Raw genomic sequence first — 229,454 nt, 5'->3', positions numbered from 1 at the left:
TTGTCTCTTGTGCCTTCCGTGGAGGAGCAGCATGCAGTTCTGCGACGGAGGCTGCGCTTTCTCGAGGAACCGGCCAGCTTCTTCTACGACGGGGACCGGGCCGTGAAAGCGGAAGAAATTTCCGACATCTACCGTCGGGGGTTATTACTTTTCGCGCGCAAGACGAGTCGCACAGAAAGAGTCTGGCTCAGGTCTCTACTCGACAGCCCGAACTGAAGAATTCGGACTTGCCCGTAGCCGACGGCGTTCCGCGCTCCCAGGACAACTGCTGGACACGAAAAGCGTTCTCCTACATGATCAGTGGTACACCTCGTCCTCCATCCCGAATTCGGCATAATTCGGCGTAACCCCATGATGACGACCACCCCCAGGCAGCGCTGGCCGTCGAGAACTCGCTGTATAGCAAGTCGACCGCAGCGCACCCGCCTTCGCCCCACACGAGAGCCGGTGTGTTCGCTCGATCTCCACCGGGCGGTACACGGCGTGCTCCGGCAGGCGTGCTTCCGCGGCGTGCGCCGGAACAGTTGCCCGCACCGGGGTGGCCGACGCCGTCGAACCAGAGCAGAACGCTGCGACGGTCACCAGGACCCAGGCCGGCGTAAGCAGATCGATCGCACAGCGAGAGCGCTTCCGCGACTGCCGGATACGTCTGTCGACATGGCTACAACGGCCCCGAATCTTTCTGACGAAACTGTGTTTCGCGTCGGATTTCATCGGACGCCTTCACTGTAGAGCCGCGCTTTCTTACAAGGAAGCTTCAGACCGAGTTGGGTCCTGTTCGACAACGACGTTCGGCGAAACACTAGAACTCAGGTTTGTCGTCGCACTCATGTCCGACCTGAACTACACGGTTGCCGCCCTGTCTTTTGGCGTCGTACATCGCTGCGTCCGCCCGGCCCGTCAGAGCAGTCATCGCACTTGCGACGTCTTCGGTGAGTCGAGGAACGGCCATGGTCGCCACGCCCAAAGATGCTGTTACCGGGGTGTCATCACTGTCGCGAAATATCGAGCGCAGGATGCGGTCGGCGCACTCGCGCGCATCGACCTCAGCCCCGCGCCCTACCACGGTGAACTCCTCACCGCCGATGCGCGCCGCGAATGCCGATCCCGGGCACGCCTGGTGGATTCTTGCAGCGGTACGCCGCAGAACGTCGTCTCCGTGGCCATGGCCGAAACGGTCGTTGATGGACTTGAACTCATCGAGATCGATCACCACACTCCACGCGACTGATCCAGCGGCAGGTCCGGTCCGGTACAGCTCGCTCACGGCCGAGCTGAGGCCTCGCCTGTTTCGCAGCCCGGTCAGTTGGTCGAAATACGCGCCGGAAGCGTCGTGCCTCAAATGCGACACGAGCGCCTGCATGATGACCGACGAGGTGAACAATCCGACGAACACACAACCTGTGACTGTGAGCACAGTTGCGACGGGCCAAGTTCCCTCGATCAACACATGCACCGCCACCGCACACAGCACGAGCAACGTGAATGCGTAATGCGCCAGGAAGACTCGTGGTCCGTGGAACGACGACACGTAGTTTCCGAGGCCCGTGAAGATAGTGGTTCCCACGATTGCGATGGGCGAAGGTGCCACGGACAGTAACACTGCCGCGATGCCGATATCGCTGGCAGCCGTAAACAGGAGAGACGCACCCCTGGTGTCGATCCTCCGCGCGACACCCAAAACGGAAAGGGCAACCGCGAGAACGCCGCTGGCGCACACGACGCCTCGTTGTGTAACTCCCACAACCACATCGGGGCTCACCAACAGGCCCAGGCACAACAGCGCACACAGGAAGCCGTACAGGGAAATCAGAGCCTCGGCGTACCTGAGGAATGGGCGTGCCCGGTGGTACCCCAGCAGCCAGTCGAAGTCGACGGAGCTGACCCACCACTGACGGAATCGATCCACGGTAGATCCAGCCTTCGGTTCTCGCAGTTTTTCACGCCCCGTCGCGGTTGGACTGCTTCGTCGCGCAGTCCAGGCACGAACTTGTGGCGAGTGAGCCGAACAGAAGCAGTCGTGTCATCCATGAAACCACTGCTCTCGCCGAGCCTACTGCTCCGAGCATGCTTTCAGTGGCGATCCAGTACATACATCCGGGCCATCAAGTTCTCCGTGCAGACCATACTTGTATGGAATCTTTATATTTTGCGTGACGGACAACAGGGGGCCGTTGGTTCGAGACGTTGAGGGCGCAAAGGCGAGTCCACTTGTTCTCTTGCATGGGGTGACGATGTCGTCTCGGATTTGGCACTCGACAGTTCCGTTCCTGGCGAAGTCCCACCGTGTCGTCGTTCCGACCGTCCTGGGTCTTAGGGGCGGACCTCGCCGGTAACTCTCTCGGCGGTCGGATGGCACTGGAACTGGCCCGTAGGGGTCGAGCGTATGCGCGCTACCCCTCGCAGGCTTCTGGGTACCCGGAACATCGAGCCAAACCACCGCCACGAACGGCATCCGCAAGTCCTGGAAGTTGGCCCGCGCAACCCAAAAACTGAACTCGGCTCTGAGATGGTCGGGGTGGTTGCGCGCACACTGGGTCACTGCCCGGACTCGCAAACCTAGGCGTACCGACCACGACCACGCGAGCGCGAGCGCAGCAGACGTGCCCCAGTGACGGCTCCTGCTCTTACCTCAACTGCCACCCTTCGAGGGTGCGAACTCAGGTGACCTCATTCGTCGTTGACGCCCTCGATAACTCTTTCGAGAAGGCGTCACCTCACCAGACCAAGCATGGCCTACGTCGACGACACCCGACGAGAGACTCGAGAGAACGTCGATTCTTATGGGTGATGCCGCGTCGTGCATGGCTCGCGTGAGTGCGCGGCGAGCGCAGGCAAATAGCCATGGCGTGGTGCCGCAATCGTTTTCGCTCATCGACACCCAGATCATGCTGATAGGACAAAGTTTTCGCTTCTATCGAGGATCTGTAGACACATCGGTGCCGCACGTAGCCGACCTGCGGGCGCCCGTCATCGCTGTATCCGGTGTGCCGGCTCGCAGTAGAAGCAGCGCGTCTACATGCGACTTCTCCGTGGTCACGCGAGCCGATTTTTCTCGTGGATGATCATGATTGCCGGCTGTCGAAGTCGTTCCTATGTTTTCGGATCTCGTCGGTATGGGCTGATGCCCACATCGCCAGACCCAAGACATGTTCGAGAAGCGAGACACCGAGGTGGGTCAGGGCATATTCGACTCGCAGCGGCACCTCCGGGTACACGGTACGTGTGAGCAGGCCGTCGCGCTCGAGGTGACGCAGCGTAAGGGTGAGCATCCGCTGAGATATGCCAGGGACCGCGCGCTGCAACTCCCTGTATCGCATCGGCGCATCACGAAGCACGGCGATCACGAGAATGCCCCACTTGTCTCCGACACGATCGAGAATTCCGCGGATCAATGCCGCATCCTCGCCCCACCCCTCGCACGGCCCGGGCATCGGAGTGCCGAGCTCGACGGTGCCGGTCTTCCTGGTCGCCATGGCGCTCCTCACGAACACGAATGTGCCCTCTTGTGCCGCGGATACGACACACAGAAGATGGGGTGACACACAAATAGTAACCGAGCAGGAGTGAACCCATGTCGTTGATTGTCATAGTCGGTGCCGGCCCCGGAATGGGGTTGGAAATCGCCCGCGTTTTCGGGCGCACAGGTTTCACCGTCGCCCTCGTCGCCCGAAACCAGGCGAAGTTGAGTTCGCTGACCGAACAGCTGAAAAGTGAGGGGATCGACGCGCACGGATTCACCGCAGACCTCCTCGACGAGGAATCGATTGCCACGGCCTTCACCCAGATCCGCGCCACACTCGGCACCGTGGACGTTCTCGAATTCTCGGCGGCCGACGCGACTCTGCCTGCTGCCGGCGTCCTCGACGTCACGCCCGCCAACCTTCAGCCGCAGCTCGACTTCTACTTCAGCGCAATACATGTCGTGAGACAGGTCGTCGACGACATGATCGCCGCGAAAGCCGGCACCATCATCGTCACCACCGGCGGCGGATCGATAAACCCGACACCGTCTTTCGCCAACATCAATATCGCGTCGGCCGGCCTGCGCAACTGGGTTCTCAACCTGCACAACGTACTCGCCGAACACGGCGTGTACGCGGCACATCTGGCCATCAACGCATGGATCGGATCCGGGCAACCCGGCACCTCTGCCGCCGAGATCGCTCCCACGTACCTCGAACTGCACGAAAAGCGGTCCGATGCCGACCCCCGCTACCCTGCCGCACCGATGTGACGCCACACCGTGTCGAGGTGAAGCACCACCACTGACCGCGGCCTCGCGCCGGGTTCCTGCGGCGCACTTCACCGAACACGAGCAGTCCAGGTTCAGTCGACTGCATCCCCGCACAGGATTTCGAGACTGTCCAACAGGACACGGATCCGGTCGGGGGGCAGGAGCTGGAGCCGCCGCGCCAGGCTGGGGCGCATCCGACCCCCGATGTCAGCGGTGGTTCGCACACCATCGTCGGTCAGTCTGATCCGTGATCGGCGCGAGTCCGCGGAATCGATCTCGCGAATCACCAGGCCCGCGTCGGCAAGCTTGGACAACGACCTGCTCAGCATCGACGGGTTCAGACCGAGATCTACGACGAGATCACCGGGAGTATCGATGCCCATCTTCACGGTGCGAAGCACCAGAAAGTCGACGAGATCCAAGTGCGCGACAGCGGAGACGTGCACGCGAGCGTCGGTCAAGACCAGCTTGTTGAGGCGATACAGCGCGTCGAGGAGCTGCAATTCGGGTGCGTCGGTGTCAACCATGTAAAGAACCTAACATCTGAATATTATTGACAACTAGCAACTATTGCGCGTTGAGTGTGAGTATGACCCACGACAACGCCACCACACCCGGCCGTATCGACTTCCATCACCACTTCATGCCGTCCAGCATGCTTACCTCTGGCTTGTTCGGCGACACATCCGGCTGGAAATTCAAGGAAGACGAGAGCGCCTGGTCACCGCAGGTCAGTGTCGACTTCATGGACCGACTGCAGATCGACACCGCGATCCTGTCCGTACCCAACGACATCGAATCCCGGCTCCCGGAGAACAAGCGCCATCACTTCGCCCGCGAGGTGAACACCCTGTCCCGTCAGGCCGCGGACGACCATCCAGGACGATTCGGACTGTTCGCTCATCTGCCGACCCCGACCGACACCGACGCCGCACTCGAAGAGTTGACCTACGCGTTCGACGTGTTGGGAGCCGACGGAATAACCCTGACCAACGTCTACGGCACCGGAGATCAGGCCCGATCGCTGGGCGACCCTATCTTCGAGCCACTGTGGGCCGAGCTCGACCGCCGCAACGCGCTCGTGTTCCTACACGGTGAGCAGACACCCGGTAGCAATCGGGCCCCGAGCAGATTCCTGCCCACCCCGATCAGCGAAACTCCGAACGAAACCTACAAAGGCGCAGCCGATTTGGTGACCAGCGGACGCAAACGCCAGTATCCGAACGTACGAATCGTCCTCGCCCACTCGGGCGGCAGCACCCCGTACCTCGCCGCACGCGTCGCCGCACTGTGCGCATTCCATCTCGACTGCGAACTGACAGCAGACGAGATCCTCGAGGACTTCCGAACGTTCTACTACGAGACCGCCCTATCCGGATTCGAAACCAACCTGGTGGCACTCGAGAACTTCGTTGCACCGGACCACATTCTCTTCGGTACAGACTTCCCCGCCGCGAACCCGCGCACCGCGACCTGGTTCACCGACAACGTCGACACCTACTTCGCCGACAGGCCGACAATGCTCGCGCAGGTCATGCACGACAACGCCTACAGCCTCCTACCTCGGCTGACAGCCGGAACCCCAACGCAACCATAGTCTTTCGGCATTCAGGATAGATCAGCTACTCCAACCGCTGATCGACCGGGCCACGGCCGCACGGACGCCGGCTCACGAATGTCGGAGTTGACCGGGAACGGGCAGGCCCCACCATGGTGTGGCCTGCCCGTTCCGCCGAACGGCCTCGTATCCGAGCCGATTCGAGGTGCCGGGCCGTAACCGAGCTCTACTCGAAGCACCCCTCGGTGCTCGGCGTCCATGCTCGACGTGGACCGTCGGGCGGACCGGGAAGGGCAGAGTCCGGCCGCGGACCCGTGGGCGACGCTCAGCTGGCCTTCTTCTGAAGACTCGACCTCCTGCCGCGCCTCTGGCCACCGAATCTTGGGGACGAAGCCGGGGACCGAGTAGGGGGCACCTGCAGGCCAGGCCATGGCTTGGCTCGTGCGTGTTCACGCCCATTCGGTGTACCCGGCCAGGGGTCGACGACCGCATGTACGGTAACGCCGTATGACGCGGGTAGGGCACCGGCGCAGAGTGTTCGAGCTTCGTCGGTCGAGATTCCCAGTGCGCGAAGCACTCGTTCGATGGTGCGGTCGACCGTTTCCGCCTCGTCGCGTTGGGGTTGCGAGAGCAGTAGACGCCCCCAGTGACAGCCAGGAACCGGAAACGATTGCGAGTGCGACATCGGCGTCGCCCACTTCGAATCGCCCTTCGGCAGCCACGAATTCGCTGACGCGGCGTGATCGCGGTGCCAGGCGCGCCACTACCCTCCGCGGCAGCCGAGACTGTCGCCTTCACGATCCTCGGTAAGTGAACCGCGTACGCGCCTACACGCGCTCCCCGGTAGTCGGAGTTCAATCTCCGAGTCCGCCGGGGAGTGGTGCAGATCAAGCGCAGATTTCAAACGCGCTCACTCAGCGAACCGGAATCGGTGACCTCTGCAGCTGCGACGGCCGGTTCGAGCGCCACGGCTTTCGCTCGGCGACGGTGGCCGATGACGACCCCCAAGCATCCGATCAGCGCCCACACCGACATGGTGAGCAGAACAGGACCCAGGCCCGAGCCATCGAAGTACGCAATACGTTTCAGTCCGTCCAGCGCCGTGGACGTCGGAAGCAGCGGATGCAGAAACTGGTAGAACGACGGTGCCAGATCGAGCCCGACCGCAACGCCCGATGCCGGAACCCCCAGCATGATGTACAGGCCGAGTGAGATGAGCATCATGACCGGTCCGAAGTTCACGAAACCTCCGAGTGTGACGATCCCGCAGGTGAATGCAAGAAGAAACACCATCCCTGCGACTCCGCCGATGTTGTCGTGCAAGGTCCCGGTAATTCCGTAGGAAATCAGTACTTGGATTCCCGCCGCGATGCTGCTCATCACGCCGAGCAACAACACTTTCCACCTGATGCGTACGCCGGGTGCAACCAGCGACGCCACTGCGGTCGTCAGAAAGCCTGCCAGGATGGCTCCGAGTCCGACATACATCACGCCGGCACCTACCGCGTCCGATTCCGGGAGTGGTACCAGATTCTCGACATTCACTGTTGCATTCGTCGATGCAGCGAGTGCGGTCACGAATCGCTGCGCAGCGATGGTCGATTGTGTATTGCCCGCCTGCGCTGTGTACAACGTCAAGGTCGTCGGATCGTATACGGCTCGGGTTTCCAGATCGAGAAGTCGCTCGGTACCCTCGTCCACCGTCGCAACACGGTCGACCACAAAATCGTCGTTGTTGAGGGCATCGCTGCTCTGGACGAATTTCATTGCGGCCGGACTGTTTCCGACAACGTCGATATGAACACCGTTCGGTCCGGGGCTGTGGAACAGTCCGATGTAGGTGAGAGGTAGGACGAACATCATGAACAGCGGGAGCAACAGTCCGCCCGTCAGCATGTGCCTCCGTTTCATCTGCTGCGGAGTCGCGGAATGCTCGTCGCCGAAGTAGAAGCGGAAATGGTTCGTTCCCTGCGTTGGAAAGTCTGCGTTCGATGCAGCCGGCGCAGTTACTGTTTCACTCATTTCGAGTCTCCGTTCTCGGGTGCGGGAATTGCGGCGAAGGAACTCAGGATCGGTTCGTCCGGATCCTTTTTGTGTCGAAGCACCGAGAGCCCGAGTAGTCCGGCGGCCAAGAATCCCCACATCGCCATCACGGCAACGGTGCCCCCGATACTTGCTGCCGGGAAGTACACGAGGCGCTTGAGGCCCTCCAGTAGCGCAGGCGTGGGAAGGAAGTTATTGAGTGTGGTGAAAAAGCCGGGCACCATCTCAGGCGCAATCGCCGCACCCGACGAGGGCACTCCGAGTAGCACCATGATCAGCAGCGTGGGGATCATCATCCCCGGTCCTATCAAACGCATCCCCCCTAGATGGAAGGATCCGACGACGAACGCCGACAGTGCAAGCAGTGCGAGCACCTCCAGGATGCTTCCGGACACCGCGCCGTACACCCCGTATGCAACGAAGGCCGGCACTACCGCGGACACCACGCTCATGACGGCAATGACGGTCAGCTCGACACGCAGCGAAAGGCCTGGCAGGAGCAGTTGGAGAACTGTCGCAGTCAAGAAGCCGCCGAGTATCGCCGCGAGGCCGACGAACATCAGCGATGCGCCCAACCTGTCGGTAGAACTCGTCGGTGCTACGTCGAAGACGGTAGGTGCAGTGCCGACTGTCTTGCCCGCAATGGAACCGAAGAGGCCCTCGACCGCCTGCGCAGCGGCCAGGTTTCCTTCGGACGCGACGTACACGATGTTCGTTGCCGGATCGTAGGCGCCACGCGTTTCCAAGCTGGACACAGCATCCTTTGCAGCGTCGACATCTGCTACGACCCCGACGTCGAATGACGACCCGACCTGCGCCTGAACCTGCTGCGCGAATTGCTCGACTTGCGTCGACGTTCCCACGATCCGCACGTCCATGTCGTGCGGCGTCGGCGAATGGAGGCCCCAGGTATAGAGCAGAGGAAGAACCGTCATCAGGAAGAGCGGTACCACCATTCCCCCGAGCATCATCACCGTCGGTGACGGTTTCTTGCGCGGACGTGCTTCCTGAGCACCCGCTGCCAGCTGGTCGGTCACAATCGAACTCCTCGTCGGTAGTTTACATCTGTTCATTACAATACATATGTAAGATAAGGTACGCGAGAGAGGCGCATCACCTATTAAGGTGGACCACGATGACCGCAAACATGGACCCTCGGGCAGTACGCAGTCGAGAACTGTTACTGGACGCTGCTGCCGAACTGGTGTCTCACCGTGATCCTGCGGAGGTGTCGATCACCGACATCGCCTCGGCTGCCGGCGTCAGCAGGCCGACCCTGTATCTGCACTTCCAGGACCGAGACACATTGTTCGCCGCCGTCGTTCGGAGGCGATTACAGTCGATCGCCGCGCTGGACGACGACGTGGCGGTGGACCGAGATCAGGCAGAACGCAGCATCGGGCTCGTTGTGGCCGAACTGGGTTCGAACCGTGAGTTCTACCGCAAACTGATCGGGGCTCAATCGAACTCGCGATCCCGCGAGCAGGTGATGACCGTTTTGCGTGAAGGATTGGGCCAGTACCTCCGACAACAAAGACTGGGCGACACCTCGCCGAACTCCCGTCAATCGAGGCGGCTCGACGAAGAAGCATGGTTCATCACGGGCGGAATGGTGACGGTGCTATCGAAGTGGCTCGATGGCGACCACGTCGACGAGCCCTCGGAGCAACGTTGGTTGGCCGAACGACTGTGGCATCTCTTATCGACCGTGGCGAGTGCCCCTGAACCGCAGGAGCTGCAGTAAAAAGTCCTCGACTTCCATCGTCGGATCCGTGACGGTGCGCTCGTCCGATGGTGTGATGCCGCGAGTCCGTCGGGATGCCGGTCATCTCGAGCGCATCCCGCAGCAATTACACCATGTCCAGTTGTGACAGCCTCGTGACAGCGAACCACCTGCGGACACGACCGTCGAACCCGAAGACCGACCCTGATCTGCACGAACTCGAAGAAACGGCGACGATGAAGGTAACTCCCGCGCGGATCTGAAATCCGCTGTGTCGGTTGTCCACTCGGATCCGTGGGAAGCCACCGGCATACACGCTACCAACCGAAAAGCACTTTCCTGGTCCAGAAATCTGGATCCATATGGACCCTGGTGCCCCCAGTCGGACTCGAACCGACACTTGACGGATTTTAAGTCCGCTGCCTCTGCCAATTGGGCTATAGGGGCCACCGCCGGAGACTGCCTCCAGCGGTGACGATCATATCGGGCTGCTACTGGGCCGGAATGACCGGCGGCACGAAGTCGAAGGTCATGCCGAGGAGCCACACGAGCAGCAGGACCACCGGGAAGTGAAAGATGAACTGCAGGAACGTGAATCCGATCAGATCGCGCGCCCGTAGACCCAGAACCGCCAGCAACGGGAGCATGAAGAACGGGTTGATCAGGTTCGGCAGCGCCTCGGCGACGTTGTAGATCTGGACGGTCCAGCCGAGGTTCATCTGCACGTCCGTCGCCGACTGCATCACGTACGGCGCTTCGACAAGCCACTTGCCGCCACCGGAGGGAACGAACAGTCCGAGCACGACGGTGTACACCGCGATGACCACGGCAAATCCGCCACCGCTGCCGATGTCGGTGAAAAAGTTCGCGAGGTGCTCGGAGATCGTGACGCCTCCCCTGCCCTCCGCCTTGGTCAGCATGGCCGCCATCGCGGCGTACAGCGGAAACTGCACCAGGATTCCTGCCGTCGCGGGAACCGCTTTGCTGACCGAATCGAGGAAGCGACGCGGGGTGCCGTGCAGCACCAACCCGAGCATGAGGAACACCAACAGGTACCCGTTCAGACTGCTGACCACCGACAGCACCGGCAGCGTCAACAGTTGGGAGACAAGCCATCCCAGCGTCATCGCGCCGGCAAATAGTGGCAGGATGCGGCTGTATTCGAGCCACTCCCCCGGCCTGGTTCGCGGTGCCGGCTCGGCGACGGTGTCGTCGAGATCGACTTCCATGTCGGCGGCAGTCTTGATGGCTGCACCCTTGGGCGCGGACACGTGTGCGATGACGACCGTCAACACGATGATGATCGCGCACATCAGCAGTGACTGCCACGTGAAGATGGTAGTTCCGAAGTCGAGTACTCCGGTGACCGAAAGCAGTGTCGCCGGAAGCGATTTCGCCGTCGCCTGCAACTGAGCAGCCGAGGACGACATTCCGAGTGCCCACACCGCTCCGAGTCCCATGAATGCCGCAGCCCCGAGTGCTCGATAGTCCGTCCGCAGATCGTCACGGCGCGCGATTGCGCGGGCAAGCAGACCGGCGAACACCAAGCTCAGCCCCCAATTGAGGAACGAGACCGAGCAGGACAGCAGTGCAACGAAACTGACTGCGCTACTGGAACTCTTGGGCACCTGCGCCAATCGCGTGATGAGCTTGGCGACAGGCGGTGAGGTGGCCACGACGTAGCCGGTGAGTACGACCATCGCCATCTGCAGAGTGAAGGCGGTCAGATCCCAGAAGCCGTTTCCGAACGCGTCGACCACATTCTGCGGAGACGACCCGTTGGCGAACGCAGCGACTGCCACGACCACCACGCCGACGAGGGCGAAGATGTACGCATCGGGAAACCACTTCTCGGTCCCCTTGGCGAGCGCTTGCGCTACGCGAGCCAGCCCTTTCTCGGCCGGCGCCTGGTTGGCCGGAGCCTGTTCGGCGGGTGACGTCATCGGTGGTCCTCACCTCGAAGGGAGCCGTGACGTGGGCCACAGCACCTGTAAGGCTTCACCGAACGACGCAGCGATGCAACCGACATCGCCGCAGACCGCCTCTGCAGAAATGCAGGTCAGATCTTGATCGACATCGCGATGCCGTCGAGGATGTCGTGCTCACTGACCGTCAACGAGCTCACGGCACCGCGTCGCTCGAACTCCTCGGCCAACACACTGCACACAATTGCACCGCCGCCGATCACATCGACCCGCCCTGGATGCATGGGGCCCAACGCACTTCGCTGCGTGTGCGTCATGCCGATCAGTCGCTCACAGACCTCGAAGAGCTGATCGAAGGGCACTCGCGAAAGATGCACCGCGTCGGCGTCGTACTCGGGCAGTTCCTTGGCGATGGCGGCGATGGTCGTCATCGTGCCGGCTACCCCGACCCAACTCGACGCGTCGCCGATCGGCACTTCCTCGAACGCCTCCGCCAACTTCTCGCGGGCGTACTCGCGCGCGCCGTTGATCTCGTCCGCGGTGGGAGGGTCCGAATGCAGGAATCGTTCGGTCAGACGGACGCAGCCGATGTTCGCCGAGAACGCCGCCTTGACGCCTTTGGCGTCGCCCAGTACGAGCTCGGTAGAACCGCCACCCAGATCGACGACCAGGAAAGGGCCTGCAGCAGCGTCGAGTTCACCGACTGCACCGGCGAAGGACAACCGAGCCTCTTCGTCTCCGGTGATCACTTCGGCCTCGGCACCAGGAATGACTTTGCCCAGTACGTCACGCACCATCGAGAAGAAGTCCTCTCGATTCGACGCATCCCGGGTGGCCGAGGTGGCGACCATGCGCACTGCGGTGACCCCGGTCTTACGAATGATCTCCGCGTACTCGACCAATGCCACGCGGGTGCGTTCGATGGCCTCGGGCACGAATGCTCCGGTGGCGTCGACGCCTTGACCGAGTCGCACGACGCGCATCTCGCGGGCGACGTCGGCAAGGGACTTACCGTTGTTGTCGGCGACGAGCAGGCGGATCGAGTTGGTGCCGCAATCGATTGCTGCAACCCTGGTCATTGTTTCTCCGCACGTAGTTCTTCGATTGTCGGCCAATCGGCCGGAATAGCTTTGCCGCGCAACGAGTTCTCGGCGGCAAGGGCCACCGACTCATCACCCAGCGGGTTGACGCCCGGGCCCTTGGCCAACGAATGGGCGATCAAGACGTGCAAGCATTTGACGCGATCGGGCATGCCGCCGCCGGTGAAATCCGTTCCGAGAGATTCGATCTCGTCACGCTCGGCCAGATAGGACCGATGGGCGCGCAGGTATGCCGCAGCCAGTTCGGGATCCGTACCGAGACGCTCGGTCATCTCCCGCATCACCCCGGCCGATTCCTGCCGACTCGCCTCGGCCGTCAGCCGCGGATCCGTGAGATAGAACAGAGTAGGGAACGGCGTACCGTCGGGCAGCTTGGGGGAGGTTTTCACCACGCCCGGCCTGCCGTCCGGAGATCGATATGCGATCTCGAGTACGCCACGCGGTTCACGTCCGAGCTGCGCTGCGACCGCATCGAGATCTTCCTGCGAGACTGCCGAGGAATTCACCCGACCGGTCCTCCTTCTGATTCTGGCACCGGCGGCACGGCCGGTGCGGGTTCTGGCTGTACGACGGGCATGGGCGCGGACGTCGGCTCCGCTGGCTCGTTCGACCCCTGCGGCTGCACCGCGGTGTTCCACAGGTCGGAGTACCAGGGCCCCGTCGGCGCGTTGTCTGCCGCGAGTTGCTCCGGAGTCTTTCCGTAGTCGCCGGGCAGCTGCACCTGATACGGCGTCTCCCCCGGCATCACGAAGCGCAGACGTTCACGGGCGCGGGCGGCGATGCGGGACGGCTCGTCGAGCTGAGATTTCTCCGTCTGGAGATCGCGCACGTCGTTCTCCAACGCCTGCCGCTCGGCCAACACGGACTCGAGTTCGCTGCGCTGCGAGAAGTAGGTGCGCAGCGGCATCGCCAGCGTCAACGCCAGCGCGCACACCACAACACCGAGAATGACGGCCCGCCCGGTGGACAGACCGAAGAACGTCCGCTCGGGCATCTTGGGCCTACGGGCCCCCACACGCCGCGGAGCCGCCTTGCCGCCGACCACCGCGTCGCGCATCTGCTCCGACGGTTCCGGCGGAGTGGCCTGCCGGCCGGAAGCGTTCTCGTCGCGAGAAGCGCCTCCGGCCTTGGACCTGCTCGAAGAAGAGGTGCGGCCGCGGGGTCGGGGATCACGTCCACCTGGACTGGTCCCGGACCTGCCGCGCCGTGCCATCATTCACTCTCCACTTCGTGCAATACGTACCTGTTTGCTATCCCTCGTAATTGAACCGGGGGAAAGACAACTCGCCGGCGTAACGCGCCGCGTCGCCCAGAGCTTCTTCGATACGAAGCAACTGGTTGTACTTGGCCACGCGCTCGCTTCGAGCCGGAGCACCGGTCTTGATCTGGCCGCTGCCGACGGCAACTGCCAGGTCAGCGATGGTGGTGTCCTCGGTCTCGCCGGACCGGTGGCTCATCATCGTCTTGTAGCCGTTGCGGTGGGCGAGATCGACGGCGTCGAGAGTCTCGGTGAGCGTGCCGATCTGGTTGACCTTGACCAGCAGCGCGTTGGCCGCACCCTTGACGATGCCGTCTTCGAGACGCTCGGGGTTGGTGACGAAGAGATCGTCGCCGACGAGCTGAACCTTGTCGCCGATCGACTCGGTGAGTGCAACCCAGCCGTCCCAGTCGTTCTCGTCGAGCGGATCCTCGATGGAAACCAGCGGGTAGGCGTCGACGAGTTCGCCGGCGAAGGCCGACATCTGCTCGGCGGACTTCGTCTCACGCTCGAAGGCGTAACCGGTGCCAGCGGTGTAGAACTCGGTGGCCGCCACGTCGAGCGCGAGAGCGACGTCCTGGCCGGGCTTGAGGCCGGTCTTGCCGATGGCCTCGAGGATCAGGTCGAGAGCAGCCTTGGTGCCGGCGAGGTCGGGAGCGAAGCCGCCCTCGTCGCCGAGCCCGGTGGACAGGCCCTTGGCCTTGAGCACGGACTTGAGTGCGTGGTAGACCTCGGCACCCCAGCGCAGCGACTCCTTGAACGTAGGCGCACCGATCGGCGCGATCATGAATTCCTGCACGTCGACGCCACTGTCTGCATGTGCGCCACCGTTGATGATGTTCATCATCGGGACCGGCAGGATGTGAGCGTTGGGGCCGCCGAGGTAGCGGAAGAGCTCCAGGCCAGTGGACTCGGCAGCGGCCTTGGCGACGGCGAGCGAGACACCCAGCAGGGAGTTCGCGCCGAGGCGAGACTTGTCGGGGGTGCCGTCCAGATCCAGCAGAGCCTGGTCGACCGTGCGCTGCTCGATGGCGTCGAGGCCGATGACCGCAGGCGCGATCTCGTCGAGCACCGCGTTGACGGCCTTCTCGACGCCCTTGCCGCCGTAGCGGTCTCCGCCGTCACGAAGCTCGACGGCCTCGTGCTCACCGGTGGATGCGCCGGAGGGGACGGCTGCGCGGGTCAACGTCCCGTCGTCCAATGCGACCTCGACCTCAACCGTGGGGTTGCCACGGGAATCGAGGATCTCGCGAGCTCCGACCTGCTCAATGATGGCCACGAATGCTTCTCCTAGTAACGGGGACCGGCGGACTGTGCCGGGTGCAAGACTAGCCGCTTCCCGGTACCTCCCGCGATGCACGGACTTCTACGGCCTGGTGCCCACGGAGTACGCGGCCGCCCGATCGCGCACGTCGCGGAGATACTGACCCGACAGGTTGTAGGCCATCAACGCCGTCTCCCAGCCCTGCGCGGTCCGCAGATCGCCGCCGCGGGCGCACAGATAGCGGGCCGCGGTCAACGCCGCATCGTCGATGTTGTCCGGATCTGCGATGCCGTCGCCGTTGGCGTCGACGCCCCATTTCTTCCACGTCTCCGGGATGAACTGCATGGGACCCATCGCGCGGTCGAACTGGGCATCACCGTCCATGACCCCGCCGTCGGTGTCCGGGATTTCGGCGACGCCCGGCCCGCCGTCGAGTGGGATTCCTCGAATCGGGGGTGCGACGAGACCGTCGGGCTGCACGGACGACCCCTGGTAGGTGCCGTGCCGACTCTCGATGTAGCCGATGCCCGCGAGCGTCGTCCACGCAATTCCGCAGTCTGCGTCGGTCTCGGTCATGATCGCGGCGGCGTGCCCGTACGACGCCAGCGCCGTCACCGAGATGCCCAGCGCCTCGGTCTGCGGTTCGGCCCAGGCGAGCAGAAGATCGGCCGTCCGCCCGGGCGCGTTGAAGTCGATGACCGGCACCTCTGTGCCCGGTCCGGGCGGGATGCCGTCCGGGATCTCACGCTTCGGCGCGCCACTGCCGCATGCCGTGAGCGCGAGGAGTGCCGACGCCGTGGCGAGCACGCAGATTCGAGAGATCACCTCTCCATCCTGCACACGCAAGGTAATAGAAAGCTAAAGACCCATAAAACCCCAGTTCAACGTGCATTCGGCCGGCATTGCAGGGTGTATGTTTCTGTCAACCTTCACGCATGAGGGTCGCCTACCCTTTGAGAGGGAAGGCGTACCAATGTTCGTTGCAAAACAGGAGAAGTGCCCGTGTCCGTTCTCGCCGCCGCAGGGTCAGCGCCGTCGATCGCCACCCAGATGTTCGGCAGCGGCTTGATCGGTCTGCGCGAGGGTCTCGAGACCGGCATCGTGGTGATGATTCTCGTCGCCTTCCTCGTCAAAGCAGAACGACGCGATGCTCTCAAATGGGTGTGGCTGGGCGTAGGTCTCGCCGTTGCGATGGTGGCCGCAATCTTCTTCGTCATCCACTACGGCACGTCCACCGTCACCGGATTGACCGCCGAAATCATCGCGGGCGCGGCATCGCTCGTGGCCGTGGTCATCGTGACGGCGATGGTCCTCTGGATGCGCACCGCCGCGAAGAACATCTCCGGCGAACTGCGGGCGAACATGGAGAAGGCGCTGACCGTCGGGCCCGCTGCAGTGCTGACGCTGTCGTTCTTCGCTGTCGGCCGCGAAGGCGTCGAAACTGCGCTACTCATGGTCGGTTACGCCGAGAACACCAACGGCAGCCTCTGGCCACTGCTCGGTCTGCTCCTCGGCATCGTCGTCGCTGCCGTGCTGACGGTGTTCTTGTACTTCGGCGCGGTGCGCATCAACTTTGCCGTGTTCTTCAAGTACACCGGCATCTTCCTCATCGTCGTCGCCGCCGGAATCCTCGCCTACGGCATCCGCGCGCTGCAGATCGGCGGAGTTCTGCCCGGTGGCAGCGCTGTCGCCTTCGACATCAGCGCTCACTTCGACGCTTCGAGCTGGTACGGCACCGTGCTCGGCGGCATCTTCAACTTCCGCCCCGAACCCACTGTCTTCCAAGCCGTCGCGTGGGTGCTCTACATCCTGATCGTGCTCTACCTCTTCCTCCGCCCGGCCCGCGTTCCCGCGACGCCCGAGCCTGCTCTGCAATCCTCCTGAAAGGCACCACCAACATGCGTCGTTCCACCTACGCCCTGGCCGCGGTCGCGGTTCTGCCGATGGCTCTGGCCGGATGTACGGAGAAGTCCTCTACCGAGGCCGCGTCGGGCGATATCGCCGTCACCGCAACCGACTCCTCCTGCGACGTCGGCGCATCCGAGGGCACCACCGGAAACTCGACGTTCCAGATCACCAACAACGGCAGCAAGGTCACCGAGTTCTACGTCTACGGCGAGGGTGACCGCGTCATGGGCGAGGTCGAGAACATCGGACCCGGGCTGACGCGTCAGCTCATCGTCGCCCTGCCCGACCCCGGCACATACCAAACCGCCTGCAAGGCAGGCATGGTGGGCGACGGCATCCGCGCCGATTACGTCGTCACCGGCGACTCCGTCCGCACCGCCGACGAGAACGGCCTCCTCACCGAGGCCGCCGCCGGCTACAAGCGCTACGTCGTCAGCCAGATCGATGCCCTTCAGGACACCACGGCTTCGTTCGTGACGGCCGTGAAGAGCGGAGACGTCAACGCCGCCAAGGCCCAGTTCCCCATTGCACGTAGCTATTACGAGCGCATCGAGCCCGTCGCCGAAAGCTTCCCCGACGATCTCGACCCTCGCATCGACCTCCGGGAGCCCGATGTCGAGCCCGGTGCGGAGTGGACCGGATTCCACCGCATCGAGAAGGACCTGTGGACGCAGGGACTTCAGCCCGATACGAACGCGATGGCCGATCAGCTGCAGGCCGACATCACCGAACTCGCCGACAAGATCAAGGCCGACGACTTCACCATCGACCCCATTCAGGTGGCCGGTGGCGCACAAGGATTGCTCGACGAGGTCGCCAAGACCAAGATCAGCGGTGAAGAGGACTTCTTCTCCCACACCGACCTGTGGGACTTCCAGGCCAACGTCGACGGCTCGCAGGCGGCCATTGCTGCCGTGCGCCCCATCCTCGACGAGCGCAATGCCGATCTCGGTACCGCCATCGACGCCCGTTACGCAGAACTCGACGCCGAATTGGCCAAGTACCGCAGCGGCGACGGCTTCGTCTTCTACGACACCGTGACCGAACCGCAGCGTCAGGAACTCTCGAACAAGATCGACGCATTGTCTGCCGAAGTGAGCCAGGTGCAGGGTGTCGTTGCCGGACAGTAATTCTGGACGCATCTCCCGGCGGCGCCTCTTCGGTGCCGTCGGGACCGGTGCTGCGCTCGTCGGAGTCGGAGCTATCGCAGGACATACGACGGCGTCGGGTGCCGAGGCACCCACATCGGACATCGTCGAGTTCCGTGGAGACCACCAGGCCGGAATCGTCACCCCCGCGCAGGATCGCATGCACTTCGTCGCCTTCGACATCACCACCGATTCTCGTGAGGATTTCGTTGCGCTGCTGAAGAAGTGGACCCTGATGGCCGAACGCCTCACCAAGGGTGAGGAGACGTTCGACGGTGGTGCCGTGGACGGTGGCCAGTACAACCCGCCCGCGGACACCGGCGAGGCTCTCGGCCTGAGCGCGTCGTCGCTGACGTTGACGATCGGTTTCGGTCCGAGTCTGTTCGATCGCTTCGATCTGGCCTCGAAACGACCTGCGTCACTTGCCGATCTGCAGCACTTCCCGGCCGACAACCTCGATCCACGACGCTCCGGCGGCGACCTCTGCATCCAGGCCTGCGCCGACGACCCGCAGGTTGCCGTGCACGCCATCCGCAACCTCGCACGCGTCGGTTTCGGCACGGTGTCGGTGAAGTGGTCGCAACTCGGATTCGGACGCACCTCGTCCACGTCCACCGCCCAGGCAACGCCGCGAAACCTGTTCGGCTTCAAGGACGGAACGGCGAACCTGAAGGCCGAGGATCCGTCGTTGCTGGACGAGAACGTGTGGGTTGCGTCCGAGGACGATCAAGAGTGGATGGCCGGTGGCTCCTACCTCGTGGCGCGTCGTATCCGCATGTTGATCGAATCCTGGGACCGCACCACGCTCAAGGAACAAGAGCGAGTGATCGGGCGCAGCAAGGGAACCGGAGCGCCACTCGGCCAGAAGGACGAATTCGACGCACTCGACTTCGAATCCCAAGGCCCCGAGGGCACCTTCATCGACAAGGCTGCTCATGTGCGTCTGGCGTCGAAAGAGGAACTCGGTGGAATCCAGATCCTGCGTCGGGGATACAACTTCACCGACGGCTCCGACGGCTTCGGCCACCTCGACGCCGGACTGTTCTTCATCGCCTACTGCCGCGACCCACTGACCCAGTTCGTCCCGATGCAACTGGCCCTCTCCCGCAAGGACGCACTGAACGAATACATCCAACACGTCGGATCGGCGGTATTCGCCTGCCCACCCGGCGTCGGAGAATCGAAATACTGGGGTTCGACGCTGTTCGAGTAGGCCTGTCCCCCGCCCGCGGCAATGGACCCTTGCATACGTCTGACCGCTGCAATGGTTCATTCACGCACGACCCCGGCCTGCGTCGATGGCGCACTGCATACGTCTGACCGCTGCAAGGGTCCATTGACACAGGCGGGCGGTGAGTTTGTACAGTCGGCTCGGTCCATACGTCGTACGTCATCGTCATCGACTCCGGGAGCACACATGGGACAGCTGGTTCGGGTACAGAACTTCACCATTTCGAGCGATGGGATTGCTGCTGGGGTCGACCAGAGCTTCGAGAGCCCGTTCGGACTGGACCACGCAAGCCTGATGGCGTGGTTCTTTGCCACCTCCAGCTTCCCGGGGAACGCCGATTCCGACGGTAGCCGCGGGCTCGACGACTACCTCGCCCGCGACTTCTCCAACAACATCGGTGCCGAGATCATGGGCCGGCACAAGTTCGGACCCCAGCGCGGACCGTGGACCGACCACGAATGGCAGGGCTGGTGGGGTGACGAGCCGCCGTTCCACACACCCGTCTTTGTCCTCACTCACCACGAGCGACCATCGATCATGCTCTCCGACACCACGTTTCACTTCGTCGACGGGGAGCCCGCCGAGGTGCTGAAGCAGGCAAAGGAGGCCGCGGACGGTAAGGACGTGCGACTCGGCGGTGGCGTCACCAGCATTCGAGAATTCCTCGACGCCGATCTCGTCGACACCTTGCACATCGCCGTCGCGCCCATCGAGTTCGGATCGGGCCTGAAGCTGTGGGACTCCCCCGACGAGTTGAACGACAGATTCGAGCACGACGTCGTCCCCAGCAGCAGCGGCGTCACGCATCACTTGTTCTGGCGCAGGTAGCCGGTCCGGATCAATGCGGCTTTGTTGCATTCTGAGCGACTGAAACTCACATTGATCCCGAAGGCAGCCGGACAGGTGTTCACGGGGTGAGAGCAAGCCCGGCACAGAACAACAGGATCGGACCGAGCAACACGAGCGCCAGAATCACCAACCAACCGAATACCGATCGGCCGATGCCGGCTCGCCGCATCCCGAGTACCGAGGTGATGAAGCTGGCGAACCACGTGAGCACCGCGAACCCCGTAACGAGACGGGCACTGATGTAGTCCGCCATTTCGTAGTCGTGCCCCATCAGTACCGCGGTCAGTACGGGGCTACTGATAGCCGAGTAGGTGGCGAAGCCCGCCACCAACATCAGCACGCCACCGAGTGCCGTCCAACCGCCGGTCCATGTCTTCTCGGCTTCGCGTTCAATTAGGTTCGTTGTCATGACCGATAGCCTGGCCGACCAGACGCCACGCGCACATGAGTAGCGCTACTCGAGAGATCTGAGCAATCCCCCGCCGCGTGGATGGCGCACTGCATACGTCTGAGCGGTGCAACGGTCCATTGACGCGTTCGGGTGGAGCCAGTTCAGCCCCGCAAACCCCAGTGCTCGATCCAGTCCAGCGCAGACATCTCTCCCGGCGCGATGCCTGCATTGCGAGCGGATGCCTCGGCGTTACGAATCAAGGCCGCGAAATCCAATACCCGACGCCGCAGCGCATCCTCGGCACTCTCCCCACCGTGCGAATGGTCGACCCCGATGTGTACGACGCGTAGGCCGTCGGGAACGAGTTCGTCGGGCAGCCCGGCCTTGGTGGCTCGTCCGATCACTTTCTGCGCCAAGGCGAGTGACGGCTGCGACAGCGCAACACCGTCGATGCAGGACCCCCGCGCCTTCTCCGAGGCCTTCTGCTCTTCCCAGGCTCGCTCCTGCTCGACGATGTCGATCGGTCCACCGTCCTGGCGACCGAGATGCGGGCTGCGGTGGGTCAGTTTGGCAACCAGTCCCGCGGCGACATCGTCGATATCGAACGCGTTCTCGGATGCATTCTGAGCGATTCTGGAGTGAAACAGCACCTGCAGCAACAGGTCTCCGAGTTCCTCGCGCAGATCGTTCAGGTTCCCTGCGGCGATCGCGTCGAGCAGTTCGTACGTTTCTTCCAGCAGGTAACCGCGCAGCGATTCGTGGGTCTGCTGCGCTTCCCAGCCACCGACGGTGTGCAACCGGTCCATCAAGTGCACCGCCGCGATCACGTCGTCACCGGGGAGCTTCTCGGCGGCGATGACACGGTCGCCGCGCGCGATCCGGTCCTGAACCTCGGGGTTGGCCGGGTCGGTGCTCACCAGAACGGGATCGACGGCATCGGACGCAGCGGTGCCCGAGAACAGCCAGCGCACTCGTACCGGCACTTCTTCGGTGAATTGCACAGGCTCGCCCAGGAATTCGACAGCGTCGACCGGAACCTGGGTGGGACGAACAGGGTCGAGCAGAACTACCGTCACCGCTACACCCCCACTGTTTGCTCCAACAAGACCGACCGAGATGGCTTCCCGTCCAAGGATAGGATGAGATCGGCGATGAACTGCACCAATTCGACGTCGCGTACGCGCGCCGCCCCCACGCCGCCACCCTCGACGCGCGGCAGTGGCAACTGCACCACTCCGGTCGTCGCCCGGTAGGTGGCGCTGGGATACAGCCGCTTGAGGCGGATCTGCTTGGAATCGGGCAGGTCCATCGGAGCCAATTTCACCTGCGTGCCGGCTACATTGACGTCGGTCAAGCCGTACTCCTTGGCGATCAGACGCAGCTTCGCGATGGAGACCAGCCGGCCCACCTCCTCCGGCAACGGGCCGTATCGATCGACGAGTTCGTCGATGACGGCATCGATGCCTGCGGAATCGGCTGCAGCAGCGAGCTTTCGGTAACCCTCGAGACGCAACCGATCGCTGGTGACGTAGTCGGGTGGAATATTGGCGTCGACGGGTAGGTCGATGCGCACTTCCTTGGGTGCCTCGTCTGTGGTGATGGGCTTGCCGTCGGCGGCCGCGCGGTACGCCTCGACCGCTTCGCCGACGAGCCGCACGTACAGGTCGAATCCGACGCCTGCGACGTGACCGGACTGCTCAGCGCCCAGAACATTTCCGGCACCACGGATTTCGAGGTCCTTCATCGCCACGGCCATGCCGGCACCGAGATCGGAGTTCTGCGAGATGGTCGCCAGCCGGTCGTAGGCGGTCTCGGTGAGCGGCTTCTCCGGCGGATACAGGAAGTACGCGTACCCACGCTCGCGGCTACGGCCCACTCGGCCTCGGAGCTGGTGCAACTGCGACAGGCCGAGCGAATCGGACCGCTCGACTATCAGCGTGTTGGCATTGGAGATGTCGAGGCCCGTCTCGATGATCGTGGTGCACACCAGCACGTCGGTCTCGCGCTGCCAGAACCCCTGCACGGTGCGCTCGAGTGTTTCCTCGTTCATCTGACCGTGCGCCGTCGCCACCCGCGCCTCGGGAACCAGATCGCGAATCTTTTTGGCGGCCTTGTCGATCGAGCTGACGCGGTTGTGCACGAAGAACACCTGGCCGTCGCGCAGCAGCTCACGCCTGATGGCCGCGGCGACCTGCTTGTCGTTGTATGCCCCGACGTACGTGAGTACCGGGTGACGCTCCTCGGGCGGGGTGAGGATGGTCGACATCTCACGGATTCCGGCGAGGCTCATCTCGAGGGTTCGCGGAATCGGCGTCGCCGACATCGTCAGCACGTCGACGTGGGTTCGGAGCGACTTGATGTGCTCCTTGTGCTCGACGCCGAAGCGCTGCTCCTCGTCGACGATGACCAGACCGAGGTCCTTCCAAGCGACGCCGGTCTGCAGCAACCGGTGCGTACCGACGACGATGTCGACCGTACCGTCGGCCAGCCCGGCCATGACCTCCTTGGATTCGGAGCCGTGGGTGAAGCGGGAGAGCCCCTTCACCGTCACCGGGAACGACGCCATCCGTGCGGTGAAGGTCTGCAGATGCTGTTGCGCCAGAAGCGTTGTCGGCACCAGCACGGCGACCTGCTTGCCGTCCTGTACCGCCTTGAACGCGGCGCGCACCGCGATCTCGGTCTTGCCGTAGCCGACGTCGCCGAGAATGACGCGGTCCATCGGAACAGCCTTCTCCATGTCGGCCTTGACGTCGGTGATGGCCGTCATCTGGTCGACCGTCTCGGTGAAGCCGAACGCATCTTCCATTTCGAGCTGCCACGGAGTGTCGGGTCCGAAAGCGTGCCCGGGCGCTGCCTGGCGAGCGGCGTACAGCTGCACGAGTTCGCCGGCGATCTCGCGAACTGCCTTGCGCGCCTTGCGTTTGGTATTGGCCCAGTCGGATCCGCCGAGCTTGCTCAGAGACGGCAGCTCGCCGCCGACGTAACGCGAGAGCTGATCGAGCGAGTCCATCGGGACGAAGAGTCGGTCGCCTGGATGGCCCCGCTTGCTGGGCGCGTACTCCACGACGAGGTATTCGCGCCGGGCACCGCCGATGGTGCGTTCGACCATCTCGACGAATCGACCGATTCCGTGCTGATCGTGCACGACGCTGTCGCCGGCGACGAGTGCGAGCGGATCGACCTGATTGCGACGCTTCGCCGGGAGCTTGCGGCCCTCACCTGCTGCGGCCACGCGGTTGCCGGTCAGATCGCTTTCGGTGACGACCACGAGTTTCGCGTCGGGAAACACCAGGCCGTCGTGCAGCGATCCGCACAGGACGTTGACGACGTCCGTGACCGGGACCGCACCGGAATCGAGATGTGCCGCAGGCACTTCGGCCTCGGCGAGGCGTTCGATGATGCGGGTGGCGGTGCCGGCACCGGCGACGGAGATGACTGCGCGACCACCGGTGGCGATGTGCGCCCGCAGCGTGGCGAACAGGGCCGTGAGAGCCTCTTCGGATCCCCGGACCTCCGGGACCGAGTCGACAGCGAGTTCGACTTCCTCGCCGTTACCGGAGGCGAGCGGGCTGATGGTCCACCACGGGCGGCCGTGCACCTGCGCGGATTCGCGAACCTGCCGCAGCGACCGATACGCCGAGGCCCCGAGATCGAGGGACGCGCCTTCGAGACTGGAGGTGTCGAGGGTGGACGTGTCCAGCGGCGCTGCTCCGCCGATCGAGGCAGCCGTCCAGGATGCTTCGAGGAATTCCTGGCCCGTGCGCACCAGATCGGTTGCGCGCGTGCGGATTCGCTCGGGGTCACACAGCAGTACGTGTGTTCCTGCGGGGAGGGTGTCGGCGAGCAACTGCAACTCGCCCGGCTGCAACAGCGGCAGCAATGCCTCCATACCCTCCACGGGGACTCCCGCGGAGATCTTGTCGAGCATCTCGACCAGTGCGGTGTCGCCCGCATTGTCGGCAGCGAGTATCGCGGCGCGGTCGCGGACTTCCTGGGTGAGGAGCAACTCGCGGCACGGCGGAGCGATGACGAGATCGACCTCGTGATCGGGCAGTGAACGCTGATCGGAGACCGCGAACGCGCGGAGCTCGGTGATCTCGTCGCCCCAGAATTCCACGCGCACCGGGTGATCTGACGTCGGCGAGAACAGGTCGAGGATTCCGCCGCGGACGGCGAACTCACCGCGCTTGCCGACCATGTCCACGCGTAGGTATCCGAACTCGACGAGTCGGTGGATCAAGCCGTCGAAGTCGATGTCGAGCCCGACCTTCAGGGTCACGGGTTCGATCTCGCCGAGACCGGGTGCCATCGGCTGCACCAGCGAGCGGACGGTGGTGACGATGACGCGCAGAGGATCGCCGTAATCGGTGTCGCCGGGACGAGCGAGCCGGCGGAGTACGTCCAGTCGCTTGCCGACGGTGTCGGCGCTCGGCGAGAGTCGCTCGTGCGGAAGCGTCTCCCACGACGGGAACATCACGACGCCACCGCCGAGGATCTGGCGGAGTTCGTCGGTGAGATCGTCCGCTTCACGCCCGGTAGCGGTGACGATCAACAGCTGAGTGTGCTGTGCGATGGCGGCTGCGACGAACGGGCGAACCGAGTGCGGTCCGATGAGCGTGTGCTCGGCGGTTCCGATCGCGTCGGCGACGGCCACCATCGACGAATCCGTCAGCGCAACGCTGGCCAGACCCGAGAGTTGGAGCGCTGCGTCGGGAACGATCGGGGCCGGCCCGGATGGAGAAATGGCTGGCAGAGAATCGGAAGACAACAGCAATGCTCCTACAAGCGATTCGAGGCGACGGCTGCACACGCACAGTCTCGGGCAAGTCTATGGGAGTACACCGGCAACCCGGCAAGCGGGCGAGCGCGGGGTCAGCTCAGAGCCGCGTCGAGCATCGCTGCGAGCGAGTCGGCGGCCGACGCCGAGTCGTACTGCGGGTCGTGCAGGCGTTCGATGACGATCGCATCTATCGCGCCGCCCGTGATGACCGCGAGCGTGCGTGCATCGACACCAGACGTCCCACGCGCACGGACGGCCGCGTCGATGAGGTCGGCCAACGGCCTCCACCGCTGCTCCGGGGTGTGCCCGAGCGCGGAGTTGCCCAGCGCCTCGATGAGCATTCGGGTACGCCCGGGATGGGAGTGGAGGTGGCCGACCATCGAGCGCACGTACGCCCGTGGCCCGTCCTGCGCCCGGACCGCCCCGACTGCAGCCGCGACATCCTCGACGAGCGCATCGAGAACGAATCGGTACGCCGCCTCGACCACCGCGTCCTTCGTTCGGAAGTGGTACAGCACAGCAGCTTTGGTGATTCCCGCACTGTCCGCGATACGAGCGAGGGAGACCTTCGCATACCCGTGCTCGGCGACCGCATCGATCGTCACATCGATCAACTGGGCGCGCCGGGTGCGCTCGATGAAGCTGGGTTCCTTCGTTGCCACGAACGCCAGCCTACCGTACGGTTGAATTACTTACCGATCGGTTAGGAGCCGTGACATGGAAGCTTCACCAACGAAAGTCCAGCGCCGATACCTACGCGTTGTCGGGGTCACGTTGACGATCGGCGTCGTTGCCGTCGCGTTCGCGCTCCGCTCACCGTCACCCGTCGGGCATTGGAACAGCGCGGCGAGCGAGGACCGCTTCCTCGCCGCATACGATCGCGCCTTCGAGGACCTACCCGACCCGGCGGAGACCCTCGACATCAGAACCGACTACGGCATCGTCCGCGTGTACCGGTTCGAGGGCACCGGAACGTCCACCCCACTGTTTCTGCTGCCGGGCCGGTCCTCTGCCACGCCGGTGTGGGCAGCCAACCTGCCCGGCCTGCTGACGATCGGTGACGTCTACACCGTCGACCTGCTCGGCGAACCCGGACGCAGCATCCAGGAACGCCCGATCTCCAGTGACGAGGACCAGGCCACCTGGCTCGATCAGACCCTCGATGCTCTACCCACCGGCCGGGTCCATCTCGTCGGCCTGTCGATCGGCGGGTGGACCGCGGCTAATCTGGCGCTGCACCAGAGCGCACACATCGCCACTCTCACGCTGATCGACCCGGCTCGGGTATTCGCCGACATTCCGTGGGGCACCGCGATCCGCGCCCTACCCGCCGCCGTGCCGTGGCTCCCGAAATCCTGGCGGGACGGCTTCAACTCCTACACAGCCGGCGGCGCAGAGGTGCAGGACGTTCCCATCGCAGACATGATCGAAGCCGGGATGCAGGGCTACTCACTGAAGCTGCCGCAACCGACACGCATCACCGAGGAACAACTCGGGACGCTCGGTATGCCGGTATTGGCCGTCATCGCAGGAAGGTCTGTGATGCACGACGCCACCGACGCCGTCGCCACGGCCGTGGAGGCGCTTCGGAACGGGACCGTGCGCCTCTATCCCGACGCCTCTCATGCGATCAACGGCGAATACCCGGATCGACTCCGAGACGACATCGCGGACTTCGTTGCCAGAAACTCGTGAGTTACGGACCGAAGCGAATGACGCGACGCGCTGCGAACTCGCGGAAGTAGTCCAGTTTGTTGGCGGGCACCAATGCGGGCAGCAGGTAGTACCAGAGCCGCTCCATCCGGGAGGGCAATTCCTCGGTGGTGGAGGTGGCGACCGCAACCATGTGTACGCCGGTGAGGATTTCGAGTACGAGCGAACCGATGGTGCGCGAGTCCGAATTGGGGTCGATGTCGCCCTGCGCGATGGCTTTCGCAGCGAGCCTGTCGAAGGACTCGCTCCACCCGGCCATGACATTGCCTTCGGTGCCCCGATAATCGCCGATCTGATGGCTCAGCCGGAGCATGGCCGAAACCATGGGGTCGCTGACAGAAAGGTCCACGACGATGTAGGAAATGCCGATCGCCGCTTCGAGTGCGGGAATGCGACCGTCGTTGAACTGCGAGCAGGCAGTGGTCAGACGAGTGTTGCCCTCGTCGATGACCGCGCGCGCCAGTTCTTCCTTGGAACCGAAATGGAAGTACAGAGCGCCTTTGGTGACCTGGGACTGAGAGATGATCTCGCTGAGACTCGCGTTCGCGTACCCGAGGCGCAGGAATACATTCGCTGCGCCCGCGAGCACGGTGTCGCGGGTTATCTCAGCGCGGGCCTGCCTGACCATAGGATCCGCCTTCGCGATTCTGTACTGACACTGCGCAAATTACGCCCGAACGGTACCACTGAGTGGCATTACGTCTCATGCCAACATGCATCGGTCCGATTGAGCACTGTGCCGTGAGTGACGCAGCTCTCATGGCCGACAAAGGGGACGATACCCCCTCTTTCACCGCGAAGAGACGAAACGGTGTGCTCATTCCTCGGTCAGTCGAGGGTCCGCCTCCAGATTCGTCAGCCCGTTCCAACACAGGTTGACCACGTGCGCCGCAACCACCTCTTTCGAAGGAGTGCGCACATCGAGCCACCACTGCGCCGTCATCGACACCATTCCGACCAAGGCCTGGGCGTACATCGGCGCGAACTCCGGGTCGAGGCCACGGCGAGAGAAGTCTCCGGCCAGCATGTGTCCGACGCGCCCGATGGCCTCGTTGAGCAGCGACGAGTACTTTCCGTCTTCGGCAGCCGCCGGGGAATCGCGAACGAGAATGCGGAAACCGTCGGTCCGGTCCTCGATGTAGGTCAGCAGTGCCAGAGCGACACGCTCGACGCGAATCCGCGAACGATTGAGGTCGAGCGATTTGGTGATCATGCCGAGCAGCGTCGACATCTCACGATCGACAATGACGGCATAGAGGCCTTCTTTACCGCCGAAATGTTCGTAGACGACCGGCTTGGACACATTGGCGCGTCCGGCGATCTCCTCGACCGACGCGGCCTCGTAGCCGCGTTCGGCGAACAGCGTCCGCCCCACCTCGATCAACTGCTCGCGCCGTTGGGTTCCGGTCATCCGAACCCGGGGTGAGCGTTCTTGCTCCGAGGCTGCGCCTGACATGAAAACCGCTTCCGTAGCCGACCGACTGCGTTCCGACGTCGGAATCGACGTCTCCTTCACCCTAGCGATGCCCGATCCATCCGGTTCGGGTAGCGGGAGTGGAGCCTGCAGGAACGACCAGGATGGACAGGAGCCGGAGCGCATTAAAACGACCCAGCCGGTCTGTTATATATCGCGGTTCGACTCACCACTACCTCTCATGCGAGGATCGTTGCGCTCGGTGGGAGTGCAGTGGCGTCACGAATGCGTCGTTCGGTTCGTAGGGCCACTGACGAAACCACTGGCCGATTATCCGCCGTGGTGTAATGGCAGCACCTCTGATTTTGGTTCAGATAGTTCAGGTTCGAGTCCTGGCGGCGGAGCGAGCAACATCATTCGTGCATACCGTCTTCGCGTTACCGCCTGAGGAGCTCAATGCCTGTGCAGACCGCCGTGGTCGTTCTCGCTGCGGGTGCAGGTACCCGAATGCGGTCGAAGACCCCGAAAGTTCTGCACCCCCTGGCCGGCCGCACGATGCTCGCGCACGCTCTCCACGCGGCCGGTGATCTCGGTCCCGACCACCTGGTGACCGTCGTCGGGCACGATCGCGCACGAGTGACCGACGCCGTCCAGGACCTCGCCGCCACCTTGGGTCGCACCATCCATACCGCCGTCCAGGACCAGCAATTGGGAACCGGGCATGCGGTGCAATGTGGCTTGGCGGCGTTGCCGGACGATTTCGAGGGCACCATCCTTGTCACCGCGGCAGATGTCCCACTGCTCGACGGCCACACTCTCAAAGCCTTGCTCGACGAGCATCTGAGCGCTCCCCGTCCTGCTGCCGCGACGGTTCTGACCTTTCTCCCGGACGACGCCAACGGCTACGGCCGCATCGTGCGCACCGACGACGGCGAAGTGGCCGAGATCGTCGAACACGCCGACGCCACTCCCGCTCAGGTGCTGATCGGTGAGGTCAACTCCGGCGTCTACGCGTTCGATGCTGTTGCCCTGCGCACCGCGCTCGGCAAACTCAGCACCGCGAACGCCCAGCACGAGCTGTACCTGACCGATGTCGTCAAGATCAGCAAGGCCGACGGCAAGGCCGTGTACGGCACCCAGCTGGCCGATCCCGACCTGGTGGTGGGCGTCAACGATCGCGTGCAGTTGGCGCACGTCACGTCGGTACTCAATCGGCACATCATCGAGCGGCACATGCGGGCCGGCGTCACCGTGGTGGACCCGTCGACCACCTGGATCGACATCGACGTCACGTTGGGTGCCGACGTCCGCCTCGAACCCGGTGTCCAGTTGCACGGCAAGACCCACATCGCCGACGACGCGATCGTCGGGCCGGATTCGACCCTGCGTGATGTCGAGATCGGGGAGCGCGCGTCGGTGGTCCGCACGCACGCCGAGCAGGCCGTGATCGGACCGGACGCCACGGTCGGGCCCTTCGCCTACCTTCGTCCGGGTTCCCGAATCGGTGTCGGCTCCAAAATCGGCACGTTCGTGGAGACGAAGAACTCGACCATCGGCGATCACTCCAAAGTCCCCCATCTGACCTACGTCGGTGACGCGACGATCGGTGATCACTCCAATATCGGTGCCTCGAGCGTCTTCGTGAACTACGACGGCGTGAACAAGAGTCGGACAGTCGTGGGTTCACACGTCAGGACGGGCTCGGACAACATGTTCGTGGCCCCCGTTCGAGTGGGCGACGGTGCCTACACCGGAGCCGGCACAGTGCTCCGCAACGATGTACCGCCGGGGGCGCTCGCCGTCTCCGCCGGTTCCCAGCGCAACATCGATGGCTGGGTCGAAGAAAAGCGTCCCGGCACGGCATCAGCAGACGCTGCGGCACGTGCTCGGGCAGCCGAGTCGGCACACGCGTACGAACAAAAGGACGGCGAAGAGCAGTGACCACCCCTAATTGGATCGACAACCAGAAGAACCTGATGTTGTTTTCTGGTCGAGCACATCCGGAGTTGGCCGAGCAGGTCGCCAAGGAACTCGGAATCGACGTCACCCCGCAGACGGCACGTGACTTCGCCAACGGCGAGATCTTCGTTCGCTTCGAGGAGTCGGTCCGCGGCTCGGACGCATTCGTGCTGCAGTCGCACCCGTTCCCGCTCAACACGTGGCTGATGGAACAGCTCATCATGATCGACGCTCTCAAGCGTGGATCGGCCAAGCGCATCACCGCGATCCTGCCGTTCTACCCGTACGCCCGCCAGGACAAGAAGCACCGCGGCCGCGAGCCCATCTCCGCCCGCCTCGTTGCAGATCTGCTCAAGACCGCAGGTGCCGACCGCATCATCACCGTCGACCTGCACACCGATCAGATCCAAGGCTTCTTCGACGGCCCCGTCGACCACATGCACGCGCACAGCCAGCTCGCCGATCACATTCGCGGCAAGTACAGCCTCGAACACATCACCGTCGTCTCCCCCGACTCGGGCCGTGTCCGCGTCGCCGAGAAGTGGGCGGACTCCTTCGGCGGCGCGCCGCTGGCCTTCATCCACAAGACGCGTGATCCGCTGGTGCCCAACCAGGTCAAGTCCAACCGCGTCGTCGGCGAGGTCGAGGGTCGCACCTGCATTCTCATCGACGACATGATCGACACCGGCGGGACCATCGCGGGGGCCGTGAAGGTTCTCAAGGAAGCAGGCGCGGGCGACGTCGTCATCGCCGCGACCCACGGTGTCCTGTCCAACCCGGCCGCCGAACGCCTCGCCAACTGCGGTGCCAAGGAAGTCGTCGTCACCAACACCCTGCCGATCAGCGACGACAAGCGCTTCGCAACCCTGACCGAGCTCTCGATCGCACCGCTGCTGGCCCGCACCATCCGCGAGGTCTTCGAAAACGGTTCGGTCACCAGCCTTTTCAACGGCAGCGCATAACAATAGGTCTGTTTCGCTCGACCGGAACCCGCCCCACCCACTCTCCGTCCGCACTGCATGAACTACGTCACGTCCGTGACCGGAATATGCAGCTCGCGAGACGGGGGTGTGTGGGGCGGGTTTCGTTGTCACCTAAGATGACTCGTCGTGATCGACGCGCACTCTCTCAACGGCCCGGCTGGAACTACTACCGTCAGAATTGCTCGGTGGACGCCGGGCGGGTGCGTCTGGTGCGGTAGCACCGACAGCGTCGAAACCTTCCGGAACGAGCCGCGCTGCGGACTGTGCCGCGAGAAGGAAGCCGTCATCGACGAGGCCAAGCACTTCATCGGAATGTACGGCCTGAGACCCCTGGGGGGAACGCTCGCGTCCGAGGACGACGAGGAGCGCGAGTTCCGCGTCAACGCTCGCGATGCGCGTGAGGTTCTCAACCGGATCCGCCTCGAGAAGCTTCCCGACCCCGCCGCCGTGCGCAAAGCGTTGCGTCCCAGGGCAGCTGCGGCTGTGAACGCGCCTGCGTCGCCGTCGTCGACTCCAGCCAAGGCACCGACCAAGAAGTCGCAGGCCGGTGTCACCGGAATCGACGCCATCGAACTGCAGTCCCGCGTGGAGAAGTTGCTGGGGCAGCTCACCGCAGTGGACGAACAGATCAGCGCGCTCGACGGCGTTCAGGGCCTCCCTGCGCGTGCCCGCATGAAGGACCTGGAGCGTCAGCGGACAACCGTGTTGACGACGCTGGCCGCACTCGAGAAGGCTCGTCGCCGCACCAATTGATCCACGTAGTCTGATCGAGTGCTGCGCAAGCGTTCGATCTCCCGGCAGGTGCTCGACATCGCCTATGCCGTCGTCTTCGTTCTACTGTTGCTGTCGTCCACTCTCAACGGAGTCTCCGGTACCGCAGGCGCGGGCATTCTGGTCGGTTTCGGCGTAGCCCTGGCCGTCCGTCGCCGCTCACCACGCTGGTCGTTGGCGCTCGCCTGGGTGCTTGCGATCGTGCAGATGGTCAGCGGAGTGCTCCCCCTCTCGGCGGACACCGCCATCTTCGCGATTCTGTACTGCTCGGCCGCCTACGGCGATAGCGTGCTTCGACGCGTCGGGCTCGCATCTGCCGTCGGCGGCGGAGTGATCGCGGCGCTGTACATGGCGTACGTGGACGGCAATCCGTTCGGTCCGCCCACGGAAGAGGGCTACCAGGAGCCGCGACTCGCGCAGTTCGCTCTGCTCCTCGCCGGTCTGTGGGCCATGCTGGGATTGTCCTGGGCTCTGGGCCGGCTCGCCTACGCCAGGCGCACCGCCATCGAATCCGCGCACGCGCGCGAGCTCGCCGAGGTGCATCAGGCACGGGCCGAACACGAAGTGGCAATCGAGCAGGAGCGCAACAGAATTGCCCGCGACATGCACGACATCGTGGCGCACTCGCTCGCGGTGGTGATCGCGCAGGCCGACGGGGCACGCTATGTGCGCACCGTGGACCCCGCAGCCGTCGACACCGCACTGACGACCATCTCCGACACCGCCCGCGAAGCTCTGTCCGACGTTCGGGTCCTGCTGGGTCAGCTTCGCCACAGCCAGGGTGATCTACCGACCCCGGGCCCAGGCGATCTGGAGCGTCTGTTCGATCAGATGCGTGCCACCGGATTGAACATCGACTCCTCGATCGACCCCACCGAGGTCTCGTTGGGTGCCGGAACGCACTTGGCGTTGTATCGCATCGCCCAAGAATCGCTGACCAACGCACTGCGGCACGGTGATCCGGACCGGCCGGTGACCGTGACCATCGAATCCGATTCTGCCGGCATCGAACTGACGGTGCGCAACAGCGTGCTCCCCGGGCGTTCGGCCCCCGAATCCTCCGGTCACGGAGTCGCAGGAATGAAGGAACGCGCCGGGCTCTCCGGTGGCACGTACTCCGCATCCGGCGACGACGCGTCATGGACGGTGACGGCATGGTTACCGGCCACCACCCCCTCGACGAAGGGCACCACGTGAATACCGATCGCATCAGAGTTGCGCTGGTCGACGACCAGCAACTGTTCCGGGCGGGCATTCGCATGCTCATCTCCTCGCAGGCCGATCTGGAGTTCGTCGGCGAGGCGGGCAACGGGCGAGAAGCCGTCGAACTCGCCGCGTCCGCAACTCCCGACGTGATGCTCATGGACGTCCGGATGCCGGTGCTCGACGGCATCGCCGCGACCGAGCAGATTCTGGCTGCCTCCGATACTCCTCCGCGCATCCTGGTTCTGACCACGTTCGACCTCGACGAGAGTGCTGCACGGGCAATTCGTTCGGGGGCAAGCGGATTCGTACTCAAGGATGCGGATCCGGAATTTCTGCTTGCCGCGATCCGTACGGTGCACGCGGGTAATTCGGTGATCGCTGCCTCCGCGACGACGGGTTTGCTGGCTCATTTCACGCCGACGCCGGCGGCACCGAAGGTTCCGGACGCCTTCGCCACTCTCACTGCGCGGGAGAAGGAGCTCTTCCGGCTCACTGCCCGCGGGTTGTCCAACTCGGAGATCGCCGAGCTGGAGTACCTGAGCGAGGCGACGGTGAAGACGCACATCAGCCGCATATTCGCCAAGCTGCACCTGCGTGATCGGGTGCAGTTGGTGGTCTATGCGTTCGAGCACGGACTCACCGGAGACTGACACCGAAGTCATCCTGCAGATGTACGACGCGAAGACTCGAGCCTGATTACTCGGGGCCGTTCGATTCATAGCGTTGTGGGCATGACAACAACGCTCCCCCCGGTCGCCCGGGCATTCCAGGTCAGTAAGTATTTCGGCGACTCGTCCAATCCGGTGAGCGCGCTCGACAACGTGTCCCTCGACATTCACGGCGGTCAGTTCACCGCCATCATGGGGCCGTCCGGCTCCGGCAAGTCGACGCTCATGCACGTCATGGCCGGGTTGGACAATGCCAGCGCAGGCCATCTGATGCTGGCCGGCGCAGACATCACCTCGGCGAACGACGACGCTCTGACGACGTTGCGACGCAAGCAGGTCGGCTTCATCTTTCAGTCCTTCAATCTTGTTCCCACTCTCGATGTTCGGGGCAATATCCTGTTGCCCTTCGAGCTCGACGGCCGCGCGCCCACAGCGCAGGAAACGGCCTGGATCGAGCAGCTCATCGACACACTGGGATTGCAGGAGCGGGTGAACCACCGCCCGCATCAGCTCTCGGGTGGGCAGCAGCAGCGCGTTGCCATCGCCCGCGCGCTGGGCACCCGGCCACATCTGATCTTCGCCGACGAGCCGACCGGCAACCTCGATTCCCGTACCGGCCGTGAGGTTCTCGGGCTCCTCGCCGCGGCGGTACGCGAGTACGGCCAGTCGATCGTCATGGTCACCCACGATCCCATCGCGGCCAGTTACGCCGATCGCATCGTATTCCTCGCCGACGGACGCATCGTCGACGAACTGGGCCGTTCGAGCGCGGAACAGATTTCGAGCTACATGCTGGGAATGGAGAGCGTCCGATGAGTGGGTTGACTTCAGCGAGGGCGTCGAAAGAGCACGGTGCCAGCATTCTGGTGACGTCGCTGGCATCGTTCTTCGGTGTAGTGCTGATTCAGGCGACCGCGTTTCTGGTCGATATCTTCGGGGACACCGACGGTGCTGCCGTCACCGCGCTGTACAGCGTGGCGTTGGTGTTCATCGGCTTGGCGTTGTACGTCGCGGCAGTGGTCACCTCGAACACGTTCGCGACGATCGTCGCGGGGCGCACCCGCACCATCGCACTACTTCGTCTGTTGGGAGCCCGCTCTCGTGACCTGCGCCGATCGGTAGCACGCGAGGGCCTTGTCGTCGGATTGTTCGGTGGCGCAGTCGGTATGGTCCTCGGCGTCGGCGCGAGTCACCTGGCGCGGGCCGTTGCGGTCTCGGCCGGTCAGTTGCCGGATGTGCAGTACACATCCGTTCAACCGCTGGTGATTCTTCCGGTCGTGATCGTGGTGCTGACGACGACTGTCGCGTCGTATGTGGGGTCTCGAAAGGTTCTGGACGTCACTCCCGTTCAGGCAACCGGAGGTGCCGTCGACACGGGCGTGGAGGCTCCGCGGTCGCGTCGGATCAGGACCGCGCTCTCGATCGTGCTCATCGCAGGCGGCGTGGCTCTGCTGGGGCTCGGAGTCCTGATCGGGATGGTCAACCCGGGCGGGGTTCTGGTGGCCTTCCTCGGTGGTGTCGCGTCGTTCACCGGAATCATGGTCGGGGCCTACCGCATCGTGCCCGCGACACTGAAACTGGTCGGCAGGCTGTCCGGCCGTGGACCCGCTGCCCGATTGGCGTCCGCCAACGCCATCCGCTATCCGGATCGCAGTACCCGTACCGCGGTGGGACTGTTGATCGGGGTGACGTTGGTGACGACGTTCGCGGTCGCGATGTACAGCTACCGGTCGATGCTCGTCGACGAATACGACGAGGCCACGGTCGGCCAAGTGCTCACTGTGACAGTAGGAATCATGACCGGACTCATCGGCTTCTCCGCGGTCATCGCGGCGGTCGGGATGGTGAACAACCTGCTGCTGAGCATCCTTCAGCGCACCCGCGAAATCGGATTGCTCCGCGCACTCGGATTCACCCGCAAGCAGATTCGAGCGATGATCGTCTCGGAAAGCACTCAGATGGTGGTCGCATCGATGGGCTTCGGGCTGATCCTCGGCATCGTCTACGGCTGGGCCGCAGCACAATCACTGCTGGGTTCCCTGGATTCTCGCGGGCTCACCGCGCCCACCCTGCCGTGGGCGGTCATCGCCGGAACGGTGCTGTGCGGTGGACTCCTCGCACTCGGGGCCTCGTTGACCCCGGCGCGACGTGCCAATCAGATCTCGCCGGTACTCGCCTTGGCGGACGTCTGATCTCGAGGTCCGTAGCGCTCGGCGATTGCCAGGGCCCGGCGGTACAGACCATCGCGCAACGACTGCGGCCCTATGACTTCCGCGTCGGTACCGAGTTGCCACAGAGCCCACTCTGCATGCCGCGCATCCTGGAAGGTCAGGTTCATCCGCAACCGACCGTCACCGTCGAGATCCTCGTCGGTGACGGTCAATGCGGTGTCTACCAGTTCTTTCCGGCGTCTCGTGTCGATGAGCGCCGACACCGTCAGAGGGTCGCCTCCGTTCCTGAATCGGGTACTGCGCTCGTGCCACATCCGGTCGAGATGCACGCTGTCCGGCCGCTGGGCCGGCTCGAGAAGCACCTCGGCGTCCTGCACCCGCGAGAGTCGGTAGGTGCGGTCTTCACCGTCTCGGGTCGCCAGCAGGTAGCTCCGGCTTCGCACTGCGACCAAGCCGACAGGATCCACCGTGCGCCACTGCGCCTCTCGATCCTTCGGCGCGTAGAGGATTCGAAGCCTCTTCCCGTCGAGCACAGCCCTGCGAACGGAAGCCATGACCGCGGCGGGGATCTTCTCGGTGACCGTGCGCCGAGACAGAAGGTCTGTCTCCGGCTCGATCAGTAGCCGGCGAGCGGCTGTACGCGCGGTGTCGTGATGGCCGTCGGGCAACGCGTCCATCACCTTTCGGAGTGCTGACACCACACCGGATCCGAGGCCGAGCGCGTGATCTCCGCCGTTCGATCCCACCGCGGCCAGTAGCGACAGGGTTTCATCGTGGTTGAGGCCCGGAAATTCGGTCTTGAAACCGGGCAGTAGCGCGAACCCTCCCAGCCTGCCGCGTTCGGCGTAGACAGGGACGCCTGCCGTCGACAGAGCATCGATGTCGCGGAGCACGGTACGAGTCGACACTTCCAGTTCGACGGCGAGAGTGTCGGCCGTCATTCGGCCGCGCTGGCGCAACAGAAGCACCAGCGAGACCAACCTGTCCGCACGCATGCGAGGACGGTACCGAAATACACGACAGAGGGTGTCGTGTATTGCTGTCAATCTTGCTTCGTACCGAACGGAAACGAGCGAGACGGAGACGAAAGATGGAAAGAAGTGCAGTCGACCCGGTGAACTGGTCGGTCGCTCTGGGCTTTCACCAGGGCGAACTGGTCACCGGACACACCAGGACTCTCTACTGCTCCGGGCAGACCGCGACGAACGGCGACGGCGCGCCCGTGCACGAGGGAGACATGGAAGCGCAGCTGACGCTGAGTCTCGACAATCTGGACGCAGTGCTGGCCGGGGCCGAGATGACGATTTCGAACGTGGTGAGGCTGGGTGTGTACACCACCGACGTCGAACTCTTGTTCCAGCACTACGGCGTACTCATGGCGAGACTGGGAGCAGCAGGAGTTGCGCCGACCATGACGATGCTGGGGGTGTCCAGGTTGGCAATCCCGGGTCAGATGATCGAGATCGACGCCATCGCCGTGGGCTGACGCCGCTGCTCAGGCTTCGCTGTCGAGTTGCGCCATCTGTGCCCCGGCGTAGCGCTCGCCCGCTACCGCATCTTTCGGCACGGCATTCTCGATCCGCGCCACCTCGTCGGGGGTCAACGAGATTTCCGATGCAGCAATGGTTTCCGTCAATCGCTCGACGGTTCGTGCGCCGACGACGGGCACGATGTCGTCACCACGAGAGAGTGCCCAGGCGATGGCCAGCTGCGCCACGCTGATTCCACGCTCCTCGGCAATGACCGCGAGCATCTCGACGAGTTCGACGTTGCGGGTGAGATTCTCCCCCTGAAATCGGGGACTGTGCGCCCGAAAGTCATTGGCGGCCAGCGCGGTGGGCGCGCGGAACGTGTCGCTCAGCAGCCCACGTGAGAGCACGCCGTACGCCGTGATTCCGACGCCGAGGTCTCGCACGGTATCGAGGATGTCTGCCTCGATGCCGCGCGAGACGATGGAGTATTCGATCTGCAGGTCGCTGATCGGGTGCACCGCCGCGGCACGACGCAGTGTCGCACTTCCGATCTCGGACAAGCCGATGTGCCGCACGTATCCCGCGTCCACCATCTCGGCTATGGCACCGACGGTGTCCTCGATCGGCACCTGTGGATCCAGTCGGGCGGGCCGGTAGATGTCGATGTGATCGACGCCGAGCCGTGCGAGTGTGTAGCCCAGTGAGCTCTTGACGGCGTTCGGCCTGCCGTCGAATCCGAGCCAGCTTCCGTCGGGTCCTCGGAGTGCGCCGAACTTCACCGACAGCACTACCTCGTCGCGGTTGCGCTCATTCAATGCCCGACCGATGAGCATTTCGTTGTGGCCGGCACCGTAGAAGTCCCCTGTATCGACCAGGTCGACGCCGCCGTCGATCGCGGCGTGGATGGTGCGGATCGATTCGTCGTCGCTGGATTTGCCGTATGCACCGGACATACCCATCGCGCCGAGGCCGATACGCGAGACGGTGGGTCCGGACTTTCCCAGTTGTGTTCTGTTCATGTAGTCCACTGTGTGCTCTCGACGAGAATTGCGGCAGAGAGCAGTTGTCGGAGGACTGCCGATCCCTGGTTCGAGTCGGCGATTCGGCGCACACTGACCGAGTGGAACGTGACGAACTGGCCGACTTCCTCCGACGACGTCGGGCGCTGCTGACGCCCGAGGACGTCGGTGTCTCACCGGGTCCGCGACGCCGCACACCCGGGCTCCGCCGCGACGAAGTGGCACTGCTGGCCGGGATGTCCACCGATTACTACACCCGCCTCGAGCAGCGGCGCGGACCGCATCCGTCCACGCAGATTCTCGGTTCGCTCGCCCGCGCGCTGAGATTGGACGACGACGAGCGCGACCATCTCTTCATCCTCGCCGGCCAGGCACCGCCCACTCGTGTCGGCGCGGACAAGCACGTCGGGCCCGGCCTGATGCATCTGCTGACCAAGCTCGACGACACGCCGGCCTGCGTCGTGACAGACCTCGGTGAGATCGTCGCGCACAACGCGATGTACCTCGCGCTGGCCGAGGACCCGCGCAGGTACACCGGGCTCGACAAGTACGTGGTGTGGCGATGGTTCACCGATCCCGGCACGCGCCGGAACTTCGTACCTGCGGACTGGGATCGGATGGGCCACAAACACGTAGCCGATCTCCGAGCAGTGTCGGCCAGGCGAGCAGGCGATCCTGAGGTCGCGGTACTGGTCGAGCGTCTACGCGCCGCCAGTACCGAGTTCGAGACGATTTGGAGCGAGCACCGAGTCGCATACAAGACGTCGGCGTCCAAGCGATTCGTGCACCCCGAACTCGGCGTGATCGCCGTCCACTGCGAGACCCTCGTGACCCAGAAGGAGGGGCAACATCTCCTGGTCTATTCGCCGCAGCCGGGAACCGATGCCCGCGAGAAATTGAATCTGCTGGGCGTCATCGGTACTCAGCACCTGGGCGTCACTGCCTCCGAGTAGTCGAGGGCTCGTTCACACTCGACCCGCCAGGATGAGCGCGAAGCGGGATTCCGCGTCGGACCACAGGTGCTCGACGTCGAATCCCGCTGCCGCCAGTTCGTCTTCAATGCCCTCCGGTCGGAATTTCGCCGAGATCTCGGTGCGCAGTTCTTCGCCTGCATCGAAGTGGACGTGCAGATCGAGGTCTGCGACATACACCTCCTGCGCCGACGTGGCCCGCAGCCGCATCTCGATCCACTCCTGCTCGGCATTCCACAGCGCAACGTGATCGAACGCATCTGGATCGAAGTTGCCACCCAGGCGAGAGTTGATCACCGACAGCACGTTTCGGTTGAACTGCGCCGTCACCCCTGCCGCGTCGTCGTATGCCGGGACCAACACGTCCGGGTCGATGACCAGTCCGACACCGAGGAGCAAGTGCTCGCCCGGATCGAGCGCGTCGGCGATCGCCTTCAGAAAGTCCTCGCGCTCCTCGGGGATGAGGTTGCCCAGGGTGCCACCGAGAAACGCGATGGTGCGCGCGCCCCCACCGGGCAGATTGTGCAGAGTATCGGTGAAGTCGCTGACGATGCCGTGGACCTCGAGGGCGGGGAACTCCTGCGCGATCTGCTCGATGGCCCCCTCGAGAGCGGTGACGGATACATCCTGCGGCACGTACGTTTTCAGCGATCCGTGCTTGATCCCGGCGGACAGCAGCAACTTCGTTTTTTCCGACGAACCCGAACCGAGTTCGATCAACATGGTGGATTCGGTGGACTCGGCGATGTCCAGAGCATGCTCTTCGAGAAGGGCACGTTCGGTGCGCGTCGGGTAGTACTCCGGCAGCTCGGTGATCCGCTCGAACAGCTCGCTGCCCACGGCGTCGTAGAAGTACTTGGGCGAGAGCCACTTCGGGGTGGATGTCAATCCGTCCCGAACGTCCTTGCGTAGCTCGTCCACCAGTGCCGTGTCTGCGAGGTGTACCTCGACAGTGCTCATGTGTGCTCCTCTTCGTCGAGACGGGAAACGGTGAACTCCGATGCCGTGGCGACGACGAGACTGCGGTCGTCGATGGGCGTCCAATCGGAACTGTCGTCCGTGGGTTCGGACGCAATGGTGACGGCGTCACCTGAACTGCGGACGGACAAAGCGTGATGCACTGCGGTGGCGTACAGGTTCTCCCCGTCGCCGAGCAGGAAATTGAGCCTGGATCCCGGTGCGCGCGCCTCGATACGCCGAACCAGCGTGGCCAGGGCCACCGCCGGCTCCAGCGTTACGAGCAACTGTCGCAACACCGTCCAGACCGCGGCCGCGTCGGTCGGAGCCGGCAACGTGAGCGCATCCACGGGCGGCACCTCGGACCACAAATCGGTCAGCGAATGGGGCCAGCCGCGGACCACACCGTTGTGACTGAACGCCCAGCGACCGTCGGTGAACGGCGCGCAGGCCGACCGTTCCACCGGCATCCCCACCGTGGCCGATCGCACCGCCGCGATCACCGACGTCGAGTCGAGCTGCGGCAGAACATCATCGACCGCCGCGTCGGTCCAGATGGGCATGGGATTGCGGTAGCTGCGCACCGAACCGTCCTGCCACCAGGCGACGCCGAAGCCGTCGGCATTGATGGTCCCCCCACCGCGCATGTCGTTGGGAGCATACGACTGCACACGCAGACTGTGATCGCCACCGGTCAGCACTCCCCCGACGGACGTGCGAGGACCGAGATAGCCGAGGTGTCGGCACATTCAGCTGGGCTCGACGCCACGGGCCAACCGGAACCCACTGAAGATCTGCCGGCGGATCGGGTGGTCCCAGTTGCGGAACGTGCCTCGGCACGCCACCTCGTCGGTGCCGAACGAGCCGCCGCGCAACACCTTGTAGTCGCCACGGAGAAACACCTCGGAGTACTCGGCATAGGGGAACGCCTCGAAGCCGGGATACGGCTCGAAATCCGAGGACGTCCATTCCCACACGTCACCGATGAGCTGGTGCACGCCGGCAGAGGAGGCACCGTCGGGATACGCGCCGACGTCTGCCGGTTCCAGATGTCGCTGATTCAGATTGGCGTGTGCCGCAGTGGGTTCGGCGTCACCCCACGGGTACGCGCGACTGGTGCTCGTCTCGACGTCGAAGCGCGCGGCCTTCTCCCACTCGGCCTCCGTCGGCAGACGCTTACCGGCCCAGCGGGCGTAGGCATCCGCCTCGAACCAGCTGACGTGCACCACGGGCTGATGCGGACGCACCGGCTTGCGCACACCGAAGCTCCGACGCCACCAGGTGCCGTCGGAATCGGACTCCCAGAACTGCGGAGAGGTCAGGTTCGCGTCGACGCGGTGCTGCCAGCCCTTCTCGGTCCACAGTTCACGACGGTCGTAGCCACCGGCGGCGATGAAATTCATGAACTGCGCGTTGGTGATCGGGGCTCGGTCGATGGCGAAGGCCGGTACGTGCACGGTATGAGCCGGGCGCTCGTTGTCGAGGGCCCACGGGTCGAGCGAGGTCCCCATCGAGAACGGCCCGCCGGCGATCACGACCTCACCCGACACCGGAATCGTGGAGTCAGGTGGAGCAGGAGCCGTCAAAACTGCAGGCCCCGAACGTAGTTGATGGGTCGCGAGCATGGTTTCGTCGTGCTGTTGTTCGTGCTGGGCAATCATTCCGAAAGCAAAACCGTGCTTCTCGACGGGCCTACCCTGAAATGTGCTGTGATCCAACACGTCCCAGGCCTTGTCGCGGACGGTCTGCACGTAGGCGCGCGCCTCCTCGGGAGTGAGCAGCGGAAGCGAGGTGCGCGAGGAACGGGAGTGCTTGAATGCGTCGTACAGCTCGTCGATATCGGGACGCACGGGATCACGACCACCGACGTCGCGGACGAGCCAGAGCTCTTCCTGGCTGCCGATGTGCGCGAGATCCCAGACCAGTGGACTCATGAGCGGCGGATGCTGCGCCATCAGTTCTGTCTCGTCCACACAATCGGTGAGTGCTGCACTACGGGCGCGGCTGCGAGTGAGGACCGTTTCGATCCTGCTCCTGAGTTGTTCGGCGCTCACACCGATTCCTTTCGAGTCTGAAATGCTCTTGTCGCCGTGTCGAACTCGCTGGGGGGCTCACCGGCACTGCACCGGCGAGATGCGGCCGACAGGTACTCGGAGAACTCGCCACCCACGTCCGCTGCAAGGTCGAGCAATTCGGTTGCAGCCGTGCGCAGACCGCGATCGGTCAGTCCGATGCGAGCAGCATCGAGCCACTGTTCGGCCGTTCCGGCACCGATCTCGGTGGCGCGGGCCACCAGCTCGGGGGTGGACAGCAGTGCCTCGAACGCAGCCGCAGGAACCACCCACTGGCCGTCCGGTTGAGCGTCGAGATAGCGAATCTCGAAGTACCCGGAGGCTCGCACCCGAGGGAACAACGTGGTCAGGTGATAGTCGAGATCGCCGTGAGTGGGTGCACGTCCGACGACGCCCGGATCGTCCAACCAGTGAGCGAACGTGGTGCCCGCAGGCGCTTCCCAGTTCTGGGTGACGCCTTGGATGCAGAGCAGCGGAACGTCGAGTGCCCAGCGTGCGTAGTCTGCAATCGGATCGCCGGTGTTCGGTACCACAGTTCTATTGGAATCGGTTCTGCTGGAGTCGAGTTCGAGCCAGGTTCGCATCCGCTGCGAGGCCCAGTCTCCCGCAGGTGCACCGGCGAGTTCGGGAGAGCGGGCGAACGCGGCCACGAATGCAGGACCGATGACGTGCAGCATGTGCCAGCGCGCAGCAACCTCGGCGCGGTCACGGCCGGCGTCGACGCTCACCTGAGCGGCGGCGGTGTTGCACATCATCAGCTTGCCGAAGGGGCCGATGGTGGTGAACCGATTCTCCATCGCGCAGTACCGCGGGAGGACGAGTAGGCGTTCGGGTGCCCGAGAAGTATCGGCCGGGACGGATGCGATCGCGATGCCGGCATTACCGAGAATGTGTCTGAGGTGCCGCGCATCGCCGTCGAGCATCGGCGCGAACTCCGAAACGGATCTATAAGGCGAACTGGACAATTCGACTTGGCCGCCGGGTTCGACGGTGACGATGCTTCCGCCCGGCAACGACAGGGCGGGTGACTCGGGATCGATACTGCGCGGGGAGTGGACACCGAGCGCAGCAGCCAGAGTCGAGAGGGCGGGACGCGTTCCGTCGTCGAGGGCGGTGAGCCATTCGAGTTCGGCACCGATCAACGCCGGTGGCCCCAGCTTGAAACACACCTTCGACACGTATGCCTCCGCTGCCGGGCGCGAGCTCAGCTCGAGAGACTTCTCGTTGGACGACACTCATTCCTTCTTTCCGCACTCAACACGTTCTTCGCTACCGAACGTACCCAGCTGCGGGGATCGAAAACGCCGCGATCCCGCGTCTTGTCGAGGCTACCGATTGTGGAACTCTGATGCCCGAGAGTTCGCAACCGAAAGGACGACCGATGCTCGATCAGGACCGTATCCGCCGCGATACCCCCGGTGCGTCGGGCCGGGTGTTTCTCGACAGCGCCGGATCCTCGTTACCGCCCACCGTCGTCCTCGATACCGCGATCGCGCACCTGCGCAGGGAGGCAGAGATCGGTGGCTACCGGGCCGCGAACGAACGACTGAGCGACCTTGCTGCGGTCAAGACATCGATCGGAAACCTGATCGGAGCGTCTGCCTCGAGCATTGCACTGAGCGATTCCGCGACGCGCGCGTGGAACGACTTCTTCTACTCGGTGCCGCTCTCCCCTGGTGATCGAATCCTGCTGTGCGAGGCCGAATACGCCAGCAACGCGATCTCCGCCCTCCACCGCGCCGAGGTCACCGGAGCGACCGTCGAGGTGGTTCCGAGCGACGAATCGGGCCGAATCGACGTCGACGCGCTGGCAACCATGCTCGACGATCGCGTGAAGCTGGTCTCGGTGGTGCACGCACCCACCAACGGCGGTCTGATCAATCCCGCCCGCGCCGTCGCAGATCTCGCCCACCGACACGGTGCCCTGGTACTGCTCGACGCCTGCCAGTCCATGGGGCAGATGCGCGTCGACGTCGCCGAGCTCGATGTCGACGCTCTGTCCGCCACCGGACGCAAATGGCTCCGCGGCCCGCGGGGAACCGGATTTCTCTACCTGCGTCCAGGATTGGCGTCGGCTCTGCATCCGCCGGCCTTGGACCTGCACAGCGCCCAATGGGTCGACCGACAGACGTACAGGATGGCCGACGATGCCACGCGATTCGAGTTCTGGGAATGCGACGTCGCGGCCAGGCTCGCCCTCGGTGCCGCCGTCGACTACCTGCTCGAGCTCGGCATCGATCATGTCGAAGAAGCCGTTGTCGAGCGCGCCGAATACCTGCGGGCCGGGCTCGGAAGAATTCCCGGGGTGAATGTGCGCGACCTCGGCGACAGCAAGAGCGGCATCGTCTCGTTCACGGTCGTCGGCGAGGATCCCGTGGCAGTACGTGACCGACTCGCCGACAATGGCGTCACGGTGACCGTCAGCCACCGCAGCTCGACGCGCCTGGACATGACGGGCCGGGGACTCGACGCCGTCGTTCGCGCATCTCCCCACTATTTCGTGACGTTCGCCGAACTGGACACGATGCTCGGCGCGCTCGCAGGTGGATGATCGGGTTTCCGGTCGTCTCGACCACCGCTCACATAGGCGGCCACCCCGATCGCCGAGACCAGCAGCCCGCCGACACCGAGCCAGGTGATCGCGTCGCCGAACATCGCGAATGCCCACACCATGGTCGTCGGCGGAGTCAGGTAGAGCAGCACGCTGGCGCGCGTCGGACCGTTGCGACGCACCACGAACAGGTACGCGCCGTATGCCCCGAAGGTGGAGAGCACCACCGTCCAGGCCACGGCGGCGAGAAAGCCGGTCGTCATCGGCGGCGCGACATCCCCGGCCAGAGCACTCCACGTCATGAATCCGACTGCGCTGATGGAACATTGAATCGCCATCGCCAGCGCGATCGGCTCCTTCGGTGCCAGCAGGCGTTGACCGATCGTCCCCATCGACAGCGCCAGCATCCCCGCGGCCGGTAGTAGGTAGACCGGCCAGCCGAGGTCGGCACCGGACAGGTCTCCGACCACCACCAGCGAGACACCCGCGATCCCGACGACGAGTCCCAGAATCTGCCGTCGTCCCACACGTTCGCCGAAGATCCTGCTCGACGCCATCGCGACCACCAGTGGCTGCAACGCGGCGATCAAGGCGGCGACGCCGGGTGGCACGCCCATCCCGATACCGGTGATGGTCTCACCGAGGTAGAGGAACTGGCAGAACAGGCCCAGGACGGCATGGATTCGGATGGCATGCCAGGTGGGGGTCAGTTTCCGGAACCGGCACCACGCGATCAGCAACGCCGCCGCGGCGAGATACCGCCAGGCCAACAGCGTGTGGGCCGGCGCTTCGGCGGTTCCGAGCTCCGCTCCGATGAAGCCCGAACTCCACAGCACCACCAGGGCCGTACCTGCGACGGCGTCGACATTTGCTTTCATGCAGCGATGTAAACATACAGGTCTGTATACTCGCAGTGCACCTGCTTCCCACCAGCGCTTTCGGAAGGCAACCATGCTCGACAAGCCACTCACACCCGCCGGAGAACGCATCCTCACCGTCGCCAGCGAGCTGTTCTACGCCCGCGGCATCCGCGCCGTCGGCGTCGATCTCATCGCCGAGGAAGCCGGCACCACCAAGAAGACCCTCTACGACCGCTTCGGCTCCAAGGACGGCCTGGTGCAGCACTACCTCACCCGCCGATACGGCCTGTGGTGCGATCACGTGAGCCGGTACGTCGAATCCCTCGAACCCGGCGACGCGCGAATCCTCGGGGTGTACGACGCCCTCGATCTGTGGATGCGCGACAACCATCGCGGCTGCGGATTCGTCAACGCATTCGCCGAGTTCGGCGGCACCGACAGCCCGGTACTCGAGATCATCAAGTCCGAAAAGGAATGGACCAGGACACTGTTCGCGCGACTGGCCGCCGACGCCGGGTACGCCGACGCCGAACAGCTGGGATCGCGTCTGTCGGTACTGCACGAGGGCGCGGTGGTGATGGGAACCGCGGGCGGCCGCGACGACGCGATATCGGTGGCGCGCGGTGTCGCCGCCGAGTTGCTCGCTGCGCTCGCAGGTGCGCGAAAGTTCGTAGCAGGGGTCGAACTTCCGCGCACATGACGTGGTCGTGTATTGTCTTCCAGGTTGTCTCGGCGAGGGTAGATCCACGATTTCCGGATCCACCGTTATCGACGCGGCTCGGCCCCGTTGGCCGCGCTCGTTCGTGTCCGCCCCGACGAGCTTGACCGCCCGACGAAGTACGCCGCACGAACCACATTCATCAGGAGCATGTAGCACCATGGCATCGAAGGTAAACAATCTCACCGCGCAGGTCCGCACCGAATTCGGCAAGGGCGCTGCTCGCCGCGCACGTCGCGACGGCCTCGTTCCCGCCGTTCTGTACGGACACGCCACCGATCCCCAGCACCTCGCGCTGGACGCTCGCGCGTTCGCAGCCGTGCTGCGTAACGACGGCACCAACGCCGTGCTGACCCTGGACATCGCAGGCAAGTCGCAGCTGGCGCTGACCAAGTCGATCGTCGTGCACCCGATCCGTCGCAGCATCGAGCACGCCGACCTCCTCGTCCTGAAGAAGGGCGAGCGCGTCACCGTCGAGGTCAACATCATCGTCGAGGGCGACGCCGCACCGGGCACCCTCGTCACCACCGACTCGACCGCGGTCGAGATCGAGGCCGACGCGCTGGAGATCCCCGAGAACTTCGTCGTCTCCGTCGAAGAGGCTCAGATCGGCACCCAGATCACCGCAGCCGACCTGGACCTTCCGTCCGGCGTCACGCTCGTGTCCGACGGCGAGACCCTGCTGGTCAACGTCGTCGAGGCTCCGTCCGAGGAAGACCTCGAGGCCGACGGCGAAGGCACCGAGCCCATCTCCGAAGAGGGCGAAGCCGAGACTCAGGAAGAAGCAGAGTCTTCGGACGAGGAAAGCTCCGACGAGAGCTGATTCTCCACCTGCACGCTCGACGGCGCGCTGCTTCCCTCGGGAGCAGCGCGTCGTTCGTTTCGAAGGCCTGATGAGACAATGGCGACCGTGAGTGTTGACCCCGCAGCGCCGGCCCTGATCGTCGGCCTCGGCAATCCCGGCCCGCAGTACGAGAAGACCCGCCACAACGTCGGATTCATGGTCGCCGACGCCCTGGCCGGACGCATCGGTTCCACGTTCTCCTCGCACAAGAAGTCCAATTCCGACATAGTGCAGGCCCGCCTCGGCAGTCGCTCGGTGGTCATCGCCAAGCCGCGCACGTTCATGAATCTCTCGGGCCAACCGGTGGCGGCGTTGGCACGTTTCTTCTCGATCGAGCCTGCGAACATCGTGGTGGTGCACGACGAGTTGGACATCGACTTCGGTGCTCTGCGACTCAAACTCGGCGGCGGCGAAGGCGGCCACAACGGTCTCCGCTCGATCTCCCAGCACCTGAGCACCAAGGACTACCTGCGGGTTCGCGTCGGCGTCGGGCGGCCACCGGGGCGAATGGATCCGGCGTCGTTCGTACTCAAGCCGTTCTCGGCAGCCGAACGCAAGGATCTCGGCGTCGTCGTCGAAGAAGCAGCGGATGCCGCGGAGCTCCTGCTCTCGGCCGGACTCGAAGCGGCCCAGAACAGGGTCCACCCGCGCTGAACCCCACACCCCTGTTGTGAGGTGCGCGCCCGCTCTCGCCTCCGAGCGCACGCGCGCACCCCGCAGAAAGGGTGTGAGGTCTGCAGGCGTTTCAGTTCAGCAGCGACGCCGAATTCGCCCGTCGCAGTTTGCCGCTGGATGTCTTGGGAATGCTGCCCGGCCCCAACACCGCGACGGTACGCGGTCGCACACCCACCTCCGAATGCACGGCGTGGACCACCTCGCGTTCGATGCGCTTGACCTCGTCTGCATTGTCGATGTCGTTGGTTTCCACTGCCACAGCGAAACTTTCACGCTTGTCGCCGGCATCGAGCCGGATCGCGACGGCATTGCCCGGTCGCACACCTGCGACGGTGCCTGCGGCCCGTTCGATGTCGGTGGGATAGATATTGCGGCCGCCCATGATGATGACGTCCTTGATCCGTCCGCAGACGACCACCAGTTCGTCCTCGGTGATGTAGCCGACGTCGCCGGTGTCGAGCCAGCCGTCCTCGTCGAGCGTCGAGACCGGACCATCGACGGTGATGTATCCGGGTGTGACGGCCTTTCCCCGAACCTCGATGATGCCGACGCCGCGAGCGGTGAGCACCTGTCCCTCCTTGTCGACGACGCGCCCCTCCAGCCCGGGAACGAATTTGCCGAGCGTCGCGAGCGAGCGGGTGTTGCCGCGGGTGGACGGGACTGCGCGGCCCAGGGTTTCGAGCAGATCCGCGTCGACCACGTCGATGACCTGTCCCTGATCCGGGTCCGGAATCGACACGGCCAGAGTCGTTTCCGCCATTCCGTACACCGGAGCCAACGCGAGCGGGTTCAGCCCGTACTGGGCTCCGGCCTCGGCGAGCGCGAGCATGGTGTCGGGATCGACCGGCTCGGCTCCGTTCCAGGCATAGCGCAGAGTCGACAGGTCGAGGTCCAGATCGTTCTCGGCTTGACGCAGCCGCCGCGCAAGGAGCGAGTACGCGAAATTCGGCGCAGCGGTGACGGTTCCGTTGTACTTGTGAATCAGCTTGGCCCACAACAGCGGAGAGCGCAGGAAGTCCAGCGGGGTGATACTGACGACCTCGGCACCGACCTGCATCGGCACCGACAGGAAGCCCACCATGCCCATGTCGTGGAAGAGAGGCAGCCAACTGACCATCACGTCGGATTCGACATCGAACTCGATGCGGTCGATCATCGCGTACGCATTGACGTAGAAGTTCTCGTGCGTGATCCGCACCGCCTTCGGCGAACCCGTCGAACCGGACGTGAGTTGCTGCAGCGCGATGTCGGACTCGGCCGTCGGCACCGGATCGATGTCGCGACCGGTCTTCATGTCCTCGATCTTCAACACGGTGATGCCGCGTTCCTCGAGCACGGGTGCGGCGATGTCGAACGGGGCACCCAGAATCACCGCCTTGGCCTCGATCATCCGCACGACGGTCTCGGTGTCCTCGCCCCACACGGCCAGGTCGGTTCGCGGAGTGGGCTGATGCAGCATCGTCACCGATCCCCCGCGCATCCACGTGGCCTGGCAGGCGGGTGCGATGTCCACCGGCTGACCGGCCAGAATGCCGATCGCGTCACCGTGCTCGACACCCGCGTCGGCCAGTGCACCTGCCATTCGCCGCGCCTGCTCGTGGATTTCACCCCAGGACTGGCGGAGCGCTTCGTCGGGCTCGCCGGTGACCAGACCCCGCTTGCTTGTACTCGCGGTCTCGAACATCTCTTCGGTGAACTTGCTCAACGCGCTTCTCCTCGTGAGGTGAGTCCCGCCCCACCGTTCACAGTAGGCAGTCCCGCCCCGCCAGCGGGCGACAACAGGCCGCGTATCCTGAGAATTCGACCTGCCCGGCAACCATGCTCGGTGCCCCTTGCCAGAAGAATGAGGTTTTCGTGAGTACCCCGTCCAGTACCCCCGACGTCGACGCAACGCTCGAAGGGTCAGGACCGGCGGCGATCGACGAGTCCGGACCCGCTCGAACCCCGGCCAAGGAGCTGGAGACCGAGGTCGCGAGGCGTCGAACATTCGCGGTGATCTCTCATCCCGACGCCGGTAAGTCGACACTCACCGAGGCCCTCGCTCTCCATGCACGCGTCATTTCCGAGGCCGGTGCCATCCACGGCAAAGCCGGACGCCGGTCCACTGTCTCGGACTGGATGGAGATGGAGAAGGCTCGCGGAATCTCGGTGAGTTCGACTGCACTGCAGTTCAACTACCAGACCTCCACGAACGCCGAGATCACCAACGTGATCAACCTCGTCGACACTCCCGGCCACGCCGACTTCTCCGAGGACACCTACCGCGTACTGACGGCCGTCGACGCGGCTGTGATGCTCATCGACGCCGCCAAGGGCCTCGAGCCACAGACCCTCAAGCTCTTCCAGGTGTGTCGACAGTTCGGCATCCCGGTGATCACCGTGATCAACAAGTGGGACCGCCCTGGCCAGTCGCCGCTCGAACTGCTCGACGAGATCGAATCGAGAATCGGCCTCACCCCGACGCCGCTGTACTGGCCTGTCGGCATCGCAGGCGATTTCCGCGGGCTCCTGGACGTGCAGGACGGTAGCTACATCCGGTTCACCCGCACCGCAGGTGGCGCGACCATCGCGCCCGAGGAGTTCATGAGCGCCGAAGCCGCCGCCGAACGCGAGGGCGTCGATTGGGAAACGGCCGTCGAGGAGAGCGATCTGCTGATCTCGAGCGGTCAGCAACACGATCAGGAGATGTTCCTGGCCGGCCAGACCTCGCCGGTGATCTTCGGGTCGGCGATGCTCAACTTCGGTGTGAGGCAGATTCTCGACACCCTGGTGTCCCTGGCCCCCGCTCCGGGACCGCGTGAGGACGCCTCCGGCGGCGTCCGCGCGGTGACCGACCCGTTCAGCGCCGTGGTGTTCAAGGTGCAGGCAGGCATGGACACCGCTCACCGCGATCGACTCGCATTCATGCGCGTGGTGTCGGGAGTCTTCGAGCGCGGCATGGTCGTCACCCACGCCCAGACCAAGAAGCCGTTCACCACCAAGTACGCGTTGACGGTGTTCGGCCGCGATCGCACGACGGTCGAGAACGCATACCCCGGAGATATCGTCGGCCTCGTCAACGCCACCGCGCTCGCCCCCGGCCACACCCTGTACTCCGACAAGAAGGTCGAATTCCCGCCGATCCCGTCGTTCGCCCCCGAGCACTTCTCGGCTCTGCGCGTCGACAGTGCCGACAAGTACAAGAAGTTCCGCCGCGCTGTCGAGCAGCTCGACTCCGAGGGTGTGGTGCAGGTGCTGCGCAACGACATCCGCGGCGACGCATCCCCGGTGCTCGCGGCCGTGGGCCCGATGCAGTTCGAGGTGGTCACCGCACGAATGAAGACCGAGTTCGGCGTCGACGCTCGCATGGAACCCCTCGGGTACTCGCTCGCACGACGTACGGATGCGGCATCGGCCGTCGAATTGGGTCGCCAGCGCGGGGTCGAGATCTTCACCCGTACCGACGGAGCCCTGTTGGCACTGGTCAGCGACAAGTGGCGCTTGCAGTACCTCCAGAAGGAAATGCCCGAGTTGACCCTCGAGCCGCTCGTCGCCGCGGGCGATCAGTAGCACCTTGTGCTGATCGATCTGCTCGACGCGGAATTCAGTGTTCTCGGGCACCCGGTGCTGTGGCGCGAGGTGGTGGGCAACGGGTTCGGTTTGCTCTCGGCAATCGGAGGGATGCGGCGCGTCGTCTGGGCATGGCCGGTGGGGATCATCGGAAATGCGTTGCTGTTCACCGTGTTTCTCGGCGGCGTCTTCCACACTCCGCAAGCGCTCGATCTCTACGGCCAGGCCGGACGGCAACTGATGTTCATCGCCGTCGGCGTCTACGGCCTGGTGCGCTGGATGCGGGATTCCAAGCGATCCGGGGCCGCAGTGCTCCCGCGCTGGGGCACGACCCGAGAGCGAGCGGCGATGCTCGTGGTCGCGATCGTCGGCACGGTGGTGTTCGCGCAACTGTTCGGCTATCTCGGTTCGTTCGGCAAGTGGGCAGACGCGTGGATCTTCACCGGATCGATGCTGGCGACGTTCGGAATGGCGCGCGGTCTCACCGAGTTCTGGCTGATCTGGATCGCAGTGGACATCGTCGGCGTTCCGCTGCTGATAGTCGCCGGCTTCTATCCCTCCGCAGCGCTCTATCTGGTGTACGCCGCATTCGTGGCCTGGGGATTCGCTGTATGGCTCGGGATCCAGAACAAATACATCGGTCAAAAAATGGCATCTTAAACAATCGTGATGATACTCTCAGCGTGTCCGAACAAACTTCGAGTACGTTTTCCGTGCTCGACGCCGAGTCTTCGGTCGCGATCGATATCCGATCATGACTTCTCGGCACGGAACCACCTGGGAATCACGATGAAGTGGAAGACGACATGACAAAGGGATCGAACTACCCTCTGGCCGGAATCAAGGTCGGTGGCGCTCCCGCGCATCGTTTGGCGACGCCGCCGCGGTCCGTCTCCACGTCTCCCACCGGTGCAAGCACCGATTCTTCGGCGGCAGCGCCCGCCGAGAAGGCGGTCGAAACCCTTACCACCGAGAAGCCGGCGGTAGAGGCCACGTCCACCGAAAAGGCGTCCGCCACAACGCCTGCACCAGCAACGTCGTCCGCCACTGATTCAGCGCCCGCCCGCGCGGATCGACGTCGTCCAGAGAAGCCCGCCATGGAATCGAACGAGGTTGAAGTGACTACAAGCGATCAGATCTCAGAACACGGCCTGCCCACCAACGGCCGCTCCACGTCTCACGGATCCAGCGTCGGCTCCGCGCCCTCGCTCGGCCGCGGTCAGGCACCCGACCGTCGTACCGCCATGGGCGTCGCCTCGGTGCGCATCGCTGGTCGGTTGACCCAGAACGAGCTCGGCAGCCGAACCGGCGACATCCGCACCCCCGACACCTCCGTCGGCCCCGACGAGCTGTTGCAGCTGCTCGGCGAATACCTGGTCTCGGGTGGCCTGCAGAATCCCGAGATCCACGTGCGTTCCAACGGCCAGACCATCGTGCTGGACCTGCAGAACCCGGCCAAGGGCTACCGCTGATCCACTGACGGTCACAGCAGCTGCTGGAATGCCTCTGGTCGCACCATCTCGAGTACCAGAGGCTTCCATTGCGGCGCTCGGTCCTTGTCGACCAGCACCGCGCGAACACCCTCGGCGAAGTCCGGCTCGGCGATGATCCATGTCGCCACCCGCAACTCCCGGTCCAGGCATTCACGCAACGTGCTGCCTGCCCCGCGCGCGATCAGCGCGTCGGTGGCCATCAACGACGTCGGCGACAGCGTCGCCAGCTGAGTCTTGGTGGTTCGCGACCACGGTGTATCGCACTGCAGCGCATCGATGATGTCGACCAGAGACTCCTTCTCGAATACCTGTGCCACTGCCTCTGCGTCGAACGACAGCTCCGTCGACGGCACCGTGGTGTATCGCGTCAACACCTCGTGAATATCGGTCCCTGCGAGGATGTCGGCCTTGAGCTCGTCCACCGACTCACTCGGGCAGAAGTGCGTGGCCAATCCCAAGGCCACTGCATCCGATCCGGTGATGCGCGTACCCGTCAACGCCAGATACCGCCCGATATGGCCGGGAAGCCGTGACAGGAAGTAGCTCGACCCCACGTCCGGAACGAAACCGATCGCCGTCTCCGGCATGGCCAACACCGCGTTCTCGGTGACGATGCGGATGCTGCCGTGAATCGATACGCCAAGGCCTCCGCCGAAAGCCGCAGCCTCGATGACGGCGATGTACGGCTTGGGGTAGTTCGCGATCAGTTCGTCGAGGTCGTACTCGTCTGCGAAATATCGCGGACCGGCATCGTGATCACCGTCGACGACGGCCTGCCGAATCGCCTTGATGTCTCCGCCCGCGCAGAACGCGCGGGGTGAGCTGCTCGTCACCAGAACCGAATCGACCGCGTCGTCGTCTCTCCACGCATCGAGCGCGGCTCGAATACCGTCGATCATTGCCCCGTTCAACGAGTTCAGAGCCTCCGGCCGATTCAGGACGACATGCCCGACCCCGCCGACAACCTCTGCTTCGACAACGGCCACTGTTGACTCCTTCACGCGCGGATCGTTCGACGCGTAACAGTAGCGCTATTCGCGAGACTCGACCGACCGCGGACGTGCGTCGCCGGGTATGTCGGCAGGCCGACATGGGCGCTCTTCCGCAGTGAACCAGCCTCGATACAGAAACAGCTGCCCGAGCACCGGACTCTGCACCTTGATTTCGATGCGATGCCGTTCCTCGGCAGCGTCCCACCACTCTCGACCGATCGTCACCGCCGACGCCACCTTCGGCAACTTCGGCGCAACAGGACCCAGCAGAAATCGCGGCACTTCGCTCTCGAGAACCAGCCCACCATCAGCATCGACTTCACACCTGGTGTGCACCACCATGTCCGAGGAGAATCCGAGATAGTCCAGGGCATACGCGTCGGACTCGGCGGAGGAGACCATCACCGAGTTCATCCCCTGAGGACGACCGACGAACGCAAAGCGGCGAACGAAAGACAGTGTCTCGCGGCCTAATTCATCGACATACGCATAGTTCGCGATGGTGAACGGCACGTCCTTCCCCACGCCTGCGGGAAAGAGACCACGCGTGCGCCCGGCCCACAGCAGCGGCGGCGGGACGAGCCGAGAATGCGTCATCTCCTCCATCACACCCACCCCGAACTGAGCGAGATGATCCGAGGATTGCAATCCGAAGCGCCACTGGACCTTGGGATGCAGGCGGGAGAAATCCGAACCGAGTACTTCCGCGACCACCGATGCCATGGCTTCAGTATGCGCTGCGCGCAGGTGAACGAAACTTCGTAGCAGGCTACGAAGTTCTGTTCACATGCCGCAGGCTCTACTCCAGCTCGGCGGCGAGCTCCATCCAGCGTTCCTCGGCAACATCCTTGTCGGCGAGGACCTGCTTGAGTTCGGTGTCGAGGGCGACGAGCTTGCCCTGCTCGGTGGAGGCCTCGGCAAGTTCGGCGTGCAGTTCGGTCTCCCGCTTGGACAGCCGGATGACGAGCTTCTCGAGCTTGCTGAGTTCCTTGCGAGCCGCGCGCTCCGAGGCCGCATCACGGGTCGCCTTACGCGGCGCCCCGCCGGTGGTCAACGAGTCCGGCGTCGCGTCGGCGGCGAGGATGGCCCGCCGACGCAGGTACTCCTCGATGCCGCCGGGCAGGTTGGTGAGCTTGCCGTCGCCGAACAGTGCCCACGTCGAGTCACAGATGCGCTCGATCAGGTACCTGTCGTGACTGATGACGACGAGCGTGCCCGCCCAGCCGTCGAGGATGTCCTCGAGCTGCTGCAGGGTGTCGATGTCCAGATCGTTGGTGGGCTCGTCGAGCAGCAGCACGTTCGGCTCGGCCATCAACACGCGAGTCAGCTGTAGCCGACGACGCTCACCACCGGAGAGATCGCCGACCGGGGTGCGCTGGCGGGCGGGGGTGAAGCCGAGCCGCTCCGCGAGCTGCCCGGCAGAAATCTCCTTGTCGCCCAGGGTGATCCGCTCGGCCACTTCCTTGACCGCGTCGAGCACACGCAGTTTCTTGGGTAGGTCGTCCAATTCCTGCTTCAGCCAACCGATCTTGACGGTCTGGCCCTGGATGCGCTTGCCCGCAGCGGGCTGCAGTTCACCGGCGAGCGTGCGGAGCATCGTCGTCTTGCCCGAACCGTTGACGCCGACGAGACCGACGCGCTCGCCGGGGGCCAGACGCCAGGTGAAGTCCTTGACCAATTCGCGGCCGTCGGGAGTCTCCAGGCGCGCGTCCTCGAGTTCGATGACGACTTTGCCGAGACGACGCTGTGCGAAGGAGGACAACGCGACGGAGTCACGCGGAGCGGGAACGTCGGCGATCAGTGCCTCGGCCGCCTCGATGCGGTACTTGGGCTTGGAGGTACGGGCGGGGGCACCGCGACGCAGCCAGGCCAGTTCCTTGCGGGCGAGGTTACGTCGCCGTTCTTCGGACGCGTCCGCCTGACGCGATCGCTCGGCGCGAGCGAAGACCCAGTCGTTGTAGCCACCCTCGTAGGCCTCGACGCCTCCGCCGACCACTTCCCACGTGCGATTGGCGACGGTGTCGAGGAACCAGCGATCGTGAGTGACGACCACCAGCGCGCTGCGACGGCTGACCAGGTGGGCTGCCAACCACTGCACACCTTCGACGTCGAGGTGGTTGGTCGGCTCGTCGAGCACCAGCAGGTCGAGATCCTGAACCAGGGCCGCTGCCAACGCAACTCGTCGACGTTCGCCGCCGGAGAGGTTGTCGATCGGTGCGTCGAGGCCCGAGCTGCCCGCGGGTCCGAGATCGGCGATGCCGATGCCCGTCAGGATGTTTCGCACCCGAGAGTCGCCGGCCCATTCGTGCTCGGCCATTCCGAGCGGGTCGAGCACCACCTGACCGACCGTCGAGCCGGGCGGCAACACGCCGCGCTGGGTGACGACGGCCATTCGCAGGCCGTTCACGCGGCTGACGCGCCCCGAGTCGGGCGGTTCGATGCCGGCGAGAACTTCGAGGGTGGTGGTCTTGCCGCCGCCGTTGAGGCCGACCATGCCGATGCGTTCGCCCTCCTGCACACCGAGGGAGACGCCGTCGAGCAAGGGTTTGACGCCGAAGGACTTGCTGACGTTTTCGAGATTGACGAGATTGACCATCAGGAAAAACCAATCGATTCACTAGTGACAACACGAGCGCCGGGAACCGGGCCACTCGCAACACGGACGGTGCGGCACACGCCTGCACCGGACAATTCAGCACTCACCGACACCGCTGCGTCGGCGTCGGCGCAGAGAAACGCACACGTGGGACCCGAGCCCGACACGATGCCGGCCAGCGCCCCAGCAGTGACACCCGCGCGCAGGGTGCGACGCAGTTGCGGCATCAGCGACACCGCAGCGGCCTGCAGGTCGTTGCCGAGCAGCGGTGCGAGTGCACGCGCATCTCCTGAGGTGAGCGCATGCATCAGATCCTCGGTACCGCCCAGACGCGGCGGATCACCCTTGGCCCGCAACTCGTCGAGTTCGTTGTACACCGCCGGTGTCTGCAGACCACCCTTCGCCAACGCCAGAACCCAATGGAAACTGTTGCGCGAGAGCACCGGGAGCAACTTCTCTCCGCGACCGGTTCCGACCGCAGTGCCGCCGTGCAGCGAGAACGGAACGTCGCTGCCGAGTTCGGCCGCCACTTCGTCGAGCTCGTCACGCGAGAGATCCAGATGCCACATTGCATTGAGTGCCACCAGGGTCGCGGCGGCATCGGCACTACCGCCCGCCATCCCACCGGCCACCGGAATGCCCTTCTCGATGGTGATCTCCACCGATGGCTCACGTCCGACCCGACGCCCCAGCAGCTCCGCAGCTTTCCACACCAGATTCCGCGAATCCGTGGGAACGACCTTCGCGTCGTCGCCCCGCACGCGAACCGAGAGCGCCTTGGCCGGAATCACCGACAGCTCGTCCGAGAGCGAGAGCGCCTGGAACACCGTCGTCAACTCGTGAAAGCCATCGGGACGCAGGTCACCGACCGCGAGATGCAAATTCACCTTCGACGGGGCCCGAACGACAACGGGTGTGGGAACGACAGACAGCACGAGTAACCACAGTAGTGGAGAAACGAACGTCGAGTTCACCGCCAGGGTTTTGCATGCGGACCGAATGTGTCCGCATTGCGTGGCACTGTGTGAACATGAAAGAAACCTCGGCTCGGTTGCTTCGGCTGTTGTCTCTGCTGCAGACCCGTCGCGATTGGGCGGGTTCGGAGTTGGCCGAGCGGCTCGACGTCACGCCGCGGACGTTGCGTCGCGATGTGGACAAGCTGCGCGACATCGGGTACCCGGTCAATGCGACACCGGGTGTCGGTGGCGGCTATCAGCTGGGCCCGGGTGCCGAGATGCCTCCCCTGCTGCTCGACGACGACGAGGCATTGGCGGTGGCGTTCGGGCTGCAGTCGGCGGCCGGTGGGTCGGTGGCAGGCATCGGCGAGGCGTCGCTGCGGGCGTTGACGAAGCTGCGGCAGGTGATGCCGTCGCGCATCCGCCATCGGCTCGATGCGCTGCGGATCGATGTCGTGGAGCGAACGCCGCGCTCGGCCGTGGACGCATCGGTGCTGTCGACGGTGGCGGCGGTGTGCCATGGGCACGAGCGGCTGCGATTCGATTACCGCAAGCACGACGGTTCCGAGTCCAGACGTGAGGTGGAGCCGTACAGCCTGGTGCGAGCGGGGGCGCGCTGGTATCTGCTGGGATGGGATGTGCTGCGGGAGGATTGGCGATCGTATCGGGTGGATCGCCTGATACCGAAGATCCCGACGGGTCCCAGGTTCACGCCCCGAGAGCTACCGGCGGGCGGGGCGGCCGCGTTCGTCTCGAAGGGAATCGACCGCGCATTCACTCAGGTGCAGGCGAGGATCGCGTTGCATGCCCCGATCGAGACGATCGCACCCATGGTCGACGAGCAGTGGGGCACACTCGAATCCATCGACGAGAGCACGTGCGCCGTGGTGCTGTCCGGAGATTCGCTGCCCTCGATCGCACGGTGGCTGGCGGCGTTCGACACCGATTTCACCGTGCTCGATCCACCGGAACTGCGTGAGGAATGCCGCGTCGTGGCCGCAAGGCATGCACGACTCAACGAGCGCTACCTGGCGGCGGTTCACTCTCCGGTAACCGGTACGTGAGTCAATGGGCAGATGACGTCACCACTCGGTTTCGACCCGAAGTTTTTGTCCGACATCGACGTTCCGTTGCCCGATCGCGCAGGCCTGGCGGTACTCCCCTACACGCACTTCTCGGTGTCCATGGATCCAGACCGACGCCTCGCCGCGGTCACCGGTGTCAACATCGACGGTGCGAGCCTGAAGGATGTCGAGCGGGGCGACGACTGGCGACTCGACGATCGCCTGCCGGCATCGCAGCAGGCAGGCAACGAGTTGTACTCGAACAACGACCTCGATCGCGGGCATCTGGTTCGCAGGCGAGATCCCGTGTGGGGTGAGCTCGCGGTGGCCAGGCGCGCCAACGAGGACACGTTCCACTACACGGTGTGCGCCCCTCAGACGGCCACGCTGAACCAGTCGAAGACGCTGTGGCTCGGGCTCGAAGATTACGTGCTCGGCCACGCCGAGCAGTACGATCAGCGCCTTTCTGTGTTCAGCGGCTGCATCTTCGCCGGCGACGATCCGATCTATCGCGGTGTCGCCCTTCCACGGCAGTTCTTCAAGATTGCGGCGTGGTCCCAGGGCTCGGCTCCCGCATGCACCGGGTACGTACTCGACCAATCGCCGTCACTCGACCCGATTCTCGACAAGCCTCTACGAGTCGAGACCGATCCCCCGCCCCTCGGCCCATACCGGACGTACCAGGTTCCCGTGGCCGACATCGCGTCGGCGACCGGTCTCGAGCTGGGCGTGCTGATCGAAGCGGATCGCTATGCACCGGTGGCCGCGGCTCGTGCGGAGGCGTCGAAGTGGACAGAGCTGACGCAACTGTCGGACATCCACCTCTGAAACCAACCACATGGTTCTATTCGATACGGAATCGTGACGCGCATCGAGGCCGCGAACCAATAGCATTGCGCAGCATCCGAGAAAGCGTCTACGAACAGGGGCTCGACATGCGAAGACGATGGACGACGGCACTGGCGGCGCTTGCGATGACGGTGGCAGCACTGTTCGTCTCGAGTGGCACGGCGGCGGCTGCACCGCACTCACATCTCGCGACCGTGTCCATCCCGAGCGCATATCCGTGGGAAGCGCCGTACTCGCTCGACGTCAACGGCTACAGCGGCCTTCGGTCCGACTTCGGGGGGCCGTACCACGCATTCCTGGCGATCACCGCGCAGCCGCCTACCACCGACCCGATCTACAGCCAGAACTGGCGATTCCTGTCGTTCGCTACGCACACCGAGGTGCAGTGGCGCAACACGACAACCGGCGCATCGGGCGTGGCACACGAGGACAGGAACGCTCGGTATCCATGGGGTGAGGCGTACATCGACACTGGTCTCGGATGGGTCGAATACACGATCACACTCACCTCGGGCGCGTTGATTCAGCAGCTCAATCCGCAACGCGTCACGTCGTCCGGTGCACTCGAAGTGACCCTGAATCCGTTCTGACGGTCAGGCTTCGGTAGCGGCCAAGCGGACGAAGGCTGAGGCGTCGATGGTCTCGCCGCGAGCGGTCGGGTCGATCCCGGCCTCGCGCAATCGCCGCTCGGCGGCCACCGGGGAGCCGGCCCACCCGGCCAGGGCCGCCCGTAAGGTCTTGCGCCGCTGCGCGAATGCCGCGTCGATCACTGCGAAGACGGCTTTGCGATGCACGGTGTCGGTCGGCCACGGCGGCTCGGCGTACCGATCGATGCGCACCAGTCCCGATTCGACTTTGGGTACCGGCCAGAACACCGAACGGCCCACTGCACCCGCCCTTTTCACGTCTCCGAAGAACCTGGCCTTGACGCTGGGGATGCCGTAGATCTTGCTTCCAGGCACCGCGGCAAGTCGATCGGCCACCTCGGCTTGAACCATGACCACGGCGACGCGAAGACTCGGAAGTTCCGAGAACAGATGAATGAGTACCGGAACCGCGACGTTGTAGGGAAGATTGGCCACCAAGGCGGTCGGCTCCCCGGCAATATCCGCGGCACGGATACGAAGGGCGTCGGCCTCGATGACCGTCAGGCGGTCGGCCAGAGTCGGGGCGCGGTCGGCCACCGTCGTCGGCAGACGGGTCGCGAGCTTCGGGTCGATCTCGACCGCGATGACGGAATCGGCCACATCGAGCAGCGCGAGAGTCAGCGATCCGAGGCCGGGGCCGACTTCGAGGACCGTGTCCTGGGGGCCGACGCCGGCGGAGGCGACGATGCGTCGAACGGTGTTGGCGTCGTGTACGAAGTTCTGCCCGAGCTGCTTGGTGGGCCGCACGTCGAGCTCGGCGGCCAACGAGCGGACCTCGGCGGGACCCAGCAGGGCCGCGGATCCCCTCACATGTTCGGACACGGCGGAAACTCTACGTGGGCAGGAGTGGAGCCTGCGGAACGACCCAGAAATGCAGGAGTGGAGCCTGCGGAACGACCCAGAAATGCAGGAGTGGAGCCTGCGGAACGACCCAGAAATGCAGGAGTGAAGCCTGCGGAACGACCCAGGAGAGTCAGCGGTAACCCAAGCGCGAGGTGCAGGCGGGCCATGCGCCCCAGCCCTGTGACTTCTGTGTCACCGACGCGATCGCGATCTGCTCCTCGCGGGTGGCGAGATCGGCGCGCGGTGCGTATTTGAGGCCGCCCTGGCGTTCCCAGGTGTTCTGGTCGAACTGCACGCCGCCGTAGAAACCGTTGCCGGTGTTGATGGCCCAGTTGCCGGTCGCCTCGCACTGCGCGAGAGCGTCCCAGATCGCACCGTTCTCCACCGGCGGCACCTCGGTGCCGGGCTTCGCGCCGACGCGAACGGTCTTCGGCTGCGCGGGCACCTGAACGTTCTCGTCGACCTTCTCGCGCCCGACCTCGACGCCGTTGACCATGTTGATCTTCCAGGTGATGTCGGAGACTCCCGGAGCGCCGGGGTTCTCGACGACGGTCTTGCTCATGTTCATCGTCGGATCTTCGATGCGCTGCTCGGGCGCGTCCACATCGGTGGTCTCGGTCTTGGTGACGGTGCGGTCACGCGTGACGACGATCTCGGCTCCGTCGGTAACGGTGGCGTCGGGATCGGGGCTGACGGTGTCCGCCTCTTCCAGTGGCTTACCCGCGGCTTCGAGGAATTCACGAATTGTGGGTGCGGCCAGAGTGACCGGAGTTGCGGGGGCTCCGCCGTCGACCAGCGAGACCTGCTTGGGCAGAGCCACGTCCAGTTCGGTGCCGTCGAGAGGCAACCGCTCCGAGCGTGAGGCGGAGACGTGCACGTCCTCGGCCAGACCGGTCTGCTGCAGTGCTTCGTCGACGGTCAGGGCGGTGGTCCAGATGTTCTCGGGCTGCCCGTCGACGTTCAGCGTGATCTCGCGGGCGCGGCGCAGGACCACGGTGTCGCCGTCGCTCAATCCGGTATCAGGAGCGGGAACGACCAAGTCCTTGTCCGACGGGGCATAGCCGGCATCGACGAGCGCGCTGTTGACGTCGGTTTTCATCGTGCTCAGCGAGATCATGTCGCCGTCGACGTCGATGGTCACGGTCTTGTGACGGCTCACCGCCATCACGCCACCGGCGACGAGCGTCATCAACAGGGCCGCGATGACCAGGTAGAGCGTGGTCGAACGGGCGGAGTTGAGACGTCTGATAGTCGACAAGTTTCGTATTCCTGGCGGTTGCGAGCGTGACTCGGTGCACGAAACGCCGAGTTCGGTCACGGTACGGTAACGAATTAGTACCCACGCCGCAACTTCACCGGCTACAGGCCGTACACCCTCACCGCGTTGGCGGTGGCGTGAGCAGCGAGCTCTGCCGGATCCTGACCGCGGATCTCGGCCAAGGCCCTGGCGGTGTACGGCAGGCAGTACGGCTCGTTCGGTGCACCGCGATATGGATGCGGGGTGAGGAACGGTGCGTCGGTCTCCACCAGTACCAGCTCGTTCGGCACCAGCACCGCCGCCTCACGCAGTGCATGCGCGTTCTTGAAGCTGACCGTCCCGGAGAAACTGAGCACGTAACCGGCGTCGACGCAGGCCTTGGCGGTGTCGGGACCACCGGAGAAGCAGTGGAAGATCACCGTCTCCGGAGCGCCCTCGGTCACCAGAACCTCGAGCAGATCCTCGTCTGCCTCACGGTTGTGGATCATCAGGGGCTTACCCAGGCGCTTCGCAAGGTCGATGTGCCAGCGAAATCCCTCGTGCTGCTCGGCTACCGTCGCGCAACCGTCGAGCTTGCCGGGCCAGTAGTAGTCCAGCCCTGTCTCACCGACGGCAACCACGCGCGGATCGGATGCCAGTCGCTCGATCTCGGCCTTGGCCACGTCGTCGAGCACGTTCGCGCGGGTGGGGTGAATGGCCACCGCAGCCCACACCCGCGGATCCCAGGACGCAGCGTCGACGGCGAAGCGGGCGGCATCGAGATCGTCGGCGATGGTGACCACGCGGGTGACGCCGACGGACTCGGCCTTGTCCACGATCGCGGCCACACTCGCCGCGTCGGTCGCGCCGCACGCATCGAGGTGGGTGTGCGCGTCGACGAGGGTGCCGACGGGCTCGGGCAACGGTGGTGCGGGACGGTCTCTACTCACGATCGTTAGAGTAGGCGCACCATGACTGCGCCAGCTGATGCCTCACGGCCACCCTTCTACGTCACCACGGCGATTGCGTACCCCAACGGCGCGCCGCACATCGGGCACGCCTACGAGTACATCGCCACCGACGCCATCGCGCGCTTCAAGCGCCTCGACGGCTACGACGTGCGATTCCTGACGGGAACCGACGAGCACGGGCTCAAGATGCAGCAGACCGCGCAGACCGAGGGCATCGATGTCCGCGAACTCGCCGCGCGCAATTCCGATGCTTTCCAGGCCGCGCAGGATCTGCTGAAGGTCTCGTACGAACGCTTCATCCGCACCACCGATGCCGACCACCTCGCCGCCAGCCAGGAACTGTGGAAGCGGATGGAGGCGAACGGAGACATCTATCTCGACGCGTTCTCCGGCTGGTACTCGGTGCGCGACGAGGCGTTCTACACCGAAGCCGAGACCACCCTGAACGAAGACGGCTCCCGCGTCGCGACGGAGACGAACACTCCCGTCGAGTGGACCGAGGAACCGTCGTACTTCTTCCGGCTCTCGCAGTACCAGGACAAGCTCCTCGAGCTGTACGACGCGGTGCCGGACTTCATTGCGCCGAACACGCGTCGCAACGAGATCGTGAATTTCGTCAAGGGCGGTCTCCGAGACCTGTCGATCTCGCGAACCACGTTCGACTGGGGTGTACCGGTCCCCGGCGACCCCGCACACGTGATGTACGTCTGGGTCGACGCATTGACCAACTACCTCACCGGTGCCGGGTTCCCCGAGACCGAATCCGAGGCGTACCGAAAGTTCTGGCCGGCCGATCTGCACATCATCGGCAAGGACATCACCCGCTTCCACACCGTCTACTGGCCGGCGTTCCTGATGTCTGCGGGTATCGAGCTACCCAAGCGGGTGTTCGTGCACGGGTTCCTGAACGTCAAGGGCGAGAAGATGTCCAAGTCTCTCGGCAACGTGCTGGATCCGCAGTCCTTGGTGGAGAACTACGGCCTCGATCCAGTGCGCTTCTTCTTCCTGCGCGAGGTCTCGTTCGGCCAGGACGGCAGCTACAGCCACGAGGCGATCGTCGCGCGCGTCAACGCCGACCTGTCCAACGAACTCGGTAACCTCGCACAGCGCTCGCTGACGATGGTGGCGAAGAACCTGGAGGGAACGCTCCCGACACCGGGAGACTTCACCGCCGAGGACGAGGCGATGCTGGCCCGCGCGGACGCGCTGCTGGAGATCTGCCGACGCGAATTCGACGTGCAGGCAATCCATTCCGCGCTCGAGGCGATCTGGTCGGTGCTCGGCGAGACCAACCGCTACTTCTCGCTGCAGCAGCCGTGGGTATTGCGCAAGACCGATCCCGATCGCATGGCCACCGTGCTGTACGTGACGATCGAGGTGCTGCGCATCGTCAGCATTCTGGCGCAGCCCGTCATGCCCGATTCCGCGTCGCGCATCCTCGACCTGCTCGGCGCACAGAACCGCGAATTCACCGACATCGCAACTCGTTCGGTTCCCGGCACCGCTCTCCCGGCCCCGACGCCGGTGTTCCCCAAGTACGAGTAGAGCGCTCCGCGCATGTGCACGAAACCTCGTAGCCCACTACGAAGTTTCGTGCACATGCGGCGAAGCCGCTCTCACAAGGTCTTCTCGAGCTCCTCCAGCGTGTTCTCCAGATGTGTCAGCATGCGCTGCAGGTGCGGCACACTGCGTCGGCATCCGATGAGTCCGAAGTTCAGCGAGTCGCCGTTGCTGGCGACGGTGATGTTGAGTGCCTGCCCGTCGGCCACGATCGACGCCGGGTAGATGCCGTCGAGTTTCGCGCCGTTCCAGTACAGATCTTCCTTGGATCCGGGCACGTTGGAGATGATGACGTTGAACGGCGGCGGGGTGTAGTCGACGAATCCCGGCACCGGCCCGAACAACAACGGAGCCATGGTGACTGCTCCTACGGCGAGCGCTTCGAGCGTGTTGAGTTCGCTCATCATCTGCTTGCCCTTGACGGTCGAATCCTTGATCCGCTCCAGCCTCACGATCGGATCGGATTCGTCGGTGGCCAGATTGCACAGGATGGTCGTCACCGAGTTGCCGGCGTCCTTGTCGTCGCCCTCCTTGCGCAGCGACACCGGGACCATCGCGATCAGTGGCTCCTCGGGCAACGCGCTCTGATCGATGAGGTACGCGCGCAGAGCTCCGGCGCACATCGCGAGCACCATGTCGTTGAGCGTGGCGTCGAGCGCTGTTCCGACCGTGCGGATGCGCTCGATCGACCAACTCTCGGCGGCGAAGCGTCGCGCACCACCGATGGGCACGTTGAACATCGTCCTCGGCGCTTGCAACGGGAGTTGCGCACCCTCTTTCTTCAACGCGCGCAATCCGATTCGTGCCGTCGCAGGCGCGAAGTCGACCAGGTCCCCGACGATCTTGCGCCCCATCGAGAGTCCGCTTCCCAACTGCGCCAACCGCCCGGGCTGCTCGACGGCATCCTGCTTCCTGCGCCTTCCGAACAGCGACGGGTCCCAGGTGGCGACCCCGCTTCGGTCGTCCGGGTCGGTACTGAGAGTTCGCTGCATCAACTTCAACGCGCTCACGCCGTCGACCAGCGAGTGATGCACCTTGGTGTACAACGCAATTCGGCCGTCGGCCAGTCCCTCGATGATGTGCAGCTCCCACATCGGACGGTAGCGATCGAGCGGTGCACTGTGATTGAGCGACAGAAATTGGAACAGCTCACGAATTCGACCGGGAGCAGGCAGCACCGTCCGCCGAACGTGGTACTCGAAGTCCACATCCGGGTCGAAGGCCCAGGCCAGATTGCCCATGATCTGAACCGGACGCGACGGCCGCTTCCGGAAGAGTTCGTGCACCTCGCCGGTGGTGAACTTGCGGTGCACTTCCTCCGCGAAGTCGTGTGGATCGCCTGGCGGGACGAACAACTCCAGACCGCCCACGTGCATCGGGTGCTCCCGTGACTCGGCGATCAGAAACATCGATTCCGTGATGGGCATGAGTGCCATGAGCTGTCCCTTTTCCATTTGTTTTCGGTCACGGTACGGCACCGAATGTGACTCAGAACACGACCTTACGTCGGGTCACGAAAAGCTACCCGCTATTGTCCGTTACCAGGGGTTCCAAATAGAGCGGGGTTCCAACGCACGGCGCATACGCGCCGCGCACCAACAACGGGGATGGAGGCGACGGCCATGAATCCGGCGCTCACCGTAGTCAAGTCGACCGATCCGGCAGCCACCGCACGCAGGCACGATGTTCGTGGCGCGAGCCTTCAGTCGCAGATCCTGTCCAAGTACCTGCAGTTCACGGTTCGGCCGTTCCTGACGATCTGGGCACAGGCGCCCTCTCTTCCGTGGCCGGTGGGCCTGGTCGATTACGCAGGACTGCTCGTCCCGCAGATCAGCGGCACCACGCGTAGTCGCGTCATGCTGGCCGAGTGCGAGGCCGAGTGGATCCGTGCCGAGGGCACCGGTACCGACCGAGTGGTGCTCTACCTGCACGGCGGCGCCTTCGTCTGCTGCGGCCTACGCACGCATCGCCGGATGACCTCGCGGGTCTCGAAGAACGTCGACGGCTCGGTTCTGTCGGTGAACTACCGCATGATGCCGCGCAACCCGATCAGCCACGCTGTCGAGGACGGCGTCGACGCGTACCGATTCCTTCTCGATTCCGGTTACCGCCCCGAACAGATCATCCTGGGCGGCGACTCGGCGGGCGGGTATCTCGCGTTCATGGTCACCCTGGCGCTGCGTACCGTCGGTCTGCCCGCCCCCGCAGGCATCTTCACCATGTCCCCGCTGACCGATATGGACCCCACACGCAAACTCGAGCACGAGAACGCATCGAAGTGTTCGGTCTTTCCGTCCAATGCAGTTCCCGCACTGACCGCACTGGCCGATCGTGTCGACGCACGTATCGTCGTCGACGGTGAAGTAGGCCCGCGGGTGTCACCGGTCGACGGAGATCTCACCGGTCTGCCGCCGGTGCTGATACAGGTCGGTTCGACCGAAATGGTCTATGCCGACGCCGAACTCATGGCTCAGCGCCTCGCCGTCGCCGGAGTCGATTGCGAGCTACAGGTCTACGAGGACCAGGTCCACGTGTTCCAGGCAGCCGATTTCGTCCCCGAGGCCCGCCGCGCACTCAGAGCCATCGGCGAGTTCGCGCGGAACGTCAGCCCCAGTAGAGAAAGCTGAGATACGTTCTCCCCATGGCAGTCACAGTGAACAAGTCCGTCGACATCGACGCGGATGCAGCGGCAGTACTCGAAGTTCTCGCCGACGTCGAGGGCATTCCCTCGTGGTCCCCGGTGCACAAGAAGTGCGAGGTCGTCGATCGGTTCGACGACGGTAAGCCGCACCACGTGAAGATGCAGGTCTCGATCATCGGAGTCAACGACGAACAGCTCGTCGAGTACACGTGGTCGGACAACGAGGTGTCGTGGACTCTCGTGGAGAGCACCCAGCAGAAGGCCCAGGACGGCCGGTACACCTTGACGCCGAAGGGCGAAGGCACCCACGTCGAATTCGAGCTGACCGTCGACCCGAAGGTCCCACTGCCCGGCTTCCTCGTGAAGAAGGGCACCAAAACCATTCTCGAAGCAGCGACCGAGGGGCTTCGCCAGCAAGTGGTGGGCTGACGAGCTACTCGGTCTTGCGGGCCGCCAGAACGGCCTCGTAGACCTCACGCTTGGAGACGCCGTCGACCGCCACTTGGGCGCAGGCGTCCTTCAACCGCATGCCCGACGCCACCAGCGTTTCCACCTCGGCAACGAGATCCTCGGGCTCCTCGGCGACGGCGACAGCTCCTTCGAGTACGACGGTGATCTCGCCGCGCACGCCGTCCCGCGCCCATTCGAGCAACTCACCCAGGCCGCCGCGTCGGACTTCTTCGTAGGTCTTGGTCAGCTCTCGGCACACCGCGGCGCGGCGGTCGGGACCGAGTACGTGCACAGCGTCCTCGAAGCACGCGACGAGACGGTGCGGTGCCTCGAAGAAGACGATGGCGCGCGGTTCGGCGAGCACCGATCGGAAATACGTGCGTCGCTGCCCCTGCTTGCGTGGTGCGAACCCGTCGAAGCAGAACCGTTCGACGGGCAGACCGGACAACGCGAGTGCGGTCGTCACGGCGGACGGACCGGGCAAACAGGTCACCGGCAGATTTGCATCGACGCACGCGGCCACGAGGCGGTAGCCGGGATCGCTCACCGACGGCATCCCGGCGTCGGTCACCAGCAGAACCGTCTTGCCCTCCGCCACGGCCTCGACCAGGGCCGGCAGGCGTGCGGTCTCGACCTGGTCGTAGAAACTGACGACCCTGCCTGCGATCACCACGCCGAGCGAGGACGCGAGTTGTTTGGTGCGCCGGGTGTCCTCGGCGGCGACGACATCGGCACTGCCGAGGGCATCGCGCAGGCGCTGCGAGGCGTCACCGACGTCGCCCATCGGGGTGGCGGCAAGGATGAGCATGCCTCCAGTCTCCCGCACGCGGTGCAGCGGTTTGTCGGGCACCGCCGATCAACGCCTACGATCGGTACGTGACCTTGCTGACCTCTGAGCGCTCCGGCGACCGGTCGATGGTCAGTCCCGGGCCGACCGTTGCCGCGCGCGACTGGTTCCACGACACCGATGCCCGACGCGGCTGGATCGTCACCGTTGTCATCACCGTCATCTGTGCGGTCACGCGATTCACGATGTTGCGCTACCCCACCGACGCGGGAACCCCGGTCTTCGACGAAAAGCACTACGCCCCTCAGGGGTATCAGGTTCTCACCGGCGGCGGGCTGGAGGACAACCCGGCCTACGGACTGGTGGTGCATCCTCCGGTCGGCAAGCAGCTGATCGCCGTCGGAGAGGCATTGTTCGGCTACAACGGGTGGGGTTGGCGATTCTCCTCGGCCGTGGCCGGAACGCTGTTGGTGCTGTTGGTTATTCGGATCGTGCGACGCCTCGCGCGATCGACGCTCGTCGGTGCCATCGCGGGCATTCTGCTGACCGTGGACGGGGTGACGTTCGTCAGCAGCCGGATCGGCATGCTGGACATCTTTCTCGCATTGTTCGTCACCGCGGCACTGGGCTGCCTGATCGTCGACCGCGACGACATGCGGCGACGTCTGTCGAGGGTGCGCGACGAGGGCCGAATGGACGTCAGCGTGCTCGGTCCGCGAATGGGTGTGCGGTGGTGGCGATTCGGAGCCGGTGTCATGCTGGGGCTCGCGTGCGGCACCAAGTGGTCGGGTCTGTATTTCATCGCGTTCTTCGGATTGCTCAGCGTGGCGTTCGATGTGGCGGCGCGTCGTTCGTACGGCGTCGGGCGCCCGTGGCGGGGAACGGCATTGCGCGACATCGGGCCTGCGCTCTACGCATTGGTCGTCGTTCCGATCGCGGTGTATCTGATGACGTGGTGGGCATGGCTGACCTCCGAGACGGGCGTCTACCGGCACGAGGTCGGCAGCGGCGTCGGAGTCGGCGGTCCGTTCTCGTTCGTTCCCGACGCGCTGCGGTCACTGTGGTTCTACAGCGGCAGTGTGCTGCAATTCCATGAGGGACTGACCAATTCGGCCGGCAACCGACACCCGTGGGAATCGAAGCCGTGGACGTGGCCGATGGGTCTGCGCCCGATGCTGTACTACTTCGCCGACGGGGAGAGCGTGTCCGGGTGCTCGGCATCCTCGTGCGTCAAGGCGATCATGCTCATCGGCACACCCGCGATGTGGTGGCTGGCGTTGCCGATGCTGGCCTGGGTCATCTGGTCGGTGTTCGTTCGACGTGACTGGCGCTATGCCGCTGTGCTGGTTGGCTATTCCGCCGCACTGCTGCCCTGGTTCACCACGCTCGATCGGCAGATGTACTACTTCTACGCGGTGGCGCTCGCCCCGTTCATGGTGATGGGCTTCGCGCTGGTGCTGGGCGACATCATCGGGAAGGCAACGGCGTCGGCGGAACGGCGAGGTACCGGGCTGTTGCTGGTCGCCCTGTACCTCGCCGTGGTGATCGCCAATTTCGTCTGGCTGTGGCCGATCCTGACTGCAATGCCGATCACGCCGCAGATGTGGCAGCAACAGCTGTGGTTGCCGAGCTGGCGATAGGCATCAGGCGAGGAGCCTGCGGATAGACCTATGCAAGCAGTGCTGTCTTGCCTTTGGTGAGTCCGTCGATGCTGATGCGGCCGGCTCCGAATGCGGCCAGTAGCAGCGCGCCGACTCCGAGAGCGACGACCAGCTCGTAGCCGTTGTCGGCGGCGAACACACCGTGCTCGAAGTGAACGAAGATCGCAGCACCGAGCATGTCGAGGAAGAGCAGCAGGCCGGCGATCGGGGTGAAGATTCCCAACACGAGTGCGCCGCCGCCGATCAGCTCGACGAATGTCGCGAAGTAGGCAGATGCAGTGGGCAGAGGGATGTTCATCATCTCGAAGCTGGCCGCGGCACCGTCGAGTCCGTAGGTGTTCAGTTTCTGCCAGCCGTGGGCGATGAAGACCACCCCCAGACCGATTCGGGCTACGAGAGCGACGGCGTCGCGGACGAGGGTGGAGTTCATCGATAACATCCTTCTGACACGGCTACATGGGCCGCATTACCTTGTCAGAAGTATGTTGAAGCGTCAACTTAGCGCCCGTCCGCTCCCTTGAGCGCAGATTCCAGAAACGATCGAGCCTGGTCGTCGTCCAAACCGATCGACCGCACCGTTCTGACGAACTCCGTTGCCGCCCGGGCTGCGATGTCACGCGACGGGTCGCCACCCGAAGCCACGAACGAGCCCGACCGCCCCCGCGTCTCGATGACCCCCTGCTGTTCGAGTTCTCGGTACGTCTTCGCCACCGTGTTCGGTGCGATCTTCAGCTCCTCGGCGAGACCGCGAACCGTCGGGATCTTGGTACCGGCGATGAGGTCTCCCGACCGCACCAGCCCGAGGATCTGCATCCTCAACTGCTCGAACACCGGTGTCGTGTTCGACGAATCGATATGAACGCGCACAGTCCGTGCCTCAACCGACCGCGTCGACTGCGTCGACGATGGACGTCGAACCGGACGTCAACATCAGAGTCTTGTGCACTGCTTTACCGGTGTCGAGCAGCTGTGCGATCACCGCTGCCACGTCGGCGCGCGTCACCTCACCCGAGTCGAGCGGCGGCTCGGTCAGAGTCACCGCGTGCGTCGGATCCTCGTCCGTCAACTTGCCCGGTCGCACGATCGTCCAGTCCAAACCGCTGCGGGCCGAGACATCTTCTTCCGCAGCAGTTTTGGCTGCGATATATGCCTTCCAGCCGTCGTCCAAGCTCTCGTCGACCGGCTCACCGGCACCGAACGAACTGATCAGCACGTACCGGCGGACGCCGGCTTTCTCCGCTGCGTCGGCCAGCAGCACAGCACCGGCACGGTCGACGGTGTCCTTACGCGCCGGACCGCTGTTGGGCCCTGCACCTGCCGCGAACACCACTCCGTCGGCACCCTCGAGCAGGGCCGCCAACTCGTCGACCGAGGCGGCTTCGAGGTCGATCACCTGCGGCAGCGCACCGAGCGCCGTGACGGCGTCGACGTGGTCGCTGTTGCGAATCAGCGAGACTGCGCGGTCTCCGTGCGCCGTCAGTACCTGCGTCAGATGTTGGGCGATCTGGCCGTGGCCACCTGCAATGACAATCCGCTTGTCGGTCATATCGACTACTCCCGTTCCTGGCGTGAATCTGTCGAGGTGGCTACCCGCGTGGCAGGATCGCAAACATGACCAGTTCTGCAACGATCTATCACAATCCGCGCTGCAATACCTCTCGCACCGTACTGAAATCGATCGAGGAAGCCGGTCTGGTCCCCCGTGTGATCAGGTACCTCGAGTCGCCGCCGACCCAGGACGAACTCCGTACGTTGTTGGCCGACGCCGGTCTCGAACCTCGGCAGGCCGTCCGCACCCGCGAGAGCATCTACAAGGAACTCGGCCTCGCCGGCGCGGACGACGACACTCTGATTGCCGCGATGGTCGAGCACCCGATTCTCATCGAACGCCCGATAGTGGTGACCGAAAAGGGAACCGTGCTGGCCCGACCCGCCGACAAGGTACACACCATCCTCTGACGGCTACACCTCTGGGATCAAGACCTGAAGTATTGTCGAGGTCGTGCCGATGCCCGAGTGGAACGTCCGAGAACTGACTCCTGGCCAGCTGTCCGAGCGCAGCGGGGTTGCGGTCTCGGCCTTGCACTTCTACGAGAAACAGGGGCTGATCAGCAGCCGCCGAACCTCGGGTAACCAGCGCAGATTCCACCGCGAGACTTTGCGCCGCGTGGCTTTCATCCGTATTTCACAGAAGGTCGGAATTCCGCTGGCCAGTATCCGCCAGGCATTGAGCGAGCTACCGGACGAGCGGACGCCGACGCGCGAGGACTGGGCCCGACTCTCCACGCGTTGGCACCGCGAGCTCGACTCCCGGATCGAGCAACTGACTCGGCTTCGAGACAATCTGACCGGATGCATCGGGTGCGGCTGTCTGTCGCTGGCCGGCTGCGCTCTGGCCAATCCACACGACGAGCTGTCTCACTCGGGTCCGGGTGCACGCACGCTGGACGTAGATTTCGACGACCCCTCCGCGCGACGCGGCTCCAGCAGCTTGGAGAACTGATCGTTGGCCCTCTGCAGCACGAATTCGTAAGGGGGAGCGAACTTTCGAGCTACCCAGTAGCCGAACCGAATGTCGTTGGAGGAATAGACCAGGTATTTACGCTTGGCAATTCCGGCAAGAATGGCATCGGCGACCACGGACGGTTCGACAGCGCGCTTCTCGAAGCGGTGCTGCAGTTTCTGTACACGCGGATCGTCACGATCGACGCCGGCGATCTGAAGTGTTTGTACCAGACCGGTTTTGACTCCGCCCGGCACTACGAGACTGACTCCGATTCCGTGGCGCTTGAGGTCGTACTTGAGCACTTCGGACACTCCGCGCAGGCCGTACTTGCTTGCACTGTACGCAGCGTGCCACGGCAAGGGCATCAAGCCGGCGGCCGAGGAGACATTGACGAGATGGCCGCCGCGGCCGGCCTCTATCATCGGCGGCAGAAATTTCTCGATGATGTGAATCGGGCCCATGAGATTGACGTCGACCATGGATTTCCAGTGCCGATGCTCGAGATTCTCGACGGTTCCCCACGCCGATATACCCGCAACGTTCATCACGACGTCGAGGCTGCCGAACTCGGCGTGAATGTCGTCCGCGAAAGCCGTGACCGCCTCGAAATCGGACACGTCGAACGGCAACGAGTGACTGACGGTGCCGCCGGCACTACCGACCATGTCGACAGTCTCGGCCAATCCCGCGCTGTTGATGTCGGTGAGGAAGAGCTCGGCTCCCACACCTGCGGCAGCGATGGCCGTTGCCCGACCGATTCCGCTCCCCGCACCCGTGATCAACGTCTTCTTACCGCGCAGATCGTATGTAGCCATCGAAGCCTGTATCCCCCACCGGTTGCCACGTATAAGTTCGATTTCGACCCTACGCGGTGACGACGGAGAGGGTTGTCACAACCTTTGCGACATCTCGTCTCGGTAGTCGTCGACAGTGCGCTCGATGCGCGCAGCGTCGTCATCGGCACCGCGTTTGCGTGCGTCGTCCGCACGCTGCTGCAAGGTGCCGATCGCCTTCCGGAGTTCGGTGTCCGACATTCTCGATCCCTGAGCTGTGTGTTCCATATCACACAGTTTGCCCCGGCACCGAGCAGCGCGGCAAGCGTTCCTGGATTACGAAACGGTCAGACCGTGACAGATCCGGATGCGATGCTCTCCCGTACGAAACTCGACAGACTTCGCGCTGCGAATTCACGGAAGTACGCGAGGTTGTCGGTAGTCACCAGCGACGGGAGCACGGTGTTCCACACCCTCTCCATCCGCAAGGGGGCGTCTTCGAGACGCGACTGAGCCTCGGAGACCATCAGGACTCCGGCAAGCATCTCGCACACCAGCAGTGATGCGTTGCCCGCATCCAGGTGGTCGGCCACGTCGCCGTGCTCGATCGCGCGCTCGAAAAGATGCTCGAAGATGGTTCCCCACGTTCCGAACACACTGCCGCGGGCGGTGTCGGATCCGTCGATCTCCATCTGCAGCCGATACATGACTCGAACCAATGGGTCCGAGGCCGCGAGCTCGAGCACCGAGTACGAAATCCCGATGACGGACTCCAGCGCCGGGTTGCGACTGTCGACCAAGCCGGCACACGCGGTGGACACCCGCTCGTGCCCCTCGTCGACGATGGCGCGGGCCAGTTCCTCCTTGGAGGCGAAGTGGAAGTACAGCGCCCCCTTGGTCACACCGGACTGCGCCGACACCTGACTGAGCGTGGCATTTGCGTGCCCCACCTCCAGAAAGAGATCTGCTGCAGCGCGCAATGCGGCCGCTCTGGTTGCTTCTGCCCTGAGTTGTCTGACCATGCTGTTGCACCCCTGCTCTGTCGATCTTGCGATGACATCGACGCCCTGTACGCGCTGCCTACCCGTCGACCGAACGATGCGAACTCCGCATTCGCGTCACCTGAGCGGGCTGCCAGCGCTCGACAATGGTAACCGGTTCGGAGGCGACTTTGTGATTCGAAAGTGACAATTGCATGAATAAGGTTCCGGTCACAAAACGATTGAAATGAAAAGTTCCACTTCTCCAGAATTTGTAACGACTTCTAGTTCTTCTTTGTACGCCCGAAATATAGTGCCGGACAAAGCACACTCGTCGACCTGAGCCCACACGTCCTCGATGGGATCTGCCAGTGAGCCACTGGGCGTGAACACTGCGTACACACCGGTCGGTATCGAAATGAACACGTCGCCCACGGCCACATCAGAGGGAGAATCCACCGGTACGGCGACCACAGCATTGACCGTGCCGTGTGGATCCGCCACATAGACGGTGACCACCTCTTGTGCACCGATATGCTTCTCGCGCACTCGATCTCGCAGAAATCGCATCCACTCGCTGCCACTCGATTCAGCACCGGGTTCCACCCGCGGCGCCACCAGTCCGCTGAACAGTTCCGCACCTCGCGCGGTGACACGGAAGCTCATCACGACCCCCCTGACACTGTGATCGCCAGATAGAGATCGATCTTGTACGCATGCGGATAGCATTCGTAGTCACCGGTGAACGAACGCACTATCTCACCCTGCTCCTCGGCATGGTCGATCTGAGTCCACAACCGAGTGAGAACCTCGGGAAAAGAGCCCACTGCAGAGAATCGAGCGTATTTCGCCGCAGGCACTTTTGCGACCAGATGTCCCCGTGCAACTTGACCGAGCGAAGAACACAGATAACCGACTATCTGCGTGTTGTACGAGCCGATACCGGGGGCGAAGTCGGTATAAATGGACGCCAGTGGACCCGAGGTCTCCTGATTCAACAACGCGGACCATGCCTGATCCAGGGCCGGATCGTTGAGGCGGCCGAGTGCCCGTTTCGGGCTGCGAACGGGAAGACCGGCAACCCACGTTTCAGCGAGGTCGACGATCTCGAACGACATTCACACTCCGTAGAGAAGTTGCAGGGGCAGATCCCGTACTCGGAACCGGTCCGCTCACGATATCGCCCGTCAATCTACCGGCGCGACGGGCACGTCGATCGTCAATTCCTCAACCACACTGTCCGCCCGTTTCGACCGCTGAGCAACTTCTGGACCGTTCACCCCTCGACTCGACGCTGGGTGGCCGTCCTCACGAGTGTCCGCACCGCGAACCCGCTCGCCGATGAACCTGCCGAATGTGCATCGGACAATTCGGACTTCACCGTCGGAAGCAACGAGCGAATTCAGCAGCGCGGCGAGATATTGTTTGCGACGAACGTCCAGTTCATACCGAACGGCCTGCAACTCGTCACATCATTGTCATTCGAGATCGAATTCGCCGAGAATTCACTTTCCGGATGCGGCCGCCGCGAACTCGACGTTATGAACGGATGGCAACCGCCGATCCGACTCAACGCTGGTATCGGAATGCGAGACCGGGAGAATTCGCGATTCACAAGTGGACAGCATGCGCGTGAGCGGCCAATGCAAAGTGTGCAGAACCATGTCCGCGATCAGCAGTCGACGCAGAGAGTTGCAGACCAGATCGTGATGCGCCCAGGTCCGGTAGGAACTCAGGACGTAGTGGCGGTACTCGAGTGGTGGTGTGAGTAGACGACGGCCCGACACCTCGACGCACATGGACTTGATGTGGGCGATGCGCAGCCCCACCCGATAGAGGCAGAGCGAAAGATCGATGTCCTCGTGCAGGTCGGTTCGCAGACTCACTCGGCCGCGGGCTGCCTGCCAAGCAGAGCGGCGAATAGCGAAGTTGTTGCCCGATGCGGCGGATACCTGCAGCTCATCGGCCTTACGCTTGGTGGTGTAGTTGACGAAAGCCCGGTACGGTGCGGCCCAGGGCGAGTCGTAGAGGTGTATCGGACCGGTCACCGCGGCGTAGTCGAGGCGTCGATCGAAGAAGTCCAGAATCGACTTCGCCCAGCCTGGCCCGACGTGGGTGTCGGCGTCGATGCGCCCGATGATCGACCCGTCGGCATGATCGAAACCCGTGTTTCGTGCGTGTACGACGCCACGCTCGGACTCTGCCACGAGGGTGACCATCGGAAATCGGCGTCGAACGTCGAGAACGACGGCTGCGGTGTCGTCGGTGGAATTGTTGTCCACGACGATGATCTCGTGAATGTATCGACGCTGCTCTAGCAGTGCATCCAAGCAGTCACCCAAGTGAGCGGACTCGTTGAATGCAGGCACTACTACCGAAAGAGTGTTCACCTGTGCCAACCCCTGACAAATTGTTTTCGGCAAACGTGTGGCTCGATTCGCTTATGTGAATTCATGCTTCCGATATTCGAGCCGCGGACGAAATCGATGCTACCTCATTAAACGAGGAAAATAGTTTGCCGATTTACTCGTCGTAAACAATACGGATTCCGAAGGGAGTCCACCGACCGGACTTCCATTCAACCGCCGGTCGACGAAACAGGCATCTCTCCCGCTTCGCCATCGTGAGCCGACCGGCTGTCGGATCGGTAGGGTTCCCCCAGTGGAGACCGTGCAGATCGACACCGCTCTGTACGACGATGTCGTCGTCGAACGCTCCGACCACGCCGTTTCGGCGTACTACGTCTCGAAGCCGGCCGTTCGGGCCACGTTCACCCGGATCGGGCCGAGAACACATGACAAGACCCCGTTGGGGACCAGATACGCGGCCCTCGTCGATGGCGAATTCGACGGCCGACCGATGTCGGTCCAGGTGGGTCGAGCGCGGGTGACCAAGGCCTCGTACCGCGTCCGAATGGCATTCCAACACACGACGCTGACCCTGGCCGCCAAAGACCTCGAATCCAGCGCACTGATTCGCGGCGACTCGGATGGTGGCGACAACTGTTACGGCGATCTGACGCGCGAATACGGCGGCGGCGTCAGCGTGTTCTGGGGACTGCCGTTCGGATTCGCAGGAAGGACGATAGAACCGCCGACCCCGTCCGAGAACGAGGTACTGGTCGGGGTCGCTGCTGCCGCCGCTTTCGGAACCGGCGGACTGTCGTTGACCACGATCGTCATGAGCCTGTTGAGCTCTGCGTTCCCTTGACCGACAACAAAAAACCGCCATTCGATCGAGTGGCGGTTTTCGTTCCGGGTGGAGCTGAGGGGAATCGAACCCCTGACCTTCTCGATGCGAACGAGACGCGCTACCAACTGCGCCACAGCCCCGATGCCGTCGTTCCGACCGGCTGCGTAACTCTAGCAAAGCCACTGCGGACGACTGTTACGCGCCCTGCGCCCGCCGGAAGTCTCCATCATCGTCACGGCGTGCCTGGAACGGCTCCTCGTAATGGTCGAGGTGCTCGAATTCGGGATCCTCGTCGTCGATCTCGAGCACCACTGCACCGGGTCGACGCAGCCGCTGCGGGACGAGTTCGAGCTCTTCGTCGGTTTCCGATTCCACTCCGAGTCGCGACCGGCCCATTCGGGTGAGCCGGCGCCTGCGCACCTCTTCTTCGATCTGCACCTGGCGTCGCAGGTAGTAGAGGTAGCCGACGAGGACGGCAACGGAAAGCCCGCACAGCCACCAGACCGTCGGGGAGATGATGAACGCCAATGCTGCGGTGGTGATCGCCGCGAAGACCAGTCCCAGAACTGCGCGCTGACGGAAGGCGTATCGCGCTGCTCGCGCGATCGCATCGGCTTCGGGGTCGAATCCGCCGCGGCCACGTCGGCGAGGAACGAAATCGTCGTCGACGACACCAGGTTCGTGCGCGGGTGCACTCCCGCGCGGTCGGTCCTGAACCGGAGCGTCACTGTCGAGGTCGTTCTCTGCTGCGTGAGTGTCCATCGGGTCCTCCGCGGTACCGGGTAGATCGGGTGAGTCTGGACGAACTGTCGCGATTGTCGGGCCGAAGATCTCACTGGCAGGTGCGGAGACCCGGAGGTCGTCCTCCGGTCGCCAGTGTGGATCGCTGCGATGCCCGGTTGCGGGCCCGCGCTGCTTTCGCTTGGTGCCACCTCGATGCAGCACACGCGTGGCGAGCGCTGCATCCGTCGTCTGCATGATCTGCGGACGCTTGGTCATCAGCATGGGAAGGAGTACGAAGAGCCAGACGGCCACGAGACCGATCCAGATGATCGAGTTCGGCATCGGCGATGTTCTCCTCCCTGGGCAACGGTGACACTGGTGACATCATCAGGCTATGGGGAGGACACTCGAGAACGACGCAGACGCGCCGATCCGAATTACACTCCTGTCACTTTGACAACATCAGTGCCATCGTCGCCCGGCAGATCACGCCCATGCCGCTCGACCCGAACGCACCAACCGATCGACGACGGTTCCCTGCACCTCTCCGGAGGTGATCGCGACGAGCTTGTGATCTCGCCATTCGCCGTCCACGTCCAGGTACTTGTAGAGCAGACCTTCCTCACGGAATCCGACGTTGCGCAGAACCGCCTGGCTGGCAAGGTTCTCCGGCCGCACGGTTGCTTCGACGCGGTGCAGTCCGACTGGGCCGAAGCAGTGGTCGAGGCCGAGTGCGAGTGCGGCGGTGGCGACGCCTTTACCGTTGACGTCCTTGGACACCCAGTAGCCGATCCAGGCCGAACGCAGAGCGCCGCGAACGATGTTCCCGGTGGTGATCTGACCGCAGAATTCGCCGTCGACCTCGATGACCATCGGCAACATGTGCCCCTTGCGTGCCTCGGACTTGAGACCGGAGCACAGGGTGGGCCAGGACGAAATGTGATGGCGGGAATTCCAGCTGCCCTCGCCGCTGGGCTCCCAGGGTTCGAGGTGGGCGCGATCCTCGGTACGAATCCGGCTCCACGCAGCCGCATCCCGCATCCGCACCGGCCGTACCGTCACGGTTCCGCCGGCCACTCTCACTGGACCCAATTTCGCCGGCCAACCTGGGTGGCTCGACCACGTTCGCGGCATCCGTCGATCGTATGCGCTACGCGCAGGTGAGCGGAAACTCGTAGCCCGCTACGAGCTACCGCTCACATGGCGTCAGCCTCTCTGAGCGAGGAACGAGACCTTCACTTCTTCGCCGGTACGGATCTCGGTGACCTCGGGGTCGATGACGACCAGGCAGTTCGCCTCGGCGAGTGTCGCGAGCAGATGCGAGGACGATCCGGGTGCACCGCCGAGTGCCTGGACCAGGTATTCACCGGTTCCCTCGTCGCGCATGAGCTGGCCGCGGAGAAATCCTTTGCGGTCTTCGATCGAGGTGATCGGCGCTACGGTCCGTGCCGTGACCGTCCGACGCAGCGGCTGGCGTCGACCGAGGGCGATGCGAATCAGCGGACGCACCATCACCTCGAACACCACCAGCGCGCTGACGGGATTGGCCGGCAACAGGAAGGTGGGTACCTCGTCGCGTCCGAGTTGCCCGAACCCCTGGACCGACCCGGGGTGCATGGCGACTCGCTCGACCTCCATGTCGCCGAGTTCACCGAGTGCCTCCCGCACACCGTCGGACGCACCGCCGCCCACTGCCCCGGCGATGACGACGATCTCGGATCGGATCAGTTGGCCCTCGACCACCTCGCGCAGACGCTTGGGATCGGTGCTGACGATCCCGACGCGGTTGACGTCGGCACCAGCGTCGCGTGCTGCGGCAGCGAGTGCGTAGGAGTTGACGTCGTAGACCTGTCCGGGCCCGGGGGTCCGATCGGTGTCGACGAGTTCGCCGCCCACGGAGATCACCGACAGCCGCGGACGCGGGTGCACCAGCACCTTGTCGCGACCGACTGCGGCGAGCAGACCCACCTGAGCAGCACCGATGATCGTGCCCGCACGTACTGCCACGTCTCCGGGCTGGACGTCGTCGCCGATCTTGCGGACGTAGTCACCCGAGCGCACGGGCCGGAACACCTTGACCCGGGCCCGGCCGCTGTCGGTGCGATCGAGCGGCAACACCGCGTCGGCCAGCGTGGGCAGTGGCGCACCGGTGTCGACGCGCACTGCCTGGCGCGGCTGCAACCGGATGGGTTGACGCGACCCCGCCGAGACCTCACCGACGACGGGCAGCGTCAGGTCGATGCGCTCGTCTTCCTCGTTGCGCAGATCCGTGCCGGCGGCTGCGACGTCCACGCTGCGCACTGCGTAACCGTCGATCGCCGCTTGATCGAACCCGGGAAGGGGGCGCTCGGTGACCACTTCTTCGGCACACAGCAGGCCCTGTGCTTCCGAGATGGCGACCCGAACAGGCCGTGGAGCCACCGCCGCGGCGGTCACTCTGGTCTGTTGATCTTCGACCGAGCGCATCTGGCCCTTCCTCTATTGCATCGACCCGCGATGCTATTCGTACGTTGTCAGTTCCGGTGCCCAGCTGTCGCTCAAGCGTTCGTTCAGCCATTCGCGCAGCGCCGGGCCGTAATCGTCACGCTGCAAGGCAAAGTCAACCGCAGCGCGCAGGTATCCCCCGGGATTTCCGAGGTCGTGTCTCGATCCGCGGTGCACCACGACGTGGACGGGATGGCCTTCTGCGATCAGCAACGCGATGGCGTCGGTGAGTTGCAGCTCGCCGCCGGTGCCGGGTTCGATGCGACGCAGAGCGTCGAAGATGGCTCGGTCGAGCAGGTATCGGCCCGCAGCAACCAGGTTGGACGGCGCGTCCTCCTGCTTGGGCTTCTCGACCATTCCGGTGACCTTGAGAACGTTCGGGTTCACCGCGTCGGGCACGATCTCGACCGAAAAGACGCCGTAGGAGGAAACCTTGTCCTCGGGAACCTCGATGGCGCACAGCACCGTGCCACCGCGCTTGGCCCGCACGCGAGCCATGACGTCGAGCACACCTCGCGGCATCACCAAATCGTCGGGAAGCAGCACTGCCACCGAGTCCTCGTCGTCGTCGAGGGCTTCCTCGGCGCAGGCGACGGCATGTCCGAGTCCGAGAGGTTCGTGCTGGATGACCGACTGCACGTCGAGGAGCTTGGGGGCTACGCGCACCTTCTCGAGCATGTCGAGCTTGCCGCTCGCTTCGAGCTTCTTCTCGAGAACGAGGTCCTCGACGAAGTGGGCGACGACGCCGTCCTTACCGGGGGACGTGACGATCACGAGGCGCTGCGCGCCGGAATCAGCGGCTTCACCGGCGACCAACTCGATGCCGGGTGTGTCGACCACTGGAAGTAGTTCTTTCGGAACGGTTTTCGTGGCCGGCAGGAACCGGGTGCCCATGCCCGCTGCGGGAACGATTGCTGTGCGGAAATGCGCAGGCGTGGCGGCGGTCGTCGCGGTAACGGCTTCTGTCATGGTGCTCACCCTATCCATGGTTTCTGGAGATCTGCTCGCCGTGTGCTGCGTTTTACCCTCGAGTGCATATCGTTGAACGACTGCACAGGAAGGGTGGGTGAACCGTTGTGAACGTTCCCGAATTCTCGGAGAAGACACCCAAGGATCGATGGCGGGCACATGTCCTCGCCGAACGCCGACTGCTCGACGATGCGCAGCGCGCGGTGGAGTCCCTCGCACTCTGCCACGTCGTGGCAGAGTTGGCGCTCGAACACCCTTCGATGGCCGCTTACGTGCCGGTAGGCCGGGAGCCGGGTTCGATCGAGATGCTCGACGCGATGGCCGCGGCCGGATCCACCGTCCTGCTTCCGAGTGCGCACGAGCCGGGACCGTTGCGGTGGGTGGCGTACTCCGGACGCGAGTCGTTGGTGGCTGCCCCCTTCGGCCTGAAGGAGCCGACCGGACCGACCCTCGATCCCGATGCCGTTGCGGCCTGCTCGTTGGTGCTGATACCCGCCCTTGCCGTCGATCGGCGCGGTGCCAGACTCGGGCGCGGTGCGGGCTACTACGACCGGACGCTCGACCTGTGCAGATCGGACGCGATGCTGGTTGCGGTGGTACGCGACAGTGAAGTGGTCGATCGACTCCCGGACGAGCCACACGACCGAAGGGTGACGCACGCGGTGACCCCAGGGGGCGGGCTCGTACGCTTGAGTACGGAATAACGTTCCGATTCGATTGGTTGGCACTCCTGACTGTAGAGTGCTAATGCTCTCCCCAGTTTCGACGAACAGATAAGACACCGGCGGTGTTCGGCCTCGGCTCGCAGAGCGGCCAACCTCCTCGGTGACCAGCGCGGAGGAAACACGATGCCCACTTACTCATACGCATGCACCGAGTGCGACAACCGCTTCGACATCGTTCAGTCCTTCACCGACGACACGTTGACGGTGTGCCCGGCATGCTCGGGCAAGCTTCGCAAGCTGTTCAATTCCGTCGGCATCGTCTTCAAGGGCAGCGGCTTCTACCGCACCGACAGTCGCGGTGGATCGAGTACCTCGAGCGAGGGTGCAGGCGAGAAGAAGTCCGATGCTGCCGCCGCGAAGTCGGACTCGAAGTCCGAGTCCAAGTCCGACTCCAAGCCTGCAGAGAAGAAATCTTCCGACTCGTCGTCGTCGAGCAAATCTTCGTCGTCGTCCACCACCAAAGCTGCTGCCAGCCAGTAGTTTTCCACTTCATCCACAGGCCGGGCTGTTATCCACAGCCCGGCCTTTTCGTCGTTCCCCAGGCCTTGGTCTGCAATAGCGTTTCCGGCATGGCTGCCCGCAAGAATCGACTCGACTCGACGCTGCTCGATCGCTTCACCGTGCGTCCGACATGGGTCGGATCCCCGAAATTCAGACGCATCGCGGCCGGCGTGTTGGTGGCAGTGGCCGCAGTGCTGTTCGTCGACGACGCCGCCGGTGACGACCGAGTGCGAGTGATCACTGCCGGACGTGATCTGACGCCAGGAACGGTCCTCACGTCGGCCGATGTGGTGGTGGCCGACTGGGACTCGGCGGGCGTTCCCGAGGGCGCTCTCGTGGACACGGGGGCCGTGGAGGGGCAGACGCTGACCGGGCCGGTCCGAGCGGGCGAATTGCTCACCGACGTTCGGCTGCTCGGATCCAGGACCGCCACGACGGCACTGGGGACCGAGGCACGCGTCGTACCGGTGCATCTCGCCGATGCCGGAGTGACCGACCTGTTGCGTGAAGGCGATCGGGTCGACGTGTTGACCGTCGAGGTGCAGGAAGACCCGAACGCCGTTCCCGCGGCCAGAGTGCTGGCCTCGGGAGCGGTGGTCGTACTCGTCTCCGCCGACACCGGGGGAAGCAGACAGCGAGATCGGGTGGTGCTCCTCGCGCTACCGACCGACGATGCAACGACGGTGGCCGCGGCATCGTTGGTCAGCGCGCTGACGGTCACGCTGCACTGAAGGCCCCGGTTGCTGGCGATTCACCACGTCCGAAGTGCGCCGATCTGAGTTAACGTCTCTCGAGACAGAACAAACCGAACGTTGGGAGAAGGGCTCATGCTCAAGGGCTTCAAGGACTTTCTACTGCGCGGCAATGTCGTGGATCTCGCAGTCGCGGTGGTCGTCGGCGCGGCATTCACCGCCATCGTCACCGCATTCACCACCAACATCATCAATCCGCTCGTCGCGGCCGTCGGCGGCAGCAACGAACTGGGATGGGGCATCAAAATCCTGTCGGACAACGATGCGACGTTCATCAACCTCGGGGCGGTCGTCACGGCGATCATCAACTTCATCATCATCGCGGCCGTGGTCTACTTCGTGCTGATTCTGCCGGTGAACACCGCAAAGAAGCGCTTCGTCAGCCAGCCGGAGAAGGAACTGAGCGACGTCGACGTGCTGGTGCAGATCCGCGACATTCTCGCCGGCGGAACGGCAGCGGGACAGAAACTGTCGACCGCGGCCGACACCACCGGTGGTAGCGGCGAGGCAATCGACTCCGCACCGGACCTGGGCAAGCACTCGAAGGACTGACATCTCTGTAGCCCGCGATCTGCGGGCCGCTCAATCGAATGAATGCGCCATTCACGTTGTCTGACAACGTGAATGGCGCATTCATTCGTTCAGGGGTGCGTCGAGACGCGGCCCGCGAAACTCAGTTGGTGAACGTCGACAGCGGAAGCGCGTCGAGGGTGATCGTCGTGCCGTCTGCCTCGCATGCAGACTTCACTGCTGCGCCGTTGTCGACGAACGCCTTACCGGACTCACTGTCGGTGGTCGAGAGTTCGAGGGTGTCCGCAGGCAATCCATCGCCGAAAGTTGTCAGCGAGCTGGCGACATCACCGGACGCGGTGCCAGGCAACGCCTTCAGCTTGTCCACTGCGGCCTGCTTGTCGGCGGTCCACTTGTCGATGTTCTCGGCTGATCCGGGTCCTGCTGCCGCCAGTCCTACGAATGCGTTGTGGTCGGCGGCGAAGGTGTTGCAGACGTCGGTGTTCTCGCCGGAGGCCGCGGACTCGTCGCTGCTACAACCGGCGGCGAGACCGAGAGCAAGGAGCGCTCCCGCGGCGACGACTGCGAAACGGGCTTTCGAGTGCATCTTTGGTTCAGTGCCTCTCTGTGTACGTCGAACTACTTCTGTGCAGAACATAGTTCAGGCCCGTACGGAGTTATCCGTACGGGCCTGAACGTGTCTCGAGTTTCAGTAGGTGACGTTACGTCACCGAGCTACAACCGATTCGGAAATCAGTTGAGGCGAACCGGGACGCCGTAGGTGACTGCGACATCGCCCGTTGCGCTGGCGAGCGAGACGTACGGACGGATCGACACGTTGCCCAAGACGCCGGTGGCGGTGCCGTGAACGTTGGCGACCTGGATGGATCCACTGGTGCCTGCTGCGTCGCCTTCGGATCCGGTGATCTCGGCGGACTCGTCGATGCGAGCGACTGCGCCTTCGGACTGGACAACACCCGGTCCGTTGCCGAGTGCGATCTCAGCCGTAGCCTGCGGGATCAGCTGAACGCCGAAGTCGAGGCCGCTGGTGGAGGTGCCCGTGCCGGTCAGAGGTCCGATGGAAGGCGCAGTGACGCCGTCCAGCGGGAACGTTCCGGTGACCTTCGACTCGTTGCCCGAGCCGAGGTTGAACTCAGCGGAGGGCGATGCCCACTCGATGGTGACCGTGCCGTTGAGCGACATCGGGTAACCGATCTGGTAGCCAACCTTGAGGGTGCCCTCGAAGTCGTCGGCCGTGGGGCCCTGGACGTCGTAGGAAGCCCGGCCGTTGGCGAACCACTCACGGGTGAGCGGGCTGCCGTCGAGCGGAGCAACACCGTTGATGAAGGTGTCGGACAGCGTCACCGTGATGGTGTTGCCGTCGGCATCGACAACCGAGTTGGAGCTGTCGACAGCGGCGGAAGCGGTTCCGGTACCGAGTACCAGGCCGACGACCGAAGCGCTGGCAGCAACTGCGACGCTCATGGACTTGAGTCCCCGGCTGCGCCGCGACTTCTGGATCTCCGTCATTTATTCCTCATCATGTTCAGTCCCAGCGCGGTGTCGCACGGGGAAGCTTGTGGCTTTCACCCTCGAACTAGATCGCACTCAACGATGTGTGCGAGCCCGAGCCGGATGGAGCCGTGAAGGCCACATCCTCGATCCTGCAGTTCCGAGATGAAGGGCGCGGCACCGGTTGGTCCCACGCCCTGATCCTTGGAAGCTGAGGGGAACATTAGAGGAGTTGCCCGATCGTGACAATCCCTACGATCGGGACCACATCGTTGCCTCGGCGTGATGTGTTTCAACGGCGTGAACAACTTTCACACCCCTTTAGGTGGTAACGCGCGTCACACTATCTACAGGTGTGACCCGACCGTTACACATTGCGCAAATTCGCAAAACCGCTCTGATGTGGGAAGACGCTCGGACCGACACGCCCGTTACGGGCGAATCGTCACCTCTTCGGTCACTCCCAACCAACGCAATGCGATCCCCCGATCACGCCGACCCCGGTCGCGTGGCGCTAACGACAGGTAAACGAGTAACTAACAGACCTGTCATTCCCGACAAATAAATGTGTCGTGGATCACATCAAAAGTAATGAGGTGGTCGCTGCTGCTTCAACCATTCGTCCGACTTCGAACCGCTCGAGTCCGCATCCGGGCCGTCTCCTCGCTCGTCCCCGGTCGTCTCCGGCAGCACCTCACCGAAGATGCGAGCGAGCCGGGCCCGTTCTGCTCGGGCCCGGCTCGCGTCGTCTTCGGCCGATCGATCGTCGTTCGGCTCGTTCATCGGTGTCGCTACGCGTCCAGCCCCGACAGCTCGGCGATGACCTGGCTCGCCAGTGGCGTCAGCGTGGCCATGCCGTCCCGGATCGCGGCGCGCGACGACGCCAGATTGACCACCAATGTGCTGCCGGAAACGCCGACCAGACCCCTGGACAGTCCCGCGTCCAGCGAGCCCGCAGCCAATCCCGACGAACGCAGCGCTTCACTGATGCCCGGAATCTCACGATCGAGTACTTCTGCCGTCACATCGGGAGTCACATCGCGCGGCGAGACGCCCGTGCCACCGATGGAGACCACCAGATCGACACCGCCGATCACCGCCGTATTGAGCGCGTTACGCACGTCCACTTCGTCGGCCGTCACTGCAACGACGCCGTCGACGAGGAAACCTGCCTCGGTCAGCAGTTCGGTGACGAGCGGACCCGTCGAATCCTTCTCTGTGCTGTGCGCGGTCCGGTCGTCCACGATGACGACCAACGCGCGACCTGCCAGTGGTGCGTCGAGTTCCATACCGCTCACCGTAGTAGTAAGGCCTCCACCCGGCTCACGCTGTGCGTAAATCGTTGCAACCGTCCCGTGCCTGCCTGCTTCCCGCAACATCAGCGACCGCCCGGGAACGACGGGATCTGGAAGGGCAACTGCTGCTGCTGTTGCTGCGTCTGAGGCTGCTGCTGAGCCGCGGCAGGCTCTGCGGTTCCGAGCGTCACCTTTGCCGTCTTCTCATTTCCACCGTCGGTGTAGGTGACGGTGACGGAGTCTCCGGGGGCGTGCGAGCGGACCGCCGCGATCAACGCGTCACCACTCGAGATGATGCGATCGTCGAGTTTCGTAATCACCGCACCCTTCGGAATTCCTGCTGACGCCGCGGGACCACCCTCGGTGGCCTCGACGACGGTCGCACCGTTGGCATCGTCCTTGGACGGCACCTGGACCCCGATCATGGCCTGGGTCGCCTTGCCGGTGGTGGTCAACTCGTCGGCGATGCGCTTGGCCTGATCCACGGGAATCGCGAAGCCCAGGCCGATGGAGCCGCTCTGCGCGCCGGATCCCTCGCTGCCGCCGAGCGTGGCGATTGCGGTGTTGATCCCGATCAGCTGACCGTCGGTGTTGACGAGCGCACCACCGGAGTTGCCCGGATTGATCGCAGCGTCGGTCTGGATGGCGTCGATCACCGAGTTCTGATTGCCGGATTCACCGGAGGTCGACACCGGCCGGTTGAGCGAGGACACGATGCCCGTGGTGACGGTGCCCGCCAAGCCGAGCGGCGAACCGATCGCCACAACTTGCTGTCCCACCTCGAGGTTCGAGGACGAACCGAGTTCGATAGGCGTCAGATTCGACTTGCCCTCTGCCTTGATGACGGCCATATCCGACACGGAGTCGGCACCGACGATGGTGGCATCGGCCACCGAGCCGTCCGAGAATGCAACGGTGAGTTTGCCGTTGGCACCTGCGCCCGTGGCCACGTGGTTGTTGGTGAGGATCAGGCCGTCACTGCTGAGAATGACGCCCGAGCCCTCACCCTCCTCCTGTGAGCCCTTCACCTGGATCTGCACCACGCTCGGCAGGACCTTGTTGGCCACGGCCTGAACGGAGCCGTCGGGAAAGTTCGCGGCCGGTTGCGCGGCCGTGACAGTCGAATTCAACGAATTGCTCACTGCGCCACCGTTGCCGTTGGCGTTGTTGGTCGCGATCGCACCGACCGCGCCGCCGATTCCGCCGCCGACGAGAACGAGTGCGATGGCTCCGGCCACCAGCGCAGACCGACCCGAGCGGGTCTTCACCGCACCCGGAGCCGAGTTCGATTGCGGTGCAACGTGTTGCGGCTGGGCATGGGCGTGTTGCGTCGCCCGGGGATCACTCTGTTGCCCGTACGGCCCGTAGCCGGGCTGATAAGCGCCCTGCCCGTAGCCGGCGTACTGCTGCGGGTAACCCTGCTGCGGCGGCTGAGATCCTGCGTTCTGGGGATGCGCCTGCTGAGGCGGGAACTGCTGCGTCGGATGCTGCTGAGTGTGATCCTGCTGAGCCGGATTCTGCTGGGCCGAGTAGTTCTGCTCGTCGCCGCCCGAAGCCCGGTTCGCCGGATGCTGCTCGGAGCCGGCACCCTGCCCCGGCTGTTCGGATTCGTTACGGTCGTCACTCATCGTTGCTGCTTCCTTCAGTAGGGACCCAGAGGTCCGCCCGCCTTCTTGCTACTCACTGTGCAGGGCGGTACTGAGAGAGCGCTGAGATGCGGCTATCAGTTTGCCGAGAGTGTGCCGGGATTCGGCGCACCTTCGCCGGGCAACACGATTCGAATCAGAGCACCGCCCCGTTCGGATACCTCGACCCCGATGGTGCCCCCGTGCTTGACGACGACCTGTCGCACGATGGCAAGCCCCAGGCCACTTCCCGGCATGGAACGTGACGCGGTGGAGCGGTAGAAGCGCTCGAACACCAACTCCCGATCTTCCTCGGGGATACCCGGGCCCGCGTCGTCCACCGTCAACTCGAGTAGACCATCACCGATCTGCCGCATGGCAATTCGTACTTCGCCGCCGCTCGGACTCCATTTCGCCGCGTTGTCGAGCACGTTCAGCACGGCCCGCGACAGTCCCGCCTGATCGCCGTAGACGAACCACGGCATCAGCGTTGCGTCGAAGTCGATTTCGTTGCGGCGTCGGCGTGCTCGTTCGAGGCTGCGTTCCACGGCATCGGCCAGGTCGACGCGCTCGAACACCGTCTCCGGCGCGTCCTCGCGCGCCAGATCGACCAGATCCCCTACCAGCGTGGACAGTTCTTGAATCTGCGCCACCACGTCGGTTCGCAGCTCGGCCATGTCCTCGTCCGGAATGGACGGCGCACCGGGGCGACCCGCGGCGATGAGCAACTCCATGTTGGTTCGCAACGATGTCAACGGTGTCCGGAGTTCGTGCCCGGCGTCGGCGACCAATCTGCTCTGCCTGCCCCGAGATTCGGCGAGCGCGCGGAGCATGGTGTTGAAACTCTCGGTCAGCCGCGCCAATTCGTCGTCACCGGTCACCGGAATCGGCGTCAGGTCATCGGTGCGCGCCACCCGTTCGGCCGCGGCTGTCAATCGAGCGATCGGTCGTAAACCGGTGCGGCCCACGGCCATGCCTGCGCCGGCAGCCAACACCACTCCACAGCCACCGACGATCAGCAGAACCCACGCCAGCCGATCGAGCACTTCTCCGGTGGGTAGCAGCCGCTGCGCGACGATGAGGGTGCTGCCGTCCTTGGTGCGTTGCGCCAGCACCCGCTGTTCGTCGAGTGTGCGCAGCGAAGATTCCTGATCTCCGCGCACCACAGCGAGTTCGGCGTCACCGATCGGCACCTTCGGCCCGGGTGGGTTGTAGCTGGACATGTCCGGATAGATCAATGCCACACTCACGTCGGTGCTGTACAGGGTGGCACCGGCGACGAAACGCGGATCGTAGGAGACCAAGCTGGACTCGGCCAACGCCGAAGCACGAGAACGCAATTGGGTGTCCACATCGCCGTACAGTGCCCGCGAGACAACCGTGTACGCGGCAATGGCCATGACCGCCACCGCAATTGCCACAACAGAGGCTGCCAGCAGCGTCACCCGCCAACGGAGCGACACCGACCGAGTCAGCGGCGTCGGTGGCCGCATCGGAGTCGGCGAGGAACCCACGATGTCGGCCGTCTTGCGCCCGAACGGAGCGACCATCACGGAGGCGTTTCCCGTAGGACGTACCCGACACCGCGAACGGTGTGGATCAGCCTCGACTCCCCCTCCGCCTCGGTCTTGCGCCGCAGGTAGCCGACATACACCTCGAGCGCATTGCCCGACGTCGGGAAGTCGTAGCCCCACACTTCCTCGAGTATCCGACTTCTGGTGAGGACTCGGCGCGGATTGGTCATCAGCATCTCGAGCAACGAGAATTCGGTTCGAGTGAGGCTGATGGAACGCTCGGCACGCGATACCTCCCGGGTGACCGGGTCGAGAGACAGGTCCGCGAACGTCATGGTCTCCGAGTCGATGCCCGCTTCCATCGCGGTGCGCCGAAGGAGCGCCCGCAACCGGGCGAGCAGTTCTTCGAGCGCGAAGGGCTTGGGCAGGTAGTCGTCGGCCCCCGCATCGAGGCCGGCGACACGCTCGGACACAGAATCTCGAGCCGTCAACACGAGAATCGGCAGGTCGTCGCCGACACTGCGCAATCGCCGACACACTTCGAGGCCGTCGAGCCGAGGCATCATGACGTCGAGCACCAATGCATCGGGTCGCGCCGCCGCAACCTGCTCGAGCGCGTCGAGCCCGTCGACCGCCAGGTCCACGGTGTACCCGTTGAACGTCAGCGACCTGCGCAGCGACTCGCGCACCGCTCGATCGTCGTCGACCACCAATATCCGCATCGGTACAGTTTGTCCTGGTCGACTGAGATATGTCTGAGAGGGGTACCTACTCCGCCTAGAGCACAGGAATGTTCCGTGCGAGCGGCAGGTTCCACTTCCGCCACAGCGCAAGCAGCCGCAAGCCCGTCGCGAGCACAGTTCCCGCGATCAGACCCACGTTTTCCGGCAGAGTCGCAGCGTCGGCCAACACGACCGTCGTCGCGCCGAGCAATGCCGGCAGGGCATACAGGTCTCGATGCAGCAGCAGGGGCACTTCGTTCACCAGGACGTCCCGAATCACGCCGCCTGCCACCGCCGTCGTGGTGCCGATGAGGGCTCCCGACAAGGCGCTCCCGCCGGCGGCCAACGCGATCGTCGCACCGGTCGACGCGAACAATCCCATCCCGAACGCGTCGAGCACGAGAACGCCGCGTCGCACCTTGCCCATCTGTCGATGTGCGACGAACACGACCAACGAGGCGAAGAAGCCGACGGTGATGTTCGGCCAGGTGTCCAACGACGTCGGCGGGTGGATGCCGAGCAGCAGATCACGGATGATGCCGCCACCGATACCCGTCGTGATTCCGACGACGCAGACCCCGAACAGATCCAACCGGCGGTGCACTCCGACCAAAGCCCCCGACGCCGCAAAGACAGCAATACCTATGTAGCCGAGAAGGTCGAGAAGCATCGGATCAGCATGTCACGGCACTGACAGCAGGTTCACAGCAACATCCGAGGCTCGACTCAGCATCGGCGAGCAGTGTCGTGTCGTCAGCGATTCCGCCTCACCGAGGAGAACATCATGCGTATCGGATTCAAGAAGACCATTGCCACGATCGCCGTAGCCGGTGCCCTCTCACTCGGTGGCGGCGCCATCGCCCAGGCCGCGCCGGATCGGGCCACGATCCCTGTTGTCGCGGGAAGCTCGGAATCGGATGCTCTGCAAGCACTCTCGGATGCCGGTTTCACCAACGTCACCGTCAACTACGACCGACCCGACGCCACCGTCATCGGAACCAATTTCCAAGCCGGAACCAAGGTCAGCGAACACGCGCCCATTCTGGTGATCGTCGGCAACGGCTAGCTCGACGCATGACTGTTGCGGATCAGCGGTAGACACGACTGTCGGATCGCCTAGAATTCGGTCAGGGGCCACCGCGCCCGGAGACAGGGACGCTCGAGCACCGCCTCGCCGCCCGACCTCTGTGCAAGGAGCACGCCCATGAGCGAGGCCATGAAGTTCGGACGCATTGCGGCCACGATCCCCGTCACCGACATCCAGCGATCGATCGGGTTCTACCGCGACATGCTCGGTATGGCGGTCATCTTCACCAACGGCACGCCAACCGGATTTGCCATTCTGCGACGGGATGACGCCGAGCTGCACCTCACCGCGGTGACCGGCCATCGGGCCGGTCACCACAATGCGGCGCACCTGATGGTCGCCGACGCCGCAGGCCTGTACACCCATCTGATCGACAGAGGCGTCCGCATCGTCAAACGCCTGCGCGACGCCGAGTACGGGCTCCGGGGCTTCGTACTCTGCGACCCCGACGGCAACAGGATCGATGTCGGGCAGCCGCTGCCCTAGGGCACATGCGCGAAATGCACTCGCTGCTGCATCGCCTCTCGGTTCAGGCGATAGTCTCGATCGGGTGCCGTCCGGCACACTTCTTTTCTCGAACCGAGGTGACCCGAAGTGCCGATCGTCGACAACGCCGTCTACGTGGAGGGGAAGCGAACCGCGAATCCCGAAAGCCTCGATATCACTTTCGAGTGCATGCGAGATCGCCACGGAATGGCATGGATTGGCCTCTACCGACCCGAGCTCAGCGAAATCAACGCTGTGGCCAACGAATTCGGGCTGCACCGACTGGCCGTCGAGGACGCCATTGCGGCACATCAACGGCCGAAGCTCGAACGGTATGCCGAGCAGCTCTTCGTCGTACTGCGCCCAGCCAGATATATCGACGAGACCGAAAAGGTCGAATTCGGCGAATTGCACATTTTTCTTGGACCCGATTTCGTCGTCACCATTCGCCACGCCGAATCACCCGAACTCGGGAAGGTGAGGCACCGGCTCGAGGAATCCCCCGAACTGCTAGGACTGGGGCCAGAAGCGATCCTGTACGGCATCCTCGACCAAGTCGTCGACGAATACGTTCCCGTCATGAAGGGCTTGCAAACCGACATCGACGAGATCGAGGATCAACTGTTCACCGGCGATCCGAGCGTGTCGCGCCGAATCTATTCACTGCTGCGTGAGGTATCCGAATTCGACCGTGCTGCCAAGCCTTTGGTCGACATGATCGAATCGCTCAAGCGCGGGTCTGACAAGTATCACGTCGATGTGGAACTACAACGCAACCTGCGCGACGTGCTGGACCACGCGATCCGCATCTCGGACCGCATCGAGGCGTTCCGCTCCAATCTGCATAACGCGATGACCGTGCACTCCACGATGGTGGCGCAGCAGCAGAACGAAGAAATGCGAAACATGACTCAGGTCAGCCTGGAACAGAACGAACAGGTCAAGCGCATTTCATCCTGGGGCGCAATCCTTTTCGCGCCCTCGCTCATCGCCGCCATCTACGGCATGAACTTCGACGACATGCCCGAATTGAAATGGCAGTTCGGCTACCCACTCGCACTGGTCGCCATGGTGATCTGTTCCAGCGCGCTGTACGTGGTGTTCAAGCGCCAGAAGTGGTTGTAGAGCGGCTTCGCCGCATGTGAGTGGAACTTCGTGGCAGGGGTCGAAGTTCCACTCACCTGGGCACTCAGGAGGAACCGAACCTCGGTCCGATCGGGATGTCTCGGGTGAACGTCAACCGATCGAATTCGTTGCCGTATTCGTCGATGGCGCCGATGATCATCTTGCTGGGTGTGATCCCCGGAATACCGGGCACCACATCGACTCTGACGAACGAGTAGTTGAGGAACCGCACCCGAGACCAGGTGATGGACTCGGCCGACTTGGTGCCGTCCGGCGCCCATACGTAGCTGTTCGGAACTGCCGTGTCGGGTAACTCGTGGCCTCGGTAGCTGACGCCTTCGCCGTCCTGGAACGTGTATCGGGGACGGCCGCCCCCGCCCACGGTGTAATACACGGTGCCGTCGATCTTTCCACAGACCGTCGCGTTGTCACCGGCGACCCGCGTCGCGCGATTGCCACGGATGGGATCGGTGCGCTCGAAGACATGATTGTGGGCCTGGAGCACCACATCCACCTCGTACTTGTCGAACAGTGACACCCACGCGTCGCGCACGCCTCCGTCGCTCGCGTGGGTGGACGTCGTCGAGTACGCGCAGTGATGGAAGAAGCAGACTATGAAGTCGATGTTCGGATCGGCACGGTATTTCGCGAGAGTCTGCTCCACCCAGGTGTTTTGGGCTCCCCCGCTGTACCCGGTATTGGCCTTGATCTCGTAGCTGACGTCGTTCGCGTCGAGCGAGAGAACGGCGGTGTTGCCGTAAACGAACGAGTACGCCGACGGGCAGCCCTTCGGCCCGGTGGTCGGCTGTTCCAGACGAGCCGCATGGCCGCCGTATCCGTTGGGGCTGTACAGCGCTTCCATATCGTGGTTGCCGGTGGCAAACAACCACGGCGCGGTCGATGCGCTGGCTTCGATCGCCTGAAAGTAGCCGTCCCAGACGAAGGGGTTGAACTTGTCGAATCCCTTCGGCGGGGTCTGCCCGTGCTTCGCGAACTGAGGAGGAAGACCGGCACCCGACGGGTCCGCGTACGCGATGTCGCCAGCGAGGATGTGGAAGTCCGGACGCGACGCCTCGATCTGCCGATTTATGTTGCGCGCGTGCTTGACCGACGGCTCGTTGTCCGCCTTGTAGTACTGGTCGTCGTAGTCGCCCGCCACCAGACCCGCCGGCTGCGAGGGTGTTTCGTCGACGCCCTGATCGCCCATCATCGTGAACCGGAACGGAGCGATACGACCGGTCGGCAGCGCCGGGGACGCGCTCCTGATGTCACTGACGAAGCCGTCTGCGGTTCGCCAGCGGTAGTAGTGCGGCAGCTTCGGCGTCAGATTGTCGACGGGTACGTGCACGTAGTACTGCTCGGCAGACAGAATGCCGCCGTCCGTCTGTGGCACTTGGCTGATCAGGTTGCGCACCTCGGCGGACGTCGTCGCGCCCAGTGCAGGCGTGGGGCCGTGGTCGAGGAAGACTCCGGTGATCCCGGGATTGCGCGAGAGTTGAGCCGAGAACCGCAGCTGCGTCGCCGGGTCGTTTCCGAATCCCATGTGCCGCCCGGCCACAGCAAGTGGGGCGTCCTGCGCGTAGGCAGTGCGAGCGAAGGCCGAGTTCCCGACGCCTACAGCGGCGGCCGTAGCCGCCGCTCCCACCAGGAAATTGCGTCGACTGACCGGGTGCCGCCGCAGGAACGACCGATGCCAATCGTGCTGCTCTGCCATGGTCATGTTCTCGGCGAGCGTGCCCGGGATTCCGGTCGCGACAGTCTCGCCTGCGGGATTGAGCGTCATGCATCGATCGTGACGGCAGAGCCCCCTCGAACGCTGAACAGAACGGAGCACTCGAGGTGAACAGCACACGAACACCGATGCACAACGGGACGAACGAGGACAATCCCGTCGCGAGCCCTTACCGACCACCACGTCCGAACGAGTTCCCATCGATCCGGGAAGGGAAGCGGGACTGAATGCACGGAAGTGTCATGCTCCGACGGGATCCCGTCGATGGGGCTCAACGGGGTGCAAGCCTGCCCAAGACGCCGGCCCCTACACTCCCCCGCCGAATGTCAAGCCCAACAGATAAGTCGCCCCAGCCGCGCCGTAGCCGATGGCCAGCTGTCGCAGAGCGCGTTTGACGGGCGGTCCACCGCTGAGGAGGCCCACCACCAGACCGGTGCAGATCAAGGCAATTCCGACGAGGACGGCGGCAACGGCAAGGGCCACATAGCCTTCGAGACCGAAGAGGTACGGCAACACCGGAATGACCGCCCCGGAGGCGAAGAAGCAGAAGCTGGCTCCGGCCGCACCGAGGCCTGTTCCGATGGACTCGTGCTCGTCGACGTCGGGAGCCATCTCGTCGTCGGTGGGCAACAGCCGCAACACTTCCGAGGCTTTGGCGTCGGCCTCCTCGTGGGTCATTCCCCTGGCTCGGTACACCAGCGCCAGTTCGTTGGCGTCGACGTCGAGGTGTTGGACGGCATCGCGCGCCGCACTGTCGGGGGACGACGCCTCGAGCAACTCGCGTTGCGAACGGACGGAGACGTATTCGCCCGCACCCATCGACAGCGCACCGGCGAGCAGGCCCGCGAGTCCGGTGACAAGAACGATGTGGTTGGACACCCCGGAGCCGCTGATGCCCAGAACGAGAGCCAGGTTGCTCACCAGCCCATCGTTGGCACCGAACACCGCGGCCCGAAAGGTTCCGGACAGTCGATTGCGACCGCGAGCTGCCAGCGCCCTGATGACCTCGGCGTGGATCTGCTCGTCGGCGGTCATCGCCTCCGTTGCATCGGCTTCGGTGGCGTACGGCGAGCGAGTCTCGGCTCGCTGCGCCAACGCGAGTACGAATACCGAACCGAAACGGCGCGCCAAGACACCGAGGATGCGAGTGCGGATGTCGCCCTTCAATGGCTTACCGACCCGTTCACCCAGCAGATTTCGCCAATGCTGCTCGTGGCGGCCTTCCGCATCGGCGAGGTCCAGGAGTATCTCGCGCTCCTCGCCGGTGCGTCGGCCTGCCAGATCGCGATAGACGGCAGCCTCGGCCCTCTCGTCGGCGAGGTACTGCCGCCAACGCTTGACGTCCTTCGCAGAGGGTTCCGTTCGACTCATCGAACAAACGTACCGGGCTCCGCCCTCGTGCGCGTTTTGCGTACCTGCAACTACGCAAAACGCGCACGACGGGGTCAACTCGGGTCGTACACCCCGGACTGCACTGCTTTGACCAGTCTGCGGGGCACTCGGAACTCCCGACCTTGAAAACGCACCGTCACCAGATCCGGCGCGACGGCTTTCCACTGGGCGCGACGACTCCGAGTGTTCGAGCGCGACATCTTTCTCTTCGGAACAGCCATGACTCAGGCGTCCTTTCGGCTTCGGCGGCCGTATCGCTTCTCGAACTTCTCGACGCGTCCCTGGGTATCCATCACGCGCGCGGCTCCGGTCCAGAAGGGGTGCGATTCGGACGAGACATCGACGACGACCAGCGGGTACGTGTTGCCGTCTTCCCACTCGGTCTCGCGCGCGGAGGTCACGGTGGATCTGGTGAGGAACTTGTTGCCGGTGCTCGAGTCCTGGAACACCACCGGGTGGTAGTCGGGATGGATGCCTGGTTTCATTCTGTTGCCTCTCGTGCTTGTTCTGCGTACGGGGATTCACTGCTCTCGCAGGGGTCTTCGTGCCATTGGCCGAACGGATCGGTCCAGCCGGACCATGCCGATGGGTCGGTCATTTCGTCGTCGGAGACCAACGCCCACTGGAGCGTTCGGTCGATCTCGGTGGGGTCGGCCTCGTGAACGAGGATCACCAGCGAGGTGTCTCGATCGCCGAACTCGTCGTCCCACCGCAGTGCCGCCATCGCCCGTCGAGTGGTGTCGACGCGGTCCTGTTGCTCCGGAGTCATTGCGACAAGCCACTTTCCGGCACTGGCCACCCGCAGCCCGCCGCCGGCCGATTCGATCCACAGCGCCTCGTCGGGCTGCGTGGCAACCCACGCCCGGCCCCGCGCGGTGACGACACCGTCGAGCAGCACGTCGATGGCCTCGTGCAAACGCTCGGGGTGGAACGGCCGCGTCGCAGTGAATTCCACGAGCGTGACTCCGCAGTCGACGGTCAACGGCGGCTCACCACGCAACAGCGGTGAGTGCGCATCGGTGATCGCACCGCGTCGCGCATCGGCAGGGACACACGCGAGAAGTGCTGGGGCGTCGACCATTACGTCCCGGTCGACCCAGACCACAGGTGCGTTCGGTGCCAACCGCGCGAGGACAGCAGAAAGCCGAGCACGTTCCCACGCATCGACCTCGGGACCGGCGGTGACGACAAGAGCGTCGGCATAATCGACCTGTCCCACCACCAATTGCGCGACGGTTCGATCGTCGTCTCCGCTGGCGACCACGCCGCGGTCGGCCAATGCGTCGTCGCCGGTGGCGTCGGCCAACCAGGTTGCGGCGTCGAGGCAGCCGATCACGGCCTCGATGCGCAAATCCCTCGAGGCCGGGCCGTCGATCTGCCCGACGACGCCCGCCACGACGACATTTTCGACGGCCCAGCACAGCGCCTCGGGTTCGAGAGCGGGGTCCATCGCGAGCACGATGCGATCGACATTGCTGCGCGTCGACAGTGCACGCAGCAGCGGCAACAGGTCCTCGCGGAGCGTGCAGGAGACACAGCCGTGCGCTAGTTCCAGGATGGTCTCGCGGGGATTCTCGCCCAGCACATAGAGCGTGCGCCGTACGACCCCTTCGGCGACTCGGCTCAGATCGTGGCGGACTGCGACGGTTCCCGGCGCGAGGAGCGAGGTCACCACTGCGTCCATGGCTCCGGTCCAGCCGGAGACGAGGACCATCGGGGTTCGATCGTCCGGTGAGTTGTTCACGAGCGCCCTTCTTTTCGACAACGATTGTCATTACCTGTGGATCCACGCTACATTCGTGAACACGCTTTGTCGAAAACGATTGTCATAACGGCAAGAAAGGAGTGCTCAATGTCAGCGCACTGCCAAGTCACCGGCCGCACCCCCGGCTTCGGAAAGTCCGTCTCGCACTCCCACGTGCGCGCCAGCCGCAGGTGGGACCCCAATATCCAGCGCAAGACGTACTACGCACCGAGCCTCGGCCGCCGCGTCACCCTCACGCTCTCGACCAAGGGCATCAAGACCATCGACCGCGACGGCATCGACGCCGTGGTCGCCAAAATCCGGGCACGTGGGGAGAAGATCTGATGGCCAAGAGCACGGACGTGCGTCCGATCGTCAAGCTGAAGTCGACCGCCGGCACTGGCTACACCTACGTCACCCGCAAGAACCGTCGCAACGACCCCGACCGACTGGTGATGAAGAAATACGACCCGGTGGTCCGCAAGCACGTCGATTTTCGGGAAGAGCGTTAGCCATGGCGAAGAAGTCCAAGATAGAGAAGAACGAGCAGCGCAAGGTCATCGTCGCCCGCTGGGCAACACGTCGCGCAGAGCTGAAAGAGATAATTCGCAAGCCCTCGAGCAGCGATTCCGAGCGCGCACAGGCCCAAGCAGCACTGCAGCGTCTGCCACGCGATTCGAGTCCGGTACGATTGCGCAATCGTGACGCTGCGGATGGACGTCCGCGCGGTTACCTACGGAAATTCGGGCTGTCCCGCGTGAAGATGCGCGAGATGGCACACCGTGGGGAGCTGCCAGGCGTCCACAAGTCGAGCTGGTAAGGGAAAAGGTAGAGATGGCAGTCAAGAGAGCACCGTCGAAGAAGGTCCGCGCAGAGGCGGGTCGTCGACCGAAGAAGAACCCGTTGAACGCCGCCAAGGTCACCACGGTGGACTACAAGGACATCAACCTTCTTCGTCAGTTCATTTCCGACCGCGGCAAGATCCGTAGCCGTCGGGTCACCGGGCTCACCCCGCAGCAGCAGCGCCAGGTCGCTGTCGCAGTGAAGAACGCTCGTGAAATGGCTTTGCTGCCGTTCACCAGCCGCTGAATCAGCTTTCGAGAAAGGCCACGTAGCCATCCGGCTACGTGGCCTTTCTGTCGTTCCCTAGCAAGAGATGAGCAGTTCGTAGATGTCCGGCGTTCTCGAAGGCTTCACCGTCATCTTCGTCGTCATCGCACTGGGTTACCTGCTCGCCCACCTGAAAGTGCTCGGCGAGCACGGCCAATTCGTCCTCAGTCGACTCGTGTTCTTCGTCGCGACACCGTCCCTGCTGTTCGTCACACTGGCGAACTCGGACCTGTCGGTCATACTCTCGCCCGTGTTGGCCGTCGCCGGCTCCACGGCACTGCTCGTCGGAGCAATCTATTTCGTCATAGCGAAGCTCGCGCTGAAGCGGGCCGTACCCGACGCGACCGTCGGTGCGTTGGCAAGTTCGTACGTCAACGCCGCCAACCTGGGCATCCCGATCGCCGTGTTCGTACTGGGCGACGCCAACTTCGTCGCTCCGCTGCTGCTGTTCCAGATCATGATCTACACGCCTATCGCGGTGACGATCCTCGACGTCTCCACCAAGATCGACGAGGTCTCCCTGTTCAAGACCGTCACGACGCCGTTCCGAAACCCGATCGTGCTGGCCGGAGCCGCTGGACTCGTTCTGTCGATCACGGGATTCAAGCTGCCCGATGCGTTGATGCAGCCGTTCCAACTGGTCGGAAATGCCGCTGTACCCGGCGCACTGCTCGCCTTCGGCCTGTCCCTCTACGGTGCCCGAGTACTGCAGAAGGGCGTCAGTCCGCGGCGGGACGTTGCCCTGGCAACGGTGTTCAAAATGGCGCTACAACCACTGCTCGGCTACCTCATGGCCCGGTTCGTGTTCGGTCTGGACGGTCACGATCTGTTCGCCATCGTCGTCATATCGGCACTGCCCACCGCGCAGAACGTGTTCGTCTTTGCCAGCCGCTACCAGCGTGGCGTGGTGCTCGCCCGAGACACCGCGTTCGTGACCACGCTCGTCTCGATCCCCGTCATAGCGCTCGTGACCGTCTTCCTCGCATGAGCCGAATGCAAAGGTTCTCCTCAGCTCCCAGCGCTAGTTTGGATGCATGAGGTTTCTCGCTGCAGGTGTCATGTTGTGCCTGCTGCTGGCGGGCTGCAGTACGGTCGCCGGTGGCGACGAGGACACAACGCCCACGGTCGGTTCCACCACACCCGTCGGCCACATCCAGCAGGCCAGCGCCCCTCCGGTTCCACACGAGGTTCCCGTCGGCGACGTCGGCACGATGTTCGAGTCGACTCCCGATCTGATCCGCGCCACCACCACTCCGTTCGAGTCGTGGAGCCAGGTCTCCCCCAACACCATTGCGGTGCACTTCGTGACAGGCACTCCCGAGTGCTACGGGGCCGATGCGACGGTGACCGAGACCGACACCACCGTCACCATCGAACTGCGCACCGGCACCAGGCCCGACGCCGCCGACAAGTCCTGCATCATGGTTGCCGTCTACGCCACCATGCAGATGACGTTGGCATCGCCTCTCGGTAGCCGCACCATCCTGAATGCGGCCTGACCTTCGAAAAGGTAGGGTCCGATCGGTGAGCGATCATCTCCCCGACCGAGATCGAAGCCAGGTACGCGCGGCCGATGCCGACAGGAACCTGGTCGCACAGCTGCTCAGCGACGCCTTCGCGAACGGTCAACTCACCGTGAGCGAATACGACGAACGCACTGCGGCGGTGTACCAGGCGAAGACCTACGGCGAACTCGACGTACTTACCGGAGACCTCGTTCTGTCTCCGCCGCCGTCTGCTGCACCGTCCGGTGGCTCCGCGAACGACCGCGTGATCGCGATCATGAGTGGCGCTGTACGCAAAGGAGAGTGGACCGCGGCGGCGCGTATCGATGCGTTCGCCTTCTGGGGAGGCATCGAACTCGACCTACGCCGGGCGTCGTTCTCCACCGAGGAAACGACCATCAACTGCGTCGCCATCATGGGCGGCATCGAGGTCACCGTGCCGCCCGGAGTGAGCGTCGAGGTCCGCGGCATGGGCATCATGGGCGGCTTCGAGCACGTCAGCGCGACGCACCCCGGCGCGCCGCGGGTGATCATCACCGGCTTCGCGTTCTGGGGCGGCGTTTCGGTGGACATCAAGGCAGCAGAGAAGTAACTACGATCGCCGACGCTTGAGGTAGTCACTCACCACCGCAGCACCCAGTCCGTCCAGATCCGGCGCGATGACGCGTCCACCCACTCGCTCTGCCATCTTGTCGACCACCCGCGCAAGGCCCGGATCGTCGCCCAGCCGGAAGATCGTCACCTGCGCACCGAGTTTCGCGACAGTATCGAGCTCCCGCACGGTCAGGCCCAGAGTCTTCGATGACGGCGGGTAGTCGAAGTACGCATGGCCGTCCGGCTCGAGATGCGCCGTCGGCTCACCGTCGGTCACGATCAACACCACCGGCTGCGCGTTGGGATGACGACGCAGATGACGCACCGCGAGCATCAGGGCATGGTGCAAGTTGGTGCCCTGATCGTAGGCACCATCCAGCCCGGCCAGCTCCGATGCCGTCAATGTCTGTGCGTGCCTGCCGAATCCGATCAGCTGCAGATCGTCCCCGCGGAAGCGAGTGCTGACCAGATGGTTGAGAGCCAGCGCGGTGCGTTTCATCGGCACCCAGCGGCCGTCCATCACCATCGAGAACGACGTGTCGACCAGCAGTGCCACGGCAGCCTGCGTTCTGGTCTCGGTCTCGCTGATTTCTACATCGGTCACCTGCAGCTGCACCGGGAAGCCCGATCCTGTTGCCGCCGAGCGCAGTACTGCGTTGTTGACCGTGCGTGTGACGTCCCACGGTTCGGTGTCGCCGAACTCCCACGCCCGCGACGCACCGGTCGGCTCCCCCATCGCGCCCGCCTTGCGGGTGTCTCGCTCGCCGCCGCGTCGAGACAGCTTTCCCGCGACATCCTTGAGCGCGGACTGCCCCAGTTGCCGCATCGCCTTGGGTGACAGCCGCCATTGGCCGTCGGCACCCTTGTCCATGAAACCTTGCTGCTGCAGCGCCTTTTCGAGCTCGGAGAGCATCCGCGCATCGGCCGCCGCCTCGGGCCCGAGTTGCTTCAGCAACGCGTCGGCGTCGATATCGTCCAGTGCGGCGCCGTTGTACTGCTGCGAGAGCTGATTTCCCAGGTTCTCGAGATCGGCGATGTCCTGAAGCGCACCGGTACCGTCGCCCAGCCCCATACCGTTCTCGCCGCGGAAGTTCTGCGAACCGTCCCAGTCCTCACCGGGCCTGGCCTGCTGGAGATTCTGATCGAGCTGATCGAGCTGATTCAGCAGGTTCGAATCGCCGAAGGCCTGCTGCGCCAACGCATCCAGCTCGGCCCGCTGCTCGGGGGTCAGAGAGTTACGCAGCCGTTGAGCCGCCGCAGCTCGCTGAGCGAGTGAGTCCAGCAGCTCGTCGACGTTCTTCGGGTTCTCCGGGAAGTGCTGACCGTGCTTGTTCATGAACTCGTCGAACTGCTCGTCGGTGTTCTCACCCTTGTTGTGGGCGTCGAGCAAGTCGTTGAGGTCCTTCAGCATCTCGCTGATGGCCTGGCGGTCCTCGTCGGTGGCACCTTCGAGGGCCTGCTTCATGCCGGCGAAACGCTGATCGAGCATTTCGCGTCCGAGCAGGTCCTTGATCTTCTCGTAGTTCTCGCGCGCTTCCGACGAACGCCAGTCGTAGTCCGAAAGCTCCTGCACCGCTTGGGCAGTGGACGGTGAGAGATCGCCGATCTGCATCTCCTGGAACCGAGCGTCGTCGTCGAGGGCGCGCGCCAACGCCTTGCGCTCCTCGAGCACCGCCTTGTCCAGCAGCTCACGCACTTCCTGCAACGTGCCATCGAGATTGTTCTTCTTCAACAGATCTCGACGACGCTTGGCGGCCTGCGCGGCCAGGTCGTCGAGCCCACGCATGTTCTTCGTCCCGCGGCGCAGCATCTCCTGCAATGCCCTACGCGGCGACGCACCCTCGAGGACGTCCTCGCCGATAGCGTCGAGCGCCTCGCGCAGATCCACCGGTGGCGCAAGGGGATCCGGCCCATCGTGATAGCGCCCGTATCTGGACCGACGCATCAGCTGTACACCGTCTGGCCGTCGTCGTCGGGGTCTTTGGAGATCCGGCGCGCCAGGTAGAGACCTTCGAGAGCGAGTTCGACCGCGGCTGCCTTCTCGCCGTCCGAGGTGGCGTTCAGACGCTCGTGGATGTCGCCGATCACCTCGACGTCGGGCAGCTCGTCGAGCAGAGCCTTGGCGGTGATCCGGTCGCCGGTGACGATCGGCTCGCCGGTCTCGACTGCCGTCACCAGCGCGGCCAGGTTGATGCCGCCGAGATGCGCCCGAACGGTATCGGCCGTCGCACGGCGCAGCATGTGTTCGAGCACCTCGATTTCGCGTCCCTCCTCACCCGACTCGAACTCGACCTTGCCGCGCAGTACCTCGATGATGGTGCCCAGATCGACCGGCCGGGCCACGGGCTCGGCCTCTCCGAGTATCGCGGCCCGGTGAACGGCTGCGGCCGCGATGGTTTCGGCAGCTGCAATCGCGAATCGAGCGGAGACGCCGGAGCGCTGATCCACCGACGGCGACTCCCGCAGCAGTCGAGTGAAGCGGGCGAGCACCTCGAGGAGGTAGGTCGGGACGGCGGCCTGAAGATCCGCTTCCTGATCGATGACGGCCACCTCGTCGTCCAGCTCGAGGGGGTAGTGCGTTCTGATCTCGGCACCGAAGCGGTCCTTGAGCGGGGTGATGATGCGTCCGCGATTGGTGTAGTCCTCCGGGTTCGCGCTCGCCACCAGCATGACGTCGAGTGGCAGACGCAGCGTGTAGCCGCGCACCTGGATGTCGCGCTCCTCCATCACGTTGAGCAACGAGACCTGGATGCGCTCGGCGAGGTCGGGGAGCTCATTGATCGCCACGATGCCGCGGTGGCTCCGCGGAACGAGTCCGAAGTGAATGGTCTCCGGATCGCCCAAGCTGCGCCCTTCGGCGACCTTGACGGGATCGACGTCACCGACGAGGTCGGCCACCGACGTATCCGGGGTGGCAAGTTTCTCGGCGTACCGCTCGCTGCGGTGCCGCCACTCGACGGGCAGGTCGTCGCCCATTTCGGCTGCTGTGCGAATGCTGGCCGGCGTGATCGGCTCGTACGGGTGCTCGCCGAGTTCGGCTCCGGCGATCACCGGCACCCACTCGTCGAGCAGCAGATTCAGAGTGCGCAGCAGACGCGTCTTGCCCTGCCCGCGCTCGCCGAGCAGAACCACGTCATGACCGGCCAGAATCGCGCGTTCGAACTGCGGCAACACCGTCGAGCCGAATCCCACGATTCCCGGCCACGGATCTACGCCGTCACGCAATGACTTCAGAAGATTTTCCCGCAACTCTTCCTTGATCGACCGCTGCCGATGTCCGGATGCCTTGAGTTCGCCGAGAGTGGAGATGCCAGGTTTGGTAGAGGTCACTTCTCCACGCTACGAGCGTTTGGCCGATGCTGCCATCGAGAGCGGAAGAGCGCTGCCGCCGAGTTCGCACCTATGCTCCTTGAACAAGACAAATCGCCCACATGAGTGCGATCTCGCTACACCGAGGCACCCGCGGCCCGGAGCGATGCCCTCACCCGGTGTCACTATCTCGTGGGGTCGCAGCCGCATCTGCTCGGAATTGATGCGGACGATACGCCACTCGGCTCGGTCGAGATCCTCGAACCGCTCGATGTCTCGGGTCCGCTGACGCTCTTCGAGCCAGTGGTGAACGCCTTCGTATTCCACCCCCACCTGCCAACGGCGCCACCCCAAGTCGATGCGTGCCACGAACCTGCCCGAACTGTCACGAATTTCGATTTGTGTCTCGGGCTTCGGCAACCCCGCCTCGACCAGCAAGAGCCGAGTGCGTGTCTTTTGTGGCGATTCCGCACCGCAATCGACGACATCGAGCGCATCGAACAAGCGGCGGATTCCTCGGGTGCCCGGCCGCTGCAACGCGTACTCACGCATGGCCTCCCCGTAGACCCCGGTTGCAGCCAACAGTGAGTCGAGGAAGATCACGGATAGCGGCGGCGGGATCCAGCGGCCGATATCGAATCCAGTGCGCACAGGAGTGGACACCGAGAACCCGTGGATGATCGTCACATCGCGGTATCGAACGCGTCGTGGTGGATTCGCAGCCCGGGCAACTGGTGTGATCTCCCCTTCGCCAGCACGCTCGGCGGAGTGCTCGAGTCGATCCACTTCGCGCCATGGACCGCCGCCGATCCGCGAAACGGCCCGCCGTGAGGCCCCATGGGTCAACCTTGGCAGGGCCGACACCTCCGAAAACGGCCCTCGATGCGATCTGTGGACAACTATTTTGCTCATCCACAGATCGCCGAGTTCGCAGTTATGCGGCCAAGAATGAGGTAAAGGCCTGCATAAGTGCGAGCTCGGGGGTCGATCAGTGAGCGAAGTGCCGCGAACCAGTCAGGTACAGCGTCACGCCCGCGTCCTGTGCCGCAGCGATCACTTCGTTGTCGCGAACCGAACCACCAGGCTGCACAACGGCTTTGACGCCAGCGCTCATCAGCACCTGCAGGCCGTCGGGGAACGGGAAGAAGGCATCGGAGGAAGCCACCGAACCGGCGACGCGGTCCCCGGCTCGCTGTACAGCGAGGTGGGCGGCGTCGACGCGGTTGACCTGGCCCATTCCGACGCCGACCGACGCACCGTCGTGGGCGAGCAGGATCGCGTTGGACTTGACGGCTCTGCCTGCACGCCAGGCGAATTCGAGATCCTTCAGGGTCTGCTCGTCGGCAGGCTCACCGGCGGCGAGAGTCCAGTTGGCTGGATTGTCGCCGTCTGCGTCGAGAACGTCGCGCTGCTGCAGCAGTGCGCCGCCGGAGATCGGCTTGAGTTCGACGCCGGATGTGGACGGTGCGTCCGCCAGCAGCACGCGAATGTTCTTCTTGCGCTGCAGCACTCCGAGTGCACCGTCGGCATAGGACGGAGCGATGATGACCTCGGTGAAGATCTCCGCCACCTGCTCGGCCATCTCGACGGTGACCTCGCGGTTGGCTGCGATGACGCCGCCGTAGGCACTCACCGGATCGCAGGCATGCGCCTTGCGGTGCGCCTCGGCGATGTCCTTGCCGACGGCGATGCCACACGGATTCGCGTGCTTGATGATCGCGACGGTGGGCTCGGCATGATCGAAGGCCGCCCGCCAGGCCGCGTCGGAATCGGTGAAGTTGTTGTACGACATCTCTTTACCGTGCAACTGCTCGGCCTGAGCGATGCCCGTACCCGCAGGATCGACATACAGCGCCGCAGCCTGGTGCGGGTTCTCGCCGTAGCGGAGCACGGCCGCGCGGTCCCAGGTTCCACCGATCCATTCGGGGAACGAGGACTCGGACTCGACCAGCACGCTGCTCATCCACGACGCCACCGCGACGTCGTAGGCGGCGGTGTGCTGAAATGCCTGCGCTGCAAGCGAAGTGCGCTCGGCGAGGGTGAACCCACCACCCGCGACGGCAGTCAGAACGTCCTCGTAACGGTTGGGGTCGACAACCACGGCAACCGACGGGTGGTTCTTGGCCGCGGCACGCACCATCGACGGTCCGCCGATGTCGATCTGCTCGACGCATTCGTCGGGCGTCGCACCACTGCGAACGGTCTCGGTGAACGGATACAGGTTCACCACGACGAGCTCGAATGCCTCGATGCCCAGCTCCTCCAGCTGCGAAAGGTGTTCGGGCTTACGGGTATCGGCGAGCACGCCGGCATGGACTCTGGGGTGCAGCGTCTTGACGCGTCCCTCGAGGGTCTCGGGAAATCCGGTGAGGTCCTCGACCTTGGTGACCGGGATTCCGGCGTCGGCGATCTTGCTCGCCGTCGATCCGGTGGACACGAGAGCGACGCCCGCACCGTGCAAGCCGGTCGCCAGTTCGATCAGTCCGGTCTTGTCGTAGACGCTGACCAGTGCGCGACGCACCGCTTTACGTTCACTCATCGGATTATCTGAGCCTTTCGTCCATCGGAGGTGACACCTGTGGTGGCCACGGCTGCGATCACGTCGACCAGCAACCGTCGCTCGACAGTCTTGATGCGTTCGTGCAACGCGGCCTCGTCGTCGCCGTCGAGAACCGGAACGGCTTCCTGCGCCAGGATCGGCCCGGTGTCGACGCCGGAATCGACCAGATGAACCGTCGAACCGGTCAGTTTGACGCCGTGATCGAGTGCATCCCGAACGGCATGCGCACCCGGAAACGACGGCAGGAGCGCGGGGTGAGTGTTGACGATGCGTCCGGCGAAAGCACCGAGAAACGCGGCACCGAGAATTTTCATGAAACCGGCGGTGACGATCAGATCGGGCTCGTGACCCAGGACGGCCTCGGTGAGCGCGATGTCCCACTGGGCCCGATCGGCACAGTCCTTCAGCCCGATTCGGAAGTTCGGGATGCCGGCCTCGTCCGCACGGCGGGCAGCGTCGCAATCGCGGTCGACTCCGACGGCGACGATGCACGCGGGATAGCTCTCGGACGATGTCGCCGCGATGATCGACTGCAGGAGCGAGCCGGTCCCCGATGCGAGGACGACGACCCGCGCGGGTGTCTCACGCAAGGCAGTCAGCGCACTACTCCTGAGGTGTCGAGGGGGAACGTTCGAGCCAGCAGAAAGCCTAGTCGCTGCGCCCCACACACTGCCTACCGGGCAGGTCCGTCCTCGGCGCTGCTCGACGCTTCGTCCTGCTCCCCGGGCGGCGCGACGATTTCGGCATCCAAAGGTTCGTCGCTATCTGCATCGACGGCCGTCTCGGCGGCCGGCTTCTCGACCGGCTCGGCCGTGGGTTCGTCCACGACCTCCGCCTCGACTACGTCCTCGACGTCCGGATCGTCTGTCGACTCGGCGGCGGGGGTTGCTTCGATCGCCACGTCAGCGGCGGGGACCACTGCCGGAGCATGCTCGTCGTGTTCCGGCTCGGGTTCTGCTCGACGCCACACGACGATGGCGGCGGACACAGAACCGACGACGGCCAGCCACGCGAACGTCAGCAGTCCGAAGCTCCACACGGTCACCTCGACGGTGCCGAAGGTGCCGAGGTTGCCGCCCGCGGCGTAGCCGAACAGTGCTGCGAGCACGCCGGTGGCAGCTGCCACCACCCACACCGAGGACACCGCGACCTGGATGTCGGCGCTGCGGATGGCGCAGTCGCGCCCGAGCAGCAGCCCCGCACCGATCGGTACGACGAGCATGACGACCCAGATCGTCTGCGCAGGCCCTTCGGGGAGGACGGCCAGGATCGGCAACGGCGGGAGTGGTCCGCCCGTCGTCGAGAAGAGGCTCACCGACGCGTCGCCGAAACCAGCCGTGCAACCGGTCGCCACGGCGAGCGCGCCGATCAGGACGTTGGGGAGGTACAGCACCGAGAGAGCGGTCAGACCGAGCATGCCGACGACATCACGTCCGCTCTCGACCAATGACCCTGCCGTCGCCCAGGAGGCGAGCAGCGCGAGTAGCACCACAGCCGCACCACCGGCGACGAGAACGGACAGTGCACGCACGAACGGCGCGACAAGGGCGCGAACCCACTCCGGCAGATTTCGGTGGAGCACCAGCGAATCCCAGCGCGCGAGGATCAAGCCCGTTCCGGATGCAGCCGCGTGCACGCCTGCGACCCAGGAAAAGGCGACGAGTGCGTTGGGGCTCGAGAGTCCGATGACGGAGGACGCATCCTTGGCGACGGCCAGAGCGATGGCCGTGACCGCCAGCGGACCGGCCAACGAGGCGACGAACACCCACCGAACCATTTTGAGTTCGGTGTCCGCATCCACCGCGCGGTGGACCGTGCGGGCCACCGCCCAGCCGATGATCACGGTCGGCAGCAGAGGTGCCACACCGAGGGTAGTTCCGCCGATGCTCAGGGGAACCAGGTGTACGGCGAACCACGAACCGGCGATTGCTCCGAGGGTGCCCGTCAGATCGCTGTTGACCGAGACGAGGGTGAGCAGGACGACGGTGGTGGCGATCACCACCACCAGACCGGAGGTCTTGAACGCCACGGCGGCCAGCATGCGCGACTGATCGGGGGACGGCCCGGTGCCGACGCGGGCGGTCCTCGCGGCCGCGCGTCGAGTGTCTCGGTTCAATAGATCGCTCATTGCAACGAGAGTCGCATCAACTTCGCGGCACGCCGGTCAGGCGCGCCGCGAAGCCGATTGTGATGCCTGAATCAGTCGCGCTTCTTGTCGTCTTCAACGGGAGGAGTGGCACCGAACGACTGCGTGGGCGCGCCGTACGGCGTCGACTGGTCGCCCGAAGCGGGGTCCTCCGGCTGCTGCCCGTAACCCGACGGCTGACCGTACTGGTACTGATTCGGTGGATACGCCTGCCCGGAGGCCGGGGTGCTCGGACCGGTGTACGGGGGCGGCGAGTAACCGCCCTGCGGCGAGGTGTTGGGCGCAGATTGCCCACCGTAAGGCGGCTGCCCGCCCGGGCTGTAGGAATGCTGACCCGACGCCTGTCCACTCGGAGCCTGACCGAAGTTCGACGGAGCGCCCTGTCCGTACGACGGCGGATTGCCGTAGTTCTGGGGCTGCGACGGGCCACCGAACGATGTGGTCGGTGCGTTGTACGGGTTCTGCTGGCCGTAGCCGGGCTGCTGGTTCTGACTGCCGAAGCTCGTGGGCCGGGGAGCAGGTGCCTTGACGATGCCCGCGTCGAACAACAACGCGACCACGGCTGCCGCGGCCTGGACGAAGCCCAGGACGAGCACCAGGATCGCACCGATTCCGAGCGAGCTGGTGGTGCTGGCGAACTCGTTGCCCTCGGCGCTCGGCAGACTGAACGACTGGAAGACGAGCACCAGGAAACCGGTGATGGACAGGGCGGCCACCACGGCCTGGTTCTTCGCGTCTTTCTGCACGAGCGAAGCGCCGGCGATGAGGCCCGCGGCGAGCAGCAGTGCTACGGAGACGGCGCTGCCGCCGGATGCGAAGAACGTGGTGCTGAACGACGTCTGGATGCTGCTCGGCAGTTCCTGTGCCGAGCTGACTTCGGCGGTGACGAGGTCGAGCAACCCGAGCAGAAAATTGACGATGCCGAGGCCCAGAACCACCAACGTGAGAATCCTCGGCAGATTCGCCGGCCCCGAGCCGGGTGACTTACGTTCGGGTGCAGCGGATCCGGGCGCTGACGTCCCAGGAGCTCCGGGCGCCGACGTCCCGGGCACCGGTGGACCGAAGGGATTGGACACCGACGGCTGGTGGAACGGCGGTCCCTGAGCCGGCTGCCCGTGTCCCTGCGCGGGCGGCTGGGGCTGATTCGGTGAGGATGGCTGATTCGGTGAGGACGAGGGACCGTACGACGGTCCACCTCCGCCGTATCCACCAGAGTTGGCGCCCCCTGTTTCAGGGCCGCCGGGCGAGTAGGTCATCGCGTCTCCTCATCCTGATAGTTACGTACCCCAGGTCGGTCGGGTCCTCTCATCCCACGCTACTGCACGGACCCGACCGATCTCGGTACTCCAGGTCAACGGGCCGCGACCAGCTCCTGGTCGTTCGCTTCGGCTGCCTCTAGCTCCCGGACCAGCGGCAGCACCCTGGCACCGAAGTACTCGATCTCCTCCTGGAAGTGCAGGAAGCCACCGAGAATCAGGTCGACGCCGCGGCGACGGTAGGCGACGATGCGCTCGGCCACCTGCTCCGGGGTGCCGATCAGCTGCGTCTTGAAGCCGTCGTTGTACTGAACGAGGTCCTCGAACGTCGAGTCGGCCCACATTCCCTTCTTGTCGCCCGTCGAACTGCCTGCTTGTTGCACCGCTCCTTTGAAACCCTCGACGGCGGGTTTGTTCGCCTTCTCGATGATCTCCCGCAGAGTGTCTCGGGCTTCTTTCTCACTGTCTCGGGCGATGATGAAGCCGTTGAGTCCGAACTTCACCTCGCGTCGGTGATCACGCGCGACGCGACGGAGGTTGTCGAGCTGCTCGGTGACGCCGTCGAAATCCTTGCCGTTGCTGAAGTACCAGTCCGAGTACCGTCCGGCATTCTCCTGTGCTGCAGAAGAATTGCCGCCCTGGAACAATTCCGGGTTGGGTCGGTCGGGAGTGTTGAGCGGCTTCGGCTTGAGGGTGAAGTCATGGATCCGATAGAAGTCGCCCCGGAAATCGACGTCGTCCTCGGTCCAGATCTTGCGGAGCACCTGAAGGAATTCTGCACTGCGACGGTATCTTTCGTCGTGCTCGAGCCACGGCTCACCGAGATGGGTGAATTCGTCCTTGAACCAGCCACTGACGACGTTCACCGCGAAGCGGCCGTTGGACAGGTGATCCGCGGTCGCGCCGAGTTTCGCCAGTACCGCCGGCTGCCACAGTCCGGGGTGCACGGCCGCAATGACTTTCAGCCGTTCCGTCGCCAGCAGGAGCGCGAGCGAAAAGCTGGTGGATTCGTGCTGAAACTCCGCCCCGTAACTCGCTTCGTACCGAACTTGACTGAGCGCGTACTCGAAGCCGTTGTTCTCGGCCGTCTGCGCCAATTTCTTGTTGTACTCGTAATCCCAGCTGGTCCGCTGCTCGATGGTGCTGGTGACCAGACCACCCGAGACGTTGGGTACCCAATACGCGAACTTGATTGCGTCGGCGATCTTTTCGGTGCTCATCTTTTTCCTCCTACCAGTGCGCTCTACGAATACCAGGTCGGCTCGGGCAGCTCGCCCGTGAGAACCCAACGCCCGACCTCGCGCCGCTTGTACGCGACCGGATCGTGCAGGGTGTGCGTACGCACGTTGCGCCAGAATCGGTCGAAGCCGTACTTGCTGGCCGTAGCACGGGCACCGAGCGCCTCGAACACCGTCGACGTGATCTCCAGCGAGACCTCGGTGGCGCGAGCCTTGACCGCGGCAACCCGAACCTCGTGATCACCGCGCTCCTCGGCGGTGACGTTCCAGGCGTTGTCGTGAATCTTTTGACCTTCCAACGCCACGGCATCGGCGAGGGCCTCGACGGCCCACAGCTTCGCGGTCAGGTCGCCGTAGATGTCGATGATGTACGGCTCGTCGACCGCCTTGTCCACGGTGCTGTGCAGCCACGCACGCGTCTTGTCCTTGGTGTACGACGCAGCCTCCTCGAGAGCACCCCTCGCGATACCGAGGTAGAAGTTGACGAACACCAGTTGAATTGTCGGGACGTTGAGGGTGTTGTAGACCCGCGGCTGAAAGGCCTTGTCCACGAAGCCTGCTGCGCTGGCCCAATCGACACGAACCTTGTCGATGGTGACGCTGCCGCTCTCTGTCTGACGCTGGCCGATGTTGTCCCAGTCGTCGTGGAAGGTCAAGCCCTCGATGTTCGACGGAACGATCGCGAACACGTGATCGGTGCTGCCCGCGAGCGCACCCTCGAGCACGGTGACGTCCGAGACGCGGCTGCCGGTGGAGAATGTCTTGGAACCGTCGAACACGATGGTGTCACCCTCGTCGGTGACCGCAACGTCGTTGTCGCGGGGGTTGACTGCTCCGCCGAAGAACCACTTGTTCTTCGTGGCGTCGGCCTCGACGGCCTCGATCTGCTCGGGAGTACCGACCAGGCGCGCGGCCCAGAACCAGAGGAGGTGATAGCCGAGAAGCTGTCCGATGGAACCGTCGGCTGCTGCGACGGTGCGGATGACCTGATAGGCCGTCGGCCAGTCCTGGCCTGCGCCGCCATGTTCGACTGGGCCGAGCAGCGTGACGAGTCCGGCATCCTTGAGCAACTGAACCTCGGCGGTGGGAGCCTCACGTCCCTTGTCGCGAGCGACGGCGTCGACCGCGAGAAGTTGTGCCACCTCACCTGCGCGGGCGATCCAACCGGCGGCGGTGGTGGGGGCGTCGGGCCAGTCCTTGGCGAGAGCACGGTTTTCTGTGGTTGTCATGAACCACAGTGAAGTACTGCTCCGAGCCGATGAACACACTTCGACTCAGCGTGATTCTGAGAAGAGTTGCCCGTTTTCTCAGCCTACTGGCCATCTCAGGATGGATATCGCAGGCTTCCGAGCCGACAAAGCTGGAATCGAGACACTCGAACAAGACCGTCGTTCGGCCCGTTATTCGGTGCCGAAAAATTCCTTGTGACAGTTAGTTCAAATTTGTAACGCGTCACGACCAGCGGCGATTAATGTTGTGCAAACCACAAACCGGCGGGTCCGAACGCTCGCCCTCCCCAAGGACGTCCCCCATGCGCAAGACAATCTTCACCACCGCCGTCGTCGCCGGTGCTCTCGCTGCTGCCGTGATCTCGCCCGCCGTCTCCAACGCCGTCCCCACCAACGTGACCTTCACCGTCGCGGGCGGTGCACTCACCATCACAGCACCGACATCCCAGGCGCTGACCGTCACCGGCAACACCGCGAGCGGAGGCATCACCCCTGTCGTGGTGTCCGACCAGCGACTCGGAATCAATGGCTGGACTGCGTCGGCGATCAGCACCGCGTTCGACAAGCCCGCGCCGGACCCCGCGTCCATCCCTGCGACCGCAGTCACCTACTCGGCACCGCTCCTGCCTGCGCGCACGGGCGTCTCGACGGTGGCCGGAGTACTGGTTCCTCAGACCATCGACTCCACCAAGCCTGTCGTGGTCGCGACAGCGGTCATCGGAGCGAACACCGCCACCTGGACCGGCACCGTCTCCGTCGCACTGCCCAGCGACGTCGTGGCAGGTACGTACACGGGCGTTGTCACGCATTCGGTGGCCTGATCTGTACATGTCACTTCATCGGGGATTGGCGGCCGGAGTCCTGACCGTGCTGATGTTCGCTTCGGCGTTCGTCGCGCAGGCTCCGGCTGCCGCTCAACAACCAACCGAATCGGCACCGGTGGGCAGTGTGGGTATTCGCCTGCTCGAAGCGCCCGTATCGCTACAGGACGATCCGCGGGCGCTGGCCTACATCATCGACAACCTGCCGCCCGGCACCACCATCACCAGGCGCATCGAGGTCAGCAACAGTACCGATCAACAGCAGCCTGTCACCCTGTACCCCGCTGCTGCATCGATCGGAGCCGACGACTCCGGCTTCGAGGTAGGTGACGACCGCGCCGTCAACGAGCTCACGACGTGGATGTCGGTGACGCCGACAGACCTCACGCTGGCCCCGAACTCGGCGGCCGAGGCGGTCGTGACGATCGCGGTTCCACCCGACGCACCCGAGGGCGAGCAGTATGCCGTCGTATGGGCGCAAACTGCGGGTGCCCCAACCGGAACCGGAATTCAAAACGTCAGCCGCGTCGGTATTCGCACGTATCTGTCGGTCGGAGGCGGAAACGGACCGGCCGCCGATCTGGAGATCGGCGATGTCGCGGCGTCACGCAACGACTCGGGTGCGCCCGAGATCGTTGCCACCGTCTCCAACACCGGTGGGCGCGCCCTCGACCCGAGCGGAACCGTGGAGCTTTCGGGCGGTCCGGGCGGGATTTCGACTGCACCGGTCAAGGGTTCGGGCGGATCTATTGCGCCAGGGCAATCGGGAAGCGTTACCTTCACGCTCGACCCTGCGCTCCCGGCGGGCCCGTGGCAGGCAGCACTCACCATCACCAGCGGACTGGTGAGCAAGACGTCGAACGTCGACGTGACGTTCCCGGACGAGGGCTCGGTCACCGCGGAAGACACGTCGTCCGATTCCGGCATCCCTGTCTGGATTTGGGCGATCGCCGCCCTGATCGTCATCGCTGTAGTGGCAGCGGTCGCCGTGGCGATGCGGCGACGAAAGGTCAGCTGAGATGCGACGTCTCGCGTCAGCCGTCGGGTTGGTGGTGGTTCTCGCAGCCGCCGCCAACCCCATGGCGGCTGCACAACCGTTGCCGGATCCACCTGCAGCCGAACAGAATTGCGTCGTCGCACCTACGACGACCACAAGCCCCGTCCCGACCACCACCACGGCGGTTCCGACGCCGGCATGTACGACCACCGACACGACCGCCTCGATCCCTCCGGTACAGATCGCCACCACTGATGCTCCGGCACCGCCCGTAACAACCACGACCACGACCACGACCACGACCACGACCGATGCTGCGTCCAGCGCACCGACCGAAACATCGAGCGTCGTACCGACTTTCGAGATTCCCACGACAGTGTCGGCCGCGACGCCGACAACCACGACGTCGGTGAACCCTACGACGACCACCGCCCCCCGCCCGGCCGCGAGGGCCGCAGCACCCGTTGCCGCCGCAGACAATCTGCTCAATCTGCAGGTGCCGTCGGCGATGACCGGATCATCAACCGTCGCCCCAGGAACAACGTGGACCGGAACCATGAGCATGACGGTGTTGGGCGTCGGAGTGGCCGGGTGGAAATCCGACGTCAGTCTTTCCAGCTTCCGTGGCTCGTCCACAGGCCGAACCCTGACGCCGACGTCGGCGACCTACAGTGCGCCGGCCTCTTCATGCACGGGTGTCCTCGGAAGCTCCAGCGCGGTGAGTGTCGCCTTGACCGCTCAGCCCGCCCTCGCCAAAACCGGCGGCGCACTCTGTATCACGAGCTGGACATCGACAGTGTCGGTGGCCGTTCCGACAACAGGGGTCATCGCCGACACCTATACCGCAACGCTCACTCATTCGATCTACTGACGCATAATCTTGTCCATCTTCTTGCCCTTGGCGAGTTCGTCGATCAGCTTGTCCAACAATCGGATCTTCTTCATGAGAGGGTCCTCGACACTCTCGACGCGGATTCCGCAGACGACTCCGGTGATCAGCGTTGCGTTCGGATTGAGGTTCGCTGCCGCGAAGAACTCGTCGAACGTCGTTTCGGCCTGGAGATAACGGTCGAGGGCCGATTGGTCGAAACCGGTGAGCCATTGAATGATCTCGTCGACTTCGGCTTTGGTCCGGCCCTTGCGTTCGGCCTTGGTGACGTAGTGCGGATAGACCGAGCTGAACGCGGTGGTGAAGATCCTGTGCACGGAGGTCAATCTAGTCCCGTACGCGTGAATGTGACATTGCACCGCCCAGACGTATGCAGTGGTCCATCCACGCGAGCCGAGGCGCACACGAAAAAGCCCGCCACCGGACTCGGTGGCGGGCTTCTTACGATGTGAAACTTACTTCACAGACAGCGATTCCAGGATTTCGCGCGCGAGAGCAGCGGTCTCGGACGGCGTCTTGCCGACCTTGACGCCTGCGGCCTCGAGTGCGTCCTTCTTCGCCTGCGCCGTTCCCAGCGAGCCGGAGACGATGGCGCCTGCGTGGCCCATGGTCTTGCCCTCGGGAGCGGTGAAGCCTGCGACGTAGCCGACGACCGGCTTGGTCACGTTGGCCTTGATGTAATCGGCTGCACGCTCTTCGGCGTCGCCGCCGATCTCACCGATCATGACGATGATCTTGGTGTCGGGGTCCGCCTCGAACGCCTCGATGGCGTCGATGTGGGTGGTTCCGATGACCGGGTCGCCGCCGATGCCGATGGCCGTCGAGAATCCGAAGTCGCGGAGCTCGAACATCATCTGGTAGGTCAGGGTGCCACTCTTGGAGACCAGGCCGATGGGGCCGGTTCCCGAGATGTTGGCGGGCGTGATGCCGACCAATGCCTCACCGGGAGTGATGATTCCGGGGCAGTTCGGCCCGATGATGCGGGTCTTCTTGCCCTTCTCCACGTTGTAGGCCCACGCGTATGCGGAGTCCTGCACGGGGATGCCCTCGGTGATGACGACGAGCAGCGGGATCTCCGCGTCGATCGCTTCGACGATGGCGTCCTTGGAGAATGCCGGCGGCACGAACGCGATGGACACGTCGGCTCCGGTCTTCTCCATGGCCTCGGAAACCGAAGCGAACACCGGCAATTCGATGTCGTTGCCCTGTGCGTCGACGTGCTTGACCGTGGTTCCGGCCTTGCGTGCGTTGACGCCACCGACGACCTGGGTGCCGGCCTTGAGCATCAGGGCGGTGTGCTTGGTGCCTTCGCCGCCGGTGATGCCCTGGACGATGACCTTGTTGTCCTTGTTCAGAAAGATAGACATTGTTTCCTCTACTTCGCTGCCAGCTCGGCGGCCTTGTCGGCGCCCTCGTCCATGGTTCCGGCGAGCGTCACCAGCGGGTGCGCGGCGTCGGCGAGAATCTTGCGGCCCTCTTCGACCTTGTTGCCGTCGAGACGGACGACCAGCGGCTTGTTGGCGTCGTCGCCCAGCTTCTTCAGCGCGCCGACGATGCCGTTGGCGACTGCGTCACACGCGGTGATGCCACCGAAGACGTTGACGAACACGCTCTTTACCTGCTCGTCACCGAGGATGACGTCGAGGCCTGCGGCCATGACCTCGGCCGAGGCTCCGCCGCCGATGTCGAGGAAGTTGGCGGGCTTGACGCCGCCGTGTGCCTCGCCTGCGTAAGCGACGACGTCCAGGGTCGACATGACCAGTCCGGCACCGTTTCCGATGATGCCGACCTGTCCGTCGAGCTTGACGTAGTTGAGGTCGTTCTCCTTGGCCTTGGCCTCGAGGGGATCGGCTGCGTCCTTGTCCTCGAACTCGGCGTGGCCGGCCTGACGGAAGTCTGCGTTGGCGTCGAGCGTGACCTTGCCGTCGAGGGCGAGGATCTGATCGTCCGGGGTGCGAACCAGCGGGTTGACCTCGACCAGGAGAGCGTCTTCGTTGATGAAGACCTCCCACAGCTTCTGGATGGTCACCGCAGCGGCGTCGAGCACCTCGGCGGGAAGCTTGCCCTTTTCGGCGATTTCACGAGCGAAAGCAAGATCGACGCCCTTGACGGCGTCGACCGGGATACGTGCGAGTGCGTCGGGGTTCTCCTCCGCCGTCACCTCGATTTCGACGCCACCCTCGACCGAACACATGGCGAGGTAGGTGCGATTGGTGCGATCGAGCAGGAAGGAGATGTAGTACTCCTCGGCGATGTCGGACGCTTCTGCAACGAGAAGCTTCTTGACGACATGGCCCTTGATGTCGAGTCCGAGAATCGCTTCTGCGTTCTCGGTTGCTGCTGCGACGTCCTTGGAGTACTTGACGCCGCCGGCCTTGCCGCGGCCGCCGACCTTGACCTGTGCCTTGACCATTACTGGCTTGCCGATTTCTTCGGCAATCTGTGTTGCTCCGGCGACCGTGTCGGTGACACGACCGGCGGAGGTGGGTACGCCATGCTTGGCGAACAATTCCTTCGCCTGGTATTCGAAGAGATCCATCAGCTCACCGTCTCGTCTACGTTGACGCCCGCTCCAGGGGTGTGAGCGGGTCTGAGCATGGACTTTATCCAGGTGCCCCGACGGCGCATCGGGCGCATGCATGCTATGTGGCCTATCTCACCGCTTCCGGGTCGGTGAAACGGCCGTCACCGATCGGCACGACGGGCCGAAAGTGCCGCAGCGACACCGAGAACGACGATTCCCGCGACCAACGGCAGCACGCCAGGTCCCATTTCGGGATCGGTGGCGCGCGCGGACGTCAGTGGCCAGGACGCGAGATGCACGACGCCGGAGACCGCTGCGGCAGCGAGCAGAACGCTGCCTCGTGCGGCCCGAGCTCGCGCGGCGACGACGGCGGCAACGACGACTCCGACGGCGAGCAGCATCTGCCCCCAGGTGTCCCAGCCCCATGGAAACTCGGTGACGGTGGCGGCCGTGAGATCGCTACCCCGGTACAGCGGCAGAGCCAGGCCGACCGCGAGGAGCACGGCACCGAGCAATCCGGTGCCGAGCACCACGCCGTCGGTCGCTGCGTCCTGGGAGGTGTCGACGTCGTCGCGCTCGGCTGATCCGGCGAACAGTGCCAGCAGTCCGGCGGCTGCCGCTGCGACGACGCCCGCGATGATCGCCAGAGCGCCGACGCCGGTGCTCACCCCCTCCACGTCCTCCGCGAGCACCACCGATTGCAACACCGCGGCCGACGCCGAGACCGCGCCGAGCCAGAACATCGCCACGAATGGGCGAGCGGCCGAGGCGAACTCGGAGAACAGCAGCGGGACGGAGCCCAGGATCATCACGAACCCGGCGACCAACACCACCCGCGTGGCCAGGATCTGCGGCACGGCCGTTCCCGAGTCGGTCTCGAGAATCGGCAACAGCGATCCGACCACCGACAACACACCTGCGAGAACGCCCGCGCAGCCGGCCGCGGCATGCCACCTCGTCGCCCCGGGTGCGGCCACGCCGCGGGTGCCTCGTGCACCGGACTCCCGTTGCTGCGCCCTCTCCAGCGCCCGGCTGTCGCGGACCGCGGCAACGGGTGCGAGCACCGCACCGCAGATCACCAGTCCGAGACCCGCCACCGCGCCCAGATAGGCACCGAGCCCGGCATCGACCCGAGCGCCGGTGCTGAGCCCGGCGAGCAGACCGACGCCGGCGAATCCCAGCACCGAGAGCCCGGCTCCGACGGATGCACCCGACGCCACCTGCGGCGACAGTGAGGCCAGGGCCGACGCGGCCACCACGAGCGCCGCGATACCGACCACTCCGGACCCGACGGCGACGAACACGGGCGACTCCACCACGGCCGTCACGATCACCACCGGATCGTCCGAGCGATACAACGAGGCGAACGCGGCCACGGCCGCCAGCACACCGAATCCGCCGAGCAACGCCGCGAGCATCGGACCGACCCGCCCCGCCGCCGCGCGCCCCACATGTTCCGAATACACCGAATGGCCGTACCCGTCACCGAGCCCGGCGCGATGTACGGCCGACCACCCCGCAACACCCGCCAGAACCGACGCAGCGTGACCGGCAAGCAGAACGTGGGCACCGGCGGTGGCGTCGAGCATCGCGGCGCTCAGGGGACGGAAGAGCTCGAGCCGATTGGCGTCGATCGGATCCGACAGCAAGGTGATGTCCGCAACTGCGACTCCGAGTGCGACCGCGCCGTATCCCGCGAGGAGGCCCGCGGCGAATTCGATCCTCTTGGTGGCGGCACCCACCACCGCGACGACAGCAACCAGGACCGGAAGAGCGACGGCGAGAAGTGCGGCCGACACGGCACCGCTTCCCACGGGCGAACCGTCCACGCTGACCACGACGCCGATCAGCTGAGCCACCACCGCGGCAACCGCAGCGACGACAGCGAGCACGAGTGCAACCACGAGGCGTGAGGTGGGAGACGGATCGTCCGCCCTGCCCGGCTGCTCATCCGGTGGCTCGATGCGCTGCGGTTCCGCGCGCTCGGAGCCGCGGGCGGACGAGTTGTCGAAGGTCGGAGTCGGCATTCGGATCACGGTATCGGCTCGACGGGCTTGGACACCGTTACAGTCACGTCGTGCTGTCCTGGTGTCCGATTCCAAGTGTGGCCCGTCACGACATAAGCACTGGTCGCGCTGTGAGCCATCTCACATATCCCCGCAGTTTGGGCTGTTAACTTGCGCGCCTCGCAATCATTTCGTTACCGTCTGCCGAGTCTTTCAGTAACGGCCAGGTCACAGATAACGGAGGTTGTAGGTCTTGCAGCAACACCGTGCGTCCTTCACCTCCAGCCGGTTCTCTCGACCCGCCGCTGAAGACGCGACCACGGTCTACAGCTACGAGCCCGCCTCCGACAACAGCGCATACGACGCCTACTCGTACCCCGCGTACCAGTACGCCGAGGCCGAGTTCGTCGACACGCCTCAGTTCGAGACTCCGTACGTCGCAGCCGACGAGTCACCGACCGTCGTCACGACCTTCGCGACCACCGCAGACGCCACCCCCGTGGCCCGTCGCGGCGGCGCACACAGAATTCCACTTCCCCCCACCGCCCTCAAAGGTCGCGCGGCTGTTCTCGCCGTAGCCGCCGGTGCCGTCGTAGCCGCAGGCCAGGCCGTCATCAACGACGACTCGCCCGCCACGGTCGCCACCTCCGAGTACGCACTCGCCGCCGGTGAAGCTCCCGCTGCTGCTGCAGTCGCGGCCACCACAACCCCGCAGACCACCGCGCTCGACGAAGAGTCATCGAGCGCGATCCCCTCGCAGGCACCGCAGATTCTCAGCGTCGCTGCACCGGCCGATCTGAGCCAGTTCAACGACTTGCTCGCCAAGGGCCAGCGCTTCAGCGAGGAGCGCGCCGCACGTGAAGCCGCCGCCCGTCGGCCGCTGTTCGCCCTCCCCGCGCAGGGCACCTACACCTCCAACTTCGGCACTCGCTGGGGCGTTCTCCACGCCGGCGTCGACGTTGCCAACGCCATCGGAACTCCGATCTATGCCGTCGCCGACGGCAAGGTGATCGACTCCGGTCCGGCCGCAGGCTTCGGCATGTGGGTACGACTGCAGCACGCCGACGGCACGATCACCGTCTACGGCCACATCGACACCTCGACCGTCACTGTCGGTCAGAACGTCATGGCGGGCGACCAGATTGCCACCATGGGCAACCGCGGGTTCTCCACGGGCCCGCACCTGCACTTCGAGGTTCACCTTCCGGGCGAACTAAAGATCGACCCGCTCCCGTGGCTCGCCTCCCGAGGAATCTCCCTCGGACCGGAAATGGACTGAGTTCTTCTTCACTGCACCACAAGCCGGACCCCGCTTTCGCAGGGCCCGGCTTTCGCGTTAGTAGGGTCTTTACAGCTCGGTCTCTTACAGCTTGGTCATCGGGACGCCGCCGATGAGCATCATCTTGACGCGCCCGGCCGAACCGAAGTCGATCAACACCATCGCCTTGACCCCAGCACCGGTCGATTCCAGCACCGTGCCCAGGCCGTACTTGTCGTGACTGACTCGATCGCCCACAACGAGAACGAGATTCGAGTTGCGCCCCTTGGCGGCACCGAAGCTGGGCGACGAACTCTGGCCGCGTGACGAGGACCCGCCGTAACTGTTCGAGCCGTAACTGTTCGAACCGTAACTGTTCGAGCCGTAACCGCCGGACCTGCCACCACCGATTGCTCGGCCGCCGCCGGTGCCGGGGTCCTCACGTCTCCAATCGATCAGGTGTTGCGGAACCTCCTGCAGGAAGCGCGATTCCGGGTTCGCAATGGGCTGGCCCCACGCCGACCGCATGATCGCGCGCGTGAGATAGAGCCGCTGCCGTGCCCGAGTGATACCCACGTACGCCAGGCGTCGTTCCTCGGACAGTTCGTTCGGGTCACCCAGTGCCCGCATGTGTGGGAACTGGCCGTCTTCCCAACCCGTCACGAAGACGACCGGAAACTCCAGTCCCTTCGCGGTGTGCAGCGTCATCAGTGTCACGACACCGGTGCCCGAGTCGGGGATCTGATCGGTATCGGCCACCAGGGAGACCCGTTCGAGGAACGCTGCGAGAGAACCCGGTTCGGCCAGACCGTCGACGCCACCGTCGTCTTCGCCGTTCTCGTCGTCGCCGGTTTCCAGTGCTTCTTCGGCCACCGCGGCCTGGTTGCGCGCCTCGGACGTGAATTCCCTTGCCACGCTGACGAGTTCGTTCAGGTTGTCGAGGCGCGCACCGTCTTGTGGGTCACTGCTGGCTTCGAGCTCGGCGCGGTAGCCGGTGCGATCGAGAACGGCTTCGACGACATCGCCGATGTCTGCGATGTCGTTGCCGTCGCCGTCGGTCGCGGTGAGTACGGCGCGCAGTTCGTCCAGCAATTCCATGAACTGTGCGATCAACTTCTGCTGCCGCGAGTTGAGCAACGCCACCTTGCCCGCGGCCGCGTCGTGCAGGGCACGGGAGAAGCTGATGTCACGCTGCTCGGCATGCACGGCGACACAGGCCTCGGCGCGGTCGCCGATACCGCGGCGTGGGGTGTTGAGGATGCGTCGCATGCTGACGGTGTCGTCCTCGTTGGACAGCACCCTCAGATACGCGACGAGATCTCGGACTTCCTTGCGCTCGTAGAACCTCACGCCGCCGACGACCTTGTAGGGCAGACCCAGGCGAATGAATATCTCCTCGAGCGCACGCGAGGAGTTGTTGGTGCGATAGAACACTGCCACCTCGTCGAAGCGCACATCTCCGCCGTCGACGAGTCGGTCGATCTCCGAGGCGACGAACGACGCCTCGTCGTGCTCGTTGTCCGCGACGTAGCCGACGATCAACTCGCCCTCGCCGGTGTCGGTCCACAGCTTCTTCTCGCGTCGACCGATGTTGCGGGAGATCACGGCATTGGCGGCCGAGAGGATGTTCTGCGTCGACCGGTAGTTCTGCTCGAGCAGAATGGTGCGAGCGTCGGGATAGTCGCGCTCGAATTCCTCGATGTTCCGGATCGTGGCACCACGGAATGCATAGATGGACTGGTCCGCGTCGCCCACCACGCAGAGCTCACCCGGCGCGACGGTGCCCTCGAGTGCGCCGTCGGCGTCGGGGGTGCCGACCAGCTCTCGTACCAGCATGTACTGGGCGTGGTTGGTGTCCTGATACTCGTCCACCAGGACGTGCCGGAACCGGCGACGATAGTACTGAGCCACCTGCGGGAAGGCCTGCAGAATCCCCACCGTCTCACCGATGAGGTCGTCGAAGTCCATCGCGTTGGCCGCGCGCAACCGCTGCTGATAGATGCCGTAGACCTTCGCCACGAGCCGAGGAAGCTCGGCGGGGTCGCCATCGGCGTCCTCCGCCGCCTTGTCGGGGCCGATCAGCTCGTTCTTCAGGTTCGAGATCGCCGTCGACAGCAGCCGCGCCGAGAACTTCTTGGTGTCGATCTGCAGATCCTTGGAGATCATCGTCAGCAATCGGCGGGAGTCGTCGGCGTCGTAGATCGAGAAGTTCGAATTCAGCCCCGGCAACAGCGCTGCCTGTGCCCGCAGAATCCGTACACAGCTCGAGTGGAAGGTCGACACCCACATCGCATTGGCTCGCGGTCCCACCAGACCCGCGACGCGCTCACGCATCTCGGCGGCGGCCTTGTTGGTGAACGTGATGGCCAGAATCTGACCCGGCGACACCCCTCGCTCGGCGAGAAGATACGCGATGCGACGCGTCAGCACCGCTGTCTTGCCCGAACCGGCTCCGGCGACGATGAGCAGCGGCGATCCGGTGTGTACAACGGCCTCACGCTGCTGAGGATTGAGCCCCTCCAGCAACGCGTCGGACGCAGCGTTCTTACGGGACGCGAGGCCTTGGAGGAATGTGTTCATCGTCAGGTCAGGTTACCGGCGCGTACCGACAAACCCACATCGCGTGGTCTCGGCCTCGACGGATGACTTTTCAGGAGGGTCGGCCCATGGCACACTGGATCGGTGATCGAAAAAACCGTACGTCACCGCCTGCGTCGGGTCGGCCGCTCGTCCGCCACACGTGCAGAAGCCTGTCGATAGACGCAACGCCCCTGTTCCAGGCGGGGGCTCGAAGGCCCGAGCAGGAGTTCGAGCCGGGAACCGAGCCGCCGAGCGATGCAGTTCCGAATACGAAAGGCGTAACGGTGACGGACGACGCAGCGATCCAAGATGTGACCCGAGGAGAGACGATGGCCATGACGACGAAGATCGACTCAGAGATTGCAGTGCCTTCCAGCGAAGCCGAGATCAACGATTTGCGTCAGGAAATCGACCGCCTCGATGCCGAGATCCTGACGGCCATCAAGCGTCGCTCCGAGGTCTCGCAGATCATCGGACGCACCCGCATGGCCTCCGGCGGTCCGCGTCTGGTGCACAGCCGCGAGATGAAGGTTCTTGAGCGTTTCAGCAGCCTCGGTCAGGAAGGCCACACGCTGGCCATGCTCCTGCTCCGCCTCGGTCGCGGTCGCCTCGGACACTGATCCACCTCCGGTTGGGCGCGCGGTGCGCACGCCCAACCGTCAGCTCTACTTCAATGCGATGTACTTGGTCTCGAGGTATTCCTCGATTCCCTCGGATCCGCCCTCCCGGCCGAATCCGGATTCCTTGACTCCACCGAACGGCGCTGCCGCGTCCGAGATCACTCCGCGGTTGACGCCCACCATGCCGCTGTCGATGGCGTCGGCCACCCGTAGCGCGCGGTCCAGATTCTCCGTGTAGATGTACGACGCCAAGCCGTACTCGGTGTCGTTGGCTGCGTCGATGCCTTCCTGCTCGGTGTCGAATCCGACGATCGGAGCCACCGGTCCGAACACCTCTTCTCTGAGGATCCTCGCCTGCGCAGGCACGTCTGTGAGCACGGTCGCCGGATAGAAGTACCCGTCTCCGCCCGGTGCGCTGCCGCCGAGAGCGACCGTCGCGCCCTGCTGCACTGCATCGTCGACGAGCTCCTGCACCGTCTCGAGCTGATCCGCGTTGATCAGTGGCCCGAGCTTGGTGTCGGGGTCGACGCCGGGCCCGAGCTTCATCTCGGACATCTTCGCCACCAGCTTGGTGGTGAACTCCTCGCGAACACTGTTGTGCACGTGCAGTCGATTCGCCGCGGTGCAGGCCTCGCCGCCGTTACGCATCTTGGCGAGCATCGCGCCGTCCACCGCGTCGTCGATGTTCGCGTCGTCGAACACCACGAACGGGGCGTTGCCGCCGAGTTCCATCGACGTTCGCAACAGCCGAGTCGCCGACTTCTCGACGAGGGACTTGCCGACTCCCGTCGAACCGGTGAAGGTCAACTTCCGCAACCGTGGGTCTTCCAACAGAGGTCCGGTGACATCGCCGGACTTCGAGGTCGTCAGTACCGAGAGAACACCCTCCGGGAGCCCGACCTCGGAGAAGATCTGCGCGAGCAGCAACATCGTCAGCGGGGTCTCGCGGGCCGGCTTCACGACGATGGTGCAACCGGCCGCCAGAGCAGGCCCGATCTTCCTGGTGCCCATCGCCAGCGGAAAGTTCCACGGGGTGATCGCCAACACCGGGCCCACGGGAGCCTTGGTGACGAGAATCCGACCGTTGCCCGCCGGAGCCGGGGTGTAGCGACCACCGATGCGCACGGCTTCCTCGGCGAACCAGCGAAAGAACTCGGCACCGTACTTCACCTCGGCCTTCGACTCCGCGAGGGCTTTGCCCATCTCCAGGGTCATCAGCAGCGCGATGTCGTCGGCGCGTTCGGTGACTTTCTCGAACGCCGCTCGCAGAATCTCGCTGCGCTCGCGTGCAGGCGTTGCCGCCCAACTCTTCTGCGCTGCAGCCGCGGCGTCGAGCGCCTTCATTGCATCCGCGGGCGATGCGTCGGCAACCTCGGTCAGGGGCTTACCGGTGGCCGGATCGTTGACCGCGAACGTCTTGCCTCCCTCTGCGTCGACGGCCTTTCCTCCGATCCACAGTTTTGCCGGAATCGATTCGATCAATGCACGTTGGTCCATACCGTCCATGATGCCTCCGCAGCGCCGAATACAAACGAGAACGACGCGCGCGCGGTGCCGGGCCGCATTAGTGTTGGATCGTATGAGCGTCGATATCACCGGCACGGATGCCTGGCAGAAACTGACCGATCACCACTCCACGATCGCCGATACTCATCTTCGGACACTGTTCGCCGAGGACACCGACCGAGCGCGCACGTTCACCCTCGACGCCGCCGATCTCCATATCGACTACAGCAAGCACCGGATCACCCGCGAGACCCTCGAGCTGCTCGTCGAACTCGCCCGCGCCGCCGACGTCGAAGGCAAGCGCGGCGCCATGTTCGCGGGCAAGCACATCAACACCTCCGAGGACCGCGCCGTTCTGCACACCGCGTTGCGTCTACCGGCCGACGCGTCGTTGACCGTCGACGGCCAGGACGTCGTCGCCGACGTACACGAAGTCCTCACGGCCATGGGCGAATTCACCGATCGAGTGCGTTCGGGCGAATGGGTCGGTGCCACCGGCGAAAAGATCTCCACAGTCGTCAACATCGGCATCGGCGGATCCGATCTCGGACCGGTCATGGTCTACAACGCGCTCCGTCACTACGCCGACGCGGGGATTTCCGCGAAGTTCGTCTCCAATGTCGATCCCGCGGATCTCGTCGGTGCGCTCGACGGACTCGACCCGGCATCGACGCTGTTCATCATCGCGTCCAAGACGTTCTCCACTCTCGAGACGCTGACCAACGCCACTGCCGCCCGTCGCTGGCTCGTCGACGCGCTCGGTGAGGACGCCGTCGCCAAGCACTTCGTCGCCGTGTCCACCAACGCCGAGCGCGTCGCGGACTTCGGTATCGACACCGCCAACATGTTCGGCTTCTGGGACTGGGTCGGCGGACGGTACTCCGTCGATTCGGCAATCGGCCTGTCGGTCATGGCCGTCGTCGGCAAGGAGGCGTTCGCCGAATTCCTGGACGGCTTCCATCGCATCGACGAGCACTTCCGCACCACCCCGCTCGCCGAGAACGCGCCTGTCCTGCTCGGCCTCATCGGCCTGTGGTACAGCTCCTTCTTCGGCGCGGAAACCCGTGCGGTGCTGCCGTATTCGAATGACCTCTCCCGGTTCGCCGCGTACTTGCAGCAGTTGACGATGGAGTCCAACGGCAAGTCCGTCAAGGCCGACGGCTCCCCCGTCACTACACCCACCGGCGAGATCTTCTGGGGCGAACCGGGTACCAACGGTCAGCATGCCTTCTACCAATTGCTGCACCAGGGAACACGTTTGGTGCCCGCGGACTTCATCGGATTCGCCGAGCCCACCGATGATCTGCCCACCCGCGACGGCACCGGATCGATGCACGACCTGCTGATGAGCAACTTCTTCGCCCAGACCAAGGTGCTCGCCTTCGGCAAAACCGCCGAGGAGATCGCCGCCGAGGACACACCAGCAGATGTGGTGCCGCACAAGGTGATGCCCGGCAACCGTCCGTCCACTTCGATCCTGGCACGCAAGCTCACGCCGTCGGTGGTCGGCCAATTGATTGCCCTCTACGAGCACCAGGTGTTCGTCGAAGGCGTCATCTGGGGCGTCGACTCCTACGATCAGTGGGGCGTCGAACTGGGCAAGACCCAGGCCCTGGAATTGACACCGGTGCTCACCGACTCCGAAGCGCCTGCCGCACAGTCGGATTCATCGACCGACGCCTTGGTTCGCTGGTACCGATCGCAGCGGGGTCGTTCGGTTTGAGTTTGCTTCGGCTGCGAATCAGCTCCCCAGTTTTGGAAATCTGCCTCCGATCGGCGTCGGAAATCCAAATCTGGGGAGCTTTTTCGCGGCAACCGGATCCGATTCGACGGTCGGCGCGTCCAAGCAATCATGGACTTACCCCACACGGATCTGTTCACGCGAGCTGATGCGCTCGCGTTCGGCCTGACCGACGACGACCTGCGACGACTGCGCCGCACCGGTGAACTGTCGGTTCTGCGACCGGGCTTCTATGTACCGGGCGCGGTGATGCAGTCGGCCACTCCGATCGAACGCCACTTCCTGCTCGCACGGTCCTACCTGCAGGCCGCACCGGTGGGCGAAGTGCTCAGCCACGTATCGGCAGCCATTGCCTGGGGCTTCGACATCTGGCAGCTTCCGCTCGACAGGGTGCACATGACACACGGTCTCGACTACGCCAGCAAGCGTCGACCGCTACGAATCCTCCACGGCACCACGCTGGGTCCCGCGGAGCGTACGACGATCAACGGCTTTCCCGTCACCACGGCAGCGAGGACCATCGTCGACATCGCGCGCACCACGTCCGTCGAGCGGTCCGTATGTGTGGGCGACAGCGCGCTGAGGTCCGGCCACACCGATTCCGACGCCCTGTCGATGGCGGTGGAGTCCGCGCGGTTCCGCACCGGCATCTCCGCCGCCCGACGAGCAGTCTCGCTGATGAGCGGACGGAGCGAGAGCGTTGGTGAATCTCGAAGTCGCATGCTCTTCGAGATGCTCCCCTTGCCGACACCACTGCTCAATCAATGGGTGTACGACGGGGCGGGCCGATTCGTCGGGCGCGTCGATTTTCTGTTCTGGGAGTTCAAAGTCATCGGCGAGTTCGACGGCGAATCGAAGTACGACTCGAAGCGTGTCTTGCTCGACGAAAAGTATCGCGAGGACCGACTGCGTGAGTTGGGATGGGTGATCGTGCGGTGGAATTGGCGGGACCTGGACGATCCTCCTGCACTACTTCGCCGCTTCGAGCAGGCCTTCGCCCGCGCAGCAGGCCTGCCCACGCCGGCAGGGTGGTTCGGAGACCAGCGCCTGTCGGCCGATCAGCTCCCCAGTTTCGGATAATCGACTCCGATCGGCGTCACAAATCCAAATGTGGGGAGCCGATGCCCCGCAGATCCCCTCAGATCCGCGGAATCACACCCGCGCCAACACAGCTGAGGTATCGACACCCGTCGGCAGGGTGCCGAAGGCGATGCCCCAGTCGCGGTCGAGTCGAGTGGCACAGAAGGCATCGGCCACAGCGGGATTCCCGTGCATGACCAGTTGCGCGCCCTGGAAGGTCAGAGCCATCAGTTCGACGACTCGCCTGGCCCGGTACTCCATGTCGGAGGTGTCGGAGAGTTCCTTGCCGACGCGCGCGATGGCGTCGTCCAGCCGAGAATCCACGCCCGACGCCTGGCCGATCTCACCGAAGAAGGCCTCGACACTGTCGGGTTGGCGGGCCAATGCACGCAGGGAATCGAGTGCGGCAACGTTGCCCGATCCTTCCCAGATCGACATCAGCGGCGATTCGCGGAACAACCGAGGCATACCCGATTCTTCGACATAGCCGTTGCCGCCGAGACATTCGAGGGCTTCGGCAGCATGCGCCGGTGCCCGCTTGCACACCCAATACTTGGTGATGGCCAACGCGATTCGGCGCAGCGCACTCTCCTGCTCGTCCCCGCGGGCCGAGCCGTCGGTGGCCTGCGCCAGACGAATCATGGCGGCGGTCGCGGCCTCGGATTCGATGGTCAAGTCCGCCAGCACGTTTCGCATCAGTGGCTGATCGATCAGCTGAGCGCCGAACGCGGCTCGGTGCCGGGCATGATGAACCGCGCGGACGGTGGCGTTGCGAATTCCCGCCGCCGACCCGATGACGCAGTCCAGCCTGGTCATGTTGACCATCTCGATGATGGTGCGCACTCCGCGGCCCTCTTCACCGACGAGCCAGCCCGTCGCCCCGTGATACTCGAGCTCGCCGGATGCATTCGACTTGTTGCCCAGCTTGTCCTTCAAGCGCTGCAGCATCATTCGATTGCGGGTGCCGTCGGGCAGGACGCGCGGCAGCATGAAACACGACAGCCCGCCCGGTGCCTGCGCCAGCGTGAGAAACATGTCCGACATCGGGGCGGACGTGAACCACTTGTGGCCGGTGATCGAGTACGTTCCGTCCGACGACGGAGTGGCTGTGGTGGTGTTGGCGCGGACGTCGGATCCGCCCTGCTTCTCCGTCATCGACATACCTGCGATCAGTCCACGTTTCTCGGACGGGACACGCAGACCGAAATCGTATTCCCGCGAGGCCAACAGCGGCTCGTATTGTGCTGCCAGAGAGGGGTTGTGCCGCAAAGCCGGAACAACGGCGTAGGTCATCGAGATGGGGCACATATGGCCGGCCTCGGTCTGTCCCCAGACGTAGAACTTCGCTGCGCGGGCAACATGTGCACCCACGCGATTGTCGGTCCAGGGGCTGGCATGCAGTCCGTGCTCGACGGCGACGGTCATCAGATCGTGCCAGTGCGGATGAAATTCCACCTCGTCGATTCGGTGCCCGTAGCGATCGTGGGTCTTCAACACGGGCGGGTTCTCGTTCGCGAGCCTGCCCCACTCCTGTGCCGCCGCACCACCGGCGAGGGCTCCCAGCTGCCGAACCTCGTCGAGCGCCCAGCCGCCACCGGCCCGCTCCAGGCCATCGAGCAGCGACGGGTCCTCGGAGGTGTCGTAGGGCGTCAGGTCGACGGCCTGGTTGAATACCTCATGCGTGTCCATCTCGAACTCCTAACGCGCGCAACGACAATGCGACGAGACTGGGTATTGGATCCACCGATTCGTGGGAGGACAGCGGGCCGACCATCACTTCGCCGACGGCACCGACCAGCGCTGCTGCCGAGATAGCCGCGTCCTGCTCGGGGATTTCTCCGGCTTCGATACCTGCCACGATCGCGTCGGCGAATGCATCGGTGAATTTCTGTCGAAACACCAACCGCTCGGCGTCGACGGCCGGGTCCACCGGTTCGGCCAGCAGGGCATACGCCATCGTCCGGTTCTTCAGGGCGCGTCCGGCGAAGGTCTGCACCACGGCCGTCACCCGCTCGGCGGTGCTGCCGTGCCCGGAAACGGCGACCACTGCGGCGACCTCTCGTCCACAGACCTCGCGAAAGATGGCGACCACCAAGTCCGACTTGCCCTCGAAATGCGTGTAGACGCTGCCGGCGGACACCCCTGCGGCCGCAGCGACCGACGCGATCGACAGCCCCGCGTATCCCTGCGACGAGAGCACCTCGATGGCCGCGGCGAACAGCTTCTCGCGACCGGCGTCGAGTCTGGCTTGCACCGCGGGGGTTCGGCGATAGGGCATGCAAGGATTGAAGCACTGATTCATTGCTTCACGCAAGAGTACTCGAGTAGGGTTCACAGATATGCCGGTACGGATCGAACGATCAGGCCCCGTCACCACCGTCGTCCTGTCGCGCCCCGAGGCACGCAATGCCGTCGATGGCCCCACCGCCCAGGAGTTGATCCAGGCGTTCGAGGAGTTCGACGCCGACGAATCCGCCTCGGTAGCAGTGCTGTGGGGCGAGGGCGGAACGTTCTGCTCGGGAGCCGACCTGAAAGCACTGGGCACTCCACGCTCGAATCACGCGACCGAACACGGGGACGGCCCGATGGGCCCGACGCGAATGCGGTTGTCCAAGCCGGTCATCGCCGCGGTCTCGGGATACGCCGTCGCGGGCGGACTGGAACTCGCGCTGTGGTGCGACCTCCGCATCGCCGAGGACGACGCCACATTCGGCGTGTTCTGCCGCCGCTGGGGCGTTCCCCTGATCGACGGCGGCACAGTGCGATTGCCGCGCATCGTCGGTACCGGACGGGCGATGGACATGATCCTCACCGGTCGCGCCGTCGATGCACAGGAGGCCCTGAACATCGGTCTGATCACCCGAGTGGTTCCGGTGGGACGGGCCCGCTCCGAAGCGGAGGCCTTGGCCGCCGAACTGGCTCTGCTGCCGCAGACCTGCATGCGCGAGGATCGACTGTCCGTACTCGAACAGGACGGCCTCGACGAAGAGTCCGCTCTGAAGAACGAATTTCGACACGGTGCCATCTCGATCACCGCCGACGCGCTCTCCGGCGCGAGCAGGTTCGTCTCGGGCGCGGGACGCCACGGCACCCCGATTCCATGATCTCGACACGCTTGTCGGTGATCGACGAGATCTTTCTCCGCACCCATCGTGGATACGGCATTCCCATTGCACTGCAGGGAATCTGGCGCTCAAGCGATACGGTGAGCAGGCACGAGCTCGGCCGGGTACACGATGACCTGGCCCTCGGGCACCTCGGGCGGACAGTCGCCAAGCCCCGCATACCCGGCGCTCGACTCCGCTGGGACATCTCGACCGAGTCGTTTCCGCTCGAGTACGGCACCGACGCGGTAGACGACATCATCGAGTGGGCCGATGGTCAGGCCGATGTTCCACTCGACCCGCAGTACGGGCCCGGCTGGCGCTTGACGGCCGCTCCCCTCGCACACGGTGGCACCGTGGTGTCCCTGGTGTGTTCGCATGCGCTGGCCGATGCTCACGGTCTGATAAATGCTGCCGCACAGGCGTTCTCCAGCAACTCGGCACCCGCCCCGGTCCTGCACCCCGGCTCGGATGCGAAGGACGCGATCTCGATGATCCTGACCGTCCTCGTTCGATCCATCGCAGCGACAGCGAAGTTATGGGTCAGCAAGAAGGCCCGGGCCGAACTGCGTGCGTTCACCACCGCCGACACCGGCGGCGTCGCCCCGCACCGGGCGCGGCAGATGCGCGCGGTGATCGTCGATATCGATGCCGCGGAATGGGACTCGGCAGCAGAGCGTGTCGGCGGTTCGGCCAACTCCTTGTTCGTCTCCGTCGTGGCTGCCACGATGAGCGAGCTCGGCTCACCAGCCGTGACCGTCGACATCCCCTTCCGCACCGGATCCGGTGACGCCAATCCGATCGGCATGGCCACCGTCGCCGTCCGTGGAGACGATTCGCCCGCAGCAATCCGGGTGGCGTGCAAGACCGCATTCGGAGCTCCCGTCGGAGCGCCGGCCGGCTATCCGCCCGAGATCGTTCAGCTACTCCCCCATCGCATCGCCGCGAAATTGACGTCGACACCGGGACGGGGAGAAGTGTTGTGCTCCAACATCGGCGATATCCCAAGAGCCGTCACCACCCTCGGCCCCCACCGATCGTGCGGGCTGGCCACCCGGGCGATTCACCCCGATCCGCGGGGCACGGAGTCCACCATCAGAATGTCGACCTACATCTCCCGGCTGAACGGCAGCTACACGCTCTCCCTCGTATCCACCGACGACGACCTGGTGGGATCGTCGGCCGAGCTCGCCTCGGCGGTGCAACGAGCCCTGGCGACGCGAAACCTGGCCGGTAAACCCTGGTAGGTCTACCGTTGTCGCCATGAACGAGCACGATATCCACACCAAGATCCAGCAGCTCATCGCCACCGAGCACAAGCTCCGCAGTGAGACCCAGGCCGGCGACATCGACCCGAGCACCGAGAAGGCCGAGCTGGCATCCCTCGAACACGCCCTCGATCAGTGCTGGGACCTGCTTCGCCAGCGCCGCGCGCGCATCGACGCAGGCAAGGACCCCGATACCGCAACCGCCAACAGCGTCGACCAAGTCGAGGGGTACTTGCAATAGATCTGGTCGTTCCTGCAGGCTCCACTCCTGCATAAATCAGGTCGTTCCTGCAGGCTCCACTCCTGCATAAATCTGGTCGTTCCGGCAGGCTCCACTCCTGCAGTAGTCAGACCATTCGATCCGTCAGCACGTTCGGCAGGAACCGCAGCGCCGCGTCGATGCCTCGCCACTTGAGGCCGGGCAGCGCGGCGCGGCGGGTTTCGCTCTCGATCGCGTCGACCATGGCGGTCACGCCCTGGTCCAGAGTGGCTGTGAGAGCGGCACTGTCGCCCGCCTTGGCGGACATGTCGGTGGCGATGAAGCCCGGCAACAGGGTGGTGACGGCGATGTCGGTTCTCGCCAGCTCGGTTGCCAGCGATTCGCCAAGCGAGGCCACAGCCGCCTTGCTCGCCGAGTAGGACGCCTTGGCTCCCGGTAGCCCCCGGTCGGCGCTGATGGACGAGACGAACACCAGGTGCCCGCGCTTCTGCTCTCTGAAGATCGACAGTGCGGCTTCGGCCTGCGACAGGGCCCCGACGAAGTTGGTGCGTGCGGTCTGCAGGTTGGCCTCGGCCCGCCCGGTCCCGATCTTCGAGCCTTTGCCGAGTCCGGCGTTGACGATCACTCGATCGAGTCCGCCCAGTTCGTCGCGCAGGGTGCCGAACACCTCGACCACGGCGTCGTGATCGGTGACATCGAGGGCGCGGACCGAGACCGTGATGTTCGGGTTCTGGTGCAGCAACTCGACCCGAAGTTCGTCGAGCCGCTCCACTCGCCGGGCGCACAACGCCAGATCGCGGCCCATGGCGGCGAACCGTCTGGCCATCTCCTCCCCGAGCCCCGAACTCGCTCCGGTGATCAGAATCTTGTTCCGAGTGGTCGCCATAACCGGCGAGCCTATGTCACTGTGGAGCAATGGCCCCAGAGAGTTCGGAATTCGATGTCATCGTTATCGGCGGTGGACCGGTCGGCGAGAATGCTGCGCAGTACGCGATACAGGGCAGCGAACGCACTGCCGCGATCGTCGAACACGAACTCCTCGGTGGTGAATGCTCCTACTGGGCATGCATGCCCAGCAAGGCTCTGCTGCGTCCGAGCGAGGTTCTCGACACCGCACGGAACATGCCGGGCGTCAAGGAACTGGTCGGCGATCAGCCCCTCGATGCCGACGCTGTCCTGGCCCGGCGCGAGTCCTACACCCACAGCCTGGACGACTCCTCGCAGGTGACGTGGGCCGAGTCGGCCGGCATCTCGGTGATCCGCGGCCACGGGCGACTCACCGGGGCCAAGACCGTCGAGGTCGACGGCCGCACGATCACCGCCCGGCACGCCGTCGTTCTCGCCACCGGAACCACCGCATCGGTACCGAACACACCAGGTCTGCGGGACGCCCGGCCGTGGATCTCCCGCGATGCCACCAACATTCACGAGACCCCCGGGCACATCGCCGTCATCGGCGGTGGCGTCGTCGCGACGGAGGCGGCCACCTGGCTGCTCTCTCTCGGAGCGAAGGTGACGATGATCGTGCGCGGATCGTCTCTGCTCGCCGGTTCCGAACCGTTCGCCGGTGAGCTGGTCGCCGACGCGCTGAAGGGACGCGGCGCAACGATCATGCTCGACGCCTCCCTCGAATCCGTGTCACGAGAGAACCCTGCCGACACCGGCATCGGTCGAATTCACGGCGGCCCGGTGACCCTCGTCGTCGACGGCAGCGAGATGGTCGCCGACGAAGTGCTGGTCGCTGCAGGCCGAACCCCGGCGAGTTCGGACCTCGGCTTGTCGAGCCTCGGACTCGAGGATGGTCACTACATCGACGTCGACGATCACCTGTCGGTTCCTGGTCACGACTGGCTCTACGCAGTGGGTGACGTCAACGGCCGCGCACCGTTGACACACATGGGTAAGTACCAGGGCCGGGTGGCCGGTGACGTCATTGCCGCAAGGGCCGAAGGAAAGCCGCTGGACCAGAAGCGATTCCGCGCCACCGCGGACCACGGCCAGATCCCCCAGGTGGTGTTCACGCCCGTCGAGGTGGCGTCCGTCGGACTGACCGAGGCAAAGGCCCGACAAGAAGGCATCGATGTCGACACAGTGGCACAGGACATCGCCGTCGCGGGTTCGTCTCTGCAGCAGGACGATTACTCGGGCCGCGCGCAGCTGGTGATCGACCGCGCCACCGACACGCTCGTGGGCGCGACGTTCGTCGGGCCGGGTGTCGCCGAGCTCGTTCACGCGGCCACCGTCGCGGTGGTCGGCAAGGTATCGCTCGACGACCTGTGGCACGCGGTGCCCTCGTACCCGACGGTCAGCGAGATCTGGCTCCGGCTCCTCGAGGCTCGCAGAAACAGCTGATCACTGACGCATGTAGGCCGCGGCGATGCCCGCGTAGGTCTCCGGGTCCGTGGTCCTGATGCGCAATGCCACCAGTACGCCGAGGATCGCGGCCAGGATCAGCACCACGGGAATCGCGTTGACGATCGCAGAATCGGAACCGGTCAGGATGCTGTAATGCGTTCCGGCAAGCACCAATCCGGTCATGAACCCGACAAAGCCGATACCGGGGGCGATGCCGGTGCGCCACAGCGAGCGATCCGGATGGCCGACGAAGAACACCATCACCGACAGCGCCGCAGCAGCCTGCAGAGCAATCACTCCCAGCGTTCCGAGGCCGATCGCACCGGCAGCATAGATCAGGTACGGGTCGGCACCGGTCACCGCGAATACCGTGAGCGACACTGCAGCAACGACGGAGGCAGTGACGCTGCCGATGTGTGGGCTCGAGTGCTTCGGGTGAATTCGGCCCAGCCGCAGCGGAAGTACGCGCTCACGCCCGAGGGCGAACAGGTATCGACTGGCCGCGTTGTGCACGGCGAGATACGACGCGAGCACACTGGTGCACAGCAGCACCGCGGTGCCGTCGTACAGCACCGTTCCTCCGTACTGCTGTGCCAGCGTGAACAGAAGATTGCCCAGTTCGGTCCTGGCCAGCTCCGGTGCATCGACGCCGCCCGCTGCCCCGACGATTATCCAACTCGTCAGCACGTAGAAGACCGCGATGAGCGTCACGGCGATGAACGTCGCCCGCGGGATGCTGCGCCTGGGATCCTTGGTTTCCTCGCCGTACAGAGCGGCGGACTCGAAACCGATGAAACTCGAAAAGGCGAACATCATCGCTATACCCAGCGATCCGGAGAACACCTGCGTGGGGGTGAACGACTCCAGTGGTACCGCCGCAGCGCCTTTCTCACCCACCACCAGGACGTTGAACACCGTCAGGAAAGCAAATTCGAGCACCATCAGCGTGCCCAACACCTTGGCCGAGAGATCGGCATTTCGGAAGCCCAGGAAAGCGACAATTGCGACAGCGGCTGCCGTGAAGACGTACCAGGGAATGTCGATACCGGAATCGGCGAATACCAGATGTGTGAAATAACCGAATGCTCCCGAAAGTCCGCACGCCAGCGAGGTATACGCGACAACTGCGACATAAGCGGCAGCAACTCCGGGCGGCTTACCCAGTGCGAGACCGACGTAGGTGTAGAAGGCACCAGTGCTGTACACCTGCTGGCTAATCGCCGCGAAGCCCACCGAAAAGCACAGCAGCACAACGGCACTGATCGCGTATGCCGCGGGCAGTCCGGCACCGTTTCCGCGTATCAGAGCCAGCGGTACGTTGCCGATCATGGCCGCCATCGGCGCGGCGGCAGCAACCACGAGAAATACCACTCGACCGGTGGTGAGAGTACGTCTATCGGACATCGTTCGGACGCTACTCGTACGAGGAGCACAATGCTGACATGGAAACGAGAGGGGCTGGAATGGAATCGACTCGAGTTCCTCGACGCTCTACGTCGCGAACATTGCGGTGTCCATCATCGTCTCGCGGCGCCCGTCCATCGTGGCCTCCGATTCGAGACACCTCGAACGCGTCCGCAACGTCGCGATCAGTTCGGTGTTGATCCTGATCGCCTTCGGCGTCGCGTTCACCTCGCTCGGTCTGTGGTCGCTGACAATACTGTTCCTGACCAAGCCGATCGACCGCCTGGTGAAGCGGGCGACCGAGTAGATTGATCGGGTGAGCACCGAGAGCGCGTCGAAGCAGCAACCGCTTCTCGTGCTGGGCAAGATCACCGAGATTCTCGACGCGTTCTCGTTCGACCGGCCGTCCATGACGCTCGGGGAGATCCAACAGACCACCGGCCTGCCCACCTCGACCGTGCAGCGCCTCGTGACCAACCTTGTGCAGCAGGGATTTCTGGACCGGGGCGGGGATCGCATTCGCATCGGAGTGCGCATGGCCTACTGGGCCGCGACGGCGACCAAGGACCTCGACGTGCTGTCGGTCGTCAACCCTGTTCTCAAGGACATGCGCGATCTGACGACCGAGACCGCGTGCTTCTTTCGGCCGGAACAGAACTACCGCGTGTGCGTCGCCATCGCCGAGACCCGCCATGCCTTACGACGGGACATGTACGTCGGCAAGGTCATCCCGCTCAGTGCAGGATCGGCCAGCCGCGTCCTGCTGGCCTGGGACGACGACCTGGCCGAGCGTGTCCTGTCCCGCGAACTCGAATCGATGACCGAGCAGACGGTGACCGAAGCCGAGACGATGCGAACCCTGTTGGCGCAGACCAAGGCCGACGGCTACGCGATCACCACCGGCGAGCGCGAGACCGGCGCATCCGGACTGTCCGCGCCGGTGTTCGACTCGGCCGCGGATATCGTCGGTGCCGTCACCATCAGCGGACCGACACTGCGGATGCCGCAGTCGCAGTGCGAGGACTGGGTGGATCTGCTGATTTCACACGCCGAGCGGATCACGAGGACCCTCGGCGGCCGCTACCCCGCGTGACGCCAGGCGTCCGGATTCACCGGATGCGGTGGCATCGAACCGCCGAACATCGCTGCTGCATTGGTAGCGCACAGCCGCGCCATCTCCGAACGCACCGACACCGTCGCACTCCCCACGTGTGGGAGCAATACCGTGTTGGGCAGATCCGCCAGGCCGGGCTCGAGGGCCGGCTCGCGCTCGTAGACGTCCAATCCTGCTGCGGCAACGGTGCCCTCGCGGAGCGCGGTCACCAGAGCGGCCTCGTCGATCACCGGTCCTCGCGCGGTGTTGATCACGATCGCCGACGGCTTCATAGCCCCGAGTACGGTGGCGTCCACAAGATGGCGGGTGGAGTCCGACAGCGGAACATGAAGGGAGAGGAAGTCGCTCGTCGTGACGATCTCGTCCCACGACGCATGCTCGACGCGACCCGCGAACTCACCGAGCTCGTCATCGGAAACCTCACGATCACCGGGCGGGCGGGGACAGAACTTGACCGTCATACCGAACCCCAGTGCTCGACGCGCAGTCGCGCGAGCAATGCGACCGAAACCGGCCAGCCCCAACACCCGGCTCGAAACATCGCTGCCGAGAAGCAGTTCCGGTTCCCATCCGGTGAACGAGCCCGAGCGGACGAACGCATCGGCCTCGATGGCACGGCGGGCCGTCGACAGGATCAGCAGCATCGCGATGTCCGCGGTCGAATCCGTCAGCACCCCGGGTGTATTGGCGACCGTGATGCCGTGTTCGGTTGCGGCCGCGATGTCGATGTTGTCGAATCCGACGGCATAGTTGGAGATCCCGGTGATCGACGCCGAGGCCAGCAGTTCGGCGTCGAACCGGTCTCGCAATTGGGACACGACAACGGAGTAGTCGCCCGACGCGCACGCGTCGACCAGCTGCTCGTGATCGAGCTCGCGGAGGTCGACCTCGCCCGCGGCACGCAGAATGTCCATGCCGGGAGCCGGGATTTCGGAGGTGACGAGAATGCGGCTCATACGACCCACTCGAAGGCGCGCGCCTCGGACCGTACGCCTTGCACGGTCTTGGACCGCATGGGCTCCTCCAGTTCGGCGAGAAGCACTTCCGATAAGGACGCCATGGCCGCCAACGTTTTCGGCTCGAACCAATCCGGCCGCGTCGCGAAGAGGATGTCCTCCGACGAGGTGTTACCACTGGCTCCCGGGGCGAACGGGCACCCGCCCAGTCCGCCGAGCGAACCGTCGACCATCGTGGCTCCGGCGGAGATCGCGGCCAGGGTGTTCGCGACGCCCAGGCCCCAGGTGTCGTGACCGTGGAACACCACTCTGCGATCGGGAGTTTCCGTGCGGACCCGTGAGATCAGCGATTGCACCTGCACCGGAACCGCCTGACCGAGGGTGTCGCAGATGACGATATCCGTTGCGCCGATTGCCCGTTCGTCGTTGGCGATCTCGATGACCCGGTCCGGCGGCACCTGTCCCTCGAACGGGCAGGTGAAGGACGTCGCGATACACAGCTCGATCTCCCCGTCCACCGATCGCGTGATGTCGACGGCGTCGGGCATCGCAGCGAGGGAGACCTCGGTGGTACGACCGATGTTGGCCTGATTGTGCGAGTCCGAAGCGGAGAAGCAGTACTGGAAATTGCGGGCCCCGGCGGCAGCGGCCTTCTCGACGTGACGTGGAGTGGCGACCCACACCCAGCACCGTGCGAGTTCGGCGGCGGTGAGCTCACCGATCACCTCGAGGGTGTTGGCCATCGGCGGTACCTTGTCACCCCGTGCCATCGATCCGATCTCGAGCGAAGGTACGCCGAGTTCGATGAGCGCTCTGATGATCTCGAGCTTGCGTTCGGTGGAGAGCATCTTGCCGGTGAGCTGAAGTCCGTCGCGCATCGTGACGTCGCGAAGTTCTGCGGCGGGAGCAAATCGATACATCTAGAGGCTCATCTCTTCGTCGGTGCGGCCGAGCAGAGTCGACAGTACTTCCCTGGTGTGTTCGCCGAGATCCGGTCCGACCGAACGAATCGGCAGGGACGCGTCACCGATCACCGGGACGACGCCGACGAAGCCGACGTCGGTGGGCTCGTCGCCTCCGGTGTCGACCGGGAAGTGCTGAATCATGTTGCGGGCGGCGTACTGTTCGTCGGCGACGATATCGGCCGCGGTGTAGATCGGTCCCGACGGCACCCCGGCGGCGTCGAGAATCTTCAAAGCCTGCTCGCGCGAATGCAATCCGGTCCAGGCCGAGATGGCGGCGTCCAGCTCGTCGCGTCGACGCCATCGACCGGCGTTGGACGCCAGGTCCGGGTCTGCTCCCAGATCGGGACGATCGATGGTCTCCATGTAGCGCTGGAAGATCGCATCGCCGTTTCCGGCGATGATGATCGAGTGACCGTCGTTGCAGGGGTACGCGTTCGACGGTGCGATGCCCTCCATCCGGCCGCCCGTGCGCTCGCGCTCGACGCCATAGGCGAGGTAGTCCGGGATCAGCGATTCCATCATCGACAGAATCGATTCGTTGAGCGCCACATCGATGGAACGCTGTGCCAGCGACAGCGGGGACTGCTCGTCCGGGGCCTGCGCCGCGCGCTGGGTCTGCCGTTGGAACAGGGCCATGACGCACCCGAACGCCGCGTACAGCCCGGCGATGGAGTCCCCGATCGAGACGCCCACTCGGACGGGCGGCCGATCCGGATCGCCCACGAGATTGCGAAAGCCGCCGTATGCCTCTGCGACAGCGGCAAATCCGGGTCGCTGCGACATGGGGCCGGTCTGCCCGAAGGCCGAGATGCGCGTGATGATCAATTCGGGATTGGCGGCAGAGAGCACCTCCGGCGAAATACCCCATTTCTCCAGCGTGCCGGGCCGGAAGTTCTCGAGCACGATGTCGCATTTCGCTGCGAGGTCGACGACGTCCTTGCGTCCCTGTTCGGTGCGCAGGTCCAGAACGATCGACTTCTTGTTGCGGTTGATGGTGCGGTAGAGCATCGACGTGGTGCCGGAGTACAACCGCCAGTTGCGCAGTTCGTCTCCGGTTCCCGGCCTTTCGACCTTGATGACCTCGGCACCGAAATCGGCGAGCATGCGTGCCGCAGTGGGTGCGGCGATGTAGTTGCCGAGTTCGAGCACTCGAACTCCGCTGAGCGGCAGTGCCATCGTGTTCCTTTCGATACTCATAGGAGACAAGCTCACAGGATCCAGCTCATCGGCACGATCAACGCGATGGCGATGACCGATGCCACCGAGACGCCCACCGAGCACGTCTTGAGTGTGCCCCTGGTCGACTGGCCCATCAAGGACTGCAGCAGCCAGAAGGTGTTGCTGGTGACGTGCACGGCGAACAGTGATCCGGCACCGGCGGCGAGAGCGATGAACACCGGGTCGAGCCCGATCAGCGGAGCGACCGGGGCGAGGATGCCCGCCGAGGTGATGGCCGAGATCGTCACCGATCCGACGGCGATGTGCAACGCGGCAGCGATGACCCACACCATCAACAATGGAGCGGCGGTGCTGGCCGTGAAGTACTGGCCGAGGATGTCGCCGAGTCCTGCTTCGTTGATGACGGCCGCGAGCGAACCACCGACGCCGGTGAGGATCAGGATCTGACCGCTCTCGGCGAAGCCGCGGGCCAACGCTTTCTCCACCCGAGCCTGACCGACGTGGTAGCGACCGATGAGGCACGTCCCCACCAGTCCGATGAGGAGCGCGATGACCGGACTGGCGATGAATTCGACCACTGGAACGGATATTTCGGCGACGTCGAGAACAGCACCGATCGCGATGAGGACGAGCGCGAGCAACAGCGGCGAGAGCAGCACCAGCAGCGATGTCTGCTTCTCGGTGCGTACCTTCTGGGCTACACCACCTCCGGATTCGAGGGGCTCGTCGTCGGAATCGGCAGGCTCCGGGACCACAGGCTCTGGGACCACGACGATCTGCTGCTCGTCCTTCTCCTCGTTCCACCAGCCGTGCCGGAACACGAACGACATGATCGCCACCGACAGCACGACGACGGGCACGATCAGGATCAGTCCGTAGATCATCATCTTTCCCAGCGGAACGCCGAGCAGTCCTGCGAGGGCGAGCGTCGCGACACCCGGGACCATGAACACGATTCCGCATTCGAGCGAGATGGCCAGTGCCGTGGCCATCCGCGCTGTTCCGTACTTGCCGATCTTGGGCGCGAGGTTGCGGGCGAGCGGTGCGGAGATCACCAACAGCACGTCGAGGAAGATTGACTGCAGCAGAGTCGCGATGGTCAGCGACAACGCGTACGGGAGCCGTTTGGGTCCGAAGGTGCGCAGCAACGTGCCGACGAGGCGCTGGATGGCACTCATCTCCTGCAGCACCGAGCCCATCAGAACACCGAAGGCGATGAGCAGGCCGACCTCGGCCATGATCTCGCCGAATCCGCCGGTGATCGTGTCGACGGTGGTCCCGACTCCGAGCTTCGTCGCCAATCCCAGGTACGCGGCCCCGAGCACCAGCGAGATCACCGGGTTGAAGTGAAAACGAACGATGAAGACCACCACCGCCAGCACGGCGACGACGGTGTTGATCACGATCCACATGTCGGACATCGGCAATTCTTCCCGCTTGATGAGAGTGACCGCTGCATTGGTACGCGGCTCGGTGTGATCCACCACACTTGTACCCACATTATGGGCACATATTTACTTTGTGAGCAAGAGTGTGGGCAGCATCGAGCCGTGAGGGAGCGCCGAGAGCACGGTCAGATCGGCTGCGCACGCCTGACGGACAGCGCTGCACGAGACGGATCGAGTTCTACGGGCGAGCGGACCTGTAGCTCCCCGACCCGCAGGATCCCGTCGGAGAGCGGTTCGACACGAAGCCCGCCGCGACCGATCAGCGCCTTACGCGCGCCGTCGGCCACCATGCGGTCCATCCATGCACACGGGTGAGCCGGCCGTCCACCGCGAAACGTGATCCAGCCGTCACCGGAGTTCAGCTGGAATTCCACACCTCGAAGCGGGTCGAGTTCGAGACCGCGCACCACGACGTTGCGCCTGGCCACGGACGGGTCGGGGACCTCGACGTCGAGCACGTCCCCCACGGCTTCCCATGCCTCGAGCGACAGGAAGCTCACCGCCGCCTCGGTGTGCGCCTTCACGCCGAAGAACCGGTCGCCCCGGATGCCCTTGTTGGACACGATCTCGACACTCGTGGGCAGATCGGTCGGTACCTCGGCAGGGCCGTCCTTGGATCTCCCGAAGTACGCGTGCGTCGGCGCTCGCAGCAGCTGAACGATCTCGGCGCGATATTCGAAGAGCATGTACCCGAGTCTGCCCGGCACCGAACCCGGACGGTTCTTACCCGAGAGTAAGGACCGGTCAGTAGACTCGAGCAATGGCTGTGACGACACGCGTGACCACCACCGACGGCATCATCGAGGGCAAGTCCGTCGGTGATCTCACCACCTGGCGAGGCATTCCCTACGCCGCCCCTCCCGTCGGCCCGCTTCGGTTTCGTGCGCCGCAACCGACGCAGCCGTGGGAGGGCGTGCGCGACGCCACCGAGTGGGGCAACGCGTCCATTCAGCACAAGCGCGGCACGATGCTGGCGATCGGCAAGTACCAGCCGTCCAGCGAGGACTGCCTGACGCTCAACGTGCTGGCCCCGAGCGCACCGAGCGCGAACCCGCGTCCGGTGATGGTGTTCATCCATGGCGGTGCGTACACGCTGGGCACGTCGGCCACTCCCCTGTACGGCGGCGGCTCCCTGGTGCGTCGCTCGTTGCAGGACGGCGACGGCATCATCTACGTCTCGGTCAACTACCGACTCGGCGCTCTCGGGTACCTCGATATGTCCCAGTTCTCCACTCCCGAGCGGCCGTTCGACTCCAACCTCGGCTTGCGAGATCAGGTTGCAGCCCTGGAATGGGTGCAGCGCAACATCGCCGAGTTCGGCGGCGATCCGAGCAACGTCACCGTCTTCGGCGAGTCCGCGGGCGGAAACGCCGTCACGACGCTGCTGACTGTCCCCGCCGCGAAAGGCCTTTTCGCTCAGGCAATTTCCGAGAGCTCGGCTCCCGGCATGACCGCCACCAAGGAACGTGCCGATCAATGGGCGCGCGAGTACGTCGGCTACCTCGGCGGCACCGCCGAGAACGCTGCCGAGATCCTCGAGAACGCCGAGGTACTGCGGCTCGGACGGGCAGGCACCAAGCTGGGACTGACCACGTTGCACCGCACTCCGGGCCTGCTTCCGTTCGGCCCGGTGATCGACGGCGACTTCCTGCCGGTCAGCCCCGTCGAGGCCTACGCGAACGGCACCGCACACCCCGTCCCACTGATCATCGGCACCAATGCCCGTGAGGGAACACTGTTTCCGAAGTTCCTCGATGCGCTGCCCACCAACCCCGAGCGCATCACCAAGCTGTTCTCACTCACCGACCCCGACGCCGAGTCCGTCGTCACTTCGGGCTACCGGGGCTACCCCAACGAACGCGCCGCCATCGACTTCGGTGGCGATTTCACCTTCTGGAAGCCGTCTCTCGAAGTGGCCGAGGGACATTCGCGTCACGCACCCACGTACTTCTACCGTTTCGACTTCGCTCCCCGGTCGATGAAACTGCTCGGTTTCGATGCCACTCACGGCTTCGAGTTGTTCGCCGTGTTCGGCATCAGCAAGACGCTGTTCGGCAAGGCACTGACGCTGGCGGGCGGGCGAAAGGCCTTCTCCGACGTCACCGAGCAGGTGCAGTCACAGTGGATTGCGTTCGCCACCAACGGAAAACCCCTCGACTCGTGGCCGGAGTACGACGAGGCCGACCGCAAGACGTTGATCTTCGACACCCGCACCCGGGTGCAGAAGGACCCGCGGAGCGACCGCCGCAAGGCGTGGGAGGGCTACCGCGGCTACGACAGCCAGAAGCTCGAACCCGTCACTTGAGCAGACGCGACATGCGGCGGTCGGCGAGAATCTTGCCGGCCGTCTGACACGTCGCGCAGTACTGGAAAGATCGATCGACGTACGCCACTTCGCGTACCGGGTCGCCGCACACCGGGCACGGCAGTCCGGTCCTGGCATGCACCCGCATGCCCGATCGCTTCTCCCCCTTCAGCCGCGCGGCATCCTGCCCTGTCGAGCGCGCCACCGCATCGGACAGTACCGATCGCATCGCCGCGTAGAGCGTCGCGACGGACTCCGCATCGAGCTTGCTCGACGATGCGAACGGCGACAGCTTGGCGACGTGCAGGATTTCGTCCGAATACGCATTGCCGATGCCGGCCAACAGGGACTGATCCACCAACGAGGTCTTCAGTCGTGCGGTGGTGCTGCCGAGGATCTCGGCGAATTCGAGCTCGGTGACCGCCAGCGCGTCGGGTCCGAGCCGGGCGATACTCGCGACCTGCTGTGGGTCGCGCACCACCCACACCGCCAACCGCTTCTTGGTACCGGCTTCGGTGAGATCGATGGCGGGCGTCGCCCCCTCGGGGGTGAAGAAGTGGATCCGCAGCGCCAGGGGGCCTTTGCCCGGCTTCGGCGGTGCGACGCTGGGGTTGTCCACCCACCGCAGCCATCCTCCGCGCGAGAGATGGGTGATCAGCCACAGGTCACCGGCTCGGAGGGCCAGATGTTTCCCGAAGCGGGCGGCATCGGTGACGTCCTTGCCCTGCAGCTCGGTGATCGGCGGATCGAACGTCTTGAGAACGCTCAGCGCGGCGATGTCGATGCGACCGATCACAGCACCGACGGCATGCTCGCGCAGAAAGCCGGCAAGGGCTTCCACCTCGGGTAATTCCGGCATGTGTCCAGTATGCAGCTACGATGACCGTCGTGATGGTTCCGACTCCGTACGAAGATCTGCTACGCCGCATCCTCGATACCGGGACGGCGAAATCCGACCGCACGGGCACCGGCACCACCAGCGCGTTCGGGCATCAGATGCGCTTCGATCTGGCGGCAGGCTTCCCGTTGATCACCACCAAGAAGGTCCATCTCAAGTCCATCGTCTACGAGTTGTTGTGGTTCCTGCGCGGCGACTCGAACGCCACGTGGCTGCAGGAGCACGGCGTGAGCATCTGGGACGAGTGGGCAGCCCCGGACGGCGAACTCGGCCCCGTCTACGGCGTGCAGTGGCGGTCGTGGCCCACCCCGTCGGGCGAGCACATCGACCAGATAAGCCAGGTCATCGAGACACTGAAGACCGATCCGGATTCGCGGCGAATGATCGTCTCGGCCTGGAACGTCGGTGAGATCCCGCGGATGGCGCTGCCGCCGTGCCACGCCTTCTTCCAGTTCTACGTGGCCGACGGCAAGCTCTCGTGCCAGCTCTACCAGCGCAGTGCAGACATGTTTCTCGGCGTGCCGTTCAACATCGCGAGCTATGCGCTGCTCACGCACATGGTGGCTGCGCAGACCGGCCTCGACGTCGGTGAATTCGTCTGGACCGGCGGCGACTGCCACATCTACGACAACCACCGCGAGCAGGTCACCGAGCAGCTCACGCGCGAGGCATACCCCTACCCCACTCTGAAACTGGCGCAACGGGATTCGATCTTCGACTACACCTACGAGGACATCGAGATCGTGGGCTACCAGCACCATCCGGCGATCAAGGCACCGGTCGCGGTGTGAGTGCCGAACGATTCGTCGGTCTGATCTGGGCTCAGAGCCGGGCCGGAACCATCGGTGACGGGGGTGGCATCCCCTGGCGCGTTCCCGAGGACATGGCGCACTTCAAATCCACGACGGCCGAGCATCCGGTGATCATGGGCCGCAAGACCTGGGACTCACTGCCCGCAAAGTTCCGTCCGCTGCCGGGGCGTCGCAACATCGTGGTCACCCGCAACTCCTCGTGGTCCGAAGACGGTGCCGAGAACGCATCGAGCGTCACCGACGCCGTGGCCAGGGTGGGCGACGACCCGGTCTGGATCATCGGCGGCGGCGAAATCTATCGCAGTGCAATGAGTATCGCGACCCACCTCGAAGTCACCGAAGTCGATCTCGACGTCGACGGCGATACCAGTGCTCCCGAAATTCCGGAGGGCTGGATCGCGAAGGCCGGCGAGTGGCAGAGCAGCCGAGTGAACGAGACTCGGTTTCGCTTCGTGGAGTACGGAAAGGCTACCCAACCTTCCTGAGCGCGTTCAGGATTCCCCCGTCGTGACTGCGGGCAGTGCGTCATACTGACGACCATGGACAAGAAGTCACTCACCGCCCTTGCCCGTCAACAACTCAAGCTTGCCGTCGGCGCGTCGAGTGGCCGCAGTTCGCAGACGGTCTACGGCGGTCATCGACGGCACCTGCGCCAGACGGTCGTGGCACTCGCGGCCGGCAACAAGTTGGCCGAACACGACCTGTCCGGCGAATCCACGGTCCTGGTACTGAGCGGGAAGCTCGAACTGATCAGCGGCGAGCGCTCCTGGAAGGGATCCACCGGCGACCTTCTCGTCATCCCCGACGCCCGCCACAGCGTCGAGGCCATCGAAGACGTCAGCTTCTTGCTGACCGTCGCTATGTAGCCACTTTTCTCACGACCAGCACGGGGCAGTCCGCGGTGTTGACGAGGGCAAAACTTGTGGAACCCAGCAGCATTCCACCGAATCCACCGCGCCCCCGGTTGCCCACCACGATCAGTGCCGCGGTTTCGGACAAGCCGCTGAGCACCCGGACCGGTCGGTCCTGAGCCACGACACGCTGCACCTCGACCTCGGGGAATCGCTCCTGCCAGCCCGCGAGGCTTTCGGCCAACAGGGCCTCTTCGCCGTCGGCGATGGCATGCCAATCCTTGGGGGCACGGCCGAACGACTGCGTCAGATCGACATCGGACCACACGTGCACTGCCATCAGCACGGCATCCCGCGCAGATGCTTCGACGAACGCCCACTCGACCGCAGCCTGATTGACGTCCGACCCGTCGATGCCGACCACGACCGGCCCCTCGGCGACCGGACGGCCATCGATGTCACGGCCGCGCACCACGGCCACCGGAGAGACGCTGTGCGCGGCCAAGGACAAAGTGACAGCGCCGGTTTCGCTGGCACCGATCACCAGGATCTCGGCTTGGGCCGAGACCCCGATGAGGACGTCCATGACCCCGCCCTCGACGGCACTCGAGGTCACCTCGAAAGTGGGATCGTCGACGACCAGCGCGGCCAGAGTCTCCGCAGCCACCAGCCGCGACTTGGCCGTCGCAACGAATTCGGTTGCTTCTCCGGCGAATTCACTCAGATCGACGACTCCCGGCATGTCGACGGCTGTCACGATGTGCAACCGTCGATCGCGTCGGTGCGCGCACAGCGCCGCCCAGATCACCGCCTTGTCCGCTGCAGCGGAACCGTCGATACCGACGATGATCGGTCGAGAGCCTGTCACGTTTCGGGCCTCCGGTCGTTACCCCGAGAACGAGATCTCCGAGTGTCTGACGAATAGAACTTCAGGCTAGTCGATGGACCCGCGAAGGCGCCTCTTCGATCCGCAAGGGAATCGAAGAGGCGCCGGTCCCACGGACCCCCCGGGGTTTGTGTCGTCAGCTGGCGCGCAATGCGTTTCCGTACTCCAGCATTCGTGTGCGGCCGATCTCGGTCGCGACGGCCTGGGCGTCGAGGTGGTCGAGGTAGTCGGCCAGCTGATCGCGACTACGGGCTCCCGACCCGAGATCGGTGCGCTCGACGATGCGCCACTGGGCCAACATGGGTTTGAGAACCTCGTCGAGGTGGCGGGCGAGGTCGTAGATCCCGTCGCGCGAGATGAGCATCGCGCTGCGTGCGAACCCCGGCAGGTTGGTACCGGGCAGTTGGAAGTTCATGACGACCTCGGTGATCGCGGTGACCGTCAGCGCCGGTGCCACGTCGAGGGCCGCGGAGACCAGATTCGAGAAGAACCTGATGTGCAGTTCCTGATCGGCGATGATGCGTCCGAGCAGGCGATCTGCCACCGGATCGTGGCACTGGTCCGCGGTGTTGCGATGGCAGACGCTCGAGACCGATTCGTCGAGAGCCACCTGGACCAGCGACCGAAGAAGGTGAGCGCCGTTCATCGGGGCATCGAAGCCCACGGTCATGCACTGCGATCGTGCTCGGCCGAGCGCGATCGGATCGACGCTACGGGTCGCGACCAGGTAGTCGGTGACGGCCGCGGCATGACGGGTTCGCTCGCGGCTCCAGTCGGTGAGCCAGGACGGCCAGGCACCGGCCTCGGTTACCCCACTGTCCCGTCGATACAGCGGAATGTTCTGCTCTACAAGAAGATTGGTCACCAAGGCGGCTTTGGCGGATTCGGTCAGAGTCGAGGCTCGCGATCCCCAGTACATCTCGGCTCGAACGAAATCGGTCGGCTGCCACTGCACGGCCTCGGCGCGATGGCGGGCGAGATTTTCCTCGATGGTCGGCCGCAGTTCCCGCAGAACAGTGAACTGACCGATATCACTGTGCATGCTCGTCCTTTCATCGCGTCGAAGCCCACCCGAACGAGACCAAACGTAGATCCACCGCGCACACGCCGTGAACGGCTTCGTCATTGTTTAGGGCAAGTCGCAGCCCGCCAGGTCCGTTGCTCGAGATAAATCACAACGAGTTCTGCCGAAACGGTGGATCACACGTTGATAACAACCTATGATCGATCCTGTTAGAGGCCAGGAAACAAACTTGAAGTACGAAAACGCCGCGGTTTTGCCCGTAATTGCATACATTGAGCCGTGGAAGCGCGTTGATACGCGCAAGTAAGTTTGCTCTCCGATGACCTGAAGAACCCAACACGAAGGGTTGACCTGTGACCGTTCACAACTCGACTGGACTCGGAATCATGGTCGCGGGTCAGCCTGCGTCGGCTCCTCTTCGAGATTTCCGCGCAGTGGCACGACTCCTCGTGGGGCACTTCGCCGCCAACACTCCCTGTGGGTCGTTGCCGGGCGAACAGCTCCACGGCGACGTCACCGAATTCACCGTCAAATGCATCAGCATCGCTGTTCAGATGCTCGACGAACGACGCGCTCCGGCCGAGTCCGACCTGGCCGAGCTTCGCGCCAAGGCCAGCCAGTGGGCTCGTGAGGGCGTTCCTCTCGAGTCCGTGCTCAGCGTGTATCACGAGGGCATCCAGATCGGCTGGAACCTGGTCTCCAAGCGGGCAGGCGAAGGCGATGCCGCGCAGCTGATCGAGGCTGCTCGTATGTTCGTACTGCTGTCGGAGAAGGTGTCCATCGCAGCCAGCAAGAGCTACGTCGAAGAGCTTCAAGCGGTGGCCAGTGAACACCACACGGCGGCGCACACGTTGGTGACCTCTCTGCTCAGCGGCCACAATGCGGTCTCGATGGCCCGTCAGTCGGGCATCGAACTGGCCGACAGCTACCTCGTGCTTGCCCTTTCGGTGCCGCCGCACCCTGACGAGAACGACCCCAACATCCAGAAGACGGTTGCTGCGCGGAGGAAACTGCGCCGCGTACAGGCCGAATTGGCCACGATCTGCGGTCGCACTCCCCTGTCTCTGCTCAGCACCGAAGGTGGCACCGTGTTGATTCCCGGTGTTCACGACGAAGAGTGGGTCGAGGCGCTGGTGCATCGCATCGGTACCGCCGCGGAGGTTCCCGTCACCGTGACGGCCGAGCAGGCCGCTACCGCAGACATCCCCACCGCCGCCGATCAGGTGCACGAACTACTGTCCCTGGCGCACCAACTGCACCGCCCGTCCGGCCTGTACCGCATGGACGACCTGGTGTTGGAGTACCAGCTCACGCGTCCAGGACCCGGTCGACGCCACCTGACCCAGATTCTCGAACCACTCGATTCGTCACCCGAGTTGCTCGAGACCCTCGAGATCCACATCTCGCACGATCTCAACCGGCAGCGGTCGGCTCGCCAACTCCATCTGCACACCAATACCGTGGACTATCGCCTCAAGCGGATCGCACAGCTCACCGGATTCGACCCGACCCGTCCTTCCGGAATCCGACACCTGCAGGCCGCACTGGTTGCTCGTCGACTCGAATCCTCGCGGGGCGCAGCCTGATCTGGGTCTTCACCAGAGCTCCTCGAACCGACGGCAGGTAGCGTCGAAGACATATTCGAGAAGCGAGGGGAATCGTCCGTGGCGAAGTTGATGCTGGAGTTGTCCGGGGTGGTCAAGGAATACCCCACCGGAGAGCAACCGGTGCGAGCGTTGGACGGTATCGACCTCACGATCGAGGGTGGCCAATTCGTCTCGCTCGTTGCGCCGTCCGGTGCCGGTAAGTCGACACTGCTCCATATGCTCGGCGCTCTCGACACTCCGACGTCGGGTTCCATCAGATTCGACGACGTCGAGGTCACCACCCTCGACGACAACGCCCAATCCGATTTCCGACGCCACCAGGTGGGGTTCGTCTTCCAGTTCTTCAACCTGCTACCGACGATGTCGGCATGGGAGAACGTCGCCGTCCCCAAGTTGCTCGACGGCACGCCCATCAAGAAGGCGAAATCCGACGCGATGCGGCTGCTGGACATGGTCGGACTCTCGAATCGATCCGAGCACCGGCCTGCACAGCTGTCCGGCGGCCAGATCCAACGCATCGCGATCGCCCGAGCGTTGATGATGGATCCGGCACTGCTGATCGCCGACGAACCCACCGGCAACCTCGATTCGAAGACCTCTCACAACGTCCTCGACATACTGGCCGACGTGGCGCACGCCAGCGAGGGGCGTCGAGCAGTGGTGATGGCCACCCACGATCTCGACGCGGCCCGCTCCACCGATCGAATCGTCGGCATGATCGACGGACGGGTCGACTCCGATGTGCTGACCGAAGCGAGTTCGGCTCGGTGATCGGTACCGCACTGAGCAGATTTCGTGTCTTCAGCCTGCGGGATCTTCGCATGCACTGGGTCAGGACGCTGGTCTCGACCGGCGTCGTCGCTGTCGCCGCTGGACTACTGATCGCGGTTCTCGGTACGTACGGATCCTTGACCGGATCCGTCGAACGTCTCGCGGTGACGATTGCAGGCAACGCGAGCTACGAGATCGTCGGAGTCACCGACTCGGGCTTCGATCAGAACGAACTCGACGTCGTTCGCGCCGTTCCCGGGGTCGAGACGGCGGTTCCACTGCTGCGCAGCACCGTTCGATCCGACGTCGGAGATCTCACTGTTCTCGGCGTCGATTCCTCCATCACCGCGTTGCAGTCGGATCTGCGGGGCGCAGTGGGCGACGCGACCGGATTGGTGTCCGATCCATCCGGTGTACTGGTCGGTGCTGCAACAGGTCTGAAACAGGGCGACACCATCACCATCGATGACGTGCCCACAGCGGTGGTCGGCGTCATCGACGGACCGGGAACGCAGCGCATCGGTGGGGGCTTGTTCGCCGTCGCGCTGCTTCCCACCGCTCAGGCGCTCACCGATCGGCCGAACGAACTCGACTCGATCTTCGTCCTCGGGAACAGCGACACTCTGCGCACCGACCTCGACACCGCGGTAGCCGGTCGAGTGTCGGTGATGAACCCGGACTTCCGGGCCGACCGTGCGAACCAAGCGATGAGCTTGACTCGCAATGCAACGCTGATGGTCTCGCTCATCGCGTTCGTCGTAGCAGCGTTCCTGGTCTTCAACGTCATGAACATGGCCATCGCGAAGCGTCGACCCACCATCTCACTGCTTCGAGCCGTCGGCGGTCGCCGCGCAGATATCGTGCGTGACCTGTTGTCCGAGTCGGTTCTGGTGGGTCTGCTCGGCGGCGCCGTCGGCGTACCGCTGGGAATCGCGATGGGCCGCATCGCGATAGAGAGTTTGCCGCCGTTTCTGTCGCAGGCGTTCGACGCGCGGATCGAATACGTTCTGCCCGGCTTCGCAATTCCGGTGGCGATCGTGGCGTGCGTGCTGGCCTGTGTCGGTGCCTCGGCCGTCGCGGCGGTCCAGGTGTATCGCATTTCGCCGATCGAGGCACTCGCGGTCGGCGGCGGGGAGACCTCCGGCGGCCCAGGATTGCGATTCACTCTGGCCGCCACGGCGTTCGGCCTTCTAGCCATTGCCGGTGCGTTCGTGTTCGCCGTCAACGTCGACGGACAACTGACCCTCGGTGCCGGTGCTCTGTTCATGTTCGGAGTCGTTGCGCTGTGCGTCGGTGCGACAGGGCCGATCGTGTCGGCCACGGCGGCCGTCCCTCGCCGCTGGGGTGGTGCAGGTCGCCTGGCCACCGCCACCATCGAACGCGCTCCGCGCCGCATCTGGGCAACGGTGATGACGATCGTGATCGCGGTGGGAGTCAGTGTGGGAGTGTCAGGTTCGCTGACCAACATGACCGACTCGGCGGCCGACTCGCTGTCCTCGTTGGCGAACACGGACCTGTACGTGTCGATGTCCTCACCCGACGCGATCCCGTCCGGCCCCATCGTTCCCACCGAAGTGGCCGACGCCGTCCGAGCGACGCCGGGTGTCTCCCGGGTGGTCGAGGGGCAATGGGCCTACGCGACCATCGACGACGAGTTGGTCTCCATCCAGGGAGTCGCCGACGGGAGCAACGCGGTGACGCTCGCGTCGCTCTCCGATGACGTCCGCTCCCAGTTGCTGGCCGGCGACGGCGTGGTGCTGTCCCAGGGGTTCGGGAGAACGTTGGGTGTCTCGGTGGGCGACTACATCGACCTGCCGACGCCGACGGGCGTGCAGAACGTGCGGGTGCTGGATCTGGTGGACTACATCAATGCCGCGGGCGGCACGATGGCGATCTCGTTGGAATCGATGCAGCGCTGGTACGACCGACCCGGAGCGACCTACCTCGAGATCGGCGTCGACGGAGACGTTGCTGCCGTGCAGGATTCACTGCGCGAGACGCTGCCACCCGAGGCCTTCGTCTACACCGGCGCGGCCGCCTTGGAGGGCACCAGCGCGGCAATCCGACAGTCCGGTGCATTGGCCATCGCGTTGCAGTGGATCGTCGCGCTCGTCGCCGCGGTCGAGTTGCTCAACACGCTGACGCTGTCGGTACTCGAGCGTCGACGTGAACTCGGCGTACTGCGCGCCATGGGCGGCGGCAGAGGAACCCTGGCGCGAATGGTGCTCGCGGAGGCGTTGTCGGTGGGCATCGTCGGCGGCGTGCTCGGCCTGATCATCGGCGCGGGTCTGCAATACCTGAGCACACTGATCCTCGGAGCCAGCATCGGAATCCCGGTTGCCTACACCGCCGGATGGTCGGTGCTGCTGTACGGACTCGTCGCCCTCGGCCTGTCGCTGCTGGGTTCGGCCCCACCTGCCCTGCACGCGTCGCGACTGAACATCGTGGATGCCATTGCGGCGGATTGAGTTGGGGACACCGGTTCGGCCTGGTTCGCGGCCTCGGGATCGGCCTCGGGATCGGCCTCGGGATCCGCAAACGCGCGCGCGTTTGTCAGATGCGAGCGGAATGGACAGCGAAAAGCCGGCGACTCTGCGCGCGTTTGGCAGATGCGCTCGCGTTTGCAGAGAAGAAGGTGATCGGATGAGATTCCGGCGATGAGGTTCGAGCCTTCGCGCGCGGCACCCATCGCTTCGTCGGCATCGAGTCGAGCGCCGATCACGCCGCTTACCAGCACCGCACCGTCCTCAACGTGATCCCGTCACCGACCGGGACCGTGCCGGTCAGCGGCAACCTGCTTCACGATCGACACGGTGGGCCGCTAGACTAGCGAGCGCGATGTGGGCCAGCTGAGCAATTCGGCAGCGAACCCATCCGCAACCGATTGTTTGCTGGATCGAAAGCCGTTGCTGGACAATGGCTTCAGACCCAAAGAACGATCACCAGCCTTCGTAGCTCAGGGGATAGAGCAACCCTCTCCTAAAGGGTAGGTCGCAGGTTCGAATCCTGCCGAGGGCACCAGCAGTCGATTCCGTGAACCCCCATCCTCCCTTTCTGTGACTGTTGCGCACCCATGGAAACGGCGGTACTATCGAACATGTATTCGAGTACTGGGGAGGAACTCGTGGTCACAGCCGTACAAAATTCACCACTCACGTCCGATGAAGTGCTGCGTTTCGTCGCGCGCCTTCAGTCATCGGACTTCGATGTCGACGCAGCAGCAGGCATAGATGTGATCTCCGCCCTCGAGACGGCGAAGTGCGCCTGCGTGGCAACCCAGGCCGTGATGACCGACGCCGTCGCAACAGCCATCAGCAATGAGCGCAGAGAACTCGGCAGACCGAAAGCACAGTGGCGCAATGGTATTGCGTCACAAATCGGTCTGGCTCGGCGTGAATCACCGAACCGTGGCGGCACCCATCTGGGACTCGCTCGCGCGCTCGTACACGAAATGCCGCACACCCTGGCACGCCTGAGAGCCGGCGAACTCAACGAATGGCGGGTCATGATTCTCGCTCGCGAAACCGCATGTCTCACCGTCGACGATCGCCGGACCATCGACGAGCGACTCTGCGCAGACCCGGCAACCCTGGCCGGTGCCGGCGACCGCACCATCGAAGGCCGCGCCCGCGCACTCGCCAACGAACTCGACGCCGCCTCACAGGTGAAACGACGCGCCAAGGCCTACGCCGCCCGCCGCACCAGCACCCGTCCAGCCCCTGAATCGATGGGCTTCTTCACGGTCCTCACCTCGATGGAGAAGATGGTCTGCATGTGGGCCACGCTGCGACGCGACGCCGACACCATCATCAATGCAGGCGGCGACACACGCACCCGCGACCAGATCATGGCCGACCTCGTGTTCGAGCGCGTCACCGGCGCATCCGTAGCTCAACGCCCACCGGTGACCGTCGACATCGTCATCTCGGACTCGACCCTCTTTGCCGGCGGTGACACGTCTGCATACATGCACGGCTACGGAGACATCCCGTCCGACGTCGCACGGCAACTCATTCGAGACACGCTCGACAATGAGACGCACGTCGCACTACGCCGCCTCTACGCCCATCCGACGTCCGGCGCGCTGACGGCAGTGGAGTCCACATCACGCGCATTTCCGACAGCGCTGGGACGCCTCATCGATCTCCGAGATCGCACCTGCCGTACTCCGTGGTGCGACGCGCCGATCCGTCACCACGACCACATCAGACCCCACTCCGCAGGCGGCAGAACGAGTGCCGAGAACGGCGCAGGCCTTTGTGCCGCATGCAATTACGCGAAAGAGGGCGAGGGCTGGACTGCCGAGGCGTTACGAGACAAACGCAACGCGCGACATCGCTACCGGCTCATCTCACCCACCGGGCACACCTATGACTCGAGCGCGCCGCCGATGCAGGTGGTGGAGCTGTACAACTCTCGAATCGAGAACGTCATGATCACCGGTCTCTTCGACGACGACGCCGCATGACAGGTCGCGGCGGGAAGAAACCGAGCACTGACTCGGTTACACTCGTCAACGGCGCGCCCAGCTGCACGCCAGACGTCGTGGAATGCTCCCGAACCACCATGTGCACCCAGCACAGGCTTCTCTTACGGCGATCGAAACTGCCCACCGGCAGTCTCGCCACCTTGCATCTCGGCCCGAAGGCCCGCAGGTGCAACACCCTGCCCGAAAGGCACCTTTCATCACTATGACGACCCCACAGACTTTTGCTGCACTCGGCGTACCCCAGGCCATCGCGGATGTACTCGCGAGCCAGGGCAAGACCGAGGCATTCCCCATCCAGGCCGATACGCTCCCCGACACACTGCAGGGACGCGATGTGCTCGGACGCGGAAAGACCGGCAGCGGCAAGACACTCGCGTTCTCCATCCCCATGGTCGCTCGCCTCGCCGGCCAGCTTCCCGGTAACCGCAAGCCCGGCCGCCCCCGCGGCCTGATCCTCGCGCCGACGCGTGAGCTCGCCACGCAGATCGCCGTCGCGATCGAACCCCTCGCCTCCGCATACTCGTTGAAGGTCACCACGATCTTCGGTGGCGTCTCGCAGGTTCGCCAGGTGTCCGCACTCAAGGGCGGAGTCGACATCGTCGTCGCCTGCCCCGGTCGCCTCGAAGACCTGATGAAGCAGCGCCACCTCACGCTCGACGGCGTTCAGATCACCGTCCTCGACGAGGCCGACCACATGGCCGATCTGGGCTTCCTGCCCGTCGTCACTCGCATCCTCGCCGCCACCCCGGACAAGGGCCAGCGCATGCTGTTCTCGGCGACCCTGGACAACGGCGTCGACAAGCTGGTCAAGCGCTTCCTGCACAACCAGATCACGCACTCCGTCGACGAGGCCACCTCACACGTCGAGGCCATGACCCACAGCGTGTTCGAGGTCGACGGCGTCGAAGCAAAGAAGAAGCTCGTCCACCAGCTCGCCTCGGGCACCGGACGACGCATCCTGTTCATGCGCACCAAGCACCAGGCCCGCAAGCTCGCCAAGCAGCTCACCGACGCCGGAATCCCGTCCGTCGACCTGCACGGCAACCTCTCGCAGGCCGCACGTGACCGCAACCTCGCCGCGTTCTCGTCCGGCCAGGCCCGCGTCCTCGTCGCCACCGACGTCGCAGCCCGCGGCGTTCACGTCGACGACGTTCAGCTGGTCGTCCACGTCGATCCCCCGGCAGAGCACAAGGCGTACCTGCACCGTTCCGGCCGCACGGCACGCGCGGGAAGCGCCGGCGACGTCGTGACCGTCGTCCTGCCCGAACAGCGCAAGGACACCGCAGTACTGCTGCGGAAGGCCGACATCAAGGTCACTCCGGTCCGCGTCACCGCCGACTCGCCCGCAGTGGCGAACCTCGTCGGCGAGCAGGCCCGCTACGTCGAGCCTGCTCCGCGAGTCGAGCAGGCCCCCGCCCGCACCGGAGCCCCGCGCAACAACAATGCTCGACGCGGTGGCCCGGCCCGCTCCGGTGGACAGCCGCGCAGTGGTGGACAGCCCCGCAGTGGTGGACAGCCCCGCAGTGGCGGTGGCGGCCACAGCCGTCGCGCAGCAGGACCGGCCACGAGCCAGCGCAGCCGCTGATCTGAGCACGTAAGAATTTCGGCCTGAGCGCGGAAAGCCTTCTCTACGAGGGCTTTCCGCGCTTCGCTGTTCTCACACTCACCACGGCAGCGACCGCACACAGACCGGCTGCGCCGAACCACGCCATCGTGTACTCACCGGTCGCGTCCCGCACGACGCCTGCGGCGACCGATGCGATGCCGGCACCGATCTGATGTGAGGCGAACACCCAGCCGAACACCAGCGAGCCTCGGTCACCGAACACCTCGCGGCACAGCGCAATCGTGGGTGGAACCGTTGCCACCCAATCCAATCCGTAGATCACCACAAAGATGACGATCGACGGCTGGATGGTCGCGGACAGCAACCACGGCAAGAACAGCAGCGACACTCCTCGAAATCCGTAGTACGCCGCCAACAGGTAGCGCGGGTCGACGCGGTCGGTCAGCCACCCCGATGCGATCGTTCCGACGATGTCGAAGATTCCGACCACCGCAAGCAGACCCGCTGCGGTGGTTTCGTGCATTCCGTGGTCGTGTGCCGACGGGATGAAGTGAGTTCCGATGAGCCCGTTGGTCGTTGCACCGCAGATCGCGAAGCCCACCACGAGGGCCCAGAAGGTTCGTACCCGGCTCGCGTCGCGCAACGCCTGTATCGCGGCCCTGGCGGGGTTCACCGTCGACTCGACGACGACCGCTGTGTACCCCTCCGGCGCTCCGTAGGGGGTCACGCCGATATCCGCCGGCATGTTGCGCAGCCAGCGCAGGACGAAGGGAACCACGATCAGTGATCCGCCCGCGATGAGGAACGAGGCGGCGCGCCAGCCCGACCTGTCGACGAGCTGCGCAATCAAGGGCAAAAAGATCAGCTGCCCAGTCGCACTGCCCGCCGTCAGGATGCCCGACACGAGGCCACGGCGCTGCACGAACCACCGATTGGTCACCACCGCCGCGAAGACGAGGGCCATCGATCCGGTGCCGAGACCGATCATGACGCCCCAGGTCAGTACCAACTGCCAGGCCTGGGTCACGAACACGCTCAGCGCACTGCCTGCGGCCACGACGACCAACGCCGTCGACGTCACCGCCCTGATCCCGAAGCGTTCCATCAGTGCCGCAGCGAACGGCGCAGTCAACCCGAACAGCACGAGGTTGACGCCCACTGCGAGCGACAACATCGATCGCGGCCAGCCGAACTCGTCCTGCAGCGGCACCATCAGCACGCTCGGCGCCGCCCGGAAGCCCGCAGCACCGACCAGAGCGAGGAATGCCACGGCGGCAACGATCCAGGCCGGGTGAATCCGCCTACGCGTCCTGATCTCGGAAGTCACGGTGACATTGTGCGCGCAGTCGCGGTCATATTGCGCGCGCAGTCGCGGCAGCTCACCTGCTGGCACACTGGAGCGGTGACCGTCAGCTCTTCCCACTCGCCCGAGTCCGGGCCCCTCCGACCACAGGAACTGGCGACGGCTGCTGTCATGAGCAGTTTCACCGTCGCGTTGACGGTCATCGGTGTACTCGTGCCGATGGCCGCGATTCTTCAGGTCGTCGCAGCGATTCCCATGTCGGTCGTCGCACTTCGGTATCGGACGCGCGCACTGGTCACCGCTGCGGTCGCGGGCACACTCGTCGGATTCGTGGCGGCCGGTACCCAAACCGCCATCACTGTCGCCAGCGCTGCCCTACTGGGTGGCTTGGTCGGCCGGGCGAAACGCAAGAAGCAGGGACTGTTCGGCGTACTGGTCACCTCGATGGTCGTCGGGCCTGCACTCGGAGCCCTGTCGGTGCTGCTCCTTCTGATTCTCGTTCCACTGCGGGAGCTGTTTCTCGAGACGCTGCGCAACACGATGGAGGGCATTTCTCGGTTGCTCGAGCGAGCGTCGGCACTTCAGGGTGCCGCGGATGTGCTCCGCAGCAGCAGTACCGCAGTGCTCGACAACTGGTGGTGGTGGGTCGGCGGTTCGATCGCCTTCGGCATTGTCACCGGAACCCTGTTCGCGTGGCTGATCCTCACCGCGATCCTCGATCGCCTCTCCACGATCCCTACGCCCGAAGCTCTGGTCTCGAGCACCGACGACGAGCAGATCGGTCCGCTACCGGTCACCCTGACCTCCGTCGGGTATCGGTACCCGGGAAGCTCCACGGCCGCGTTGACCGGAGTCGACCTTCACATCGAACCGGGTGAGTTCGTCGCCGTCGTCGGCCACAACGGTTCCGGCAAATCGACCCTGACGCGGATTCTCGCCGGACTGGAACCGTCGGAAGGAACCGTGACGAGGCCCGGCACAACCGGTCTCGGACGCTACGGCGGCACCGCCGTGGTGTTACAGCGCCCCGAAAGTCAGATCCTCGGTACCCGCGTCTCCGACGACGTGGTGTGGGGACTCCCGCCCGGTGATTCGCGTCCCGATGTCGAGGCCTTGCTCGAGGAAGTCGGACTCGGCGGCATGGGTGCCCGCGACACCGCGTCCCTGTCCGGTGGCGAAATGCAGCGACTCGCCGTCGCCGCAGCATTGGCCCGCATGCCTGCACTGCTCATCGCCGACGAGGCAACAGCCATGATCGACGCGTCCGGCCGTGAACATCTGGTCTCACTCCTCGCCGAACTACCACGCAGACATGGGATGTCGGTCGTGCTCGTCACGCACCACGTCTCGGAAACCGCTGCCGCAGATCGCGTCGTGCACCTGCACGAGGGGTATCAGGTGCAGCACGACTCGGCGTGGATGCATCCGAATACTGCACGTTCTCCTGTACTGCATGACAATTCGAGCCAACGCTTGCTCGAAGTGGCAGACGTTCAGCACACCTACAACCGTCGCACGCCCTGGGCGCAGGCCGCACTGAACGGGATCGACATCACCGTCAAGCGTGGCGAAGGGGTCCTCGTTCTCGGCGGAAACGGCTCGGGCAAGTCCACTCTCGCCTGGATCATGGCCGGACTCACCGGCCCGACGAAGGGCACCGCGCAGCTCGACGGCAAGGCCATGACCACACGGGTGGGCGACGTCGGACTGGCATTTCAGCATTCCCGTCTGCAGTTGCAGCGTCGTACCGTCTCCGAGGACATCGCCGCGGCAGCCGGGCCCGAAACCGGTTCTGCCACAGTGTCGGCGGCGATGGATGCGGTCGGCCTCGACCGGTCGTTGGCCGCCCGCGACATCGACTCGCTCAGTGGTGGTCAGATGCGACGCGTCGTGCTGGCCGGGCTCATCGCGCGGCGGCCACGCATGCTGGTTCTCGACGAGCCTCTGGCCGGGCTCGACCCACCCGGCCGCGACGACATCATCGGTGTTTTTGCTGGACTGCGCGAACGCGGAGTCGCGATCGTCGTGATCTCGCACGATATCGATGGCGTCGACACAGTCTGCAGTCGCACCATCACGATGGCCGACGGCCGCATCGTTTCCGATTCGATCCTGGGGAGCGTGCACTCGTGACCACCGTCGTACTGCGTCAGGTCCCGCGATTCTCGCCGATCCATCGCCTGTGGGCCGGCACCAAGCTCATCGTCGTACTACTGCTCAGCGTCACTCTCGTGGTCGCGCCGACATGGCCGGCGCTCGGAATCGTGTTCGCGCTGTTGGTGATCGCCGCCGTCATCGCGCACGTTCCGATCACCGCAGTGCCGCGTCCACCGTGGTGGATCTGGGCGTTGTTCGGCGTCGGTGCCCTGATCAATCTGCCCATCGGCGGCGCGGCAGTGTTGGTGTATCTGCGTGCGACGCTGTTCATCTTCGTGTTGCTCGGCGCATCGATGATGATCGGCTGGACCACCTCGATGAGCGACATCGCTCCGGCAGTGTCCAAACTCGGCGCACCGCTGAAGAAGCTGAAGTTGCCGGTCGACGAGTGGGCGATCGCCGTGGCTCTGAGCCTGCGATCGCTGCCGCTGCTGATCGAAGAGATGCGCACTCTCAACGCTGCCCGACGCCTGCGCCCCAAGCCCGTCGTCAACAGTGCCTCGGACAATTCGCTGGTCGACATCGTCACGACGGTGATGTCGGTCGCCATTCGACGAGCCGACGAGATGGGAACGGCGATCGCCGCCCGAGGGGGCACAGGAATGATCACCGCTACCGAGTCTCGGTTCAAGGCCTCGGACGCGGTGGCGCTGACCGTGGTGACTCTGGCGTGCGCCGGAGCGATCGCGATCAGCTTCCTGTGGGTCTGAGCTACTCGCCTGCCAAGCGCTCGGTACGTGAGTTCAGTGCCTTGACGAACACATCGGGAATGTCGCGCGGATCCTCGGCCACGTAGCTCGTCCCGCCGGTGACTGCTGAAATCTGCTGCAGCGCAACCGGATCTGCATCACTGGTGACGCCGACGGTCACGATGACGATGGGCCGCACCGGATCTTGCTCCTTCTGCAACGCTGCCAGTAGCTGATCCAGGGTGATGCTGCCATCGTCTTCGTTGGCACCGTCGGTCAGGATGATGACGCTGTTGACGTAGTTGGGGTCGTAGCCCTCCTTGACCCGCCGGAACGCGGCCAAAGTGGTGTCGTACAGCCCGGTCCCGCCACCGACGAGCCGGGGTAGGCCACGAATGGCGTCGAGGATCGCCTGGCGCTGCGGCTTGCCGTCGAACGTGTTGCTCACCGGGCCGAGCGGTACCAGTTCTCGATAGTCCTGTTTTCCACCACCGAGTCCGATGGAAAACGCCCACAGACCCATCTGGGTCTGGTCGCTGAACAGATCGTTGGCACCGACCGATGCATCGACGGTCAACGCGATGCGGGTCGAGTCACCCGACTTCGCAGCCATCGAACCCGAGACGTCCTCGACCACGAGGGTGCGGAGCGGCAGCGCGAGGACGGCCCAATCTCGTAGCGTCGTCTCGATGGACAGCGGGTTCTTGATTTCGAGCGACGCCACGGATCCGACGCCCTTGCCGTCGGGTAGCGGAGTTCCGCTCGAGGTTCGGAAGCCGGCCGCGACCAAGGTGTCGGTGGCAGACGCGGTGGCGAGAACCGAGGCCAACGCCGCTCCGGCCTTTTTCACCCGGTCGTACTCGGGGCCGGCCGGCGCCGTAACCGCCAGCGGGTAGTTGAGGAAATAGCTTCCGGTCGGCGGAACCGACTCGGTCAGACCCGATCCCGGATTGTCTGCCTGGTACGCCAGCAGTGCCTGCTCCGTCGCCACGCTGGTGCCACCGTCTGCGGCCACCTCGGCCACCAGATCAGGGGTGTCGTGCGGAGTGTCCGCGATCCGTCCGAAATCCTGAGCCATGGGTACAAGAGCCGCCGACACGGCCTTGGCGTCGGAGATCGCCACCTCGGATTCGGCCAGCGCACCGAGGATCGCGGCATTCGAGGCACTGCTGGTCAGCGGATCGCCGATGCGTTGGCCGGGAAGCTGAAGCACGCTGAGCCAGGTGTCGGTGACCGGCACGGCATCGGATTTCGAGACCAGCACCGGCAGGGTGTTCGCCACCGAGGTCTTGGCCAGCTCGGGGAGCGCGCCGGTGGAGCGGAGGGTCTTGAGCAGCCACAGCGTCGAATCGGGGATCCACAGGTCCGGACGATTTTCGGTGCCCGCGATTTCGGTCGCGGTGTCGGTGGGACGTTCGGGGCGCACCTCGAAGTTCACGCACCCGCGCTCGAACTCGCCCGCTTGGGCGACGATCTGCTGCACCGGCTCGGCAATCGAAGTGTCCACGGCAAGCGACACCGTGTCGAGCGAATCGCAGCTCTCGGCACCGGACGCGCGGACGGCCTGGACTCCGAACCAGCCGCCCGCCGCGACCACGACTACCGCGAGCGCAGCTGCGCCCCAGGTCACGGCAGGACTGAACCTGCGACTGCTGCCGCTGTGACGTCCTGACATCGACTTCGACCCCCTAGTACTACCCCCGACACCCGTGTTCCGAGACTGCCCCGCGCTGCCCCAGGTGACGGAGAGCACGCGGCGCACAGCATAGCCGCTCCCGTCACCGACCGGAACGGCTCCTCAGCGCATTGACGAAGACATTCGGGATTTCGGCCGGATTTCGCGCGACGAAGCTCGTACCGCCGGTGGCAGCGGAAATTTGCTGCAGCACACCGGCATCAGCGTCGTCGGTGATCCCGATGGTGACGATGACGACCGGCCTGGACGGGTCCTGCTCGGCACGCAGAGTCGACAGCAGCTCGTCGAGTGAGATGCTGCCGGGGTCCTCGTTGGTGCCATCGGTGAGGATGATGACGCTGTTGACGGCATCGGGGTCGTAGCCCTGCTGCACGGTACGGAACGCGGCCAATGCGGTGTCGTACAACCCCGTCCCGCCCCCGACCAGCGACGGCAGGCCCCGGATCTGCTGCAGCAGCACCTCACGCTGAGTGGTGTTGCCGACCTGCTCGTCCATTCGCCGGATCGGTGCCAGCTCGCGGTAATCCTCCGTGCCGCCGCCGAGTCCGATCGAGAACGCCCACAGGCCCATCGACGCGTTGTCCGGGAACAGTCGGTTTCCGGTCTCACTGGCCTGCACCGTCAACGCGATGCGAGAGTTCGCCCCAGCGCTGTAGTTCATCGATCCGGACACGTCCTCCATCACCAGCGTCCGCGAGGGAAGAGCCAGCACCTGGTACTGCCGCAGCGTCGATTCGGCGGCCTGCTGATCGGCGATCGTCAGCGGCGTGACCTCGCCGATCCCACGATCGGAATCGAGGGGTGCATTGTCCGCTGCACGGAATTCGGCCTCGGACAACACCTGCTGTCCTCGCTCGGATTCGATGGCTGCGGCCAGGGCCGTACCGACGGACTTCGCGGTCTCCTGCCGATCGCCTGCGGGCTCGGTCACCGCCAGCGGAAAGTTGAGGAAGATGCTGCCCGTCGGCGGCACCGTCGCGCCCAGCTCGACGTTCTTCTCCTGCTGGTACGCCAGGTAGGTCTGCTCGGAGACCACCGCGACGCCGCCGTCGGCGACCAGGTCGTCCAGACGTACCGTCGGATCGGCTTCACCACGGGTGGCGGCCTGAGCCTGGGCAATGGGCACCAGTGCCGTCGAAATCGAGTCGAGGGCCTTCTCGTCCGAACCTGCCTCGGCCACCGCACCCAGGATTGCGGCGTCGGACGTGGTGTTGGTCAACGGATTACCGATCCTCAGGCCTTCGAGCTTCAGGGCAGTGAGCCAGGTGTCGAAGAACGGCACCTCGTCCTTGCGGGCAGCGAGCACAGCCGGGGTACTGGCCACCGACTGACTCGCGAGGTCGATCAACGACGCGGTGGACCGCACGGTCTTGCCGATCCACAGCGACGAATCGGGAATCCAGAGCGAGGGGACGTCGTCGCCCTTGGCCACCGCGGCCGAGACCTCGCCCGATTCGGTGGCGGTGACCTCGATGCCGGCGCAACCCAGGTCCTCGGCGGAGGTGTTGTCCACGATCTGCTGCAATACCGGCGCGATCGCCGGATCCGCGGCCAGCGAGTAGGACTCGGGGTTGCCGCATTCGGAACCGAATGCCTTCTGGGCGACGACCACGCCACCTGCGACAACGACGAGGAGTGCAACGGCAACGACGCCGTACTTCACCACTCCCCTGCTCTTCGTCGTGGACGACGAAGCACTGTGTCTACCGGGCATGACATGACCTCTCCGTAGCGAGCGAGAGGGAGAAGATCGTCCGCCCCGCCGTTCGGTTCGCCAGATACTACGTCAGGCGTAGATCTTGACGAACGTCTTCAACGAGTTCTCGATGTCGCCCTTGAGTGCACGGGCCACGCCGGAACCGATCGGACCGAACAGCGGTGCACCGCCCAGGTTGATGTCGATGGTGATCTCGGAACCGTCGCCCTTCGATTTCACGGACATGTTCAGGCCGATCTTGACGCCGCCCTTACCGTTGCCCTTGAGCTCGAGCTTCTTGGGCGGATCGTAGGACTCGATCTTCCAGGACACCCGGTTGCGCATGCCCTTCACGCTGGCAATGGAGTCCAGAGTGGTGCCGACGGCCAGCTGCTCGGGCAGCTCCCCTCGCCACGCCTCGTGGATGGAGAGCCACTGCTCGTAACCGGACAGATCGGACGCGTGCGCCCACGTCTGCTCGGGGGTCAGTGGGACGTCGAGGGAAACCTTCAGCTTGGCCACAGCAGGGATGGTAACCGCTGAACGAAAAATGCCCGTGTGAGGCCTTGCTCACACGGGCATTTTCGGTGGTGCTGCGATCGATCAGTGGGCGCTGGCCTTCTCCGCACCGATTCCGGTGAGTGAGCGAACCTCCATTTCGGCCTGCTTGTCGGTGTTCTCGGTGTCCTTCGAGATCAGCGTTCCGACGATGCCGAGGATGAATGCCAACGGAATCGACACGATGCCCGGGTTGGAGAGCGGGAACCACGCGAAGTCCGAGCCGGGAACCATCGACGTCGGCGATCCGGAGACGGCCGGGGAGAAGATGATCAGCACGATCGTCGAGATCAGGCCCCCGTACATGCTGAACAGTGCGCCGGTGGTGGTGAAGCGACGCCAGAACAGCGAGTACAGGATGGTCGGCAGGTTCGCGGCCGCAGCGACCGCGAACGCGAGTGCCACCAGGAAGGCGATGTTCTGCCCGTTGGCGAGGATGCCGAGGCCGATGGCCAGCAGGCCGATGACGACGGCCGTGATGCGCGAGACCTTGACCTGCTTCTTGTCGTCCACCTTGCCCTTCTTTATGACGCTCGCGTAGATGTCGTGAGCGAACGACGCCGACGCGGTGATCGTCAGGCCGGCGACCACGGCGAGGATGGTCGCGAAGGCGACCGCCGAGATGACACCGAGCAGAATCACGCCGCCGAGCTCGAACGCCAACAGCGGCGCTGCGGAGTTCTGACCGCCGGCCGAGGCCAGGATGCGGTCGGGTCCGACGATCGCTGCAGCACCGTAGCCGAGCACCAGGGTGAACAGGTAGAACGCACCGATGAGCGCGATGGCCCATACGACGCTGCGACGAGCTTCCTTGGCGGTGGGCACCGTGTAGAAGCGCATCAGCACGTGCGGCAGACCCGCGGTGCCGAGGACGAGTGCGATGCCGAGCGAGAGGAAGTTGATCTTCGAGGTGGCACTGCCGCCGTACTGAGCGCCGGGCGCGATGACGTCGCGCGCGGCAACGGGATCGCTCGCCGATCCGGCCACCATGGTCTGCGCGCTGCCGAGCAGCTCGGAGAAGTTGAGGCCGAACTTGGCGAGCACGAGAACGGTCATGAACGCCGCACCGGCGATGAGCAGAACAGCCTTGATGATCTGCACCCAGGTGGTGCCCTTCATGCCGCCGATGAGCACGTACGCGATCATCAGCACACCGACGATGGCGATGACGATGGACTGCCCGGTGCGATCGGAGATGTCGAGCAGCAGTGCGACGAGTCCGCCTGCACCTGCCATCTGTGCGAGCAGGTAGAACAGTGAGACGGTCAACGTCGACAGTGCGGCTGCAGTACGAACCGGTCCCTGCTTGAGTCGGAAGCTCAGCACGTCGGCCATGGTGAATTTGCCGGTGTTCCTGAGCAATTCGGCGACGAGCAACAGCGCGACGAGCCAGGCGACGAGGAAGCCGATGGAGTACAGGAAGCCGTCGTAGCCGTAGACGGCGATGGCGCCGGCGATACCGAGAAAGCTTGCCGCCGAAAGGTAGTCGCCGGCGATGGCGACGCCGTTCTGCGGTCCGGAGAATCCGCCGCCCGCGGTGAAGAATTCAGCGGAGGTCGCGTTCTTCTTCGATGCTCGGATGACGACGGCCATCGTGATGATGACGAACGCGCCGAAGATGGCGATGTTGACGAGTGGTTCACCGACGGTGGTGTCGGCGGCCTGGGCTAAGAAGGTCACGACTTGGCTCCCTGGGAGGCTTCCATCTCGGCGCGCAGGGCTGCGGCACGAGGATCGAGTTCACGGTTGGCGAACTTCACGTAGATGCCGGTGATGGCGAACGTGGTGACGAACTGGCCGAGTCCGAGCAGCAGACCGACGTTGATGTTCCCCCACACCTTGGTCGACATGAAGTCGACCGCGTAGGTGCTCAGCAGCACGTAGAGGATGTACCAGACCAGGAAGAACCCGGCCATCGGGAACACGAAGCTACGCAGGCGACGCCGGAGTTCCTGGAACTCTGGACTGGCCTGCATGTCGACGAACGCTTGCGCGTCCGGTGGCGAATTGGTTTCCGATGCGGTCACCTTGGACTCCTGAAGTAGATGTGAGCTGTAGCTGACTCGGAACAGTAATGAGAGTCAGGTCACAAAATCAGGAGGTGGCGTCGATCACACGATGGACTGCGGGAGTGTGCGACGAGCGGTAGCGCAGACCCGACGAACGGCCTCTCGCTACAATTCGCGCTCGCGGTCTTTGCCCATATCCAGGCCTTCTGGGAGATGCAGTCGCGCGAAGATGCGGGAGATGTCCGACGGCACCGTTTTTCGGGTGGCGAGGCTGACGGCGATCATCGAGGCGAACGCGACGGGGACGCTGACGGCGGCGGGGTAGCCGAGGATCGCGGCCGCCCAACCGCCGAGGACGCCGTCCGAGATGGGGGTGACGACGGAGATCGACGCGGCCACCAGTGAGATGCCGCCGCCGAGGAGCAGTCCGGTTGCCGCTCCGGCCGCGGTGAGTCCGCGCCACCAGATGCCCAGCACCAGCAGCGGGCACAGAGTCGAGGCGGCAACCGCGAACACGAGCCCGACGGTGCGCGAGAGGTCGAGTGAGACAACGCCGATCGACAGAGCCAGCGGTACCGCGCCGGCGAGAACAGCGGCGACGCGGAAGTCTCGTACCTTGCCCGAAAGGACGTCGGTACTGAGCACGCCTGCGATGCTGACCAGCAGACCTGAGGAGGTCGACAGGAACGCGGCGATGGCACCGGCGGCCACCAGTGCGGCCAGCAGCTGCCCCGGCATCCCGGACAGCACGGAGCCGGGTAACAGGAGCACTGCGGCGTCCGACGCACCGGTGATCAGCAGTTGCGGTACGTACAACCGAGCGAAGACGCCGAGGACCGTCGGGAACAGGTAGAACATCCCGAGCAGTGCCAATACGGTCAGCGAGGTCAGTCTCGCGGCTCTACCGTCCGGGTTGGTGTAGAACCGCACCAGCACGTGCGGCAGTCCCAGTGTTCCGAGGAACGTGGCCAGGATCAGCGAATACACCTGGTACAGCGGGTGCTGTCCACCCAGTCCCCCGCCCGGCATCGCCCAGGTCCGGTCGGTCGTCGGTGCCCCCGCGACCACCGGGACGGGCGACCCGGCGTCCAGTGTCAGCAACGTTCCCGAGCCGAGCCGGTGTTCGCCCGCCTCCAGAGCAACCCGCCCGTCGACGGTCTCGTCGTCGAGGGTCCCGGTCACGGACGCGACGATCGGCGAATCCACCTGCACGAGAACATCGGTGGTGATGTCGACGACGGTCTGTTCGGTCACGGTCGGTGGGGCCGGGCTGCCGACGCTTCGGTCGTCGGCGAAGAAGTGCACGGCGAGGACCAACGCGGGGATGGCAATTGCGGTCAGTTTGAGCCAGTACTGGAACGCCTGCACGAACGTGATGGAGCGCATCCCGCCGCCGACGACGTTCGCAATGACGATCAGCCCGACCGCCAGGGCACCGACCCACCCCGGCACCCCCAGCAGAATGTTCAGAGTCAGGCCTGCACCCTGGAATTGGGGCACCAGATAGAGCGCGCAGATGACCACCACCACCAGCATCGCCAGGGTGCGCAACCACGGTGCGCCGAGCCTGAACTCGACGAAATCGGGCACCGTGTACGCGCCGCTCCGGCGCAGCGGCGCAGCGACGAACAGCAGCAGGCCCAGGTAGCCCGCGGTGAAGCCGACGGGATACCACAGGGCATCGGCACCGTATTTCGCGATCAGCCCGGCGACACCGAGAAACGATGCAGCAGAGAGATATTCACCGCTGATTGCGGCGGCGTTCCACCGCGGACCGACGGAGCGTGATGCCACCAGAAAGTCCGAGGTGGTGCGCGCCAGCCGAACTCCATAGATGCCGATACCGACGGTGGCCACGGCCGCGAAGAGCAGCGCGATCACCGTCGCGATGGGAATGGACCCGTTCACCGACGCCTAGTCCTCGACCAGGCCGACGAACTCGGCCTCGTTGCGCTCGGCTCGGCGCACGTACGCCCAGCCGACCCCGAACAGCAACGGATAGATCGCCACCCCCAGCACCAGCCACGGGAACCCGATACCGAACAGCGTCACGTCGGTGAAACGTGCAAGCAGCATGCCCAGCAAAGGAATTGCGAACAGTATCGACAGCGTCATCATGGCGAGCCGCACCGAGAGCAGCAGCTGCGCTCGGACGAGGCTGCGCACGAGGGCGTCACCGACCTCGGTTTGCTCCTGCACCTCGACGCGGGTGTGCACCATCCGTGCGCCGCGACGTTGCGAGAGCACCACGCGTTGCCGGTGTGGCTGACTCACCGCGTAGGCCCGATCATCGAGACGACCACGATTGCAGCGGCCCGCGGACCAATCTGTCCTTGAGCTCCCTGGCGTGCCTGCGGCTGACCGGCAGTTCGCAGGCGGCCAGGTCTCCGCTCGCCCGCAAACACACCACCAGGCCCGAGCCGACACTGCGGATTCCCGTCACCAGCCGCAGCGAGACCAGGTAGGAGCGGTGCACCCGTAGGAATCCCGCATCGGCCCAACGACTTTCGAGGGCGGACATCGGTATCCGCACGAGGTGAGAGCCGGTGGCGGTGTGCAGTCTCGCGTAATCACCGTCGGCCTCGACCCAGGCGACCGACGACCGGTGCACCAACGTGGTGGTTCCACCGAGTTCGACGGGGATGACCTCGTCGGCGGAGGTGTCCGCGGACTGCGCCGGTCGACGACGAGCGAGCAGGACACGACGAACGGCCTCGGTCAACCGATCCTCACGCAACGGCTTGAGCAGGTAGTCGACGGCGCCGAGATCGTAGGCGGCGAGGGCCCGATCGTCGTGTGCCGTGACGAACACGACGGCGGGTGGCCGCGCGAACGCCGACAGGATGCCGGCCAACTCGAGGCCGTCGAGTCCGGGCATGTTGATGTCGAGGAACACGGCGTCCACGACGGACTGTCCGGTCGTTTGCTTGAGCTGCCGTAGCGCGGTGGTCGCGTCCTGCGCGGTGTGGACCTCGGCGACGGACTCCTGCTGGCGCAGCAGGAAGGCGAGTTCGTCGAGAGCGGGCCTCTCGTCGTCCACTGCGAGGACGACCAGTCCACGCCCGGCCTTGGGGCCTGCGGCCTGCGTCATGCCCGTACACCCGGCCTGAATTTCGGCACGCGCATGCTCACCTTGGTGCCTGCGCCCGGTGCGGTGTCCACTACGAGACCGTAATCGTTCCCGAAGGCCGCCCGCAGCCGATCGTCCACGTTCGCCAAACCGACATGGGTCGCGTCCTCTCTGTGCAGGCTGCCCGAGCGCAGCACCTCGGGATCCATTCCCACGCCGTCGTCCTCGATGCTGATCACCGCGTCGGTGCCCTCGTCGGCGGCGATGATCGTCACGCGGCCACCGTCGGCCTTACCGGACAACCCGTGACGGACGGCGTTCTCGACGAGCGGCTGCAGTGCGAGGAACGGCAGCGCGACGCCGAGGACCTCGGGGGCGACCTGCAACGAGACCTGCAGAGAATCGCCGAACCGGGCACGCTCGAGCGTCAGGTACCGATCGATGTTGCGGAGTTCGTCCGCGAGCACCGTGAACTCGCCCGCATTGCGAAACGAGTATCGAGTGAAGTCGGCGAACTCGAGTACCAGTTCTCGGGCCCGATCGGGATCGGTGCGGACGAACGACGCGATCGTGCCGAGTGCGTTGTAGATGAAGTGCGGACTGATCTGTGCTCGCAGCGCCCGTACCTCGGCTCGGTCCAACCGCGCCCTCGATGCATCGAGTTCGGCGAGTTCGATCTGTCCGCACGCGTAGCGAGCGACTTCGGCGATCGCACCGATCATGCCCGGTCCCGGCTCGGCGACCATTGCCGCGCCCAACACCCCGACCACCGGCGAATCGTCGACGACCAGCGGCTGCACCACCAGCGCCTTGACCGGGTGGATCGAACCGAGCGGCAGGCGCACCAGGACCCGTCGTTGCCCCTCCACGGCTCGCTTCGCGGCTTCGACGAACGCAGGCGTCAACTCGTCCCAAGGACCGTCCCAGGCCAGCAGCGTACCGTCGGGATCGCTGATGCCCAGCGCGTCGGCACCGGTCAGTACCCGCAGATGCGGCGCAGCGACGGCCGCCGACCTGGCATCGAGTCCGTCGCGCAGTGGCTTTGCCGCCAGGGACGCGGTGTGCAGTGTGGAGTGCACGGCCCGCTCGGCAGGCGTGGTCAGATCACGTCGACCTCGCAGGCTGATCAGCGCGATCACCGTGACGATCAGCGCCACGATCACCGCCATCCAGGCCAGGGCCGCGGTCATCGGACGCACGTGCTCGAGGAAGGCGTGTTCAGGAAACGTTCGACGAGCCAGTCCACGCCGATCGCATTGGCCGCCAACTCTGCATGGCCCTGCTGCGGTTCGGAGCGAAACTCGACGTCGTCACCCAGCGCGCACGCTCTCGCAACGGCAGCACGCGTCCACTGCGGATCGATCAGATCGTCACGCTCACCGACCAGCACGAACAGCGGAACCTCGGTGCGGGACGTGGGCAGCGCCACCGATTCGAGCCAGTCCGTCATCCGATTCGCTGCCTCCTCGGTGGCCGGGAGGGCGTCGGCCGGATCGAGTACGGCACCGGCGTCGGCCTTGGAGAAACCGAGCAGATCGCTGCACGCCGTCAGTGCAGTCACGTTGTCCGCGAACGTGCCGCGGATGTAGTCGGCGCGGTCGGCACTGGGATCCACAGCGCGCAGACCCTCGTAGAGATACGGAACCAGTAGTTGACGCGGCACGGTCTGCTCGGTCTCGGGTGCGAAGAATCGAGTCAGATCTGCGGTGGGCGACAGCGCTGCTACACCGACCAATTGCAGTCCGTCGCCGTAATCGGCATCGTGCTCTGCAGCGGCCCAGACTGCTTGCCCACCTTGCGAAGTGCCCACCGCACCCCACCTGGTGCCGACGTCCGGAACCACGTTGCGGGCAGCACGCACGGCGTCGATGACGTCGTAGGCTGCGGCGTCCCGGTCGAGGTAGGCGGGATCTCCCGGCGTTCCGAGCCCCTGATAGTCGGTCACCACCACCACGGTGCCGCGCTCGAGGAAAGGCGTCACCAATCCGATACTGCCCAACAGGTTCGGGTAGAGCGAGGGTGCGCACTCGTCGGTGACACCGGTTGTGCCGTGCCCGACCGAGACGATGGGCCAACCCCCGGGAGGCGCAGAACCCTTGGGCACGAACACCGTTCCCGACGCTTCCGTACCGCCCCCGGTGACCCCGTCGGTGGTGCGGTAGACGATCTTGGTGGCCGTCCCCCCGAGGTAGGCGACACCGATATCGACCTGGCCGAGCAGCATCGACGACACGATCGCGCCACGTTCCGAGCCTTCGGGTGCCGAGGCCTCGGTGCTTGTGGAGCCGTGGTCGACAGGATCGACTGCGGGAGTACCGCACGCGGCAAGGGCGAGCACCAGTACCGCGGCGACCACCGAGCCGGTCGACCTCACTGTCTCTGCGCTCCTACATTGTTCGTCGTCTACGTCGCGCGGCGTTCGATGCGAGCCTCCGCCGCAATTTCTTCCACGTCCAAGCCATTCAACACTGCCCGCAATGCCTCGTCCTCCAACTCCCCCGAGTCGCGGGCCGCGATGAGTGCCGCCCGCTGCGCGACCAGGACGTTGTGTCGCAACGAATCGAACAACGCTCCTGCCGCGGCAATTCGCTTCTCGCGATCCTCGGTCTCGTCGGCATCCAATCGAGCACGAACCGAGCGGCGAACACGCTCGATCACTTCGGTCACTCGCTCCCGGTCCACCCCGGCGATGCCCTCCTTCGCCGCTCGCTGAAGATAGTCCTCGGCAGCCGTGCGGGCAATGGCCTGCGAGAGCAGACGCTGATTGTCGTTGCGCTGCTGCTCGAGTGGATCTGCGACGTCGAGTCGACGGATGAGCAGCGGAAGCGTCAGACCCTGCAACAGCAACGTCCCGACCGCAACGACGAACGCGACCGCCTGAATCACTGCGCGGCCGGGGAATTCGTCACCCAGCACCGTGGTCAACGGCACACCGGCGGCCGCCGCGAGCGTCACCACCCCGCGCATTCCCGCCCACGAGAGCACCATGTTCTGCTGCCACGTCAGTCCGGCCTCGCTGGGCGCTGGTCGCCTGAACAGCCTGCGGAGCACAATGTTTCGCCCGGAGTTAGCGAAGATCCACGCTGGGCGGACCACCATGACCACCACGAGCACCAGCACCGCGTACGCGAACACGTGATGGACCGGCAGCCCCTCGCGCTGGACTTCCTGAATGACGAACTTCAGCTGTAGACCCATGTAGGCGAACACGAATGCTTCGAGCAGAAGGTCCAGAGTCGGCCACACCTGCCGTTCCTGGACCCGCGTGGAGACCGAGACGTCGGCGGTGACGCGTCCGAGCACGAAGCCTGCGGTGACGACGGCGAGAACGCCGGACGCGTGAATTTCCTCGGCCGCCAGATACGCGGTGAACGGCAACACCAGCCCCAGCACGGTTTCCAGCGCAGAATCGGCGATGCGATTGCGCACGAATCGCACGATGCGAGCCAGGACCAATCCGACCAGAACACCGCCGACGATCTCGTAGACGAAGAACAGTATCGGTGAACCCAATTCGATCCGACTGCCCGTCACCGACGCGACGGCCAGGGTGAACAGGGTCAGCGCGGCCGCGTCGTTCACCAGGCTCTCCCCGGTGAGGATTGCCATCATCCTCGCGGGCAAGCCGAGCTTGCGTCCGACGGCGACCGCGGACACCGCATCGGGTGGGGCCACGACAGCGCCGAGGACCAGGGCTGCGCCGAGCGTCAGTTCCGGGACCAGCAGATTCGCGAACCAGCCGACGGCAATCGTCGTCACGATCACCATGACCAGTCCGAGCCGGAGGATCTGGCCGAGGTTTCGCCGAAAGGTGACGAACGAGAAATCCAACGCAGCGGAGTAGAGCAGCGGCGGAAGCACCACGCCGAGGATCAGCTGCGGCGAGAGACTGACATGCGGCACTCCGGGAACGAACGACGCGATGGATCCGACGGTGACGAGCACGAGGGGCACCTGGAGGTCCAGGCGCTCGGCGAAACCGGCGACCGCGATCGCGAATATGACTACGAGAAGAAGAATCGGTCCGTCCACACCGACGATTGTGCCGCCAGCCGCACTCTATGGTGCGACCGACGGCCGTGACGAGTCGTGAACGGGTCCTACTTGTCCGGAATCGCCTTCTTGGCTGCTTCCTGGACCTTGTCGATCTGATCGGAGTACTTGCCGCCGGTCTTGTTGTCGATGAAGTCCCCCGCCTTCTCCACGACGTCGTCGATCTTGTCGGAGTTCTCGGCCGCAAGGTCCTTGCCCTTGTCGACGATGCCCTTCAGATTGTCTGCGAAGCCCATGACTCTCTCCTGTCGCTAGAGTGATCGAACACCTGGCAGCTTACGTTTTGTACTGCCTGTTGCGTAGTGCTGTTCAATTGCGTAACGCTTTTCGATTGCGCAGCGCCGATCCGAATCGATGGGCAACCTCGACGAGCGCGATTCCGATACCGCCGATGATCAGAGCACTGGTGGTGGCTCCCACATTGGACGGATCGAGTTTGAAGAAGGTGCGACAGAACGGGATCGCGAACAGCAGCAGGTAGCCACCGACCGACCCGCCGAGCAGCACGATCTTCCACCAGTTGTAGGGCCGCGCGACGACGGCCAACACCCACAGCGCGATCATGATCAGGGTGATCAGCGCGGTGGTACTGGCCTGCGTCACCTGGGTCTCGGTCGCGTTCGGGCCGGCATAGACCAGTAGGTAGGAGACGAACGTGCACGAGCCGACTATCAATCCGGACGGGACGGCCAGCCGCATCACCCGCGAGACGAATCCACTGCGCGCCCGCTCGTTGTTGGGCGCGAGCGAGAGCACGAAGGCCGGGATGCCGATGGTGAACCAGGCAGCGATCGTCACGTGCCGCGGGAGGAAGGGATACGGAATCGGCTCGAAGTGGAAGATCTGCGAGAGCACGCCCGAGAGCCCGATGAGGAACGCCAGCAGTACCGAGTACACCGTCTTGGTGAGGAACAGATTGGAGACACGTTCGATGTTGCCGATGACGCGTCGCCCCTCCCCCACGACGTACGGCAGCGTGGCGAACTTGTTGTCCAACAACACGATCTGCGCGACGGCTCGGGTGGCTGCACTTCCCGAACCCATCGAGACGCCGATGTCGGCGTCCTTGAGCGCGAGCACATCGTTGACGCCGTCGCCGGTCATCGCGACCGTGTGGCCGCGAGATTGCAACGCGCCCACCATCGCTCGCTTCTGATCGGGCCGGACGCGGCCGAAGGTGGTGGAGTGCGCCAGGGTGTCGGCCAGCTTCTCGGAGTCCTCGGGCAGCTCTCGCGCGTCGATCGGGGCGTCGCCGCCGGGTAGGCCGAGCGATCCGGCGACCGCACCGACGGAGACGGCATTGTCGCCGGAGATCACTTTCACCTGTACGTGCTGACTTGCGAAGTAGTCCAACGTCTCTCGGGCGTCCTCGCGTACCTTCTGCTCGAGAATCACCAGCGCTCGCGGGGTGACGACGCCGGGCGCATTCGCGTCGTCGACGGCAGCGTCGGAGCTGGCGAGCAGCAACACCCGCAGGCCGTGGGAACCGGCGTCCTCGGCACGACGGGCGATGTCGGAGGAGGTGTCGAGCAATACGTCCGGCGCACCGAGGAGCCAGTTTCCGTGCTCGCCGTAGGACAGTCCGCTCCACTTCTTCGCCGAGGAGAACGGGGCCACGGCCGTCTGCGTCCACCCCGGTGCGTCGGGATACGCTTCGCCCACGGCCTGCACACTGGCATTGGGCCGCGGATCGTCGTGCGCCAGCGACGCCAGAGCCGCTGTGGCGGAATCGGAATCGTCCTCGTCGATCAGCACCAACTCGGACAGCCGCATACCGTTCTCGGTGAGCGTGCCGGTCTTGTCGGCGCACACCACGTCGACGCGGGCGAGTCCTTCGATCGCGGGCAGTTCCTGCACCAGGCATTGTCGTTGGCCGAGCCTGATGACGCCCACCGCGAAGGCGATCGACGTCATCAGCACCAGGCCCTCGGGGACCATCGGGACGAGCGCGGCGACCATGCCGTTGAGGGCGGGCCGCAAAGCCTGACCGCTGGAGAACAATTGGTTGTAGATGATCAGCGCACCGGCCGGAATCATCAGGTACGTGATGAATTTGAGGATCTTGTCGATGCCGCTGCGCAATTCGGACTTGACCAGGGTGAACTTGCTTGCTTCCTCCGCGAGCTTGGCAGCGTAGGCGTCGCGACCGACTTTCGTCGCGCGATACGCGCCGCTACCCGAGACGACGAAACTTCCCGAAAGCACCTGCGCTGCCTCGAGTTTGTGCACCGTGTCGGCTTCACCGGTGAGCAACGACTCGTCGATCTCGAGGCTCGCGGTCTCGATCACCTCGCCGTCTACGACTATCTGGTCACCGGGGCCCAGTTCGACGATTTCACCGAGTACCACCTCGTCGGGCGGGATCTGCTTCGAGACGCCGTCGCGTCGCACCTGGGGCTTGTTCTGCCCGACGATCGCCAACCGATCCAGGGTGCGCTTGGCGCGAATCTCCTGCACGATGCCGATGCCACTGTTCGCGACGATCAACAGCCCGAACATGCCGTCGATCACCGAACCCGTCGAGAGCACGATGATCAACAACACACCGAGAATGGCGTTGATGCGGGTGAACACATTGCCGCGGACGATGTCGCGAACCGACCGAGAAGCCCGGGCCGGAACGTCGTTCGACTTTCCCTCGGCCTTCAGCCTGGCAACTTCCGCCTCGGTCAGCCCGGTATCCCGCTGCGCATCGGCGTCGATAGACATGCGTGCAGCTTAGTAGCGATCGCTCAGCCCAGCCGAGACCACCAACGATCGTCGTGCACCGTTCGCGTGCCGTCTATTCGTTGCCCCGGCATCGGCACCGCCACCTGCACTCCGACGTCCTGTGCGGCGGCGTGCAGCCGCACGATCGGCTCGGACCACGGGTGGAAAGCCAGATTGAACGTCGCCCAATGAATCGGCACGAAGATGCCCGACGCCGTCAGATCGACGTGCGCCGTGACCGCTTCCTCGGGGTTCATGTGAATGTCCGGCCACCGCACGTCGTAGGCCCCGACGGGCAGAAGGGTCAGATCGAAGGGGCCGTAGTTGCTGCCGATCTCGGCGAACTTCGGTGTGTAGCCGGTGTCGCCGCCGAAGAAGACGCGTCGAACCGGACCGGCGAAGGCCCAGGACGCCCACTGCGTCGAGTCCCGGGTCAGACCGCGGCCGGAGAAGTGCCGAGCCTCTGTGCACGTGACGGTCAGGCCACCGAGGTTCGTCTGCTCATCCCAATCCAGCTCGATGATGCGCGCCTCGGGCACCCGCCACTTGCGCAGGTGAGCGCCGATACCCAACGGCACGACGAACGGTGCGGACTGCGTGCTCGCCAGCTTCTGCACCGTCGTCTTGTCGAGGTGGTCGTAGTGATCGTGGGAGATCACTATGGCGTCGACCTGCGGCAGGTCGGTCAGGGCCACCGGTGTCGGATGCAGCCGCGCGGGCCCCACCACCGAGGACGGGGACACGCGATTGCTCCATACCGGATCGGCGAGAACGCGATAGCCGTCGACCTCGATGAGCACGCTCGAGTGGCCGTACCAGGTGACCGCAAGCTCACCCGCATCCACGGGAGCGATCGGCGGGGCCAGCGGAATCGGGCGCTGTGGCCTGCCCTTGCCGCGTTCGGTGACGAGTGAGACGAACATGTTCTTCTCGCCCTTGTCGCCGCGGCCCGGTACGTAGCTGGAACTGGGGTCGGAGTTGTGGAACCGGCGATCGCGGTATCGCGGCGATCCGGCGGCGTAGGGGGTGATGTGTGCGCGCCTGGCACCGATGGCCGACGGCAGACCCCACAGCGCACGCGCCAACCATGCCCCGCTCAGTGCTGCCGTTGCTCCCAGTACGAACTTCGTCTTCGTCACGGCCACCACAGTAGGCGGCGCCGACGTCTCCGCAGCTCACCCGTAACCTTGCCGTAGAATATTCGCGTCGGTTTTGCTGCTAGAAGGGGAGACATTGAGTACCGAACAGCTCGAATTCCAGGCGGAGACGCGTCAGCTCCTGGATCTGATGGTGCACTCCATCTACTCCAACAAGGACAGCTTTCTCCGTGAACTGATCTCCAACTCCTCGGACGCGCTGGACAAGCTGCGCCTGGAGTCGTACCGCAACAAGGACCTGGACGTCGACGTCTCGGATCTGCACATCGAGATCGACATCGACTCCGCGGCCCGTACCCTCACCATCCGCGACAACGGCATCGGCATGTCGCGCGCCGAGGTCATCGACCTGATCGGCACGCTGGCCAAGTCCGGCACCGCCGAGGTCCGCAAGAAGCTCAAGGAAGCCAAGGACGCAGCGGCCTCCGAGGAGCTGATCGGCCAGTTCGGCATCGGCTTCTACTCCACGTTCATGGTGGCCGAGAAGGTCACGCTGCTCACCCGCAAGGCAGGCGAGAGCACCGCCACCAAGTGGGAGTCCACCGGCGAGGGCACCTACGAGATCACCGATGTCGACGACGCCCCGCAGGGCTCCTCGGTGACGCTGGCTCTCAAGCCCGCCGACGAGGAGGATCACCTCCACGACTATGCGTCCGAGCGCAAGATCAAGGAACTGGTCAAGAAGTACTCCGACTTCATCGCCTGGCCCATTCGCATCGACGTCGAGAAGCGCGTCAAGAGCGAAGAAGAGGGCGGCGAGGACACGGTCACGATCGAGACGGAAACGATCAACTCGCAGAAGGCACTGTGGACCCGCTCCAAGGACGAGGTGTCCGAGGAGGAGTACAAGGAGTTCTACAAGCACGTCAGCCACGCCTGGGACGAGCCGCTCGAGGTCATTCCGTTCAAGGCGGAGGGCACATTCGAATACCAAGCGCTGCTGTTCATTCCGTCGCAGGCGCCGTTCGACCTCTTCATGCGCGAGAGCAAGGCGGGCGTGCACCTGTACGTCAAGCGCGTGTTCATCATGGACGACTCGCAAGAGCTGCTGCCCGAGTACCTGCGGTTCGTCAAGGGCGTCGTCGACGCAGCGGACCTCTCGCTCAACGTCTCTCGTGAGATCCTGCAGCAGGACCGACAGATCCGCGCGATCCGTCGACGCCTCACCAAGAAGGTGCTCTCGACGGTCAAGGAACTGCAGAGCGAGCAGCCCGACAAGTACAAGACACTGTGGTCGCAGTTCGGCACGGTCCTCAAGGAGGGCCTGATCTCCGACAGTGACAACCGCGAAACCCTGCTGGGCATTTCGTCGTTCGCCTCTACGAACTCCGAGGAGGGCGTGACCACCCTCGCCGAGTACGTGGACCGGATGAAGGACGGCCAGCAGCAGATCTACTACATGACGGGCGAATCGCGTCAGCAGATCGAGAGCTCGCCGCACATGGAGGCCTTCAAGGCTCGCGGGCTCGAGGTGCTGCTGCTCACCGATTCGGTCGACGAGGTGTGGGTCGGCAACGTCACCGAATTCGACGGAAAGTCGTTCCAGTCCATCGCCAAGGGCGAGGTGGACCTCGACACCGAAGAGGAGAAGAAGGAGTCCGAGGCCAAGCGCGAAGAGCAGGACAAGGAGTTCGCGGACCTGCTCACGTGGCTGACCGAGACCCTCGGTGAGGACGTCAAGGAGGTGCGCCTGTCGACGCGGCTGACGACATCACCGGCCTGCGTCGTCGGCGACGAGTTCAGCTTCTCCCCGCAGCTCGAGAAGATGTACAAGGCGTCGGGACAGTTCGTGCCGACCTCCAAGCGCATTCTCGAACTCAACCCGACCCACGATCTGGTGACGGGACTGAAGAAGGCCCGCGAGGATCGCAGCGACGATCCGCATCTCGCCGAGACCGCCGAATTGCTCTACGCGACGGCACTTCTCGCAGAGGGTACTGATCTGAAGGATCCGGCCAAGTTCTCGCGTCTGCTGGCCGAGAGGTTGACCCGCACGGTGTAGGGCTTCGCCCTCGTGCGCGTTTTGCGTACTCCTGACTACGCAAAACGCGCACGAGGGTCCACCGGTCGGTGGACGCGAAACCGTCCGCAAGTGTCGAGTATCGATACATGCACTCCACTCGCTTCCTCGAAGGAAACTATGCCCCGGTCACAACCGAGGTGACCGCCACCGACCTCCCCGTCACCGGGCAGATTCCCGACTTCGTCGATGGTCGCTACCTTCGCATCGGGCCCAACCCCATCGAACCGAATCACGCTCGCTATCAGTGGTTCACCGGGGCCGGGATGGTGCACGGAATTCGTATTGCCGACGGCCGCGCGCACTGGTACCGCAACCGCTGGGTGCGCTCGGCCGCGGTCAGTCGATCGCTCCGTGAACGTCCCCGACGCGGACCACGACTGAGCGGAATGGATTTCGCGTCCAACACCAACATCCTCGAACATGCCGGGCGGACTCTTGCGGTCGCCGAAATGGGAACACGGCCCTATGAACTCGCTCATGACCTCGACACTGTGGCTCCATCGGACTTCGACGGAACGCTGCGCGGCGGATACACCGGCCATCCCAAGAAAGATCCATTGACGGGCGAACTTCACGCCGTGTCCTACAACCCCATGTGGGGCAACGCGATTCGGTACACGGTGACCGGTATCGACGGACGGGTACGTACCTCTCGCACGATTCCGATGCCAGCCAACACGATGATGCACGACTTCTCCCTTACCGAGAAGTACATCGTCCTGTACGACCTACCCGTGGTGCTCGACCTGTCCGCTTTGGCTCATTCTCGGTTCGGGCAGAGGGTGGCGTCGATGTTCACGGGGGTCGCGTCGCGGCACGCTCTACCCGACGCCGTCTCTCGCGCCCTCATGCTGGGGTCGGGTCTGGCGCAACCCGACATCGGTGTGCCGTATCGATGGAACGACGGGCACAACGCGCAGGTGGTGGTCATCGAGCGCAACGGACGGGGTATTCGTCGATTCGACGTCGAACCGTGCTTCGTCTACCACACCCTCAATGCGTACGACTGCGAGAACGGAGTCGTCATGGAACTGGCTCGCCACCCGCGCGCTTTCGATGGCGACTCCGACCCTCTGCCCACATCGCCGACTCTCGATCGATGGACCGTCGACTTCCGCACCAGCACAGTTCGATCGGAGCGACTCGACGACCGCTCACAGGACTTCCCTCGCATCGATGAGCGAGCGCAGGGCCGTCGTCACCGGTACGGGTACACGATCGCGTCGACCCAGTCGGCCGATCGCGGGCAGGTACCCACGGCTCTGTTGAAACACGATATGCACACGGGATCGGTCGTGACGCGAGAGTTCGGTGCCGGTACCGAGCCCGGCGAGTTCGTCCACGTTCCGCGGACACCCGACGGCCCCGAGGACGACGCCATCGTCATGGGACCGGTGTACGACGCGAGCACCGACCGCACAGATTTGATGCTTCTCGACGCCGCGACGTTGGATTTCGTCGCAACGATCCACCTACCGGTACGGATCCCGCACGGATTTCACGGCAATTTCGAGCCGTCGTCCGGTTAAGGTGTGCTCATGGCGACGGGACCACGTGCGCAGTGGATCTGGTTTTCCGTCATCGGTGTCGTTGTTGCAATTGCAGTCGTGCTTCTTCTCGATTCGACACTTCCCGGAAATACTTCGGTAGCTCTCGCATCGCTGAGCGCACTCGCCCTGTGGGTGTTGGCCATTGGACTTTCTACAATGAAATCGCCTCTCTATCGCAGAGAGTCAACACTATTCGCGTGCGGTGTCATCGCGTTCGCGACCGGAGCAATAGTTGCGGCACCCGCCGCCACCGCAGTCTTTCCTGCTGTCTTTCCACTGCTCTTCATGTCGCTCCCCCTGCGATGGGCGGTGGTGTCCTCGATCGCCATCGACATCGTCGGGTTCGGCACGTTGGCGGCGACCGGAAGAATCGAAGCTGGCGACTTACCGTTGGCTGTCGCGGTGGCACTGATCGCGTCTACCGTGGGACCGGTTGTCGGATGGGTGGTGGTAACGGCTGCACGGCGCACGGAAAATCTGGACCGCCTCGTGGTCGAGCTCGCCGAAAGCCGAGCAGAGGCAGCCCTGCTCTCTCACGCGGCGGGCGTCGCGACCGAGCGTGAACGCCTTGCTCGCGACATCCATGACACCCTCGCGCAAGGCTTCATCAGCATCGTCACCGTCGCTCAGGCGCTCGAACCACATCTGGCATCGGCTGCCCCGCACCTCCAGCATCACCTGGACCTGATCGAAGGGACCGCGCGGGAGAACCTCGACGAGGCCCGCACCATGGTCGTGGAATCGACCCCGCCATCTTTGGCGGTGAACCCTTTGCGCGACGTGCTGCACCAGCTGACCGACAGCTTTTCCGCCACAACTGGTATCCAGGCCAATTTCGGCGCCGTGGGGCGACATCCGAGAAGTACCGATATTGCCGTCGATGTCGTCCTGCTTCGCTGCGCACAAGAATCCCTCCACAACGTCCGACGCCACTCGGGCGCAACTGCTGTGTCGATTCTTCTCGAGTATCTCGATCACTCGATACGAATGACATTGTCGGACAATGGAATTGGGTTCAAGGACCATCAAGAGGGGCACGGGCTACACGGCATGCGCGCCCGCGTCGGCGACGTCGGCGGCACCTTGACGCTGCCCACCGCCCATGTCGGTGGAGCAACGGTCCACATCGAGATTCCGCTGTGACACCCACCGCTGCGAGACCTACCGGTGCGGTGCTACGGGTACTGCTGGTCGACGATCATCCGGTGGTACGCACCGGCATCCGCGGAATGTTGGAGCCATTCTCGGACCTCGACGTAGTGGGCGAGACCGGTTCGGGAGCCGAGTCCGTCGAACTTGCACAATCGCTGCGACCGCATGTCGTGCTGATGGACCTGAGGCTCCCCGACCTGGACGGGGTGTCCGCCACACGCGAGATACTTGCCGTCGTTGCGACGAATGTGGTCATCGTGACGACCTACGACACCGACGCCGACATCGTGCGGGCGGTGGCGGCCGGCGCCTCGGGATATTTGTTGAAGGACTGCACCGCATCGGAATTGGCGGCCGCAATCAGGTCCACCGCCGGCGGCGGCACGGTGCTCGCACGGCGCGTCGACCGCCGAACGACAGCCCTGACAGTGCGCGAGATCGAAGTGCTGGGTCGCGTTGCCGCGGGCCTGTCCAACTCGGAGATCGGGCAGGCCCTGTACATCGGAGAGTCGACCGTCAAAACACACCTGCTCCGGATCTTCACCAAACTCGAGGTTTCGGACCGTACTGCTGCGGTGATCACAGCAGTGCGGCTCGGAGTTCTGTAGGGCTTCGCCCTCGTGCGCGTTTTGCGTACCTCTGGATACGCAAAACGCGCACGAGGGGGGTGGGTCACTGCGGGGGCAGGATGTGCTCTCCCGTCTTGTCGGTGCTCAGCGACAGTGAACTGATGTACTGCTTTTCTCCGTTCGGCCCCGGCACGTTGGACGCGATCATGTCGGGTCGCTCGAATTCCATTCCGCTGACGTGGCACAGCACGAGCGCGTCGGACGGGTTGCCGTGCTCGTCGAACATCGGCAGATCGATACCGTCGTCGGTCCGTCGCAGGTAGTACTTACCCTTGGTTGCCACCGCCAGGATCGGCGGAAGTACCAGTGCAAGAACAAGAGCCACGATGGGCGAATACGGTTTGATCGCGGATCCGAATGCCCCGAAGAAGACCAGAATCGACAGGATCGCCGACGCCGCCATGGATCCGAAGCCCACCGGGTTGATGTTGTAGAGCATGCCGCGTCGGAACTCGGGCACCTTGGGTGAGAGCTTCAGGATGTACTTGTTGAAGACGATGTCCGAGGCCACCACGGCGATCCACGCGATGCCGCAGTTGGCGTAGAAGCCGAGGATGTTGTTGAGGAAGCTGAACATGTTGGCTTCCATCAGGATCAGCGCGATCGCAAGATTGAAGAGCACGAAGACCATGCGGCCCGGGTACGTCTTGGTGAGGCGGGTGTACGAGTTGGTCCACGCCAACGACCCGGAGTACGCGTTGGTGACGTTGATCTTGATCTGGCTGATCACCACCAGGATCACCGCGAGCGTCATGGCGAGCCAGCCCGGCATGAAGTTCTCGTAGATCTCCAGGAACTGGTGCACCGGCTCGTTGGCGATGGTGGATCCGTCGACGACGTTCGCAATCAAGTAGACGGCGAGGAACAGACCGACGACCTGCTTGAGTGCACCGAAGATGACCCAGCCCGGTCCCGCGAGAAGCACTGCCGTCCACCAGCGTCGGGAGTTCTCGGGAGTCTTGGGCGGCATGAAACGCAAGTAGTCGATCTGCTCGGCGATCTGCGCGATGAGCGAGAGACAGACGCCGGCTGCGAGCATCACCGATCCGATGTTGACGCCCTTGCCGTCGGCTCCGTCCTGACCGCCGTAGGCGAAGAACTCACCGACCGAATCGGGATTGCTGATCACCAGGTAGACGAACGGCAGCACCATCAGGACCAACCACAGCGGAGTGGTCCAGACCTGAAGTTTGGCAAGGGCTTTCATGCCGTAGATGACCAGCGGGATCACCATGATCGTGGATACCGCGTACCCGATGGGCAAAGGAATTCCGAGACCCAGTTCGAGACCCTGCGCCATGATCGAACCTTCGAGCGCGAAGAAGATGAACGTGAACGTCGCAAAGATGACGTTGGTGACCACCGATCCGTAGTAGCCGAATCCGCTTCCACGAGTGATCAAATCGAGGTCGATATTGTAGCGGGCGGCATAGTAGGCGAGTGGGAGCCCGGTCAGGAAGATCACGACGGCGAACACCAGGATGCCCCAGAGTGCGTTGCCGGTTCCGTACGAGATTCCGATGTTGGCACCGATGGCGAAGTCCGCGAGGTACGCGATTCCGCCGAGTGCGGACGTCGCGACAACACCGGTTCCCCATTTACGGTAGCTACGCGGCGCAAAGCGCAGCGTGTAGTCCTCTAGCGTCTCTTTCAGCGCGGTGTCTGTCGGCGCAGGCTGTACGGCGGTCATGGGTCAACAACGTAGAACCGCCACGTTGCCGGGGTGTCTTGCGTGGATGTAGCTACTGTTACTCAGTCGGGCGATTCGGACATGCGGCCCGGAATCGACCGAGGAGCGCCGCCGCACGCGTCGGTCACCAGGGCAATCACACTCGCCAGTACCGGGGCCCTCATCACCCAACCCAGCACGGCCCAGCCGAGAGTCAGATGCTCGAGCGCACACCCGATCGCGCGAGTGCCCTGCGCGACGACGCGTCCGTCGGCACTCTCGTATCGAATGCGGCGCAACTCGCTCGGGTGATTCTCCGCGGCCGCGACGACGAGTCCAGCCGACGTCCTTCGCGCGAACCACGGCCCGACGGCGCTGCACGGATCGCAGGTGACCGACGCGTACAGCGTGCCCGACGCTCGATCCGCACTCGCGTGCCATCGTGGGATCCAGTCACGCACGGTCGATCGATACTCGCGCCACGCTGGTCCGAATCGGTCGTCCAGATGGCCCTTTTCGTTCCACGCCGCGATTCCGCTGCTGAAGGCGACGCCCGTCAGCGCGGCCAGGAGCAGAACGAGTTCGCCGGTCAGCAGAGCCGCCGATGCCAAAATCAGCACGGCGCACAGCTGCATCGGATTCGCCACGTACGCATAGGGACCCGAGACGACGAGCCTGCCGGGTGGATCCCACGGAAACGGAGTACCGCCACCGATGACGCGAAATCCCACACGGCGCGCAGGGCGAAGATGCCGAGCAATGCGATCAGCTGGATCGTCACCGAATCCATCGGACCCCCGATCCCGGTGAGCACGCCTGCCCACGATTTTCCGGTCGCCTCGAACGCGACGGAGGGAATCACGAAGAGCAGCAACGCCGCGAACAGCATCATCTGCAGCAGCACCCGAACCCGCAGCGCGCGCCGAGACGCCGTCAACATGCCGAGAACCGTTGCCGGAAGCAGACATACGAGAACAGCGAGCACCTCGCCCCACCACCAGGACGGCGTCAGGACCACCAGGGGCTCGAGACTACCCATCACCAGAACGTCGGCCGCGACCAGAACCGCGACGATCGGCAGCGGATTCACCCAGCGAGACAACAGGATCGGTACGGCTCCCCACAGCAGTGCCCACCCGAGCACCACGTCGACCGGTACGTCGGACCACTCCAGGCCACGAGTCCCGAAGCTCCACCAGTCCAGTCGCACAGCGAGCGCATTGACCGGCAGCAGACTCACCGCGCTCCACAGCAACGCCAGCACGGCGCCGCCGCGCACCCGCACATCCGCTCCGAGTCCCCACAGACCGGCGATCCACAGCACCGCGACCGAGATCAGCGGCACCATCAGTACGGCCGATCGCAGCACCGCGATGTCCAGACCGGTCTGCACTGCCGAGCTCGCGATCATTGCGCTCACGTCTGCAGATCGAGCGAATCCAGGAGATACCCCGCTGCGCGCTCTGCCACGACATTCTCGATCGGCCCGAAGTACCAGGCCGGAGCCAACTCACGGTCGTAGTTCAACGTCCACGTCACCGCGGTTCGGCCCGAACCCTGCTCGGCCCAGCCGATCTCGATGCTCTTCCAGGTCAGCCACGTCGCGAGCGGTGTCGTGTCGGAGACCATCCGCAGCCGAACCGACGTCGGGGTCTGCTCGACCACCTCGAGCGTCAATTCCGACGACTGCTCGCCCCAGTGATGCGTCGACAGCAATGCAGGGCGGTGATGCGCGCCCGCGAATTCGATGACCCGCCTGTCCCCGACAGCCGAGCCCTCGACCTCCCCGCCCTCGAGACGGTCGTGCATCGGTTCCGGAAAACCCCAGGACAAGATGCCCGACGGCTGCACGTCGTGAAACCGCATCGGTGAGCCGACGGCCCGCGCCACGTCCGCGGACGAGGCGTCGAACACGCGGGTGGCCGACACCGTCGAATCCGAGGGGAAGGTGGTTGCGGGCAGCACGCCCTCGGAGGCCATGACCAACAGCAGTACCGGGAGAACCGCGACCTGCAGCGTGCCACCACCGGCCTGCTTGCGCACGTATCCGACGACGACCGCGACGAGAATCGCCACCGCGTAGAACAGGGGTGCCGCGAAGATGACGCAGATGAAGCCTTCACCCAGCACGATCATCGACAGCAACAGGCACACCGTCACCACTTTGACCGTCGTACCGACGACCTTCCCCCACGGAGCGGACAGTACGACGACGATCGCGAGGACGGCGGGAATTCCGATGTAGAACGCTGCAGTCTGGTCCTGGCCGGTTTCCTGCAGAATCTTCCGCACGATCACGGCCGCGGCGAAGGCGAGCACGATGGCGGCCAACACCCACTGCTGACGGTTCGGTCGATGCGGCTGCTCTGGTACCAGCTCTGGCTCGGGTCCCCCTGTACCGGTCATCGTGACAGTCGATCACACCGACGGGGTACCTCGCGGCGAATGAGTCAGGCGGCCGTGCGGGCGTCCAGGAGAGAGAAGTTCGACAGCTCGGCACGAAGCATGTTCATCGCCCGATGCTGGGCCACCCGCACGGCTCCGGCCGTCATTCCCAGGGCTTCACCGGTTTGCGGTGCCGTCAGGCCCCACACCACTCGCATCAGGATGATCTTTCGGTACTTCGTCGGCAGGGTGTCCATCAGAGCCTGTGCGTGACTGCGCAGTTCACCACCGAGAGCGAGCTGTTCCGGCCCGGCGTCCTGCGACTGCTCCTCGGGCATGTCGTCGATGGAGAACGTCTGTCGCAGTACCGATCTGCGACCGGCGTCGGCCATCTTGTGAGCGGCGATTCCGTACACGAAGGCCATGAACGGCTTACCCATGTCGCGATACTTGGGGATGGCGGTGACCAGAGCGAGACAGACGTCCTGCACCACGTCGTCGGCGGCGACGTCGAGATTTCCGATCCGCGCGGCGCAGTACCTGCGCACCGGTGGCTGAACCAGCACGAGCACCTGCTCGAGTGCGATTCGATCTCCTGCAACGGCCTGCGGCACGACCTCTTCGAGCCTGTCCATGGTCTCGCTCATGGCCGATCTCCTCACTGGCAACGCGCGCCGTCACCGTCAGCGCTCATCAGTGCTTCGGTGCAGAATCCCGATCGGCTTGGTCGTAGCGGCTACCACATCCGAACAAAATGTGATTCAGGTAACACGGCGTGTCGTGAGAGCGAAGTACCGGACAACAACCGAGTCGCAGAACGTGACCCTCACACCCGCGGAGCGCACATGAACACCAGCGAGCAGACCCATCAGGTCGGTCGGCGCAGCACCGTCGCTGCCGGCGATGGCACTGCGCTGGCGGTTCGCGAATTCGGCCATTCGGACGCGCCCCTGACCGCGGTGTTCGTGCATGGCCACTGCCTGCGCATGCAGTCGTGGACCGACCTGCGCACGCAGGTGGAACAGACCTGGGGAGACGACGTCCGAATCGTGATGTACGACCATCGCGGTCACGGAGAATCGAGTGCAGCCGCGCCGGAGAGTTGCACCATCGATCAGCTCGGCGAGGACTTGGCCGACGTGATCCGCGCCGTCGTTCCGGTGGGGCCGTTCGTCGTGATCGGACATTCGATGGGCGGCATGACGGCGCTCTCCTACGCGCGTCAGTACCCGGACGACATCGGATCGCGCCTGGTCGGGGTCGGGTTGATCGCGACGTCCGCGGGCGGGATCACCGACGACGGGCTCGGTAGTTGCCTCGCGCATCCGGCCGTGTCGGCGTTTCAGGCGGCTGTTCGACGCGCCCCTCGACTGATGTCGGGTGCCAAGAAGCTCAGTCGCGGGGTATGCGCCCCCATAGTGAGGACGGCGGGATGCGGATCACGGAAAGTCAGCCCGCGGGTGGTCACGCTGGCGACGGCCATGCTCGGTGACACGTCGATCGTGACGATGGCCGGGTTTCTGGGGGCGTTCCGCGGTCTCGACGAAGTAGCCGGTCTGGCGGCACTGGCCTCGATTCCCACCCTGGTGCTGTGCGGCTCGGAGGATCTGATGACGCCGATGCGACACTCGGAAACCCTTGCCTCCCACCTGCCCGACGCACGGTTGGTGCGCGTCTCTCAGGCCGGGCACATGGTGATTCTGGAACGAGCACACGAGGTGGCGGAGGCCGTCGTCGAACTCGTGACGGCAGCTCGGCGGGCTCACGTGGGAGATCTCGCCCTGGCTCGCTAGACCTTTCGACGACTGTGGCCCGCACCGGAATCCGGTGCGGGCCACAGCTCTGGTGTCGAGACGGTGTTACTTCTTGACTGCGGGCGGAGCGTTGAGGAGCTGGACGAACGGCGCAGCGTTGCTGGCGATTGCCGACAGGCCACCGACTGCAGTGCCGGCGAGCGACGCGGTCGAGCCGAGAAGCAACGCGCCACCGATGCAGCCCGCAACGGTTCCCGGCCCGAACAGCACAACCGTCGGAGCCGAAACTACGCCCATCGCAAGTGCGCCGAGGACACAGCCACCCACGAGACCGGTTGCAGCGCCAAGGAATCCGCCGACCGAAGCAGACAGTGCGAGGTTGTCCTTGACGCCGGAGACTGCGGCGGGCAGATCGACCTGCTGCAGACCGGGGAGAGAGGCTGAGACCGGAGTTGCCGCGGCAGGCGAGACATCGGCGGTCAGGGTGGCGTGGTTTCCGTCGATGACGGCGGCGACGGGGTGCGAGAAGCCGTCGGCGGCAATGGCCAGCGGAACCGAGTCGACCAGTGCGCCATTGGCGTCACGGACCACGAGGTGGTTGTCTTCGTTGCTCAGGGTGCCGGCCGTCGTGTCGACGAGGACCTGGTTGCCGGCCTGGGTGACGTTCCACCCGACGGCAGCGGCGGGAGCCGGTGCCGGATCCGCATAGGCGGTGCCCATGGCGGTCGTCATCGCTGCAATGACCAATGCGGACGTTGCCGCGAATCGAGTCAGCTTCATGTTCCTCTGTCTTTCGTCGTGTCCATCTCTCGATACCGAGCAGCGAAAAGCTATGGGAACGACAAGCGGGCGAAGCGAACCGAAGATGAACGAACGGGGTCGAATCGAACAACGATCGATCGCATCAACCCGAAAGGGACAGAACGACTTTCAGTGACCGATCGGTTCGTAAAGGGCGTGTACGGGTTACCCCTACTTACCGAAAAGACCAGGCTTGTTGCTGCCTCCGTGGCCCACTCCGAAGTCGTAGGCGGACTCGGCGTGCTCGTGCTCGTCGAGGCCGTCGGCTTCGTGCTGTGCGTCGGCGCGCACGCCCATGACCGCCTTGATCGCGAACGCGATACCGGTGGTGACCACCGCGCAGTAGGCGAACACCGCCACCACCGCGATCGCCTGCACCCACAGCTGATGCAGGCCGCCGCCGTAGAACAGACCGTCCACACCCGCAGGCATCTGCGCACTGGCCACGAGTCCGATCATCAGCGTTCCGACGATGCCGCCGACGAGGTGCACGCCCACGACGTCGAGTGAATCGTCGTAGCCGAAGCGGTATTTGAGGCCGATGGCCAGGGCGCACAGCGCACCCGACGCGATGCCGATTGTCGCGGCACCTATCGGGGTGACCGCCGCGCACGAGGGTGTGATGGCTACCAGACCGGCCACCACGCCCGAGGCCGCGCCGAACGATGTGGCGTGACCGTCCCGCCATTTCTCGACGACGAGCCACGCCGCCATGGACATCGCTCCGGCACCCATCGTGTTCACCAGGGCCACCGCGGCGACGCCGTCCGCGGCCAAGGACGATCCCGCGTTGAAGCCGAACCAGCCGAACCACAGCAATCCGGCACCGAGCATGACGGCCGGAAGGTTGTGCGGGCGCATGGGATCTCGCGGCCAGCCGCGACGCTTGCCGACCACGAGGGCGAGCACGAGCCCGGCCACTCCGGCGTTGATCTCCACTGCGGTGCCACCGGCGAAGTCGATCGCGCCCAGCCGGTTGGTGATCCACCCACCGAATTCACTCGTGAGCCCGTCGAGCGAGAACACCCAGTGCGCCACCGGGAAATACACCAGGGTGGACCACAGTGCCGCGAACAGGACCCAGGGGACGAAGCGCATACGGTCTGCGACGGCACCCGAGATCAACGCCACCGTCACCATCGCGAAGCCGGCCTGGAACGCTGCGAACACCAGCGCCGGAACGGTTCCCACCAACGGAATCGACACCGCTCCCCCAGCCGAGGTGTACACCCCGCCCAGCAAACCCTCGAAACCGGCGTACTGCAGCGGGTTTCCGATCCACCCACCGATCACGTTGTCGCCGAACACCATCGAGAATCCGAACGCCAACCACAGCAACCACACCACGGCGATCGCCGACAGACTCATCATCATCATGTTCAGTACGCTCTTCGACCGCACCATGCCGCCGTAGAAGAAGGCCAGGCCGGGCGTCATCAGCAGCACCAGCGCGGTGCTGGCCAGCAACCACGCAGTATCGCCCGCATCGGGCGCGCCGGTGATCACCTGCCCACGAACTTCGGCGTGCGCTTCTCGGTACGCGCCCGGCGCGCTTCCTTCATGTCCTCGCTGCTCCACGCGGCCTCGAACGCTGCGGCCTGTTCCGACGTCGGAACGTCATGCGCTCCATCGTCGTTGAACACCAGCTTGAGGTGCTTCAGCGCCAACGGAGCGAGCTCGGTGATGGACTGCGCCCACTGCGTCGCCGCATCGACGTCGCCCAGCTTGTTGGCCAGCCCGCAGGTGAACGCATGATCTGCGTGCACCCGCTCCCCGCCCAGCAGAATCGTGCGCGCAACTCCACCGCCCGCGAGCGATGCCAGCCGCCGGATGGTCCAGTTGCTCACCGCGATGCCGAGCCGCGTCGACGGAATCTCGAAAAATGCATCGGACGCGACCACACGCAGATCGCAGGCGATGGCCAACTGGGTGCCTGCCCCCACGGCCGGGCCGTTGATCGCCGCGACCACCGGGATGGACGCAGACTCGACGGCGATCAGCATCTCCTCGAGGATCTGCCCGAAATGCTCGGGAAACGCATCACCGGTCAGATCCGCACCTGCGCAGAAGCTGGTGCCCTGGCCGGTGATGACCACGACCCGCGCGCCGTCACGCTCGGCTTGTTCGATTCCGCGATGTACCGCGAGGCACAACTCGGAGTTCAACGCGTTTCGTCGATCCGGGCGCTGCAGTTCGATGGTGACGACGTCGCCGTCGCGTGTGTGTCCGATCACGAGAGCAGAGGTTACCGACCGGTACAACTACCGGCAGTGCGGGGCCTGATCTACTTGTCTTCATGATCGACACTCGGGTCGCCGTCATCGGTGCAGGCCAGGCCGGGCTCTCGGCCGGTTACCACCTACACCGCGCCGGCCTCACCGCAGGCGACGGGTTCGTGATGCTGGACCGCTCCCCCGGCCCGGGTGGCGCGTGGCAATTCCGCTGGCCTTCGCTGACGTTGAGCACCGTCAACGGGGTGCACGACTTGCCCGGTATGGCCTTCGCGGACACGCTCGGAGACGAGCCGGCCGAGAGCGTCGCGGCCGCCGATGCCGTCCCCCGGTACTACCGCCAGTACGAGGAACGCTTCGAACTGCATGTTCGACGCCCCGTCACGGTGACCGTCGTGTGCGACCGTGAACCCCTGTTCCGGGTCGAAGCCGGCGAGACCGTCGTCATGGCCGAGGGACTGATCAATGCGACCGGGACGTGGGAGAAGCCGTTCGTTCCGCATTACGACGGCGCCGAGAGATTCACGGGCAGGCAGCTGCACACCAAGGATTACCGGACGGCCGACGAGTTCGCAGGCAAGCACGTCGTCGTGGTGGGCGGCGGCATCTCGGCCGTCCAACTGCTCGACGAAATCTCGCAGGTGACCACGACGACCTGGGTGACACGTCGGCCACCTGTGTTCCGGGACGGCGAATTCGATCACGATGCCGGACGCAAGGCCGTCGCCATGGTCGAGGAACGGGTGCGCGCGGGCCTGCCACCCGGCTCGGTGGTCTCGGTGACCGGCCTGCTGCTGACTCCGTCGTTGGCCGCCGCGCACGAGCGCGGCGCGCTCGACCGAAAGCCCATGTTCTCGTCCATCACGGAAGATTCGGTGGTGTGGGAGGACGGGTCGAGCCAGCACGCCGATGTGATCCTCTGGGCCACCGGCTTTCGCAGCGCCCTCGACCACCTCGCTCCACTGCGCCTGCGCGGGCACGGCGGCGGAATCGTCATGGACGGCCGGCTCACCACCCGGGTCGCCGCGAACCATCGCGTCCATCTGCTCGGGTACGGGCCGTCCGCCAGCACGATCGGGGCCAATCGCGCGGGACGAGCCGCCGTGACGGAGCTGCTCGAGACTCTGGGTTAACCGAGCTGCTCGGTCACGAACTTGGCCAGTGCGCCCAGTCGCGCCCGGCTCGGCATCGACGTCGGAACACCCAACGCATCCAACGGGGCCGACGTCACCGGCCCGACGCAGATCGCGGCGACAGGGCCTCGAAGTGCGTCGAGAAAGGCGTCGAGCAGGCCGTTGTCCTTCGCGGTCGACAGCAGAGACGCGACGGCCGGCGCGCTGGTGAACGTCACCGCATCTACCCGATGGGCGATGATCTGCCCCAACAAATCGATGAGCGGAGCCTGATCCACGGGACGGATCCAGCGGTACACCGGAACCGGTCGGACCTGTGCACCGAGGTCGCTCAGGGCATCGCTGAGATGGATCGTCGGTTCCCACTCGGTGATCACCCCGTGCAGCTGCACTGCGATGTCCACCCCAGCAACACCTTCGGCCTCGAGATGATCGGAGACTTCCTGCGAGGCCTCGGTGGCCGGGGACCACTCGTCCCGCAGCCCGGCACCACGAATCGCACCGCGCGCCTTGGGACCTCGGGCAATGATCCGCGAATGTGCAAGAGCAGCAACGAGATCATCTCGGATGCCCCAGTCGGCGGCCGCGTCGAGCCAGCCCCGGAAGCCGATGCCGGTACTGATCACGACGATCTGCGGCGGTCGTTCGACGATGCCCTCGGTGGCGGACTTCAAATCCGAGTCGTCGATCAGGGGCAGAACGTGAATCGCCGCGGCGTGAACGATGTTCGCGCCGCGGCGTTCGAGCATGGTGGCCAATTCGTCTGCACGCCGTTCAGCGGTGAGGGCAACGGTCTTGCCGTCGAGCGAATCGGACATGGGTACAGACTAGGCCCCCTACGTACCTGGAACCGACAGCTCAGCTGCTGAACTTGTCCGGGTCCGGGCCGGTGCGGCCGTCTGCGGAGTCCAGCGCGTTGATCTGCTGAATTTCGTCGTTGCTGAGCTCGAAGCCGAACACGTCGAAGTTGCTGGCGATGCGCTTCGGGGTGACCGACTTGGGGATCACCACGTTGCCGAGCTGGATGTGCCAGCGCAGGATGACCTGGGCCGGAGTCACGCCGTGTGCCTCACCGATGGTTGCGAACACCGGCTCGTCGAGGATGGTGCCCGATCCCAGTGGGCTCCAGGCCTCGGTGGCGATGCCCTTCGACGTGTGGAACGCGCGCAGCTCTTCCTGGATCAGTCGCGGATGCAGCTCGATCTGGTTGACCGACGGCACCTCACCGACGGCGTCGATCAGCTTCTCCAGGGTGGGGATGGTGAAGTTGGAGACGCCGATGGAACCGATGCGGCCGTCGGCCTTCAGCTTCTGGAATGCCTTGAAGGTGTCGATGTACTTGTCGCGATCGAGCTGCTGCCAGTGGATGAGGTACAGGTCGAGGTACTCGAGGCCGAGGCGATCCATGCTGGCGTCGAACGCCTTCAACGTGGAGTCGTAGCCCTGATCGTCGTTCCACAGCTTGGTGGTGACGAACAGTTCGTCACGGGCGATCCCGGATTCTGCGATGGCCCGGCCGGTGCCGGTTTCGTTCTCGTACACCTTGGCGGTGTCGATGCTGCGGTAGCCGACCTTCAATGCCTCGGTCACTGCGGCCTGGGCACCGTCGTCGGGCACCTGCCACACACCGAACCCCAGCTGGGGAATGGACGTGCCGTCGTTGAGCACGATGGTCGGGACAGTACTGGTCTCGGCTGAATACGTCATACGAATGGCAACGGCGGGTGGGGTGGTGTTGTTCCCGGCAGGAGTGGAGCCTGCGGAACGACCAATTAGGACAGCCATAGAGTTTCGGTGTGACCGCAACGCTTCGTATCGATGATCTCGCCGCTTTTCACGGCGATCGCACGCTGTTCTCCGGCCTCGACCTGACGGTGGCCGAGGGTGATGTGATCGGGCTGGTCGGGGCGAACGGTGCGGGCAAATCGACCTTGTTGACGCTGCTCGCCGGAGTGGGGACGGCTGATCACGAGGGTGAGATCTACACCAGCCCGCCCGACGCCACGGTCGGTTATCTCGCTCAGGAGCCCGAGCGCATCGCCGGAGAGACGGTGCTGGACTTCCTCGGTCGACGTACCGGGGTCACCGATGCCGAAGCCTCCATGAACGCAGCCGCCGAGGCGTTGGGTTCGAGTGACGAGGACCTCTACACCCCGGCGCTGGAGAAGTGGCTGGCGCTCGGCGGCGCGGATCTGGCAGAACGCACGGCGAAGGTGCTTGCGGATCTCGGTCTGGATGTCGATGGCAGCGCATTGATGACGGCGCTGTCCGGTGGGCAGGCGGCCCGCGCCGGGCTCGCCGCGATTCTGCTCGCTCGCTACGACATTCTGCTGCTAGACGAGCCGACCAACGACCTCGATCTGGCGGGCCTCGAGCAACTCGAGCAGTTCGTCGTCGCGACGCGGGCGGCGATCGTCGTCGTCAGTCACGATCGCGAATTCCTGGCGCGAACGGTGACGGGCGTCGTGGAGCTCGATCGGGCGCAGCGGCGCATCGATGTGTACGACGGCAGCTACCAGTCCTATCTGGCGGAGCGCGAGATCGCGCGCCAGCATGCGCGGGAGAAGTACGACGAGTTCGCAGACACCAAGTCGGCGTTGGAGTCTCGCGCACAGATGCAGCGAAACTGGATGGAGTCGGGGGTGCGCAACGCGCGTCGGAAGGCCACCGACAACGACAAGATCGCCCGCAAGACCCGCGCCGAATCGACCGAGAAGCAGGCCGCGAAAGCTCGTCAGACACAGCGCCGCATCGAGCGACTCGAGGTGGTCGAAGAACCCCGCAAGGAATGGGAGCTGCGAATGGAAATTGCGGCGGCTCCCCGGAGCGGCACCGTCGTCTCGGTACTGGGCGGTGCTCTCGTGCGGCGATCCGGGTTCACGTTCGGACCGGTGACAACGCAGATCGAGTGGGGCGATCGAATTCTCATCACCGGACCCAACGGCTCCGGCAAGACCACGTTGCTGTCGGTTCTGCTGGGCAGGCTCAGCCCGGACGAGGGCACGGCATCACTGGGTTCCGGAGTCGCTGTCGGTGAAATCGACCAAGCACGCGCATATTTCGTCGGCGAGGGCACAGTGTCCGACGCCCTGAGCGCTGCAGTTCCCGAGTGGCCCGACGCCGACGTCCGCACCCTGCTGGCCAAGTTCGGCCTACGCGGCGACGATGCACTGCGGCCGGCGTCGTCCCTCTCGCCCGGTGAGCGAACCCGCGCAGCACTCGCCTTGCTGCAGGCCCGTGGAGTCAACCTGCTGGTGCTCGACGAGCCGACCAATCACCTCGATCTGCCTGCCATCGAACAACTCGAGCGCGCGATGGAGAACTTCGAGGGCACGCTGCTGCTGGTCACGCACGACCGCAGAATGCTCGACACCGTCCGCAGCACGAGGCACTGGACTATGGCCGACGGGCAGCTGTCGGAGCTGTAGCCGCGGTGATCGAAATCAGGTGCAACTGACCGCGGTGAGCGCGGTCAGCTGCACCCGATTTTCGTCAGCTCAGTAGGATTTCGTTCACCTCGGCGGCGGGATACATCGGCAGTCCGTGATGCGTGGCCTTCTCGAGTATCACCGTCCTCGCACTCGGCAGAACGGCATGCACAGCCGATTCGATCCGAGCGGCGTTGTGTACCTTCCCTTTCCCTGCGAGGACCACTGTCGTACGGACCCCGAAGTTGTCGAACGCAGCAGGTTTCGGCCTCTTCGGAACGATGGTCTTCGCCGTCGGGAAGTGTGCGGCACCGAGCGCGAGGACATCTAGCCAGTCGGAATCCAGTTCCAGGCCATCGGTCTCCCACGCTACGAAACGACGCTGCCGTTTCTCGTTGGCAGACAGCAGTATCGGCAAGGCGTGAAGCAGGTATCGCGGACTCATGGAGCCGAAGCATGCATTGGGATCGAGCAGGGTCAGTGCGTCGACGCGGTCCTTGTTGCGCAGGGCGTACGCCAGAGCGATCATCGCGCCGTAGGAATGCCCGCAGAGCGCGACAGTGGGCAGCTTCAGCTCATCCAGCACCGCCGTCACCCAGTTCAGCAACTCGTCCACGGAGTCGACTGACTGATTTCCGGGAACGCTGCGCCCGACGTCGCCCATGAGGTCCACCGCGTACACCCGATATCGCTGCGAGAGCGCAGCCACGTTGCCGAACCACACGGTGGAGGTGGCACCAGCCCCCGGCAGCAGTACCAGAGCCGGGCCGTCGACGGGTCCGCAGGCGTTGATTCGCGTGGTGCCGTGCCCCGTATTCACGTCGATGGCCTGGGTATCAGCCGGCCACTTCTGCAGCACTCGGTCGTAGGCGGTGAAGAATCCGTCCAGCGTCACGGCAACCCTCTATTCTCTCGATGATCGAGATAATAGACAATGGAGAGACTTCACGTCCAGCGTCTCCCGAGGGATCAGCACATGACCGAACCTGTCACCGCCGTGCATCGGTTGCGAGCGCTCACCGTCGAGCTCGATCTCCTCGGCGCAGACTTCGCCCAGAGGCACTCACTTCACCCGACAGACATCCGCGCGTTGATCTGCCTTCTCGATGCCGACCGAGCCGGAACGCGTGCCACACCCGGCTGGCTCGGCGGACAGCTGGGCCTCGAATCGGCATCCGTCACCGCCCTGGTTGATCGAATGAGCAAGCGCAAGTTGGTATCACGCGAAGCAGACCCATCCGATCGTCGGCGAGTACTGCTGCGCGTGACCGCTCACGCGTCGGAACTCGGCACCACGTTCTTCGGCCCCGTCATCGGCCGGGCCGTCGACGAACTCGCACGCTTCACACCCGATCAGCGGGCAACGATCGACGAGTTTCTGACGACCATGCATGCGGTCGTCGTGGCAGCTCGCGAACAGCAGAGCCTGTAGCCATACCAACAAATTTGTTATTACTGGTTGACACATCGTTGGGTTTATACAACACTTCATTGTCATGAGCCCCATCAAGCGCGGTACCGTGCTCCCGATCTTCAACAGGGTGGGTGTTCTGCGGGCAGAACGAAAGATGAGCCGCGCGCAACTCGCCGAACTCGTCGAAGTGAATCCCCAGACAGTGGGTGCCCTCGAACGAGGCGACCACTACCCGAGCCTCGACCTTGCGATGCGCATCTGCGACGTCTTCGACCTGCCGATCGAAGCAGTGTTCTCGCGCACCGAACTCGGACCACTCTCGGCCGAACTCTTCCGAAGGGAGAAGGATCGATGACTACGCCCGGCTCCGACATCCTCACCCGCTATCAGGCCTACCGCACCCGGCGATTCCTCGAGAACGACGCGAAAACCCGTCACTGGCTTCCGAACTGGCGCACGCAGAAACGCCGTCGCATACTCGCCGCCTTCTTGATGGCGTCCTTGCTCACCCTGTTGGTGGTTGCCGTTTGGTCACTGTTCTCCCGGTGGGCACCGATCGCATGGATTCCGGCCACCGTGATGTTTCTCGTCGCGTGGACGACGCTGCAAACAGTGTCCCGTCGCCACAGCGATGCACCGGTGGGCGCACTCGACGAATGGGAAGTGCAGCAGCGCAACGAAGCACGATCGATCGGCCTCACCGTCACTCAGGCCCTGGTGATGGTGGCACTTCTGGTCCTGATCGTGCTGTCGGGAGCGTACGACAACGAGAACCTGGCCTACGCCGGAGCTCTGTGGACGCTCGCTGCTCTGCTGGGCGGCGGGTGCGCACCGGCAATCATTCTCGCGTGGATCACCCCTGACCCCGAACCAGAAGACACCGAAGATTTCGATCCGAAGTAACGACCGAAAGGGCACCATGAGCACCCTCACGATCGACTCCGTCTCCAAGAGATACGGCGACAAGATCGCCCTGGACAACCTCAGCTTCGACGTCCGGCCGGGCGAGCTGTTCGGCTTCGTCGGCAGCAACGGCGCGGGCAAGACCACCACGATGCGCATCGCGCTGGGAGTCCTGTCGGCAGATTCCGGCCAGGTTCTGTTGGGCGGCAAGCCTGTCGACCTCGACGTCCGCCGCACCATCGGCTACATGCCGGAGGAGCGTGGGCTGTATCCGAAGATGAAGGTGGGCCCGCAGTTGGCCTACATGGCCGAACTACACGGGTTGTCGTCCAAGGACGCCAAGGCAGCTGTTATCCGCTGGACCGAACGTCTCGGCATCGATCAGCGCGTCAACGACACCGTCGACGCATTGAGCCTGGGTAATCAGCAGCGCGTGCAGTTGGCCGCAGCGCTGGTGCACGACCCCGCAGTTCTGGTCCTGGACGAGCCATTCTCCGGACTCGACCCGATCGCCGTCGACGTCATGAGCGAGGTCCTACGCGAAAAAGCAGCTGCTGGAGTACCGGTGGTGTTCTCGAGCCACCAGCTCGACCTGGTGCAACGCCTGTGCGACCGCGTCGGCATCATCGCCTCCGGCTCGATGAAAGCCGTCGGCACCGTAGACGAACTACGCGGATCGGGCGATTCGCACCTACACGTCCACGCACCGAACGCGGCCCCCGGATGGGCGTCGGGCATCGACGGAGTGAGCATCCTCGGTCAGAGCGACGGCATCACCGTTCTGGGATTGGCACCGGGAGCCGACGACCAATCTGTCCTGCGGGCCGCGCTGGCGACCGGACCGGTACACGAATTCTCCATCCAGAAACCTTCCCTGAGCGACCTGTTCCGAGAGGCGGTAGTGGCATGAGCTCACAACTGAATTCCTTCAGCGCGGTGTCACTGATCGCCAAGCGCGAGTTCACCGTTCAGGTGATGAAGAAGAGCTTCGTCATCAGCAACGTGATCATCCTGGCCGTCATCGTCGGCGGCATCATCGCATTCTCGATCTTCTCCGGCAGCGGTGACGAAGAGCGCGACGTCATCGGCATCGCCGGCGACCAGTCCATCGCTGCCGTGGTGGAAGCAACCGGCGACGCCGTCGGGTCTCCGGTCGAGGTTCGCGAGATCGCCGACGCCGGGGCCGCACGCAGCGGCGTCGAATCGGGAGATCTCGACGTGGCGCTGGTTCCGGACGGAACCGCAGGCGCATACACAGCCGTCACCGAGTCCGACCTGACCGGCACGTTGCGTGCCGTCGTCGAAGGCAGTGTTGCAACACAGGCCACGAATGCTGCACTGGCACAACAGGGCGTCGATCGCAGCGAACTCGGGGCTGCAACAAGTGCCGCTACGGTCACCGTCGACGCGATCGATCCGCCGGACCCCGAGGCCGGTCAGCGGACCGCTCTGGCCTTGTCGGCCGTGTTCCTGCTGTACGCCCAGATCATCGGCTTCGGTATGTACGTCGCGATGGGCGTCGTCGAAGAGAAGTCCTCACGCGTGGTCGAACTGCTGCTCTCCACCGTTCGCCCCCTGCAGCTGCTGTGGGGCAAGATCCTCGGCATCGGTGCCGTCGGCATCCTGCAGCTCGCCCTGTACGGAATTGCCGGTGTGGGAGCAGGATTGGGCACTGGCGTACTCACCGTCACCGGCGCTGCGGTGAGTGTCTTCGCTGCTACGTTGGCCTGGTTCATCCTGGGCTTCGCGTTCTTCGCAGTGCTCTACGCGGCGGGCGGCTCGATGGTCTCGCGGCAGGAGGACGTGAACTCGACGACAATGCCGTTGCTGATCCTGATCATGGCAATGTTCTTCGCCGCCTTCTATTCCGTCAGCGATCCGGAGAGCACACTCGCGAACACATTGAGCTGGATCCCACCGTTCTCCGCGATCATGATGCCGTTGCGCATCGCCGCCGGCGTGACCTCGCCGGTGCAGATCATCGGTTCGGCAGTCCTGATGGTGATCACCACCGCGATCCTCGCGATGGGTGCGGCGAAGATCTACCAGCGTTCCATTCTTCGGATCGGCAAGACCGTCTCGTGGAAGGAAGCGTTTGCTCGCTAGGGTTCTTCCATGAGCCCACGGACGTCCGCCGCCGAGATTCTCGATTCCGTTCTCGACGGCGGATCGTTCGTGTCCTGGGACTCCACGCCGGTGGACGTCCATCCTGGGGAGTCCTATCTGAGGGACCTTGCCAAGGCTCGGAAGAAGAGCGGCATCGACGAGTCGGTGGTGACGGGCGAGGGCACCATCGACGGGCGACGCGTGGTGATCATCGCGTGCGAGTTCGCATTTCTCGCCGGCTCCATCGGCGTTGCTGCGGCCGAGCGCATCACCTCCGCGATCGAACGCGCCACCGCCGAGGGGCTGCCGCTCATCGCCTCCCCTACCTCCGGTGGCACGCGCATGCAGGAGGGCACACTCGCCTTCGTTCAGATGGTCAAGATCGCCGCCGCCGTCACCGCGCACAAGGCGGCGCACCTGCCGTACCTGGTGTACCTCCGGAATCCGACGACCGGAGGCGTGTTCGCATCTTGGGGGTCGCTTGCTCACATCACCGTGGCCGAGCCGGGCGCCCTCATCGGGTTCCTCGGGCCCCGCGTCTATCAGGCGTTGTACGACAAGCCGTTTCCCGACGGCGTCCAGACCGCCGAGAACCTCTACCAGCACGGCGTCATCGACGGTGTGGTGCCGGTGGATCACCTGCGCCACTTGTTGATCCGCGCACTTCGCGTGATCGTCGACGCCGCCGTGTGGCCCCAGGATGCCGGCGAGGAACCGGTTGAAATCCCCGAGAATTCGGCGTGGCATTCGGTGCAGTCGTCCCGCCGCACCGACCGGCCAGGCATTCGGCAACTCATCGAACACACTGCCAGCGAACACGTTCCACTCAGCGGCACCGGTCAGGGCGAGGCCGATACCTCGATTCTGTTGTCGCTGTGCCGCATCCGTGGAGTCTCCTGCGTGCTGTTCGGCAACGACCGGAGCAGCAGCACCGCCACCGCCACGATGGGTCCGGCGGCACTGCGCGAGGCTCGACGGGGAATGCGTCTCGCCGAGGAACTACGTATCCCGCTCGTACTGGTGATCGACACCTTCGGTGCCGCATTGTCCAAGGAAGCCGAGGAAGGCGGCCTGGCACCGGAAATCGCGCGATCGATCTCCGACCTGGTCACCGTCGACACCCCGACGGTGTCGGTTCTGCTCGGCCAGGGCACCGGCGGTGGAGCGCTCGCGCTTCTACCCGCCGACCGAGTGCTGTGCGCCCAGAACGCGTGGCTCGCACCACTTCCGCCAGAGGGCGCCAGTGCCATCGTGCACCGCGACACCGCTCACGCCCCGGACATGGCCGAGGCGCAGGGCATCCGCTCGGTCGATCTGCTGCGCGACGGCATCGTCGACGCGATCGTCCCTGAACTTCCTGACGCTGCCGACGAGCCCGCTGCATTCTCCGCACGAGTCGCCGATGCTATCGTCCGCGAACTACGCGTGCTGTCGACCATCGACTCCGCCACCCGCGCGCAATCCAGACTCGGCCGCTACCGCACGCTGGGATGAGCGGCTCCGCCGCATGTGAGCGAGGTGCCTTCGGGTCGTTCCGCAGGCTCCACTCCCGCCTCGCCCCCTGCTACGAGACCGGAGTGGAGCCTGCGGAACGACCGCAGGCTCCGCCGTGCACCTGCGAGGTCACGAGCGCCAGCACATCACCCGCACGAAGGTCGGCGGGAAGCTCCACCGGGCTGACGCAACTGCGCCCTGGGCTGTGCACATCGACCTTGACCACAGCACCCACCGAATGCCGGTTGACCACCACGGCCTGCAGCAGATCCCCGAACTCGGCGTCGACACCCACCTCGCCGGCGATCACCGACCGCACCCGAGTCACCAGAATCGAGCCCCACTGCACCGGAGTCCCCTGCGCATCGGCCACATCCTCCAGCGCGACGCCGTCGACCGTGATGCGGCCGCACACACAATGCGTATCGGCGGGCCAGAGCGCTGGATCGCACCGCGCAACATAGGCGGCACCGAGAGACGGAAGCATGTCGAGAAGTGTCATGAGAAGCAGTCTTGCGCTGGGCGGTGGCGTCGAACAGAGGTGTTGACGCAATCTTGACGCCTGCGCCACGATTCTTGACGCAGACCGGGCACCAGTGCACGAAAGTGGGCTCGGTCGACGGAATTCCATAGGTGGGCACCGGTAATGCGCACCCAGGCCCGGTGCCGGCGCGTATTCAGGGCAGTCGACGGTCTGTTGCCGCGATCGATTTCCGGCGACGCCGCACCACGGTGATGATTTCGTCCACCACGCGATCGAGGTCCGCAAGCGCCGTTGCGGCCGAGTATCGCAGCACCAACCATCCATCGAGTACCAACTCGTTCTGCCGTCGACGATCGTTGTCGAACGTCGCGGGATCCGTGTGGAACTCTCGGCCATCGATTTCGACGATGACTCGTGCGGAAAAGTCGACCAGGTCGCCGTAGAACTTTTTACGCGCGCATTGATCTCCATCGTGAAGTGGCGAGCGGTCAATGCCCGCGCTACCACGCGCTCCGGCTCGGATCGTGTTCTCGGGCAGCACGTTCGGAGCTGCTTCCGAACAGCAGCCATTCCGTGCATTCCTTTTGCCGTGGTGCACAATGCGGCGACCCGTCGCCACGGCAGGTGATGGTCGATGGCGTTGTCGAAGAATTTCTCGAGATCGGGCGTCGACAACGAGGTCGCGACATCGACGAATGTCTGCTCCAATGACACGACTCGCAGGCCTCGGTGGAGCTGGACCTCGACGAGGCGTCGGCGATGAATTCGAACCCACGGCACCGACCTCGACTGGACGTTCGGGGCCACGGTGACAGAGACCAGACGCGGTTCGTACTCGATCAGCCCCCACAACCAGGCCGCACTTTCATGGCTCAGTGCGGCTTCCGATCTCCACAGAGTCACACCGGTGCACAGTCCGAAGTAGTCCGGTTTCTCCGTCGCGTAGACCTGCGGCAGAAGGCGTACGAGCTCCCCCGACTGCGATCGCCTCGACACAGCGCTCGTGCTGAGCCCTTGCGCCGCCAATTGCTGCACCGTGTAAACCCCCATTGCTACACCGTTGCGGCTGTGGAGCCTGCGCAACAGTGGCAATCTCGCAACTGTGGACAACTCGATGACGATATCCACAGGGCATGGCCGCCGCGATAGGCACGGTTGCACGCTACGACCGTCGGTCGACGGGATTCCGCCGGTCGTCGCCGGTAGTGCGCAACCCGGCCCGAATCACCCCACCCTCGAACTACGCTCCAGAGCATGAGTGGCGAGTATCGGCAGGCGTTCGACGGCAGTATCGACAACCGCGAGCAATTCTGGCTCGATGCCGCCGCAGGAGTCGACTGGGACACCCCACCGACCACAGCCTTCGATGGCTCGCACTGGTTTCCCGGGGCCCGCCTGAACACCTGCTTCAACGCCCTCGACCGGCACGTCGACGCCGGGCACGGCGACCGGACCGCATTGATCTACGACTCGGCGATGCTCGGACTCGCCCGCAGCTACACCTACGCCGAACTGCTCGATCAGGTCGCTCGTTTCGCCGGGGTGCTCAGCAGCAACGGCGTCTCCCCAGGCGACCGCGTGGTGATCTACCTGCCGATGATTCCCGAGGCCGTGATCGCCATGCTCGCCTGCGCTCGACTCGGAGCAGTGCATTCGGTGGTGTTCGGCGGGTTCGCGGCGAAGGAGCTCGCGGCGAGGATCGACGACGCCGAGCCGGTCCTGCTGATCACCGCCAGCGGCGGGTTCGAGCCGGGTCGCGTCATCGAATACCTCCCTTTGGTGGCACGCGCGCTGACTCTCACCACCGCGAAGACGCCGTCGGTGATCGTGAAGTCGCGCGAGGGAATTCCCGGCGACCACGACTGGCTGGACTGGGACACCCTCATCGCCGACGCCCCCGCCGCCCAACCGGTTTCGGTGCTCGCCACCGATCCGCTGTACATCCTCTACACCTCGGGCACGACCGGCAAGCCCAAGGGCGTGGTGCGCGACAACGGCGGCCATGCCGTCGCGCTGACGTGGTCGATGCGCAACATCTACGACGTGGGTGCCGGACAGGTGATGTGGACGGCGTCCGACGTCGGCTGGGTCGTCGGACATTCGTACATCGTCTATGCGCCGCTGTTCGCCGGTGCCACAACGGTTCTCTACGAGGGCAAGCCCGTCGGGACCCCCGATGCGGGCGCATTCTGGCGGGTGATCCAGGATCACGGTGTCCGAGCGTTGTTCACCGCGCCGACGGCGTTGCGAGCCATCCGCAAGGTCGATCCCCACGCCGCCGAGCTGGAGAAGTACGACACCTCCTCGCTCGAGACCCTGTTCGTCGCAGGTGAACGCCTCGATCCCGATACCTACGAATGGATTTCGCGCACGCTCGACCGACCGGTCGTCGACCACTGGTGGCAGACCGAAACCGGATGGGCGATCTGCGCCAATCTTCGCGGCCTCGAGCCACTTCCGATCAAACCCGGATCGCCGACGGTACCGGTGCCGGGATTCCAGGTCGGCATTCTGGATGCATCGGGCAATCCCGTGGACGCAGGCACCGAGGGCAACATCGTCGTGCAGCTACCACTGCCACCCGGTGCTCTGGTGGGTCTGTGGAACGACGAATCACGTTTCCAGCGTTCGTATCTCGATACGTTCCCCGGCTACTACCTCACCGGCGATTCCGGATACATCGACGCCGACGAGTACGTCTACGTGCTCGGCCGCAGTGACGACGTCATCAACGTGGCCGGCCACCGCCTGTCGACCGGGTCGATGGAGGCCGTGCTGGCCGGCCACCCCGCCGTCGCCGAATGCGCCGTCATCGGAATTCACGACGACCTCAAGGGTCAGCGCCCCAGTGGGTACGTGGTGCTCAAGGCCGGGGAGACCATCACCGAGGAACAACTGCGCACCGAACTGGTGGCCATGGTCCGCGATCAGATCGGCGCACTCGCGACTTTCCGGGACGTGACGATCGTCGGTGCACTGCCGAAGACCCGCTCGGGCAAGATCCTGCGCAAGACGATGCGCCAGATCGTCGCCGGTGAGGAGTACGGCGTGCCGTCGACCATCGAGGATCCGGCAGTCCTCGACGCGTTGGAGAAGTTGCTCGGCCGCTGACCCGTCGTGCGCGTTTTGCGTATGTCCAGGTACGCAAAACGCGCACGACGGATGGGGACGCTGCCGACGCGAATTCGCGCAACGATGGCCGAAAACCGCGCGCCATGGCAACCCGCCGCGCGATAGCGTCATCGACATGACAGATCTGGACACCCGCCCCGCCGTCGATTGGCTGGCACTCGGTGCGGTCACCGTCACGGTGATCTCGTGGGCCTCGGCTTTCGTCGCCATTCGCGGCGTCGGCGAATCCTTCGGTGCCGGCCCGCTGGCATTGGGCAGGTTGCTGATCGGATCGTTCGCACTCGGCGCGATCGTGTTGGCCAAAAGACGGTGGGTCAAGCCGAACCGGACACAATGGCTACAGATCATCAGTGTCGGGGTGTTCTGGTTCGGTGTCTACAACGTCGCCCTCAATGCCGCCGAGCAACGGGTCGACGCCGGTACGACGTCGATGATCATTCAGATCGGACCGATTCTGGTTGCCCTGTTCGCGGGTCTGCTTCTGGGCGAGGGCTTTCCGAGGTGGCTGGTGATCGGTGCCGGTATTGCGTTCGCCGGTGCCGTGATGGTCGGCGTCGTCACCGCCGTGACCACGACCTCGACAACCAGGACCGATGCCGACTTCCTCGGCATCGCACTGTGTTTGGTGTCCGCGGTGACCTACGCCATCGGAGTGCTCAGCCAGAAGCCGGTGCTGCGCACGATCCCGGGACTTCAGGTCACGTGGATGGCCTGCACCATCGGCGCGGTGTGCACCCTGCCCTTCGCACCCGCACTGCTCGACGACCTGTCGACCGCTTCCGCCGGTGCCACCGGCGGATTGATCTACCTCGGTCTCGTCCCGACTGCGCTGGCGTTCAGCACCTGGGCCTATGCGTTGACGCGAATGAACGCAGGCAAGCTCGGCATCACCACGTACGCCGTGCCGCCGATCACGATCACACTGGCCTGGCTCCTGTTGGGCGAGGTTCCGCATGTCCTCGCCGTGGTCGGCGGCGTGATCTGCCTGGTAGGAGTCGGGTTGTCCCGCAAGCGTTGAGCTCTTACAAGGCCTTGAAGCGGGCGATCGCCACCTCCCGCTCGTGCTTGTGGTCGACGATCGGATCGACGTACTCCTTGGGTCGACCGAACTTCAACGTGTGCACGGCTTTTCCTTCTTCACCGCGCAGCTCCGGCACCCAGCGGCGGACGTACTCGCCGGTCGGATCGAACTTCTCGCCCTGGGTGATCGGATTGAACACGCGGAAGTACGGCGAGGCGTCGGTACCGGTTCCCGCGGTCCACTGCCAGCCGTGCTGGTTGCTGGCAAGATCGCCGTCGACGAGATGCTGCATGAAGTAGCGTGCACCCCGCCACCACGGCAGATGCAGATCCTTGACGAGGAACGACGCGACGATCATCCGTACTCGGTTGTGCATCCACTTCTCGGAGTTCAGTTGCCGCATACCGGCATCGACGATCGGAAAGCCCGTCTCGCCCTTGCACCAGGCGTCGAACAACTCGTCGGCGTGCTTGCCCGAGTCCAATTCGATCGCGTCGAACTTCTTGACGTAATTCTCCCTGGCACTGTCGGGGCGTTGAAAAAGGATGTCGGCGTAGAAGTCTCGCCAGCAGATCTGTCTGCGGTACGACGCCGAGCCCTCGCTGCGGAGCTTGCCCAGGTCGGCCAGCATCGTCCGCGGGTGAATGGTTCCGTACTTCAGATGGACCGACATCCGGCTCGTCGAGTCGAGGTCGGGACGGTTGCGCTCGTCGTCGTACGCCGAGACCTCCTCGAGAAACTCCTTCCACTGCTTCGACGCCGCCGCCTCGCCGGCCGCCGCGTCGGACGCCTCCTTCTCGGATGGAATCTTCACGCGCCGAACGCCTTTCACCTCGCCCGGGTCGATCCACGTCGCGCTGTCTGCCGACGTATCGGCCGGCCCGCGCCAGCCGTGTTCGAGCCACTGTCGTGAGTACGGCGTGAACACCTTGTACGGCTCGCCGTCACTCTTGAGGATCCGGCCGGGAGCGACCGCGTACGGGGAGCCGGTCTCGACCAAGGTCACCTTCTCGCCGACGCGCTTGTCTCGCTGACGGCCGTACGGGCCGTAGTCGGCACTGATGTGCACGTCCGAGGTGTCGATGGCCTTCGCCACCTTGGGGACCACCGTCGCGGGGTCGCCGTGCACCACCATCAACCGGCCGTCGAGCTGCTCGTCCAATGCCTCGAGCGACCGAAACAGGAAGTCCTTGCGCGGTCCGCCGGACGGCTTCAACAAACCGTCGTCGAGCACGAAGAGCCCGAGCACCGGGTCCCCGGACTCGGCAGCGGCGGTGAGGGTGGGCAGATCCCCCAGACGGAGATCACGGCGAAACCATACGAGCGACATGGTTCCAGTCTTACCCATCCGCTCGGCGTGCAACCCGACCACGCCGGATTCCCTCCGTTGGGTCCTGGGTGCAGCTACCGTGTACGCGGCACCGCGCCTACGGGGAGGAGCACGCGTCGACATGGCATTCCAGTGGGGAGCACCCCATCGGTACGACTTCTTTCCCGATTACCTGGTTCGACGGCACCTGATGACGCTTGCGCGAACTGCCGTAGTCCTGGCCACGGTGGTCCTCGGCCTACAGCCCCTGTTGTTCGAGTTCGGCACCGATCGGAGCGACTCCGGTGCGATGTTCGTGGCCGTGGGGATTGCTGTGGTCGACGCAGGGTGGGCTGTGCTGCTGTGGCGATCACGTCCGTGGTTCACCGAAACGCAGTCCCTGTGCTTCGTGGCCACCGCACTCGTCTTCATGACCACGACCGGATACCTCGTATCGATCCCGCTTCTCGGCCTCGCCGAATGTACCGGGTTCGCCGTTGTCTGTGGCTATGTGGTGTTCTTCCACGGCCCTCGCGTTTTCACAGCAGCGATCACCGGCGCGGTATCGGCGACCGTCGCCATCGCGTTCGCCGAGCTACATGACGGAGTTCCACCGATACAGGTTGCGGCACTGGGTGCCTCGGTTCTGATCATCATCGGTGCAGTGCCGATGATGACACTGATGATCGTCGGCATGATGACCATCGATGTCGAATTCTCCGAAGTGGACGAACTCACCACCGTGCTCAATCGCCGCGGCCTCCAACGTGCAATGCGGCGGGCGGTGGCCTCCACGATGTCGAGCGCGTCGCTCACCGTCTATCTGCTGGACCTCGACAAGTTCAAAGCCATCAACGACACACACGGCCATTCCGTGGGCGACAGAGTTCTCGTTTCCGTAGCGACCGCTCTGCGACGAGCGGTATCCGACATGACGGTGGCTCGGCTCGGTGGAGAGGAGTTCGTGGTGATCGACATCGCCGGTCGGGTGGCCGTTTCACCCGAGGTCACCTCGGAAAATGTGCGCCGCACGGTCCGCGCCGCCGCCGAACCCCTGGTGACGGCCAGCATCGGTGTCGCAGGCCCGGTCGACACGGATTCCGAATCTCTCGAGAGCACGTTTCGCGCCGCGCTGGCTGCTGCAGATCGCTCGATGTACTCGGCCAAACGCGCAGGCGGCGACCGCGCACATCACGATTCGGCGTCGTAGCCGGACTCTCAGAGAACCGCCAACGACGGCTCACCAAGGCCGCAACATAGGGCTCTACCTTGGGAAACACAGAAGAGAAAAGGAGAACATCATGACGAACACCCGCCCCTTCCCCGGCGCTCTTTCCCTGGTGAACAGCACCTGCACCTTCGAGAAGTACTACGAGCAGCTCTACGCCAAGGCACCTGCGCTCGCCTGGTCGCTCGACGCCGACACCGGCCGCCGCAGTGCACTCGAGGAGTTCTTCGCCAAGACGCCCGAGGAACGCCGCACCACCGTCGACAGCTGGGTTGCCTGAACCCTCACAATGGACCGGTGACCGAATCGTCGAGTTCCCTTGCCACAGTCCTCGTTGTCGATGACGACGCCGACGTGCTGTCCTCACTACAACGTGGACTGCGCCTGTCGGGGTTCACCGTCATCACCGCATCCGACGGAGCAGAGGCACTGGGCGTGGTCTCCAGATCCACGCCCGACGCGATCGTGCTCGACATCAACATGCCGGTACTCGACGGGGCCAGCGTCGTGACCGCGTTGCGTGCGATGGGCAACGACATCCCGATCTGTGTGCTCAGTGCCCGCAGCTCGGTGGACGATCGCATCGCCGGGCTCGAATCCGGTGCCGACGACTATCTCACCAAGCCGTTCGTACTGGCCGAACTCGTTGCGAGGATCCGGGCAATGCTGCGCCGGCGCGGCACCAATCCAGTTGTGCCGGCGGCAGACTCGGGAGTACCGAGCTCGGCGGTGGCCATCGGAAGCCTCGTGGTCGACATCCCCGGGTATCGCGTGCATCGCGGCGGAGTCGACATCGATCTGACCAAGCGGGAATTCGAGTTGCTGGCAATTCTGGCGCGGAACAAGGGCGTTGTGCTCACGCGTGAGCGATTGCTCGAACTGGTGTGGGGCTACGACTTCGTCGCCGACACCAACGTCGTCGACGTGTTCGTCGGCTATCTTCGCCGCAAACTCGAATCCGACGGGTCGCCGCGCATCCTGCACACCGTCCGCGGCGTCGGATTCGTCGTCCGAGACGCCGCATGAGCTTCTCGCTGCGTGCCCGCGTCGCCGCCGCCACGGCCCTCGGTGCCACCCTCGTCGTAGCCGCACTCGCGGTGGTCACCTCGGTCGCCATCTCCCGCAACAACGTCAATCAACTCGACGAACGGTTGACGACAGCGTCGCAGGTGCTGGTCCCGAACTCGTCGACGTTGGAGGCCTTCATCGATCAACTCTCCGGCGCATTCGCCGTCACCATTCGCAGCGGCGACATCGTGGTCGCGTCCACACCGACACGGCTGCCCGCGCTGGACACCGGATCGCAGACCGTCGACGTCGACGGCCAACGGTTCCGCGTCTACACGGCGGTATCGACCATCGTGTCCACCATCTCCATTTCGATCGGAGTGCCGGCCCTCGAGGCACAACAGGTGACCGACGAGCAGCAAAAACAGGTGCTGATGCTGGGGCTGGTGGCGATCGCGGTGTCCACGGGCCTGGGCTGGCTGTTCGGCGGGCGAGCCGTCAGACCGCTGGTGACGTTGACCCGGCAGGTCAGCGCGCAGCCACCGACCGCTCCCGAGACCCGCACCGGCGTCACCGAGGCCGACGCACTCGCAGTCGCGATCGGGGGCATGCTGACCAGGCTCAACGAGGCACAGGACCGCACCAATGCCGCACTCGACACCGCACGCGATTTCGCGGCAGTCTCCGCGCACGAACTGCGCACCCCGCTGACGGCGATGCGCACCGATATCGAGGTTCTGCGAACCCTCGACCTCGAGCCCGCGCAGCAACGGGAGATTCTGGGTGACCTCGAGCGAACGCAGGGACGGGTGGAGACGACGCTGACCGCGCTGGAACGACTCGCGTCGGGTGAACTGTCCAGTGAGGGCGACAGAGTCGAAACCGACATCATCGACATCTGCGACGTCGCAGCCCAGGACGCACAGAGACTGCATCCCGAGCTCGACATCCGCGTGGAGTCCGCTCCCGATTCCGAGATCACGATGCGCGCACTACCGACCGGTCTACGATTGGCCGTCGACAACGTGATCGGCAATGCCGTCCGGCACGGCAACGCAACCTCGATCGTCATCACGGCCGAACGGGTCGACACGACGGTGCGCGTTCTGATCGACGACAACGGATCCGGTGTTCCCCTCGACGAACGCGAATCGGTGTTCGGCCGCTTCGAGCGCGGCACCAGAGCAGCCAAGGGCGGCTCGGGACTCGGCCTGGCGTTGGTTGCCCAGCAGGCCGAATTACACGGTGGCCGTGTCTACTTCACCGACAGTCCACTGGGCGGCGCGCGCCTGGTGATGGAGTTGCAGATTCGCTAGTGTGCCGCATTCGTTACTCGGGAGAAACCCGCGGCATCGACCGACGCGAGGAGTATGGACTCGTGCACTCGTCATCGGATTTCACCGTTCCCATCATCGACATCTCGCCGTACGTTCTGGGTGACCGCTCCCCGGACTCCGCCGCAGATTCCGACGCGATCGCGCGCCGAAGCGTGGCATCGGACGTCGACCATGCATGCAGCACAGTCGGTTTCATGCAGATCGTCGGCCACGGCATCCGGGACGACATCGTTGCCGGGCTCGCAGCGGCGATGGATTCGTTCTTCGGGCTCGACCCAGCGCAGAAGTCGGCCTACATCTGCCCGCCCGAGCTCAACCGCGGATACACCGCACCGAAGAGCGAGACGTTGAGCCTGAGCCTAGGGCTCGATTCGGCGTCGGGAATGAACGACTACTTCGAGGCATTCAACGTCGGCACCGGTGAGCCGAACACCTGGCCCGAGTCGGCCGGGTTCCGGGACGCCGTCGAACTGTATTTCGCCGAAGCTGCCCGCGTGGCCCGGACGCTGACCGGGGTGTTCGCCGACGCCCTCGGGGAATCGCCGAACCTGTTCTCACGCATCACCGATCAGTCACTCGACACGCTGCGAATGAACAACTACGCACTCGATCCGGGCACCGACGTACCGGAGGGTGAACTCACCGGAATGAGCGAGCACACCGACTACGGATTGGTGACGGTGCTCTGGGCCGACCGGGTACCCGGCCTACAGGTCCTCGGTGCCGACCGGCTGTGGCACGACGTGCAGCCTGTCGAGGGCGCGATGTTGGTGAATCTGGGTGATCTGACAGCCAGGCTGACCAACGATCGGTGGATGTCGACTCTGCATCGCGTGCGGCCACCGGTATCGGGCGGGACGATCCAGCGCAGGCGTTCTGCCGCCTTCTTCCACGACGGCAACCTCGACGCCGTCATCGCGCCGCTGGCGTCGTGCATCGAGACCGGCGCAGTGCCCCGGTACGAGCCGGTCACCGTTGCCGAACACATTCAGGCAAAGCTCGCAGGTTCCCGAGGCGGAACGGCGAATGCCTCGGCAACCCGCGAAGCCGAGCGGGTACGACGCGCTGTTACTCGACCTGCTGTTACTTGACGTCGAGCAGGTCGATGACGAACACGAGTGTCTTGCCGGAGAGGCGGTGACCTGCGCCGGCGGGGCCGTAGGCGAGCTCCGGCGGAATGGTGAGCTGGCGACGTCCGCCGACCTTCATTCCGGGGATGCCGTCCTGCCAACCCTGAATCAGTCCGCGCAGCGGGAACTGAATGGATTCGCCGCGGTTCCAGGACGAGTCGAACTCTTCGCCCGAGTCGAACTCGACGCCGACGTAGTGCACCTCGACGGTGCCGCCGGCAACTGCTTCTGCGCCGTCACCCTCGACGAGGTCGACCGTCACCAAATCCAATGGTGCGGGTCCGGCCTGAAATTCGATCACTGGCTTCGTCACTGAAGTCTCCTGCGGTTGATGCCGGCCCGCCGACGCCGGCTGTGAAGCTCTGGGCATATTCCGCTTCGACTTTACGTCGTGACGGTCAACCGATTGGAGCTGGCATCAAATTCGTCTTGTATTCGCAGGTCAACGTGTTGCCGGTTGCGGGGTCGGCCATCTCGACCTTCCAGGCGTCGGAGAACTGATTCACCCCGTGGTGCATCGAGATGGTGCCCGAGATCAAAACCGTTCCACGCGCGAACAGTCCACGTTCGGTGAGTACATCGAGCCAGTACTGCGGGGCGAGAAGATCACCGAGCGTTCCGGTCTGAATGAGTGCTCCGTCCGCCCAGGCGGTCAGGGTGATCTCGTCCAGTCGATCGGCCACGTCGGTCAACCGCCACGCGCTGGTGCCCAGCACGTCAGGGGCGGCGTTCTTGCTCCACGCGACACTGTGAACTTCCAGGTCACGGTCGGTGTGATCGCACGCAACCGTGAGCAATACGTCGTCGATCGTGTTGCCCAGGATCACCAGAGCCCATTCCGCCTCGCCCGACGTGCGTCCGTGCTGGACGGCGACGGTATCGGTCTGCTGCGCCAGGTAGGGCGAGATGGGGTAGAGCGCCGGGGTCACCGTCGGAGCGGGTACTCCCAGTTCGGCCAGCTCCGCGATGTGCGACGCCACCTCTTCCTGGTTGCGGCCTGCGTACCCAGCATTGAGCAGCGTGGTGACCTCGAGCGACTCGGTCGTGCCGTCGGGCAGCGTGAATGTGAGCATCAGTAAGGACCCTCTCCTCGTAAATTTTCTGTTTCCGATACGCCGAAAGCCTTGCGCATACGTCTTGTATACAGCAAGTATGGAGCACGTACAACGGATAGAGTGATCCCAGGCACAAGAAGGAGTCGTCATGACCGAACCTGTTTCGGTGGATAGAAAGGGCCTGGCCAAGGCCTTCGCGGCCAGCCTGACCGGAACGGCATTGGAGTGGTACGACTTCGCCGTCTACTCGGCCGCCGCCGCGTTGGTGTTTCCGCTGGTCTTCTTCCCGGACAGCGACCCGCTGACCGGAACACTGCTGGCCTTCTCGACATACGCCGTCGGGTACATCGCCCGTCCGGTCGGTGGATTCGTCTTCGGCCGACTCGGCGACGTCATCGGCCGAAAGCAGCTACTCGTCATCACCCTGCTGTTGATCGGCGTCACGACATTCGCCATCGGTTTGATCCCCGGCTACGACACCATCGGTATCGCGGCGCCGATCATCCTCGTCACGATGCGGTTCTGCCAGGGCGTCGCGGTCGGCGGCGAGTGGGGTGGTGCCGTTCTGCTCTCCAGCGAATACGGCGATCCCCGCAAACGCGGGTTCTGGTCCTCCGCCGCGCAGATCGGACCACCCGCGGGCAATCTGCTCGCCAACGGCGCACTCGCGGTGCTGACACTGACATTGACCGACCAGCAGTTCGAGTCCTGGGGATGGCGTGTTGCATTCCTCTTCTCGGCAGTACTCGTCGGATTCGGTTTGTGGATCCGCCTGAAGCTCGAGGACACGCCGGTATTCAAAGCACTCCAGGAAAGCGGCGATCGCTCCGAGGCCCCGATCAGCGAAGTGTTCAGGACAGAACTGCGACCACTGCTGGCAGGCATCATGTCTCGGGTTGCACCGGACGTCATCTATGCACTGTTCACGGTCTTCTCGATCACCTACGGCACCCAGAAGTTGGGCTTCGAGCGCAGCGAGGTGCTGACGGCCATTCTGGTCGGATCGGCGTGCCAGCTCGGCTTGATCCCGCTCGCCGGAGCCGTCTCCGACCGCATCAATCGACGCCTGGTCTACGGCGTCGCAGCCGTCGGCGGTGTCGCCTGGAGCGCGATCTTCTTCCTCGTCATCGGCGGAGGATCATTGCCTCTGCTGATCCTGGGTGTGGTTGTGGGCCTGGCGTTCCACTCGTTCATGTACGGGCCACAAGCCGCCTTCGTCACCGAGCAGTTCAGTGTGCGACTGCGCTCCACCGGTAGCTCGTTGGCGTACACGATCGCCGGTGTGTTCGGCGGAGCGATGGCCCCGCTGATCTTCGTGTACCTGTTGGACAAGACGGACAGCTGGGTGCCGATCGCCGGATACATCGTGATCGTCGGTGCCGTCACACTCGTCGGCCTCGCACTCGGCCGCAACCCCGACCCCACCGAGGACGAGCATTACGTGCTACTGAACCAGGAGCACGAAAAGGCTACGCGCGCAGCAGAGTCTGAAGTGTGACCTCGAGGTGAGCGTCGATCTTCTCGTGCACCAGGCCCTCGTCGCCGACACTCAGTGCGTCGATGATGGCCTGGTGCTCGGCGCACACCCGATGCTGTCGGTTGGCAGCAGTGAACAGGGCACTCAGGCCCACCCTGAGCTGCCGAGCACGCAGTCCGGCGTACGTGCGGGACAGAAGATCGCTGCCCGCCGAATCGATCAGACTCTGATGGAAGGTGCCGTCCCAATCGATGAACTCCTTGGGTGCATCCGCACTGTCGGAGTTCATCAGCAATTCCTGTTGCTCGAGCGCATGCTGCATCTGTGCAATCGGAGCATCCCCGGCGCGCAGCGCACGGGTGGCCGCGTGCCGTTCGAGGACGCCGCGCAGATCCATCAGTTCGGCGATCTGCCGTCCGGACATCGCCGGTACGTGCGCGCCGCGCTTGGGGACCATCTCCACCAGTCCCTCGGACTGCAGCATCAGCAGCGCTTCCCGAACCGGTGTGCGCGATACGCCGATTCGCGTGGCGAGCTCCTGCTCGTTCAGAAAAGTGCCGGTGGCGGCCGGTGACGACAGCACCTGATCACGTACGAACAGATACGCCTTGTCCCTCCCCGACAGTGGTTGCATACGATATGTATACCTGTCTTCACCCGACGAAACCAGGAGTCACACCGTGAGCTCGACAATCCGCATCAGCCTGGCCCAGATCACCAGTGGCGAACACCCCACCGAAAACCTCGAACTCATCGATAGCCACGCCCGTGCAGCAGCACATGCCGGGTCGAACGTCGTCGTGTTTCCGGAGGCGACGATGCGCTGCTTCGGCGGACCCATCAGGAAGTTCGCGGAACCCCTCGACGGCGAATGGGCCAACGCGGTGCGATCCATCGCCTCCGACGCCGGCATCACCGTCGTCGCCGGGATGTTCACTCCCGCCGCGGACGACAGGGTGACGAACACCTTGCTCGTCACCGGCCCCGGTATCGATGCGAGCTACGACAAGATTCACCTGTTCGACGCCTTCGGATTCGCTGAATCCGACACCGTCGCACCGGGTTCGGACCCACTGGTGGTGGACATTGCCGGAGTTCGGGTGGGCTTCGCGACCTGCTACGACATTCGATTTCCCGCGCTGTTCCAGAAACTCGGGGACCTCGGCGCGGAACTCGTCGTCGTTCCGGCGTCGTGGGGAGCGGGTGACGGCAAAGTCGAGCAGTGGACCCTGCTCGCTCGCGCTCGTGCCCTGGATTCGACGACCTTCATCGCGGCCTGCGATCAGGCCGAACCCGCTGCCGCCGAGGGTAATGCGCCGTTGGGCGTCGGGCACAGCATCGTCTGCTCCCCCACCGGCGAGATTCTCGGTCAACTCGACGCCACACCCGGCATGCTGACGATGGACATCGACACAGGACTGGTCGACGCCGTGCGCAAGACTCTGCCGGTGCTGAAGAACCGCAAGCACTTCGACGCCTGATCGTTCTACGTCGCACCGATCGGGCGAGCGTGGGAGGACCAGAACTCCGACACCACCTCGGCCAGTCGATCCGGCTGTTCCAGTGCGGGTATCACACGAGCGCCGCTGACGGTTACCTCACGCGCATCGGCCATCACGGCCGCGACAGCGCGCGCCTCCGCTGGTGTCCACTCCCCACGATCGTCGGTGGTGACGAACAGAGTTGGACGCGCCGAAGCTCGTGCAGCCCAGGTCAAGTCCGTGCGATTCAGGATCGCCGTCTCGATGGCCAGTGCAGTCGCTCGACGGCCCGCCCGCGCGACGGCGTCGCGCAGCATCTGCACTGCGGCGCGATCGTGGGCCCGGGTGTGGTCGGTGAAGATCGTCTCCTCGATGGCCGACCGGACCGGGCCGCGAAGGCCGACGAGCCTGTAGAGCGGTAGCAGCATTCGGATCTTCCGGCGCAACGCCTTGTCGATGGGATGCGTCGGCGCGCTGATCGCGACGAGGGTCGCGATCAGGTCGGGCCGTCGGGCAGCGACTTCCATCCCCACGTGACCGCCCCAGGCGTTTCCGAGCCAGTCGACGCTGCCGCTGCCCCATCGTCGCTGCATCTCTTCGAGTAGTTCGACAGCAGCATCCGCACAGCCCGAGATATCGGTTGGCTCGTGCAGCGGATCGCTCGAACCGCAGGACGGGGCGTCGACGAGATACAGGGTCCGGGCACCCGCCAGTGCCGGTAGTACCCGGTCCCAGCTCGACGAGTCGACGAACATGCTGTGCCACAACACAACCGGTGGTCCTGTTCCCGTGGCCCTGACATGCAGTCGACCGAGTCGCGTGGGGATGTCGTACTCGTTCATAATTGACATTACACAGCGTAATCTCAATTCTGTCTAGACTGCATTTCATGGCCAGGACCTACTCGTCGGACCTACGCACCGAGCGCGCCCGAATGAACCGCGCGGCGGTGCTCGACGCTGCGCACACGATGTTCCTGAGCCGAGGCTGGGTCGCCACGACCATGGCCGGCGTCGCATCGGCGGCTGGATTGACCCGGCAGACCGTCTACCAACAATTCGACGGGAAGCTTGCATTGCTGGACGGATGCATCGACAGAGCGCTCTCGGACAACCTGAACTCCCCCGTTCGCGAAATGCCGGACTACGAGAAGATGGGCACCGGAACGTTCGAGGAGCGCCTCGCAGCGGGCGCGGCCTGGCTCCGTGGGGCACATGAGCGGTCCGCGGGGATCCAACACGTGCTGGACGAGGCCGCCGTAGTGGATCCCGTTGCTGCGCAGCGACTCTCGGTCCGAGAAGAGACGCGATGGGACGAGAACCGTTGGGCAGCAGGACTCATCCTCGGGAGCCCTCCACCGGACGAGGTGGTCGACGCGATGTGGTTGCTCACGGCGCGTTCGTCATGGCTGAGACTGACCCGCGAGCGCGGCTGGACCTCCGAGCAGTGGGAGCAATGGTTCATCGCGCACGCTCGAACAGAATTGCAGCCGCGAACTCGTCACTGACGTCGCATCTCCAGCCGGAAACGACAATGCCGCCGACTCCCCGAGGGGAGCCGGCGGCATTGTCGTGCAGTACGAGCTAGCGGGAGCTGACGTCCTGGTAGTCGCGCTCGGTGTAGCCGGTGTAGATCTGGCGCGGGCGGCCGATCTTGCCGGTCGTGTCCTCGTTCTGCTCGCGCCAGTGCGCGATCCAGCCCGGGAGACGGCCCATCGCGAACAACACCGTGAACATGCGCGGCGGAAAGCCCATCGCGCGGTAGATCAGGCCGGTGTAGAAGTCCACGTTGGGGTAGAGCTTGCGCTCGACGAAGTAGTCGTCGGTGAGCGCGGTTTCCTCGAGCTTCAGAGCGATCTCGAGCAGCTCGTCGCCGTTACCCAGCTTGCCGAGGATCGTGTGCGCAGTTTCCTTGACCAGCGTCGCGCGCGGATCGAAGTTCTTGTACACCCGGTGTCCGAAGCCCATGAGCTTGACGCCGTCTTCCTTGTTCTTCACTCGACGCAGGAAGTCCGTGGCGTCGCCGCCCTCGGCCTTGATCTTGTCGAGCATCTCGAGCACGGCCTGGTTGGCTCCACCGTGCAGCGGTCCCCACAGGGCGTTGATGCCACCGGAGATCGAGGTGAACAGGTTGGCCTGCGAGGATCCGACGAGGCGCACCGTCGAGGTGGAGCAGTTCTGCTCGTGATCGGCATGCAGGATGAGCAGCATGTCGAGTGCCTTGACGATCTCGGGATCCACCTCGTACGGCTCGGCCGGGAATCCGAAGGTCAGACGCAGGAAGTTCTCGACCAGGCTCTTCGAGTTGTCCGGGTACAGGAACGGCTGACCGACGGACTTCTTGTATGCGTACGCCGCGATGGTCGGCAGCTTGGCCAGCAAGCGGATGGTCGACAGCTCGACCTGCGCCGGATCGTTGGGGTCCAGCGAATCCTGGTAGTACGCCGACAGCGCATTGACGGCGCTCGACAGCACCGGCATCGGGTGCGCGTTACGCGGGAAGCCGTCGAAGAACCGCTTGAGATCCTCGTGCAGCAGAGTGTGCCGACGGATCTTGTCGGTGAACGTCTCGAGCTGATCTGCGGACGGCAGCTCCCCGTAGATCAGCAGGTAGCTGACCTCGATGAACGAAGACTTGCCCGCGAGCTGCTCGATCGGGTATCCGCGGTAGCGCAGGATGCCTGCGTCGCCGTCGATGTAGGTGATGGCCGACTTGGTCGATGCGGTGTTGACGAACCCGCCGTCCAATGTCGTGTAGCCGGTGGTCGCCAGCAGCTTTCCCAGCTCGATGCCGTTGTTGCCTTCGGAGGCCTCGGCAATCGACATGGAGTATTCGCCACCGGGATAGGTGAGGGTGGCTTTGGCGTCATTCTCAGCGGGCACGAATGGTCCCTCTCGAACTCGTGTAACGGACACGTACTTGAAGCGGACAGTTCTAACGTCGATAGTGAAACTAGTCTCTCGACGCCTCGGACGCCCAGGGAGGGTCGGCACCGGGTCGCGAAACCGTGATCGCCGCAGCTTTCGCGGCGAAGTCGAGCGCGTGTTGCCAATCTTGCTTGCTCATCTCTTTCACCGCGTTCGATGTGATAATGCTCTCCTTCTGCAAAAAGCTGAGCAGAGCGCCATGCACGGTGTCACCTGCGCCGATCGTGTCGACCACGTCGACAGCCACACCCGGCACCGAGATCTCGTCGGCTGCAGTGAAGACCGAGATGCCATCGCCGCCGCGGGTCATGACCACCGCGGTGACCCCGGCCGCGAGCCAATCGTCGACAGTGGTCCCCTGGGTTCCGAGCCCCAACCAGAACGAGTCGTCCTCGGACACCTTGAGAATGTCGATGCTGGGCAACCACGAACGGAACCGGTCGCGGAAGCCGTCGGCGGTGATATCGCCGCTGGTGCTGTCGATGGCGGCAGGCCGGATGTTGGGGTCGAGCATCGTGAGCTTGCCCGCCGCCCGCGCCCGGTGAAGTAGTCCCGCGTACATCGACGCACCGGGCTCGTAGAGCAGGGACAGCGTGCCGAAGGACAGCACGCTGATCTCGTCCGGCAGGTCGCCGGGATCGGCCACGAGGCGATCGGCGGTGCCATCGGCGTAGAACGAGTACTCGGCGCTGCCGTCCTCGGCGAGCGTGGTCATCGCCAACGTCGTCGGCTCGTCGCCGCGCTGCACCCACGAGACGTCGACGCCTGCGTCGCGCAGACTCGCCAGGATCTGTTCGCCGAACGGGTCGCGGGAGATCCGCGACAGATACGCTACCGGCGAGCCCAATCGGCCGATCGCGACAGCGACGTTGAACGGTCCGCCGCCGAGCTTGGGCGAGAGCAAAGGTCCTTCGTGCACCGGGACCAGGTCGACCAATGCCTCGCCGCACACCAGAATCGTCACTTCTCGTACCTCATTCCCAAGGTGCCCGACCAGGTTTGCCCCGGCTCGAGCACGATCAGATCGATCTCGGAGTTCAACGCATCGGGTGGGCAGGTCATCGGTTCGATCGCCAACGCCCGGCCCCGATCGGGATAGGCCTGATCGTTGGCCGGATCGGCGGTGAACACCTGCACCCAACCGAAATTGCTGTCGGTCCACAGTACGGTCGCGGCGCCGTCCGGCCCACGCAGTACATGATTCGCGCGCCCGTCGGCATCGGGCAACGACGCACTGAACGGGGTATCGAGCTGCACTCCCCGCAGCGTTCGCGGCTTCCTGAAGTCGTACTCGGTATCGGCCGTCGACACCGAATTGCCCACGGGCAGATTGCGTTCCGGATCGAGAGGTAAGCGCGTTCCGGCCGAGAACTCGAGCGTGCAGTCGTCGAGCGGCACATCGCCAACCCTGGCGTACGTGTGGAAACCCATCCCGTACGGAGCCGCGGAATCGCCGGTGTTCTTCGCTGTTGCCGTCACTGTGAGACCGTCCGCCGAGAGCTCGTGCACCACGGTCAGCGTCACCGAGAACGGCCAGCCCTGATGCGTCCCGATATCCACGCTCTGCTCGACGCGACTGTCGGTGTGCTGGACCAGTGTCCACGCCACTCGACGGACGAAACCGTGGCTCGCATTGTTCCGCGAGGGCTCGCTGATCTCCATCCGATGCTCGACGCCATCGAATGTGAAGGTTCCATCGGCCGTGCGATTCGGCCATGGGGCCAACACCAACCCCGCCGACAGCGGCGGCTTGGTGCCGGCCTCCCAGGTCTCGGTGAGCGCTGCGCCGTCGTACTCGAGAACCCGCAGGCCTGCTCCGACGGCAGCGATGTCTGCCCGATACTTGCCGCTCGTCAAGGAGTAGGTCTGCGCGTCAGCCATGGGAGTCATTGTCCACCGGCCTACCGCCGGGTCGTTCCGCAGGCTCCACTCCCGCCTTGCCGCCGGCGATTGCACCCACTCGGTAGCGAATGAATGCCGGAAGTGCCAGCGCTGCGATCGCCACACCGATGACGACCAGTACGCCGCCGCCTGCCGCTGCGGCGGCCGTCCCCACCGACGCGGCTGCTGCGCCGTGCAGCACATCGCCGATGCGAGGCCCTCCCGCGACGACGACGATGAAGACACCTTGCAGTCGGCCCCGCATCTCGTCGGTCGCGACCGTCTGCAGCATCGTGCTGCGGAATGCCGCGGAGATCATGTCGGCCCCGCCGCCGAGGGCCAGGAACGCCAACGCGAACCACAGGGCAACGGCCGTCGCCCCGTCGGTGGCTGCGCCCACGGCGAGGCCGAATCCGATCATCGCGACGCCCCACACGACGATGCAGATCAGCACCGCCAGGCCCTGCCTGCGCACTCGTGGCAGCCAGCCCGAGAACACCCCGCCGACCACCGCCCCTGCGGACATCGCCGCGAACAGCATGCCCAGCACCGGCCCGCCCGACGCCGGGTCACCGAAGCTCTCGTGCGCGATCTGCGGGAAGAGCGCCCTGGGCATTCCGAACACCATGGCGATGATGTCGACGACGAAGGAGGCCAGCAACACCTTCTGGGTGGCGAGGTAGGCGAAACCGTCGAACACCGAACGCAACCCGGCTCGCTGACCCGACTTCGCCGGCGGAATCCCCGGCAGCCGGATCACTGCCCACAGCGTGGCGAACAGTGCGATGGTATCGATCAGATAGAGCGTCTCGAGCCCGATGTAGTAGATGAGGATGCCTGCACTGAGCGGTCCGGCGATGGCACCGAAGTTCATCACCGTCATGTTCAGTGAGTTCGCGGCGGGCAGTTGCTCGGCAGGCAGGATGCGCGGGAGAACGGCGCTGCGGGTCGGCTGGTTCACTGCGAAGAACGCTTGCTGAACTGCCAACAGCACCAGGATGATCCACACATTGTTCAGGTCGAGAAACGCCTGTAGCCAGAACAGCGCGGATGTTCCGATCAGACCGCACGTGGTGATCATCAGCAGGGTGCGGCGGTCCATCACATCGGCCAGCGCCCCGCCCCACAGGCCGAACACGATGAGCGGCACCAGTGCGAACACACCGGTCAGGCCCACATAGGCAGAGCTCAGCGTGATCTGGAAAACCTGTTGTGGCACAGCCACAATGGACAGCTGCGCCCCGATGACGGTGACGATGTTCGCCAACCACAACCGCTTGTAGGCCGGAGTCCTCAGCGGGGTCGTATCGGCGAGGATGCCGCGCAGTCCGCTCACGGCTGCAGACGCTCGATCACACCGCTTGCCACCGTCAGGCGAATTCGGTTGTGCATACGGCTCGTTCGGCCCTGCCAGAACTCGACCGTCTCGGGCTCGACGCGAAAGCCACCCCAATTCGGGGGCACCGGTACATCGATACCGTCGAACGTCGCGGTGACCTCGGCCAGTCGCGCAGCCAGATCGTCCCGCGAGCCGATCGGGCGCGACTGCTCGGACGCCCACGCCCCCAATTGGGATCCCCGTGGCCGCGTGCGCCAATACGCTTCGGTGGTCTCGGCGTCCACCTTGACCACCGGGCCGCGGACAGTGAGCTGGCGGGCAATTCCGATCCACGGGAACGTGATCGACGCATACGGGTTCGCGGTGAGTGCACGACCCTTGTCCGAGTCGTAGTTGGTGTAGAAGACCACGCCGTCGACGTCGAGGTCCTTGCACAACACGGTGCGGGTGGCGGGCCTACCTGCCTCGTCGACCGTCCCCAACACTATGGCGTTGGGCTCGGCCAACTCGGCCGCTATCGCGTCGGCCACCCACCGTTGGGCGACAGGGAACCACCCGCCCGTCAGAGCGTCGACGTCGAGGTCCTCGGGCTCTCCGTAATCCACCCGCATGTTCGCCAGGCGCTGTTCATCTGCAGACACAAGCCCAGACGCTACTCCCGCGTACACCCCGGCTATGGTTCTGACGAAGTACGCCCGGATGCGGCGCAGAGCCGGGTGCAGTTGCGACGAGGGAGTCCACAGGCCATGGCTGTTCAACGAGTTCCCGAGGATTTCGTCTCCGGTCTCGAAGGTGTCGTCGCGTTCACCTCCGACATCGCCGAGCCCGACAAGGACGGCGGCGCACTGCGCTACCGCGGCGTCGACATCGAAGAACTCGTCGCACAGAACGTCACATTCGGTGATGTCTGGGCCTTGCTGGTCGACGGTGAGTTCGGGCGAGGACTACCTCCGGCCGAACCTTTCCCTCTTCCGATCCACACCGGTGACGTCCGCGTCGACGTCCAGGCCGGTCTGGCGATGCTCGCACCCATCTGGGGTTACCAGCCGATACTCGACATCGACGACACCATCGCCCGCGACAACCTCGCGCGCGCATCGGTGATGGCACTGTCCTATGTGGCCCAGTCCGCTCGCGGCATCTACCAGCCCGCGGTGCCGCAGACTCGCATCGACCAGGCCGCGACCGTCACCGAACGATTCATGGTTCGCTGGAAAGGCGAACCGGATCCCGCCCACGTCGCCGCCATCGACGCCTACTGGGTCTCGGCCGCCGAGCACGGCATGAACGCATCGACGTTCACCGCGCGCGTCATCGCCTCCACCGGAGCAGACGTCGCCGCGTGTCTCTCCGGAGCCATCGGCGCGATGTCCGGCCCCCTGCACGGCGGTGCGCCCGCCCGCGTACTGCCGATGATCGAAGAGGTCGAGAAGACCGGTGACGCACGGGCGCTGATCACCGGCATCCTGGACCGAAAAGAGAAGCTCATGGGCTTCGGGCACCGCGTCTACCGCGCCGAGGACCCCCGCGCCCGCGTCCTGCGCGCCACCGCCGAGAGACTTAACGCGCCGCGCTACGAGGTTGCCGCGGCACTCGAACAGGCGGCACTGACCGAACTGCGCGAACGCCGCCCCGACCGCGCTATCGAAACCAACGTCGAGTTCTGGGCCGCGGTGATCCTCGACTTCGCCGAGGTGCCCGCGCACATGATGCCCGCGATGTTCACGTGCGGACGCACCGCGGGCTGGTGCGCGCACATCCTGGAACAGAAGCGTCTCGGCAAGCTCGTTCGCCCTGCCGCCCTCTACACCGGCCCCGAACCCCGCAGCCCCGAGTCCGTGGACGGCTGGGAACTGATCCGGTAGTCGAAGCCGCGGCGGCACCCGACTAGCCTATGGGTGCCATATTCCATCGACGCTAGGACGCGCTACTCCATGGCCGAATTGCCGATCATCCCCGCCGATCTCCTGCCCGCCGACGGACGCTTCGGTTGCGGCCCGTCCAAGGTTCGCCCCGAGCAGCTGCAATCCCTGGTCGACGTCGGCGCGTCCGTGTTCGGCACCAGCCACCGACAGAAGCCTGTCAAGGATGTCGTCGGACGCGTACGCAGTGGCTTGAAAGACCTGTTCTCGCTCCCTGAGGGCTACCAGGTAGTGCTCGGTAACGGTGGCACCACCGCCTTCTGGGACGCCGCTGCATTCGGCCTCATTCGCGAGAAGTCGCTGCACCTCACCAACGGCGAGTTCAGCTCGAAGTTCGCCTCGGTGGCCAAGAACAACCCCTTCATCGGCGATCCCATCGTCGTCAAGGCCGAGCCGGGCAGTGCCCCCGAGCCCACTTCCGACCCGTCCGTCGACCTCATCGGTTGGGCGCACAACGAGACCTCGACGGGCGTGGCCATCCCGGTCAGCCGTCCGGCCGGCTCCGAGAACGCCCTCATTGCGATCGACGCCACCTCCGGCGCCGGCGGTCTGCCGGTGAACGTCGCCGATTCCGACGTCTACTACTTCGCGCCGCAGAAATGCTTCGCCGCCGACGGCGGCCTGTGGGTCGCGCTGATGAGCCCGGCCGCGCTTGCCCGCGTCGACGAGATCGCCTCCAGCGGCCGTTGGGTTCCGGACTTCCTGTCGCTGCCGATCGCCGTCGACAACAGCAGCAAGGACCAGACGTACAACACCCCGGCAGTGGCGACGCTGCTGCTGTTCGCGGATCAGATCGAGTGGCTCAACTCGCAGGGCGGCCTCGATTGGGCCACCGAGCGCACCGCCGATTCGTCCTCGCGCCTGTACGACTGGGCCGAGAAGAGCGAGTTTGCAACGCCGTTCGTGACGAACCCGGATCACCGCAGCCAGGTCGTCGGAACCATCGACTTCGACGAGAAGGTCGACGCAGCTCAGGTTGCCAAGATCCTGCGCGCCAACGGCGTCGTCGACACCGAGCCGTACCGCAAGCTCGGCCGCAACCAGTTGCGTGTCGGTATGTTCCCCGCGATCGAGCCGGACGACATCACCGCACTGACCAAGAGCATCGACTGGGTCGTGTCCACGCTGAGCTGATTCCAGGGATGGGCTGATTACCAGCAAGCTCACAGCTGGGGCGCTCCCTTCGAGGCCTACACTTGCATTCAAGTACGCAAGCGTAACGACCTCGGAGGGAGCGCTCGTATGTTCAGGCTCCTGGCATTCGCGCTGCGGATTCGCGTGACACTGGTCTACTGCACCCTCGCGGTGGCAGGCACGGTAGCGCTCGGCCAGATCGGCCCTCACGATCGCTGGCACGTGCTGCATGCGGCGAGTACCAACCTGCACAATCTGACCGACGGCCACCTGGCCACCCTCGTCACGAGCGTATTTCTCACCGAGGGTCGGGTGAACTGGCTGTGGTTGGCCGCGGTCGCCCTGTTGTTCGCCGTCGCCGAATGGGTTTCCGGTTGGCGACGCTTTCTTCTCACCTTCAGCGCCGGACATGTCGGTGCCACTGCTCTGGTTGCCGTCGGACTGCTCATCGGCATTCACGTCGACTGGCTCGCGGACTCGCTGGCGATGGCCGTCGACGTCGGGGTCAGCTACGCGGCAGCGGCGGTCGCAGGGTCGATGATCA

General features: G+C 64.5%; 225 protein-coding genes and 4 tRNA genes (2 of these 229 running past the window's edge). 102 read left to right on the top strand and 127 right to left on the bottom strand.

The genetic code is table 11. The annotated features are described in order from the left end of the window. Positions 1–216: the final stretch of a PadR family transcriptional regulator gene (locus CH275_RS20720; RefSeq protein ID WP_057477927.1), read on the top strand. 303 nt of this gene lie to the left of the window's left edge; 216 of the gene's 519 nt are visible here — the last part of the coding sequence; the start codon falls outside the window, past its left edge; it ends in the stop codon at positions 214–216. Positions 217–802: 586 nt separating this feature from the next. Here CH275_RS20720 and CH275_RS20715 read toward each other — a convergent pair. Both CH275_RS20715 and CH275_RS20710 read right to left on the bottom strand, forming a co-directional pair. Beyond that, the gene (locus tag CH275_RS20715) at positions 803–1,909 is read right to left on the bottom strand and encodes a GGDEF domain-containing protein (RefSeq protein WP_057477928.1); all 1,107 of its coding nucleotides are present in this window, start codon (positions 1,907–1,909) and stop codon (positions 803–805) included. Positions 1,910–3,065: 1,156 nt separating this feature from the next. Further along, the gene (locus CH275_RS20710) at positions 3,066–3,434 is read right to left on the bottom strand and encodes a winged helix-turn-helix transcriptional regulator (RefSeq protein WP_094680321.1); all 369 of its coding nucleotides are present in this window, start codon (positions 3,432–3,434) and stop codon (positions 3,066–3,068) included. Positions 3,435–3,574: 140 nt separating this feature from the next. Between CH275_RS20710 and CH275_RS20705 the strand changes: the two genes are divergently transcribed. Further along, complete coding sequence (locus CH275_RS20705; protein WP_094680109.1) at positions 3,575–4,237, top strand: SDR family NAD(P)-dependent oxidoreductase; 663 nt, start codon at positions 3,575–3,577, stop codon at positions 4,235–4,237. Between the two features lie 92 nt (positions 4,238–4,329). Here CH275_RS20705 and CH275_RS20700 read toward each other — a convergent pair whose 3' ends face one another. After that, complete coding sequence (locus CH275_RS20700) at positions 4,330–4,764, bottom strand: MarR family winged helix-turn-helix transcriptional regulator (RefSeq protein ID WP_057477931.1); 435 nt, start codon at positions 4,762–4,764, stop codon at positions 4,330–4,332. Between the two features lie 62 nt (positions 4,765–4,826). Between CH275_RS20700 and CH275_RS20695 the strand changes: the two genes are divergently transcribed. Beyond that, positions 4,827–5,834, top strand: a complete 1,008-nt coding sequence (locus CH275_RS20695) for an amidohydrolase family protein (protein WP_094680108.1) — start codon at positions 4,827–4,829, stop codon at positions 5,832–5,834. A gap of 861 nt (positions 5,835–6,695) precedes the next feature. Here the strand turns inward: CH275_RS20695 and CH275_RS20690 are convergent. Continuing rightward, complete coding sequence (locus tag CH275_RS20690) at positions 6,696–7,817, bottom strand: ABC transporter permease (RefSeq protein WP_057477933.1); 1,122 nt, start codon at positions 7,815–7,817, stop codon at positions 6,696–6,698. Continuing rightward, positions 7,814–8,875, bottom strand: a complete 1,062-nt coding sequence (locus CH275_RS20685; protein ID WP_057477934.1) for a hypothetical protein — start codon at positions 8,873–8,875, stop codon at positions 7,814–7,816. The genes CH275_RS20690 and CH275_RS20685 overlap by 4 nt, the downstream gene beginning before the upstream one ends. A 98-nt stretch (positions 8,876–8,973) precedes the next feature. Here CH275_RS20685 and CH275_RS29610 point away from each other — a divergent pair, with 98 nt between their 5' ends. Beyond that, positions 8,974–9,582, top strand: a complete 609-nt coding sequence (locus tag CH275_RS29610) for a TetR/AcrR family transcriptional regulator (protein ID WP_162248343.1) — start codon at positions 8,974–8,976, stop codon at positions 9,580–9,582. Between the two features lie 349 nt (positions 9,583–9,931). On the opposite strand, the gene CH275_RS20675 is transcribed toward CH275_RS29610, so the two are convergent. The 7 genes from CH275_RS20675 to CH275_RS20645 all read right to left on the bottom strand — a co-directional run bounded on the left by CH275_RS20675 (position 9,932) and on the right by CH275_RS20645 (position 15,921). Next, positions 9,932–10,008, bottom strand: a tRNA-Leu gene (locus CH275_RS20675). A 44-nt stretch (positions 10,009–10,052) separates the two neighbouring features. Next, on the bottom strand, positions 10,053–11,504 hold the full coding sequence (locus CH275_RS20670; RefSeq protein ID WP_094680106.1) for a short-chain fatty acid transporter: 1,452 nt from the start codon (positions 11,502–11,504) through the stop codon (positions 10,053–10,055). 116 nt (positions 11,505–11,620) lie between these two features. After that, positions 11,621–12,565, bottom strand: a complete 945-nt coding sequence (locus CH275_RS20665) for a Ppx/GppA phosphatase family protein (protein WP_094680105.1) — start codon at positions 12,563–12,565, stop codon at positions 11,621–11,623. After that, positions 12,562–13,092: a DUF501 domain-containing protein gene (locus CH275_RS20660; RefSeq protein WP_094680104.1), complete on the bottom strand. Its 531-nt coding sequence runs from the start codon at positions 13,090–13,092 to the stop codon at positions 12,562–12,564. Before CH275_RS20660 ends, CH275_RS20665 begins: the two co-directional genes overlap by 4 nt. Further along, complete coding sequence (locus tag CH275_RS20655; protein ID WP_256991134.1) at positions 13,089–13,643, bottom strand: FtsB family cell division protein; 555 nt, start codon at positions 13,641–13,643, stop codon at positions 13,089–13,091. Before CH275_RS20655 ends, CH275_RS20660 begins: the two co-directional genes overlap by 4 nt. 193 nt (positions 13,644–13,836) lie before the next feature. Then, the gene (gene eno, locus CH275_RS20650; RefSeq protein WP_094680103.1) at positions 13,837–15,123 is read right to left on the bottom strand and encodes a phosphopyruvate hydratase; all 1,287 of its coding nucleotides are present in this window, start codon (positions 15,121–15,123) and stop codon (positions 13,837–13,839) included. 87 nt (positions 15,124–15,210) lie between these two features. After that, the gene (locus CH275_RS20645; protein WP_094680319.1) at positions 15,211–15,921 is read right to left on the bottom strand and encodes a lytic transglycosylase domain-containing protein; all 711 of its coding nucleotides are present in this window, start codon (positions 15,919–15,921) and stop codon (positions 15,211–15,213) included. 189 nt (positions 15,922–16,110) lie between these two features. On the opposite strand from CH275_RS20645, the gene efeU reads away from it, so the two are divergent. The 4 genes from efeU (at position 16,111) to CH275_RS20625 (ending at position 20,223) form a co-directional block, all read left to right on the top strand. Then, positions 16,111–16,992 carry an iron uptake transporter permease EfeU gene (gene efeU, locus CH275_RS20640; protein ID WP_094680317.1) on the top strand — a complete coding sequence of 294 codons (882 nt, stop codon included), beginning with the start codon at positions 16,111–16,113 and terminating at the stop codon, positions 16,990–16,992. A gap of 14 nt (positions 16,993–17,006) precedes the next feature. Then, positions 17,007–18,146 (top strand): iron uptake system protein EfeO, encoded by a 1,140-nt coding sequence (gene efeO / locus CH275_RS20635; protein WP_179276253.1) that lies wholly within the window; start codon positions 17,007–17,009, stop codon positions 18,144–18,146. Then, positions 18,127–19,377, top strand: a complete 1,251-nt coding sequence (gene efeB / locus CH275_RS20630) for an iron uptake transporter deferrochelatase/peroxidase subunit (RefSeq protein ID WP_094680102.1) — start codon at positions 18,127–18,129, stop codon at positions 19,375–19,377. Before efeO ends, efeB begins: the two co-directional genes overlap by 20 nt. A gap of 204 nt (positions 19,378–19,581) precedes the next feature. Continuing rightward, the gene (locus tag CH275_RS20625; protein WP_094680101.1) at positions 19,582–20,223 is read left to right on the top strand and encodes a dihydrofolate reductase family protein; all 642 of its coding nucleotides are present in this window, start codon (positions 19,582–19,584) and stop codon (positions 20,221–20,223) included. A 79-nt stretch (positions 20,224–20,302) separates the two neighbouring features. Here CH275_RS20625 and CH275_RS20620 read toward each other — a convergent pair whose 3' ends face one another. From CH275_RS20620 to CH275_RS20605, 4 genes are all read right to left on the bottom strand, one after another. Beyond that, positions 20,303–20,653: a hypothetical protein gene (locus tag CH275_RS20620; RefSeq protein ID WP_094680100.1), complete on the bottom strand. Its 351-nt coding sequence runs from the start codon at positions 20,651–20,653 to the stop codon at positions 20,303–20,305. Between the two features lie 143 nt (positions 20,654–20,796). Beyond that, positions 20,797–21,711 carry a MazG family protein gene (locus CH275_RS20615; protein ID WP_094680099.1) on the bottom strand — a complete coding sequence of 305 codons (915 nt, stop codon included), beginning with the start codon at positions 21,709–21,711 and terminating at the stop codon, positions 20,797–20,799. 2 nt (positions 21,712–21,713) lie between these two features. Further along, entirely contained in the window at positions 21,714–25,292 is a 3,579-nt protein-coding gene (gene mfd, locus CH275_RS20610) for a transcription-repair coupling factor (protein ID WP_256991158.1), read from the bottom strand. Positions 25,293–25,507: 215 nt separating this feature from the next. Then, positions 25,508–26,077 (bottom strand): TetR/AcrR family transcriptional regulator, encoded by a 570-nt coding sequence (locus tag CH275_RS20605; RefSeq protein ID WP_094680098.1) that lies wholly within the window; start codon positions 26,075–26,077, stop codon positions 25,508–25,510. Between the two features lie 55 nt (positions 26,078–26,132). Between CH275_RS20605 and CH275_RS20600 the strand changes: the two genes are divergently transcribed. Beyond that, entirely contained in the window at positions 26,133–27,110 is a 978-nt protein-coding gene (locus tag CH275_RS20600; protein WP_094680097.1) for an alpha/beta fold hydrolase, read from the top strand. Between the two features lies 1 nt (position 27,111). Here CH275_RS20600 and CH275_RS20595 read toward each other — a convergent pair whose 3' ends face one another. Together CH275_RS20595 and CH275_RS20590 are read right to left on the bottom strand one after the other, a co-directional pair. After that, positions 27,112–27,756, bottom strand: a complete 645-nt coding sequence (locus CH275_RS20595) for a ScbR family autoregulator-binding transcription factor (protein ID WP_032377254.1) — start codon at positions 27,754–27,756, stop codon at positions 27,112–27,114. A gap of 189 nt (positions 27,757–27,945) precedes the next feature. Then, positions 27,946–28,584, bottom strand: a complete 639-nt coding sequence (locus CH275_RS20590) for a TetR/AcrR family transcriptional regulator (RefSeq protein ID WP_094680315.1) — start codon at positions 28,582–28,584, stop codon at positions 27,946–27,948. A 291-nt stretch (positions 28,585–28,875) separates the two neighbouring features. On the opposite strand from CH275_RS20590, the gene CH275_RS20585 reads away from it, so the two are divergent. The 8 genes from CH275_RS20585 to CH275_RS20550 all read left to right on the top strand — a co-directional run bounded on the left by CH275_RS20585 (position 28,876) and on the right by CH275_RS20550 (position 36,321). Further along, positions 28,876–28,946 (top strand) — tRNA-Gln (locus CH275_RS20585). 52 nt (positions 28,947–28,998) lie between these two features. Beyond that, positions 28,999–30,483: a bifunctional UDP-N-acetylglucosamine diphosphorylase/glucosamine-1-phosphate N-acetyltransferase GlmU gene (glmU, locus tag CH275_RS20580; protein ID WP_094680096.1), complete on the top strand. Its 1,485-nt coding sequence runs from the start codon at positions 28,999–29,001 to the stop codon at positions 30,481–30,483. Next, positions 30,480–31,463 (top strand): ribose-phosphate diphosphokinase, encoded by a 984-nt coding sequence (locus tag CH275_RS20575; protein ID WP_094680095.1) that lies wholly within the window; start codon positions 30,480–30,482, stop codon positions 31,461–31,463. The genes glmU and CH275_RS20575 overlap by 4 nt, the downstream gene beginning before the upstream one ends. A gap of 147 nt (positions 31,464–31,610) precedes the next feature. After that, positions 31,611–32,237, top strand: coding sequence for a hypothetical protein (locus CH275_RS20570; protein ID WP_256991132.1), 627 nt, complete (start codon positions 31,611–31,613; stop codon positions 32,235–32,237). A gap of 18 nt (positions 32,238–32,255) precedes the next feature. Next, positions 32,256–33,452: a sensor histidine kinase gene (locus tag CH275_RS20565; protein ID WP_094680094.1), complete on the top strand. Its 1,197-nt coding sequence runs from the start codon at positions 32,256–32,258 to the stop codon at positions 33,450–33,452. Next, positions 33,449–34,111, top strand: a complete 663-nt coding sequence (locus CH275_RS20560; RefSeq protein WP_179276252.1) for a response regulator — start codon at positions 33,449–33,451, stop codon at positions 34,109–34,111. The genes CH275_RS20565 and CH275_RS20560 overlap by 4 nt, the downstream gene beginning before the upstream one ends. An 81-nt stretch (positions 34,112–34,192) precedes the next feature. Then, the gene (locus CH275_RS20555) at positions 34,193–34,945 is read left to right on the top strand and encodes an ABC transporter ATP-binding protein (RefSeq protein WP_094680093.1); all 753 of its coding nucleotides are present in this window, start codon (positions 34,193–34,195) and stop codon (positions 34,943–34,945) included. Next, on the top strand, positions 34,942–36,321 hold the full coding sequence (locus CH275_RS20550) for an ABC transporter permease (protein WP_094680092.1): 1,380 nt from the start codon (positions 34,942–34,944) through the stop codon (positions 36,319–36,321). The genes CH275_RS20555 and CH275_RS20550 overlap by 4 nt, the downstream gene beginning before the upstream one ends. On the opposite strand, the gene CH275_RS20545 is transcribed toward CH275_RS20550, so the two are convergent. Further along, a complete protein-coding gene (locus CH275_RS20545) occupies positions 36,285–37,295 on the bottom strand; it encodes a helix-turn-helix transcriptional regulator (RefSeq protein WP_094680091.1) in 1,011 nt (336 codons plus the stop codon). The genes CH275_RS20550 and CH275_RS20545 overlap by 37 nt on opposite strands. 95 nt (positions 37,296–37,390) lie before the next feature. On the opposite strand from CH275_RS20545, the gene CH275_RS20540 reads away from it, so the two are divergent. Then, the gene (locus CH275_RS20540; RefSeq protein WP_094680090.1) at positions 37,391–37,786 is read left to right on the top strand and encodes a RidA family protein; all 396 of its coding nucleotides are present in this window, start codon (positions 37,391–37,393) and stop codon (positions 37,784–37,786) included. 9 nt (positions 37,787–37,795) lie between these two features. Here the strand turns inward: CH275_RS20540 and CH275_RS20535 are convergent, their stop codons facing one another. Next, the gene (locus tag CH275_RS20535) at positions 37,796–38,791 is read right to left on the bottom strand and encodes an aldo/keto reductase (protein WP_094680312.1); all 996 of its coding nucleotides are present in this window, start codon (positions 38,789–38,791) and stop codon (positions 37,796–37,798) included. 101 nt (positions 38,792–38,892) lie between these two features. Here CH275_RS20535 and CH275_RS20530 point away from each other — a divergent pair, with 101 nt between their 5' ends. Next, the gene (locus tag CH275_RS20530) at positions 38,893–39,744 is read left to right on the top strand and encodes a helix-turn-helix transcriptional regulator (protein ID WP_094680311.1); all 852 of its coding nucleotides are present in this window, start codon (positions 38,893–38,895) and stop codon (positions 39,742–39,744) included. A gap of 12 nt (positions 39,745–39,756) precedes the next feature. On the opposite strand, the gene egtD is transcribed toward CH275_RS20530, so the two are convergent. Genes egtD through egtA form a run of 4 tightly spaced genes read right to left on the bottom strand, consistent with a single transcriptional unit; the run spans position 39,757 to position 44,026 of the window. Continuing rightward, entirely contained in the window at positions 39,757–40,722 is a 966-nt protein-coding gene (egtD, locus tag CH275_RS20525) for an L-histidine N(alpha)-methyltransferase (protein WP_094680089.1), read from the bottom strand. Continuing rightward, entirely contained in the window at positions 40,719–41,468 is a 750-nt protein-coding gene (egtC, locus tag CH275_RS20520) for an ergothioneine biosynthesis protein EgtC (RefSeq protein ID WP_094680088.1), read from the bottom strand. The genes egtD and egtC overlap by 4 nt, the downstream gene beginning before the upstream one ends. Then, positions 41,469–42,773 carry an ergothioneine biosynthesis protein EgtB gene (egtB, locus tag CH275_RS20515; RefSeq protein WP_179276251.1) on the bottom strand — a complete coding sequence of 435 codons (1,305 nt, stop codon included), beginning with the start codon at positions 42,771–42,773 and terminating at the stop codon, positions 41,469–41,471. Next, positions 42,770–44,026: an ergothioneine biosynthesis glutamate--cysteine ligase EgtA gene (gene egtA / locus CH275_RS20510; RefSeq protein ID WP_094680086.1), complete on the bottom strand. Its 1,257-nt coding sequence runs from the start codon at positions 44,024–44,026 to the stop codon at positions 42,770–42,772. The genes egtB and egtA overlap by 4 nt, the downstream gene beginning before the upstream one ends. Before the next feature lie 146 nt (positions 44,027–44,172). On the opposite strand from egtA, the gene CH275_RS20505 reads away from it, so the two are divergent. Next, complete coding sequence (locus tag CH275_RS20505; protein WP_094680310.1) at positions 44,173–45,342, top strand: aminotransferase class V-fold PLP-dependent enzyme; 1,170 nt, start codon at positions 44,173–44,175, stop codon at positions 45,340–45,342. On the opposite strand, the gene CH275_RS20500 is transcribed toward CH275_RS20505, so the two are convergent. Further along, a complete protein-coding gene (locus CH275_RS20500) occupies positions 45,285–46,220 on the bottom strand; it encodes a DMT family transporter (protein ID WP_179276250.1) in 936 nt (311 codons plus the stop codon). The genes CH275_RS20505 and CH275_RS20500 overlap by 58 nt on opposite strands. A 73-nt stretch (positions 46,221–46,293) precedes the next feature. Between CH275_RS20500 and CH275_RS20495 the strand changes: the two genes are divergently transcribed. The 3 genes from CH275_RS20495 (at position 46,294) to pth (ending at position 48,418) form a co-directional block, all read left to right on the top strand. Then, positions 46,294–46,902: a TetR/AcrR family transcriptional regulator gene (locus tag CH275_RS20495; protein WP_094680084.1), complete on the top strand. Its 609-nt coding sequence runs from the start codon at positions 46,294–46,296 to the stop codon at positions 46,900–46,902. A 178-nt stretch (positions 46,903–47,080) separates the two neighbouring features. After that, positions 47,081–47,743, top strand: a complete 663-nt coding sequence (locus tag CH275_RS20490) for a 50S ribosomal protein L25/general stress protein Ctc (protein WP_094680083.1) — start codon at positions 47,081–47,083, stop codon at positions 47,741–47,743. 87 nt (positions 47,744–47,830) lie between these two features. Continuing rightward, a complete protein-coding gene (gene pth, locus CH275_RS20485; RefSeq protein ID WP_256991131.1) occupies positions 47,831–48,418 on the top strand; it encodes an aminoacyl-tRNA hydrolase in 588 nt (195 codons plus the stop codon). A gap of 91 nt (positions 48,419–48,509) precedes the next feature. Here pth and CH275_RS20480 read toward each other — a convergent pair whose 3' ends face one another. Further along, the gene (locus CH275_RS20480; RefSeq protein WP_094680081.1) at positions 48,510–50,144 is read right to left on the bottom strand and encodes a fatty acyl-AMP ligase; all 1,635 of its coding nucleotides are present in this window, start codon (positions 50,142–50,144) and stop codon (positions 48,510–48,512) included. Positions 50,145–50,356: 212 nt separating this feature from the next. Here CH275_RS20480 and CH275_RS20475 point away from each other — a divergent pair, with 212 nt between their 5' ends. From CH275_RS20475 to CH275_RS20465, 3 genes are all read left to right on the top strand, one after another. Then, positions 50,357–51,988: a peptide chain release factor 3 gene (locus CH275_RS20475; protein WP_373453733.1), complete on the top strand. Its 1,632-nt coding sequence runs from the start codon at positions 50,357–50,359 to the stop codon at positions 51,986–51,988. Positions 51,989–51,994: 6 nt separating this feature from the next. Next, complete coding sequence (gene pnuC / locus CH275_RS20470) at positions 51,995–52,648, top strand: nicotinamide riboside transporter PnuC (protein ID WP_094680080.1); 654 nt, start codon at positions 51,995–51,997, stop codon at positions 52,646–52,648. Between the two features lie 146 nt (positions 52,649–52,794). Next, complete coding sequence (locus CH275_RS20465) at positions 52,795–53,460, top strand: hypothetical protein (RefSeq protein ID WP_094680308.1); 666 nt, start codon at positions 52,795–52,797, stop codon at positions 53,458–53,460. A gap of 11 nt (positions 53,461–53,471) precedes the next feature. On the opposite strand, the gene CH275_RS20460 is transcribed toward CH275_RS20465, so the two are convergent. The 4 genes from CH275_RS20460 to CH275_RS20445 form a co-directional block, all read right to left on the bottom strand. Continuing rightward, positions 53,472–54,467: an enoyl-CoA hydratase/isomerase family protein gene (locus CH275_RS20460; protein WP_094680079.1), complete on the bottom strand. Its 996-nt coding sequence runs from the start codon at positions 54,465–54,467 to the stop codon at positions 53,472–53,474. Between the two features lie 45 nt (positions 54,468–54,512). Continuing rightward, positions 54,513–55,196 (bottom strand): DUF4166 domain-containing protein, encoded by a 684-nt coding sequence (locus CH275_RS20455; RefSeq protein WP_094680078.1) that lies wholly within the window; start codon positions 55,194–55,196, stop codon positions 54,513–54,515. Between the two features lie 76 nt (positions 55,197–55,272). After that, entirely contained in the window at positions 55,273–57,069 is a 1,797-nt protein-coding gene (locus tag CH275_RS20450; RefSeq protein WP_094680077.1) for an ABC-F family ATP-binding cassette domain-containing protein, read from the bottom strand. After that, complete coding sequence (locus CH275_RS20445; protein WP_094680076.1) at positions 57,069–58,004, bottom strand: 4-(cytidine 5'-diphospho)-2-C-methyl-D-erythritol kinase; 936 nt, start codon at positions 58,002–58,004, stop codon at positions 57,069–57,071. Before CH275_RS20445 ends, CH275_RS20450 begins: the two co-directional genes overlap by 1 nt. Before the next feature lie 95 nt (positions 58,005–58,099). On the opposite strand from CH275_RS20445, the gene CH275_RS20440 reads away from it, so the two are divergent. The 3 genes from CH275_RS20440 to CH275_RS20430 all read left to right on the top strand — a co-directional run bounded on the left by CH275_RS20440 (position 58,100) and on the right by CH275_RS20430 (position 60,528). After that, on the top strand, positions 58,100–59,089 hold the full coding sequence (locus tag CH275_RS20440) for a helix-turn-helix transcriptional regulator (RefSeq protein ID WP_094680307.1): 990 nt from the start codon (positions 58,100–58,102) through the stop codon (positions 59,087–59,089). A 12-nt stretch (positions 59,090–59,101) separates the two neighbouring features. After that, positions 59,102–59,917, top strand: a complete 816-nt coding sequence (locus tag CH275_RS20435) for a DNA/RNA non-specific endonuclease (protein ID WP_094680075.1) — start codon at positions 59,102–59,104, stop codon at positions 59,915–59,917. A gap of 107 nt (positions 59,918–60,024) precedes the next feature. Further along, the gene (locus CH275_RS20430; RefSeq protein WP_143546837.1) at positions 60,025–60,528 is read left to right on the top strand and encodes a hypothetical protein; all 504 of its coding nucleotides are present in this window, start codon (positions 60,025–60,027) and stop codon (positions 60,526–60,528) included. 3 nt (positions 60,529–60,531) lie between these two features. Here the strand turns inward: CH275_RS20430 and rsmA are convergent, their stop codons facing one another. The 3 genes from rsmA to CH275_RS20410 form a co-directional block, all read right to left on the bottom strand. Further along, a complete protein-coding gene (gene rsmA, locus CH275_RS20425; protein ID WP_094680073.1) occupies positions 60,532–61,407 on the bottom strand; it encodes a 16S rRNA (adenine(1518)-N(6)/adenine(1519)-N(6))-dimethyltransferase RsmA in 876 nt (291 codons plus the stop codon). A gap of 151 nt (positions 61,408–61,558) precedes the next feature. Beyond that, entirely contained in the window at positions 61,559–62,686 is a 1,128-nt protein-coding gene (locus CH275_RS20415; RefSeq protein ID WP_094680306.1) for a resuscitation-promoting factor, read from the bottom strand. Between the two features lie 101 nt (positions 62,687–62,787). Continuing rightward, on the bottom strand, positions 62,788–63,615 hold the full coding sequence (locus tag CH275_RS20410) for a TatD family hydrolase (protein ID WP_094680071.1): 828 nt from the start codon (positions 63,613–63,615) through the stop codon (positions 62,788–62,790). A 21-nt stretch (positions 63,616–63,636) separates the two neighbouring features. Between CH275_RS20410 and metG the strand changes: the two genes are divergently transcribed. Further along, complete coding sequence (metG, locus tag CH275_RS20405; RefSeq protein ID WP_094680070.1) at positions 63,637–65,181, top strand: methionine--tRNA ligase; 1,545 nt, start codon at positions 63,637–63,639, stop codon at positions 65,179–65,181. A gap of 71 nt (positions 65,182–65,252) precedes the next feature. Here metG and CH275_RS20400 read toward each other — a convergent pair whose 3' ends face one another. Next, positions 65,253–66,632: a WS/DGAT/MGAT family O-acyltransferase gene (locus CH275_RS20400; protein ID WP_094680069.1), complete on the bottom strand. Its 1,380-nt coding sequence runs from the start codon at positions 66,630–66,632 to the stop codon at positions 65,253–65,255. A gap of 171 nt (positions 66,633–66,803) precedes the next feature. On the opposite strand from CH275_RS20400, the gene CH275_RS20395 reads away from it, so the two are divergent. Both CH275_RS20395 and CH275_RS20390 read left to right on the top strand, forming a co-directional pair. Next, complete coding sequence (locus CH275_RS20395) at positions 66,804–67,823, top strand: alpha/beta hydrolase (protein WP_094680068.1); 1,020 nt, start codon at positions 66,804–66,806, stop codon at positions 67,821–67,823. 14 nt (positions 67,824–67,837) lie between these two features. Beyond that, positions 67,838–68,266: an SRPBCC family protein gene (locus tag CH275_RS20390; RefSeq protein WP_094680067.1), complete on the top strand. Its 429-nt coding sequence runs from the start codon at positions 67,838–67,840 to the stop codon at positions 68,264–68,266. Between the two features lie 4 nt (positions 68,267–68,270). On the opposite strand, the gene rsmI is transcribed toward CH275_RS20390, so the two are convergent. Continuing rightward, on the bottom strand, positions 68,271–69,095 hold the full coding sequence (gene rsmI / locus CH275_RS20385; RefSeq protein ID WP_094680305.1) for a 16S rRNA (cytidine(1402)-2'-O)-methyltransferase: 825 nt from the start codon (positions 69,093–69,095) through the stop codon (positions 68,271–68,273). A gap of 107 nt (positions 69,096–69,202) precedes the next feature. Here rsmI and CH275_RS20380 point away from each other — a divergent pair, with 107 nt between their 5' ends. Beyond that, positions 69,203–70,714 carry a dolichyl-phosphate-mannose--protein mannosyltransferase gene (locus CH275_RS20380; RefSeq protein WP_094680304.1) on the top strand — a complete coding sequence of 504 codons (1,512 nt, stop codon included), beginning with the start codon at positions 69,203–69,205 and terminating at the stop codon, positions 70,712–70,714. 28 nt (positions 70,715–70,742) lie between these two features. Here CH275_RS20380 and CH275_RS20375 read toward each other — a convergent pair whose 3' ends face one another. The 3 genes from CH275_RS20375 to CH275_RS20365 form a co-directional block, all read right to left on the bottom strand. Further along, positions 70,743–71,165 (bottom strand): DoxX family protein, encoded by a 423-nt coding sequence (locus CH275_RS20375; RefSeq protein ID WP_094680066.1) that lies wholly within the window; start codon positions 71,163–71,165, stop codon positions 70,743–70,745. A 68-nt stretch (positions 71,166–71,233) separates the two neighbouring features. Continuing rightward, positions 71,234–71,602, bottom strand: coding sequence for a GntR family transcriptional regulator (locus CH275_RS20370; RefSeq protein WP_094680065.1), 369 nt, complete (start codon positions 71,600–71,602; stop codon positions 71,234–71,236). A 10-nt stretch (positions 71,603–71,612) separates the two neighbouring features. Further along, a complete protein-coding gene (locus CH275_RS20365) occupies positions 71,613–72,281 on the bottom strand; it encodes an SDR family oxidoreductase (RefSeq protein ID WP_094680064.1) in 669 nt (222 codons plus the stop codon). Positions 72,282–72,346: 65 nt separating this feature from the next. On the opposite strand from CH275_RS20365, the gene arsC reads away from it, so the two are divergent. Both arsC and soxR read left to right on the top strand, forming a co-directional pair. Beyond that, entirely contained in the window at positions 72,347–72,694 is a 348-nt protein-coding gene (arsC, locus tag CH275_RS20360; RefSeq protein WP_094680063.1) for an arsenate reductase (glutaredoxin), read from the top strand. 43 nt (positions 72,695–72,737) lie between these two features. After that, a complete protein-coding gene (gene soxR / locus CH275_RS20355) occupies positions 72,738–73,238 on the top strand; it encodes a redox-sensitive transcriptional activator SoxR (RefSeq protein ID WP_094680062.1) in 501 nt (166 codons plus the stop codon). Here the strand turns inward: soxR and CH275_RS20350 are convergent. The 6 genes from CH275_RS20350 to CH275_RS20325 all read right to left on the bottom strand — a co-directional run bounded on the left by CH275_RS20350 (position 73,154) and on the right by CH275_RS20325 (position 77,363). Beyond that, complete coding sequence (locus tag CH275_RS20350; RefSeq protein WP_094680061.1) at positions 73,154–74,056, bottom strand: SDR family oxidoreductase; 903 nt, start codon at positions 74,054–74,056, stop codon at positions 73,154–73,156. The two genes, soxR and CH275_RS20350, sit on opposite strands and share 85 nt — an antisense overlap. Before the next feature lie 75 nt (positions 74,057–74,131). Continuing rightward, positions 74,132–74,302 carry a hypothetical protein gene (locus CH275_RS29605; protein ID WP_179276249.1) on the bottom strand — a complete coding sequence of 57 codons (171 nt, stop codon included), beginning with the start codon at positions 74,300–74,302 and terminating at the stop codon, positions 74,132–74,134. A gap of 59 nt (positions 74,303–74,361) precedes the next feature. Continuing rightward, positions 74,362–75,036 carry a ScbR family autoregulator-binding transcription factor gene (locus CH275_RS20345; RefSeq protein WP_179276248.1) on the bottom strand — a complete coding sequence of 225 codons (675 nt, stop codon included), beginning with the start codon at positions 75,034–75,036 and terminating at the stop codon, positions 74,362–74,364. 189 nt (positions 75,037–75,225) lie between these two features. Next, positions 75,226–75,660 carry an effector binding domain-containing protein gene (locus tag CH275_RS20340; RefSeq protein ID WP_094680302.1) on the bottom strand — a complete coding sequence of 145 codons (435 nt, stop codon included), beginning with the start codon at positions 75,658–75,660 and terminating at the stop codon, positions 75,226–75,228. Then, positions 75,660–76,112: a GyrI-like domain-containing protein gene (locus CH275_RS20335; protein ID WP_094680060.1), complete on the bottom strand. Its 453-nt coding sequence runs from the start codon at positions 76,110–76,112 to the stop codon at positions 75,660–75,662. The genes CH275_RS20340 and CH275_RS20335 overlap by 1 nt, the downstream gene beginning before the upstream one ends. Before the next feature lie 387 nt (positions 76,113–76,499). Next, positions 76,500–77,363 carry a glycosyltransferase family 2 protein gene (locus CH275_RS20325; protein WP_373453732.1) on the bottom strand — a complete coding sequence of 288 codons (864 nt, stop codon included), beginning with the start codon at positions 77,361–77,363 and terminating at the stop codon, positions 76,500–76,502. A 292-nt stretch (positions 77,364–77,655) separates the two neighbouring features. Between CH275_RS20325 and CH275_RS20320 the strand changes: the two genes are divergently transcribed. Continuing rightward, positions 77,656–78,204 (top strand): hypothetical protein, encoded by a 549-nt coding sequence (locus CH275_RS20320; RefSeq protein WP_094680057.1) that lies wholly within the window; start codon positions 77,656–77,658, stop codon positions 78,202–78,204. A gap of 49 nt (positions 78,205–78,253) precedes the next feature. Here CH275_RS20320 and CH275_RS20315 read toward each other — a convergent pair. The 5 genes from CH275_RS20315 to CH275_RS20295 form a co-directional block, all read right to left on the bottom strand. Further along, positions 78,254–78,326: transfer RNA gene (locus tag CH275_RS20315), tRNA-Ala, on the bottom strand. 55 nt (positions 78,327–78,381) lie between these two features. Then, positions 78,382–79,251, bottom strand: a complete 870-nt coding sequence (gene sepX / locus CH275_RS20310) for a divisome protein SepX/GlpR (RefSeq protein WP_094680056.1) — start codon at positions 79,249–79,251, stop codon at positions 78,382–78,384. 144 nt (positions 79,252–79,395) lie between these two features. After that, positions 79,396–80,043: a GNAT family N-acetyltransferase gene (locus CH275_RS20305; RefSeq protein WP_032404305.1), complete on the bottom strand. Its 648-nt coding sequence runs from the start codon at positions 80,041–80,043 to the stop codon at positions 79,396–79,398. Positions 80,044–80,115: 72 nt separating this feature from the next. Then, positions 80,116–81,375: a molybdotransferase-like divisome protein Glp gene (glp, locus tag CH275_RS20300; protein ID WP_094680055.1), complete on the bottom strand. Its 1,260-nt coding sequence runs from the start codon at positions 81,373–81,375 to the stop codon at positions 80,116–80,118. 33 nt (positions 81,376–81,408) lie between these two features. Next, complete coding sequence (locus CH275_RS20295) at positions 81,409–82,362, bottom strand: UTP--glucose-1-phosphate uridylyltransferase (RefSeq protein WP_094680054.1); 954 nt, start codon at positions 82,360–82,362, stop codon at positions 81,409–81,411. A 107-nt stretch (positions 82,363–82,469) separates the two neighbouring features. Here CH275_RS20295 and CH275_RS20290 point away from each other — a divergent pair, with 107 nt between their 5' ends. The 4 genes from CH275_RS20290 to mscL all read left to right on the top strand — a co-directional run bounded on the left by CH275_RS20290 (position 82,470) and on the right by mscL (position 84,892). Next, the gene (locus CH275_RS20290) at positions 82,470–83,066 is read left to right on the top strand and encodes a 5-formyltetrahydrofolate cyclo-ligase (protein WP_094680053.1); all 597 of its coding nucleotides are present in this window, start codon (positions 82,470–82,472) and stop codon (positions 83,064–83,066) included. A 144-nt stretch (positions 83,067–83,210) separates the two neighbouring features. Then, on the top strand, positions 83,211–83,567 hold the full coding sequence (locus CH275_RS20285; protein ID WP_094680052.1) for an FmdB family zinc ribbon protein: 357 nt from the start codon (positions 83,211–83,213) through the stop codon (positions 83,565–83,567). An 89-nt stretch (positions 83,568–83,656) separates the two neighbouring features. After that, a complete protein-coding gene (locus CH275_RS20280) occupies positions 83,657–84,319 on the top strand; it encodes an SAF domain-containing protein (RefSeq protein ID WP_094680051.1) in 663 nt (220 codons plus the stop codon). 96 nt (positions 84,320–84,415) lie between these two features. After that, complete coding sequence (gene mscL, locus CH275_RS20275; RefSeq protein ID WP_094680050.1) at positions 84,416–84,892, top strand: large conductance mechanosensitive channel protein MscL; 477 nt, start codon at positions 84,416–84,418, stop codon at positions 84,890–84,892. A gap of 121 nt (positions 84,893–85,013) precedes the next feature. Here mscL and CH275_RS20270 read toward each other — a convergent pair whose 3' ends face one another. The 8 genes from CH275_RS20270 to CH275_RS20235 form a co-directional block, all read right to left on the bottom strand. Further along, positions 85,014–85,457 (bottom strand): hypothetical protein, encoded by a 444-nt coding sequence (locus tag CH275_RS20270; RefSeq protein WP_094680049.1) that lies wholly within the window; start codon positions 85,455–85,457, stop codon positions 85,014–85,016. Positions 85,458–85,603: 146 nt separating this feature from the next. Then, a complete protein-coding gene (locus tag CH275_RS20265) occupies positions 85,604–86,380 on the bottom strand; it encodes an MspA family porin (protein WP_094680048.1) in 777 nt (258 codons plus the stop codon). A 564-nt stretch (positions 86,381–86,944) separates the two neighbouring features. Further along, on the bottom strand, positions 86,945–87,145 hold the full coding sequence (locus CH275_RS20260; protein WP_094680047.1) for a hypothetical protein: 201 nt from the start codon (positions 87,143–87,145) through the stop codon (positions 86,945–86,947). An 8-nt stretch (positions 87,146–87,153) separates the two neighbouring features. Next, on the bottom strand, positions 87,154–87,651 hold the full coding sequence (locus tag CH275_RS20255) for a MogA/MoaB family molybdenum cofactor biosynthesis protein (protein WP_032377304.1): 498 nt from the start codon (positions 87,649–87,651) through the stop codon (positions 87,154–87,156). Between the two features lie 89 nt (positions 87,652–87,740). Further along, on the bottom strand, positions 87,741–89,285 hold the full coding sequence (locus CH275_RS20250; RefSeq protein WP_094680046.1) for a S1C family serine protease: 1,545 nt from the start codon (positions 89,283–89,285) through the stop codon (positions 87,741–87,743). Positions 89,286–89,380: 95 nt separating this feature from the next. Continuing rightward, entirely contained in the window at positions 89,381–90,832 is a 1,452-nt protein-coding gene (locus CH275_RS20245) for a HAMP domain-containing sensor histidine kinase (RefSeq protein WP_094680045.1), read from the bottom strand. Next, positions 90,832–91,518, bottom strand: coding sequence for a response regulator transcription factor (locus CH275_RS20240; RefSeq protein WP_032395747.1), 687 nt, complete (start codon positions 91,516–91,518; stop codon positions 90,832–90,834). The genes CH275_RS20245 and CH275_RS20240 overlap by 1 nt, the downstream gene beginning before the upstream one ends. Positions 91,519–91,573: 55 nt before the next feature. Then, the gene (locus CH275_RS20235) at positions 91,574–92,188 is read right to left on the bottom strand and encodes a trimeric intracellular cation channel family protein (RefSeq protein ID WP_094680044.1); all 615 of its coding nucleotides are present in this window, start codon (positions 92,186–92,188) and stop codon (positions 91,574–91,576) included. Between the two features lie 114 nt (positions 92,189–92,302). Between CH275_RS20235 and CH275_RS20230 the strand changes: the two genes are divergently transcribed. The 3 genes from CH275_RS20230 to corA all read left to right on the top strand — a co-directional run bounded on the left by CH275_RS20230 (position 92,303) and on the right by corA (position 94,216). Beyond that, the gene (locus CH275_RS20230) at positions 92,303–92,584 is read left to right on the top strand and encodes a PASTA domain-containing protein (protein WP_143546836.1); all 282 of its coding nucleotides are present in this window, start codon (positions 92,303–92,305) and stop codon (positions 92,582–92,584) included. A 138-nt stretch (positions 92,585–92,722) separates the two neighbouring features. Then, on the top strand, positions 92,723–93,091 hold the full coding sequence (locus tag CH275_RS20225) for a VOC family protein (RefSeq protein ID WP_094680042.1): 369 nt from the start codon (positions 92,723–92,725) through the stop codon (positions 93,089–93,091). A gap of 108 nt (positions 93,092–93,199) precedes the next feature. Beyond that, a complete protein-coding gene (gene corA / locus CH275_RS20220; protein ID WP_094680041.1) occupies positions 93,200–94,216 on the top strand; it encodes a magnesium/cobalt transporter CorA in 1,017 nt (338 codons plus the stop codon). A 64-nt stretch (positions 94,217–94,280) separates the two neighbouring features. Here the strand turns inward: corA and CH275_RS20215 are convergent, their stop codons facing one another. The 5 genes from CH275_RS20215 to mrf form a co-directional block, all read right to left on the bottom strand. Continuing rightward, complete coding sequence (locus tag CH275_RS20215; protein ID WP_094680040.1) at positions 94,281–95,999, bottom strand: metallophosphoesterase family protein; 1,719 nt, start codon at positions 95,997–95,999, stop codon at positions 94,281–94,283. 255 nt (positions 96,000–96,254) lie between these two features. Then, positions 96,255–97,319 (bottom strand): VIT1/CCC1 transporter family protein, encoded by a 1,065-nt coding sequence (locus tag CH275_RS20210; protein WP_094680039.1) that lies wholly within the window; start codon positions 97,317–97,319, stop codon positions 96,255–96,257. A gap of 74 nt (positions 97,320–97,393) precedes the next feature. Then, complete coding sequence (rpmF, locus tag CH275_RS20205) at positions 97,394–97,561, bottom strand: 50S ribosomal protein L32 (RefSeq protein WP_094680038.1); 168 nt, start codon at positions 97,559–97,561, stop codon at positions 97,394–97,396. A 3-nt stretch (positions 97,562–97,564) separates the two neighbouring features. Then, positions 97,565–97,825: a type B 50S ribosomal protein L31 gene (locus CH275_RS20200; protein WP_094680037.1), complete on the bottom strand. Its 261-nt coding sequence runs from the start codon at positions 97,823–97,825 to the stop codon at positions 97,565–97,567. Continuing rightward, a complete protein-coding gene (gene mrf / locus CH275_RS20195) occupies positions 97,822–99,054 on the bottom strand; it encodes a ribosome hibernation factor-recruiting GTPase MRF (protein WP_094680301.1) in 1,233 nt (410 codons plus the stop codon). Before mrf ends, CH275_RS20200 begins: the two co-directional genes overlap by 4 nt. A gap of 138 nt (positions 99,055–99,192) precedes the next feature. On the opposite strand from mrf, the gene rpmB reads away from it, so the two are divergent. The 7 genes from rpmB to CH275_RS20160 all read left to right on the top strand — a co-directional run bounded on the left by rpmB (position 99,193) and on the right by CH275_RS20160 (position 102,291). Beyond that, positions 99,193–99,429 (top strand): 50S ribosomal protein L28, encoded by a 237-nt coding sequence (gene rpmB / locus CH275_RS20190; protein WP_094680036.1) that lies wholly within the window; start codon positions 99,193–99,195, stop codon positions 99,427–99,429. Next, a complete protein-coding gene (gene rpmG / locus CH275_RS20185; protein ID WP_179276276.1) occupies positions 99,426–99,596 on the top strand; it encodes a 50S ribosomal protein L33 in 171 nt (56 codons plus the stop codon). The genes rpmB and rpmG overlap by 4 nt, the downstream gene beginning before the upstream one ends. A gap of 2 nt (positions 99,597–99,598) precedes the next feature. Beyond that, positions 99,599–99,904, top strand: coding sequence for a 30S ribosomal protein S14 (gene rpsN, locus CH275_RS20180; RefSeq protein ID WP_037175437.1), 306 nt, complete (start codon positions 99,599–99,601; stop codon positions 99,902–99,904). A gap of 14 nt (positions 99,905–99,918) precedes the next feature. Beyond that, positions 99,919–100,173, top strand: coding sequence for a 30S ribosomal protein S18 (gene rpsR / locus CH275_RS20175; RefSeq protein WP_008719028.1), 255 nt, complete (start codon positions 99,919–99,921; stop codon positions 100,171–100,173). Between the two features lie 82 nt (positions 100,174–100,255). Beyond that, positions 100,256–101,182 carry an AEC family transporter gene (locus tag CH275_RS20170; protein WP_094680034.1) on the top strand — a complete coding sequence of 309 codons (927 nt, stop codon included), beginning with the start codon at positions 100,256–100,258 and terminating at the stop codon, positions 101,180–101,182. A 46-nt stretch (positions 101,183–101,228) separates the two neighbouring features. Then, positions 101,229–101,693 (top strand): hypothetical protein, encoded by a 465-nt coding sequence (locus tag CH275_RS20165; protein WP_094680033.1) that lies wholly within the window; start codon positions 101,229–101,231, stop codon positions 101,691–101,693. A 25-nt stretch (positions 101,694–101,718) separates the two neighbouring features. After that, positions 101,719–102,291, top strand: a complete 573-nt coding sequence (locus CH275_RS20160) for a DUF1707 SHOCT-like domain-containing protein (RefSeq protein ID WP_094680032.1) — start codon at positions 101,719–101,721, stop codon at positions 102,289–102,291. Here CH275_RS20160 and CH275_RS20155 read toward each other — a convergent pair whose 3' ends face one another. Genes CH275_RS20155 through CH275_RS20145 form a run of 3 tightly spaced genes read right to left on the bottom strand, consistent with a single transcriptional unit; the run spans position 102,292 to position 106,289 of the window. Continuing rightward, positions 102,292–104,238, bottom strand: coding sequence for a vWA domain-containing protein (locus CH275_RS20155; protein ID WP_094680031.1), 1,947 nt, complete (start codon positions 104,236–104,238; stop codon positions 102,292–102,294). Beyond that, positions 104,238–105,623 carry an ATP-binding protein gene (locus tag CH275_RS20150; protein ID WP_094680030.1) on the bottom strand — a complete coding sequence of 462 codons (1,386 nt, stop codon included), beginning with the start codon at positions 105,621–105,623 and terminating at the stop codon, positions 104,238–104,240. Before CH275_RS20150 ends, CH275_RS20155 begins: the two co-directional genes overlap by 1 nt. A 9-nt stretch (positions 105,624–105,632) precedes the next feature. Then, positions 105,633–106,289: a hypothetical protein gene (locus CH275_RS20145; protein ID WP_256991129.1), complete on the bottom strand. Its 657-nt coding sequence runs from the start codon at positions 106,287–106,289 to the stop codon at positions 105,633–105,635. On the opposite strand from CH275_RS20145, the gene CH275_RS30130 reads away from it, so the two are divergent. Then, on the top strand, positions 106,275–106,433 hold the full coding sequence (locus tag CH275_RS30130) for a hypothetical protein (RefSeq protein WP_256991128.1): 159 nt from the start codon (positions 106,275–106,277) through the stop codon (positions 106,431–106,433). The genes CH275_RS20145 and CH275_RS30130 overlap by 15 nt on opposite strands. Positions 106,434–106,590: 157 nt before the next feature. Here the strand turns inward: CH275_RS30130 and purH are convergent, their stop codons facing one another. From purH to CH275_RS20115, 6 genes are all read right to left on the bottom strand, one after another. Then, positions 106,591–108,141 carry a bifunctional phosphoribosylaminoimidazolecarboxamide formyltransferase/IMP cyclohydrolase gene (purH, locus tag CH275_RS20140; RefSeq protein WP_094680029.1) on the bottom strand — a complete coding sequence of 517 codons (1,551 nt, stop codon included), beginning with the start codon at positions 108,139–108,141 and terminating at the stop codon, positions 106,591–106,593. After that, entirely contained in the window at positions 108,138–108,830 is a 693-nt protein-coding gene (gene purN / locus CH275_RS20135; protein ID WP_094680028.1) for a phosphoribosylglycinamide formyltransferase, read from the bottom strand. The genes purH and purN overlap by 4 nt, the downstream gene beginning before the upstream one ends. Before the next feature lie 5 nt (positions 108,831–108,835). After that, positions 108,836–110,290 carry a cell division protein PerM gene (locus CH275_RS20130; protein ID WP_179276244.1) on the bottom strand — a complete coding sequence of 485 codons (1,455 nt, stop codon included), beginning with the start codon at positions 110,288–110,290 and terminating at the stop codon, positions 108,836–108,838. Between the two features lie 71 nt (positions 110,291–110,361). After that, the gene (locus CH275_RS20125) at positions 110,362–111,564 is read right to left on the bottom strand and encodes a DUF5336 domain-containing protein (protein WP_143546835.1); all 1,203 of its coding nucleotides are present in this window, start codon (positions 111,562–111,564) and stop codon (positions 110,362–110,364) included. Positions 111,565–111,659: 95 nt separating this feature from the next. Then, positions 111,660–112,784 (bottom strand): dimethylsulfone monooxygenase SfnG, encoded by a 1,125-nt coding sequence (sfnG, locus tag CH275_RS20120; RefSeq protein ID WP_094680026.1) that lies wholly within the window; start codon positions 112,782–112,784, stop codon positions 111,660–111,662. A gap of 23 nt (positions 112,785–112,807) precedes the next feature. Next, positions 112,808–114,031 carry an acyl-CoA dehydrogenase family protein gene (locus tag CH275_RS20115; protein ID WP_179276243.1) on the bottom strand — a complete coding sequence of 408 codons (1,224 nt, stop codon included), beginning with the start codon at positions 114,029–114,031 and terminating at the stop codon, positions 112,808–112,810. Positions 114,032–114,333: 302 nt separating this feature from the next. Here CH275_RS20115 and CH275_RS20110 point away from each other — a divergent pair, with 302 nt between their 5' ends. From CH275_RS20110 to CH275_RS20100, 3 genes are read left to right on the top strand one after another with little or no spacing between them, the layout of a single operon-like run. Next, on the top strand, positions 114,334–114,852 hold the full coding sequence (locus tag CH275_RS20110; RefSeq protein ID WP_094680025.1) for a hypothetical protein: 519 nt from the start codon (positions 114,334–114,336) through the stop codon (positions 114,850–114,852). Positions 114,853–114,859: 7 nt separating this feature from the next. Next, positions 114,860–115,870, top strand: a complete 1,011-nt coding sequence (locus CH275_RS20105) for a hypothetical protein (RefSeq protein WP_094680024.1) — start codon at positions 114,860–114,862, stop codon at positions 115,868–115,870. A 1-nt stretch (position 115,871) separates the two neighbouring features. Then, positions 115,872–116,720, top strand: coding sequence for a hypothetical protein (locus CH275_RS20100; RefSeq protein ID WP_094680023.1), 849 nt, complete (start codon positions 115,872–115,874; stop codon positions 116,718–116,720). On the opposite strand, the gene CH275_RS20095 is transcribed toward CH275_RS20100, so the two are convergent. The 4 genes from CH275_RS20095 to CH275_RS20080 all read right to left on the bottom strand — a co-directional run bounded on the left by CH275_RS20095 (position 116,714) and on the right by CH275_RS20080 (position 121,289). Then, positions 116,714–117,055 carry a DUF2200 domain-containing protein gene (locus CH275_RS20095; RefSeq protein WP_094680298.1) on the bottom strand — a complete coding sequence of 114 codons (342 nt, stop codon included), beginning with the start codon at positions 117,053–117,055 and terminating at the stop codon, positions 116,714–116,716. The genes CH275_RS20100 and CH275_RS20095 overlap by 7 nt on opposite strands. 138 nt (positions 117,056–117,193) lie before the next feature. Beyond that, a complete protein-coding gene (sucD, locus tag CH275_RS20090) occupies positions 117,194–118,105 on the bottom strand; it encodes a succinate--CoA ligase subunit alpha (protein ID WP_027496015.1) in 912 nt (303 codons plus the stop codon). Between the two features lie 8 nt (positions 118,106–118,113). Continuing rightward, positions 118,114–119,277, bottom strand: a complete 1,164-nt coding sequence (gene sucC, locus CH275_RS20085; RefSeq protein WP_032377331.1) for an ADP-forming succinate--CoA ligase subunit beta — start codon at positions 119,275–119,277, stop codon at positions 118,114–118,116. A 146-nt stretch (positions 119,278–119,423) separates the two neighbouring features. Further along, complete coding sequence (locus tag CH275_RS20080; RefSeq protein ID WP_094680022.1) at positions 119,424–121,289, bottom strand: hypothetical protein; 1,866 nt, start codon at positions 121,287–121,289, stop codon at positions 119,424–119,426. Positions 121,290–121,521: 232 nt separating this feature from the next. Here CH275_RS20080 and CH275_RS20075 point away from each other — a divergent pair, with 232 nt between their 5' ends. Then, positions 121,522–122,547, top strand: coding sequence for a M23 family metallopeptidase (locus tag CH275_RS20075; RefSeq protein WP_094680021.1), 1,026 nt, complete (start codon positions 121,522–121,524; stop codon positions 122,545–122,547). 84 nt (positions 122,548–122,631) lie between these two features. Here the strand turns inward: CH275_RS20075 and pcrA are convergent, their stop codons facing one another. Then, the gene (pcrA, locus tag CH275_RS20070; RefSeq protein ID WP_094680020.1) at positions 122,632–125,106 is read right to left on the bottom strand and encodes a DNA helicase PcrA; all 2,475 of its coding nucleotides are present in this window, start codon (positions 125,104–125,106) and stop codon (positions 122,632–122,634) included. 329 nt (positions 125,107–125,435) lie between these two features. Here pcrA and CH275_RS20065 point away from each other — a divergent pair, with 329 nt between their 5' ends. Continuing rightward, positions 125,436–125,726: a chorismate mutase gene (locus tag CH275_RS20065; protein WP_032378292.1), complete on the top strand. Its 291-nt coding sequence runs from the start codon at positions 125,436–125,438 to the stop codon at positions 125,724–125,726. A gap of 45 nt (positions 125,727–125,771) precedes the next feature. On the opposite strand, the gene CH275_RS20060 is transcribed toward CH275_RS20065, so the two are convergent. Next, a complete protein-coding gene (locus tag CH275_RS20060; protein WP_094680297.1) occupies positions 125,772–127,223 on the bottom strand; it encodes an NAD-dependent succinate-semialdehyde dehydrogenase in 1,452 nt (483 codons plus the stop codon). A gap of 82 nt (positions 127,224–127,305) precedes the next feature. Here CH275_RS20060 and pgi point away from each other — a divergent pair, with 82 nt between their 5' ends. Together pgi and CH275_RS20050 are read left to right on the top strand one after the other, a co-directional pair. Then, entirely contained in the window at positions 127,306–128,955 is a 1,650-nt protein-coding gene (gene pgi / locus CH275_RS20055) for a glucose-6-phosphate isomerase (protein WP_094680296.1), read from the top strand. Positions 128,956–129,084: 129 nt separating this feature from the next. After that, the gene (locus CH275_RS20050) at positions 129,085–130,053 is read left to right on the top strand and encodes a type IV toxin-antitoxin system AbiEi family antitoxin domain-containing protein (protein WP_094680019.1); all 969 of its coding nucleotides are present in this window, start codon (positions 129,085–129,087) and stop codon (positions 130,051–130,053) included. Between the two features lie 72 nt (positions 130,054–130,125). Here the strand turns inward: CH275_RS20050 and CH275_RS20045 are convergent, their stop codons facing one another. Next, a complete protein-coding gene (locus CH275_RS20045) occupies positions 130,126–131,742 on the bottom strand; it encodes an acyl-CoA dehydrogenase family protein (RefSeq protein WP_094680018.1) in 1,617 nt (538 codons plus the stop codon). Continuing rightward, positions 131,729–132,331: a TetR/AcrR family transcriptional regulator gene (locus tag CH275_RS20040; protein ID WP_094680295.1), complete on the bottom strand. Its 603-nt coding sequence runs from the start codon at positions 132,329–132,331 to the stop codon at positions 131,729–131,731. Before CH275_RS20040 ends, CH275_RS20045 begins: the two co-directional genes overlap by 14 nt. A 61-nt stretch (positions 132,332–132,392) precedes the next feature. On the opposite strand from CH275_RS20040, the gene CH275_RS20035 reads away from it, so the two are divergent. From CH275_RS20035 to CH275_RS20025, 3 genes are read left to right on the top strand one after another with little or no spacing between them, the layout of a single operon-like run. Next, positions 132,393–133,157 carry a crotonase/enoyl-CoA hydratase family protein gene (locus tag CH275_RS20035; protein ID WP_094680017.1) on the top strand — a complete coding sequence of 255 codons (765 nt, stop codon included), beginning with the start codon at positions 132,393–132,395 and terminating at the stop codon, positions 133,155–133,157. Continuing rightward, a complete protein-coding gene (locus CH275_RS20030; RefSeq protein ID WP_094680016.1) occupies positions 133,154–134,404 on the top strand; it encodes a hypothetical protein in 1,251 nt (416 codons plus the stop codon). The genes CH275_RS20035 and CH275_RS20030 overlap by 4 nt, the downstream gene beginning before the upstream one ends. Before the next feature lie 16 nt (positions 134,405–134,420). Beyond that, positions 134,421–134,666: a DUF2630 family protein gene (locus CH275_RS20025; protein WP_094680015.1), complete on the top strand. Its 246-nt coding sequence runs from the start codon at positions 134,421–134,423 to the stop codon at positions 134,664–134,666. A 106-nt stretch (positions 134,667–134,772) separates the two neighbouring features. Here CH275_RS20025 and CH275_RS20020 read toward each other — a convergent pair whose 3' ends face one another. After that, positions 134,773–135,531, bottom strand: a complete 759-nt coding sequence (locus CH275_RS20020; RefSeq protein ID WP_094680014.1) for an SDR family oxidoreductase — start codon at positions 135,529–135,531, stop codon at positions 134,773–134,775. Between the two features lie 29 nt (positions 135,532–135,560). Between CH275_RS20020 and CH275_RS20015 the strand changes: the two genes are divergently transcribed. Next, a complete protein-coding gene (locus CH275_RS20015) occupies positions 135,561–136,997 on the top strand; it encodes a dihydrolipoyl dehydrogenase family protein (protein WP_094680013.1) in 1,437 nt (478 codons plus the stop codon). Here CH275_RS20015 and CH275_RS20010 read toward each other — a convergent pair whose 3' ends face one another. Beyond that, positions 136,998–138,404: an APC family permease gene (locus tag CH275_RS20010; protein WP_094680012.1), complete on the bottom strand. Its 1,407-nt coding sequence runs from the start codon at positions 138,402–138,404 to the stop codon at positions 136,998–137,000. A gap of 106 nt (positions 138,405–138,510) precedes the next feature. On the opposite strand from CH275_RS20010, the gene CH275_RS20005 reads away from it, so the two are divergent. Further along, positions 138,511–138,711 (top strand): hypothetical protein, encoded by a 201-nt coding sequence (locus CH275_RS20005; protein WP_094680011.1) that lies wholly within the window; start codon positions 138,511–138,513, stop codon positions 138,709–138,711. Positions 138,712–138,720: 9 nt separating this feature from the next. After that, positions 138,721–139,497 (top strand): IclR family transcriptional regulator, encoded by a 777-nt coding sequence (locus CH275_RS20000; RefSeq protein WP_094680010.1) that lies wholly within the window; start codon positions 138,721–138,723, stop codon positions 139,495–139,497. Here the strand turns inward: CH275_RS20000 and CH275_RS19995 are convergent. The 5 genes from CH275_RS19995 to CH275_RS19975 form a co-directional block, all read right to left on the bottom strand. Beyond that, the gene (locus CH275_RS19995) at positions 139,485–140,474 is read right to left on the bottom strand and encodes a 2-hydroxyacid dehydrogenase (protein WP_094680009.1); all 990 of its coding nucleotides are present in this window, start codon (positions 140,472–140,474) and stop codon (positions 139,485–139,487) included. The two genes, CH275_RS20000 and CH275_RS19995, sit on opposite strands and share 13 nt — an antisense overlap. Next, on the bottom strand, positions 140,471–141,394 hold the full coding sequence (locus CH275_RS19990; RefSeq protein ID WP_094680008.1) for a hydroxymethylglutaryl-CoA lyase: 924 nt from the start codon (positions 141,392–141,394) through the stop codon (positions 140,471–140,473). Before CH275_RS19990 ends, CH275_RS19995 begins: the two co-directional genes overlap by 4 nt. Further along, on the bottom strand, positions 141,395–142,636 hold the full coding sequence (locus tag CH275_RS19985) for a CaiB/BaiF CoA transferase family protein (protein WP_094680007.1): 1,242 nt from the start codon (positions 142,634–142,636) through the stop codon (positions 141,395–141,397). Positions 142,637–142,647: 11 nt separating this feature from the next. After that, a complete protein-coding gene (locus CH275_RS19980) occupies positions 142,648–144,039 on the bottom strand; it encodes a GntP family permease (protein WP_094680294.1) in 1,392 nt (463 codons plus the stop codon). Positions 144,040–144,191: 152 nt separating this feature from the next. Beyond that, a complete protein-coding gene (locus CH275_RS19975) occupies positions 144,192–144,752 on the bottom strand; it encodes a molybdenum cofactor biosysynthesis protein (protein WP_094680006.1) in 561 nt (186 codons plus the stop codon). Between the two features lie 74 nt (positions 144,753–144,826). Between CH275_RS19975 and CH275_RS19970 the strand changes: the two genes are divergently transcribed. Next, positions 144,827–146,371 carry a carboxylesterase/lipase family protein gene (locus tag CH275_RS19970; protein WP_094680005.1) on the top strand — a complete coding sequence of 515 codons (1,545 nt, stop codon included), beginning with the start codon at positions 144,827–144,829 and terminating at the stop codon, positions 146,369–146,371. Here the strand turns inward: CH275_RS19970 and CH275_RS19965 are convergent. Next, a complete protein-coding gene (locus CH275_RS19965) occupies positions 146,364–147,230 on the bottom strand; it encodes an Fpg/Nei family DNA glycosylase (RefSeq protein WP_094680004.1) in 867 nt (288 codons plus the stop codon). The genes CH275_RS19970 and CH275_RS19965 overlap by 8 nt on opposite strands. A gap of 29 nt (positions 147,231–147,259) precedes the next feature. Between CH275_RS19965 and CH275_RS19960 the strand changes: the two genes are divergently transcribed. The 3 genes from CH275_RS19960 to CH275_RS19950 are packed head-to-tail and all read left to right on the top strand — an operon-like array spanning position 147,260 to position 148,947. Then, positions 147,260–148,060 carry a thymidylate synthase gene (locus CH275_RS19960; protein ID WP_094680293.1) on the top strand — a complete coding sequence of 267 codons (801 nt, stop codon included), beginning with the start codon at positions 147,260–147,262 and terminating at the stop codon, positions 148,058–148,060. Continuing rightward, positions 148,057–148,566 (top strand): dihydrofolate reductase, encoded by a 510-nt coding sequence (locus tag CH275_RS19955; protein ID WP_094680003.1) that lies wholly within the window; start codon positions 148,057–148,059, stop codon positions 148,564–148,566. The genes CH275_RS19960 and CH275_RS19955 overlap by 4 nt, the downstream gene beginning before the upstream one ends. A gap of 54 nt (positions 148,567–148,620) precedes the next feature. Then, positions 148,621–148,947: a cupin domain-containing protein gene (locus tag CH275_RS19950; protein ID WP_032377351.1), complete on the top strand. Its 327-nt coding sequence runs from the start codon at positions 148,621–148,623 to the stop codon at positions 148,945–148,947. Here the strand turns inward: CH275_RS19950 and CH275_RS19945 are convergent. Beyond that, positions 148,940–149,800, bottom strand: coding sequence for a universal stress protein (locus CH275_RS19945; protein WP_094680002.1), 861 nt, complete (start codon positions 149,798–149,800; stop codon positions 148,940–148,942). The genes CH275_RS19950 and CH275_RS19945 overlap by 8 nt on opposite strands. A 154-nt stretch (positions 149,801–149,954) precedes the next feature. Beyond that, positions 149,955–150,860, bottom strand: a complete 906-nt coding sequence (locus CH275_RS19940) for an acyl-ACP desaturase (RefSeq protein WP_179276241.1) — start codon at positions 150,858–150,860, stop codon at positions 149,955–149,957. Positions 150,861–151,195: 335 nt separating this feature from the next. On the opposite strand from CH275_RS19940, the gene CH275_RS19935 reads away from it, so the two are divergent. The 6 genes from CH275_RS19935 to CH275_RS19910 all read left to right on the top strand — a co-directional run bounded on the left by CH275_RS19935 (position 151,196) and on the right by CH275_RS19910 (position 159,294). Next, on the top strand, positions 151,196–152,428 hold the full coding sequence (locus tag CH275_RS19935; protein ID WP_094680000.1) for a PucR family transcriptional regulator: 1,233 nt from the start codon (positions 151,196–151,198) through the stop codon (positions 152,426–152,428). A 90-nt stretch (positions 152,429–152,518) separates the two neighbouring features. After that, positions 152,519–153,220, top strand: a complete 702-nt coding sequence (locus CH275_RS19930) for an ABC transporter ATP-binding protein (protein WP_373453731.1) — start codon at positions 152,519–152,521, stop codon at positions 153,218–153,220. 50 nt (positions 153,221–153,270) lie between these two features. Beyond that, positions 153,271–155,688 carry an FtsX-like permease family protein gene (locus CH275_RS19925; RefSeq protein WP_143546834.1) on the top strand — a complete coding sequence of 806 codons (2,418 nt, stop codon included), beginning with the start codon at positions 153,271–153,273 and terminating at the stop codon, positions 155,686–155,688. Positions 155,689–156,165: 477 nt separating this feature from the next. Beyond that, positions 156,166–156,241 (top strand) — tRNA-Arg (locus CH275_RS19920). A 76-nt stretch (positions 156,242–156,317) separates the two neighbouring features. Next, complete coding sequence (locus tag CH275_RS19915) at positions 156,318–157,688, top strand: HNH endonuclease (protein ID WP_094679998.1); 1,371 nt, start codon at positions 156,318–156,320, stop codon at positions 157,686–157,688. Positions 157,689–157,911: 223 nt separating this feature from the next. Beyond that, the gene (locus tag CH275_RS19910; protein WP_094679997.1) at positions 157,912–159,294 is read left to right on the top strand and encodes a DEAD/DEAH box helicase; all 1,383 of its coding nucleotides are present in this window, start codon (positions 157,912–157,914) and stop codon (positions 159,292–159,294) included. 43 nt (positions 159,295–159,337) lie between these two features. Here the strand turns inward: CH275_RS19910 and CH275_RS19905 are convergent, their stop codons facing one another. Beyond that, positions 159,338–160,603 (bottom strand): MFS transporter, encoded by a 1,266-nt coding sequence (locus tag CH275_RS19905; RefSeq protein WP_218828808.1) that lies wholly within the window; start codon positions 160,601–160,603, stop codon positions 159,338–159,340. Positions 160,604–160,678: 75 nt separating this feature from the next. On the opposite strand from CH275_RS19905, the gene CH275_RS19900 reads away from it, so the two are divergent. Both CH275_RS19900 and CH275_RS19895 read left to right on the top strand, forming a co-directional pair. Next, complete coding sequence (locus CH275_RS19900) at positions 160,679–162,712, top strand: ABC transporter ATP-binding protein (protein WP_179276240.1); 2,034 nt, start codon at positions 160,679–160,681, stop codon at positions 162,710–162,712. Next, the gene (locus CH275_RS19895) at positions 162,709–163,446 is read left to right on the top strand and encodes an energy-coupling factor transporter transmembrane component T family protein (protein WP_094679995.1); all 738 of its coding nucleotides are present in this window, start codon (positions 162,709–162,711) and stop codon (positions 163,444–163,446) included. Before CH275_RS19900 ends, CH275_RS19895 begins: the two co-directional genes overlap by 4 nt. A 1-nt stretch (position 163,447) precedes the next feature. On the opposite strand, the gene CH275_RS19890 is transcribed toward CH275_RS19895, so the two are convergent. From CH275_RS19890 to CH275_RS19825, 14 genes are all read right to left on the bottom strand, one after another. After that, positions 163,448–165,055, bottom strand: a complete 1,608-nt coding sequence (locus tag CH275_RS19890; RefSeq protein ID WP_256991127.1) for a substrate-binding and VWA domain-containing protein — start codon at positions 165,053–165,055, stop codon at positions 163,448–163,450. Positions 165,056–165,203: 148 nt separating this feature from the next. Continuing rightward, positions 165,204–166,835: a substrate-binding and VWA domain-containing protein gene (locus tag CH275_RS19885; protein ID WP_179276239.1), complete on the bottom strand. Its 1,632-nt coding sequence runs from the start codon at positions 166,833–166,835 to the stop codon at positions 165,204–165,206. A 72-nt stretch (positions 166,836–166,907) separates the two neighbouring features. Then, positions 166,908–167,339 carry a type II toxin-antitoxin system Rv0910 family toxin gene (locus CH275_RS19880; RefSeq protein ID WP_037191822.1) on the bottom strand — a complete coding sequence of 144 codons (432 nt, stop codon included), beginning with the start codon at positions 167,337–167,339 and terminating at the stop codon, positions 166,908–166,910. A gap of 81 nt (positions 167,340–167,420) precedes the next feature. Beyond that, a complete protein-coding gene (locus tag CH275_RS19875; protein WP_094679993.1) occupies positions 167,421–169,055 on the bottom strand; it encodes a solute symporter family protein in 1,635 nt (544 codons plus the stop codon). Continuing rightward, a complete protein-coding gene (locus CH275_RS19870; protein WP_094680289.1) occupies positions 169,052–169,351 on the bottom strand; it encodes a DUF485 domain-containing protein in 300 nt (99 codons plus the stop codon). Before CH275_RS19870 ends, CH275_RS19875 begins: the two co-directional genes overlap by 4 nt. A gap of 198 nt (positions 169,352–169,549) precedes the next feature. After that, a complete protein-coding gene (locus tag CH275_RS19865) occupies positions 169,550–171,292 on the bottom strand; it encodes a sodium/solute symporter (protein ID WP_094679992.1) in 1,743 nt (580 codons plus the stop codon). A gap of 6 nt (positions 171,293–171,298) precedes the next feature. Beyond that, the gene (locus CH275_RS19860; RefSeq protein WP_373453730.1) at positions 171,299–171,604 is read right to left on the bottom strand and encodes a hypothetical protein; all 306 of its coding nucleotides are present in this window, start codon (positions 171,602–171,604) and stop codon (positions 171,299–171,301) included. Positions 171,605–171,671: 67 nt separating this feature from the next. Continuing rightward, positions 171,672–172,475 (bottom strand): LytR/AlgR family response regulator transcription factor, encoded by an 804-nt coding sequence (locus tag CH275_RS19855; protein WP_094679990.1) that lies wholly within the window; start codon positions 172,473–172,475, stop codon positions 171,672–171,674. Next, a complete protein-coding gene (locus CH275_RS19850) occupies positions 172,472–173,644 on the bottom strand; it encodes a sensor histidine kinase (protein WP_094680288.1) in 1,173 nt (390 codons plus the stop codon). The genes CH275_RS19855 and CH275_RS19850 overlap by 4 nt, the downstream gene beginning before the upstream one ends. Then, positions 173,641–174,828: an alpha/beta hydrolase family protein gene (locus CH275_RS19845; protein WP_094679989.1), complete on the bottom strand. Its 1,188-nt coding sequence runs from the start codon at positions 174,826–174,828 to the stop codon at positions 173,641–173,643. Before CH275_RS19845 ends, CH275_RS19850 begins: the two co-directional genes overlap by 4 nt. 29 nt (positions 174,829–174,857) lie before the next feature. Beyond that, the gene (locus CH275_RS19840) at positions 174,858–176,486 is read right to left on the bottom strand and encodes a Na+/H+ antiporter (protein ID WP_094679988.1); all 1,629 of its coding nucleotides are present in this window, start codon (positions 176,484–176,486) and stop codon (positions 174,858–174,860) included. A gap of 68 nt (positions 176,487–176,554) precedes the next feature. Further along, the gene (locus CH275_RS19835) at positions 176,555–176,743 is read right to left on the bottom strand and encodes an antitoxin (RefSeq protein ID WP_032395803.1); all 189 of its coding nucleotides are present in this window, start codon (positions 176,741–176,743) and stop codon (positions 176,555–176,557) included. 73 nt (positions 176,744–176,816) lie between these two features. Then, positions 176,817–179,216 carry an HAD-IC family P-type ATPase gene (locus CH275_RS19830; RefSeq protein ID WP_094679987.1) on the bottom strand — a complete coding sequence of 800 codons (2,400 nt, stop codon included), beginning with the start codon at positions 179,214–179,216 and terminating at the stop codon, positions 176,817–176,819. Between the two features lie 23 nt (positions 179,217–179,239). Next, positions 179,240–180,355, bottom strand: a complete 1,116-nt coding sequence (locus CH275_RS19825; RefSeq protein WP_094680287.1) for an MBL fold metallo-hydrolase — start codon at positions 180,353–180,355, stop codon at positions 179,240–179,242. Positions 180,356–180,449: 94 nt separating this feature from the next. Between CH275_RS19825 and htpG the strand changes: the two genes are divergently transcribed. The 4 genes from htpG to CH275_RS19805 all read left to right on the top strand — a co-directional run bounded on the left by htpG (position 180,450) and on the right by CH275_RS19805 (position 185,706). Beyond that, a complete protein-coding gene (htpG, locus tag CH275_RS19820) occupies positions 180,450–182,375 on the top strand; it encodes a molecular chaperone HtpG (protein ID WP_094679986.1) in 1,926 nt (641 codons plus the stop codon). A gap of 107 nt (positions 182,376–182,482) precedes the next feature. Then, on the top strand, positions 182,483–183,925 hold the full coding sequence (locus tag CH275_RS19815; RefSeq protein WP_094679985.1) for a carotenoid oxygenase family protein: 1,443 nt from the start codon (positions 182,483–182,485) through the stop codon (positions 183,923–183,925). Positions 183,926–183,934: 9 nt separating this feature from the next. After that, positions 183,935–185,089: a sensor histidine kinase gene (locus CH275_RS19810; RefSeq protein WP_094679984.1), complete on the top strand. Its 1,155-nt coding sequence runs from the start codon at positions 183,935–183,937 to the stop codon at positions 185,087–185,089. A 29-nt stretch (positions 185,090–185,118) separates the two neighbouring features. Next, on the top strand, positions 185,119–185,706 hold the full coding sequence (locus CH275_RS19805) for a response regulator (RefSeq protein ID WP_094680286.1): 588 nt from the start codon (positions 185,119–185,121) through the stop codon (positions 185,704–185,706). 64 nt (positions 185,707–185,770) lie between these two features. Here CH275_RS19805 and CH275_RS19800 read toward each other — a convergent pair whose 3' ends face one another. The 5 genes from CH275_RS19800 to shbA all read right to left on the bottom strand — a co-directional run bounded on the left by CH275_RS19800 (position 185,771) and on the right by shbA (position 190,428). Then, a complete protein-coding gene (locus CH275_RS19800; protein ID WP_094679983.1) occupies positions 185,771–187,417 on the bottom strand; it encodes a purine-cytosine permease family protein in 1,647 nt (548 codons plus the stop codon). A gap of 62 nt (positions 187,418–187,479) precedes the next feature. Then, positions 187,480–188,043, bottom strand: coding sequence for a hypothetical protein (locus CH275_RS30125; RefSeq protein ID WP_256991126.1), 564 nt, complete (start codon positions 188,041–188,043; stop codon positions 187,480–187,482). After that, a complete protein-coding gene (locus CH275_RS30120) occupies positions 188,010–188,807 on the bottom strand; it encodes a hypothetical protein (RefSeq protein WP_256991125.1) in 798 nt (265 codons plus the stop codon). The genes CH275_RS30125 and CH275_RS30120 overlap by 34 nt, the downstream gene beginning before the upstream one ends. Before the next feature lie 5 nt (positions 188,808–188,812). Next, the gene (locus CH275_RS19790) at positions 188,813–189,802 is read right to left on the bottom strand and encodes a hypothetical protein (RefSeq protein WP_256991124.1); all 990 of its coding nucleotides are present in this window, start codon (positions 189,800–189,802) and stop codon (positions 188,813–188,815) included. A gap of 44 nt (positions 189,803–189,846) precedes the next feature. Beyond that, complete coding sequence (gene shbA / locus CH275_RS19785) at positions 189,847–190,428, bottom strand: RNA polymerase sigma factor ShbA (RefSeq protein ID WP_094679981.1); 582 nt, start codon at positions 190,426–190,428, stop codon at positions 189,847–189,849. Positions 190,429–190,626: 198 nt separating this feature from the next. On the opposite strand from shbA, the gene CH275_RS19780 reads away from it, so the two are divergent. Beyond that, positions 190,627–191,574, top strand: a complete 948-nt coding sequence (locus CH275_RS19780; RefSeq protein WP_094679980.1) for an alpha/beta fold hydrolase — start codon at positions 190,627–190,629, stop codon at positions 191,572–191,574. Positions 191,575–191,640: 66 nt separating this feature from the next. Here the strand turns inward: CH275_RS19780 and CH275_RS19775 are convergent, their stop codons facing one another. From CH275_RS19775 to CH275_RS19765, 3 genes are all read right to left on the bottom strand, one after another. After that, the gene (locus CH275_RS19775) at positions 191,641–192,315 is read right to left on the bottom strand and encodes a hypothetical protein (RefSeq protein WP_094679979.1); all 675 of its coding nucleotides are present in this window, start codon (positions 192,313–192,315) and stop codon (positions 191,641–191,643) included. Between the two features lie 192 nt (positions 192,316–192,507). Further along, positions 192,508–193,842 carry an ammonium transporter gene (locus tag CH275_RS19770; protein WP_094679978.1) on the bottom strand — a complete coding sequence of 445 codons (1,335 nt, stop codon included), beginning with the start codon at positions 193,840–193,842 and terminating at the stop codon, positions 192,508–192,510. Continuing rightward, positions 193,839–194,570: an enoyl-CoA hydratase gene (locus CH275_RS19765; protein ID WP_094679977.1), complete on the bottom strand. Its 732-nt coding sequence runs from the start codon at positions 194,568–194,570 to the stop codon at positions 193,839–193,841. The genes CH275_RS19770 and CH275_RS19765 overlap by 4 nt, the downstream gene beginning before the upstream one ends. 62 nt (positions 194,571–194,632) lie before the next feature. Here CH275_RS19765 and CH275_RS19760 point away from each other — a divergent pair, with 62 nt between their 5' ends. After that, positions 194,633–195,700, top strand: coding sequence for an NAD(P)-binding domain-containing protein (locus CH275_RS19760; protein WP_094679976.1), 1,068 nt, complete (start codon positions 194,633–194,635; stop codon positions 195,698–195,700). On the opposite strand, the gene CH275_RS19755 is transcribed toward CH275_RS19760, so the two are convergent. Next, positions 195,697–196,518 carry a uroporphyrinogen-III synthase gene (locus tag CH275_RS19755; protein WP_094679975.1) on the bottom strand — a complete coding sequence of 274 codons (822 nt, stop codon included), beginning with the start codon at positions 196,516–196,518 and terminating at the stop codon, positions 195,697–195,699. The genes CH275_RS19760 and CH275_RS19755 overlap by 4 nt on opposite strands. A 40-nt stretch (positions 196,519–196,558) precedes the next feature. Next, positions 196,559–197,407 carry an aldo/keto reductase gene (locus CH275_RS19750; protein ID WP_094680285.1) on the bottom strand — a complete coding sequence of 283 codons (849 nt, stop codon included), beginning with the start codon at positions 197,405–197,407 and terminating at the stop codon, positions 196,559–196,561. A gap of 89 nt (positions 197,408–197,496) precedes the next feature. Here CH275_RS19750 and CH275_RS19745 point away from each other — a divergent pair, with 89 nt between their 5' ends. Beyond that, positions 197,497–199,128: an ABC-F family ATP-binding cassette domain-containing protein gene (locus CH275_RS19745; RefSeq protein WP_094679974.1), complete on the top strand. Its 1,632-nt coding sequence runs from the start codon at positions 197,497–197,499 to the stop codon at positions 199,126–199,128. Between the two features lie 64 nt (positions 199,129–199,192). Here the strand turns inward: CH275_RS19745 and CH275_RS19740 are convergent, their stop codons facing one another. After that, positions 199,193–200,023: an alpha/beta fold hydrolase gene (locus CH275_RS19740; RefSeq protein WP_094679973.1), complete on the bottom strand. Its 831-nt coding sequence runs from the start codon at positions 200,021–200,023 to the stop codon at positions 199,193–199,195. An 81-nt stretch (positions 200,024–200,104) separates the two neighbouring features. On the opposite strand from CH275_RS19740, the gene CH275_RS19735 reads away from it, so the two are divergent. The 6 genes from CH275_RS19735 to CH275_RS19710 all read left to right on the top strand — a co-directional run bounded on the left by CH275_RS19735 (position 200,105) and on the right by CH275_RS19710 (position 205,045). Beyond that, the gene (locus CH275_RS19735) at positions 200,105–200,560 is read left to right on the top strand and encodes a MarR family winged helix-turn-helix transcriptional regulator (protein ID WP_094680284.1); all 456 of its coding nucleotides are present in this window, start codon (positions 200,105–200,107) and stop codon (positions 200,558–200,560) included. A 64-nt stretch (positions 200,561–200,624) separates the two neighbouring features. After that, a complete protein-coding gene (locus tag CH275_RS19730) occupies positions 200,625–200,897 on the top strand; it encodes a helix-turn-helix transcriptional regulator (protein WP_094679972.1) in 273 nt (90 codons plus the stop codon). Continuing rightward, on the top strand, positions 200,894–201,445 hold the full coding sequence (locus CH275_RS19725; protein ID WP_094679971.1) for a hypothetical protein: 552 nt from the start codon (positions 200,894–200,896) through the stop codon (positions 201,443–201,445). Before CH275_RS19730 ends, CH275_RS19725 begins: the two co-directional genes overlap by 4 nt. 16 nt (positions 201,446–201,461) lie before the next feature. Further along, a complete protein-coding gene (locus CH275_RS19720; RefSeq protein ID WP_094679970.1) occupies positions 201,462–202,355 on the top strand; it encodes an ABC transporter ATP-binding protein in 894 nt (297 codons plus the stop codon). Continuing rightward, entirely contained in the window at positions 202,352–203,551 is a 1,200-nt protein-coding gene (locus CH275_RS19715; protein WP_094679969.1) for an ABC transporter permease, read from the top strand. Before CH275_RS19720 ends, CH275_RS19715 begins: the two co-directional genes overlap by 4 nt. 9 nt (positions 203,552–203,560) lie before the next feature. Beyond that, complete coding sequence (locus tag CH275_RS19710; RefSeq protein WP_094679968.1) at positions 203,561–205,045, top strand: carboxyl transferase domain-containing protein; 1,485 nt, start codon at positions 203,561–203,563, stop codon at positions 205,043–205,045. 70 nt (positions 205,046–205,115) lie between these two features. On the opposite strand, the gene CH275_RS30435 is transcribed toward CH275_RS19710, so the two are convergent. Together CH275_RS30435 and CH275_RS30295 are read right to left on the bottom strand one after the other, a co-directional pair. After that, complete coding sequence (locus CH275_RS30435) at positions 205,116–205,547, bottom strand: hypothetical protein (RefSeq protein ID WP_094679967.1); 432 nt, start codon at positions 205,545–205,547, stop codon at positions 205,116–205,118. A gap of 175 nt (positions 205,548–205,722) precedes the next feature. Next, positions 205,723–206,070: an endonuclease domain-containing protein gene (locus CH275_RS30295; protein ID WP_306436959.1), complete on the bottom strand. Its 348-nt coding sequence runs from the start codon at positions 206,068–206,070 to the stop codon at positions 205,723–205,725. A gap of 713 nt (positions 206,071–206,783) precedes the next feature. Here CH275_RS30295 and CH275_RS19695 point away from each other — a divergent pair. Both CH275_RS19695 and CH275_RS19690 read left to right on the top strand, forming a co-directional pair. Then, the gene (locus CH275_RS19695) at positions 206,784–208,640 is read left to right on the top strand and encodes a propionyl-CoA synthetase (protein ID WP_094679966.1); all 1,857 of its coding nucleotides are present in this window, start codon (positions 206,784–206,786) and stop codon (positions 208,638–208,640) included. A 136-nt stretch (positions 208,641–208,776) separates the two neighbouring features. Next, positions 208,777–209,679, top strand: a complete 903-nt coding sequence (locus CH275_RS19690) for a DMT family transporter (protein ID WP_094679965.1) — start codon at positions 208,777–208,779, stop codon at positions 209,677–209,679. Between the two features lie 4 nt (positions 209,680–209,683). Here the strand turns inward: CH275_RS19690 and CH275_RS19685 are convergent, their stop codons facing one another. After that, positions 209,684–211,012, bottom strand: a complete 1,329-nt coding sequence (locus CH275_RS19685; protein WP_094679964.1) for a cryptochrome/photolyase family protein — start codon at positions 211,010–211,012, stop codon at positions 209,684–209,686. 121 nt (positions 211,013–211,133) lie between these two features. On the opposite strand from CH275_RS19685, the gene CH275_RS30290 reads away from it, so the two are divergent. From CH275_RS30290 to CH275_RS19660, 5 genes are all read left to right on the top strand, one after another. Next, positions 211,134–212,201 carry a GGDEF domain-containing protein gene (locus tag CH275_RS30290; protein ID WP_179276237.1) on the top strand — a complete coding sequence of 356 codons (1,068 nt, stop codon included), beginning with the start codon at positions 211,134–211,136 and terminating at the stop codon, positions 212,199–212,201. Positions 212,202–212,292: 91 nt separating this feature from the next. Then, entirely contained in the window at positions 212,293–212,499 is a 207-nt protein-coding gene (locus tag CH275_RS19675) for a hypothetical protein (protein ID WP_032378310.1), read from the top strand. Between the two features lie 17 nt (positions 212,500–212,516). Beyond that, complete coding sequence (locus CH275_RS19670) at positions 212,517–213,245, top strand: response regulator transcription factor (RefSeq protein ID WP_094679962.1); 729 nt, start codon at positions 212,517–212,519, stop codon at positions 213,243–213,245. Then, a complete protein-coding gene (locus CH275_RS19665) occupies positions 213,242–214,543 on the top strand; it encodes a sensor histidine kinase (protein WP_094679961.1) in 1,302 nt (433 codons plus the stop codon). Before CH275_RS19670 ends, CH275_RS19665 begins: the two co-directional genes overlap by 4 nt. Positions 214,544–214,605: 62 nt before the next feature. Beyond that, positions 214,606–215,655 (top strand): isopenicillin N synthase family dioxygenase, encoded by a 1,050-nt coding sequence (locus tag CH275_RS19660; protein WP_094680283.1) that lies wholly within the window; start codon positions 214,606–214,608, stop codon positions 215,653–215,655. Here CH275_RS19660 and CH275_RS19655 read toward each other — a convergent pair. Together CH275_RS19655 and CH275_RS19650 are read right to left on the bottom strand one after the other, a co-directional pair. Next, on the bottom strand, positions 215,648–216,007 hold the full coding sequence (locus CH275_RS19655) for an FKBP-type peptidyl-prolyl cis-trans isomerase (RefSeq protein WP_032377394.1): 360 nt from the start codon (positions 216,005–216,007) through the stop codon (positions 215,648–215,650). The genes CH275_RS19660 and CH275_RS19655 overlap by 8 nt on opposite strands. An 85-nt stretch (positions 216,008–216,092) precedes the next feature. Next, positions 216,093–216,767 carry a DUF2848 domain-containing protein gene (locus CH275_RS19650; protein WP_094679960.1) on the bottom strand — a complete coding sequence of 225 codons (675 nt, stop codon included), beginning with the start codon at positions 216,765–216,767 and terminating at the stop codon, positions 216,093–216,095. Positions 216,768–216,897: 130 nt separating this feature from the next. Here CH275_RS19650 and CH275_RS19645 point away from each other — a divergent pair, with 130 nt between their 5' ends. After that, positions 216,898–218,247, top strand: coding sequence for an MFS transporter (locus CH275_RS19645; protein ID WP_094679959.1), 1,350 nt, complete (start codon positions 216,898–216,900; stop codon positions 218,245–218,247). Here CH275_RS19645 and CH275_RS19640 read toward each other — a convergent pair. Then, positions 218,219–218,860: a GntR family transcriptional regulator gene (locus tag CH275_RS19640; protein WP_094679958.1), complete on the bottom strand. Its 642-nt coding sequence runs from the start codon at positions 218,858–218,860 to the stop codon at positions 218,219–218,221. The two genes, CH275_RS19645 and CH275_RS19640, sit on opposite strands and share 29 nt — an antisense overlap. A gap of 46 nt (positions 218,861–218,906) precedes the next feature. Here CH275_RS19640 and CH275_RS19635 point away from each other — a divergent pair, with 46 nt between their 5' ends. Further along, complete coding sequence (locus tag CH275_RS19635; RefSeq protein WP_094679957.1) at positions 218,907–219,707, top strand: carbon-nitrogen hydrolase family protein; 801 nt, start codon at positions 218,907–218,909, stop codon at positions 219,705–219,707. A 5-nt stretch (positions 219,708–219,712) separates the two neighbouring features. Here CH275_RS19635 and CH275_RS19630 read toward each other — a convergent pair whose 3' ends face one another. After that, complete coding sequence (locus CH275_RS19630) at positions 219,713–220,549, bottom strand: alpha/beta fold hydrolase (RefSeq protein ID WP_094679956.1); 837 nt, start codon at positions 220,547–220,549, stop codon at positions 219,713–219,715. Between the two features lie 47 nt (positions 220,550–220,596). Here CH275_RS19630 and CH275_RS19625 point away from each other — a divergent pair, with 47 nt between their 5' ends. Then, positions 220,597–221,214: a TetR/AcrR family transcriptional regulator gene (locus CH275_RS19625; protein ID WP_094679955.1), complete on the top strand. Its 618-nt coding sequence runs from the start codon at positions 220,597–220,599 to the stop codon at positions 221,212–221,214. A gap of 76 nt (positions 221,215–221,290) precedes the next feature. On the opposite strand, the gene CH275_RS19620 is transcribed toward CH275_RS19625, so the two are convergent. From CH275_RS19620 to pdxH, 5 genes are all read right to left on the bottom strand, one after another. Next, complete coding sequence (locus tag CH275_RS19620; protein ID WP_032377399.1) at positions 221,291–222,589, bottom strand: citrate synthase; 1,299 nt, start codon at positions 222,587–222,589, stop codon at positions 221,291–221,293. 70 nt (positions 222,590–222,659) lie between these two features. Beyond that, positions 222,660–223,598, bottom strand: a complete 939-nt coding sequence (locus CH275_RS19615; RefSeq protein WP_094679954.1) for a carbohydrate kinase family protein — start codon at positions 223,596–223,598, stop codon at positions 222,660–222,662. Beyond that, on the bottom strand, positions 223,595–224,524 hold the full coding sequence (locus tag CH275_RS19610; protein WP_094679953.1) for an aldose 1-epimerase family protein: 930 nt from the start codon (positions 224,522–224,524) through the stop codon (positions 223,595–223,597). Before CH275_RS19610 ends, CH275_RS19615 begins: the two co-directional genes overlap by 4 nt. Further along, the gene (locus tag CH275_RS19605) at positions 224,508–225,842 is read right to left on the bottom strand and encodes an MFS transporter (RefSeq protein ID WP_256991155.1); all 1,335 of its coding nucleotides are present in this window, start codon (positions 225,840–225,842) and stop codon (positions 224,508–224,510) included. Before CH275_RS19605 ends, CH275_RS19610 begins: the two co-directional genes overlap by 17 nt. A 5-nt stretch (positions 225,843–225,847) precedes the next feature. After that, the gene (pdxH, locus tag CH275_RS19600) at positions 225,848–226,465 is read right to left on the bottom strand and encodes a pyridoxamine 5'-phosphate oxidase (protein ID WP_143546851.1); all 618 of its coding nucleotides are present in this window, start codon (positions 226,463–226,465) and stop codon (positions 225,848–225,850) included. A gap of 135 nt (positions 226,466–226,600) precedes the next feature. Here pdxH and CH275_RS19595 point away from each other — a divergent pair, with 135 nt between their 5' ends. From CH275_RS19595 to CH275_RS19585, 3 genes are all read left to right on the top strand, one after another. Beyond that, a complete protein-coding gene (locus tag CH275_RS19595) occupies positions 226,601–227,719 on the top strand; it encodes a citrate synthase 2 (protein WP_094679951.1) in 1,119 nt (372 codons plus the stop codon). Between the two features lie 69 nt (positions 227,720–227,788). After that, positions 227,789–228,910 (top strand): phosphoserine transaminase, encoded by a 1,122-nt coding sequence (serC, locus tag CH275_RS19590; protein ID WP_094679950.1) that lies wholly within the window; start codon positions 227,789–227,791, stop codon positions 228,908–228,910. 108 nt (positions 228,911–229,018) lie between these two features. Continuing rightward, positions 229,019–229,454, top strand: the 5' portion of a protein-coding gene (locus tag CH275_RS19585; protein WP_094679949.1) for a rhomboid-like protein. 236 nt of this gene lie beyond the right edge of the window; 436 of the gene's 672 nt are visible here — the first part of the coding sequence; its start codon is at positions 229,019–229,021; its stop codon lies off the right edge, out of view.

Origin of the sequence: Rhodococcus sp. 06-235-1A, from assembly GCF_002258785.1 — a bacterium.
Lineage (GTDB): Bacteria > Actinomycetota > Actinomycetes > Mycobacteriales > Mycobacteriaceae > Rhodococcoides.
The sequence above is the reverse complement of the archived record's forward strand: the minus strand, read 5'-3'. Positions and strand labels throughout refer to the sequence as shown.

Excerpts from the sequence above, each read along its gene's own strand:
- CH275_RS20710 (WP_094680321.1), bottom strand. The coding sequence starts at position 3,434 with ATGCCCGGGCCGTGCGAGGGGTGGGGCGAGGATGCGGCATTGATCCGC.
- CH275_RS20705 (WP_094680109.1), top strand. The coding sequence starts at position 3,575 with ATGTCGTTGATTGTCATAGTCGGTGCCGGCCCCGGAATGGGGTTGGAA.
- CH275_RS20700 (WP_057477931.1), bottom strand. The coding sequence starts at position 4,764 with ATGGTTGACACCGACGCACCCGAATTGCAGCTCCTCGACGCGCTGTAT.
- CH275_RS20695 (WP_094680108.1), top strand. The coding sequence starts at position 4,827 with ATGACCCACGACAACGCCACCACACCCGGCCGTATCGACTTCCATCAC.
- CH275_RS20690 (WP_057477933.1), bottom strand. The coding sequence starts at position 7,817 with ATGAGTGAAACAGTAACTGCGCCGGCTGCATCGAACGCAGACTTTCCA.
- CH275_RS29610 (WP_162248343.1), top strand. The coding sequence starts at position 8,974 with ATGACCGCAAACATGGACCCTCGGGCAGTACGCAGTCGAGAACTGTTA.
- CH275_RS20670 (WP_094680106.1), bottom strand. The coding sequence starts at position 11,504 with ATGACGTCACCCGCCGAACAGGCTCCGGCCAACCAGGCGCCGGCCGAG.
- CH275_RS20665 (WP_094680105.1), bottom strand. The coding sequence starts at position 12,565 with ATGACCAGGGTTGCAGCAATCGATTGCGGCACCAACTCGATCCGCCTG.
- CH275_RS20655 (WP_256991134.1), bottom strand. The coding sequence starts at position 13,643 with ATGCGCGACGCGGTGGTCGGCGGCAAGGCGGCTCCGCGGCGTGTGGGG.
- efeO (WP_179276253.1), top strand. The coding sequence starts at position 17,007 with ATGCGTCGTTCCACCTACGCCCTGGCCGCGGTCGCGGTTCTGCCGATG.
- CH275_RS20625 (WP_094680101.1), top strand. The coding sequence starts at position 19,582 with ATGGGACAGCTGGTTCGGGTACAGAACTTCACCATTTCGAGCGATGGG.
- CH275_RS20620 (WP_094680100.1), bottom strand. The coding sequence starts at position 20,653 with ATGACAACGAACCTAATTGAACGCGAAGCCGAGAAGACATGGACCGGC.
- mfd (WP_256991158.1), bottom strand. The coding sequence starts at position 25,292 with ATGGTGGCCGTCGCCGACGCGATCGGAACCGCCGAGCACACGCTCATC.
- CH275_RS20600 (WP_094680097.1), top strand. The coding sequence starts at position 26,133 with ATGGAAGCTTCACCAACGAAAGTCCAGCGCCGATACCTACGCGTTGTC.
- CH275_RS20595 (WP_032377254.1), bottom strand. The coding sequence starts at position 27,756 with ATGGTCAGGCAGGCCCGCGCTGAGATAACCCGCGACACCGTGCTCGCG.
- CH275_RS20590 (WP_094680315.1), bottom strand. The coding sequence starts at position 28,584 with ATGTCAGGCGCAGCCTCGGAGCAAGAACGCTCACCCCGGGTTCGGATG.
- glmU (WP_094680096.1), top strand. The coding sequence starts at position 28,999 with ATGCCTGTGCAGACCGCCGTGGTCGTTCTCGCTGCGGGTGCAGGTACC.
- CH275_RS20555 (WP_094680093.1), top strand. The coding sequence starts at position 34,193 with ATGACAACAACGCTCCCCCCGGTCGCCCGGGCATTCCAGGTCAGTAAG.
- CH275_RS20550 (WP_094680092.1), top strand. The coding sequence starts at position 34,942 with ATGAGTGGGTTGACTTCAGCGAGGGCGTCGAAAGAGCACGGTGCCAGC.
- CH275_RS20545 (WP_094680091.1), bottom strand. The coding sequence starts at position 37,295 with ATGCGTGCGGACAGGTTGGTCTCGCTGGTGCTTCTGTTGCGCCAGCGC.
- CH275_RS20540 (WP_094680090.1), top strand. The coding sequence starts at position 37,391 with ATGGAAAGAAGTGCAGTCGACCCGGTGAACTGGTCGGTCGCTCTGGGC.
- CH275_RS20535 (WP_094680312.1), bottom strand. The coding sequence starts at position 38,791 with ATGAACAGAACACAACTGGGAAAGTCCGGACCCACCGTCTCGCGTATC.
- egtD (WP_094680089.1), bottom strand. The coding sequence starts at position 40,722 with ATGAGCACTGTCGAGGTACACCTCGCAGACACGGCACTGGTGGACGAG.
- egtC (WP_094680088.1), bottom strand. The coding sequence starts at position 41,468 with ATGTGCCGACACCTCGGCTATCTCGGTCCTCGCACGTCCGTCGGGGGA.
- CH275_RS20505 (WP_094680310.1), top strand. The coding sequence starts at position 44,173 with ATGCTCGATCAGGACCGTATCCGCCGCGATACCCCCGGTGCGTCGGGC.
- CH275_RS20500 (WP_179276250.1), bottom strand. The coding sequence starts at position 46,220 with ATGAAAGCAAATGTCGACGCCGTCGCAGGTACGGCCCTGGTGGTGCTG.
- CH275_RS20495 (WP_094680084.1), top strand. The coding sequence starts at position 46,294 with ATGCTCGACAAGCCACTCACACCCGCCGGAGAACGCATCCTCACCGTC.
- CH275_RS20490 (WP_094680083.1), top strand. The coding sequence starts at position 47,081 with ATGGCATCGAAGGTAAACAATCTCACCGCGCAGGTCCGCACCGAATTC.
- CH275_RS20465 (WP_094680308.1), top strand. The coding sequence starts at position 52,795 with ATGACAAAGGGATCGAACTACCCTCTGGCCGGAATCAAGGTCGGTGGC.
- CH275_RS20455 (WP_094680078.1), bottom strand. The coding sequence starts at position 55,196 with ATGGCATCGGTGGTCGCGGAAGTACTCGGTTCGGATTTCTCCCGCCTG.
- CH275_RS20450 (WP_094680077.1), bottom strand. The coding sequence starts at position 57,069 with ATGGTCAATCTCGTCAATCTCGAAAACGTCAGCAAGTCCTTCGGCGTC.
- CH275_RS20440 (WP_094680307.1), top strand. The coding sequence starts at position 58,100 with ATGAAAGAAACCTCGGCTCGGTTGCTTCGGCTGTTGTCTCTGCTGCAG.
- CH275_RS20435 (WP_094680075.1), top strand. The coding sequence starts at position 59,102 with ATGACGTCACCACTCGGTTTCGACCCGAAGTTTTTGTCCGACATCGAC.
- CH275_RS20430 (WP_143546837.1), top strand. The coding sequence starts at position 60,025 with ATGCGAAGACGATGGACGACGGCACTGGCGGCGCTTGCGATGACGGTG.
- metG (WP_094680070.1), top strand. The coding sequence starts at position 63,637 with ATGACTGCGCCAGCTGATGCCTCACGGCCACCCTTCTACGTCACCACG.
- CH275_RS20400 (WP_094680069.1), bottom strand. The coding sequence starts at position 66,632 with ATGGCACTCATGCCCATCACGGAATCGATGTTTCTGATCGCCGAGTCA.
- CH275_RS20395 (WP_094680068.1), top strand. The coding sequence starts at position 66,804 with ATGGAGGCGACGGCCATGAATCCGGCGCTCACCGTAGTCAAGTCGACC.
- CH275_RS20390 (WP_094680067.1), top strand. The coding sequence starts at position 67,838 with ATGGCAGTCACAGTGAACAAGTCCGTCGACATCGACGCGGATGCAGCG.
- rsmI (WP_094680305.1), bottom strand. The coding sequence starts at position 69,095 with ATGCTCATCCTTGCCGCCACCCCGATGGGCGACGTCGGTGACGCCTCG.
- CH275_RS20380 (WP_094680304.1), top strand. The coding sequence starts at position 69,203 with ATGGTCAGTCCCGGGCCGACCGTTGCCGCGCGCGACTGGTTCCACGAC.
- CH275_RS20375 (WP_094680066.1), bottom strand. The coding sequence starts at position 71,165 with ATGAACTCCACCCTCGTCCGCGACGCCGTCGCTCTCGTAGCCCGAATC.
- CH275_RS20365 (WP_094680064.1), bottom strand. The coding sequence starts at position 72,281 with ATGACCGACAAGCGGATTGTCATTGCAGGTGGCCACGGCCAGATCGCC.
- arsC (WP_094680063.1), top strand. The coding sequence starts at position 72,347 with ATGACCAGTTCTGCAACGATCTATCACAATCCGCGCTGCAATACCTCT.
- CH275_RS20350 (WP_094680061.1), bottom strand. The coding sequence starts at position 74,056 with ATGGCTACATACGATCTGCGCGGTAAGAAGACGTTGATCACGGGTGCG.
- CH275_RS29605 (WP_179276249.1), bottom strand. The coding sequence starts at position 74,302 with ATGGAACACACAGCTCAGGGATCGAGAATGTCGGACACCGAACTCCGG.
- CH275_RS20345 (WP_179276248.1), bottom strand. The coding sequence starts at position 75,036 with ATGGTCAGACAACTCAGGGCAGAAGCAACCAGAGCGGCCGCATTGCGC.
- CH275_RS20340 (WP_094680302.1), bottom strand. The coding sequence starts at position 75,660 with ATGAGCTTCCGTGTCACCGCGCGAGGTGCGGAACTGTTCAGCGGACTG.
- CH275_RS20335 (WP_094680060.1), bottom strand. The coding sequence starts at position 76,112 with ATGTCGTTCGAGATCGTCGACCTCGCTGAAACGTGGGTTGCCGGTCTT.
- sepX (WP_094680056.1), bottom strand. The coding sequence starts at position 79,251 with ATGCCGAACTCGATCATCTGGATCGGTCTCGTGGCCGTCTGGCTCTTC.
- CH275_RS20305 (WP_032404305.1), bottom strand. The coding sequence starts at position 80,043 with ATGCCGCGAACGTGGTCGAGCCACCCAGGTTGGCCGGCGAAATTGGGT.
- glp (WP_094680055.1), bottom strand. The coding sequence starts at position 81,375 with ATGCGCTCGGTCGAAGATCAACAGACCAGAGTGACCGCCGCGGCGGTG.
- CH275_RS20295 (WP_094680054.1), bottom strand. The coding sequence starts at position 82,362 with ATGACAGAAGCCGTTACCGCGACGACCGCCGCCACGCCTGCGCATTTC.
- CH275_RS20285 (WP_094680052.1), top strand. The coding sequence starts at position 83,211 with ATGCCCACTTACTCATACGCATGCACCGAGTGCGACAACCGCTTCGAC.
- CH275_RS20280 (WP_094680051.1), top strand. The coding sequence starts at position 83,657 with ATGGCTGCCCGCAAGAATCGACTCGACTCGACGCTGCTCGATCGCTTC.
- mscL (WP_094680050.1), top strand. The coding sequence starts at position 84,416 with ATGCTCAAGGGCTTCAAGGACTTTCTACTGCGCGGCAATGTCGTGGAT.
- CH275_RS20270 (WP_094680049.1), bottom strand. The coding sequence starts at position 85,457 with ATGCACTCGAAAGCCCGTTTCGCAGTCGTCGCCGCGGGAGCGCTCCTT.
- CH275_RS20265 (WP_094680048.1), bottom strand. The coding sequence starts at position 86,380 with ATGACGGAGATCCAGAAGTCGCGGCGCAGCCGGGGACTCAAGTCCATG.
- CH275_RS20260 (WP_094680047.1), bottom strand. The coding sequence starts at position 87,145 with ATGAACGAGCCGAACGACGATCGATCGGCCGAAGACGACGCGAGCCGG.
- CH275_RS20255 (WP_032377304.1), bottom strand. The coding sequence starts at position 87,651 with ATGGAACTCGACGCACCACTGGCAGGTCGCGCGTTGGTCGTCATCGTG.
- CH275_RS20250 (WP_094680046.1), bottom strand. The coding sequence starts at position 89,285 with ATGAGTGACGACCGTAACGAATCCGAACAGCCGGGGCAGGGTGCCGGC.
- CH275_RS20245 (WP_094680045.1), bottom strand. The coding sequence starts at position 90,832 with ATGGTCGCTCCGTTCGGGCGCAAGACGGCCGACATCGTGGGTTCCTCG.
- CH275_RS20240 (WP_032395747.1), bottom strand. The coding sequence starts at position 91,518 with ATGCGGATATTGGTGGTCGACGACGATCGAGCGGTGCGCGAGTCGCTG.
- CH275_RS20235 (WP_094680044.1), bottom strand. The coding sequence starts at position 92,188 with ATGCTTCTCGACCTTCTCGGCTACATAGGTATTGCTGTCTTTGCGGCG.
- CH275_RS20230 (WP_143546836.1), top strand. The coding sequence starts at position 92,303 with ATGCGTATCGGATTCAAGAAGACCATTGCCACGATCGCCGTAGCCGGT.
- CH275_RS20225 (WP_094680042.1), top strand. The coding sequence starts at position 92,723 with ATGAGCGAGGCCATGAAGTTCGGACGCATTGCGGCCACGATCCCCGTC.
- CH275_RS20215 (WP_094680040.1), bottom strand. The coding sequence starts at position 95,999 with ATGACGCTCAATCCCGCAGGCGAGACTGTCGCGACCGGAATCCCGGGC.
- CH275_RS20210 (WP_094680039.1), bottom strand. The coding sequence starts at position 97,319 with ATGAGTCGAACGGAACCCTCTGCGAAGGACGTCAAGCGTTGGCGGCAG.
- rpmF (WP_094680038.1), bottom strand. The coding sequence starts at position 97,561 with ATGGCTGTTCCGAAGAGAAAGATGTCGCGCTCGAACACTCGGAGTCGT.
- CH275_RS20200 (WP_094680037.1), bottom strand. The coding sequence starts at position 97,825 with ATGAAACCAGGCATCCATCCCGACTACCACCCGGTGGTGTTCCAGGAC.
- mrf (WP_094680301.1), bottom strand. The coding sequence starts at position 99,054 with ATGGTCCTCGTCTCCGGCTGGACCGGAGCCATGGACGCAGTGGTGACC.
- rpmB (WP_094680036.1), top strand. The coding sequence starts at position 99,193 with ATGTCAGCGCACTGCCAAGTCACCGGCCGCACCCCCGGCTTCGGAAAG.
- rpsN (WP_037175437.1), top strand. The coding sequence starts at position 99,599 with ATGGCGAAGAAGTCCAAGATAGAGAAGAACGAGCAGCGCAAGGTCATC.
- rpsR (WP_008719028.1), top strand. The coding sequence starts at position 99,919 with ATGGCAGTCAAGAGAGCACCGTCGAAGAAGGTCCGCGCAGAGGCGGGT.
- CH275_RS20170 (WP_094680034.1), top strand. The coding sequence starts at position 100,256 with ATGTCCGGCGTTCTCGAAGGCTTCACCGTCATCTTCGTCGTCATCGCA.
- CH275_RS20165 (WP_094680033.1), top strand. The coding sequence starts at position 101,229 with ATGAGGTTTCTCGCTGCAGGTGTCATGTTGTGCCTGCTGCTGGCGGGC.
- CH275_RS20155 (WP_094680031.1), bottom strand. The coding sequence starts at position 104,238 with ATGCGTCGGTCCAGATACGGGCGCTATCACGATGGGCCGGATCCCCTT.
- purH (WP_094680029.1), bottom strand. The coding sequence starts at position 108,141 with ATGAGTGAACGTAAAGCGGTGCGTCGCGCACTGGTCAGCGTCTACGAC.
- CH275_RS20130 (WP_179276244.1), bottom strand. The coding sequence starts at position 110,290 with ATGAGCGATCTATTGAACCGAGACACTCGACGCGCGGCCGCGAGGACC.
- CH275_RS20125 (WP_143546835.1), bottom strand. The coding sequence starts at position 111,564 with ATGACCTACTCGCCCGGCGGCCCTGAAACAGGGGGCGCCAACTCTGGT.
- sfnG (WP_094680026.1), bottom strand. The coding sequence starts at position 112,784 with ATGAGCACCGAAAAGATCGCCGACGCAATCAAGTTCGCGTATTGGGTA.
- CH275_RS20115 (WP_179276243.1), bottom strand. The coding sequence starts at position 114,031 with ATGACAACCACAGAAAACCGTGCTCTCGCCAAGGACTGGCCCGACGCC.
- CH275_RS20110 (WP_094680025.1), top strand. The coding sequence starts at position 114,334 with ATGCGCAAGACAATCTTCACCACCGCCGTCGTCGCCGGTGCTCTCGCT.
- CH275_RS20105 (WP_094680024.1), top strand. The coding sequence starts at position 114,860 with ATGTCACTTCATCGGGGATTGGCGGCCGGAGTCCTGACCGTGCTGATG.
- CH275_RS20100 (WP_094680023.1), top strand. The coding sequence starts at position 115,872 with ATGCGACGTCTCGCGTCAGCCGTCGGGTTGGTGGTGGTTCTCGCAGCC.
- sucD (WP_027496015.1), bottom strand. The coding sequence starts at position 118,105 with ATGTCTATCTTTCTGAACAAGGACAACAAGGTCATCGTCCAGGGCATC.
- sucC (WP_032377331.1), bottom strand. The coding sequence starts at position 119,277 with ATGGATCTCTTCGAATACCAGGCGAAGGAATTGTTCGCCAAGCATGGC.
- CH275_RS20080 (WP_094680022.1), bottom strand. The coding sequence starts at position 121,289 with ATGCCGACTCCGACCTTCGACAACTCGTCCGCCCGCGGCTCCGAGCGC.
- pcrA (WP_094680020.1), bottom strand. The coding sequence starts at position 125,106 with ATGAACACATTCCTCCAAGGCCTCGCGTCCCGTAAGAACGCTGCGTCC.
- CH275_RS20065 (WP_032378292.1), top strand. The coding sequence starts at position 125,436 with ATGGCCATGACGACGAAGATCGACTCAGAGATTGCAGTGCCTTCCAGC.
- CH275_RS20060 (WP_094680297.1), bottom strand. The coding sequence starts at position 127,223 with ATGGACCAACGTGCATTGATCGAATCGATTCCGGCAAAACTGTGGATC.
- pgi (WP_094680296.1), top strand. The coding sequence starts at position 127,306 with ATGAGCGTCGATATCACCGGCACGGATGCCTGGCAGAAACTGACCGAT.
- CH275_RS20050 (WP_094680019.1), top strand. The coding sequence starts at position 129,085 with ATGGACTTACCCCACACGGATCTGTTCACGCGAGCTGATGCGCTCGCG.
- CH275_RS20045 (WP_094680018.1), bottom strand. The coding sequence starts at position 131,742 with ATGGACACGCATGAGGTATTCAACCAGGCCGTCGACCTGACGCCCTAC.
- CH275_RS20040 (WP_094680295.1), bottom strand. The coding sequence starts at position 132,331 with ATGCCCTATCGCCGAACCCCCGCGGTGCAAGCCAGACTCGACGCCGGT.
- CH275_RS20035 (WP_094680017.1), top strand. The coding sequence starts at position 132,393 with ATGCCGGTACGGATCGAACGATCAGGCCCCGTCACCACCGTCGTCCTG.
- CH275_RS20030 (WP_094680016.1), top strand. The coding sequence starts at position 133,154 with ATGATCTCGACACGCTTGTCGGTGATCGACGAGATCTTTCTCCGCACC.
- CH275_RS20025 (WP_094680015.1), top strand. The coding sequence starts at position 134,421 with ATGAACGAGCACGATATCCACACCAAGATCCAGCAGCTCATCGCCACC.
- CH275_RS20020 (WP_094680014.1), bottom strand. The coding sequence starts at position 135,531 with ATGGCGACCACTCGGAACAAGATTCTGATCACCGGAGCGAGTTCGGGG.
- CH275_RS20015 (WP_094680013.1), top strand. The coding sequence starts at position 135,561 with ATGGCCCCAGAGAGTTCGGAATTCGATGTCATCGTTATCGGCGGTGGA.
- CH275_RS20010 (WP_094680012.1), bottom strand. The coding sequence starts at position 138,404 with ATGTCCGATAGACGTACTCTCACCACCGGTCGAGTGGTATTTCTCGTG.
- CH275_RS19995 (WP_094680009.1), bottom strand. The coding sequence starts at position 140,474 with ATGAGCCGCATTCTCGTCACCTCCGAAATCCCGGCTCCCGGCATGGAC.
- CH275_RS19990 (WP_094680008.1), bottom strand. The coding sequence starts at position 141,394 with ATGTATCGATTTGCTCCCGCCGCAGAACTTCGCGACGTCACGATGCGC.
- CH275_RS19985 (WP_094680007.1), bottom strand. The coding sequence starts at position 142,636 with ATGAGTATCGAAAGGAACACGATGGCACTGCCGCTCAGCGGAGTTCGA.
- CH275_RS19980 (WP_094680294.1), bottom strand. The coding sequence starts at position 144,039 with ATGTCCGACATGTGGATCGTGATCAACACCGTCGTCGCCGTGCTGGCG.
- CH275_RS19975 (WP_094680006.1), bottom strand. The coding sequence starts at position 144,752 with ATGCTCTTCGAATATCGCGCCGAGATCGTTCAGCTGCTGCGAGCGCCG.
- CH275_RS19970 (WP_094680005.1), top strand. The coding sequence starts at position 144,827 with ATGGCTGTGACGACACGCGTGACCACCACCGACGGCATCATCGAGGGC.
- CH275_RS19965 (WP_094680004.1), bottom strand. The coding sequence starts at position 147,230 with ATGCCGGAATTACCCGAGGTGGAAGCCCTTGCCGGCTTTCTGCGCGAG.
- CH275_RS19950 (WP_032377351.1), top strand. The coding sequence starts at position 148,621 with ATGGACAAGAAGTCACTCACCGCCCTTGCCCGTCAACAACTCAAGCTT.
- CH275_RS19940 (WP_179276241.1), bottom strand. The coding sequence starts at position 150,860 with ATGCACAGTGATATCGGTCAGTTCACTGTTCTGCGGGAACTGCGGCCG.
- CH275_RS19930 (WP_373453731.1), top strand. The coding sequence starts at position 152,519 with ATGCTGGAGTTGTCCGGGGTGGTCAAGGAATACCCCACCGGAGAGCAA.
- CH275_RS19925 (WP_143546834.1), top strand. The coding sequence starts at position 153,271 with ATGCACTGGGTCAGGACGCTGGTCTCGACCGGCGTCGTCGCTGTCGCC.
- CH275_RS19915 (WP_094679998.1), top strand. The coding sequence starts at position 156,318 with ATGTATTCGAGTACTGGGGAGGAACTCGTGGTCACAGCCGTACAAAAT.
- CH275_RS19910 (WP_094679997.1), top strand. The coding sequence starts at position 157,912 with ATGACGACCCCACAGACTTTTGCTGCACTCGGCGTACCCCAGGCCATC.
- CH275_RS19885 (WP_179276239.1), bottom strand. The coding sequence starts at position 166,835 with ATGCCCGGTAGACACAGTGCTTCGTCGTCCACGACGAAGAGCAGGGGA.
- CH275_RS19870 (WP_094680289.1), bottom strand. The coding sequence starts at position 169,351 with ATGCAGGCCAGTCCAGAGTTCCAGGAACTCCGGCGTCGCCTGCGTAGC.
- CH275_RS19860 (WP_373453730.1), bottom strand. The coding sequence starts at position 171,604 with ATGGTGCACACCCGCGTCGAGGTGCAGGAGCAAACCGAGGTCGGTGAC.
- CH275_RS19855 (WP_094679990.1), bottom strand. The coding sequence starts at position 172,475 with ATGACGCAGGCCGCAGGCCCCAAGGCCGGGCGTGGACTGGTCGTCCTC.
- CH275_RS19850 (WP_094680288.1), bottom strand. The coding sequence starts at position 173,644 with ATGACCGCGGCCCTGGCCTGGATGGCGGTGATCGTGGCGCTGATCGTC.
- CH275_RS19835 (WP_032395803.1), bottom strand. The coding sequence starts at position 176,743 with ATGGGCTTCGCAGACAATCTGAAGGGCATCGTCGACAAGGGCAAGGAC.
- CH275_RS19830 (WP_094679987.1), bottom strand. The coding sequence starts at position 179,216 with ATGTCTATCGACGCCGATGCGCAGCGGGATACCGGGCTGACCGAGGCG.
- CH275_RS19815 (WP_094679985.1), top strand. The coding sequence starts at position 182,483 with ATGCACTCCACTCGCTTCCTCGAAGGAAACTATGCCCCGGTCACAACC.
- CH275_RS19810 (WP_094679984.1), top strand. The coding sequence starts at position 183,935 with ATGGCGACGGGACCACGTGCGCAGTGGATCTGGTTTTCCGTCATCGGT.
- CH275_RS19800 (WP_094679983.1), bottom strand. The coding sequence starts at position 187,417 with ATGACCGCCGTACAGCCTGCGCCGACAGACACCGCGCTGAAAGAGACG.
- CH275_RS30120 (WP_256991125.1), bottom strand. The coding sequence starts at position 188,807 with ATGATCGCGAGCTCGGCAGTGCAGACCGGTCTGGACATCGCGGTGCTG.
- CH275_RS19790 (WP_256991124.1), bottom strand. The coding sequence starts at position 189,802 with ATGACCGGTACAGGGGGACCCGAGCCAGAGCTGGTACCAGAGCAGCCG.
- shbA (WP_094679981.1), bottom strand. The coding sequence starts at position 190,428 with ATGAGCGAGACCATGGACAGGCTCGAAGAGGTCGTGCCGCAGGCCGTT.
- CH275_RS19780 (WP_094679980.1), top strand. The coding sequence starts at position 190,627 with ATGAACACCAGCGAGCAGACCCATCAGGTCGGTCGGCGCAGCACCGTC.
- CH275_RS19775 (WP_094679979.1), bottom strand. The coding sequence starts at position 192,315 with ATGAAGCTGACTCGATTCGCGGCAACGTCCGCATTGGTCATTGCAGCG.
- CH275_RS19760 (WP_094679976.1), top strand. The coding sequence starts at position 194,633 with ATGATCGACACTCGGGTCGCCGTCATCGGTGCAGGCCAGGCCGGGCTC.
- CH275_RS19755 (WP_094679975.1), bottom strand. The coding sequence starts at position 196,518 with ATGTCCGATTCGCTCGACGGCAAGACCGTTGCCCTCACCGCTGAACGG.
- CH275_RS19750 (WP_094680285.1), bottom strand. The coding sequence starts at position 197,407 with ATGACGTATTCAGCCGAGACCAGTACTGTCCCGACCATCGTGCTCAAC.
- CH275_RS19735 (WP_094680284.1), top strand. The coding sequence starts at position 200,105 with ATGACCGAACCTGTCACCGCCGTGCATCGGTTGCGAGCGCTCACCGTC.
- CH275_RS19730 (WP_094679972.1), top strand. The coding sequence starts at position 200,625 with ATGAGCCCCATCAAGCGCGGTACCGTGCTCCCGATCTTCAACAGGGTG.
- CH275_RS19725 (WP_094679971.1), top strand. The coding sequence starts at position 200,894 with ATGACTACGCCCGGCTCCGACATCCTCACCCGCTATCAGGCCTACCGC.
- CH275_RS19720 (WP_094679970.1), top strand. The coding sequence starts at position 201,462 with ATGAGCACCCTCACGATCGACTCCGTCTCCAAGAGATACGGCGACAAG.
- CH275_RS19715 (WP_094679969.1), top strand. The coding sequence starts at position 202,352 with ATGAGCTCACAACTGAATTCCTTCAGCGCGGTGTCACTGATCGCCAAG.
- CH275_RS19710 (WP_094679968.1), top strand. The coding sequence starts at position 203,561 with ATGAGCCCACGGACGTCCGCCGCCGAGATTCTCGATTCCGTTCTCGAC.
- CH275_RS30435 (WP_094679967.1), bottom strand. The coding sequence starts at position 205,547 with ATGACACTTCTCGACATGCTTCCGTCTCTCGGTGCCGCCTATGTTGCG.
- CH275_RS19695 (WP_094679966.1), top strand. The coding sequence starts at position 206,784 with ATGAGTGGCGAGTATCGGCAGGCGTTCGACGGCAGTATCGACAACCGC.
- CH275_RS19690 (WP_094679965.1), top strand. The coding sequence starts at position 208,777 with ATGACAGATCTGGACACCCGCCCCGCCGTCGATTGGCTGGCACTCGGT.
- CH275_RS19685 (WP_094679964.1), bottom strand. The coding sequence starts at position 211,012 with ATGTCGCTCGTATGGTTTCGCCGTGATCTCCGTCTGGGGGATCTGCCC.
- CH275_RS30290 (WP_179276237.1), top strand. The coding sequence starts at position 211,134 with ATGGCATTCCAGTGGGGAGCACCCCATCGGTACGACTTCTTTCCCGAT.
- CH275_RS19675 (WP_032378310.1), top strand. The coding sequence starts at position 212,293 with ATGACGAACACCCGCCCCTTCCCCGGCGCTCTTTCCCTGGTGAACAGC.
- CH275_RS19665 (WP_094679961.1), top strand. The coding sequence starts at position 213,242 with ATGAGCTTCTCGCTGCGTGCCCGCGTCGCCGCCGCCACGGCCCTCGGT.
- CH275_RS19650 (WP_094679960.1), bottom strand. The coding sequence starts at position 216,767 with ATGCTCACATTCACGCTGCCCGACGGCACGACCGAGTCGCTCGAGGTC.
- CH275_RS19645 (WP_094679959.1), top strand. The coding sequence starts at position 216,898 with ATGACCGAACCTGTTTCGGTGGATAGAAAGGGCCTGGCCAAGGCCTTC.
- CH275_RS19640 (WP_094679958.1), bottom strand. The coding sequence starts at position 218,860 with ATGCAACCACTGTCGGGGAGGGACAAGGCGTATCTGTTCGTACGTGAT.
- CH275_RS19630 (WP_094679956.1), bottom strand. The coding sequence starts at position 220,549 with ATGAACGAGTACGACATCCCCACGCGACTCGGTCGACTGCATGTCAGG.
- CH275_RS19625 (WP_094679955.1), top strand. The coding sequence starts at position 220,597 with ATGGCCAGGACCTACTCGTCGGACCTACGCACCGAGCGCGCCCGAATG.
- CH275_RS19610 (WP_094679953.1), bottom strand. The coding sequence starts at position 224,524 with ATGACTCCCATGGCTGACGCGCAGACCTACTCCTTGACGAGCGGCAAG.
- pdxH (WP_143546851.1), bottom strand. The coding sequence starts at position 226,465 with ATGCGGGTGGATTACGGAGAGCCCGAGGACCTCGACGTCGACGCTCTG.
- CH275_RS19595 (WP_094679951.1), top strand. The coding sequence starts at position 226,601 with ATGGCTGTTCAACGAGTTCCCGAGGATTTCGTCTCCGGTCTCGAAGGT.
- serC (WP_094679950.1), top strand. The coding sequence starts at position 227,789 with ATGGCCGAATTGCCGATCATCCCCGCCGATCTCCTGCCCGCCGACGGA.